Genomic DNA, 230686 nt, shown 5'->3' on the forward strand with positions numbered 1-230686 from the left:
CGCTAATTTTGAGCTTAATATCTGGAAGTGTTTGTGAAAAAATAAAACTTCCAAGAATTGTTGGAATGATTCTTACGGGAATTCTTTTAGGACCTTTTGTATTAAATTTATTTGATGAAAAACTTTTAAGCATTTCTGGAGAGTTAAGAAAGATTGCTCTAATAGTTATTCTTTTAAAAGCTGGACTTGCCCTTGACTTGAGGGATTTGATTAAAGTAGGAAGACCTGCCATATTACTTTCCTTTTTGCCTGCAACTTTTGAGATAGTAGGTTATAGTATTTTTGCCAAATTAATCTTTGATATACCTCTAATTGAAGCTTGTCTTATGGGTACGGTGCTTTCTGCAGTGTCTCCTGCGGTTGTTGTTCCGAGGATGGTAAATCTAATTGAGAAGAGAATTGGTACAGATAAGGCAATTCCTCAAATGATTCTTGCTGGAGCATCCATGGACGATATATTTGTAATAGTTTTATTTTCTACATTCTTAGGCCTTGCACAAAATAAATCTTTTAATTATTTGGAACTTTTAAAAATTCCTGTTTCAATAATCATGGGAATAATCATAGGAGTTATTTTTGGAATTATACTTTACAATATTTTTGAATACAAATTTAAAAATTCAAATCATATTAGAAACACAACTAAAGTAATAATAATTCTTGCAACTTCTTTCTTCTTGGTTTCAATGGAAGATATCCTTAAAGATTATGTTGCTATTTCAGGGCTTTTGGCAGTCTTAAGTATGGCAATTACAATAAGAGTAAAGAGTCCTGACATTGTCGTGGGTAGGCTTTCTGAAAAGTTTGGGAAGATTTGGATTTGCGCAGAGCTTATACTGTTTGTGCTTGTTGGGGCCGCAGTTGATATAAGATTTACTTTTAACTCTGGCATTGGGGTCATAATTGTTATTGTCATTGCTTTATTATTTAGAACTATTGGCGTACTACTTTCAACTGTAAAGACTGGTCTTACTTCAAGGGAGAGAATTTTTTGTGTATACTCCTATTTACCTAAAGCCACCGTTCAAGCGGCTATTGGGACAGTGCCACTTTCTATGGGAATTGCATCAGGGGATATAATTCTTTCTGTTGCTGTTGTTGCAATACTTCTAACTGCACCTATTGGAGCTTTTTTAATTGATAATACTTCAGATAAAATTCTTGAACAAAATTAATTTCAATATTCAATAATTTAATGTATAATAAAATCAGTCTTGGGCATAAGCTCAAAAAATGAGGAGGTATTTAATGGGAGTAAACTTAAGAGGAAGAAGCTTTTTAAAATTATTAGATTACACAACAGAAGAAATTGAATATCTAATGAAGTTATCAGAAAACTTCAAAGATTTAAAACGTGCAGGAACACCACACAAGTACTTAGAAGGAAAGAACATAGTTCTTCTATTTGAAAAGACATCAACAAGAACAAGATGTTCCTTTGAAGTAGCAGGATATGACCTTGGAATGGGAGTAACCTACCTTGACCCAGGCAGCACACAAATGGGTCACAAAGAAAGAATCAAAGATGCAGCAAGAGTACATGGAAGAATGTATGACGGAATCGAATACGGAGGAATCACACAAGAATTAGTAAAAGACCATGCAAAATATACAGGAGTGCCAGTATGGAACTATTTAACAGACAAATTCCATCCAACACAAATGATAGCAGACTTCCTAACAGTAAAAGAGAACTTCGGATACCTAAAAGGACTTAAATTCGTATACCTTGGAGATGCAAGAAACAACGTAGCAAACTCACTAATGATAGTATCAGCAAAATTAGGAGTAAACTTCGTAGGATGCTGTCCAGAAGAATTAAAACCAGAAGAAAGTCTAATAGAAGAAGCAAAGAAGATAGCAAAAGAAAACGGATGTACAATAGAATTTGAAACAGACGTAAAGAAAGCAACAAAAGATGCACACGTTCTATACACAGACATCTGGGTATCAATGGGAGAACCAGCAGAAATTTGGGAACAAAGAATAAACCAACTAAAAGCATACCAAGTAAACAAAGAAGTTATGGAAAACGCAAACGAAGAAGCAATCTTCTTACACTGCTTACCATCATTCCATAACCTTGAAACAACAACAGCAGTAAAAGTAAATGAAGAGTTTAACATTCCAGAAATGGAAGTAACTGATGAAGTATTTGAATCAACAAAATCTAAAGTAATGGATCAAGCTGAAAATAGAATGCATACAATAAAAGCAGTAATGTATGCAACATTGAAATAAAAATTGTGCCCGGTGAAAACCGGGTTTTATTTTTACATATTTGTAAGCTATCTTTTATCAAAGCCTCGTATTTGTGATATAATTTTATCTATGATACAAGAGAGGATAGAATGAAATACTGTTTTTTACTTAACTTCACACCTCATCCAAGAATTATAAAAAGAATTGATCTCGTCAGGGATTACTATGATACTTTTGCCATATACTGGGACAAGGGTGAAGACAACTTTGACTTTAAAAATGACATAAAAAAAATAAAAATTTCTGTGAAGGCAAATAGAAATAATCCTATTAAGAGAATTATTCCTACTTTTAAATTTTCAAGACTTGCATATGAAAGGCTAAAGGAAGAAGCTCCTGACTTTATTCATCTCCAGAGCTTCGACATGTTAAGGATTGCATATAAGTATAAGATAAAAGTAAATCCTAATTGTATAATAGTCTATGAAGTTCCAGACATTCACAAGTACTTAACCGATGACAAGAAGGGTTTTTTAGAGAGCATTATATCATCTTATATAAAAAGTAGTGAAAAGAAGATGCTTAAAGATGTAGATATTTTAATTATTACATCAATGAAGTTTTGGGAGCATTTTGAGGGCAAATTCAAAAAAGACGATATGATATTTATGCCAAATATTCCAAACCCAGAACTCTTCAAGGATTACGAGGCTCTTAGGAAAGAAAATTCTAATAGGAAGTTTACCATAGGCTATATTGGAGGGTTAAGATACCTTGAAGAGTTAAAATGTTTAGTATCTGCTATTGAAGACCTGGACGTAAGACTTTTAATGGCGGGCTTTGAAGATGGAGATTATTTTAAAAAGCTTGCAGAAGAAAAGGAATTTATAGAGTATCATGGCAAGTTTTATTACGACGACGATATTGCAAAACTTTACTCCAATTGTGACATAATTTTTTCTGTTTACAATTCGGATATGAAAAATGTAAGGATTGCACTTCCAAACAAACTCTACGAATCCATTATTGCAAGACTTCCAATAATAGTTTCTACCAACACCTACTTACAGGAGCTGGTGGAACAGTGGAAGGTTGGATTTGCAGTAAATCATCGTTCATCAGAAGAGATGAGGGAAGTTGTTATAAGGCTAATGGAAGACAAGGAGCTTTATAAAGAAATTCAAAAAAATGAAGAAATAGCATGGAAAGAACTAAACCCTGCTAAGAATAATGAAAGATTATTAAATCTCATAAGAGAGAAGGAGAATATATGATAAATGTAATTGGACTGGGATATATAGGACTTCCCACCGCTTTAATGTTGGCAAAGGCGGGCAATAAGGTATATGGAACGGATATAAAAGAATCTACTGTAAAAAAACTTCAAGAGCAAGAACTTACCTTTGAAGAAAAGGGAATGGACGAGCTATTTAAAGAAGCACTAAGTAAGGACATACACTTTGGTGTTACACCAATAGAAACAGATATGTACATTATCACAGCTCCAACACCTTATGATAAATACACAAAAAAATTAGACTGTTCATTTGTAGTAAAGGCGGTAGAGTCTGTTTTAGACTATGCGAAGGAAAATTCCATTATAGTGGTTGAATCCACAGTGTCACCGGGAGCTATAGATAACCACATTAGACCAGTTGTAGAAAACTATAGCAAAGAAAACAACAAGACGATACATCTATGCCATGCTCCTGAAAGAATAATTCCAGGGAATATGGTATATGAACTTATAAATAACTCCAGAACCATTGGAGCAGACAACGAAGAAGTGGCAAAAAAAGTTAGTGATGTGTACAAGACATTTTGCAATGGAGAGATAAACTTTACAAATATTCCAACGGCAGAGATGACAAAGGTAATTGAAAACACCTTTAGAGACGTGAACATCGCCTTTGCTAACGAACTTGCGAAAATATGTAAACAAGGCGGACTTGATGTAAATGAAGTAATAAGAATTGCTAACAAGCATCCAAGGGTAAATATCTTAAAACCAGGTCCTGGAATTGGTGGACACTGTATTCCTGTGGATCCATGGTTCTTAGTAGGAGACTATCCACTTACAACAGAACTAATTTATAAGGCAAGACAGATTAACGACTCGATGCCAAATTTTGTATTAAATGAAATTTACGAAATAATGGAAAAAGAGGGAATAAAAGATCCGTCAAAGGTTGGACTATATGGACTTACTTATAAAGAAAATATTGATGATATAAGGGAGTCACCGACATTACAGATATTGGAATTACAAAAAAGACATCTTGGAAATCCACTAAAGACCTACGATCCATGGGTAAAGGAAAAAATTACAGAAAACCAAGTCTTTGACATACGTGAGTTTTTAGACTCAGTAGACATGGTGGTAGTTTTAGTTTCTCATGACGAAATTGTAAAACACCAAGAGCTTTTAGAAAACAAAGTAGTGTATGACACGAGAAATGTTATAAAAGGGGATAAAGTTTATAGACTGTGATTATATGAAAAAGATAATGGTAGTATTTGGGACAAGACCAGAGGCCATAAAGATGTGCCCATTGGTCCTTGAACTAAAAAAGAGGAAAAATTTTGAAACTGTAGTTGCACTTACGGGACAGCATAACGAAATGTTAAGCCAGGTTATGGAAGTTTTTAATATAAAAGAAGACTACAACCTAAAGGTCATGAAAAAAAACCAAAGCCTTACAGACATTACAGTAAATATAATGAAGGGCATGGAAGATATATTAAAAAAAGAAAAACCAGACCTGGTACTGGTTCACGGGGACACTTCCACAAGCTTTGTGGTTGCACTAACTTCATTTTATAACCACATCCAAGTTGGACATGTGGAAGCAGGCCTTAGAACATATAATAAATACAGCCCATACCCAGAAGAGTTCAATAGACAGTCTATTTCCTCACTGGCAGATTTACACTTTGCTCCAACACAAAAGGCAAAAGAAAATCTTATTAATGAACAAAAGGACCCAAAAAGCATATTTGTAACGGGAAACACAGTTATTGACGCCCTAAAAACTACCATAAAAGATGACTATGATAACAGTGAACTGGACTTTGCCAAAAATAAAAAGTTAATACTTCTAACCATGCATAGAAGAGAGAACTTGGGAGAAAAGATGCGCTCCACCTTTAAAGCTATAAAGAGAGTTGTAGATGAAGAAAAGGACATTGCAGTACTATATCCTATTCATCTAAACCCAAAAGTAAGACAGATTGCAAGAGAAGTATTTTCAGACAATGAAAATATAAAACTTATTGAACCGGTGGACGTGTTTGACTTTCATAATATAATGAAAAGTTCATACTTGATTTTGACCGACAGCGGCGGCATTCAAGAAGAGGCACCGGCAATTGGAAAGCCAGTCTTAGTTTTAAGAGACACCACTGAGAGACCCGAGGGAATCAAGGCGGGGACTTTAAAATTAATTGGAACTGATGAAGATAGAGTTTACAAAGAGCTAAAGCATATCCTTTCAGATAAAGATGAGTATGAAAAGATGTCAAAGGCACAGAATCCATATGGAGATGGGAGAGCAAGCATTTATATAACAGACATAATAGAAGATTATTTTAAATAGAAGTATCCTTTTTATAAAGGTTAGATAGGAAGATTTAATGATAAAAGAAAAGAAAATTTACTATAGACACGCATTTCAAATGGCTTGGCCATCAGTATTGGAAAGTTTTTTCATAGCCATGGCAGGTCTAATAGACACATATATGGTTTCTTCCCTTGGAAGCTTTGCAGTTGCAGCGGTTGGACTAACAAACCAACCTAAGTTTATTGGATTTACATTGTTTTTTGCAATAAATGTTGCAGTATCTGCACTTGTTGCAAGAAGAAAGGGAGAGAGACAAATATAGGGCAAACGAAGCTCTAATCACAGCATTTTTTATAACCATGATATTTGTAGTGTTTATAACTATATTAATGGTAAAATTTGCGTCGCCATTACTAAAATTTTCAGGAAGTAACAAAGACACCCATGCGCCAGCGATGATATATTTTAGAATAATCATGGGAGGAATGGTGTTTTCAACCATAAGCATGGTTATTAATGCTGCACAAAGGGGAAGTGGGAACACTCAAATTGCATTTACCACAAACCTTGTATCAAGCGTTGTAAATATAATATTCAACTACCTTCTAATAGGTGGGAATTTGGGATTTCCAAAACTTGGAGTAGCTGGAGCTGCAATCGCAACGGTACTTGGAACTGTCGTTGCAACAATAATGAGTATAAGATCCCTATTTAAAAGGGATTCATTTGTACAGATTAGGTACATGATAAAAGAAAAAATAAAACCAGGAGTTGAGACTGCCATAAGTATTGCAAAGCTCGGAGTAAATTTGTTGGCAGAAAACCTTGCAGTTAGAGTGGGCTTTATGACAACGGCGATGATGGCGGCAAAACTTGGAACAGATGCCTTTGCATCCCACAACGTAGGTATGAGTTTACTAAGCCTGGGCTTTGCCTTTGCAGACGGTATGCAAGTTGCGGCAGTTGCGTTAGCAGGTTCTGCCCTTGGTGCAGGAAAGAAAGAAGAAGCAAAAACTTATGGAAAGACATGTCAGACAATAGGACTTGCAATTTCAGTAGTCCTTTCGATATTGTTATTCATATTTGGGGAATCCATATTTAGACTCTACTTCAAAGAGAAACATATTATAGAAATGGGAGTAATGATATCAAAATTCTTGATGATAATAATACTTCTTCAAATTTCCCAAATAATATATGGTGGATGTCTAAGGGCTGCAGGAGATGTAAAGTACACCCTATTCACATCCATAATCTCCGTAACAATAATAAGAACATTTGCAACCTATTTCTTAGTAGTTGTAATGGACCTTGGTCTAAAGGGCATATGGCTTGGAATACTTTCAGACCAGTTTACAAGATACGTGTTGATGTCTCTACGATTTAGAAGAGGCAAGTGGGTGGATATAAAAATATAGGAGGGTCTATGTATATAGATTTACACTGTGATACGGTATTAAAATATATTGAAAATTCAAAAATAGAAGAGATATATGAAGGTAAGAAATCACATCTTGGTTTAAAAGAACTTTATGACCTTGAAGTAAAGGCGCAGTTTATGGCAATTTTCCTTGCCAGCGAAGAAGAATTTGAAAAAGTAAATCTTGCGGGAATTTCCGACTGGGAATATGTTGAAAAATGTTTAGACTTCTATAAGCACATTGAAGAGACATACCCTGACAAATTCAAAGTCACAAGAGATTACAAAGAATATTTAGAAAATAGAAAAAATGGATTAGTAAGTCTATTTCCAACCATAGAAGACGGAAGGTTAATTTCAAAAGTAGAAGATGTAAAGACTTTAAGACAAAAGGGAATCACACTCATAACTCTACTTTGGAATAACGAAAACTCCTTAGGATATCCTCATAAATTGGAAGGTTATGACAATGACTATGGACTAAAAAAACTTGGTATTGAAGTTATAAAAGAGATGGAAGAACAAAAAATAATAATAGACGTGTCCCATCTAAACGAACATGGCATAGAAGATGTGTTAAAAAATACCACAAAACCATTTATGGCAAGTCACTCAAACGCAAGAAAAGTTACCGATGTAACAAGAAACCTATCCGACAGACAGCTAAAGAATCTTGGCGAAAGAGGATGCGTTGCGGGACTTAACCTTTGTCCACATTTTGCAACTTATGAAAAGACAGCAACCTTTAGGGACTATGAAACACACATTAGACATATGTTAGATGTGGGAGGAGAAGACCTGGTTGCAATCGGAAGTGACTTTGACGGCATAGGCGGAGAGTTTGAAATTAAAAATCCTCACAAGATGATAGAGTTTTTAAACAGACTAAACATGAATGGAATATCTTCTGAAGTAGTGGAAAAGATTGCCTATAAAAATGTAGAAAGATTTTTCAAAGAATATTACTGATGAAATTTTTTTATATAATCTGGGGTATTAACATGGGGCTTTGGTTTATATCCATAACCCTAAGTTACTACCTTGAAAAGACAAATACAAATGAAGATGAGTTTAAAATTTTGGACAAGATGTTCGGAGCTTACCTTAACAGGATTTCATTGGCACTACTTCCGATTATAGTTTTGTCCATTTTTTTATCCAGGGGAAAGAGTGATTTAGTTGTAGCAATAGTGGGAGCTTTTATTTTGCTTTTACAAATTGTATTGCCATCAATTCTTATACTTTTATTTTTAAAATCAGATAGGAAAGACGATAAAAAGTCTTGATTTAAAGGATGATAGATTTTGAAAAGAGTTTAAGATAAAAAAGGAGAAACTAATGATAGAACTACAGAATGTATCAAAGACCTATGATTATAAAAAATCCATAGGTTTTTTAAAAAAGGAACATGTTAAAGTTAAAGCGGTGGAAGACATAAGCTTTAAAGTAGATGAAGGAGAAAAGATTGGATTAATAGGACTTAACGGAGCTGGAAAGTCTACTACAATAAAGATGATGACAGGGATACTTGAAAGGGACTCAGGAAGTATATCTATAAATGGTCACGATCCATCAAAGAGAGAAAGAGATTTACTGAACAACATCGGTGTTTCCATGGGACAAAAGTCAACTCTATTCTTTGATATAAGTCCCTTGGACTCCTTTAGATATTATAAGGAAGTATATAGAGTTTCTGATAGTGACTTTGAAGACAGGATGGAGAGGTTTTCAAAAATTTTAAAACTTGAAGAAATACTACATACACCAGTTCGAAAGTTGTCCTTGGGACAAAAGAGAAGGTGCGAAATAGTCGCTTCTCTTATTCATATGCCAAAGGTATTGTTTTTAGACGAGCCAACCCTTGGACTTGATGTTGTAACCCAGGGAAATATTATGGATTTTTTAGATGAGATTAATAGAGAGTTTAAAATTACCATACTTTTGACAACCCATGAGATAAAAAACATAGAGAGATTTTGCAAGAGGATAATCATATTAGAAAAGGGGAAAATAATCTACGATGGAGATCCTGATAAATTTGCAGATAGAAATAATTTTAGAAAAGTTAGAATACCAGTGGATATGATGAATGAGTTTTCATTTGAGCCAGATAAGATTATCTTTGACAAGGCAGAGTATGTTATAAATCTAAACCAGCTTGAAAAAATGGATTTGAGCAGATTTAAATTTTCAGAGTACACCATAGAGGAGCTATCCCTGGAAGATGTTATATGTATGAAGTATGGTAACTGATATGAAACTGATATTAACATCAATAAAAATTCAAATTAAAAAGATAAGAGCATATCCAAACGAGGCAAAGATGCTATTTTTATATGCTTTGTTCAACGTCTATTCCATAATGTTTTTCTGGAGTATGATATTTTTAGTTACAGGAGAAAATATTAAAGATAGAAATCTCATATATTTGTTAGTAATGATGGGGACTTTGTCCCTTGGCATAGGAGAAATATTCTTTGGGCTTAGAGATTTTGAATATATGGTTCAGGAGGGAAGTCTCGACAAGTATCTATATAGACCAAGGAATATGCTGATGATGATACTCATGGAAAAAGTTCCATTTACAAACATGGTTCAGCAGATAATAATAGGTGGATTTGGAATTTACTATATAATAACAAGATTTGACATTGAAGTACAAACAGTAAATGTATTTAAAAGTATGGGATTACTTATATTTGGAAATATATATTATCACTTGATTTATGGGATGATTACAATGTTAAGCATTTGGATAGAAAAAATATCGACTTTAAGAGACTTAATATTTAATTTTTCAATTGCAAAAAACTATCCTTTAAAAATATTTCCTAAAACCTTACAAAACCTACTGACCTATGTAGTGCCAATAGCACTTACAACATATTTTCCAACAATAGTGCTTATGGGCGAAAAAGTTGAAGGATTTAGATATATTATAATTTCTTTCCTTATTTTATGCCTGCTATTTATAAAGGTCTACAGAAATTGTATAAAAAAATACAGTTCAAATGGAGGTTAAAATGCAAAGATATTTAAATAGATCCAAAATAGAAATATTAAAAGCAAGAGAATATGCTCTAACCTTTTTCACATCTATGCTCTACGCTCCAATAAGTATATTGATACCATTTTTTCTATGGAAGTATATATATAAATTTCAAAATGATTTGTCAGGAATGGAACTTAGGGAAATTCTATTTTATTTGATAACCATTGAAATTGTTCAGCTATCCTATTCAGATTTGATGGCGGAGGTTTATTATATTTTTCAAGATATAAACACAGGTGCTTTAGATATTGCAATTACAAAACCTATAAATTACTTATTAAGTAGATATTTTTCTGCTGTTGGAAGAGTTGCAATAACATTACCTATGGGACTTATAAGCTTTATAGCTGTAGGGATATTTTTTAAAGCTTTAAATATAAATAATATAATATTTTTTACGTTATCACTGTTTTTAGGATTTACAATATTTTTTACAGTGCTTGGAATCTTAGGAATCTCTACCTTTTGGCTCAAGTCAGTACTCACATTAAGAGATATATTTTGGTTTATACTTGCAATATTTTCGGGACAGATATTTCCTTTAAAGATAATTGGAGATGGATTTTTCAAACATAATCCACTTGCTGGAATCTACTATATACCAAGTATAATAGTTCAAGAAAAAGACAAGATTTCACTTCTATTAGAACAGTTAATGTACTTAGGAATTTTTGTCGCTATACTTATAATAATGTGGAAAATTGGAATAAAAAAATATGAAAGCCAAGGCGGCTAAAATAAAAAATAGAAATGTCACACACATTTTCGTTCACTTTTAAAAAAATTAGTAAAAACCATGTAAAAACCATTGAAAAACTTGACAATAACAGGCTTCGATGTTAAAATGAACTGGTGCAAAAGTGAGATGTTAGACATTTCTATTTTTTTGCAAAATAATTACACGGAGGTGAAAAATTTGCCAACAATCAATCAATTAGTTAGAAAAGGTAGACAAAGTAAGACTTACAAGTCAAAATCACCGGCTTTATCTGTTAATTTCAACACTTTGAAGAAAAGAAATACAACAGTTAACTCTCCACAAAAAAGAGGAGTATGTACTGCCGTTAGAACTGTAACACCTAAGAAACCTAACTCAGCCCTACGTAAGGTTGCAAGAGTTCGTTTAACAAATGGTATGGAAGTTGCTTCTTACATTCCAGGTATCGGACACAACCTACAAGAACACAGTGTTGTTCTTATTAGAGGAGGAAGAGTAAAGGACTTACCAGGGGTTCGTTATCACATCGTTCGTGGTGCCCTTGACACTGCTGGAGTTTCAGGAAGAATGCAAGGACGTTCTAAATACGGAGCTAAAAAGCCTAAATAAGAGATGAAAAAAAGATGCTTCAATGTTAAAATTTTAAGATAAATTCAGTTTATACTTTAATATACATTTGAGCACAGCGACAATGACAAATATGTCGAGTACCAATGAAATACTATATAGTAAGGAGGGAAGCGAAGTGCCAAGAAAAGGACATGTACCAAAGAGAGATGTAATGCCTGATCCAGTCTACAATGACAAAGTGGTTACAAAGCTAATCAACAACATTATGTTAGACGGAAAGAAAGGTGTAGCACAAGCTATTGTTTATGGTGCTTTTGAAAAAGTAGCAGAAACTACAGGAGAAGACGCTTTAGAAGTATTCTACAAAGCACTTAACAATATAATGCCTGTTCTTGAAGTTAAATCAAGAAGAATAGGTGGTGCGAACTACCAAGTTCCTTTGGAAGTTAGACCAGAAAGAAGACAAACACTTGGTCTTAGATGGTTAACAACCTACTCAAGAAAAAGAGGAGAAAGAACTATGGTGGAAAGACTTGCAAAAGAAATCTTAGACGCGGCCAATAACACTGGTGGTAGTGTTAAGAAGAGAGAAGACGTTCACAAGATGGCTGAAGCAAATAAAGCATTTGCACATTATAGATTCTAATTACTGGGAAGGAGTAATAAGTTTTTATGGGAAGAGATTATTCTTTAAAAGATACCAGAAATATCGGTATAATGGCTCATATTGACGCAGGAAAAACTACAGTTACTGAACGTATTCTATACTATACTGGAAAAATCCATAAAATCGGAGATACCCATGACGGAGCTGCTCAAATGGACTGGATGGTTCAAGAGCAAGAAAAGGGTATTACAATTACTTCAGCTGCTACAACATGTATCTGGAAAAATAATAGAATAAATATTATTGATACCCCAGGACACGTTGACTTTACAGTTGAAGTTGAAAGATCACTTAGAGTATTGGACTCAGCAATAGCTTTATTTGATGCCAAGAGCGGTGTAGAACCACAATCAGAAACCGTATGGAGACAAGCGGACAAATATGGCGTTCCAAGAATTTGCTTCATCAACAAAATGGATGCAACAGGAGCCGACTATTTCGAATCAATAAAGACAATAAAAGATAAATTAGGAGCTAACCCTGTTCCTTTGGAAATCCCTATAGGAAATGAACAAAGCTTCATAGGTTGTGTAGACCTTATAAGAATGAAGGCTATTATTTATAAAAACGACCTTGGAACTGAAATTGAAGAAACAGATATTCCAGAAGACCTTAAAGAGTTAGCAGAAGAATATAGAGCAAATCTGCTTGAAAACATAGCAGATCATGATGAAGATCTAATGATGAAATACCTTGAAGGTGAAGAAATTACAGAAGAAGAGATTAAAAGAGCAATTAAAATTGCAACAGTTAATCTTTCAATGAATCCTGTTTTCTGTGGTTCAGCATATAAGAACAAGGGTGTTCAACCACTACTTGATGCAATTGTAGACTATATGCCATCACCATTAGACGTACCTGCAATCAAAGGTATTGACCCTGATACAGAAGAAGAAGTTCAAAGACATTCTTCAGACGAAGAACCATTCTCAGCACTTGCATTTAAAGTAGTTACAGACCCATACGTTGGAAAGCTAACTTACTTCAGAGTTTACTCAGGAGTATTAGAAGCTGGTTCATATGTATACAACTCATCAAAGGGCAAGAGAGAGAGAATGGGACGTATCCTTATGATGCACGCAAACAAGAGACAAGAAGTTGATGCAGTTTACGCAGGAGATATCGCTGCAGCTGTAGGACTTAAAGATACAGGCACAGGTGACACACTATGTGACGCTGACAATGAAATCATACTTGAAAAGATGGAGTTCCCAGAACCTGTAATCTCAGTTGCAATCGAACCAAAGACAAAAGCATCACAAGAAAAGATGAGTGTTGCACTTTCAAAATTAGCAGAAGAAGACCCAACATTCACAACACACACAAACGAAGAAACAGGTCAAACAATAATCTCAGGTATGGGAGAACTACACCTTGAAATTATCGTAGATAGACTTTTAAGAGAATTCAAAGTGGAAGCTAACATCGGTAATCCACAAGTAGCATATAGAGAATCTATCACTAAAGAAGCAGAAGCTGAAGGTAAATACATTAAGCAATCAGGTGGTAGAGGACAATACGGACATGCTAAGATTAAGATTGAACCACAAGAACCAGGTGCAGGCTTTGAATTTGTTAACGCAATCGTTGGAGGGGTTATCCCTAAAGAATATATCGGTTCCGTTCAACAAGGTATCGAAGAAGCAGCACAATCAGGTATACTTGGTGGATACCCAGTACTTGATATCAAAGTTACACTTTACGATGGTTCATACCATGACGTTGACTCTTCAGAAATGGCATTTAAGATAGCAGGATCAATGGCTCTAAGAGCAGCCCTTGCAAAAGCAGGTCCATCACTACTTGAACCAATGGAAAAAGTAGAAATTACAACTCCAGACGAATACCTTGGAGATGTAATGGGAGATATCAACTCAAGAAGAGGTAAGATTCAAGGAATGAACCCTAAGAATGGAGTTCATATACTTGATGCATATGTTCCACTATCAGAAATGTTTGGATATGCAACAGACCTACGTTCAAATACACAAGGTCGTGCAACATACTCAATGATGTTTGATCATTACGAAAAAGTGCCAAATACAATCGCAGAAAAAGTACTTGGCGATAAAAATAAAGAATAACTTCAATTTAGGAGGATAAAAATGGGAAAAGAAAAATTTGAAAGAACCAAACCACATGTTAATATAGGAACTATAGGTCACGTTGACCATGGTAAAACAACATTAACAGCAGCAATAACATACGTATTAAACAAGAGATTCGGTTCAGGAGAATTCGTTGACTATGCACACATAGACAAGGCTCCAGAAGAAAGAGAAAGAGGAATCACAATCTCAACATCACACGTAGAATACGAAACAGACAAGAGACACTACGCACACGTTGACTGTCCAGGTCACGCTGACTATGTAAAGAACATGATTACAGGAGCAGCACAAATGGACGGAGCAATCCTTGTAGTATCAGCAGCAGACGGTCCAATGCCACAAACAAGAGAACATATCTTACTTGGAAGACAAGTAGGAATACCAAAGATAATAGTATTCCTAAACAAAGAAGACCAAGTAGATGACCCAGAACTAATCGAATTAGTAGAAATGGAAGTAAGAGATCTACTAAACGAATACGACTACGACGGAGACAACACACCAATCGTAGTAGGATCAGCACTAAAAGCCTTAGAAGAACCAGACGGAGAATGGGGAGATAAGATCGTTGAACTAATGAATGAAGTAGACGAATACATTCCAGAACCAGAAAGAGATACAGACCAACCATTCCTAATGCCAGTAGAAGACATCTTCTCAATTGCATGAAAAAGAGCAGTAGCAACAAGGAGAAGAGAAAGAAGAGCATTAAGAGGTGGAGACAACGTAGAAATCGTATGACTAACAGAAGAGAAGAGAACAGTAGTTGTAACAGGAGTAGAAATGTTCAAAAAGCTTCTTGAACAAGCAGAAGCAGGAGATAACATCGGAGCACTACTAAGAGGAGTGCAAAGAAACGAAATCGAAAGAGGACAAGTATTAGCAGCTCCAGGAACAATACATCCACACACAAAGTTCGAAGCAGAAGTGTACGTATTAACAAAAGATGAAGGAGGAAGACACACACCATTCTTCTCAGGATACAGACCACAATTCTTCTTTAGAACAACAGACGTAACAGGAAACATCGAACTTGAAGAAGGCGTAGAAATGGTAATGCCAGGAGATAACGCAAAATTCAAAATCGAATTAATCACACCAATCGCCATAGAAGAAGGACTACGTTTTGCAATCAGAGAAGGTGGTAGAACAGTAGGAGCAGGCGTTGTTTCAAGGATAATAGAATAATATAATTAAATTAGAGGGAGTCCCTAAGGGGATTCCTTTTTTATTTGGAATAGTCAAGAACTCAGTCCATTACATCTTGTACGAAGGAAAGACTGTCCGCCATGTCATTCTGAGCGAAAAAATTTTTGAAAAAAATTTTGAAGTCGAAGAATCTCGTGAACTTTCTGATAGAAAGTTCACGCTAAATTATCATAATATTTTCTTCTTCCACGTCACTCAAATCTCTCATTTATCACCTCTTACATGTTAGGTCAAGAAGTCTTTGACTTCAATTTTCACTTCATAAAAATTTACGCTTAGTATGACAATACTTGGAAATAAAATAAAGCAAAACAAAAAAATTTCAAAATACAATACAAAACCAATAGAAAATCCAACAAGATTTTCTTCCACTTTCCCAAAGGGGTCTTGGGGATATCCCCAAGTCGTTGGGAGGTAAAGGGGGTTTTCAAGGGGGAAAGGAACGTACGAAACGGTTCCTTTTTCCCCCTTGGTAGAATAAAACAATTAAATATAATAGAAATAAAAAGGTAGTAAGAATTAACCCTACATAAAAAATCAATAAACTTTTACAGTTGCTTTTCTAAGAAAAGTAACTGAGATGTTATCACACTTCGTATTTCTAAGCAGGTTTTCAGGACGACAGTCTTGAATCGTTTTTTTGATTGGAATAGCCAGACACCCAACCTAAGAAATTTTATATGTTTCGATGAAGTTAAACTTGATAGGAAACATTAGCTTTTTAAAAAGTTGAATTCATGACAAATATTTAAACAAACAAATATCACTTAAGTATAAAAATATAGCACAACAAATGAAAACGATTTGAAAAAATAAAAAATGTGATACAATAATATAAACCAAATACTTTTAATACAACCAAAGGAGGATAATATGAAGAAATCAAAAATATTATTTCATTTAATATCAATACTATTATCTGTATTGCTACTACTTAACTACTATAAGGTATTTAACAAAGTAATCCCAGTAAGAGGAGGAATGGAAGAAATAGTAATTGCGCTATTTACAATATACGCTATGGAAAAAATTCTTAACTTTATTAAATATTTAATAGAAGGAAGAGAAGATGGAGTAGAAAGTTTTTTAGATTCCTTAAAAGGTGAGGAAGTGTAAATAGAAAAGATCTAATAAGAAGCTTTTGAAAAGTATAAAGAAAAATAATATTACTAAGACAATGGAAGGGAGGGCAATATGTCAAAAAATGGAAAAGTTATTTTGGGAATTTTGGTAGCATTAATATTAGGGGTAGTTATATATCGTTTTAATAATCAGGATCAATACAAAAATCTTGTAGGTGAGACATACTCTTATACATTCAAAGAAGATGATAAAGAGTACCAAGATGGATATAGGTACAATATAATATTTTTTGATAAGGACAGTGTTACCATTTATGAAGCTGAAGAAATAGGAGAACTTCCAGATAATGTTGATATTGATCAAAAGGGAGATAGACAGGTAAATAGAAAATTTCTAAACCCAGTTTATAATGAAAAAGAAAAAACCGTAACAGCAGACGATTTAGAGGAAACTATAAAAATTGTAGATGCAGATAACATAGAGTACAATGGAAAAGTTTATATAAAAGAAGTAAAGTAAGAGGAGCAGGACTCCTCTTTTCTTTGTAGAGTGCTTAAACACTGAATAAATTAATATGTCTTTATTTAATTAAACTTTAAATGTATAATAAATTTTAAAATTGAGTGTTTAAGGTTTTAATTTGATTTTACGTGGTATATATAATTAAGGAGGGTTATATGGAAGACTTAACAAAAGTATTATTAGATTATTTTGAAGGAAATAATGTCAGTCCAAATGAAGTTTCATCAGTGCTTGAAAATTTAAAGATAGATGTACTTGACAAGATGTTTGGAGACGAAGGAGAATGGGTTTTAAAAAAACTTGGCAATGTAGAAGCCTTTGATAAGGAAAAGATTTTTAATTCAATTGCATCTACATCAGACGAAGCTGGTGCAGGAATGACCAGAGGAGATATTTCACTTGTTGTAGAAGATGTGCTTAAAAAGATGAAGTCAATAAGAAGAAATGTATATCCAACAAAAGAGATAAGAGGATATGTAAAAGAAGCTTTAGAAGCTAACGGATATTATAAAGTACTTAACCAATATAATAAAAAGTAAGAAAGTCTTCAAAATGAAGGCTTTTTATTATTTGAGAAAGTTATTGAGGTCGCCTTCTTATGGAATAGAAAGTTTCGAGGTCGCCTTCTGACACTTTCTTTCAGAAAGTGAAACGAGATCGACATTTGACCTACAACGAAGACTTCGTCTTCTGTTAGGTCAAGAATTCTTCGACTTCAATTTTTACTACGTAAAATTTTCGCTCAGAATGACAATACTGGGAAATAAAAAATTTGTAAAACAAAAAACTCCAAAACACAATAATAAAACCAATAGAAAATCCAACAAGATTTTCTTCCACTTATTAAGCAGGTTTTCAGGACGACAGTCCTGAATCGTTTGGAAGGTAAGGAAGAGAGGATTTCAAGGAGAGAACGATAGAAACCATACGAAAAGGTTTCTTAGTTCTCTCCTTGGTTAAACAAAAGGCTATATTAGAAATAAAAAGGTCGTAGGGTAACGCCCTACATAACGATTCAATAGACTTTTACAGTGAAAAGCAACTGAGATCCTTCAGCTACAAATTTGCTACGCAAATTTTCCGTTCAGGATGACATTCATGGAAGTGTTTCGCTATATTACAATGAAACCGTGTCGTCGCTGTCATCCTGAGGGAGCGTAAGCGACTCGAAGGATCTCACAAAAATGAAAAATTATCTTAGAAATAATAAAGTAGTCATAATAGATTGTACAAAATGAAGTACAAAAAAAGAAAATCCAACAAGATTTTTTACATCTTAATAAGCAGGTTTTCAGGACGGCAGTCCTGAATCGTTTGGAAGGTAAGAAAAAGAGGATTTCAAGGAGAGAACTGAGACCACATACGAAAAGGTTTCTTAGTTCTCTCCTTGGTTAAACTAAAGACTATATTAGAAATAAAAAGATAGTAGGGCTTAACCCTACATAAAAACTTTCAACTGTCTACTTTATTCCTATATCTTTTTCTACATTATAATATATGTCCCATGAATGTTCTTCGTCAGATATTACAATGCCGTTAAAAATATATTTTCCATTATCATCATGCAAATTCCAGTGCTTAAAATGAATATTTTTTTGCTGATTAAATTTTTTGTTAAAATCTTCAAAGGCTCTGTCAAATATTTTATCCATATTTTTTAAAATTTCTTCTGGTATGGGTTCACCTTTAGCTGAAACTCTTAAAGATTTAGATTTATCAAATTTATCATTTATATAATGACTTTCTACACCATTTTGAGAATTATGATTTAGTTTGAAATCATGTTTGTCACTTTCTTCGTCATAGGAGTAAATAATTGAATCAAGTGGAAGGGAATAGTCTTGTGTGAAGTCTTTTACAACTGACTTTGTAAAGTCTTTCATATTATTCATCGTATTTTTTTCTTCACTTTCCACAGCTTTACTTATAACTTCAGTAGAGCTATTGTTTATATTTACGCCACTACATCCTGTGAGAAGAGCTAAAATCATCATAGAAACGAAAAATTTTTTCATACCACACCTCGATGTAAAAATAGTATTAGGTGAATTCACCTAATACTATTATTTTACTAATTAAAATTCATCAGCTACATTGTATTTGTATTCGGCTGATTTATTACCAGATACTACTTCAGAGTTAAATTGAAGAACTCCGTCGTCAAATTCAAGTTCCCATTCCTTTGCAAGCATATTTTGAGTTTCGTTATTTTTTGCAAAGTCTTCTAAAGATCTGTTTATCATCTCGTCAATCTTAGCTAAATACTTTTCATCAATTGCATTGATAGCATCATTTTCATTTTCAGATTTTACTTGAGTTTCTCCAGATTTTGCGTCAAGCTCTAAAGAATGTTCCATACCTTCTTCCATACCAGTAACGTCATATTGATATCTGTCATTGTGGTCATATGAAACACTTACAATCTTTGCATTAGGAAACTCTTGTTTGAATTTTTCTAAAGCGTCATTAACACCATATTGCTCTTCGTGTTGACCTGCCGCATCATTAGGTTCGTTAGTAGTTTCGGTCTCTCCTTGAACAGTTTCATTTTCTGAAGCCTCAGTTTCAGCTTGAGATTCAGTAACTGTAGGAGCCTTTGTAGTATCTATATCATCTGTAGTAGTTGAAGCTTTATCACAACCTGCTAAGAATACAGTTGTTGCTAAAAATCCTGCTATTAATATTTTCTTATTCAAAAAAACATCCCCTTTATAATAAATTAGACTTTAAGAATTCAATAATATCGCTTGACTCATACATAGGCTTGCCATCTACAAATAGACATGGAACTTGGTTCATTCCACCTTCATCAACAAGTCTTTTCTTAGCATCTTTGTCCTTAACGATATCTAAAAATTCGATTTTATCCTTTAATTCATGTTTATCAATAAATCTGATTACCTTTTGGCAAAATGGACAGCTGTCCTTATAAAATAATTCTAATTTCATTTAAATCCTCCTTAATTAGTTTCCTTAATTGTATACCCTTATGAAATATAATCAAACAGATTTAGCCGATTGTAGACATTTTGTAATAATTTGATTGTACAATTATCAAAGCTTCAATTAAAATAGAATAGAGAACAAAAAGGAGTTTAAGATGAGTATAAAAGAAGTTTTAAAACGTATATCCTATATAGAAGTAGAAGGGGACCAAAATAAAATATTTAATAGCATTACACTTGATTCAAGACAAGCTAAAGAAAATAGCATATTTGTAGCCATAGAAGGATTTAAAACAGATGGACACAAATTTATTGAAAAAGCTATAGAAAATGGATGTAAAATTATCGTTCATACAAAGGACATAAAAAAACAAAATGATATCACATATATAAAAGTAGAAGATGGGAGACTTGCCCTATCAGAAATAGCCAAAGCTTATTATGAAAACCCATCAAAGGAAATTACAGTAGTTGGGATAACCGGAACAAATGGAAAGACTACAACCACATTTATACTGGAACAAATACTAAAAGAAGGAAATATAAAAACAGCAACAATAGGTACAGTAGGACTAAAAAAAGGAGAAGAAATAGAAAATCTTGGCAAGACTACACCAGAGGCAAATAAATTACAAGAGATATTTAAAGAACTTAAAGAAGAAGACTACAAAGCCGTAGTAATGGAAGTGTCTTCCCACGCCTTAGAGTTAAAGAGAGTAGAAGGAGTAGACTTTGACTATGCAGTCTTTACAAATCTGACCTATGAACACTTGGAACTGCACGGGACAATGGAAAACTACTACCATGCAAAGAAAAAACTCTTTGACATGACAAAAAAAGAAAATATTATAAACATAGACGATTCATACGGACAAAGACTATACAAAGAGCTAAAAGAAGAAGGAAAAAAAGTTTTATCCTACTCAATGGAAAAACCAGCAGACATAACAGCCCACATAGAACACATGGACTTAGAAAAAACTACCTTTATATATAGAGAAAAGAACATAGAAGAAAAATTAGAAATACCAATTGCAGGAAAATATAATATTTACAACACAATGGCAGCAGTAGCGGTAGCTATAAGAATAGGAATAACAATAGAAGATATAAAAAAAGGACTTGAAAAATTTAAAAAACCAGAAGGAAGATACCAAGTAGTAGAAAATGACCAAGGACTTAATTTAGTTATAGACTTTGCACACACAAGCGACGGGATGGAAAGTATTATAAAATCAGCAAAAGAAAACTTTCATAAAAAAACAATAGTAGTCTTTGGAGTAACTGGAGCAAGAACTAAAGAAATGCAAGAAGAAATAGGAAGAGTCGTAGGAAAAACTGCAGACTGCTCCATAATTACAAGAGACGATGAAGTGGATATGGAAGTTGAAGAAATCTCCAAAAATATAATAAGAGGAATGGAAAAGTCAAATGGAGAATATGAATATATAAAAGATAGAGAAAAAGCTATCGAAAGAGCAGTAGAAATGGCAACAAGTGACGACGTAGTTCTATTCTTAGGGAAGGGAAACGAGAAGTTCTTTAAAAAATTAGGTGGAGAAAAAATACCATATGACGAAATGAAAGCAGTAGAAAAGGCTTTAAAAAAGAGAGGGAGAAAATAATTTTTCCCTACTTTAGTTCTACACTTTCCTGTCGAAAAGCGAGATTCTTCGACTTCAATTTTTTTGTAACAAAAAAATTTCCGCTCAGAATGACAAAGCGAGGAAATAACATTTCTATTAATTGTGCCGTAAGGCACAAAAAGAAAATCCAACAAGATTTTCTTCCCCTTACTACGCAGGTTTTCAGGACGGCAGTCCTGAATCGTTTGGAAGGTAAGGAAGAGGGGATTTCAAGGGGAGAACGTTAGAAACCATACGAAAAGGTTTCTTAGTTCTCCCCTTGGTTAAAAGAAAAAACTTATTAGTAATAAATAGGTAGTGGGGTGAAACCATACAAAATAAACTAAGATACTTTGACGGAAACTTTCTTTATAAAGGAAGTTCCCGAGATTCTTCGACTCCAATTTTTTTGTAACAAAAAAATTTCCGCTCAGAATGATAAAGCGAGGAAATAACATTTCTATTAATTGTGCCGTAAGGCACAAAAAGAAAATCCAACAAGATTTTCTTCCCCTTATATAGCAGGTTTTCAGGACGGCAGTCCTGAATCGTTGGAGGTGCAGGGTGTGGGTTCCAAAGGGCGAGGAATAGGAACATACGAAACGTTCCTAAGGCCATCGCCCTTTGGTATAGAATGAATGACTATAATAAAAACAAAAAAGGTCGTCGGCAACGCCCTACAAAAACAAAACTAAATCAAACACTTTGATACACTTTCTGTCAGAAAGCGAAACACATATGCTATATCATTACATATGAATTGACAAAGCAATGCCCTGTTGGTATTATTTAATTAAAAATAAGGAGGAAAACATGGCAAATATTCAACTCAGATTAGACGATGAACTAAAAAATAAAGCAGACGAATTATTTAAAGATTTAGGATTAGATACAACAACAGCAATTCGTATGTTTTTAACACAGGCTGTTTCAAGTAATGGAATACCATTTGAAATAAAAAGAAAAAAAGATTATGAAAAATTCACAGAAGATGAGATATTAACACTATTAGAGAAATCTCGCAAATCAGCAGAAAGAGGAGAATATAAAGACGCTGTAGAAGTAGTGTCTGAGATTAAAGAAAAATATGGAATATAAAGTATTAATTACAAAAGAAGCTGAGACTGATTTAGACAATATCGTTAATTATATTCTCTTTGAAAAGAGCAACAAAGAAGCTGCTGAAAGTATTATTAATGATTTCTCTGAAGTACTATCAAAATTAAGTCATTCTGCAGGAAGTTTCAAACTATGTAGTAATTTAAAACTTAAAGAATTAGGTTATAGAAGATTTAATTTTTTTAGACATGATTACTTTATTTTGTATAGAATAGATGAAAACAATGTTTTTATTGATAAAATTTTTCACTTCAAACAAGATTATGAAAATAAAATCAGATAAATATTTTTAGTGATTTAACGGCCTATACGCCAAAAAATCTAAAAAAGAGGTCGCCTTCTGACACTTTCTTTCAGAAAATGAAACGAGATTCTTCGACTTCAATTTTGCTTTGCAAAATTTTCGCTCATAATGACAAAGCGAGGAAATAACATTTCTAAAAAGAGCAAAAAACTCCAAAATACAATACAAAACCAATAGAAAATCCAACAAGATTTTCTTCCCCTTACTAAGCAGGTTTTCAGGACGGCAGTCCTGAATCGTTTGGAAGGTAAGAAAAAGGGGATTTCAAGGGGAAAGCGATAGAAACCATACGAAAAGGTTTCTTAGCTTTCCCCTTGGTTAAACAAAAGACTATAATAAAAACAAAAAAGGTCGTAGGGCAACGCCCTACAAAAACAAACAAATTAATAAACTTTTACAGTTGCTTTTCTTAGAAAAGCAACCGAGTCGATGTTTTGGAATTTCCACAATAAAGTTCTGTCAACAGCCCATAGCAATGTGACAATGATATAATAATGATTATAAAGAGGATTTCATCATGGAGGGGCTGAAATGTCAAAAATAAAAAAAGAGAATATTTCTGCAAAAGGTTTATCAATTCAAGTTTATACTGAAGATTTTAAAAATGATTACATTAGCTTGACAGATATAGCTAAATATAAAAATACTGATGATCCAAGATTTGTTATTCAAAACTGGATGAGGAATAGAAATACCCTTGAATTTATAGGATTATGGGAAATCCTTAATAATCCAAATTTTAACCGTGTGCAATTCGACACGTTTAGAAATGAAGCAGGATTAAATAGATTTACAATGACACCAAGTAAATGGATAGAATCTACAGAGGCTATTGGCATAGTTTCAAAATCTGGTAGATATGGCGGAACTTATGCTCATTATGATATTGCTATGGAATTTGCTTCATGGATATCTCCAGAATTTAAACTATACATTATTCAAGATTACAAAAGGTTAAAAGAAGATGAAAACTCAAAGCTATCACTAAGTTGGAATCTTCACAGAGAAATATCAAAAATCAATTACAAAATCCATACCGATGCTATAAAAGAATATTTGCTTGATGACTTAACAAATGAGCAATTATCATTTAAGTATGCCAGTGAAGCTGATATGCTAAACGTAGCACTATTTAATAAAAGAGCAAAAGAATGGAGAGAAGAAAACCCAAATGTAAAAGGAAATATGAGAGACTATGCAAGCTTAAACGAACTATTAGTCCTTGCAAATATGGAAAGTTATAATTCGGTTCTAATATCTAAAGGGATTGAACAAAAAGAAAGAATGATAGAACTTAGAAAATTTGCCAGAAAACAAATTGTCGCATTAGAAAAATTAAATAGCGAAGCAATAAAAAAAATTAAGTAATTAAAAAATAAGAGACGAAACAAAATATAAAGGAGTCAAAAATATAATTTAATAGAATAAAAAAGATTAAAACCTCTTATTATAAATAAAAAAAGAAGTCGCTTTTTAATAACTTTCTCTAAAAAAATTTGTACGATAGAAATAAAAATTTTGCATAAGGAAAACATACAAAACGTTCCTAAGGCGCTCGCCCTTTGATTATAGAAAGAATGACTATATTAGAAATAAAAAGATAGTAGGAATTAATCCTACATAACAAATCAATAAACTTTCCGAGGTCGCATTCTGATGGAATAAAAAAGCGAGGTTCTTCGACTTCAATTTTTACTTCGTAAAATTTACGCTCAGAATGACACGATGAATGAAAAATTCACCCTGCTGTCATGTTGAGCGAGCGTAGCGAGTCGAAACATCTCACGAAAAAGAATACACATCTTGGGAATAATAAGATTTGAAAAAGAGAATGTTCAAAATAAAATTACAAAACATAGAAAATCCAACAGATTTTCTTCCCCTTACTAAGCAGGTTTTCAGGACGGCAGTCCTGAATCGTTTGGAAGGTAAGAAAAAGGGGATTTCAAGGGGAAAGCGATAGAAACCATACGAAAAGGTTTCTTAGCTTTTCCCTTGGTTAAAAGAAATAATAAAATAGAAATATTAAGGTAGCAGGGATTAACCCTACAAAATAAACAAAATTAAATTTTAAAGATTGAATTTTTTGAAAAAAATTCAAAAAAAAGCCCGATTTTTTCAAATCGGACTACATCATAGGTCTTGGTTCATATTTGGGAGGATGAACAAAAAAATGACCTATTGTCTACAATTATAGTAACATAATAAAAACTGGAAGTAGTTACAAAATGGTTACAAATCTAATAAAAAATCAAAATGTAATAATTTTGTAATATTTTAGTCTGTTGAAATGTTAAAATATAGTGTATAATATTATACAGCAAGACACCTTGTTAAAGTGTTTATTTTTTTCAAATTGAGGTATAATATAGAAAAGGATATCCTTATTGTGGTATTATATTTTTAACTGACTATTAACAGTTCATAATTTCGAATAGGAGTTTTGGTTTTTCCTATTTGAAATTACAAAAATATCTGTTATAATATCTATAAGATTATGGTATAAGTATTAACTTATAGCATAATAAAAAATGGTAATAACAACGAAAGTTGCTATTATAAAAGCCTACGCTTTTGGGCAAACAACTTCTTAAAATCAAAGGAAGAGGACTTGGCTTATAACTACGTAGTACATTGAAGGTGTACTTTCAAAGCCCCCTTCAATGGGTGCAAAGCAAAGTTTAATTTCTAAGGTTCATAGAAGTTGAACAAAATTTTTAGAGGAGGATGATTTTTAATCATGAAAAAAAGCAATAAGATTATGTCATTATTACTTGCTTTTGCTATGGTTTTCTCAGTAGTTGTTCCTGCTTTTGCAGAAACAGGATCTACAGGTAAACCTGAAGCTGATAACAAAATTGAAATTAATGTTTCAGCAAGCAAGGACGGTAAATATGACGGTGTAAATCAACAAATAGGATTATATGTTGACAAAACTGGCAAAAATGGAAAAGATTTCCAATTTGTAGAATGGGGAGCAACTGAAAATGGTAGATATACTTTTAAACTTAACAAGCCATTAGAATCAAATGCTACTTATACTATAGTTGTTGGTGCATTAACTCCAGATGTAGGTGCTGACAAAGCATACAATGCTAAGTTAGTTATGCCTGGAACTCAATGGAAATATTCTTTCAATACAGATGCAAATGGTAACCCAGTAGAATTAAAAGAAGATTATCATTTTGATCTATATGTTGAACCAAGACAAACAGATGCTTTCTTTACAGTAACTACTTTAACTAAAGAAGCAAAGACTGCTCCTGAAAGAGCATTCAGCATTGTTCCACTAAAAGTTAATGGAGAAAAATATGTAACTGATAAAGACGGCGGATTCCTTGTTGATAACGACAGAGATGCTCTTTTCACAGGAACAACTGACGTTTATGGTGAATATGGTTTAACTAAAGAACAAGTTGAAGAAATTGCAACAGCAGCTGGCTATAAAGTTGGACAAGACAAATATGCAACTACAGTAGTTGGTTTTGTTGTTAATGGAGAACTTGTAGCAGTAGCTGACTTCCATGCAAATTCAGCAGATAGAGCTGCATACCTAAGACCAGTTCCAGCTGGAATTACTAAATTAGTTGTAACTGTAGAAGGTGACAACAGAAAGGTTGACATTAATGGTAACCAAGCTCTAACTCCAATCAAGGGAGCAACTGTTGAACTTCAAGGTAACACTACTGAATGGCACAAAGAAGAAGCATTTGGTAAAGTATTAGACACTAAGACTACTGATGCTGAAGGTAAAGCAGTATTTGAAAATCCTTCAATATCAAGCTTAATTAGAATATTAGATGCTACTGATACAGCAAAAGAAGGATACTTTACAAATATTAGACTTTACAACAGAGTAGCTGTTGTTAAAGCTGATGGATATAGAGTTCCTGTAACTGTATCTCTTGAAAATATTGACATGGTAGATGGAGTAATGAATGTTAAATTCACTTTAATTCCTGAAGGTGGAATCCACACTAACAGAGTTAGAGGAGCTAACAGATATGCTACATCTGTAGAAGTTGCTAAGAAAGCATTCCCTAATTACGAAGGTGATGTAATATTAGCTTCTGGAGATATCTATGCTGACGCATTAGTTGCTAACGGACTTGTTGGATTAAAGCATCAACCATTAGTATTAAATGGTGTTAATAAGCTTGATGCAACAGTTGCACAATATCTAAAAGATGTTGAAGCTAAAAAAGTTACTATCATTGGTGGTAATAGTGCAATCTCAGCTTCAGTTCAAAACGAACTTGAAAAAATGGGTCTTAAGACTGAAAGAATTTACGGAGCTAACAGATATGAAACTTCTGTAAATGTATTACAACACTTTGTAAAAGGTGGAGAATTAACAGAAGGATCAGTTAGCAATGTATTTGTTGCTTCAGGAGAAAACTTTGCAGACGCATTAGTTGCATCAGTTCCAGCAGCAATGTATGCAAGACCAATTCTTTTAACAGCACAAAATAACCTTCCAAAGGTAGTTAAAGATGCTATTGAAAACAAAGACTACGCTATCAAAGAAGTAACTGTAGTTGGTGGTACTGGAGCAGTTTCTGAAAAAGCATATGCACAAATTAATGTTTCAAATGTTCAAAGATTAAAAGGTTCAAACAGACAATTAACTGCAATGGCAGTTGCAAACGAATACTTTATGAACGCTGGACAAGCAATCGTAGTAGACGGAACTAACTTTGCAGATGCTTTAGCAGCTGGTCAATTAGGATGGAAGATTAAAGCTCCTATTCTATTATCAGAATCTAAGACAGTTCTTGGTAAAGACTTAGCAGCTTACCTAAGAAACAACAAGATGACTGAAATTACTATCGTTGGTGGTACTTCATCAGTTTCTGAAGGAATTGCTAAAGAAATAGACCAAATTATTGCTGGAAAGTAATTGATTTTTAAAATTAAGTCCACTGGGGGAAACCTCAGTGGATTTTCTTTTTATCTTATGCAATTTGACTTTTTTTTATATTTAGTCTATAATTTAAATCTGTACTTGGAGAATTGTCCGAGCGGCTGAAGGAGCACGATTGGAAATCGTGTAGGCGTGATGAGCGTCTCGAGGGTTCAAATCCCTCATTCTCCGCCATGCACTAGATGGGGAACTAGCGATGCCCTGTACCTGCAATCGCTACAGCAGGGTCGAATTCCCGGCCCCGGCTTTTTACAATTTAAGTCAGCCTTATGCAAGTGGTGTTGACAAGTGGGTCTTGCGCAATAGAAACCTATGAACCTGGTCAGATCGGGAACGAAGCAGCCATAAGTAGTCATTTTTATGTGCCGTAAGGTAGCCTATTTCGAGCTAACTACATTAGTAACGTTAGAGTGTAATCAGTCAAAGCCGGGATGTGCAATACATATAAAGAAAAAATGGAAAGAACCTAATGGGTTCTTTTTTTATCTCCACTTTTTTGTTATGTAGGGTTAAGTCTACGGGGCATGGGTTTCTTGTATTGTCATACTGAGCGAGCGACAGCGAGTCGAAGTATCTCGTGAACTTTCTTGTGGAAAGTTCACGCTCAAGTCTATTGAATTGTTATGTAGGTCTACGACCTACCACTTTTTTATTTCTATTATATTTAATTGTTTTATTCTATAAAGTGGGAAAAGGAACCGTTTCGTACGGTTCCTATCCCCCTTTAAAACCCCCTTTACCTCCCAACGACTTGGGGATATCCCCAAGACCCCTTTGGGAAAGTGGAAGAAAATCTTGTTGATTTTCTTTTTATGTATAGATTTATTTTGTACATTTCTATTTGACTGACATTTCTTTTCTATTTAATATTTATGTCCTTGTGAGATGTTTCGACTCGCTACGCTCGCTCAACATGACAATGGCGAAATGCTTTCATTGTAATAGAGAGGAACACCTCCATGATTGTCATCCTGAACGAAAAATTTGCGTAGCAAATTTGTAGCTGAAGGATCTCGTTTTTTAACTATGACACACAAATTTTTAACTTATAACTTTATCTTCTTAAACCTATTATTGTTCATTCTAAACACTTGCGAAGGTTGTAGAAAACCTTGCTGGATTTTCTTTGGTTTTTGTATTGTATTTTGTGCAATCTCTTATGACTACTTTATTATTTCTAAGATAATTTTTCATTTTTGTGAGATCCTTCGAGTCGCTTACGCTCCCTCAGGATGACAGAGGAGAATTTGTATAGAGATGTTTAGCCTGGCTACGCTCGCTCAACATGACATACACAAATAAAAAAGGAGGCTTTCGCCTCCCTGTGAATTTTAGCCTAAAACAGCTTGTACTGCTGCCATTGTTATATAGTTGTAAGGTTGATTGAAGTGTGGCATAAAGAATAGGTCTGTCAATGCCAATTCGTCGATTGTAACATCTTTTTGAATTGCAAGGCTGAACATATGAATACCCATTGATACGTCGTATGTTGATCCAAGTTGTGCTCCGATTATTCTTCTGTCATCTTTTCTATATACAATTCTAACTTTTACTTTTGCATTTGGTACATCTTCCATAAATGCTGGTTTTTGTAAATCTTCAAAGTCTGTATATTCTACTTCTATTCCATATTTATTCGCAAGGTCTACTGACATACCTGTCATGACAATTTTGTTTCCATAGATTTGCATTCCTGATGAACCTTGTACTCCAGGGCTTGCAAGGTCAACTCCACAAGCGTTTAGTGCGGCAACAATTCCTGAACGAACTGCGTTTGTTGCAAGTGCTACATATTCTTGTCTATCTGAAGGTTTATAGTATATAGTTGCACAGTCTCCTATGGCATATATATCTTCGTTTGAAGTTCTAAAGTGTTTGTCTACAAGATATGCACCACTTTGTTCATGTCTCTTAAGTTCTTCACAAAGATACACGTTTGGTACGAATCCAATGGAGTTAATAACAAGGTCAGCTTCGTATTCGCCTTTGTCTGTAACTACACTTTTAACTTTTCCGTCTTCTCCTTTAAATTCTACAACGTCTTCTTTATAAACAAGTTTTATTCCTTCTTTTTCCATTGCGTCTTCAAGTGGTTTTGAAAAATCGTGGTCAAAGTAATTTTGTAGAATTTTTTCGTCTCTGGTTATTAAAGTTGTATTTTTACCTATTCTCTTGAAAGCTTCTGCAAGTTCAACTCCGATGTAGCCTGATCCAACGACTACTACATTTTTAATATCTTCTCTTTGACCGATTGCTTTAACTTTTTTTGCGTCTTGGAATAGTTTTGCTACTTCAATATTTTCTAAGTCTTCTCCAGGAAGATTGTTTGATCTTGGTCTTGAACCAGTTGCAAGTATTAACTTGTCATAGGAGTCTTCAATTTCACTTCCGTCTTTAAGTCTAACTTTAACTGTTTTTTTGTCTTCGTCAACGGAAAGTACTTCAGATTCCATATGTACTTTGGCACCTTTTTCTTCAAATACATTTTTGTTGCAATAGAAAAGTCCATCTGATTTTGAAATTTGTTCGCCAATCCATAGTGCCATACCACAACCTAAAAATGAAATGTTGTTGTTTCTGTCATAGATGGTTAAATCGTTATCCTTAAAGTGGTCAAGGATTGTGTTTGATGCAGCAGTACCTGCATGGTTTGCTCCAATTACAATAATTTTCACTGTTATTCCTCCTAATTTTTATATCATACTAATCCTGTATGGATAACTTGATTATACCATATAGGCTTATTTATTACAATCCTATTTTATAGCTTTAAAAAATGTTTTCATTGTTGTTGTGCAGGAAATGTAAGGGTGTCTAAACATCTAACGAGTGTTGATAGATTGAAAAATTATAATAGAAATAATAAAGTAATATAGTAATGTCTATAAAGCACAAAGTTTTTTATAAAATTTTTCTCTTCTGTGTGCTATAATTGTAATAGGGAGGGACTAAAATGAAAAAAATAAATTTAAAATACATATTACTTGGTACTATTTTACTTGCAACTGCTGTTCCATCTAAGTCTTTTGCAAGTAGGGGTATTGAAATTGAAAGATATTCTGGTAAGAGTAGGTATGAGACAGCTGTTACTTCTTCTAAAAATACTTTTAATACTTCTAAGTATGCTATTATAGCTTCAGGAGAAAATTATCCTGATGCACTTGTTGGTGGTACTCTTGCAACTCAGCTAAATGCTCCAGTACTTTTAACTTCTAAGGACTCTATTCCTTCAAATGTGCTTTCTGAACTGGAAAGGCTACAAACTGAAATAATTTTTTTGCTTGGTGGTGACTCTACGATTTCAAATGTAGTTTATAAACAGCTTTTAGACAAGGGTTATAAGGTTGAAAGACTTTCTGGTAGGGATAGACTTGACACTGCTATCAAAGTAAGAGAGATGCGTTTTAAATATGCTGAGTTTATAACTCCAGGGGAAAGGGTTGCTGTAGTTGATGGTGGAAATTTTGCCGATAGTTTGAGTGCAGCACCTTTTGTTGGTCAGATGAATACTACTACTTATCTTTATCCTTTTGTAAAGGGAAAGACCAATAAGATTCCATATTATATGGCTTTTGGTGGAACGGGTTCTGTTCCTTCTGGGTATGCTGAAAAGGTAAGATATTCTGGTAAGAGTCGTTTTGATACTTCTGTTGAGATTGCAAAAGCTTATCAAACTGTTTTAGACAAAAACATTGATACTGTTATTTTAGTTGATGGAAATAATTATCCAGATGCACTTTCTTCAGCGCCTCTTGCAAAGATGAATAATGGAGCTATACTTTTGACTTCAAAGGATGCACTGCCAAAGGTTGTTAAGGACTTTATAACAGAAAATTCTAATATTAATAAGGTTATAATTGTCGGTGGAGAAGGATCAGTTTCATCTTCAGTTGTACATGAATTGAAAAATATTGACTAAGTTAGAATAAGGGGGAAACCCCTTTTTTCTATGCCAAATACTTTAATTAATGGGTAATATAATAATGAGGTGATTTTATGAAGACTTTGATTCTTGCCGGAGCAGGACATGGTCATATACAAATTCTTTCGAAATTACAAAATATGGATTTGGATGGATTGAAGGTAATTGTAATTACGAATTATGATAGACAATTTTATTCTGGTATGTTACCAGGTTATATAAATGGAACTTTTTCTCTTGAACAGGTTTCTTTCAAGGTGGAAGATTATTGCAACAATCCAAATATCGAACTTATTTTTGATGAGATTGTAGAAATAGATAAGAATAAAAATATGGTTAAGACTAAAAACGGTGAGTATTATTTTGATTATCTCTGTATGAATCTTGGATCAAAGTCCATTGAAATTTTTGGAAGTGAAACTAAAAACCTTCACTATGTTAAACCTATTTATGGATTTGTGGAACTTAAGGACATAGGTGGGGGACAGGACAAGCTTTTAATTGTAGGGGGAGGAGCTGCAGGGGTTGAACTTGCTTTAGCATATGGACATAAATATCCTGGACTTAATATTACAATTGCTGACAAACATGACGACATTTTACTTAAGTTTAATGATAGAACCAAGAGGCTCGCAAAAAAAGTTTTGGAATATAAAAATATAAAAGTTATGTACAATATTGACATCAAAAAAATTGAAGGAAATACTGCTTATTATGATGGTGGACAAATAGATTTTGACCAGGTACTTGTAAGTACAGGGGTTACTGGAGTAGATGTTAAATATAGTGGATTTGAAGTTGATGAGAATAATTTTCTAAAAGTAAATAACAAACTATTTGCCTCAGACAATATTCTTGCAATCGGAGATATGGTTCATATAAAAGAGTTTCCACATATGCCAAAGGCAGGTGTGTTTGCAATTAGAATGACTCCAATACTTGTGAACAACGTGTTTCATGTAATATTTAGCGTTGGCGAGTTAGAACATTATGTGCCACAGGAAAAGTATCTTCAAATTATAAATACATCAGACGATAAGGCGATACTTTCATGGGGACCATTTGCAATGCATAATAAGCTGGCACTTAAAATAAAAAACAAGATTGATATGGACTATATGAAGGGAAATCTTGTGACAGATTCGTTTATGAAACAGTTTGAGAAGAAATAAAGAACCTAAGGGGGTTCTTTTTTTGAATTTTTTGTAAAAATTCAAGCTAAAAACTTTGTGTTTTGTAGGGTTATACCCTACAACCATTTTATTTCTAATACATTCATACTCTTTACCTTAGGGGCAGGATGAAGGGGATTGCGATTTTCCCTCATATCCTGCCCCTAAAACCCCAACCTTTTACACCCTTAAAACGCTTGGGGATACCCCAAACCCCAATGAAAGCTGTAGAAAATCTTGCCGGATTTTCTACTTGTGCCTTCGGCACTTTTGGTAAGAATGTCGTTAATGGTACTGTCATTCTGAGCGGAAATTTTTTGGCACAAAAAATTGTAGTCGAAGAATCTCTGACAAAGAAGTAGGATATTAGAAATAAGAAGTTAGAAAATTATAAACTGCAAAACAAAATTATAAAAATCGCAGGAAAGCCTTAGCTTTCCTACCACTTTACAAAAGGGGTCTTGGGGATATCCCCCAAGTGGTTGGGAGGTAAAGGGGGTTTCCAAGGGGGATAGGAACCGTACGAAACGGTGCCTTTTCCCCCTTGATAGAATTAAAAGATAAAATATATTAGAAATAAATAGGTAGTAGGGTAGAACCCTACAAAACAATTCAGGATACTTTAGCGTGAACTTTCTATTAGAAAGTTCACGAGATCCTTCAGCTACAAATTTGCTTCGCAAATTTTCCGTTCAGGATGACACACACGTGGGGCTATTACACTTAGTATAACGAGAAAATAAAGAGCCGATAGGCACAAACTGGAAAGCTTTAGCTTTCCTACCACTTTACAAAAGGGGTCTTGGGGATATCCCCAAGTCGTTGGGAGGTAAAGGGGGTTTAAAAGGGGGATAGGAACGTACGAAACGGTTCCTTATCCCCCTTTGATAGAATTAAAAGAAATAATATATTAAAAATAATGAAGTAGTAGGTCATAGACCTACAAAACGAATCAATAGGGTTTAGCGTGAACTTTCCACAAGAAAGTTCACGAGATACTTCGACTCGCTTCGCTCGCTCAGTATGACAATACTGGGAGATTCCAAGCCTCGTAGGTCATAGACCTACAAAACAAAACCAAAAACAAAAAAGTTTTTGCATAAAAGTTTTTTACAAAAAACTTCCCCTCCATATGATATAATTAAAAACACGGTGCTTTTATTATTTTTTATGATAACTGTACCATGTGGAATTATTTTTATTTAAAAAAATAAAAAAATAAAGGAGGTTCTATATGAACTATTGGGTTTTAATAGGCGTACTGATAATTGTCATTGGCTTTGCTCTAAAGCTTGATGTTGTTGCAGTAGTGCTTATATCCGGATTGGTAACTGGTCTTATTGCCGGCATGCCAATTGTTGAAGTATTAGATGTAATTGGAAAGGGATTTGTAAATAATAGATACATGTCACTTTTCTTCTTGAGTTTACCTCTAATTGCTATTATGGAAAGATATGGTCTTAAGGACAGGGCTGCGGAGGCTATTCAAAAGATGAAGTCTGCCAGTGCTGGTGGTGTTGTTGGCCTTTACATCTTAATTAGATGGGCAGCAGCTGCTCTTTCTCTTAGACTTGGTGGTCACGTTCAATTTGTTAGACCATTAATTTTACCGATGGCTGAAGGGGCTGCTAATAAGAAGGTTGAACTTTCCGAAAAAAGACTTGAGGAATTAAAGGGGCTTGCTGGGGCTGCTGAAAACTACGGAAACTTTTTTGGACAAAACATATTCCCTGTAGCTTCTGGTGTACTTTTAATTCAAGGTACTCTTAATCAAGCAGGTTTCGATGTTACTAATGGTGAAATAGCAAGAAGTTCTATTTTAGCTGGTATTTCCATGTTAATATTAGCGTTAGTACAATGCTATTTATATGAGAGAAGACTAAGAAAGGACATGAAACATGTTTAAATTTATAGCTGATAACAGCATTATAATTGATGAAATCATCTTTATTTTATGTGGATTGATTTGCATTATGACTGGTATTACTGGTCTTAGAAATAAAAAATCTCCTATGGGAACTTGTGCTTTTTGGACTTTACTTGGTATTTTATTCTGCACTGGAAAGTTTATAGTTGATAAGTTCCAGTATGGTGGAGCAATTGTTGGTGGTCTTTTACTTGTGCTTGGAGTTTTAACTTTGACTAAGCAAGTTCAAGTTGGTGAATTTAAAGACCAAAGTGAAGAACAAAAGGTAGAGTATGGTAAGAGAGTTGGAAATAAAATATTTATTCCTGCTCTTGCTATTGGTATTATAGCTATGATTATGGCTCAAGCTAAGAGTTTTAAGATTACTGTTGGTACAGGTGAAGAGGGTCCAATCTATTTTGGATTTTCAGCAGCACAAACTTTGGGTATATCATCTATAATAGCTATTATCATCGCCCTTGTTATTACAAAGGCTAAGTATCATGAAACTAAAGAAGATACTGCAAAGATGCTTATGACTATTGGTAGTTCATCACTATTACCACAACTTTTAGGAGCTCTTGGTACTGTTTTTGCAGCGGCGGGCGTTGGTGAAGTTATTGGTTCTGGTGTAACTGCTATTGTGCCACCTGGAGCGAAGGTTTTAGGTGTAGTTGCATATTGCTTGGGCATGGCGCTATTTACAATGATTATGGGTAATGCCTTTGCTGCATTTACTGTTATTACACTTGGAGTTGGTATTCCATTTGTAATTGCAAATGGTGCAAACCCAGCAGTAATTGGTGCTCTTGGTATGACTTGTGGATACTGTGGTACTCTTATGACACCTATGGCTGCAAACTTCAATATCGTTCCTGCGGCTATACTTGAAACAGATAATGAATACACAATTATGAAGACACAAGCACCGGTGGCCTTAACTTTAATAGTTGTTCACATTATATTGATGTTAGTATTTGGATTTTAATTTAGGAGGAGTGATTTAATGAAAATCTTAGTAACTGGATTTGACCCATTCGGTGGCGAATCTATAAACCCTGCAATTGAATCTGTAAAGAAATTACCGGATGAAATTAAGGGAGTGGAAATAATTAAGTTAGAAATTCCTACAGTAATTGGAAAATCTGTTGATAAGATTAAAGAAAAGATAGAAGAAGTTAAACCTGATGTGGTACTATCCATTGGACAAGCTGGAGGAAGACCTGACATTACAGTGGAAAGAGTTGGAATAAACTGCGACGACTGCAGAATCAAAGACAACGAAGGCAACCAACCTATTGATGAAAAGGTAGCAGAAGATGGCCCAGCGGCATACTTCTCAACACTACCAATAAAGGCAATGGTTGAACACATAAAAGAAGGTAAAATTCCAGCATCAGTTTCAAATACTGCAGGAACATTTATCTGTAATCACGTTCTATATGGTGTTGCTCATATTCAAGCAACAAAATATCCAAACATGAGAACTGGATTTATCCACATTCCATTCTTGCCAGAACAAGTTACAGATAAAAAGAATATGCCATCAATGGCACTTGATACAATTGTTAAGGCATTAGAACTTGCAATTGAAGCAATTGTGGAAAATGATACAGATATAAAAGTTACTGGTGGAAAAACACACTAAAGGATAGGGGAAAGCGAGAGCTTTCCTTTTTTTATTTTTTGTTTTGTAGGTATATGACCTACTACCATTTTATTACTAATAAAGTTATTCATTCTATACCAAAGGGCGAGGGCCTTAGGAACGTTTCGTATGTTCCTATCCCTCGCCCTTTGAAACCCACACCCTGCACCTCCAACGATTCAGGACTGCTGTCCTGAAAACCTGCTTAGAAAGAGGAAGAAAATCTTGTTGGATTTTCTTCTATTTTTTATTTTTATTTTGTATGGTTTTGTTTTACTTAGTTTTATTTCCTGGTATTGTCATACTGAGCGAGCGAATGCGAGTCGAAGTATCTCGAGATTTTCTTAGAAAATCTCGGTTAAAGTTTCCTGAGTTATTTTGTAGGGTGAAAGCCCTACAACTATCTTTTTTCTAATATATAATCACTTCTTACCTTAGGGGCAGGATTAAGGGGATTGAGATTTCCCCTCATATCCTGCCCCTAAAACCCCATCCTTTTACACCCTTAAAACGCTTGGGGACACCCCAAACCCCAGTGAAAAATGAAGAAAATCCAAAGGATTTTCTTCTCTTTTTTAGTTTTGTTTTGAATGTTTTCGTTATACGAAATGTGATAGACACACGTGTGTAATTCTGAGCGAAAAAATTTCGGAGAAATTTGTGAGTCGAAGAATCTCACTTTTCGAAGAAAAGTGTCAGAAGGCGACCTCAGTTACTTTTCATTGAAAAGCAACTGTAAAAGTCTCCTGAGTTGGTATGTAGGTCATAGACCTACAAAACAAAAAAACAAAATTTTCATAGAAAGTTTTTTAAAACTTTCCTTCCCACTTCCCACTGGCATTATCTATTAAGGGATCTTTAATTTTCGTCTAAAATATCCATAACTCCCAACGCCATAATTAATAACCCACTGTATTGGGTAAATGTAAATAGAAAGGAGTTATTATGACAAAAGTTTCAATTTTAAATTTAATACCAAAATTCAGAGACGAAAGTCAAATTGATGCCATAAATAGAGCAGTTTCTTTGGCACAATTTGCTGACGATCACGATTTTTATAGGTACTGGCTGGCAGAACACCACAACAGCCCAGCAGTTTTAGGTGCTGCCACAGACCTAATGATTGGCCACATTTTAAATAATACAAAGAGAATTACAGTTGGGGCTGGCGGAGTAATGCTTCCCAACCACACGCCATTTCAAGTTGTCGAAAGATATGCGACCCTTAATATTCTCTACCCTGGCAGGGTTGACATGGGCATTGGCCGTGCACCTGCACAGATATGAAAACGGCAAATTTAATTTATAGAAATATTTATAGAAAAGAAGATTTTAAAAAGGCTATCCAGGAAATGCAAATGTATATGTCTGATGATGCATGGAATTTAGATGTCGCACCTTTTCCAGGAGCTGGCTCAAAAATTCCTCTAACTATATTAGGCTCATCGGAAACCTCTGCCCACATAGCAGCAGAGCTCGGTCTACCATATTCTTTTGCTGGCCACTTTGCACCAAATACTATTGGTTATGCCCTTGGCATTTACAGAAAAGAATTCAAGCCTTCAAAATATCTGGATAAACCTTATGTAATGCTTGGCACTTCTGTTAACATTGCAAAGACCAAGAAAGAAGCAGAAGTTCTAAAGAAGCACGCTGAAAATATTTCTCTGCAATTTATAAGAAAAGAACGCAAGGAATTTATGAAACTAGATCCTGACAATGAGCCTGAACTCACGTCCATGGAAAAATTTATCCTTAGAACTTCCAAGGGCCTATCCATTGACGGCGACATTGACGAAGCCGCAAAAACTTGGAAACGCATCAAAGAAGAGTACAAGCCAGACGAAGTTATCGGAGCGTCCTATATACCAGATACCGATGTTCTCATAGATAATTACAAGTACTTTGAAGAAATAATTTTAAACGGATAAAATATTAAATAAATTATGCACGCAGATGCGTGCATTTTTTGTGCTTAGATTGTAAATTAGAGTTTTTTGTTTGTTATGACTTATTTGCAAGCATCCTGCCACTAATATTAGGAATAAAATAGTTGTATAAAAAAGATTGCTGTAAGTTTATAAAACTTTCATAACAATGCCGTAAGGCGATTAAAAGAAAATACATATAAGAAATAACAGAGTAGTAGGGTATAACCCTACAAAATAAAAAAATAATGTGCCGATAGGCACAACAAGGAAAGCCTTAGCTTTCCTACTACTTTACAAAAGGGGTCTTGGGGATATCCCCAAGTCGTTGGGAGGTAAAGGGGGTTTAAAAGGGGGATAGGAACGTACGAAACGGTGCCTTTTCCCCCTTGGTAGAATTAAAAGATAAAATATATTAGAAATAAAAATGGTAGTAGGTCATAGACCTACAAAGCAACTCAGGGTACTTTAGCGTGAACTTTCTATTAGAAAGTTCACGAGATCCTTCGACTCGCTTCGCTCGCTCAGGATGACAAAGCGGGGTGTGCTTGTTTCTAACAACAATGCCGAAAGGCAAAGATTTTTAATAGAAAGTTTTTTAAAACTTTCCTTCCCACTTCTTACTTATCATAAAAAAAGATGCCAACTGGCATCTTTTTTATGAGATCTTTTCTTTTAATTCTTTTAAAATATTTTCAAGTTTTGGTTTTATTTCATCAAGCACATCTGTTGTCATTGGGTTTTTAAGTTTTCCAATTTCGATTAGGTTGAAGAATGACTCTTCTCCACCTGCTTTACATAATGTTATATATTCGTCTAAAGTCTTTTTAGGATCTTCAAGGGATTTTATTAAATATTCGAAAGCGAGTACTTGTGCCAATGTGTAGTCAATATAATAGAATGGTGCAGAGAACACATGGCTTTGTGTAAACCAGTACCCACCCTTTTCAAGAAATTCGTTATCGTAGTCTAAGTCTGGTTGGTAAATCATTTCTATTTCGTGGAATTTCTTTCTTCTCTCTTCCGGTGTTGCTGTTGGGTTTTCGTATACCCAGTGTTGGAAGTGGTCTATTGTAACGCCATATGGTAAAAATGATATGGCCCCTTTTAGATGTGCAAATTTAAATTTGTCTTCGTTTTCAAAGAAGTCTTTCATCCATGGCCATGTTAAAAATTCCATTGACATTGAATGGATTTCGCATGACTCATATGTTGGCCAAATGTATTCTACAATCTCTTTGTCCTGTGACATATAGTTTTGGAATGCGTGACCTGCTTCGTGGGTTACAACTTCCACGTCGCCCTTTGTTCCGTTGAAGTTTGCAAATATAAATGGTGATTTGTATGCGTCAAAGGAAGTACAGTAGCCTCCACCCATTTTACCAGGTTGTGCGTTAAGGTCCATCAGGTCGTTTGAAATCATGAAGTTGAAAAACTCTCCTGTTTCTTTTGACAGCTCTTCATACATATGTTTTGCTTTTCCAACGATGTAGTCCTTGTCGCCCATTGGTCTTGGAGTTCCTTCTGTAAACTCAATTGGCTTGTCGTAGAATTTAAAGTCTTCTATTCCAAGCTCTTCTTTTTGTATTTTGTTAAGTTCTACAACTAATGGTGTAATGTTTTTAAGAATTTTTTCTCTATATCTCTTAACTTCTTCTCTTGTGTAGTCAGTTCTTGAGAGTTGTTTATATCTAAATTCGATATAGTCTTTGTATCCAAGAGCAACTGCCATCTCATGACGTACCTTTACCATCTCGTCATAGATGTTGTCGATTGTTTCCATATTTTCCTTAAAGAAGTTCCAACGTGCCTTGTAGGCAGCCTTTCTTCTTTCTCTATTGGTGTCTTGAAGAAGTGGACCCATTTGTGTAAGTGTGTAAGTTTTACCTTCAAATTCTATTTCAGAATTGGCAATTAGGTTGTCATACTTAGTAATAAGGCTATTTTCTTTTTGTAGATATGGAATAGCTTTTTCTTCTATTACAAGTGAACATTCTAAAAGATCAAGATAGTGTTTACCGATTTCTTTTTCTACCTCATCTTTATATTTTGATTCTAATATAACCTTTGCAATTTCAGAATAGTAGTTTGACATCACTGGGCTAATTTCATCCCAATAGTCGTTTTCTTCTTTATAGAACTCGTCTCTTGTGTCGATAGAGTGTCTTACGCTAACAAGGGTATATAAAGTTCCAATCTCTTTTTCAAATTTTAAGAACTCTTTAATTGTGTCTATAAGTTTTTTTCCATTTGATGCGTTTTTCATTTTTTCTTTAAAAGACTTGTACTTTTCTTTTATATCTTCAAGTTTGGGTCTTTCATATTTCATTTCGTTAAATTTCATCATATCCCTCCTGTTTCTATATTAAATTAGAGTGATGATAAATTCAAGGGAATTATGAAATTAAAAATTTAATTTTTGGTGGACAAGATAGTCTTAGTCTGTTATATTATATATAACCCTTAAAGATAACTTAAGAGTTATGGAAGTATAATTTACTAATGATAATAAAACAAAATGACTATGTGAAGCGTAATTATTCATTACATCTGCATTAAACCTGCGGATTTAATGAATTTTTCAATTAATGAGCTCGATATTTTTTATTTAGGAAAAGATAGATATAGAACTTCAATAATGTGATATTTGTTTTGCAACATAACTATCATGGTAAAAAAATATTTGCTACTAAGAGGAATTTTATGTTATTATAATAAAAATAATTAAAGTCTTGTGATGACTCAAGTCGAGTTGTTACAAGAAAAAATTTTTTAACCATTAATGCATAAAATTATAAAAACTTTAATCTTTATGAGATGAAATGGTGAAATTTAGTAAAAAGCTTTAGTATATAATTGAATTTACTTAAGATGAATAGAGCTTTTTATCAAATCAAGAATACATACATTAGTATGGGTAGAATGGAGAAAATATGGAGAAGAAAAAACTTTTGGAAATCAAAGATCTTCATACATCTTTCCGTATCGATGGTGAATACTATGATGCGGTTGATGGAGTAGATTTGGATCTTTATTCTGATGAAGTTCTCGCCATTGTTGGTGAATCTGGTTGTGGAAAGTCAACTATTGCTACTACTGTAATGGGTTTACACAACATGGTTTACACCAAAGTTAGTGGTGAAGTAATGTATAATGGAGAGAACCTTCTCACCTACGACGAAAAAAAATTCACTGAAATTCGTGGTGGGGAAATTGGAATGATATTTCAAGACCCTCTGGCTTCTCTAAATCCTCTACATAGGATTGGAGAACAAATTGAGGAAGCTCTTATATATCATACAAAGTTGAATAAAGAAGAGAGAAAGAAAAAGGCAATTGAACTTTTGGGACAAGTTGGAATAAATAATCCTGAAAGATGTTACAGACAGTTTCCTCATGAGTTATCAGGGGGTATGCGTCAACGTGTTATAATTGCGATAGCGCTTTCATGTAACCCTAATGTGCTTATTGCAGATGAGCCTACAACAGCTCTTGATGTTACAATACAGGCTCAAATCCTCGATCTTATTAATAAACTAAGAAAAGAAATCAATGCAGGAATTATTTTAATTACTCACGATTTAGGAGTTGTAGCTCAAACAGCTGATAGAGTTGCAGTTATGTATGCGGGACAATTTGTTGAGATTGCACCTGTGGAAGAGTTATTTAACAATCCTCTTCATCCTTATACAAGGTCTTTACTTAACTCCGTTCCTCAAGATGATGCAGTTGGAGAAGATCTTCATGTTATTCAAGGTATGGTTCCATCTCTTAAGAATATGCCAAAGACTGGTTGTAGATTCTCTTCAAGAATTCCATGGATTCCAGAAGAAGCTCACGAAAAAGATCCAGTACTACATGAAGTTTCAGAAGGACACTTTGTAAGATGTACTTGCTACAAGACCTTCTACTTCCCAGAAGAAAGGGTGAAAGAATGAGTTTCTTAGAAATAAAAGATCTTAAGATACATTATCCTATCAGAGGAGGCTTCTTCAATACAATTCAAGATTATGTTCGTGCTGTTGACGGCGTGAATATGAATATTGAACCAGGGAAGACCTATGGACTGATTGGAGAGTCTGGTTCAGGAAAATCCACTATCGGAAAGACAATTGTTGGACTTGAAAAGATAACAGAAGGAAGCATTCTCTACAATGGGGAAGATGTTTCAAATAAACATGTAAGAAAGAAGATTGAATTTAATAAAGATGTTCAAATGATTTTCCAAGACTCCGCATCTTCACTTGACCCAAAGAGAAGAGTTTTAGATATTATTGCAGAACCTATTGATAATTTTGAAAAGTCTTTAACTCCTGATGAGAGAAAGAAAAGAGTACTTGAATTACTTGATATTGTAGGTATGCCTCATGATGCACTTTACAAATATCCTCACGAGTTCTCTGGTGGACAAAGACAGAGAATTGGAGTTGCAAGAGCTGTAGCTTTAAAACCAAAACTAATCATAGCTGACGAACCAGTATCTGCACTGGACCTTTCAGTTCAAGCCCAAGTTTTAAACTACATGAAGGATATTCAAGAAGCTTTTGGACTTGCCTATCTATTTATATCCCACGACTTAGGGGTTGTAAAGCATATGTGTGACTACATCTACATTATGCACAGAGGTAGATTTGTTGAACAGGGAAATAGAGATGTAATTTATAGAGAACCTGCTCACATCTATACTAAAAGACTTATAGCTGCGATTCCACAAGTTAATCCGAACATAAGAAAAGAAGTTCAAGCTAATAGAGTTGCAGTTGAAAAATTATATCATGAAGAAAAAGGTGAGTATTATAGTCCAGAAGGTAGGGTATATGACCTTATCGAAATAGGCGATAATCACTATGCGGCAATAAAAGATAAGGAGGTATTGTACAATGTGGAAAACAGTATTGCGTAGAGTTTTAATTATGATACCTCAGCTATTTATACTTTCTATATTTGTGTTTGTACTTGCAAAGTTCATGCCTGGGGATCCATTCTCAGGAATGATAAGTCCTCAAACACCACCAGCAAGACTTGAGGAGTTAAGAGAAAAGGCAGGACTTAACGATCCACTACCAACACAATATGTAAGATGGTTAAAGAATGCAGCACATGGGGACTTCGGTAAGTCATATACAATGAAGATGCCTGTAAATAGAGTTATTGGAGAAAGAGCACAAAACACTTTCTGGTTAGCACTTTTATCAATGGTGCTGATGTATGCAATAGCACTTCCTCTTGGAATTATTGCAGGGCGGAGGAGCGGCACGAAGATAGACCAGGGGATTAACCTGTATAACTTCTTAACCCTATCCATACCAGGCTTTGTAATGTATCTTGTGTCACTTTTAATCTTTGGATATAGATTAAAGTGGTTCCCAACAGGTGGAACGGTTTCAATATCTGCAGGGACAGGTCTTTCATACATTGGATCAAGACTTTACCACATGTTATTACCTGCCCTATCATATGCATTAATTGCAACAACAGGTACAGTGCAATATTTAAGAAACGAAATTATAGATGCAAAGACTCAAGACTACGTAAGAACAGCGAGAGCAAAAGGGGTTCCTACTAAAAAGGTGTACAGTCACCATATATTTAGAAACTCACTACTTCCAATAGCAGCTTTCTTCGGCTTCCAAATCACAGGACTTCTTGGAGGTTCAGTAATGATTGAAACCGTATTTGCATATCCAGGAATGGGTTCTTTGTTTATCGAGAGTATATCCTCCAGAGACTATTCAGTTATAACTACACTTGTGTTGTTATATGGACTTTTAACACTTATGGGTTCGCTTCTATCTGACATCATAATGACCATAGTAGACCCTCGTATAAGAATAGATTAGGGGGTACAAGAATGGAAAAAACAATGAAGAAAAAACCAGAGGTTTCTGAAAAACCAATGGGTTTTAAAGTTATAGTAAACGAAGTTAAAAATGACAAACTTGCACTGGCATCATTCTTTTTGCTATGCATTTTAATAATAGGACTAATTGTATCAAAGATTGTTTTAGATTCTAAAGCTGTTATGGAAGTTGATATATTTAACTCCTATGCAAGACCTGGTGAAGAAGGCTATATACTTGGAGCCGACAAAGGTGGAAGGGATATACTTGGACAACTTTTACTTGGTGGATACACATCAGTCCAAATCGGATTTTTAGTTACTATAATCACAACAGTAATAGGTGTTACAGTTGGACTTATAATCGGTTACTACGGTGGAATGGTAGACAATATAATCATGAGAATTATAGACTTTTTACAAGTTCTTCCAGTAACCATGATAATAATCGTACTTGTAACAATTATTCCTAAGTATAACAAATGGAAATTTGTTCTTATAATGTCAGCCTTTTATTGGACTGGAGTGGCAAGGCTTGTAAGGTCAAAATCATTATCTGAAGGAAGAAAGGACTATATTTCTGCTTCAAAGACAATGGGAACACCACCACTAAAGATAATGTTTGCGGAAATACTTCCAAACATAGGTTCAATTATAATTGTAGACAGTACACTGGCACTTGCAGCAAACATAGGTATTGAAACAGGACTTACCTTCCTTGGATTTGGTTTACCACTAAAAGAACCATCCCTTGGAACACTAATTTCATATGCAAGAGACCCTGAAGTTATAGCAGATAAACTATATATATGGGTTCCGGCGGTGCTTTTAGTACTTGTATTTACCTTATCTATAAACTATGTTGGACAAGCTTTAAGAAGAGCAGCTGACGCAAAACAAAGAAGGGTTTAATTAGTTATTTTTCATGCTAAGCATGTAAAAAATAAAAAAAGGAGTGTAGAGATGAAAAAATTTACTAAAGTGTTAGCATTAACATTGGCAGTTGGAATGTCGCTAACAGCATGTAAACCTGGAGACAGTGGAAAAACAAATTCTACTGACGCAGGCAACACAAACTCAACTGAAGTTGTAAGCAAGGACAACGGCGAATCAAAAATCAATTGGGACGCTAAGAGTCTACCTGTAAAGAACGAAGGCGAAGCTATTGAAGATGGAATTCTTGAATATGGTATCGTATCAGATTCACCAATTAAAGGTGTGTTTGACGCATCATTATATCAAGATCAAAATGACAGTATTGTAATGCAAATGATGAATGGTGGAAACCTATATGATTCTGATGACAGTTTCCGTATTATTTCATCTGACAAAGTTGAAATAAACTATGACCAAGATGCAAAGACAGTTACTTTCAAATTAAATCCAGATTTAAAATGGAACGATGGTACACCAGTAACAGCTATGGACTTAGCTTATGCGTACTACATCGTTGGACATAAAGATTACACTGGAGTTCGTTATGACAAAACAGAAGACGAAAGAATTGTTGGTATGAAAGAATATCATGAAGGAACAACTGACAAGATTTCAGGTATAACTACACCAGATGATCATACAGTTGTTATTCAATACACTGAACTTACACCTGCAACTCAATGGGGTTCAGGACTTCGTGTTGACCTAACACCATATCACTATATCAAAGATATTCCTATAGGTGAACTTGAAGAATCAGATCAAATTCGTGTTAAACCTCTTTCTGCAGGACCTTACTACATTTCAAACTATGTACAAGGTCAAAAGATTGAACTTTCAGCTAACGAACACTACTACAAAGGAAAACCTAAAATCGCTAAGATAAACATGGAAGTTGTTCCAGTATCAAACGTAGTATCTGCAATGAAAGCTCATAAATATGACATGATTTCTTCAGTGCCATCTAAATCTGTAGACGAATTACAAAAAGTTCCAGGATACCAAATGGTTGGAACAGGAGATTTCTACTACAGCTATTTTGGATTCATGCTTGGACACTACGATCAAGAAAAAGGTGAAATAACTACAAACCCAGATGCTAAAATGGCAAATGTAAACCTAAGAAAAGCTTTAGGATATGCAATTGACCAAAATGCAATCGCTGAAAAGTTCTATAAAGGACACAACGAATTAGCTAAGTCAGTTACACTTCCTATCTTTACAGAATTCTACAATAACGACATTAAAGGATATGTATACGATCCAGACAAAGCTATGAAACTTCTTGACGAAGCAGGTTACAAAGACGTTGACAACGACGGATTTAGAGAAGATCCAAATGGTGAACCACTAACAATTAACTTAGCTATGATGTCAGGTGGAGATACACAAGAACCACTTTCACAATATTATCTACAATGTTGGGAAAAGATTGGTCTAAAAGCTGAACTTGCAACAGGTAACCTAATAGAATTCAACTCATTCTATGACAAACTTGAATCAGAAGATGAAGGAATAGACGTGTTCGCAGCAGCTTGGGGAGTAGGAACTAACCCAAGTCCAAAAGAAACTTATGGAAATAGTGCAGCATTTAACATGTCAAGATACACTTCAGACAAGTTACAAGAAGCTATTGATAGAATCACAAGTCCAGAAGCAGCAGATCCAGAATTCATGGCTAAAGCTTACAAGGACTTCCAACAAATAGTATTTGATGAAGTACCTGCAATTCCACTACAATGGAGAACAGGATGGCAAATGGTTAATAACCGTGTGCTAAACTATGACGCAGGTTATGGTAATGGTGAAAAAGTTACTAACTCAGGAGACTGGGCAGTATCAGCAGAAAAACCATTAGACAAATAAGAATTGAAAAAATAGGCTCCAAGCAGTGCTTGGGGTCTTTTTTTGCCTTTGAAAAGGCAGCAACCAATGGTAGTTGTAGGGTTACACCCTACAACCCATTTATTTATAGTATATTCATTCGTTTTATTCTACCAAGGGGGAAAAGGAACCGTTTCGTACGGTTCCTATCCCCCTTGAAAACCCCCTTTACCTCCCAACGACTTGGGGATATCCCCAAGACCCCTTTTGTAAAGTGGTAGGAAAGCTAAGGCTTTCCTGTTAGTGCCTTACGGCACTATTATAGAAGTAATTATACTTCGCTATGTCATTCTGAGCGAAAATTTTTTAGCACAAAAAATTGAAGTCGAAGAATCTCATTACTAAGTATATGTTAGAGGGACAGAATAAATTTAATAATGCAATAGTATCCAAAGTATGATATTAAAAACAGAAGAAAATCCAACAAGATTTTCTTCCTCTTTCTAAGCAGGTTTTCAGGACGGCAGTCCTGAATCGTTTGGAAGGTAAGGAAGAGGGGATTTCAAGGGGAGAACGTTAGAAACCATACGAAAAGGTTTCTTAGTTCTCCCCTTGGTTAAATGAGAAAGTGGGTTAGAAATAAAATGGTTGTAGGGCGAAACCCTACAAAATAAAATAATTAATAGACTTTTGCCGAGATTTTCTAAGAAAATCTCGAGATACTTCGACTCGCTCTCGCTCGCTCAGTATGACAGTACTGTGGAATCAAACCACGTAGGGAAAAGCCCTACAAAAAAACTTTAATCAAAAAACTTTTCATAGAAAGTTTTTTTATCTTTTCCTCTCCTTTTTTAATGATATAATATTTCTAATGGGAAAAGGAGGTATTATGAATCTATATTTAGGCAAGGGAGAAAACGACTTCAACATAAGAAGTGAAAAGTTAAATCAGCATGGGGTTATCTCTGGTGCAACGGGAAGTGGAAAGACTGTTACTGTAAAGGTTCTTTGTGAAGAGCTTTCTGCTCTTGGTGTGCCAACTTTTATCAGTGATGTTAAGGGAGATATTATAAATCTCTCAAAGGTTGGAAGTGAAAATGAAAATATAAAAGAGAGACTTCTGTCTTTGGGTATATCAGACTTTGAATTTAGAAACTATCCTATAAATGTTTGGGACATATATAAGGAAGAGGGGATTCCTCTTAGGGTCACTGTGTCTCAGTTTGGTCCTGTACTTCTTTCTGAAGTCCTTGAGCTAAATGAAACACAGGAAGGTGTTTTAAATGTTTTATTTAGGGTTGCTGATGAGGAAGGACTTTTACTTTTGGACTTCAAGGATTTAACTCAAATGCTGGACTATTTAAGAAGAAATTCTAAAGAGATTTCTGAAAAGTATGGAAACATTTCATCTTCATCAATCGCTGCAATTCAAAGAAAATTACTTGTACTTGAAGAAGAGGGAGCGAATGAATTTTTTGGCGAAACTTCTGTTGATATAAAGGACTTTTTAAAAAAGGACGAACTTGGAAATGGTTTTGTAAATATACTTAATAGTAAAAAGCTAATGAAAAAGCCGAGACTATACTGTGCATTTTTAATTTATCTTTTCTCTGAACTTTTTGAAATACTTCCTGAGGTAGGTAATCCAGAAAAGCCTATAATGGTATTTTTCTTTGACGAAGCTCATTTAATTTTTAATAATATTTCAAAGAATTTACTTGAAAAGATTGTGACTGTGGTTAGGCTTATTAGATCAAAGGGAGTTGGAGTCTTTTTTATAACTCAAAACCCTCTTGATATTCCAAATGAAATCTCAGCGCAACTTGGAACAAAGATTATTCATCAACTTAGAGCCTTTTCACCTAAAGAGGCAAAGGCTGTAAAGGTTATTTCTGAGTCTTTGAGGCAAAGACCCGGCGTAGATACTATGGATGAAATATTAAATCTTGGAGTTGGAGAAGCTGTTATACAAACCCTTGATGAGAAGAATATTCCAACGGAAGTGGAGAAGGTTATCATTAGACCACCTCATAGTTCTTTTGACGTACTTTCGTCTTCTGATTTAAATTATATTATTTCAAATTCTGAAATTTACGGAAAGTATGAAGAGACTATTGACAGAGTCTCCGCATACGAAATTTTATCGGAGAAGTTAGAGAAAGAGGAAGAAGAACAAAAACGAGCAGAATTTGAGGAAGAGAGAATAAAACAAGAGGAGCTTGATAGAAAAGAACTTGAAAAGATGGAAAGAGAAGCGGAAAAGATCCGTAAAAAGGAAGAACGTGAAAGAAAAGAAAAATATAAATATGTGGACAAGACGGTAAATTCCATCCTTGGTGCCTTTACAAGGCAAATTGGAAGAGAGATGGCAAGGGGAATCCTTGGTTCATTTAAAAGAAAGAATAGGTAGGATTAATACAATCAGTCAAATAGTGATATAATCCTATAGGGAGGGATAGAATGGAAAATCAAAGAGATGAAAAAGAGATATTATATGACTGGCAAGAGGCTAAGGAGATATTAGCTAATTTAATGCCTAAACTTATGGACAGTCAAGACGCTGTTGCAGAAAATATTATTGACAATCCTCTACCACTTGAAAAAGAAGAGGAGATTAAAAATATAAAATTTGGTGAAGAGCCAAGGGACGCACAAGAGGTAATCGACCAGATGCATGACTTGCTTTATAATTATGTGACAAAGCAAAATCATCCTCAGTTCTTTTCTTTTATTCCACTTGCGTTATCACCAGTATCTGTTGTAGGAGAGGTTATAAATTCAATTCATTCTCCATATGGAGGTTCTCACATACTTTCAGAGGGGGTTGCCATAGCTCAGAAGTGGCTTATCAACTGGATGGGAGAAAACATTGGCTATCCAACTAAAGAACTTGGTGGGCTATTTGTATCAGGTGGATCTATGGCAAATTTAACTGCCTCTGTAATTGCAAGAAATGAAAAGCTAAAAGATGAGGAGATTTTAAAGGGAACTGTATATATATCAGACCAAACTCACTCATCAGTTGCAAAGGGTTTTCATATAATGGGTGTGCCACTTAAAAATATTAGAAAGATAGAAACTGATGAACTTTTCAGAATGAAACCTGACATACTTAGAGAACAAATGAAAAAGGATAAGGAAGAAGGATATATTCCATTTTTAATTGTAGGAACTGCAGGAACAACAAATACAGGTTCAATAGATCCGTTAAATGAACTTGCAGATATTGCAGAAGAGTTTGATGCATGGCTTCACATTGACGGTGCATATGGTGCAACGGGAGTTCTTTCATCCTATAAATATCTATATGATGGAATCGAACGCAGTGACTCAGTGAGCTGGGATGGACATAAGTGGCTTTTCCAATCATACGGATGCGCTGCAATTATTTGTAAAGATAGACTTGCAATGACAAGAACTTTTAATGCAAACCCTGAATACTTAAAGGATGTTGCAGCAGATGACTCAAAAGTAAACTTCTGGGACATAGGAATAGAACTTACATCTCCTACAAGGGGTATGAGGCTTTGGTATACATTACAAAGAGTTGGATTAAAGGGAATGAGAAGTGCAATTGATACTGGATTTGAATCAGCAAAGTACTTTGAAGAGCTCTTTAAAGGTGAAGAATACTTTGAAATAGTTTCACCGGCAATGCTTTCATGTATCAACGTTAGATATTATAACGAAAAGTATTCAGAAGAAGAACTTAATGAGATAAATCATAAACTATCAGAGATGGCAACTAAAAGGAATAAGGCAATTTATTACACAACACAGCTTAGAGGAAAGACCGTTTTAAGATTTTGTGCAATTCACCCATGCCTTACAAAGGAAAATATAAAGGAAGTTGTGGAAAATATAAAGAAAGATATCAAAGAATTGGGCTTAGAATAGAGGCGGGTGCTATATGCACCTGTTTTTTAATGTAATAAATAACAAAACAATTATTCATACAATTTTGATATTAATTCAAAAAGTGTTATCCTATTATAGGAAGATATGTAAATCTATTAAAATTTAATGTGTGTAGATTTCATAAAAATATTAAGGAGGAAACAATTTGAAAAAAATTACTAAACGATTTTTATCGTTAATGCTTGTACTATCCATGATATTGTCTCCAATATCAGCATTTGCACAAGAACCTGCAGCAGCACAACCTTCTGCTAATGAAGTTTCAAGTGCGTCAGATTTTGAATTTGATAAGGAAAATGGAGAAATAACTGGATATAATGGAACGGAAAAAGATCTTGTGATCCCATCTAAAATTGATGGTAAACAAGTCTATGGACTAGGAAATGGTGCATTGAATAAGAAAGGATTAAACTCCGTTGTTTTACCTGAAGGTATGACATATCTAAAATGGGGAGCGCTTGGGAACAATAATCTTACATCTATTAAGATGCCTTCAACTATGAGGAGAATAGAAGCTTATGCCTTTACTCTTAATAAACAACTTAAAGAAGTGCATTTAAATGAAGGATTAAAATCAATTGAAACATTTGCGTTTGCAAATCTTCCAGAACTTGCAGGAGAGGTGGATATTCCTTCAACAGTTGAATGGATAGGACCAAAGGCATTTTTCAAGAGTAATCTAATTACTTTAAATATTAAAGGTAATGAAAACTCTGCGCCTATAGTTTTAAAAAATGCTATTAGTGATCACTTAAACTACATTTATCTTGAAAACGAAAGAAAAGATATAACAGTTGATTATACTGCATTTTGTAATAGGGAAGTTAAAGAAAAAATAACTGTAATTGCTCCTGTTAACGAAATTGAACTAACCGCTTCTAATTACACTGATGTTGATAATTGGATAAAGAATAATATTAATATTCAATTTGCAACATATTATGTTAAAGCAAGTGATAATTCAGGTCACTCTGATATAAAAGTACCTTTAGAAATTGCTTGGAATACTAAAGATGTATTTGTTAAAAATAGTGAATTTAATGTTACTGGGGTACTGGATAAGGAAAAAGCCAAAGAGCTTCCAACAAAAGATGGATATATGCTTGCAAATCCAGACAATTGCCAGGGACAAAATACTATTTCTTTAGAGTTTGTAGTTAAATCACCTACTGAAACAAACAAAGAATATGAATTTGACTCTGAAAAGGGAGTAATAACTAAATATCTTGGAAATAAAACAGAATTAGTTATTCCTGACGAGATAGATGGAGTAAAAGTAGTTGGAATTGGAGCAGGTGCTTTTGGAAATAAAAACTTAACAGCATTAACACTTCCAAAACATCTTGAATTTACAGAATATGGATCTTTCTCGAATAATAATTTTTCTAAATTAGTATTTCCAGATTCTATGAAGAGTATTGGCTCATATTCTTTTAATAATAACAAAAACCTTAGAGAAGTTATATTTAATGAAGGCCTTGAAGAAATAGGAAACCATGCTTTTATTAACGATAAGTTATTAAGTGGTAGCCTTGTAATTCCATCAACAGTTGAATGGGTTGGACCTTCAGCATTTAGATTTACCAACATAAATAAATTTATTATAAAAGGTGGAAAAGATTCTGCGAAGTTAACATTAAAAAACAATCTTGGTCAAGAAATAAGTGTTTTTGAACTGGAAGACATTCAAAAAGAACTTTTTGTTGACTTCACATCATTTTGTAATAATGTAAAAACAAATTTAATCACAACAACAAATCCAACAGAAGTAAATGTATCTTCACCAGAAGAGCTTGAAAAATGGATAGAAGATAATGTTAATATTCAGTTTATGTCATCTTATCAAAAAGCAGGAGAAAGCGGTACAGCACAACTTCAAAAGTTTAAAACTGGAAAATTTGATGAATATGTAAACATAGATACAATTTGGGAACCTATTGAAGATTTTGAAAATGCAAAAGCCATTGTAAAAGGGAAAATGCAAGAGATAACCGACGAAACATTCCCACAAAGACCTGGCTTTATAATGAATAAGGCTTCAAACTATGGCGGAACAAATACTCTTGAATTTGAATTCAATATTAATGAACCTGTTGAAGACGAGTCAAAATTCATTTCTTCAGACTTCACATATGATGGAGAAACCATAACAGGATTTTCCGAAACAGGGGAAAAGAAATTTGAAACATTAAAAGAAGTAAACCTACCAGAAAAATCAACAGATGGTAAAACTATTACAGCAATAGGAGATTCTGCATTTACATCAAAGGGAATTAAATCAGTAACAATTCCAGAAACAGTAAAATCTATAGGAAACCTTGCTTTCCAAATGAATGAATTAACAGAAATAAAATTACCATCAAAATTGGAAAAAGCAGGAAATGCAGCTTTTGCAAGTAACAAGATAGAAGAAGTAACAATACCTGGAACATTAAAAGAAATACCAAGTGGAATGTTCTCAACAAATATTTCAACAAAGATTGTTATTGAAGACGGCGTTGAAACAATAGGTCAATCTGCATTTACAGGATGCAAGATAGACAGATTAGAACTTCCGGCTACTGTAAAATCAGTAGGAAGAACGGCATTTAGTGGAGGCTCAACAGCACAAAGTGGAAAACTAAAAGAACTAATCTTACACGAAGGTTTAGAAAAGATAGATAGAGAAGCCTTCCAAAACAATAACCTAAAAGAAGTCAAAATGCCTTCTACATTAGAAGAAATAGATTATAGAGCGTTTAAAGGAAACGGTCAAGTTGTAGAGTTAAAGACAACAAATGAAACACACTTAGACTTTAATAATGATAAATCATTAAAGAATCAAAAGTTTATATTAGTTGAAGACGAAACTAAGTTTATTTCTTCAGACTTTACCTATGATGGAGCAACAATCACTGGTTTTTCTGAACAAGGACTAAAGAGACTTGAAATATCTAAAGATGTAAACTTACCAGAAAAGTCAACAGATGGTGAAACCATAACAATAATTGGTAAAGAAGCATTTAGAAATATGGGAATTGAATCAGTTATAATTCCTGAAACTGTAACTACAATTGAAGATTTTGCTTTCAACAATAATAAATTAAGCAAAATAGATTTAGGTAATAATCTAAAAAAACTTGGAACTTCTGTATTTGGAGTTAATGAGATAACAAAAGTTACAATTCCTGAAAGTATAGGAGAAGTACCTGGTGGACTATTTACAATGAATCCTATTACAGAATTAACTATAGAAGAGGGAATTACAAAAATTGGTCCAAGTGCTTTTGTTGGACATCAATTAACAGAACTTACAATTCCTTCATCTGTCGAATCTATAGGAAGAATGGCATTTAAATCAGGGAATAGATATGCTAAAACAGGAACACTTGAAACATTAAATTTAAATGAAGGTCTAAAAGAGATTGGTGCACAAGCTTTCATCAACAATATTTTGAAAGACGTGAAGATGCCATCATCTCTTGAAAAAATTGCAGACGATAGTTTCAAAGGCAATGTAGGTGTAGAAAATAAAGGTGTAGTTGTTTTATACACAGAAAATCAAAAGCATCTTGAATTAAACAATGAAAAGTCACTAAAAAATCAAAGATTTATATTTACAGGAACAGCTGTAATTGAAGAGTATACACAAGATGATTTCACATATGATGGAAATACTATTACAGGATTTAGCGATAGCGGTAAACTTAAATTTGAAGTAAATAAAAAAGTTGTTTTACCAGATACAAATCCAGACGGTACTACCATAACTGAAATTGGAAAGGGAGCTTTTGAAATAGATTTTGATACCTTAGAGATAATCAAAGGATGTCTTCCAGGAATTTCAGATTCACCATATGGAATTACAAATGTAAAATGGCCTAAGAACTTGGAAAAGATATCTTCAAATGCATTTAGATATAATGCTTTAAAAACAGTTGATTTCCCTAAAACATTAAAGACAGTTGAAGCTTTAGCCTTTAATGGAAACCAACTTGAAACTGTAAACTTACCAGATTCAGTAACTGAACTTGGAGTAGGAGCATTTTCATTAAATAAAATTAAAAACCTAAAATTATCTAAAGGACTTACAGAAATAAATGAAGGTGTATTCAGCTACAACGATATAGAAAAATTAGAACTACACGAGGGAATAACAAAAGTTGGTAAATCAGCATTTAGAGGAAACTTGCTAAAAGAATTAAAATTACCAGACTCTTTAATTACAATTAAAGACAAGGGATTCCAAGCAAACCTACTTGAAAAAATTGTTATTCCTAAAAATGTAAAGACCATAGGTAAAGATGCCTTTAAACAAAAAGAAAAACATAGATATATAACAGAAGTAATCTTACCAGAAGGATTAGAGTCTATAGGAGTAGAAGCTTTCAGTAATAACAACTTAGTTAAAGTTGATTTACCGAAATCACTTAAAAGCATTGCAGATAATGCATTTAAAAACAGTTTAGATTTAAATAACCCAGATGCTCAAGTAAGAGTCGTAAAATTATATACTAAAAATATAGATCATTTGAAATTTAATAATGAAAAGTCACTGTTAAATCAAGAAGTTATTTTTAATGGAACAGGAGAAATCACACCTGTCCCAGAAATAAAAGCTTCCGACATCGAAAAAGAAGTAGTTAAAAAGGGAGAAGAGATAGACCTAACAGACAACATTAAAAATCTACCAGAAGGTTCAAAAGTAAAAGACATAACAGAACCAAATATAGATACAAATGTAGCTGGAGAATATACAGGAAAAGTTGAAGTAACCTTCCCTAATGGAAGTAAGAGAATAGTAGAAGTTCCAGTAGTAGTTGAAAAAGTTGAAGAAACAGACCCAACAGAACCAACAACACCAACCGAACCAACTGAACCATCACCAACAGAACCAGAACAAAAAGATAACGAAATCAAAAACACCGATACCTTCAAAGAAGTATTTGAAAAAATAAACTCAACAAGGATATCAGGAAAGAATCGTCAAATAACAGCAGTAGAAGTAAGCAAGAGACTATACAAACAAGCAGACACTATAGTATTAACATCAAGTAGCGAAATGATAGACTCACTTACCTCATCACCATTTGGAATAGCAATAAACGCACCAACACTATTTGTAGAAAAAGACACAATACTTCAAGAAGTACTTGGAGAAATAAAGAGACTACAACCAAAGAAGATAATAATCGCAGGAGGAGACTCAGTAATTTCAGAAAAAGTACAAAAACAAATAGAACAAATGGGAGTAGAAGTAGAAAGAATCTAAGGAAAAGATAGATATGAAACATCAGCAAAAGAAGAAAGAAGAAGAAACTCTACTAACAAGACAGACATCATCCTTGCAAACGGCTACAACTTCATAGACGCATTAACAGCAGGAAGCTTAGCAGCAAAGATGAACATACCAATACTATTAACAGGAGACAGTTCATTAAATAGCATTACAGAAAAAGCCATCAAAGAATGGGGAATAAAAAATGTTATCGTAGTAGGAGGAAACCAACAAGTATCAGAAGGAGTAATCTCAAAACTACAAAAAGATGGACTATCAGTAGAAAGAATAGCAGGAAGAACAAGAGTAGAAACAGCACTAAAATTAGCAGAGAGAGTTAACACTAACCCAGAAAAAGTAATCTTTGCAAACGGAAGAACCTACGCAGATGCACTAATAGCATCATACCTATCAAAGAAAGAAAACGCACCAATAATCTTGATAGAAAAAGAAAACGTACCAGTATCCGTAAAAGAATACCTAAGAGAAAAGAAGATAAAAGATTCTATAATCTTAGGTGGGGACAGTAGTATTGCTAATGTAAAGTAAATTAGTGTAAGAAGGGCAATGTGAGAAATCGCATTGTCCTTTTTTTATTTTACAAAAAATTAAGATATAAATTATCTAATGGAAAAAGCTTTAAAAAACTGATATAATTAAACTTTGAAAGGAGAGGAACTATGAAAAGAGTTTCGGTTATAATGCCCACATGTAAAAGAGAAGTGCCTTACATAAAAAGGGCAGTTGAATCTTTGCAAAATCAAACATATGAAAACTTGGAGATTATTATCATAGATGACTCTCCTAAAGATTATGACAAAAGACATGATATTAAAGAGTACATAGAGTCACTAAAGGATGACAGAATCACATATATTCAAAATGAAGTAAACCTTGGTGGTGCTTTGGCAAGAAATGTCGGGATTTTCAAAGCTACTGGAGACTACATAACATTTTTAGATGACGATGATATGTATAAAAGCGAGAAGGTTTCGAAACAAGTTAAATTTATGGAAGAAAACGACTTTGATTTAATTTTTTCCAATATGGAGATTAAAAATTCCAAAGGTGCCGTTATAGATGTAAGGGACTATCACGACATATGGTCTTTTGAAAATAGCGAGCTATTAAAATATCATATCATGCGCCATGCAACGGGAACTCCTACATATATGTTTAAAGCAGAAAAGCTTAAAGAGATAGGTGGTTTTGACCAAGCCATAATGGGACAAGAGTTTTATCTGATGCTAAAAGCAATTGAAAATGGATTTAAGATTGGGTATTTAGATGAATATGATGTGGTTGTGTTTAGACATAAAGGTGAGGCCATTTCAACAGGTAAAAATAAGATTAAAGGAGAGAAGATACTACAAGAGAAAAAGAAAAAGTATTTTCATCTACTAACAAAAGAACAAATTCGTTTTATAAACATGAGGCATTTCGCTGTTTTAGCAGTGGCAAGTAAGAGAAATAAAAAGTATCTTTCATTTATTGGATACTCATTAATTTCCTTTACAAAAGCACCAATAGCCTGCATAGTAGAAGCATTTAAATTTATGAAGACGGTGATTATAAATAGAATAACCCTGAAGAAAGGAAAGAAGAAAGAAAGCTAAGGCTTTCTTTTTTTGAATTTTTTGAAAAATTCAAACTAAAAAATATTGTTTTGTCAGTTACACTGTTACAAGGCTTGATGCCTCATGGTACTGTCATCCTGAACGAAAAATTTGCGTAGCAAATTTGTAGCTGAAGGATCTCGTTTTTTCTCCTTCATCATGAATCAACTCGCTTTGTTTTTTGTATGAAAGTTCGCGCTAAAGTTTTATAGTTTATTATATAGATTTACACCATATTACTTATTCATTTCTAATTATTTCAAGGGGGAAAAGGCACCGTTTCGTACGGTTCCTATCCCCCTTGAACCCCCTTTACCTCCCAACGACTCGGGGAAACCCCGAGACCCCTTTGAAAAAGAGGTAGAAAATCTTGTTGGATTTTCTTCTTTTGGTATTGTTTTTTGGTAAAATTTTAAATTAATACCTTTTTATTTCTAAGAAAATTTTATGCTTTATAGAGATGTTTCGACTCGCTTTGCTCGCTCAACATGACAGTGGGGGGTGTTTCTCATTCGACATGTCATTCTGAGCGGAAAAGTTCCGAAGGAATTTTTGAGCCGAAGAAGTATGTTTTTGTCCTAATACGAACCCGTCTTTATTTCACTTAGAAATGTAAATCACCATGTTATGTCATCCTGAACGAAAAATTTGCGTAGCAAATTTGTAGCTGAAGGATCTCGTTTTTTCTCCTTCATCATGAATCAACTCGCTGTGTTTTTTTATATAAAAGTTCGCGCTAAAGTTTTATAGTTTATTTTGTAGGGTTTTACCCTACTATGTTGTAATTTCTAATTTATATTTTTATTTTATTCTTAGAGGCAGGATGAAGGGGATTTCGATTTCCCCTCATATCCTGCCCCTAAAACCCCATCCTTTTACACCCTTAAAACGATTGGGGATACCCCAAACCCTAATAGAAGCAGTAGAAAATCTGTTGGATTTTCTACTTTTTATAATTTTGTTTTGTGGAATTCTAAATTACTACATTTTTATTTCTAAGAAAATTTCATGCTTTACAGAGATGTTTCGACTCACTACGCTCGCTCAACATGACAGTGATGGGGTGTTTCTCATTCGACATGTAATTCTGAGCGGAAAAATTCTTGAAAAAAATTTTGGAGTCGAAGAATCTCTTTTACACTTTCATATTTTTCACTACTCCCGAAGTTCTAAAAAGAAAAAATAAAAATCAAAAATTATCTAAAAATAAATAAAATAAACAATAATCTTATGAAAAAATTGATATAAAATATTTACATCATTATAAAATTATTTAGAAATTTGGTTAAACTTTTAAATTGGGGTATAATAACTTTGTATAGAATATAATTTTAAAAGGAGGATGAAAATGAAGAAGAAAATATTGTCGTGGCTACTTGTCTTTGCCATGGTTATAGGCTTTGCTCCTATAAACTTACAAGCGAGTGAGTACACACAAGCAAATGCACTTACATCAGAAAGTGATTTTGACTTTGATGCAAGTAATGGAACCATTAAAAAGTATAATGGTACTGATACAGATGTAGTTATTCCAAGTACAATTAATGGAGTAGCAGTAAAAGAAATAGGAAAACAAGCTTTTGGAAGAAAGAAACTGATTTCAGTTACTATACCAGAAGGTGTAGAAGTAATTGGAGACGGTGCTTTTGGAGGTAATTCATTAACCGAACTAAAGCTTCCTGAAAGTTTGAAGAAAATAGGGAACCAAGCCTTTATGGCAAATCCTAATCTTAAAACTATTAATTTTCCTGACTCATTAAAAACTATTGGGCATAGTATTTTTATGGGAGATAAAGCTTTAGAAGGAGAACTTACTTTAGGGTCAAATCTTGAATTGCTTGATAGATTTACTTTTGGCAATGGGTCTCAATTAGGCTCACAAAGTGTAAAACTTAATATTGCACCAGGAAATACTAAGCTTACAATTCTTAGGGGAACTTTTGGTTCTGAACAAACTAAGGTAGACATTCCTCAAGGAAGACCTTTATTAATAAAGGCAAATGCTTTTAGAACAGAGGAACCAGTTACCCTTGATTTTGGAACTATAGACGTTAAAAAGGGAATCTCTAAAGAAGATCTTATAAAGACTCTAAAAGAAAAAGTTCTTTTAAATCTATATGTAACAGAAAATGACTATAAGAGCATGACTGAAGTAGGTAAAGGCTATGAACTTCCAATTGATTGGAAAGTAGATTCCATAGATACTAATTCAGTAGGGGAAGTCAGCATAGAAAGTCTATTCTCCTATGTAGAAGATGATTTAAGAACTGCATTAGAGTTAAGTCCTGAAGAAAAATTGGAAGCATTAGATAATAGACTTGCAGACATTAAAGTTGTAGGTAAATTAAACTTTAAGGACGAAACAGGAGAACCTGTTGTACCAGAAGATCCATCTACATCTGAATGGACACAAGAAGACTTCACTTATGGCCAATTCGACTATAAAAATAGAATGGAAGAAGAAACTATCAAGTTTGGTATTACAGGTTTTTCAGAAAAAGGAAAAGCAAAAATTGCTAAAAATCCAGATTTAGTTATACCAAAAGAAGTTACAATAGATGGCGAAGTAAAACAAATAGAAGGTATTGCTACACACGCTTTCAAAGATATAAAGATGAATAGCGTAACATTCTCTAAGGTAGATAAGGGAATAGGCTATGTAATCAAAGACTCTGCTTTTGAAAATTGTGGACTTAATAAGGTTACTCTTCAAGAAGGTTTAATATCTATTGAAACATTAGTATTTATGAACAACAACCTTACTGAAATTCATATTCCAAGTACTGTTTGGAAAATTGGTAGTAGAGCATTTTTAGGGAATAAAATAAGTACGCTTGATATCTCTGATGATGTAAATAGTATTCAAATAGATAACTATAGTTTTCAAAATAATAATCTTTCATTAGTAAAATTACCTTACTCAATCTTTAAATTTAGAGATTTTGTATTTAGAGATAATCCTGGATATGAAAACACTGGAGTTGTAAGACTTGAAACAAGAAATCCAGATCATCTATCTTCTACAACTTATATAATACCTGAAAATGAGTTTCATAAGGTAGTTTTAATAACTGATGTAGATAGAAGTAAGCTTTTTACCGAATTACAAAATGTAAAAGCTATTGATAGAGCTGATTATAAAGAAGAAGATTTAGCTGAATTTGATAAAGTATTAAATGAAGTAAAGAAAGTATTTAAAGATCAAGAATCAACTCAAGATCAAATTGACAAAGCTTTAGAAGATTTAATTGCTGCTGAAGCTAAGTTAAGAAATGCTTCACCAGATAGAACAAAACTTAAAGATTCTATAAAGAGAGCTGAAGAACTTATAGAAGGAATGTTTACCGAAGAATCTTACAAGACTATGAAGGATGCTTTGGAGGAAGCTAAAAAAGTTCTTGCAGATTTAGATAAAACTTCTGAAGAAATTAATAACGCACAAAAGAATTTAGACGAAGCTATTGATAACTTAGTTATTAATGGAAATGCTCTTTATACAAGTGAAGACTTCACATATGATGGAAAAACAATTACAGGATTCAGTGAAAGTGGTTGGAAAAAGTTTGAAATAAATAAAGATTTAGTTCTACCTGACACAAATCCTGAGGGAGAAGATATAGAAGTAATTGGAAAGGACGCATTTAGTTTAGCAACAGATCCTGGAGTAAAATTTGGTACAGATACCGTAAGTTCAAAAAATGGTATGTTATCAGTTAAATTACCAAAAAATCTTAAGAGAATTGAAGACAGTGCATTAAGACTTAATAACTTCAAGAATATAGAATTTCCAGAAACTCTTGAATATATTGGAATAGCTGCACTTAATGGAAATAGACTTGAAAAAGTAATTTTACCAGATTCTGTAAAAGAAGTAGAAGGCGGAGCATTCTCATTAAATCAAATTACTGAACTTAGACTTTCTCCAAATATGAAAAAAGTAGCTGATGGTACTTTTTCAAGAAATATCTTACTAAAAGAACTTGTAATTCCTGAAGGTATAGAAGTTATTGAAGGTTCAGCTTTCCAAGGGTGTCCATTAACAAGTCTTTCAATTTCATCAACAGTAAAAGAAATTAAGCAAAGAGCTTTTACAGGACAACAACTTGAAGAGCTAACCATACCAGGAAATGTTAAGAAAATAGGAAGACAAGCTTTTGCACACAATATTAAATGGAAGAGACTAAAAAAACTTACTCTTGAAGAAGGTATTGAAGAAATAGGCGACAGTGCATTTAGATTTTCACTCCTTTTAGAAACTAAGTTACCAAAGAGTTTGTTAAAACTTGCAGACACAGCCTTTAAAAATGCAGAAACAACAGACAAAAAGCCAGTAGTAGTTAAGCTATATACCGAAAATAAAGAACACTTGAAATTTAATAATGAAAAGTCACTGTTAAATCAAGAAGTTATATATAAAGAACCAGCAACAGAATATGTAGCAGAAGACTTCACCTACGAAGGAGCTACTATAACAGGATTCTCCGAAGCAGGCGAAAAGAAATTTAAGACACTAAAAAAAGTAAACTTACCAGAAAAATCACCAGCAGGTGAAACAATAACAGCAATAGGCAAATCAGCATTTAGAGGAAAAGGAATAGAAGCAGTAACAATTCCAAAAACAGTAACTCTAATAGATGACTTTGCATTCAATAGTAATAAACTAACAGAAGTAAAATTACCATCAAAATTAGAAAAAGCTGGAATGTCAGCATTTGGAAACAACAACATAAAAGAAGTAACAATACCAGGAACATTAAAAGAAATACCAAATGGAATGTTCTCAACAAATGGTACAAAGAAGATTGTTATTGAAGAAGGTGTTGAAAAAATAGGAACATCTGCATTTACAGGATGTAAAGTAGATAGCTTAGAAATACCAGCTACCGTAAAAGAAATAGGAAGAATGGCATTTAGTGGAGGATCAACACCACAAAGTGGACCACTAAAAAAACTAATCTTACACGAAGGATTAGAAACTATTGGAGATAGAGCTTTCCAAAAGAACAATTTACAAGAAGTAGAAATGCCAACTTCATTAAAAGAAATAGGAAACAACGCATTTTTTGGAAATGGACAAGTTGTACAGTTAAAGACAACAAACAAAGCACATTTAGATTTTAATAATGAAAAATCATTAAAGAATCAAGAGTTTGTCTTGGTTGAAGAACCACCAGTTAAACCAGAAGAAATTAGAGTAACATTTAAAATCAAAGACAAAGATAAAGATGTTGCAGAATTTGTAAAAGACGAACATGGTGGAATCTATATAACATTTGTATATCCAAAGGGAAAAGATGCTTCAGAAGTAGAAGCACAAGCACCAAAAGTAAAAGTTAAAGATGAATATAAAGATGGATATGAATTCAAAGGTTGGACACCAGCATTCGAAGGCAAATTAAACGAAGACACTGTATATACAGCAGTAATCAACAAAAAGGCAGAAAAACCAGACCCTGTTGAACCAACAACACCAACCGAACCAACTGAACCATCAGATTCAAGTAAAATTGAAACAGATAGAACAAAAGGTAAGGACAGAGTTGAAACAGCAATTGAAATTTCTAAGAAGTACTTTGGACAATCAAGCACAGTAATAGTAGTAGATAGAAAAGACTTCCCAGACGCTATGACAGCATCAGTGCTATCAAAGCTATTGAAGGCACCAATACTACTAACAGAAACAAACAAGCTTGACCCAAGAGTAGCTGCAGAAATCGAAAGACTTGGAGCAAGAGACGTAATAATCGTAGGAGGAAACTCATCAGTATCAGAAGCAGTTAAAAAAGAATTAGCTAAATTTGATAAAGACACAGTAGAAAGAATCTACGGAAAAGATAGATATGAAACATCAGCCCAAGTAGCAAGAAGAGTAGTAGGAATAACAGGAAAACTTGGACACGCAGTAGTAGCATCAGGAGAAATATTTGCAGACGCACTAACAGTAGCACCATACGCATCAAGAGAAGGCTATCCAATACTATTAGTAAAAGCAAATAACTTACCAAAAACAGTTAAAGATGCTATGACAGAATTAGCTATAAACAAAGTAACAATAGCAGGTGGATACACAACAGTAAACAAATCCTTAGAAACTTCACTACCAACAGTAGTAGAAAGACTAAGAGGAGAAACAAGATACGAAACAGCTATTGAAATAGCAAACAAGAAGTTTAGTTCAGCAAAAGAAATATTCCTTGCAAACGGAGAAGAGTGGATGGACGCACTTGTAATAGGACCAGTAGGTGGAATATTAGACATGCCAATCCTATTAACAGAAGCAAACAGCGCACCAAAATCACTAAGAGACTATATCGCAAAAGCAAACATCGAAAAGATAACAGCAATAGGCGGTAGAAGTATGGTAAGTGATAGAGTTTTAAGCGAACTAAGCAAATAGAAAAAACAAAAAGAACTTGGGAGAAATCCTGAGTTCTTTTTTTGTGGGAATGATGAATAACAAGGGCTACCGAGATTTTCATAGAAAATCTCGAGATGTTTCGACTCGCTTTCGCTCGCTCAACATGACAGTGGCGAGGTTTTTTCGTTGTAGTTTAGTCATTTTGTCCCTCGACATGTCATTCTGAGCGGAAATTTTTGCTTTGCAAAAATTGAAGTCGAAGAATCTCAGATGCTTTTTAAAGAAAAGCATCTGCAAAAGTTTCTTAAATGTTTACTAAAGTTTTATAAACTTTGGGAAATCTTGTCTTATAAAATTTTTCATTTCTAATTGTTCTCAAGGGGGAAAAGGCACCGTTTCGTACGGTTCCTATCCCCCTTGAACCCCCTTTACCTCCCAACGACTCGGGGAAACCCCGAGACCCCTTTGGGAAAGTGGAAGAAAATCTGTTGGATTTTCTTCTTTTATGTAATTGTATTTCGAGTAATTTTATTTTACGATTTTATTTTTTTCAAGATATGTACTTTTTTGTGAGAGATGTTTCGACTCGTTACGCTCGCTCAATATGACAGCAAGGTGGATTGTCATTCTGAGCGAAAATTTTTTTGGAACAAAAAAATTGTAGTCGAAGAATCTCATAACTTTCTAAATGAAAGTTCACGCTAAAGTTTTATAGTTTATTATATAGATTTACACCATATTACTTTGTCATTTCTAATTATTCTCAAGGGGGAAAAGGCACCGTTTCGTACGGTTCCTATCCCCCTTGAACCCCCTTTACCTCCCAACGACTCGGGGTAACCCCGAGACCCCTTTGGGAAAGTGGAAGAAAATCTTGTTGATTTTCTGCTTTTGGTAATTTTGTTTTGTAAAATTTTAAATAACTAAGTTTTTATTTCTAAGATGTTTTTATGCTTTACAGAGATGTTTCGACTCACTACGCTCGCTCAACATGACAGCATGGTGGATTGTCATTCTGAGCGAAAATTTTTTGGTACAAAAAATTGAAGTCGAAGAATCTCAAAAAGCGATAGCTTTTTGTTACATCTTTTCCAACTTCTAACTTTCCAACTCCCATTTTCCACTTCTCATATTTCACTTCTCACTTCTAAAATCTCATTTCATTAATCCAAAATCAACAACATTTCTACAATTCATTTTTGCCCATTTTTTCAAATAAAAATATGATACTATTATTATAACGATAGAAATATTTCAAGGAGGCATTATGAAAATAACAATTTCAGAACCTCTTGCTGTTAAAGAGGATATATTAAGAGGTATTTTTAAAAAGCTTACTGACCATGGCCATACACTAAAAATTTATGATCATATTGCAAAGGATGAAAAGGAACAGATTGAAAGGGTAAGGGACACTGATATCTTGGTTATTGCAAACAGCCCTCTTGGGGGAGATGTTATAAAAAGTGCGAAGCATTTAAAGATGATTGCAGTTGCGTTTACTGGCTTTGATCATGTGGATATGGAAGCTTGTAAGGAAAAAAACATTCTTGTTTCAAATGCTTCTGGTTATGCCAATACTGCTGTGGCGGAACTTGCTGTTGGTATGGCCCTTGAACTCTATAGAAATATTATTTCAATGAATGAAAAAACAAGGGAACTTAAGACCAAAGGGGGATATAGATTTAGAGAGCTTAAGGGAAAAGTTGTTGGTGTTATAGGCACTGGTGCAATTGGTTCTGAAACTGCAAAGCTATTTCATGCCTTTGGTTGTGATATTCTTGCATATTCAAATAGTGAAAATAAAAAAGTTTTGGATTTAAGTGGAAAGTATGTAAGCCTTGAAGAACTTTTAAGTAGTTCGGACATTGTAACAGTTCATCTACCTTATAATAAAAGCACGGAAAGACTTATTGGGGAAAAGGAATTTAAGCTAATGAAAAAAGACGCTATCTTTATTAACTGCGCAAGGGGTCAAGTTGTGGACAACGAAGCTCTAAAAAATGCACTTAATAATGGTGTAATTGCAGGGGCTGGAATAGATGTGTTTGATAAAGAGCCACCTCTTTTAGAAAATGATCCAGTAATAAATTCCAAAAATGTTTTAGTAACTCCACATATAGGTTACTTTACAGAAGAAGCCATGATTAGTAGGGCAGAGATTACAGTAGATAATATAGAAGGATTTTTGAATAATAAACCAGTGAATGTGGTTTCATAAGTATATGAGGAAAAGATTGATTAAAAAAGAAATGCCTATAATTTTTTTGTTTTGGATTCTTTATATTATCTTTTGCTTTTTCTATATTAAGACTGAAGGTTCATTTATATTTAAAAAGATTCACATTGGAGATGAAACTTTAACTTATAACAGAGTTGAAGGTAATTCTGTATTTTCTACAGGAAAAAAGTATGATATTGGAGAAAAAATTACAGGTAGATACTTGGATGTAACACTACAAGATGTTTCGGTCACATCAGATATTTCCAATCTTAAAGTTCATAGAGGAGAGATGGACTATGTTATAGACGGAAGACTTGAAGAAGGATATAAGGTGATTAAGTTACACTTTAAAGTTGATAGTAAGAGTGATATTACTGAAGAAATATACTTCAGAGATGAATTAAAACTCAGAGATGAATTAAAACAAAAATATAGTAGCTCCTACTTGGTTTTACAAAGTGAAATAAATAAAGAATTACCCAATCAACCAGCTTTAATAAAATTTCCGCCTAATGAAAGTAAAGACTACTATATGGCATATATATTTCCAGAATCAGAAATAAACAAGTTTTATGGTTCAAATGCGATTTTTAATTTATATTTGCCATTAGAGGAAAAATATAAATATGACCAAGGCGAGAAAATAGTTTTTAAATTGGAGTAAGATTATGTTAAATAAAAAGAAAACATTAACTCTTGTGACCATATTAATTTTAGTAATACTATCACTTGTATATATTTTAACTGGAGGAGGAACTTCTCTGAACAAGGTTGAAGTAGGTGGAAAGACTTTGAAAATCAAGCAAAAAGGAAGTCTATATGGATTTACAAGTGGAGAAAAATATGGGATTAAAAGCACAATAGTTGGAAGGTACTTAGATGTAACTTTAGACGGTGTTGAAGTTACGAAGGATTTGTCCCATATGAAAAGTCCTAATAAAGATGATGAAGAATTTTTAGAAAATGGGAAATTAAAAGATGGATATAATATTATCCGCATGGATTTTACTATTAAAAACAAAGGGGATCAAGAAGAAGAGTTAAATTTATTCAGCAATTTAACAGGAGAAGAATATTCCGAGTGGAAAAAGGTTGCAACTGAGTTAAATGAAGAAAATTTAATTCACAGTCCATATTTGTACAAGATTAAACCTGGGGAAGTTAAAAATATATCCATAGGTTTTGTATCTTCTGATGAAGATTTTGAAAAAGCAAAGAAGAGTGAATTAAGTTACCAGATTCAACTACCTCTAAGGGAAAAAGTTAAAGATGAGGAAGAAGATCAAGTAGAGTATTTTTATTTTAATATAGACAAATAATTGTTGGGAATAAGAGATGAAGCAATTACTAAAAAATAATTTAAAAAACAATTTAAAACAATTTATCCCTTTAGTAGTTCTTGCCATAGTAATAGTTTTGAAATTTTCTTCTATAAGTGGAGGAGAGTTAAGGGACTATTACTTTTATTTTTATGAGGGAATGGATTTGTTTGAACCAGGAGGTTCTCAAATTTTTGAGTTACCATATATATGGTTTTTATTACACTCATATATACTTTTTCTTGTAGGGCGAGACTGTAGTGACGAACTCAATGTGCTGGAGACAAAACTATTATTTGAAAAGGGAAAGTTTAAGTTTCAAATTATGAAATTTGTATCGTTATTACTTAAAGTGCTATTTTCTATGATTTTATTTTTAGGATGTATTTTTATTTTTAAAGAAACCATAGGAAGATTTATACAAAACTTTGAAGAGATAAATTATTTTAGTGAAGAATACTTTCCTGAGGAGTTATATAAGGATGTTGTTCTATATAAAACAATTATATGTTCAGTTTTTGGAACATTGATATTTGGAGCGTTATTACAGATTTTTTCATATTTCACAGATAGCAAGATAGCATTTTTAATAATAAATCTTATGATGATAACGGGTCTATTTACTGGAAAATCTTTTTTACTGATAAATGGCATGATGATAAAAAGGTATTTTTACTCTTTATCCACAGGGGTATATTTATTGTTATTTGTTGCTGTTTGTTTAATAGCCACTTTGACAATTAAATTTAAAGAAAAACATAGAGACTATTTGGGAGTGTTTAGATGATTAAAATAGTAAATGTAACAAAAAAGTTTGGAGAAAACAAAGTTCTTGATGATGTGAACTTAATATTTGAACCAGGCAAAATATATGGTATCCAAGGAAAAAACGGTTCAGGAAAAACTATGCTTATGAGAGCGATTTCAGGATTGCTATCACTAAATGAAGGCGAAGTTGAAGTCTTTGGAGAAGTTATTGGAGTGGACAGAGACTTTCCTAAGAGTGCAGGAATATTAATAGAACACCCAGGGCTTCTACCGGAAATTTCAGGTTTTGAAAATTTAAAGACAGTAATGAGTATAAATAAGATTGTAAGTGATGAGGAAATTAAAAAGGCTATGTCTGACTTTGATCTTGATCCAAACTCTAACTTAAAAGTAAAAAAATATTCCCTTGGCATGAAACAAAAAGTTGGAATTTTGATGGCTATTTTAGAAAGACCACAGGTTGTTATTTTAGATGAACCTACCAATGGGTTGGATGAAGCTTCTGTTAAAAAGTTTAAGGATATGATTTTAAATTTAAAAGATGATTCAAGAGTTATTATTGTGGCTTCCCATGACAGAGAAGGACTTGAAGAGATTAGCGATGAAATAATAAAGATGGAACTTGGGAGGGTTATAAGTTGAAAAAGAGGCACTTAAAAATAACTCTTCTGATTGTAATATCGCTTTTTCTTATATATGTAATTATTGGAGCCTATAGGATAAACAAAAAATATCCCGATTATATAAATGAAAACTACAAAATAGGAGATGTTTTCCCTTTTGGTTTAAACGAGGATATTATAATCAAGACCACAGACATGAGGTTTGAAGATTATCCTGAAGAGATGAAAGAAAATGAAGATTTTGAAAAAGTGTTATTGGTGGATTTTGAAATAGAAAACAAGAGTAGCAAGGAACTTGGATTTACGCCATTAGTGTTTTCTTTTAGAAATGATAGAGGTTATGTAAATGGTGTAAACTATGAACTTTTTTATTACTATAATTTAGAGGAAGAATATAGCAAATTCGAAAAGCAACAATTTAAGGGTAAAACAAAAACAAAAATAACTCTGGCATTCACTACGGACTACCATGAGAGCAGAGAGTTATCGAAAGAAGAGCTTGAAAAATATTATATTGTAGTAGCGAAATATCCTAAGTATCAAAGGATTTTTTTAAGGAGATAGTATGGAAATTTTTAAGATTGAATTAAAAAGAGCATTTAATAATAAAAAGTTTTGGATTGCCATAGGGATTGGTTTTTTGCTATCAATATATAACTTTTACTCTAATTTTGGGCTTAATGAGTTCTATGAGTTTGGTGTAGAGTATCAAAAATATACTTTGGAAGCACCAAACAACTTATTCGTTTCAAATATAATAAGCTCTCCATTGGAACTACCAATTACACTTTTTTTATATTCTGTAGTTATACTTGGGGCTTTACCATTTGCAGATTCATATGTGGAAGACAAGGTCACAGGTTATAGTAAAAATCTTTTAAGTCGTTCAAATAGAAGAGATTATTTTGTTTCAAAGTGGGTTAATGTATTTATAACTGGTTTTGTAGTTTCAATGACAATAATCATCTTTAACTTCATGCTAAATATTACAATAATGCCACTGCTACATCCATTTATTGAAGGTGCGGGAAATAGTTACAATCAAGAAACATCAGAGTTTTTAAAGTTTCTATTTGTTGAACATCCAGTGTTACATCACTTTTTATTTGCAATCTTATTAAGCTTATATGTGGGAACTTTTGCAAGCTTTGGATTACTTACATCTGCTTTTAGTGACAACAGATTTATTGCTATACTTACACCATTTTTGTTAACTCAAGCCATATCAGTTATTCAAAATTCATTAAGAATAGCAAATCTTTATACACCTAAGGATATAAACACTGGAAATGGTCAGATAAATTTAAAGTTTGCAATACTTGAAGTGGTAGTTCTTTCCATTATATCTTTTGTAGTTTTTACATTTGGCGAAAACAAAAGGAGGCTTAAACTTGGAGTTTAAATTTAAAATGAAATATTTCCTTTCAACTTGTGTATTGCTCTTTGTTGTAATGCTCATATTAAGCTATATAAATTACACAAAGATGATACTCCCTTATTTAAATCCAGGAACACCCTATTGTCTTATGGACCTTGTAAACTTTATTTATAATGAATCAACGTTTTTTGGGTTTTTTATGCTCTTTCCTATTTTTTTAGAGGAGATACTTGAAAGACGTGAACTATATAGTGAATCTATGATAGTAAGGTATAAAAGTTTTAAAGAGATTTTTGGAAGGGAAATAAAAAATATTTTTCTAAAGAACTGCGTATATATGCTAATTATAATTATTTCGATTTTTTCAGTTGTAAAGTTATTAGGAGAGTCGCCTAATATTATTAACTGGAATGCGGAAGAGTCTTTCTTTGTGAAAAGTGGAAACCCATCTACAAATAATTTGGGCTTAACGGTGACATTATTTTTCACCGCAATATTTTTAATCAACTTTTTAGTGAGTTTTATTACCAAGCTTGGCTATTTTTACAATAGAAACTTTTATCAAGGATTTGTTTATTGCTTTATAATGATGGTTCTTGATGTTTTAGGTTTGAACTTTTTGAAAAAATTGATTTTCCCAGTAGTTGGATTTAGTAAAGGTTTTGTAGTTTCAATAATAAGTCAATTTATTATATTACTCTTAATAATACTACTAACAAAATTATTTGAAAGAAAAGGTAAGGAAAGATATTTGGAGAATATAATAAAGGATAAAAACATGGATTAAAAAAGACACCTCTAAGGAGATGTCTTTATTTAAGTTTATTAAAGTCAATAACTTCATCAAAGCTATTTAAGTATTCATCTGTGTAGTGGTGGGTGATTACAATTTTTATTGGAACTTCGATGTCTGCGATAAGTTTTGTGATTCCCTCCACATTTACAGGGTCCAGATTTGCAGTGGGCTCATCCAGTATTAGACAGAATGGATTATCCAAAAGTGCCCTTGCTATTGCAATTCTTTGGTACTCTCCTGATGAAATGTATTTGCCTTCGTTTCCAAGGCTTTCTTTTTCTATAAATGAGTCATCAAATCCTACAAGTTTTGCAACTTCTCTTACTTCGCTCTCTGGGATATCTCGATACATTCTGATATTTTCTTTTATGTTATCGTTTAGGATAAAGCTATTTGTTCCAATATAACGAACGTATTCGTTTAAACTTGACGGCTTTATATCCCTCTTTTCGGTGCCGTTATAATAAATATCTCCAAAGTAGTTTTCGTAATAGCCAGCCAGTGATTTTGCAAGGACCGACTTTCCAGATCCAGAAGGGCCTATAATTGCATATGATTTATTTGGTTCGAATTTAAAATTTAAATCCTTCAAAACTTCCTTGTCATCAAAGCTTATACCATAATCTTCTAAAATAATTTCGCCCTTTGTCATTTGGGTTCCCTTTTCATCAATATCTACTAAAAATGGTTCAAGCTTATCCCTAATAACTTTATTTGACTTCATTAGGTTTCGATACTGTGCAATTTCATTTATGGGGCCAAAGACGAAGTTTAATATTTGAACAGCTGCAATAAGCATTCCTGTTGTGATTTCACCTTTCATAGTAAAGATTGCACCAATCATCATGCAGCCTATTTGGGAAAGAAATGAAATTCCTGAAATTCCATATAGGGTGCCGTAGTCGGCGAGTTTCTTTTTCATTCTTGCATTTTCCATCTTAGCGTCTTTAGATAAAATTTTATTGTAAAGTGCCTTTGTAATATTAAGCAGCTTGATTGACTCAAAGCCAGAAAGGATGTTGTCAAGCTCCTCAACATAGCTTTCGTATTCATTTGAAAAGTTTTCTGCTGCTCTGGTTTGTATTCCAACAAATAGCTTTGGAACAAGGGATACTATAAACATCATGGCTAAGAATAACAAAGACATTTTTATATTTATATAAAAGAGAGCTGCCAAACTTACAATTAGTCCACCAAGAGAAACTATTATCTCATAGGTGAGAGAAAGATAGTTTGTGTTAACCTGTTCCAGGTCTTGAGTCAAGGTGTTGTAATAGTATGAAACCTTTTTCTCTTGAAACCTGTAGATGGGACTTGTAAAGATGTTTTTAAAAAACTTTTCCTTTGTGTCAGTAAGTATCTTTTCACTAAACTTTCCACCAAGGTATGAATACAATATACCAAGAACAACGATTGAAATAAGAACTATAATTGTATATATACCGATAATTTTTAAATCTTTCGCAGTGCCCTTGGTAATAGTGTCAATAATTGATGCCAATATGTAAGCTACGCTTATGTTTGCTGCTTTAAGTAAAATTCCTACAAAAATTGTAAGTAGCCATAGGGATCTGTGTTTTTTAATTATGTTTTTCATTGCGCCTCCTTTAATTGATGTAAAAAACGATTACATATGTAATTGTAAACTAATAGTTACTAATAAGCAAATTTACTAGTTTTGGAATACTTTGCTATGTCATCTTTCCTTCGCCAAGTCATTCTGAGCGAAAAAATTCCGAAGGAATTTTGGAGTCGAAGAATCTCATAATTGTTAGAAGTGAGAGTAGAGGAAAGAAATGAGAAGTGAGAAGTGAGAAGTGGGATATTTGCGTGATGCGAGAAAAAAACGAGATCCTTCAGCTACAAATTTGCTATGCAAATTTTCCGTTCAGGATGACAGCACGGGGGTGTTTTGTTTCTATGTGTGGGCGGAATCGCTAAACTCCCTTAAGATAACAGAGTAGATGTGAAAAGTTACAATTTAAAACTAATTTACTTTGGGTATAAAAATAATAGTTGGAATATAAGTAAAATAAAGAAAACAAAGGAGGATATTATGGCATTTTCAATGAAGGATAAGAATGTAGTTATTACCGGTGGTAATAAGGGAATTGGTGCAGGTATTACAGAAGTTTTCTTGAAAGAGGGAGCAAATGTAGTCTTCACTGGAAGAAATGAAGAAGATGGAAAGAACTTTGAAGATGAATTAAAGAAAAAAGGCTATAACGGCAAGTTTTTTAAAGCGGATGTAACAAGTGAAGAAGATACTAAGAAATTATATGAATATGCTGAAAAGGAAATGGGAAGCATTGATATAATTCTTCTTAATGCAGGATATTTTCCAGAAATTCCTTTAGAAGAAATGAGTGTTTCAGACTGGGACAATGTAATTGGTATAAATCTAAAGGGAGTATTTTTAAATACCAAAGAGGGGATAAAATACCTTAAAGATGGTGGAAGAATTGTTGTAACATCATCTATAACTGGAAATAGAGTTGGAAACTCTTCATTGGTTCACTATGCTTCTGCAAAGGCCGGTGTAAATGGATTTATAAAATCAGTTGCCCTTGACCTTGCTAAGAAAAATATAACAATCAATGGAGTGGAACCTGGAAATATTATGACACCGGGAATGGAAAATGTACTTGGGGAAAGATATATTGAAAACCAAGAGAGGGTTATTCCAATGGGATACCTTGGAGAGCCTGATGACATTGCCTATGCAATAATGTTTTTAGCATCTGACGAAGCAAAGTATATTACCGGACAAACCATTGTTGTTGATGGTGGACAAATCCTTCCAGAGTCACCACTTGAAATGTAAATAAATATGCCAAATATTTCGGATCTTTTTAAAAATTTAACAAAAGAAGAAATTGATTCTTTTATAAAAGAGAATAAGGGTCTTAGAAGAAGTCTTAAAAGAGGGGAAGAAGTTTTTTCTCAAGGAGAGACTCCAAATTATTTATTTATACTGGAAGAGGGTTCTGTTGTTGTAGAAAACATATCTGAAAATGGCAACAGATCTATTGTAAATAGATTTTCAAAGCCGGGAACTGTTTTTGGGGAAGTTTACCTTTATCTTCCCGAAAGGTCCTATGACTACAGCTGTGTTTGTGATGTTGATTCAACAATTCTCGCAATTCCAAAAACTGCATTAGTTATGAGCGGTGACAATTTTAAGAACAGCAAAGTTGTTAACAATATGCTCTTGATTTTGTCAGAAAAAGCTTTCTATCTAAACCAAAAGCTACTTATACAATCGGGAAAGACTTTGAGGGAAAAGCTGTCTCGTTTCTTTTTAAGTAACTCAAAGGAGTCTTCTTTAGAACTTGAGTTTAATAGGGAAGAGCTTGCAGATTTTTTGGGTGTCACTAGACCATCTATTTCAAGAGAGATTATGAATATGAAAAGAGATGGTCTTATTGATGTGGTTGGAAATAAGGTAATCCTTAATAAAGAAAGGTTAGAAAATCTTTTTTAATGTAACAATTGTTACAGAACTTTCCTTCTTATAATTGATAAAATAAAATTAACAGGAGGCGAGAATATGAATAATATGTTTTGTTATCAATGTCAAGAAACTTTTTGTAATGAAGGATGTGTAAAATCTGGTGTATGTGGAAAGAAGCCAGAAGTAGCTAATAAGCAAGATTTACTTATATGGCTTACTAAGGGACTTTCTCAAGTAACAACAGCTCTTAGGGCTGAAGGTAAAAAGGTATCTCAAGAGATTAACTCCCTTGTTACTCACAATCTTTTTACAACTATTACAAATGCGAATTTTAATGAAGATGTAATCGATGAAAGAATTGAAAAGACTATTAAGACTACAAAGACTCTTAAGAGTGAGTTAAGTGAAGAAGTATTTAGTGAAGCTTCAAACTATGAAGATTTAAACAGGGATAATTGGGCTGAAGTTTCCAAAAAAGTTGGAGTTTTAAGCACAGAAGATGAAGATGAAAGATCACTTAGAGAGTTAGTAATCTATGGACTAAAAGGGCTTTCTGCATATACTGTACACGCAGAAGTTTTAGGAAAGACAAATGAAGAAATAGATTCATTTATTCAAAGGGCGCTAAGTGAAACCCTTGAAGAAAAAAGTATTGATGAGTTATTCAACCTTGTTGTTGAAACTGGAGAACATGGAGTTAAGGGTATGGCTCTATTAGACGAAGCCAACACTTCAAGTTATGGAAATCCAGAGATAAGCAAGGTAAATATCGGCGTTAGAAATAACCCTGCCATACTTATATCAGGACATGATTTAAAGGATATGGAAATGCTTTTGGAACAAACTGAAGGCACAGGTGTTGACGTATATACTCATAGTGAAATGTTACCAGCTAACTACTATCCTAAGTTTAAAAAATATGATCATTTTGTTGGAAACTATGGTTCATCATGGTGGAATCAAAGGGAAGAATTCAAATCCTTTAATGGACCGGTGCTATTTACAACAAATTGTATAGTGCCACCCCTTGATGAATATAAGGATAGAATATATACTACGGGAGCTGCCGGTTTTAAGGGCTGTAAACATATTGAAGGTAGTGTTGGAGAGAAGAAGGACTTTAGCGAAATTATAGAACATGCAAAGAGATGTGAACCTCCTAAGGAAATAGAAAAGGGAGAAATAGTTGGTGGATTTGCCCATAACCAAGTTATGGAGCTGGAAAATAAGGTTGTTGAAGCGGTTAAGAGTGGCGCCATCAAGAAGTTTGTCGTTATGGCAGGATGTGACGGTAGACAAAAGGGAAGAAACTACTATACAGAGTTTGCAAAGGCCCTACCAAAGGACACTGTAATACTTACTGCAGGATGTGCCAAGTATAGATACAATAAATTAAACCTTGGAGATATTGACGGCATACCAAGAGTTCTTGATGCGGGACAATGTAATGACTCATATTCTCTTGCGGTAATTGCACTAAGACTAAAAGAGGTATTTGGCCTGGATGATATAAATGACCTTCCAATTGTGTATAATATTGCATGGTATGAGCAAAAGGCAGTAATAGTTCTTTTAGCGCTATTATCACTGGGAGTAAAAAATATACATTTAGGACCTACACTACCAGCATTTTTATCAGAAAATGTAACTAAGGTGTTGGTTGATAAGTTTAATTTAGCACCGATAAGTAATGTTGAAGATGATTTAGATCTACTTGGGGTAAGATAATAAGAGGTAAGAGGTTAGAAGTTGAGAAGTTTATAAATTTTTCAAATAATGATATAATAATGGTGAATTATTAATAAAGGAGGCAAACATAATGAATAAATTAATAGATAAAGATATGTTAATTGGTCAACTTGTTGCTGAGTATCCTGAAGTTGCACCAGTTCTAATGGAAATTGGAATGCACTGTTTAGGATGTCCAGCATCTCAAGCTGAATCAATTGCTGAAGCAGCTATGGTTCATGGAGTTGATGCTGACGCTTTAGTTGAAGCATTAAACGAAGCAGCTCAAGCAAAGTAAATATATGAAAAGTATTGAAGTACTTGTTAAGGAGCATGAGGAAATTTCAAAGCTCCTTGACAGGCTTGAGGATGAATGTATAAAGATACTTGAAGGTTCTTTAATAGACTATGTGTTTTTTGAAACAGCCATAGAGTTTATAAGGGACTTTGCGGATAAGGTTCATCATAAAAAAGAAGAGGATATTCTCTTTAAGTATATGGTGGAGGAGCTTGGAGAAGCTTCACGAAAGCTTATTCAACATGGTATGCTTGTGGAACATCAACTGGGAAGACACTATATTACAGAACTCGAAAAGCATTTAAATGAATATAGAAATAGAGGCGATATTCATGACAGGTTACAAATTATTGCCTACACTATGGCATATGTTAATCTTTTAAGAATGCATATTGAAAAAGAAAATTCTGTAGTATATCCCTTTGGAGAAAAAAATTTACAAAATGGTACATTAGAACTTGTTGAGGTAGAGACTCAAAAAAGACTTGATGAAGAGAGTAAAACTTTTGAAAGAAAAGAAGAACTTTTAAAGATAATATTTAGATAATAGGGCTGAGGGTTACCTTGGCTCTTTTTAGTTTTTTATTAAATGAAAAAGATGCAATTGATTTACAATGGCATCTTTTTGTTGGAGGCAAATAAAAAAATTGTTTTCATATATATAATAGCACAATTTTATAATTTTGCAAACCTTTTCTTAAAAAAATAAAAAAACACTCACCAGCAATGATGAGTGTATGTTGTTACTTTTTATCTTCAATATATTTTAAGCATAGGTCTATACTTGCTTGGATACCTTCCATGTGGGTTCTTTCCATAGCGTGTGATGCGTCAACTCCTGGACCTATAAGTGCAACCCTTACATCTTCTCCCGATCTTAGTGCAGCTGATCCGTCTGAACCGTAGTATGGATAGATGTCGATTCTATATTCAATGTCATTATCTCTTGCAAGTTTTACAAGTCTGTTCTTAAGTTCTAAGTCATATGGACCGCTTGAGTCTTTTGGACATACTGTACATGCAAATTCTGATGATGTTTGTCCAATACCAGGTGCTGCCATGTCCACAACTATAAATTCGTCTGTTTCTTTTGGTAGTCCTGCACAAGCTCCGTGTCCTATCTCTTCATAGTTTGAAATAAAGAAATTCATTGTGTGTTTTGGTTTGATATTATTTTCAACAAGGTGCTTTGCAACTTTGTAAAGGATAAATACACATGCTTTGTCGTCTAAGTGTCTTGATTTAACAAAGCCTGACTCTGTGATTTCAGTTCTTGAGTCAAGGTAAATATAGTCTCCTACATTTATACCTAAGTTTTCGGTTTCTTCTCTGGAACTTGTAACTTCGTCAATTCTTATTTCCATAGTGTCTTTATTTCTCTCAGCTGTTGCTGAGTCTCTATAAACGTGGCAGGAAGCGTGTTCGTGTAGACAGGTTCCTGTATATTTTTTTCCTTCTATAGTTGAGATTGTAACATATTCGCCCTCTACTGCAGGGTAACCATAACCACCAATTAAAGTTGTCTTAAGTCTACCATTGTCCTTAATCTCTTTAACCATTAGTCCTAAGGTGTCTACATGGGCTGCGAAGGTTGATTGTTTTTCATCAGATTCTCCTCTTAATGTAACTATCATAGCACCTTTGTTTGAAAAGTTGATTTCAAGTCCCAAGTCTTCAAATCTCTTTCTTACGATTTCCATAACTTCTTTGGTGTCGCCACTTGGTGATGGAGTATTTAAGATTTCTTCTAAAAATTCAATGTCTTTAATTTTTTCCATATTTCCCTCCTGTTTTTTATCAAGTATATTATACCCTACAAAATATCTGAAAAAACATTTTGCTATTAAAATAAAAAACCGTTAGGTTAATAACGGTTAATTGATTATATTTTTTCTGAAAGTCTTCTATGTGAAACGAATTCTTCATTCATTTCCTTTTCTTTTTTATGTTGAACTTTATATTCTTGTTTAACTGATTTTTGAGTAAGTCCTACAAATCCTTGCATAAATAATAGTGAAATTATAGAATAGATTCCTGTCATAAGGTCAAATGTAAAAAATCCAGCTAATATAATTGTTCCATCTATTAGTAGAACAGAAATATTTAGTGGAATATTTGTGTAGTTTGTAAGTGACTGCTCAAGTATTGCAGTTCCTCCAGTTGAGCTTCCTGCTCTAAACACAAAACCAAGTCCAAGACCTGCCATTATACCACCAAGGATTGCAGCCATTAATTTTGATCCTGCAAATGCTGGCATTACTTTTGTTGCCTTAACCAAGGCAGGAAGTAAAAAGGAACAATAGATTGTATTTATTGTATACTTCTTTCCAAGCAATAAAAGACTTATTGCCATAAGTGGAAATGTAGTCCAAAATATTGTTGATTCAGCTGTAAATCCAAAAAAATGTTTTAATATAACGGCGATTCCAGTTACTCCACCAGATACTAAATTGAATGGCACGTAGAATAGGTTAACACTCATTGCGAAGAGTAAAGTTCCAAGTGACATCAATATAAAGTTTTTAATTAGATGTTTAAAGTCGTTTTTCTCTTTGAATTTCATCTTGCATACCTCTCATATGAAATGTTCTAAGCAACATTGTATCATATTTGACAAAAAATGTGAACAATTTAAAAACTTTGTTAATTTACCATACAATAGCACATTGGTATTTAATTGTAACATTTTGTTTACTTTCTTTTGTTATTGGAATTAAATTCATCTAAATTCCAAAGGCTTAGCTGAATAATATTGTCATCAACTAAATTTGAAGAAGTAAGACCTAAAAGTCGAATTGGCCTTTTTATATCAACAGTTCTTAAAAGGTAGTAGGCTTTTAAATATATCTCTTTAAATTCATTTGTAGGATTTTCTAAAGTCATTGATCTTGTTATGGTTTCAAAGTTATTGAATTTTATCTTTAGTGTAATGGTGTGACCTAAAATATTTCTTTTTTTTAAATCTTTAGAGAGCTCTTCTGCAAAATTTTTTAAAAGTTTTACAAGTTCTGACGCCTTGTCTACATCTTTTGAGAAAGTCCTTTCAATTCCAAGGGATTTTCTTATTCTTGTGGTTTCGACAACTCTATTATCTATGCCACGAATTCTATTGTAGATGACTTCACCTTGTTTGCCAAAGTTTTTCTTTAAAAAGGAAAAAGATAGTTCTAACAGTTCGCTAACTTTATAAACTCCAAATGCATTTAATTTTTCTTTTGTCTTTTGACCAATTCCTGCAATTCTTTCTATGGGAAGATCTTCCAATATTTTTGGAACCATATTTTTTCTTATTACAAAGACACCGTTTGGTTTGTTCCAGTCAGAAGCAAGTTTTGCCAGGGATTTATTATAGCTTATACCGATTGAAAGAGTGAGACCGGTTTTTTGATAAACATTTTTTTGAATATGTTTTGCAAGCTTTACAGGATCTGCGTCTATATGACTGATATCAATACAGGCTTCGTCAATGGACATTTGTTCAATCTTGGTAGAATAATCATTTATGATTTTAAAAACTTCATCACTTTTTTCTCTGTAGAGATTATGTCTTGTAGGGACGATAATAACATTGGGACAGAGCTGTTTAGCCATGAATATAGGCATAGCAGAATGAAGTCCATACTTTCTCGCTTCGTAGTTGGCAGTAGTTATTATTCCTCTATCGCTTCTTCCTCCAACCACCATGGGATGACCTTTTAGTTTTGGATTTTCCAGTTCTTCTACTGAAGCAAAGAAAGCATCTAAGTCCATATGTAAAAAATTCAAATCTTCTTTCATAAAATCACCAATACAATTATATCATTGAAAAAAATATTCATTAAATATTAAAATAAAGTCTATTTAAATCTTTAAAAATTTCTACAAATAAGTTATCATATAGCTAACAGATGTTAAGGAGGTTACATCACGAATCCAAATGGAGAAGAATTCTAATCAGTTGAATAAAAATGTTGCTAAGTTTTTTGGAAGTAAGAAAGAATTTCTAAGGACGATTACAGCGACTATTATAGGAGATTTTATTTGCGCCTTTGCAATGACATACTTTTTCCAACAAAAAGGTTTTTTAAGTGGAGGAGTAGGGGGTATAGGCCTTTTACTTAAGTTTTTATATGATATACCAACAGGTGTTACGGTGTTTGTGCTAAATGTGCCACTTGTAATATTGGGATACTTTTTAATTAACAAAAAGTTCACCACCTATGCCATGATATCAGCGTTTGTTTTATCTGGGGCACTTCTCTTCTTTGACAAGTTTAACAATCCATTCATACTTGAAGACAGTTTTTTAGTAGCTGTAATCGGTGGTGCAATAAACGGAATTGGAATGGGACTGCTATTTAAAAATGGAAGTTCTCAAGGTGGTCTTGATATTGTTGCAGCCATATTTAAACAAAGGTTTAATGTAAATATTGGGAATGCGCTTTTTGCCATGAACATGGTTATTGTATCTATGGGATGTATTGCTTTTTCATTGGACAGAGGACTTTACACAGTTATAGCTATGGCTGTAGGATATAATTTACTTGATAGAATTCAAATGGGACTTGGCGAAAGAAAACAAGTTATGATAATTTCATCTCAATACGATGAAATAAAAAGACAGATTATACAAAAAGTCAACAGAGGTGTTACATTCCTTGATGGCTCAGGTGGATATAAGAACACAAACTACAAGGTTATCTACACAGTTGTAGCAAGAAGGCAACTTGCTCAGGTAAAAGAGATAGTTGCTCATGCAGATGGAAATGCATTTATGGCTGTTACAGACGCCTATGAAGTAAGAGGTAAGGGATTTAGTACCTCTGAATTATAATAATAAAAATAAAAATGGTAGTATGAAAGAAAAAATTCTTAAATACTACCATTTTCTTAATATTTAATTTTTAATTTTTCCAAAACCTCCATGTCATTTCCGCCGTAAAATTCAGTTAAGTAACTGCTGTGATTGTTTTTGTTACCGCCAAGCCCAATTATTTTATGATTTTTATACTTGGAGTAGTCGAAGTATCCAGATAGGGTTTCTGCAATATAGAATTTATCTTTTGTTGTGTTTCTTAAATAAGCTATGGATTTAGAAACATCAACAGAATTAAGCTTCGAAACAATAACTATTTCTTTTGGATTTTTTGTATTGTTTAAAGAATTGAGATTATTCTGTTCTATTATTTCAGGATAGTTTCTAAAGCATATATTCATATCCAGTTCTCTTCCCGCCATGCCAATGCCTTCAAATTTTCCTTTATTGGTGTACTGCCACATACCAGTATTTGAATTTATATATCTGGAAGATTTGTTTCGGTTATGTGTCCAGTGGGCAACCCAAAAGTCAAAGTCATTTAAAGTTTTTCCTTTATATCTATGGTTTAATAAAAACTTGTCAGTAAACCAAGAACCCATTGAGTAAAGACCAACATAATAGCCTCTATTTTCAACTTTTAACAAAAATTCAATTGCAATTTCAGTTAAAGCAACTCTTGAAAGTTTTGACTGTGATGGATCTTCAAGGTCAAGATAAAGTGGATATTCAAAGGTTTTATCAGAAACAGCACTTAAAAATTTCTCTGCTTCTAAATTTGCAGTGTTTATGTCCCTTGCATATAGATACCAATAGGCTCCCCTTGGAAGCCCTGCTCTAACACAACCCTGATAATTTTTTTCAAAGGAAGGGTCTTTTATAGTTTTTCCACTTCCCGCTCTAAGGATTGCAAAATCAAGACCATTTAGTTTTGCTTTTTTAAAATCTGAAGGGTTGTTCCACATGGATAAGTCAACGCCTAATTTCATATAATCACCTCCAGTTATAGATGAGGGAAAGTATATTTATTTACCATAAAGATATTTTCAAACAACATATGAAAATATAATACCATAAATATAAAATGATATTACTGATTTTTGTATAGATTTTAATTTACAGATTTTGAAAAAATATTTCAATCATAAAGAATTTCATACTTATCTTTTATGGAATTTAAAAATTAAGATTTTTTTCAGTTTTGTTATGTAAAATTTTAATTGAAAGGTATATAGATATTAAATTGATTAAGTAATATTAAGGTGGGTATATATCATTTATAGTATAGTATGTAAAAGGAAAGAAACTATATCTGTTATTTCTATCTTAATTTAATGCTATACCTTAATTGAAATAATAAATATAAATTTGATAAAAGGAAAGGTGATTTTATGGAATGGAAAGATTACGGAACAGAAACCGCTCAATTGGTTAGAGAAGCTGCAAGAAAAATAGATGCTATTCTTCTTCCTATAGCTGCTGCAAATGGATTAACTAATATGAAATTAAAAGTACTTATAGAAGTTTCAAGACTTGAAAATGCGACAATAGGAGAACTTGGTAATTCCCTTGGAGTTGCAGGTGGAAATATTTCCAATATGTGTAAGGGACTTGAAAAAGAAGGTTTCTTACAAAGAACAAGATCTTTGGAAGATGAAAGAGTTGTTCATGTTGAAACAACTAAAAAAGGTAACGAAATAATAAATGAAATAGGACAAGAATTAAGAGATAAACTTCATGATAGATTAGGTTCTATGAGCGAAGCTAAGTATAAAGAACTTGTAGAAGTTTTAGCAGAACTTAATGATAGTTTAGATCTTCTTACAAGAGGATAGAGGAAGGTGAGTGGATGAAAAAGGGAAATTCAAAATTCCCTAATGATTTTAGACCCAATTCCATAACTATGATTCTACTTGGACTTATCTTGTGGAGCCTTATATTTTCTGCAATACTCCCTATGTTTTCAAAGGGCGCAGTCAGTGAGGTAACCTATGATAAGTTTTGGACCATGCTTGAAAAAGGACAAGTAAGCTATGTAGAGCTAAGTGATCCTTTGCAGTTCACAGCGAAAGACAAGGATGGGACTGAAAGAAGATATAGAACTCCATATACAAATTTTGGATATGACAAAGATCTTATTCCTAAGATGAAAGAAGTCGGAGGAGTTTCATGGAAATCAGAAAGTTCTAATGTATTTACCAAGATTATTTTACCTTATATATTACAGATTTTGGTTTTCTTAGGGCTTATTATGCTCTTCTCAAGGTTTTTAACCAAGAAGATGGGCGGAAACTCCATGAGTTTTGGAAAAAGTAATGCAAAAGTCTATGTTCAGTCTAAACCTGGAAAGAGGTTTGCAGATGTTGCTGGACAGGATGAAGCTAAAGATGATCTTTTAGAAATAGTAGACTTTTTACATGATCCTAAAAAATATACTGAAATCGGAGCTGTACTTCCAAAAGGAGTACTACTTGTAGGACCTCCAGGAACAGGTAAGACTTTGCTTGCTCAAGCTGTTGCGGGTGAAGCTAATGTACCATTTTTTTCAATGTCAGGTTCCGAGTTTGTAGAATTATTTGTTGGAATGGGTGCTTCAAAAGTTAGGGATCTTTTTAAACAAGCAAAAGAGAAAGCACCTTGTATTGTATTTATAGATGAAATTGATGCCATCGGTAAGAGAAGGGATACCCATGGACTTAGTGGCAATGATGAAAGGGAACAAACTTTAAATCAGCTTTTGAATGAAATGGATGGATTTGAAGGTAATACTGGAGTCGTAATACTTGCTGCAACTAATAGACCTGAGATACTTGACCCAGCTCTTACAAGACCAGGACGTTTTGATAGGAGAATTCCTGTTGAATTGCCAGACCTTGCAGGTCGTGAGGCCATATTAAAGGTTCACGCAAGAAAGATTAAGGCAGAAGAAGATGTAGATTATAGACAGATTGCACTTATGACTGCTGGTGCTTCAGGAGCACAACTTGCCAATATTATAAATGAAGCGGCTCTACTTGCGGTTAAACATGGTAAGCCAAGGGTTTCTCAAATAGAGCTTACAGAATCTGTTGAAGTTGTAATAGCGGGCCAACAAAAGAAGGGCATGGTTATATCGCCACGAGAAAAGGAACTTATTGCATACCACGAAGTTGGTCATGCACTTGTTGCTGCAACTCAGACCCATCAGGCACCAGTTACAAAAATAACCATTATTCCGAGAACTTCTGGCGCTTTAGGTTATACTATGCAAGTTGAGCAAGAAGAAAAATTCCTTATGTCTAAGGAAGATCTATTTAACGAAATAGTAACCTTAACAGGTGGTCGTTCTGCAGAAGAAGTAGTATTTAATACAAAGACTACAGGAGCTTCAAATGACATTGAAAGAGCTACAAAGCTCGCCCGTGCCATGATTACCCAATATGGTATGACTGAAGAGTTTGGTATGGTTGCCCTTGAAACAAGAACAAACCAATACTTGGATGGAAGTACTTCAAGTACAGCTTCACCTGAAAAGGCGGCTCAGGTTGACAATATGATTGAAAAACTAATAAAGGATGCCCAAGCTAAGGCAATTTCAATTCTTGAAGACAATATTGACAAACTTCATGAGATAGCTAAGTTTCTATTGAAAAAAGAAACCATAACTGGTGAGGAGTTTATGGAAATCTTAAATGAAAAAGAAGATGAAACAGAAAAATCTCAAGAGGAAAATGAATCTACACAGTTAGAAGACAAAGATTCTAACTCAAATATAGAAGAGTAATTAAAGAGGGATAGCCCCTCTTTTTTTACGTTCATTCACCTTTGATATTAATTATTAAAAATGATATGATTATTTGTGGTGATTTTATGGCTTATAGCGAAACTTATGAAATTGAAATAACAAAAGATATGTTAAATTATTATGACTTTCTCCACGGAGGAGAAGGTTTTAAAATTATGGATCAAACTGCAGGCTATGTATCTAAACATCATATTGATGGAGAAACTGTAACCGTAGCTTGTAAAGAAGTGGTCTTTAAAAATTCTGCTTACCTTGGCGAACATATCACTTCAACTGGAACGGTTTTAAAAATAGGAAACAGTTCCATAACTGTAGAAGTTAAAAATATAATAAAAGAGAGAAATGTTTTGTCAAGTACAGGTATTTTTACAATGGTAAGTGTTGACGATAATTTTAGACCGAAAAAGATAGACAAGGATAAATTAAAAATAGGAGGTTATATTGAAAAAGAAAAATAATAAATTTCATTCAAATAGAGAATTGATAAATATTTTTGCTCCATATTTCAAACCTTATAAGAGTGTACTATTTTTTGACTTATTTTGCGCATCAATGACAACGGTTAGTGAAATAGTACTTCCTCTTATACTTAGAAATATGACTAATATGGGGCTTGAAGACAGGGCTTCCCTAACCATGGGAATGTTACTAAAATTAGGATTTTTGTTTTTAGTTATTAAAACCATCGAAGTCTTTGCTGGCTACTATATGCAAAGAACTGGACATATTATGGGTGCAAGAATAGAAACTGATATGAGAAAAGATCTTTTTGATCATCTTCACAAGCTGTCTGATTCATATTTTAATGATGCAAAAATTGGACAGATAATGGCGAGAATTACAAATGACCTTTTCGATGTTACAGAGTTTGCACATCACTGCCCAGAGGAGTATTTTATAGCTACGATAAAGATTATAATTTCATTTATTATTTTAGTAAGGATAAATATTCCACTTACAATTGTAATCTTTATGATGATTCCAATAATGATATTTGCTACAACTACTTTTAGAAAGAGGATGAGAAGGGCATTTAAAGCTCAAAGAAATCATATTGGGGAGATAAATTCACAAGTTGAAGACAGTTTACTTGGTGTTAAAGTCGTAAAATCATTTACAAATGAAGAGGAAGAAACAAGAAAATTTGACAAGGGTAATAGAGAATTTTTACAAATCAAGAAGGAATCTTACAAGCAGATGGCAGGGTTTAATGCGGTTACAAGAGTCTTTGAAGGTTTAATGTATTTAACTGTGCTTATTCTTGGAGGCTATTTAATGATGAAGGGTTCAATTGATCCTGGAGATCTTGTAGCTTATGTTCTATTTGTAACAACTTTATTAACAACAGTAAGGAGAATTATAGAGTTTACTGAACAATTCCAAAGGGGAATGACGGGAATTGAAAGATTTTCAGAACTTATGCAAACTGATATTGAAATATTTGATGAGGAAGGTGCTGTTGAACTTACAGAAGTGAAGGGGGATATAGTTTTAGATGATGTTTCATTTAAATATCATGATAACGATGAATATATTTTAAAAGACTTGAATATGACCGTAGAACATCATTCAAACGTTGCTTTAGTAGGACCTTCGGGAGGAGGAAAGACTACTATATGTAATCTTATTCCAAGGTTCTATGATGTAACAGATGGAAAGATAACCCTCGATGGACAAAATATAAAGGATTTTACTTTAAAGAGTTTAAGACAACACATAGGAATGGTACAACAGGATGTATATTTGTTTTCAGGAACTGTGTTTGACAATATTGAATATGGATCTCCTGGATCCTCAAGAGAATCTGTTATGGAAGCTGCGAAACTTGCAGGAGCTTACGACTTTATAATGGAACTTCCAGAGGGATTTGATACCTATGTTGGAGAGAGGGGAGTTAAACTTTCTGGAGGGCAAAAGCAGAGAATTTCGATTGCGAGAGTATTTTTAAAAAATCCTCCAATCTTGATACTTGATGAGGCGACCTCTGCACTTGATAATAAGAGTGAAAAGATTATACAGGACTCTTTAGAAAAGTTGTCTAAGGGAAGAACTACTTTAACAATTGCCCATAGACTTACAACAGTTCAAAATGCAGATAAAATTATTGTGCTTACTGAAGAGGGAATAGTTGAACAGGGAAGTCACAAGGAGCTTATGGAAAAGAGAGGATACTATTACAATCTCTATACACAGGGTGGAAAATCCCTCGATACTATGGACTTAGATAATTTCAAATAGAAAAAATAAAGACTGACCTAAGGGTATATAAGGGTCAGTTTTTTTATTTGATTAAAAAATTTACAAAATGAATATTTAACGAATAAACGATTAAATCATGCATATAAAATAGACATTTAATAACGGCTGATATTGAATTTTTAATGATATCCTAAATTGGCGACGGTGAATAAAATACGAATTATTAGGGATTATTAAAAAACGTGTAACTAAAGCATAGGATAAATATTAATTAAAATAAGAAAAATTACTTTAAAAGACTTGCAATTTAATAAAAAATAGTTTAAAATTATTCGTAATTAATTATTGGAGGAGAGGGTTATGAAAAAAAGACAAGGTTTTAGTTCATCCATAGGGATGGTAATGGCGACCGCCGGCTCGGCGGTTGGAGTTGGAAATATTTGGAGATTTCCATATATACTTGGAGAATATGGAGGAGCGGCGTTTTTAATTGTATATCTTTTAATGGTAATGCTTATAGGAATTCCACTAATGGTCACTGAGATGGCAATAGGAAGAAGAGGTGGAGAGGACGCTTCAAAGAGTTTTAAAAAGATTGCTCCTAATACAAAATGGTATTTGTCAGGGCTTCTTGGAATAGCGGCTGCATTTATAATACTTGGTTACTATAATGTTGTTGCAGGTTGGACATTAAAATATATTGTAAATGCAGCAACAGATGTATTTAATAGTTCGATTACTCCAGACAAGACAACTGCATTATTTCAAAATTTTGTTTCAGCAGGTCTTGAACCTATAGTTTACACTTTTATATTTATGGGATTAACAATGTTTATAGTTTATAATGGAATTGAAAAGGGAATAGAAAAGGCATCAAAGATATTACTTCCAATACTTGCAATTATTTTAGTTGTACTTGCTATAAGATCTTTAATGCTTCCTGGAGCATCAGAGGGATTAAAATTTCTTTTTAAACCAAATTTCAGTTCGTTTTTTGAAAAGAAAGATTCTATTCTCGTTGCAATGGGACATGCTTTTTATTCTTTGAGCTTAGGCATGGGTATTATTATAACTTTTGGTTCCTATACACCTAAAGAAGAAAATCTTGGTAAGGTAGCTATAAAGATTTCGGTAATGGATACTATAATAGCAGTACTTGCAGGAGTTGTAATATTTCCAGCAGTATTTTCATTTGGACTTGAGCCATCTCAAGGGCCTGGACTTGTATTCATATCTCTTCCAAATGTATTTGGGGGAATGTATGGAGGAAGAATATTTGGAACACTTTTCTTTATATTGCTTTCCTTTGCAGCCCTTACATCAACAATTTCACTGCTTGAGGTTGTAGTATCTTATCTGATAGATAGTAAGGGTTTAAAGAGATCTTCAGCAACCCTTATATCAGGAGGATTAATATGTATAATCTGCGTATTTTCAAGTTTATCAATGGGAAGTCATTTGGAAAACTTTACAATATTTGGAAAAACTGTTTTTGATTTCCTTGACTATATAACAGCAAACATATTCCTTCTTGTAGCAGCCTTTATGGAAGTTTTATTCATAGGATGGTTTTATAAAAAGGGAGAATTTATGGAAGAGATTACTGAATTTGGTATAGACAAATCTAATCTAACAAATTTTGTTTACTTTTCAGTAAGGTATGTAATTCCAGTGATGATTGTTGTACTATTTATTGTAAATAACGGGCTTATTTAAGTAATAAAAAAACTCGAAGACTTGTGCTTCGAGTTTTTTATCGTCTTCTTTGATTTGACTTTGCATATTGCAAATAGGAAGAAGTAAAAATTATTACAATTCCAATTAACGAAAATATATTTATAATCTCTTTGAAAAATATAAAGCCAAGTAGGGAGGTAAACACAACTGTAAAGTAGTTAAAGATGCTAACTTCAGATGCCTGTCCGACTCTATAGGATAGAGTTATAAATATTTGTCCAAGACCTGCGAACACTCCTATTCCGATTAATAGTATGAACTCCTTAGTAGTTGGCATAACGAAAGAATTTGCCATTAGAGGAATTGATACTAAAAAAGAGAACAGGGAAAAATAAAATATAATTGTATTTGGCTTTTCAAGTTTGTTTAAGTGAGCAAGAACTGTATATGCTCCACCTGCAAATGCTGCAGAGAGAAGACCTATTACTGCAGGAGCAAAGTCCATATCAAAGGAAGGCCTTACGACAAAAAGTGTTCCAATAAAACAAAGAATTAAATTTAAGAGCATTCCCTTCGTCATCTTTTCTTTTAAAAATAATACGGCAAAAATAGTTACAAATATTGGTGATGATTTTTGTAGTATTGTCGCATCTGCAGAATCCAAATGATTTATTGCATAGAAATATGTTACCATTCCCAAATATCCTAAAGCGGAACGTGCTATCAATTTAAATTGATTTTCTTTTTTTCCAAGTAGCGGGTCACCGTTTTTTATACATAGGAATCCACATAAAAAAAGTGTCACTAAATTTCTGAAAAAAACTTGTTCAAATAGAGGAATGTTTCCACCTGTGAATTTTACAAAAATTTGCATCAGGGCAAACCATACACAGGATAATATCATGTATATTATTCCCTTTCTTCTATTTTCTATTTCCAAATTTATTACCTCCTGTCAATGAAATAAAATAGTGCTGCATAAATTAAAATTGAAAATATGATTACAGCTTTAAAATAAAGTTTCTTTGTTTTATGATGAAAGTGTTTCATTCCAAAGGCACTTCCTACAAAACCTCCTAATAGGGATAGCGAAAGTAGGTAGGCTTCGCTAAGTCTATATTTGTCTTTTACTGCACGCCTCTTGTCTATACCATATGATAGATAGGCTATTATATTGATTATAATTAAGTAAGCATAAATAAATTTGTTAGTCATAAATTTCTCCTTAGTACCATTAAGTGTTATTATAGCAGATAGGTAAGTATATGCAATGAGGTGAGTTATGGAGAGTAAAGTTTGTCCATGGGCTTTAAAGTCTAAAGAGCTTAGAAAATATCATGATGAAGAGTGGGGAAAGATTTCGAAAGATGACAACTATCTTTTTGAAATGCTCATATTGGAATCTGCTCAAGCTGGACTTAACTGGGATACAATTTTGAAAAAGAGGGATGGATACAGGAGATTATATAAAGGATTTAATCCTTTGAAAGTGGCGGAATTTGATGAAATAGAGTACAATAGATTGGTTAACGACAAAGCCATAATTAGGAATAAAAGAAAGATTTTATCCTCAATAGAAAATGCTAAAGCCTTTTTAAAAGTACAGGAAGAGTTTGGAAGCTTTTATAATTATATTTGGAAATTTACAGATGGAAAGCAGATTGTAAATGATTTCGAAAGGCAGGAGGATATGCCTTCTGAGAGTAAGCTTTCAAAGCAGATTTCAAAGGACATGAAGAGTAGAGGATTTTCATTTGTTGGCCCTACAATAATATATTCCTACTTACAGGCGATAGGTGTTATAAATGATCATATTAAAGGATGTGTTTCAAAATGAGTTTGGTTTTTGCTCATAGAGGAAGTCGTGGAAACGCTCCAGAGAATACCCTTGCTTCCTTTGCTGAAGCCGTAAGAGTTGGCAGTGACGGTATAGAACTTGATGTAAGGCAGACTTTGGATAAAGAAATTGTGGTTATTCACGATGCAACAATTGATAGAACTACTACAGGAGAAGGTTTTGTAGACAAACTTACCCTACAAGAGATTCAAAGCTTTGATGCGGGAGTATATTTTTCTGATAAATTTAAAGGAGAAGTCGTACCAACATTAAATCAGGTTATTATGCTTCTTAATAAATTAAATTTCGCAGGAGTTCTAAATATCGAGATTAAAACCGAAAAGTTTTTCCATAGAGGTCTTGAAGAAAGAGTTGCGAAGATAGTAAATGAAAGAGATTTGCCATTTAAAATAATCTATTCATCATTTAATAAAAAAAGTCTAAAATTGATTAAAAAGTACGACCAAAGCAATAGGAGATATCTTTTGTTAAAAGATATACCTAAAAACAAAAAGATGATTTTAAAAGCACAGAGAAATAGATTATATAGTGGCATTCATTCAAGTCTTGGAAAGAGTATAAGAGATTTAAAATTTTTACAGAATTTACAGAAGACAACAAGACTTTGGACGATTAACAAGGAAAAAGATATGATATATTGCTTTAAACAAAATCTTGATATTATTACTGACTATCCAGAAAGTGCTATAAAACTGAGAAGAGAATTGAATGAAAAAGGAGAATTAAATATTATATGATGGAATTAAATGATATGAAACTGTCACAAGAGATAATGAAGGCGGTTTCTGATATGGGTTTTGAGGAGTTTACCCCAATACAAAAAAATTCTATACCACTGCTATTAGAAGGTCGGGATGTTATAGGACAGGCACAAACAGGTACAGGAAAGACGGCGGCATTTGGGATACCAATTATTGAAAAGGTAAATTCTAAGTCAAGTAAAGTTCAAGCCCTTGTACTTTGTCCCACTCGTGAATTATGCATACAGGTTTCTGAGGAGATATCAAATCTTTCAAAATATATGAAAAATATAAGGGTTATGCCAATTTATGGTGGCCAACCAATAGAACGTCAACTTCGTGGTCTTAAACAGGGAGTTCAAATAGTTATAGGTACACCAGGTCGTGTTATGGATCATATGAGAAGAGGGTCACTAAAACTTGATAATTTAAATTTCTTTGTCCTTGATGAAGCAGACGAGATGTTTGATATGGGATTTAGACAAGATATAGAATTAATTCTACAAGATGTGCCAGAAGAGAGACAATCTCTGTTTTTCTCTGCTACAATGGCAAAGGAAATAATGGATTTTGCTAAAAAGTATCAATATAATCCTGAAGTTGTAAAGGTTGTAAATAAGGAACTCACCGTTCCTAAGGTAAAGCAGGTCTATGTGGAACTTAGAAATGATATTAAAACTGAGATTCTTTCAAGGATTTTAGATATTAAAAATCCAAGACTTACAGTTGTTTTTTGTAACACCAAGAAAAAAGTTGACGAACTTACTTCAGAACTTCAATCGAGAGGTTACTTTGCAGACGGCCTTCATGGTGATTTAAAACAAAATCAAAGAGACACTGTAATGGATAAATTTAGAAATAACACCATCGATATCTTGGTTGCAACAGACGTTGCTGCAAGGGGAATTGATGTAGATGATGTGGATATGGTAGTAAATTACGATATGCCACAGGACAATGAATACTATGTTCACAGAATTGGAAGAACTGCAAGAGCTGGACGTACAGGCACTGCAGTGTCCTTTGTAACTTCAAGAGAATATGGAAATTTAAAGCAAATTGAAAAGTATACAAAAACCAAGATAGAAAAGATATCCATACCAACCATTAAAGATATGGAAAAAAATAGAACTTCCATTCTTTTGAATAAAATCAGAACTATACTTGATGATAATAATTTTGAAAAAGAGATGAAATTTCTATCCTTACTTGAAGAGGAAGACTATTCTACTAAGCATATTGCAGCTGCAATTTTAAAGATGTTTTTGAATGAGCAAAAGTCATCGAAATATAAAGAGATAGATTCCGTTGATAACAATAAGAGAGCAAGATTTGGAAATAAGAGGGACAGAAATAAAAATACTGGAAGAGACAGAAACAATAGACAAAGGGACAAGAGAACTCAAAGAAGTGGTGGACCAAATAGCACGAGAGTTTTCATAAGCGCTGGAAAGAAAACAGGAGTTTCACAAAAACATATACTTGCAGCACTATGTAACGAAGGAAAAATTCGTGGAAAAGATGTTGGACAAATAGATATTTTTGATGACTTTTCCTTTGCAAATATAGATTCAAAAGTTGCGACAAAAGCAGTTAAAAATTTAAATAATAAGCATATAAAGGGTAAGAGAGTTTCAGTTGAAATAGCAAAAGAAAAATAGTGGTGAGACATGAAGATTAGAGTCGACAAACTTATAGCAAATATGGGTTTTGCTACAAGATCAGAAATAAAAAAAGCATCTAAAAAGGGAGCTGTTTTAGTAAATGACGAAGTTGAAAAAAATTCTGGAAGAATTGTAGACACTGATACAGACAGGGTTTCATACTTTGGAGAGCTGATAGAATATAGAGAATTTATCTACCTACTCATGAATAAACCAAAAGGTGTAATTTCTGCCACAGAAGATTTTTTTGATAAGACGGTTATAGACTTATTACTTGAGGAACACGCTATATTTAATCCCTTTCCAGTTGGAAGACTGGATAAAGATACAACTGGACTTTTGTTAATAACAAACGACGGAGAATTAAATCACAGGTTGACATCTCCTAAAAAAGAAGTGCCTAAGACTTACAAAGTAAGTTTAGCTCATGATATAGAAGAAGAAAATTATAATTTAACCTTTGAAAAGGGAATTAAATTGATGCCAGAAAATATTATAACTAAGCCAGCCACCATGGAAGTTATAGATAGTAGACATTGCTACCTTACTATAAAAGAAGGAAAGTACCATCAAGTAAAGAGGATGTTTGAAAAAGTAGGAAACAAAGTTATGGAACTCGAAAGGGTAAGTTTTGGAAATTTAAAACTTCCAGATGATTTGAGTCAGGGCGAATATATTGAAATAAGAAAAGAAGATATTGTAAATTGATAAAGAGAGCGAAGACGCTCTCTTTTTTTGCACGTTGTCAACACAATTTTGATTTAAAATACAAATCCATTTGCACATGCTTTTGGTATAATTAAGAAAAGGCGGTAAGTATGAAAATAAAATTAAATAACGAAAAATATAGACTTGAAATATACGAAACCCTTAGTATCTTTATGGCAACGGAAGATATAGAGATAACATTTGATGATACAGATAAAGGAATTGTTGTAGATACAAAAGGGGACATTTCAGTATCATATATAGAAGATGGGAAAATAAAATATAGTTTAGTCAAGAGCGATGAAGAGATAAACTTAGATAAGTATTTTACTTATAAAATGGCTGTAAAGTATACTATTATAGAATTTTTCAAAAAATTTTTTCATAAGGAGGCACCTTGGGGTGTTTTAACAGGCATAAGACCTGTTAAAGTTGTAAGAAATCTTATGGAAGAAAAAAGTGAAATAGAAACCATGGAATATTTAGAAAAAAGTTTACTAATTAATGAAGAGAACGCAAGGCTGTTGATGGATGTCTCTAAGATTCAAGAGGATATAATAAGCCATATAAAAAAAGATTCCTATAGTGTCTATGTGAATATTCCATTTTGTACAGGTAGATGTTCCTATTGTTCCTATTCTACGCTGATTCTTGAAAAGAACGGAGATAAGGTAAAGCCATATATAGAAGCTTTAATAAAGGAAATGAAAATTTTAAAAAAGTCTTTCGGTGATAATCCTTCTACTATATATATTGGAGGCGGAACTCCAACTTCATTAAAAGCTGAAGATTTAAGTAAACTTTTAACCGAAATGGGAAAAATTTTTGACCTTGAGTCCTTAGAGGAATTTACAGTTGAAGCGGGAAGAGAGGATTCCCTAACTAAAGAAAAATTAAAGATTTTAAAAGACAGTCATGTTAAAAGACTGTCCCTTAATCCTCAAAGCTTTAAAGAAGAAACTTTGGAAAAAATTGGAAGAAAGCAAGACAATAATAATTTAGTAAAGATGTATTATCTTGCAAGAGAAATGGATTTTTCGTGTATCAATATGGATTTAATCATTGGACTACCTGATGAAAACTTAAATGATTTCAATAATACTTTGGGTGTAATAAAAAAATTAAATCCAGACAATTTAACTGTTCATACCTTGGCGATTAAAAAGGGGTCAAAGATTATGCAGGAAAAATCTATGAAAAAAGATTACTCTGAAGCGGAGAAGATGATGTGCCGTGCTTTGGAATTTTCAAAAGGGGAAGGATATTTTCCGTATTATCTATATAGACAAAAGAGGATTTTAGGTAATCTTGAAAATATAGGTTTTGCAAAAACTAATAAAATATGTAAATACAACATCTATATGATGGAAGAAGTACAAAATGTACTTGGTGTTGGAATGGGCTCATCTTCTAAATTTTTAAAGGAGAATGGACTTATAGAGAATCATAGAAACTATTTGAATATGCGAGATTATTTAAATAAACTTGATGAAATTATAGTAGAAAAGGAGAAGTTAATTGAAAAAGGAAGCAGAAGTAAAAAAGATAATAAAATATCCGATTGAGCAAGTGTATGATATTTTTACGAATAGAGAGGACTACTCTTGGAGAAACGAAATTTCCGATTTCAAAAAGACTGGTGAAAATAGCTTTGAAGAGACTAATCACAATGATTTAACAACAAGTTATAAAGTAATTGAGAAGAGACCTTTAGAGTATTTTAAAATCGAAATGGACAATAAAATAATTGATGGATTTTTTGATATAAAGTTTAGAAAAATAGATGATAACTCTACAGAAGTTACACTTCATCAAGTTAACAACTATAAAAACTTTTTTTCATATATTGCTAATTCTATTTTCTTAAAACTTGATAAAGTGCTAAATCTCTACATTTATCAGGTAGAAAGAGAGTTAAAACAAAGAAATATTACAGAAATGTAATAAAAGTCTTAATAATTTTGTAATAAATTTGTAACCCTTTTGTAACCTTTAAAAAATCAACAAAAAGGTTACAAAAAGTGTTACGTTTTAGTAATAATTATGTGAAAATCATAGGGAAAACAGCTAAAAATGCTAATATTTCACCTTTCTTTGATGCTTTTTATTGACACTAAAATCTCCTTGGGCTAAAATATCCACGTAATGAAAAAAGGTTACAAAAAAGTTACAAGATATTTAAGGAGTGTTTTATTTGAAAATAAAAAATAAAATTGCTGGTGGGTTATTGGCTTTAGCAGTTACTATAAGCCCTATGACAACAACATTGGCAAATCAAAATTTAGATTTAATAAGTGTAAATTCAAAAGAACTGTCGGAAACTTCTGAAATGATTACTAACTCAATTCAAGGATTAGAAAATGTATATATTTTAAATTCTGAAAATTTAGTAGATGGTATTTCTGGAGGAGTTCTTGTAGGGGAAAATAATGGAACAATTGTACTTTTAGAAAATGGAAAACTTTCTGAAAAGTCAATGAACATAGTTAAGAGTGCTAAAAATGTTTATGCAATAGGTGGAGATAAGACTATTCCTGAAGAAGTTGTTAAAGGCTTGGAAAACTACAAAGGTAGAATTTCAGGATTTTCAAGATTTGATACCGCTGCGGAGCTTGCAAAGAAACTTGACAGCCACAGAAATATAATCATAGCTGATGGAGAAGCTTTAGCAGACTCTCTTTCTGCAACAGCATTTGCAGTTAAGAACGATATGAATATACTTCTTACAAATGGAGAAAATGTTCCAGAAGCTACAGAAAAGTACTTAAAGGAAAATAATGTTTCAGAAATTTATTTTGTCGGTGGAGAAACTTATCTTACAAGAAAAGCTAAAGAAAGAGTTTATGAAATAGCTGGCAAAGATAAAACAAGAATTGATGATAATACAATTTATGGAAAAGATAGATATGAAACATCACTTGCTCTAATGAAGAGATTTGGAGAATTTAACAGCGTGGTTATAGCAAATGGTAATAACTATGCCGATGCAATTCTTGCTACAGTAATTGGATCAAAACAACAATCTCCAATGTTGCTTGTTAACAACAGCGAAGTTCTTGATGGAGTTAAGAACCTTGGTGTTAATAAGATATATTCAGTTTCAACAAATAACATTTCAAATAATTATTTTAAGAACTTTGTGGAAAAAGTTCTTAACGAAACAGGAGTTGAAATGCCTATAAAAGACTTAGAAGGAAATGTTATTGATAAGATTGAAAAAGAAGTTGCAAGAACTGGTTGGGTTTCTCAAAACTTAAATGTAAGAACAAGCCCAAGCACAGATTCAAAAGTAGTTGGAACATTAGCTAAAGGAGAAAAAATCTCAGGCTATGTTCAAGGAGACTGGTTAAGAATTTCTTATAATAATGCAACTGCTTATGTTTCAAATAAATTCATCTCAGATAAAGAAGTTAAAAAAGATGAACCTAAAGAAGTTGAAGTTGCAGAGTTAAGTGACGGAGATAATAATTTTAGTTACAGCAAGGTAATGACAGTTAAGGCAACTGCATACTCAATGCACGAACCAGGACTTAATTGGCAAACAGCTTCAGGAATTGACCTTAGACAAAACCCAAGAGTTATTGCAGTAGATACAAGAGTTATTCCTCTTGGAACAAGAGTTTATGTAGAAGGATATGGATATGCAATTGCCGGAGATACTGGTGGAGCAATAAAAGGAAATAAAATTGACCTTCATATGAATTCCGTTGCAGAATGTTACCAATGGGGAGTAAGAACAGTAAAACTTTATATTTTAAACTAATAGAGTCGGAGACATAGTTCTCCGATTTTTTATTTTAAATTAATAGCAATATTAACACAAAAAGAACCCGAAGGTTCTTTTGTTAGATTTGGGTAAGATATTATTAATTTTTTTATTCAGCTAACGCTTTTCCAAGTTCTTTACATTTTTCAATTGATTTAGCATCTGGGTCATCATAAGCTGGAAGAGGTGGAAAAACTAATTTTGCACCCTTATCATTTACTCTATTTTCCCAGTTTACCATCCACTCGCCACTGTTCCACTCATAGGAACCAAATATGGCAATTTCTTTTCCTGATATTTTTTCTTCGCAAGATGAAAACATTGGCTCAAAGCTTTCTTCTTCAAGCACTTCATCTCCCATTGCTGGACAACCGAAGGCAATCCTATCGAATTCATCCATTTTTTGGGCGCTAAAGTCATCACAGAAAAATAAACTTACATCTGCTCCATTTTCTTTTGCTGATTCAACTATGGCATTTGCCATTTTTTCTGTATTGCCCGTTCCCGACCAATACACTACCGCTATTTTCTTCATAAGTACCTCCATTATATTTTTTTATAATGTCCATTGTCTTATAGCCCTTATTATACATAGCTATAAAACAAGTTTTGCAATTACAATAAGATTCAAAAATTTTTTTCGAAGACTTTGCATCGCCATACACTTTCCAAAGTCCCGTCACAATAAAATTATTTCCCTTATTGTTAATAAATCCTTCGACATCACATAGGGGGTAGTCTAAAAATATCCCAATTTCATGTGGAAATTCATCTTCAGTAGAAAGCCTTTCTTTAAGTACTTCAAGTAGACCGTCTTTATGAAAATCAGAATAGCCGAAGGTATGTAAAAATGCTCTAATTTTCGGACAATTCATCTTTTGTTCTAAAAGTTTTTCGTTGTAGACATAGATTAAAAAATTTTCTTTTCGCTTTCGCACTATCTCAATTTGAATATCTATCGAGCGCAGTTTTAAATTCAAATCTTTTATTTCACTGTTTACTACAAATTCTTTTTTTATACTAAACAGGTTTCCAAGTTTTATTCCTGCAAGGGTAGGAGCGCAACATTGAATTAAGAGTTTTTGAAAAATTTTTTTCACCACCTTATATAATAATAATCATTATCACTAAAATTATAATATCGATTTTTATTGTATATGTCAAGTGTTTAAACTAAATTTTATATGATAACAAAAAAGGGGATTAGCCCCTTATTGTTATATGTTTTTGCTTTCATAAATACTTATAAGTTCTTCTACGGATTTTTCTTCATCAGTATTTAAAATGGAAAAATTAGCATCTCTTTTTTTATATTTTTTATCATAGTAGTTTTCGCAAAGCTCTTTTGCAACAACCTCTAAATCTCCATTTAATATTTTTTGTTGAAATTTTTCAATATTATCTTTTGAAATATAACCGTCAAGAAGATTTAATGAATCTATGAGTTCATTTTGTAAAGTGGTGTTTCCATAATCTTTAACCAAGTTTGAAACCCTATGTTCAAATGGTGAGTCAACTCTTATGCAGTAGGATTTTTTCATATTTTGTATTAGTGATTTTGGAAGGTATAGGCTTCCCACTTTTGAGGATTCGCCTTCTATAAAAATAATTTTGTCTTTATATTTTAAAAATTCCTCAAGTAAAAGAGATTCAAACATCTTTTGTGAAGGCTGAGGTTGTAGTCCAACGTGACCAAGGTTAGATCCTCTATGTTTAGCAAGATCTTCTAAGTCTATAACTGGATAGCCTCTATTTTTTAGCATATGCAATATTTTTGTTTTTCCACATCCTGTATTTCCTGAAAGGACAATTAAAGTTACCTCTTCGCAAATTTTATTTAAATTATCTCTAACATATTTTCTGTATCCCTTGTATCCATTTTCGAGCCTATACACTTTGATGTCTATTGCATTTAAAAGCCCCACGAGGGATTTTGATCTGTAGCCACCCCTTTGACAATAGAGTACAAGATTTTTATATTGATGTTCATATTTTAGTATTTTTTCGACAAGATATGATAACCTCTTTGATACATATGAGACTGCTTGTGCCTTTGCAATTTCTTTTGAGTGATTGACATAGGTTTTTCCGACTACCTTTCTCTCTTCATCATTTAATAGATATAGATTTATAGAACCTGGTATATGTTCACAACTATATTCAATTGGAGAACGAAGGTCTATATAAACTTTGTTTTCAAGCTCTCTGCTGTCTTCATAACTAATATTCCAATTCGTAATACCACCTCCTCATGTGGTAAAATATAATTATAAAACTTTATAAGGAAAATGTACAGACAGGTGATAATATGAGTTATGTTGAAATGATAGATAATGTTAAGACCTACACAATAGGAACTAATAAAATACATGCGAATAATAAGATAACTTTCTCCATAGAAAAGGGAGAATTTGCAATTATTGTAGGGCCTTCTGGGGCAGGAAAGTCAACGGTACTTAATATCCTTGGAGGAATGGATACGAATGATTCTGGACAAATAATAATAGATGGAAAAGATATTTCAAAATATAATCAGACTGAACTTACTCAGTATAGGAGAGATGATGTGGGTTTTGTTTTTCAATTTTATAATCTTATTCCAAATTTGACAACGAAGGAAAATGTTGAACTGGCATCTCAAATTGTATCTGATGCAGAGGAAGCGGTTGAAGTTTTAAAACAGGTTGGACTGGAACATAGAATGGATAACTTCCCTGCACAACTTTCCGGTGGAGAGCAACAGAGGGTTGCAATAGCAAGGGCCCTTGCTAAAAAGCCAAAGCTTTTATTATGTGATGAACCTACAGGTGCCCTTGATTATAAAACTGGAAAATCAGTATTAAAACTCTTACAGAACACCTGTATTGAAACTGGAACAACAGTTATTTTAATTACCCATAATCAAGCTATAACTCCAATTGCAGACAGGGTTATAGAGATTAACGATGCAAAGGTTAGAGATATTATCATAAATGAAAATCCAAAATCCATAGACGAAATAGAGTGGTAGTATGAAAGCGATAAATAAAGATATATTAAAAGAGGTTAAGGAGTCTAAGGGACGTTTTTTATCGATTTTAATTATGGTTACAATTGGAGTTTTAGTATTTGTAGGACTAAAAGTTACAGGGCCCATAATGATAGGGCGAGGTGATAAATTTTTAGATGACTCTAATGCTGCTGATATAGTTGTAAAGTCAAGCCTTGAAATGGACAAAGAGGACTTGGATATCATCACAGGATATAAAAACACCAAAGACTATGAGAAGGTCTTTCAAAAGGACTTCTATAATGGCAAAAAAGTTATAAAGATTTCTTCTTTAAATGAAAAAATATCAAAGCCAATCTTAGTTGAAGGAAATCTTCCAACAAAAGATGATGAGATTTTATTAAATGTAAACTCAAAGGAAAAATATAAGATTGGAGATATTATAAATTTAAAAAAAGAAGATAGAAATCCCTATGGCTTTGAGGATGAGGAAGATAAAGAATATGCCTTAAAGAATTATAAATATAAAGTCTGTGGATTTGCCAAGAGTCCAAAGTATGTTGATACTGTAGACTTAGGATCAACAGACCTTGGTGTAGGAACCGTTGAAGAAGTTGGTTTTATTCTAAAAAGTAATTTCACAGGCGATAAATTTGCATCTGTAGATATAATTTTAAAAGATGTTCCTGAGAGAAGTTTTGAAAGTGAAAGTTATAGTAACCTTTTAAAAGAATCACGTTCTGACATTGAAAATCTTCTTATAGGAAGAAGAACAGAAATTTATGAAAATCAGAGATCTGAAATAACGGACAAGATTCAAGATGGAGAAAAAGAGATACAAGAAGCAAGGGACAAGATTAAAGAAGGCAGAGATAAATTAAATGATGCTTCAAATAAGGTTAGAGATGGCTATGAAACATATGAAAAGCAAAAGGATAAATACGAAAATGCCTTGGTTGAAAATAAAAAACAACTTGATGATGCAAAGGCAAAATTAAATAGTGAAAAGCCTAAGCTTACAAAGGGAAAAAAAGAGATTGAAGACGCTAAAAAGAAACTTGACAAAGCAAAGGAAGAAATAGATAAAGGAAAGGCAGAACTTGATAAGGCAAAGGCTGAATACGATTCAAATGTAAAAAAGGTTGAAAATGGCTTTAGTGAAATAGACAACAAAGAAAATGAAATAAAAAATGGTATTTCACAAATAGATAGTGCAATTTTACAAATTGAGGAAGGGAAAAATAAACTTCCACAGTTACAGTCACAGCTTGACCAAGCAAGACAGGCTAAGTCAGAACTTGAAGCGGGAATTAACAGTTTAAAAGCGGGGATAGCACAAGTATCTCAAGGTATAGCTGATATAGACACTCAGATAAAAGCACTTGAGGGAAATCTTGATCCACAAAACCCAGATGAAGCAGTTAAGGCGCAGATAGAAGCTCTTAAGCAACAAAAGGAGAAATTGATTTTTCAAAAAAATGACTTGGAGTCACAACTACCACCTCTTGAAGCAAAACTTACCCAAGTTAATCAAGGAATTTCACAACTTGAATCTGCCATTTCAATGATTAATGGGGGACAGGCAAAAATTGAGGAATTAAAGTCTAAAAAGTCACAGGCTTTAGCTGGGCTTGAACAATTAAAACAGGAGAGAACAAAACTTCAATCTGCAAAGGACTCCCTTTCTAAGGGAAAGAGGACTTTGGAAGAGAAAGAGGCGGAGTTTCAAAAGGGATTAAAGGAATACGAAGACAATTTAACTAAATGGGAAAAAGAAAAAAAGAAATTTGATGATGGAGAAGCCAAATTCAAATCATCAGAAAAAATTTTGAATGACAACCTGGCTCTTTATGAAAAAGGAAAAGCTGAAGGACAGGCACAACTTGACGAGGCTTTAAAAAAATTACAGTCTTCAGAAAAAGAGATTAGGGACAACGAAAAAGAGTTGGATGACAAGGAGAAAGAGGCAGAAGAAGAAATTGCAAAGGCACAGACTAAACTTGATGATGCAAGAAGATTTTTAAAAATACTTCTGGAACCACAGTTTAGTGTAGTGAGTAGAGATAGCGATGCTATTCTTTACAACTTCTTTGACGAAGCCAGCCGTCTTGAAATAATAAGTAATGTATTTCCGGTGTTCTTCTTCTTTATTGCAATTTTGGTTTCACTTACTACAATGACCAGGATGGTTGAAGAACAGAGAATTCAAATTGGGACTTTAAAGGCACTGGGATATAGCAATATAAGCATAATAAAAAAATATTTTATTTACGGTGGAATTGCATCTATTGTAGGGTCCATACTCGGCGTTATTTTAGGGCATAAGTTAATATCACCAATTATATTTTCTGCCTATGCGTCACACTATGTCTTTGAAAGTGGAAACATTCCATACAACTTAAAATATTCAATTCTTTCAATTGCAATAGGTGTACTATGTACCACATTTGCTGGAGTAATCGTAACAACAAACTCACTTAGAGAGAATGCTGCGTCACTTCTTAGACCAAAACCTCCAAAGTCAGGGGTGAGAATTCTTCTTGAAAGATTCGGATTCATTTGGAAGAGACTTTCATTCATGCAAAAGGTTACAATGAGAAATCTTTTCCGTTATAAGAGGAGAATGCTTATGACGGTAATAGGAATATCTGGTTGTACTGGGCTTATATTTATGGGATTTGGTATAAGAGATTCACTGTCTTCAGTTCTTGAAAAACAATATAGTGAAATATATAAGTATGATACAATTGCAGTTTACAACGAAGACTTGAGTCCAAATGCCTTTAAAGAATACAAAGAACTATTAAAAGACACTAAGAAGATAAAAAATTCAAAGTCAATATATATTGATAACCTTGCTTGTGAATCAAAAAAGGGACCAGATCAACAGATAACCCTAATAGTCCCAGAAAACACAACGGACTTAAAGGATTTTATAAAGCTTAGAAATAGAAAGACCAAAAACACTGTAAATTTAAAAAAAGATTCTGTTGTAATAAACGAAAAGCTTGCAAAGCTATACGATATAAACATTGGCGACCAAATAGATGTGAAGACTGAAAAGAATAAACATTACAAGCTAAAGATTGGAGGAATATCTGAGCTTTATGCAGGTCACAATATGTATATGCCAAGGGATTATTATGAAAAGATCTTTGGAGAAAATTATGAAACCAATGCGGATTTAATAATACTTCAAAAAGATAAGGACGGTAATACAAATGACCTATTAAGGCAAATCAGCGACAACAAATCCGTTGTATCAATAATAAATATTGAAAAGCACTCCGATATTTTTGATGCCCTGATAGGTTCTCTCGATATGGTAGTGTTCGTTATTATAACCTTCGCCTGCATACTTGCATTTGTAGTGTTATATAACTTAACCAATATAAATGTGTCAGAAAGACTGAGAGAACTTTCTACAATAAAAGTTTTAGGCTTCTATGACAAGGAGGTAACTGCATATATCTACAGAGAAACACTGCTTCTAACGATACTGGGGATTTTGCTTGGATATTTTATAGGCTACTTGATGCACCTAATCATAATAGAAAGGCTTATTCCAGACAGTGCAATGTTAGATCCACAGCTTAGAGTGTCAAACTTTTTACTTTCAGGGATAATAACATTGATATTTGCAGTAATAGTAATGTTTGTAATCCATAATAAACTTAAAAAGGTCGATATGGTAGAAGCTTTAAAGGCAATAGAATAGTTAGAAAAGTTTTTATAATACTTTTGGTTTAAAACTTATAGCTGTTCTATTAGGTTTAAATAAAGTTAAATTTATTTACATTGAAGGACGAGAGATAGGAAATTTTTGAATGTTACTATCTTTTGTCCTTTTAAAAATAAATTTTGAATCTATGAGAAGATATTTTTTAAATTCTTTTAAAAATTATTTTTTCTTGATTCTTCTTCATGGCTATGATATACTAAAGTAAATAAATATTGATGTTGAAAAGAAGTAGTAGGTAGGAATGCTTTTTAGAGAATGACTGGTTGGTGCAAAGTCATATGCTGAACTATTGAATCCGTCTTGGAGTCAAGCCAAATTAAGAGACTTTTGTAATTAGGGTGGCAACGCGGGTAATCTCGTCCCTTGGTGGAACGAGATTTTTTTATACGCAATATTAAAAAAATAGTTTATTTGAGGAGGAGTTATGTTAGATATTAAGAGGATTAGAAATAACAAAGATGAAGTTATTAAGGCTCTTTCTACAAGAAGAGGAGACTTTCCAATTGAAAAGGTAATACTTCTTGATGAAAAGAGAAGGGAAATCATAGCTGATGTTGAAAGCAAAAAGGCAGAACAAAATCGAATTTCTAAACAAGTTCCTATGATGAAAAAAGAAGGCAAAGATACTACTGAAATATTTGCTCAAATGAAGGAACTTTCTAATAAAATTAAGGAAATGGATGAAGATGTTAATGATCTTGATGAAAAAATAAAAGAACTTCTTCTTTCAATTCCAAACACACCACATGAATCAGTTCCTATTGGAAGCGATGATACTGAAAATGAAGAGATGAGAACTTGGGGTGAACCAACTAAATTTGATTTTGAACCTAAAGCTCACTGGGACATTGGAACAGATTTAGATATTTTAGATTTTGAAGCTGGATCAAAGATTTCAGGAAGCAGATTTTCTGTTTTTAAGGGAATGGGTGCAAAACTTGAAAGAGCATTGTTAAACTTTATGATAGATCTTCATGTTGATAAACAAGGTTATAAAGAAGTTTGGGTTCCTGCACTTATCAACAGAAAGTCAATGTTTGGAACTGGACAACTTCCTAAGTTTGAAGAGGACATGTTCTATGTACCACAAAAGGATATGTATTTAGCTCCAACTGCAGAAGTACCTGTAACAAATTTACTCGCTGATGAGATTGTTGATGGAGAAGAATTACCAATTTATTACACTGCATACACCCCATGCTTTAGAGCAGAAGCTGGATCTGCAGGAAGGGACACCAGAGGTCTTATTCGTAACCACCAATTTGACAAGGTTGAAATGGTTAAGTTTGTAAAGCCAGAAGACTCTTTTGATGAACTTGAAAAATTAACTGACAACGCAGAAGAAGTTTTAAGACTTTTAAAAATTCCATATAGAGTTGTAAAGTTATGTACAGGGGACTTAGGATTTAGTTCAACCATGACCTACGATGTGGAAGTGTGGATGCCAAGTTATGGAAGATTTGTAGAGATTTCTTCATGCTCAAACTTTTTAGATTTCCAAGCAAGACGTGCAAATATAAAATATAGAGATGAAAACAAAAAGGTTCAATACCTTCACACCCTTAATGGATCAGGCCTTGCAATTGGAAGAACTTTTGCAGCCATTTTAGAAAACTATCAAAATGAAGATGGTTCTGTAACAATTCCAGAAGTTTTAGTAGAGTATATGGGAAATTGTAAAAAAATAGAAAAATAATTAAAAAATAGTCCTTTGATAAGGGCTATTTTCTTTGCTTTTGCTCCCTTTATGATATAATATAATATATTGAAATTGGGAGGAAATATGAAAAAGAGGGTTTTATCATTAGTCTTAGCTTTTATGTTACTTGTCCCACAAGTTGCATTTGCAGAGTCTCCACTTCACTTTGGTCCAAGAACCAAGGGCTATATGATTTTAGATTATGATACAGATAGCTTTATAAGTGGAAACAATATGGACGAAGAAGTTTACATTGCAAGTATTACAAAGCTTATGACATATATTATAGTAAAAGAAAAGATTTCAACAGGAGAACTAAAAGTATCCGATGTTGTAAAAATCACAAAAGACATGGCTCAAGTACCAGGTTCTTCAATGCATTTACAGGAAGGTATGGAAGTAACTGTAAATGATTTACTTGAAGGACTTATTGTAGTTTCAGGAAATGACGCTGCATATACATTGGCAGTTAGAGTTTCAGGGGATGAAAAGAGTTTTACAAATCTTATGAATGAAAAGGCAAAGGAAATTGGACTTGAAAAAGCGAATTTTATAAACTCAACAGGACTTCCAGAAGGAGATAACGAAAATTCAATGACAGTAAGAGATGTTTATAAGATGTCAAAGTATGTTCTTGATACCTATCCTGAAATTATTGAACTTTCATCAATGACAAGATATGTAAATACAAAATACAAGATAGATAAACCAACAACAATTCCACTTGTTGGTATAGAACCGGGAGTTGACGGACTTAAAACTGGAACCACAGACCTTGCAAAATATTGTGTAATATCCACATTCAGACCACTAAAGAACGAAACATTAAAAAATGAAAGATTTTTAGCAGTTATAATGGGTGCGGGGAGCCCACAGGATAGACAGAAAATAGTTGGAGAGATCGTAGATTATATTTCCAGAAACTACGTTAATGGGCCGATTATAGATAATGAAAAAGTTTACCAAAAGATATATGTAAACTCAATTGATAAGGGATATATAGACATCTACCCAGAGACAGATCAAAAGGCCGTTTACGATAAAAATAACAACTTTATTGTTGGACAGAAGTATCAAATTACAGAAAGCGGACCTTTCAAAGCAGGAGACAAGGTTGGGGTATTGAATATTACTGGTAATAATGGTAAAGTATATGATGTTGACTTAGTTGTTAGACAAGATTACAACAAAGCGAGTTTTTCAGTTAGACTTAAAAGACTCGGTAGAGATATTCGTCTGAGAACAAAAAGTCTGCTAAATATATATTAGCCCCCATAATTAAGCAGGATATAATACTCCCCTCCTAAGGGAGATTCACTGGTTCGAGTCCGGTTGGGGGTGCCATATTCAAAAGCTCTTTATAGAGCTTTTTTTATGTGGATTTTATTTTAAGATGACATATACAAAAAATTCAATTCACATATAACGTCAGTTATCTAAGAAAAACAAAATTATATAAAAATCAGAAATTAAAAAAGAGAGGAAACATCCTCTCTTTGTCTTTTATTCTTCAGGTTCAAATTGATCTTTACTTGCACCACAGATAGGGCAAACCCAATCTTCTGGAAGATCTTCAAAAGCTGTACCTGGTTCTATTCCGTTATCTACATCTCCTTCTGCAGGATCATAAATATGACCACATGGTTGACATACATATCTTTTCATCTAAGACACCCCCTATTTTTTTATAGTCAATATATTTATACCCAAACTTATTCTTTTAAACAACCTTTGAATATTTTTTGTGAATTTAAAAGTATTAAAAATAGAATTGAAAATTTTTTCCATTGTGTTATTTTAAAAACTAATTGGGTAATTATTAAGTAGGTGGTAATATATGTACAGATTTGATGAAACTGCAAAGGGGACCATGGAGAATATCAATGATATGACCATGCGTTTTATGGGAGATATAAGCAATTATTTACAAGATGAAAAAACACTCTACGATTTGAGACTTATAGTTACAGAGCTTATGGTAAATGGAGTTAGACATGGCAATATGGAAGACTTCAATAAACTTATTCGTTTATATGCTGTGTTATCTGACAATAAGGTAACTATAAAGGTAAAGGATCAAGGCAAAGGCGTGAAAAGGCACAGCTATAGTTGTACAGACTTTACAAAGACGAATGGTAGGGGACTTTTTATAGTGGAACACATTGCAGATAGAATAATATATAATAAAAACGAAGTAGTTGTGGAGCTACAAGTATAGAATTAGCCCACAGCTATTTATTTTGTTCTTCTTTATGGTATAATTTCAAAGGATAAAGTAAGGAAGTGTTTTAATGGCAAATAAAAAAAATATAAGAAATGTTGCAATAATAGCCCATGTTGATCATGGTAAGACAACTTTAGTAGACGGACTATTGAAAACTGGCGGTGTTTTCAGAGAAAATCAAACTGTTCAAGAGAGAATTATGGACAGCAATGATATTGAAAAAGAAAGAGGAATAACTATCCTTTCAAAGAATACCGCTGTAGATTACAAAGATTATAAGATAAATATTATCGACACACCAGGTCATGCGGACTTCGGGGGCGAAGTTGAACGTGTGCTAAGTATGGCGGACGGAGTTGTACTTGTTGTAGATGCATTTGAAGGTCCAATGCCACAAACTAAATTTGTACTAAAAAAGGCATTCGAATTAAATTTACCTGCAATAGTATGTATCAATAAGATAGATAGACCTGAAGCAAGACCAGAAGAAGTTGTAGATGAAATATTGGATTTGTTTATTCAGCTTGATGCAGGAGAAGAATATTTAGATTCACCTATAGTATATGCATCTGCAAGACATGGTTTTGCCCGTGAAGAATATGATGGAAATGACGATGGTGATATGTCATATCTTTTGGATAAGATTATTGAGTACATTCCAGAACCTAAGGGAGATGTTTCTGAACCATTTAGACTTATGATTTCAACAACTGATTACAATGATTATGTTGGAAGAATTGGTATTGGTAAAATTGACTCTGGTACTATTAAAGTAAATGATAGAGTTCATATTTTAAATTATTACGACAAGTCTGTTGACAAGAAGGTAACCATTACAAAGATATATGAATTCCAGGGGTTAAACAGAGTCGAAGTAGAGTCTTCAACAGCAGGTAATATCATTGCAGTTACAGGAGTTGAAGGAATAAACATAGGAGACACAATCTGCGATCTTGAACATGGAGACCCAATAGCGTTTACAAAAATTTCAGAACCAACCCTTGCAATGAACTTTTTAGTAAATGACAGTCCATTTGCTGGGCGAGAAGGAAAATTTGTTACAAGTAGACAAATTAGAAATAGACTTTTTAAAGAACTTGAAACAGATGTTAGTTTGAGGGTTGAAGAAACTGACTCAACAGACGCTTTTAGAGTCAGCGGTAGAGGAGAACTTCATCTATCTGTGCTTATTGAAAACTTAAGAAGAGAAGGATTTGAATTTCAAGTTTCAAAACCACAAGTTCTTTACAGAGAAGAAGATGGAGTTACCTTAGAACCAATTGAAAGAGTTACGATAGATGTAGACGAAGAATACGTAGGTTCTATTATAGAAAAGCTTGGTATGAGAAAAGGAGAATTAATTGATATGAAGCCTTCAAAAGGTGGATACACAAGACTTGTTTTTGACATACCAACGAGAGGTCTAATAGGATATAGACAAGAATTTATTTCCACAACCAAAGGCACAGGAGTAATAAATTCGGAACTTAAAGAGTATGCAAAAAAGAAGGGTGAAATACCAGGAAGACCTACAGGTTCTCTTATAAGCTTTGAAACAGGAGTAACATCTGCCTATGGTTTAAATGCAGCTCAGGAAAGAGGAGTTCTTTTTGTAAAACCTGGAGAAGATGTATATGAGGGTATGGTTGTAGGAGAAAACCCGAAAGGACTTGATATAGAAGTTAATGTTTGTAAGAAGAAGGCACAAACTAACATTAGGTCATCTGCAGCAGATGAAGCTTTAAGACTTTCTCCTCCAAGAATATTAAGTCTTGAAGAATTATTAGAGTTTATTGAAGAAGATGAGCTTATAGAAGTAACACCTGTGAGTCTTAGAATCAGAAAGAAGATATTAAACTCAGAACTTAGATACAAATCTAAGAAAAATAAAAATTAATTCTTTATTTTGTAAAACTTGCTTTTTCAAGTATAATAAGTATGTAGATATTAAACCTATTTTTTTAACAAATTAAAGTGCGAGACTTTAATCTACAAACTGATTAAAGTCTATATTATCGGGTAAATAAATTAAGAATAGCTTTTAGTAAATTTTACTAAAGTTCTTAATACTAAAAAACAAATCATATAGGAGGTTATTTATTGATGAAAACAGATGTACAAATAGCTCAAGAAGCTAAGATGGAACCTATAGTTGAAATTGGAAAGCGTCTCGGTCTTGAAGAAAAAGATCTTTACCTTTATGGAAACTACAAAGCAAAATTAGACTTAGGACTTTTAGAAAAATATAAGGATAAAGAAGACGGAAAACTAATCCTTGTAACTGCTATAAACCCAACACCAGCAGGAGAAGGAAAGACAACAGTAAACGTAGGACTTTCAATGGGACTTAACAGAATTGGTAAGTCAGCCATCTCAGCACTAAGAGAACCTTCACTTGGACCAAGCTTTGGTATAAAAGGTGGAGCAGCAGGTGGTGGATATGCACAAGTAGTTCCAATGGAAGACATCAATATGCACTTTACAGGAGATTTCCATGCTATTACAACAGCAAATAATCTAATCTCTGCACTATTAGATAACCATATGCAACAAGGAAACGAACTTGGAATAGACCCAAGAAGAATCCTTTGGAAAAGAGTTCTTGATATGAACGATAGAGCACTAAGAAATATAGTTGTTGGACTTGGTGGTAGACCAAATGGAGTACCAAGAGAAGATGGTTTTGATATAACAGTAGCTTCAGAAATCATGGCTATACTATGCTTGAGTACAAGTCTTGAAGACTTAAAAGAAAGAGTTGGAAATATCTTAATAGCATACACTTATGATAAGAAACCAGTTTATGCTAAGGATATCAAGGCTCAAGGAGCTGTAGCATTAATAATGAAAGATGCTATAAACCCTAACCTTGTACAAACTCTTGAAAATACACCAGCAATTCTTCATGGTGGACCATTCGCAAACATTGCCCATGGATGTAACTCAGTAGTTGCAACAAAACTTGCTATGAAGTTAGCAGACTACACAGTAACAGAAGCAGGATTTGGTGGAGACTTAGGAGCAGAAAAATTCTTTGACATTAAATGTCGTCTTGGTGGAATCACTCCAGACTGTACAGTTATCGTAGCAACAGTAAGAGCATTAAAACATCACGGTGGATGTGAAAAAGATAAATTAGGTGAAGAAAACCTTGAAGCACTTGAAAAAGGATTTGCAAACTTGGAAAGACATATTCAAAATATGCACAAGTTTGGTATTCCATGTGTAGTAGCAATTAACCGTTTCCCAACAGATACAGAAAAAGAATTAGAATTACTTGATAAATTAACAGAAGAATCAGGTACAGAAGCAATTCTTGCAGAAGTTTGGGCAAAAGGTGGAGAAGGTGCAGAAGACCTTGCTAAGGCAGTAGTAAAGAAGATTGACGAAAACGAAAATAACTTCCACTTCTTATATGAAGAAGATATGACTATTGAACAAAAGATAGAAAAGATAACAACTGATATATACGGTGGAAATGGAGTTGAATTCACTTCAAAAGCTAAGAAAAAATTAAAAGAAATATCAGAACTTGGACTTGATCATTATCCAGTATGTATGGCTAAGACACAATATTCATTCTCAGATGATCCTAAACTTTTAGCAGCACCATCAGATTTCCACATAACAGTTAGAGATTTAAGAATTTCAAGAGGAGCAGGTTTTATAGTTGCTCTAACAGGAGATATAATGACAATGCCAGGACTACCTAAAGTTCCTGCAGCTAACAACATCGACGTATTAGAAACTGGCGAGATTGTTGGATTATTCTAAGGAGTGATATTTTGAGTAGCGAGTCTAGGCTTAAGAGCAAACAAATAGATGATTTCTTTGATGCGGTAATGATGCTTAAAAATAGAGAAGAATGTTATAAATTCTTTGAAGACGTATGTACAGTAAGAGAGCTTCATTCAATAACACAAAGACTTGAAGTTGCAAAACTTCTAAAAATCAGAAAAACCTATAATGAAATAGAAAAAGAAACGGGAGCTTCAACAGCTACTATCAGTAGAGTAAACAGAAGTCTAAACTATGGAGCGGAAGGCTATGAACTTGTTCTAGATGAGCTTATAAAAAGAGACTTAGAAGCAAAACGAAACAAATAAGAACAAAAGGATCTTGGAAACAAGGTCCTTTTTCAATTTGAATTTATCTCTTTTAGGCAAAAATGTACAGAGATATAAAGATGTAAATGAACTTATCGGTGCTTTTTTAAGGAAAGTGTGGACAAGGCTTATTTAGCTTTTAATCTTAAAAGGTGATAGAATTAGTAAAAGGAGATAATACTATGAAAAATAAAAAAAGTTTATCAGTTTTAATTATTTTATTGCTTCTAATATTCATGCCAAATACTGCTATGGCGGATATGGGACCAAAACCATCTGTTAATATTAAAGTAAATAATTTAAAAAAAGATCAAGAAGTATACATAACCCTACTTTCGAAGGAAGAATCAACAGGACCGTTTTCGAAAGATACTGAACTGCAAAATCATGAAGATTATTTAGAAGATGGATTTAATAAATTCAAATCCATAGAAGATAGGGATGGATATTATTTTTTAGGAAACTTAGATTTGCTTAAAGGTAATGGCACATATTCATGGTCCTATTATCCACCGGAAAATTTTAAAATCGCACTTTACTTTCCAGATGAAAATCTTGTACTAATATCAAAACCATATAGTCGCTATGCCTTTAATTCAAATTTTAAACTGAATTATAATGATTTGGATTTAAAAGATGAAGTATATTATTTTGACAATGAAATAGAAGTGACAAAGTACAGGGAAATAAATAAAGAGATAAAAAGTTTCTTACTAAGACTTGTCTTAACGATAATCATAGAATATTTAGTAGCTTTGGCAATGTTTAGACCAACAAAGTATCAGACAGAGCTAATAATAAAGACAAATGTACTTACTCAGATTTTACTAAACTTAGCTATAAGCTTGATATTGTATTTTTATGGCTTTCTTGCATTTTTTATAATATTCATACCATGTGAAATAGCGGTGTTTATAATTGAAGGAGTTATTTACAAGAGAAGACTTAATCAAAACTTACCAGAAAATAAAAAACCTGCCATGCCTATGTTATATTCCTTTATAGCAAACTTACTTTCAGCAGGAGCAGGATATTATTTAGTAAGATACTTTGAATTTTTTAACAATATGTTGTAAGGCAGGAGTATTTCGACTGCAAAATTCTTTTGATTTTTTTCGCTTAAGATGTCATGACGGGAGTGTAGCACTTCCACTAATAGTGCCGATAGGCACAGTAAGGAAAGCCTTAGCTTTCCTACTACTTTATAAAAGGGGTCTTGGGGATATCCCCAAGTCGTTGGGAGGTAAAGGGGGTTCCCAAGGGGGATAGGAACCGTACGAAACGGTTCCTTTTCACCCTTGGTTGATTTTTCATGGAAAGTTTTAAAACTTTCCACCCCTATTTAAACGCCGTTATTGTTGAACTTCTTATATAGTCTTTCAAATTAACTTCTGTAATTCCCCACTTTGCAGCGTATTCATCAGTAACATCTTTTGTATCAATATCTATGTTTACAAATCCTGCATTTTTGAGAATTTCTATTAACCTGTCCAAGGTTACTGAGCCTGCAACTCATGTTCCATACATCTTAGGATTGTCTAATACTGACTGAGGGAGTGGCTTTGCTTGAGTTATATCAGAAATTCCAATTCGTCCTCCCTTTTTAAGAACTCTATGGATTTCGTTATAGACCTGTTGCTTTTGAGTGGACAGATTTATAACACAATTTGAAATAACAATATCCAAACTATTGTCTGCTACAGGAAGGTATTCTATTTCTCCAAGGCGAAAGTTTACATTATTAAATTTTCTTTTCGTACCAATATATCTTGCCTTTTCAACCATATCAATACTTGAGTCAACGCCTATTACATAACCATTTTCACCAACAGCTTTTGCAGCGATGAAAACATCAAAGCCTTTACCACATCCAAGGTCAAGTACAGTTTCACCAAGGACTGGTTTTGCTTTTTCATGTGGATTACCACAGCCAAGACCCATATTCGCTTCTTCTGGTACTGAATCCAGCTGCTCTTTTGAATAACCAAGCGCCTTATTAAGTTCATTTGAATCTACATTTGTCTTTTTCTTTCCAGTTGCGATATCGGTATAAAAATCTCTAACGGATTTTCTTATTTCACTTTCATCCAAAGTTTTTTTATTCTTATCTTTGTTCATTATTTTCACCTCTAACATTCGCTTCTTCTTTTATTCGAGAATTTTAAATTATTCACATAAGATTTGAAATCTTCAAAAACATCTTTATTTATCCTATAGTAGGACCATTTGCCAACCTGTCTAACCTTAACCAAGCCACACTCAAGCATAATCTTCATATGATAGGACAGGGTTGATTGAGATATGTTTAAATATTCTAATAATTCACATGCACATAGCTCTCCATCTCCAAGGTAGTTTAAAATATTTAGTCTATTTGAATCAGAGAGACATTTAAAAATTAAAAGTAATTGCTTTTCTTTCATTATTACACCTCACATTGATAACTATCGATACATTTATTATAAATCTCAAATCGACAGTTGTCAATGTGATAGTGAAAATATATAATTAATTCAAATTTAGGAGGTAAAAATGAAAAGAATAATTACTTTAATAATTGGAATAGTGATTGTGCTTTCAGCAATTTTTTATTTTAAAAGAGATAACACATCTACTATAACTTTCTATAATAAAACCGAAGAGAGCATAGAAAATTTTGAAATAAAATATAGCAGTGAAGATAGCTGGGAAAAAGTTGGAGAGATTAAGCCAAGGGGGAAGTTAAAAATAAAATCAGATCCGCCAGAAAATTTTCAAGAAGGTACTGTGGATTTAAGATATTTTGATAAAAATGGCAATGAAAAAGTAGAAAATATAGTGGGATATACTGAAAAGTTGTCAAAGTTTCATGTCAAAGTTGAAATTTTATCAGTGAAAGATGGAGTTTTCAAAATTGAAATAAAATAAAAAATAGAAGGAAGAGGTTAGTAATTTAATTGAATAATTTCTAACCTCTTACTTTTTAGATTATTGGAAAAATAAATCTGCGATTTCTTCAGCGCTGATATTTCCGAAGTAGTCTTCTAAGTTGAAACCTTCTAAGATTTCTTTTACCTTTGATTTTTTGTAGTCTACTCCTTCGATCTTTTCTCTAATTTCTTCAACATCTTCCTTGCCGAAAAAGTCTCCATTTATATGAAGATTTTTAATTTTACCGTTGTCAAGGTCGTAGGCAAGTTCTACAAATCCTGCTGGGAATTTTTTGTATTGAGCTACTTCTCCAACTGGTTTTTTACCGTAATTCCAAGCAGGAATGGAAAATCTTGAATCATAGATTTCTTTTACTCCTTGAAGCTCTTCTTCTGAAAGAACATATTCTTCTGGTTCTTGATCGAATTGTTTGAAGATTTCCTTTAGCAATATTGCTTTGAAATCTTCTGTTGAAAGGCTTTTATCTTCAAGGTATGGAGCTATATTTGTAACTCTTGCCTTTACGGATTTAACTCCCTTTGATGCAAGTTTTTCTTTTCTTACGTTAAGTGCCTTTGCAAGTTCTTCTAATTGAACATTGAAAAGGATACAACCGTTTGAAAGAACTCTATGGTTATAAACTGACTGGCTTGATCCGATACATTTTTTTCCGTCAATTGTTATATCGTTTCTACCTGAAAGCTCCGCGTCTATACCAATTGCTTTTAATGCGTTTACAATAGGGATATAGTATTGTTTGAAGTCAATTCTTTCATGGCCTTTTGTCTTTGTTACGAAGGAAAAGTTTAAGTTTCCAAGGTCGTGGTAAACTGCACCCCCTCCAGTGATTCTTCTGCAGACCTTTAGATTATGTTCATTAACATAGTCTTCGTTTATTTCTGCATATGCGTTTTGGTTTCTACCTATGATTATTGATGGATCGTTAATCCAAAGATATACATACTCTTCTTTATCCAACGGCAAATTTTTAAAGATATATTCTTCAAAGCTCAAATTATAGTATGGGTCGTTGGAATGTGATTCTAAAAATTTCATTTATCTACCTCCTATTATCATTATAATATAATAAAGGAGTAAATACATCTATTATTGTTTTTTTCAAGCATATAGCTATGAAATTATTGACTTTCATTATATAATAAAGGGTAGTGAAATTATAAACAAATTTTGAAATAGCTTTTTGTCTTAGATTTAAATAAATTTAAAAGATTTCACAAAGGTGGGGTCTTTTTTATTTAAATGTGTAAATTTCAAAGTTTATTTGAATAATAGAGGATAAATGTGTTAAAATTAACCGTGGATAATGAGGTGTAATATGGAACTATTTAAAAACTTATTCTCAATGGGCTCTAAAAAAGAGGTTAAAAAAATTGAACCTATAATAGATAAGATTGAAGCCCTTGATGAAGAAATGCAAAAACTCAGTGATGAAGAGTTAAAAAACAAAACAGTTGAATTTAAAGATAGATTGGAAAAGGGTGCTACATTAGATGACCTTTTAGTTGAAGCTTTCGCAGTTGTAAGGGAAGCGTCCTTTAGAGTTTTAGGTATGAAACAATATAGGGTACAGCTAATTGGTGGTGTCATCCTTCACCAAGGTAGAATTGCGGAAATGAAGACAGGTGAAGGTAAAACACTTGTTGCAACATTACCAGCTTATTTAAATGCCCTTACCGGCGATGGCGTTCACATCGTAACTGTAAACGACTATCTTGCTAAGCGTGATATGGAGTGGATGGGAAAGGTTCATGAATTTTTGGGACTATCTGTTGGATGTATAATCCATGGGCTTGATAACGATGAAAGAAAGAAAAATTATAACTGTGATATCACTTATGGTACTAATAACCAATTTGGTTTTGACTACCTTAGAGACAACATGGTTATATACAAAGAAGATCAAGTTCAAAGAGATTTAAACTATGCAATAGTGGACGAGGTTGACTCTATTCTTATAGACGAAGCGAGAACTCCACTTATAATTTCTGGTATGGGTGATGAGTCTACTGATATGTATGTTAGAGCGGACAGATTTGTACGAACCCTTACTGGTAGAATAATTGATCCTAACGAAGAAAAACAAGATATTTTCGATAAAGAAATAAAGGAAGAAAAAGTCGACTTTGTAGTTGACGAAAAGAAGAAAACTGCATCCCTTACTGAAAAGGGGACTGCAAAGGCAGAAAAGTATTTTGGACTTGAAAACCTATCTGACGTTTCAAACATGGAGACAGCTCACCACATAAACCAAGCTTTAAAAGCACATCATACAATGAAAAACGACATTGACTATGTGCTTAAAGACGGCGAAGTTTTAATAGTTGATGAGTTCACAGGTCGTATTATGGAAGGTAGAAGATATTCTGATGGTCTTCACCAAGCCATTGAAGCAAAGGAAGGGGTTGCAGTTCAATCTGAATCCAAAACCCTTGCAACAATTACATTCCAAAACTATTTCAGAATGTATAACAAACTTTCAGGTATGACCGGTACTGCAAAGACTGAAGAAGATGAGTTTTCTGAAATTTACAATATGGACGTTGTGGAAATTCCTACAAACAAACCTGTAATAAGAGAAGATAACCACGACAGAGTATATATAAATACAGATGCAAAATATAGAGCCATAGTTGATGAGGTTAAGAGGGTTCATGAAACAGGACAACCTATACTTGTAGGTACTGCATCAATTGAAGTTTCTGAAATAATCTCAAAACTTCTTAAAAAAGAAGGCATCCCTCATGATGTTCTTAATGCTAAGCAACATGAGAGAGAGGCAGAAATTGTAGCACAAGCTGGTACTTTTGGTAAAGTTACCATTGCAACAAACATGGCAGGTCGTGGTACGGATATTATTCTTGGGGGTAACCCAGACTTTATGGCTAAGCACGATATGAAAAAGCAAGGCTATGCAGACTATGTGCTTGAAGCTTTAGATTCCTTTGTGGAAACAGATGACGAGGAAATAAAAGCGGCAAAAAATGTATATCACAATCTTTATGAAAAATATAAAAAACAAACCGATGAAAATGCAAAAAAGGTACTTGAAGTAGGAGGACTTTACATCTTAGGTACTGAAAGACATGAGTCAAGACGTGTAGACAATCAGCTTAGAGGTCGTTCTGGAAGACAAGGAGACCCTGGTAGTTCAAGATTCTTTGTGTCTCTTGAAGATAATCTAATGAGACTTTTCGGTGGGGAAACAATTCAAAAATTTGCTGAAAGAGGAGACTTCCCTGAAGACGAACCATTAGAGTTCAAACCAGTAACAAAGGCAATTGAAAGAGCGCAAAAGAAAGTTGAAGTTAATAACTTTGGTATTCGTAAACACGTTCTTCAATACGACGATGTTATGAATGTTCAAAGAAAAATAATCTATGGGGAAAGAGAGAGAGTTCTTCAAGGGGAAAACATGAAGGATTACATTCTTGAAATGTTGCATGAGATAATCTCCCTTGCTGTAGATAACTTCACTCAAGGTGGAGACAAACCTGAAGACTGGGATATGGAAGGACTTATTCTATATTTAAAATCAGCATTTATGCCTGATGGCTACCTTGACTTCTCTGACATGAGTGGTTGGAAGAGAACGGACCTTAAAAATTATCTCACTGAAAGAGCTGAAAAAGCCTATAACGATAAAGAAGCAGAAATTGGCTCAGAGAGATTTAGAGAGATAGAACGTGTTATCCTTTTGATGGTGGTTGATAGAAAGTGGATGGATCACATCGACGCAATGGATCAACTTCGTCAAGGTATCGGACTTAGGTCCTACGGTCAACAAGACCCAGTAAGAGCGTATAACGAAGAGGGCTTTGGTATGTTTGAAGAGATGAACCACTCAATCAAAGAGGACACATTAAAGGGACTATTCAATGTTAGACCTGTTGAAGAAATAGAGAGAAAACAAGTGGCTAAGGAAACAAAAACATCTGAAGACCAAGTAACAGTTGTTAAGGGTAAGAAGATTGGAAGAAACGATCCATGTCCATGTGGAAGCGGTAAGAAATACAAAAAGTGTTGTGGAAGGAATGAATAGATGGACACGTATATTGTAAATGAAGAGATAAAAGATTTGTCCAATGACTTAAAAGAAGTCGGAGACTCTCTTTGACTTGCCCACCCTTAGAAAGGAACTAAAAGATTTAGAAAGTAAAACCTTGGAGGAAGACTTTTGGGACGATAGTGAAAATGCCCAAGAGATTTTCTCTAAGATTAAAGATATAAAAGATAGCATTGGGGAATATGACAATATAAATAATGAGCTTGAAGACTTAAAGACACTAATTGAACTTGTTCGAGAAGAAGAGGCGCCAGAGTATGACAATGAAATTGAACAGAGAATACAAAGGCTTCGAAAGAAACTGAACAAGGTAAAGCTCAAGACCATGTTAAGTGGCGAGTATGACAAAAACAACGCCATATTTGCCATAAACTCTGGTGCTGGTGGAACAGAGGCACAGGATTGGACGGAGATGCTTCTTAGAATGTACACCAGATGGATTAGTGAAAAAGGATATAGCTACACAGTTCTCGACTACAATCGTGACACTGAAGGTGGAATAAAATCTGTAACCATCATGGTTAAGGGAACCTATGCCTATGGTTATTTAAAGTCTGAAAAGGGTGTTCATAGACTCGTTAGAATTTCTCCATTTGACTCAAACAAAAAAAGACATACTTCCTTTGCATCAGTGGACGTATATCCCGACATTGACAATCACAATGAAATTGAAATCGACATGAACGACCTTCGCATTGACACTTACAGATCAAGTGGTGCAGGTGGTCAACATGTTAACACCACCGACTCTGCCGTGAGAATAACCCATATACCAACTGGAGTTACGGTGCAATGTCAGTCGGAGAGAAGTCAAATCACAAATAGGGAAACTGCAATGAATATGCTAAAGGCAAGACTTATTGCAATAAAGGAAGAAGAAAACAGAGAAAAAATTGAAGATATTCAAGGAAAGTACAATAAAATAGCATGGGGTTCACAAATAAGGTCTTATGTATTCAATCCATATTGCCTTGTAAAAGATCATAGGACCAATTATGAAACCGGAAATATACAGGCAGTTATGGACGGGGAACTGGACGATTTTATTGACGAATATCTAAAGATGAAAGCAATAGATAAATAGAGCACGAGGGTGCTCTTTTTTATGAGGTGGATTTTGAATATAGATTTAAAAATAGCAAACGAATTAAATATTACCGAAAAGCAAGTAAAAGATACGGTAAAACTTATTGATGAAGGAAATACAATTCCATTTATATCCCGTTATAGAAAAGAAGTTACGGGAAATTTATCAGACGAACAGCTTCGTCAACTGGAAGAACTTTTGAAATACCAAAGGTCACTAAATGAGAGAAAAGAAGATGTAATAAGACTCATTGACGAACAGGGCAAGCTTACAGAAGAATTAAAAGAAAAGATTGAAGCTGCAGAATTACTTAAGGAAGTTGAAGATTTATATCTTCCATATAAACAAAAAAAGAGAACCAGAGCAACACAGGCACGTGAACGTGGACTTGAGCCACTATCAGACCTAATGATGGATGAAAACTCAACCGAGGAAGACTTCAAGACGCTTTCAAAAGAGCTTATAGATGAAGAAAAAGAAGTTCTAACAGAAGAAGATGCGATAAATGGAGCAATGGACATAATTGCAGAAACTGTTTCAGAGTCCATCGAGTTTAGAGAGATACTTAGACACTCTGCCAAAGAAAGTGGAGGAATAGAGTCTACACAAAATGGCGAAGACGAAAATAAAACATATGAAATGTACTATAACTTTTTAGAAAGACTTAAACATCTAAAACCCCACAGAATCCTTGCACTTTTTAGAGGAGAAAAAGAGGGAGTACTAAAGTTAAAGTTTGACCTAAACGATGAGTACAATATTAAAAAGATATTAGAGACCTATTCCTATCTTAGGGACAAAGATTACTATAAATACATTGAAGAAGCTGTGATTGACGGCTATAAAAGACTATTACTTCCATCAATCGAAACAGAAGTTAAGAACGAACTAAAAGAAAAGGCGGATAGGGAGTCCATAAAAGTATTCGGTAAGAACCTAAAGCCATACCTAATGCAACCACCAATTAAAGAATCTGTTGTAATAGGACTTGACCCAGGCTATAGAACTGGATGTAAAGTTGCAGTAATCTCAAGCCATGGTAAGGTGTTAGACTATACTACAATCTATCCTACAAAACCAAGAGAAGACATTGCAGGGTCAAAGAAAGTTTTAAAAGATTTAATTGAGAAACATGGAGTAAATCTAATTGCAATAGGAAATGGTACTGCGTCAAGGGAAACAGAAAACCTCGCATCAAGTTTAATTGAAGAGATGAATAGAAAAGATTTGTTTTATACAATCGTAAACGAAGCAGGAGCTTCCATATATTCAGCGTCAAAACTTGGACAAGAGGAGTTTCCAGACCTTGATGTAACCATAAGAGGGGCTATTTCAATTGCAAGAAGAATACAAGATCCACTGGCAGAACTGGTAAAGATAGATCCGGAACATCTTGGAGTTGGACAATACCAACACGATGTAAACCAAAAGGAATTAAAAGAAACCCTTTCAAATGTGGTAGAAGACTGTGTAAACTCCGTTGGAGTAAATGTGAACACCGCATCACCTTCACTTTTAAATTACGTTTCTGGAATTTCTAAATCAGTTGCAAAAAACATTGTGCAATATAAAGAAGAAAATGGTCCATTTAAAAATAGAAAGGAACTTAATAAAGTAAAGGGTCTTGGACCAAAAGCATTTACACAATGTGCCGGATTTTTAAGAATTCCAGAGTCAGAAAATATTTTGGACAATACGGCAGTACATCCAGAGAGCTACGAAATCGCAGAAAAACTTTTAGAAAGAGATCTTAACAAAGTGCAAGTGTCAAGAGTTTCAAAAGAACTTGGAATAGGAATTCCAACATTGGCAGATATTTTAAAAGAACTTAAAAAACCAGGGAGAGACCCGAGAGACGAAATGCCAAAACCAATCCTTCGCTCCGACGTACTTTCAATAGACGACTTAGAAGAGGGGATGATATTAAAAGGAACGGTGCGAAATGTAGTTGACTTTGGCTGCTTCGTCGATATTGGAATAAAAAATGATGGACTTGTTCATATTTCACAAATGTCCCATAGCTTTATAAAACATCCATCAGATGTGGTGGAAGTATCAGACATAGTGGAAGTGAAAATAATAAATATAGATAGAGATACAGGAAAAGTAGGACTAAGCATGAAATTATAAGGAGAACCGAGGGGTTCTCCTTTAACTTTTCCTGGGTGTATTTGTAGGGTTTCGACCTACGAAATGAAGCACCCTCGCTCTGTCATACTGAGCGAGTCGAAAAATCCCTTCTTTCTTCCCTCGAAACGTTAGATCCTTGCTCTGTCATCTTGAGCGAAAAAATTCCGAAGGAATTTTGTAGTCGAAAGATCTCGTGAACTTTCTATCAGAAAGTTCACGCTAAAGCTTATTGAATTATTTTGTAGGGTTATGCCCTACGACCTTTTTATTTCTAATAGAATTTCAATTTTATTCCACCAAGGGGGAAAAAGGAACCGTTTCGTACGGTTCCTATCCCCCTTTAAAACCCCCTTACCTCCCAACGACTCGGGGTAACCCCGAGACCCCTATGTGAGTATGGAAGAAAATCTTTTGGATTTTCTTTTGGTTTTATATTTGTATTTTGTAGTTTTCATCTTTCATAGGAATGATAGCCCCCGTACTGTCATTCTGAGCGGAAAAATTTTTGAAAAAATTTTGGAGTCGAAGAATTCTTGACCTAACAGAAGACGAAGTCTTCGTCGTAGGTCAAATGTCGATCTCGTTTCACTTTTCGAAGAAAAGTTTCGGAAGAGGACCTTGTTTATTTTTTTAAAAGTATTTAGGCGATCATAAAATTTATTTTGTTTTACGTTTCTAAAATTTAAATCTTTTTTATCTGATTTGATGATTCTACTTTTATTCTTATTGTTCTAACTTTATATATTTTCTTTTAAAATCGCAAAAAATTACAAAAAATTTGATAATTTTAAAAAAATAAAATAAAAAAATATTAAAATTTTCAAGAAAAATTTTACGCAAAGCCCTTATGAAATCGTTACAAATAGCTACATATCAACACTTAACACTTTAAAACTTTATTAATGTAAAATGCTTGCAATTTATATTAATAAAGTGTATAATTGTACAAAATAAAGGAGGTCATTATGGCAAAGTATATTTTAAAGAGAATTTTACAAGCTATTGCCGTTTTGTTTTTGGTGACTTGTATTACATTCTTCTTAATGAAGCTGGTACCCGGTTCACCATTTGCGAGTGAAAAAACTCAGTCGCCGGAAGTACTTGAAGCTTTAAACAGAAAATATGGATTGGATCAGCCTAAGCTTGTCCAATTGAAAAAGTTTATTACAAATGCATTAAAAGGAGAGTTTGGTGTATCTTTAAAAATGCAAAAGGACAGACCGGTAATGGATATATTAAAAGAAATGTTTCCAACAAGCGCAAAGCTTGGTCTTCTTTCTCTTTTATGGGCAACTATAGTTGGGGTAACCTTGGGAAGCCTTGCAGCTTATCATAGAGGAAGAAAATTGGATTCTATCTTAAGGGTACTAACAACTATTGGTATATCCGCTCCAGGTTTCGTAGTAGCAACTCTTTTACTTTTACTTTTTGGAGTTAAGTTAAAGGTGTTACCAACTATGGGATTAAATGGTTTCAAATCTTATTTGATGCCTTGTTTCTCACTTGGATTTTATCCAATGTGCTATATCGCAAGACTTTCAAGATCTTCAATGCTTGATGCAATGGGTCAAGATTATATAAGAACTGCAAGATCTAAAGGTGTTAGTGAAGGAAAGATACTTTTTAAACATGCGCTAAAGAATGGTTTTATTCCAGTTCTTACATACTTGGGACCGCTTACTGCAGGAATAATTACAGGTTCTATGGTAGTTGAGTCAGTTTTTTCAGTACAGGGACTTGGAAGGTATTTTATAAACTCGGTACTTAACAGGGATTATCCAATTATAATGGCAACCACTTTATTCTTTGCAGCCCTTGTAATTTTTATGAACATGGTGGTTGATATCCTATATAGATTTATAGATCCGAGAATTGATTTGTCGAAGGGAGATTGATATGGAAAATTTTCTAAATTTAAACTCTAAATTTAAGTTAGAGGAATATGAATTTAAAGAAGATGACTTTGAACTTGCATCTTCTGAAGCAAAAGAAAGCTTCATGACCAAGGCTCCCTCAACATCCTATTTTCAAGATGCATTAAGGCGACTTAAAGAAAACAAAATCGCCATGGTGTCCTTGGGATTTATAATAATTGTATTTATATTTGCTTTTATTGGACCCTACTTTGTAGAGGGAGATTACACTACTCAGTTTAGAGGAGATGAAAATTTATTCCCATGTGCAAAGTATCCTTTTGGTACTGATAAGTTAGGACGTAACATAATGGTTCGTACAATGTATGGTACAAGGGTTTCACTTATTGTAGGATTATTCGCCTCACTAATCGTGCTTATTATAGGAACAATTTATGGTTCCATATCTGGATACTTCGGAGGAAAAGTAGATGCAGTAATGATGAGAATACTTGATTTAATTTACTCAATCCCCGATGTATTAGTAGTAATTTTACTTTCCATAGGTATTTCACAACCGATGAAGTCCTATGTAAATAGTTCCACATCCGCCTTTGCAAAAAAGGTTGGGACTCTTGGACCAGCGCTTATCTCAATATTTATAGCCTTTGGATTGCTTTATTGGGTAGGTATGGCAAGGATTATAAGAGGCCAAGTGCTTATGCTTAAGAAACAAGAATTTGTTACTGCGGTGGAAGCCCTTGGTGGTTCAAGAAAGAGAATTATAAAAAGGCATTTATTCCCAAACTGTATTGGTCAAGTTATTGTAATGACTGCAATGCAAATACCATCTGCCATATTTTTGGAATCATTCCTTTCCTTCTTGGGAATTGGTGTTTCAGCACCAATGACATCCCTTGGAGCCATGGCAGCGGATGCCCTTGGAGGAATTTACTCCTATGCATATAGGTTAATAATACCTTCACTGATACTTAGTTTGATGATACTGGCATTAAATTTATTTGCTGATGGATTAAGAGATGCCTTAGATCCGAGACTTAAAAAGTAGGTGTGATATGGAAAATAAAGTAATTGGAAAAGAAATTTTAAAACTTGAAGATCTTGCTATTTCCTTCTACACACCTGTTGGTGAAGTTAAGGCTGTGGATGGAATAAGCTATACACTTCATGAAAACGAAATAATGGGAATTGTTGGGGAATCAGGCTCTGGAAAGTCCGTTGAATCCTATGGAATAATGGGATTATTACAATCCCCAGGTAAGGTAAAGTCAGGCAAGATAATGTATAAAGGACAAAATGTATTGGATTTTGATAAGAAGGAAATGAGAAATTTCAGAGGAGCTAAGTGCTCTATGATATTTCAAAATCCAATGACCTGTTTAAATCCTGTATATACGATAGGAAACCAGCTTATGGAGGCGGTGTTAGTTCACAAAAAGATAAGTAAGGAGGAAGCCTACAAGAAGGCGGTTAAAATGCTTGAACTTGTAGGTATCGCAAACCCTGAGAGGAGAATGAAACAATATCCTCATGAACTTTCTGGTGGTATGAGACAGAGAGTTATGATTGGAATGGGTCTTATATGTGAGCCAGATATTCTAATTGCAGACGAACCTACAACTGCACTTGATGTAACAATTCAAGCTCAAATACTTGAACTTATAAAAGAGATTCAAGAAAAAAACAATATGTCAGTAATCTTTATAACTCATAACTTGGCAGTTGTGGCTCAAATTTGTGACAGTGTATCTGTAATGTATGCAGGAAAAATTGTAGAACAGGGAAGTGTAGATGATATATTTTACAATCCAAAGCATCCTTACACAAAGGGACTTTTAAAATCTATGCCAAGGATTGATGATAATAAGGGAGAAAAACTTGAAAGTATTGAAGGAACTCCTGTTGATATGTTGAATCCACCAAGTGGATGTGGATTTTCAACAAGGTGTGAGCACTGTATGAACATATGTCTTAGAAAAGAACCACCGATGCTTGAAATGGGCGAAGGACATAGATCAAAGTGTTTCCTACATTTAAAGGAGGTAGCAAATGGAAGACAATAAATTACTTGTTTGCGATAATATTGTAAAACATTTCACCGTTAAGGAAACATTTAATAAAAATGCAACAGTTCATGCGGTGGAAGATGTCTCATTTTATATAAATAAAGGAGAGACACTTGGAATTGTTGGAGAGTCGGGATGTGGAAAAACCACTTTAGGAAGAACTGTGCTAAGACTTCACGAACCGACTGCTGGAAGGATAACTTATGATGGGGAAGTCATTTTTGACAGTGAAAAAAACATCAAGGTAGATATGTATCCTTATAGAAGGAAGATGCAAATTATCTTCCAAGACCCTTCAGCATCTCTTGATCCAAGGATGACAGTATCTGAAATTGTTGGGGAAGCTCTCGAAATACATGGGCTTTATAAGGAGAACAGAAGAGAGAGAATTTGTGAACTACTTAAGCGTGTTGGACTTAATCAGGAACATTCTAATAGATATCCCCATGAGTTTTCTGGAGGACAACAACAGCGTATTGGAATTGCAAGAGCTTTGGCAGTAGAACCTGATTTTATAGTCTGTGACGAACCAATTTCTGCACTTGATGTTTCAATTCAAGCGCAAATTGTAAATATGTTACAGGACATGCAGGAAGAACTTGGACTCACTTATATGTTTATTGCCCATGACCTTTCTGTAGTAAAACATATCAGCGATAGAATTGGTGTAATGTATTTAGGAAAGATGGTTGAGCTTGTGGACTCAAAGAGACTTTATGAAAATCCTCTTCATCCATATACAAAGTCACTACTATCTGCAATACCGCTACCAGATCCTAAAATTACGAGAAGTTTACAAAGAATAAAACTTAAAGGTGAAATTCCTTCCCCTATAAATCCACCAAAGGGCTGTAGATTCCATGAAAGATGTCCATATGCAAAGGATATATGTAAAGAAGTGGAACCGGAATTTAGAGAAGTTGAGGAAGGACACTTTGTAAGTTGTCATATCATATAATAAACAAAATAGGAGGAAAAAATGAAAAGAAAATTTAGATTTAAATTAATTGTACTTATGCTTAGTTTTGTAATGTTACTAAGTGCATGTGGAAACAATGGGCAGAACCAAGGAACTGGTGGACAAGCTGGAAGTGAAAACACAGCCTCAAATGAAGAAGCAGGAAGAGAAGATGGTGTATTTGACATAAACATTGCATCAGAACCTGAATCAATAGACCCTGCTCTAAACACTTCAGTAGATGGAGCAATAATGATATCCCAACTTTTTGAATCACTTATAAGATGGGATGACGACGGAAATGGAAATGCAGTATTAAAACCAGGTATTGCAGAATCATGGGATGTATCTGATGATGGACTTACTTGGACATTCCATTTAAGAGACGCTAAGTGGTCTGATGGAAAACCAGTAGTTGCAAATGACTTTGTATATGCATGGAACAGACTTGTAAATCCTGATACTGCTGCAGACTATGAATATATGTTAGACATGGTTAAGGGATATGATAGCGAAGACAAAAAACTTGACATCTCTGCACCTGATGACAAGACTTTCGTAGTTAATCTAAGTGTAAAATGTCCATACTTTGAAGAAATATGTGCTTTCCCTGCAGTAATGCCTGTAAGACAAGATGCAGTTGAAGGTTCAAAAACTTGGACAAACTCACCTGATACAATGATTGTAAATGGACCATTTGTACTTGAATCATGGCAACATAACCAAGTTATAGAAATGAAAAAAAATCCTGAATACTATGATGGTGAATCTGTAAAAGCTGAAAAATTAGCTTTCCATTTACAAGATGATCAAAACGCAATCTATGCATCATATAGATCAGGAGACTTAGACTTTATTAATTCTGTACCTCAAGAAGAAGTTCAAAAACTTTTAGATACTAAGGAACTTAAAGTACTTCCACAAGTAGGAACTTACTTTGTATGTTTCAACACTGAAAAAGAACCTTTTAACGATGCTAAAGTTAGAAAAGCATTCTCACTTGTAATAGATAGAGACTTTATTGTTAAACAAGTTACAGGTCAAGGTCAAGAACCTGCATCAGGCTATGTACCTTCAGGTGTATACGATGTTGATGGAGCAGAAGGCGATGACTTTAGAAAAACTGGAGGAGATTACTACTCAGTAAAAGTTGACGACTACGATAAAAATGTAGAAGAAGCTAAAAAGCTTATGGAAGAAGCAGGATATAAAGACGGTGAAGGATTCCCTCAAATAGAATACCTATACAATACAAATGATGGTCATAAAGCCATAGCAGAAGCACTACAAAATATGTGGCAAGAAAAACTTGGTGTACAAGTAACTCTACAAAACCAAGACTGGAACGTATTCTTAACAGAAAGAAAACAAGGTAACTTTAATATCGCAAGACATGGATGGATTGCAGACTACAACGATCCAATGTCCTTCATAGATATGTGGATAACTGGCGGAGGTAACAACGACGCACAATATAAGAATGATAAATTTGATGCACTTGTTAAAGAAGCAAAGGCTACTTCAGATCAAGCTGTAAGAATGGAAAACATGCACAAAGCTGAAGATATTTTAATAGGTGAAGATTCAGTTGTTGCACCACTTTACTTCTACAACAACTCCTATATGATGAAGCCAAATGTTAGTGGATTATACTATACTCCACTTGGATACTTCTTCTTCAAGGGAGTAAGTGGATTCTAAAACAAGTCAAATGACTCCTTTTTTGAAAGGGGCGGCTGTATAGCCGCTCTTTTTCTGTGCAAAACTTTTTTTAATTTATTAGAAGATTTTAAGCTATATGTTATAATTAGAGTAGATAACTATGGGAAAGGACGTGCTTTATGGTAGTTGATAATATAGAAAGATTAAGAAAAAAAATGAAAGAAAAAGGACTTGACATGTACATTGTTCCTACATCAGATCCTCATTGTTCTGAGTATGTTCCTGACATCTATAAGACAAGGGAATTTATATCAGGGTTTACAGGCTCTGCAGGTACAGTTATAGTTACACTTGATAAAGCTGGGCTTTGGACTGACGGAAGATATTTTATACAGGCTGCAAAACAACTTGAAGGTTGTGGCATTAAATTATATAAGATGGGGGAAGCGGGAGTTCCTACAATGAAAGAATTTGTAGAAGAAAATTTAGACAGTGAGTCCAAAATTGGATTCAATGGAGAAACTTTTCCTCTATGGCTTTTGGATTATATTATTAAAGATATTCCAAAGGAAAATATTTCATATGATTGCACTCTTGTTGAAGACATTTGGGAAGATAGACCTGAAAAATCTTCAGAAAAAGCTTTCTTATTACAAGAGGAGTACGTGGGAGTTTCTGCAAATGATAAGATAAAAGAAATTAGAGAGAAACTTCAAAAGAAAGGTGCAACATCAACTCTTATAACAACTCTTGATGATATAGCCTATGTATTAAATATCAGAGGAAGAGATGTTCTATACACCCCAGTAATACTTTCCTATTTATATATAAGTAGAGAAAAGACGGTTTTATTCATAGATAAAGAAAAGATTACTGATGATGTAAGAAATTATTTAGATAAAACTGGAGTTACGATAAAAAAATATGAAGAGGTTTTTGACTTTGTAAGGGGACTACCTAAGGAAGAAGTTCTTTACTTTAACAATAGAAATATAAATGTTAAACTTTACAGTTCGATTCCAGAATCTATAAAGACTATTGTAGGTAGGGATATTTCAACAGATATGAAGGCAGTAAAAAATGAAGTTGAAATTAAGAACCAAAGAAATGCCTACATTAAAGATGGTGCTGCACTGGTTAATTTCTTTAGCTGGCTTGAAGAATCTCTTGAAAAAGGAGAAAAAATTACAGAACTTGACTGTTCGGATAAACTTCTTTCCTTTAGAAAAGAACAAGATCTTTTTATTGAACCAAGCTTTGGAACGATATCAGCCTATGGAGAAAATGCTGCACTACCTCACTACTCTCCATCAGAGGATAATCCTGTATATTTAGAAAAGAAGGGACTTTATCTACTTGATAGTGGTGGACAATATAAAGACGGTACTACAGATATTACAAGAACCGTTGCCCTTGGGGAGCTTACTAAAGACGAGATATTCCACTACACAATGACACTTAAGTCACACATATCCCTTATAACTGCAATCTTCAAAGAAGGAACAAAGTCATCTGCACTTGATATATTTGCAAGGGGCCCACTATGGAAAGAGGGAATCGACTTTAACCATGGAACAGGCCATGGAGTTGGTTTCGTGTTAGGAGTTCATGAAGGACCTCAAAACATTTCAAGGGCAAATAATGATGTAAACATGGTTCCAGGAATGGTTACATCAGACGAACCAGGAGTTTATGTGGAAGGAAGCCATGGAATAAGAATTGAAAACATCATGGTATGTGTGGAAAAAAATGAAACAGCATTTGGAAAGTTCTTCGGATTTGAATCACTTTCAATTGTTCCAATAGATCTAAGACCAGTTGATAAATCACTTTTAACAGAAGATGAAATCAAATGGATAAACGAATACCATAGAGTTTGCTTTGAAAAATTAAGTCCAAAACTAAAAGGACAAGCTTTGGAATATTTAAAAAAGGCAACTGAGGAAATTTAATGTTTGACATAGAGAAGAATTTAAAAACCTTACCCACTTCACCGGGTGTTTACCTCATGATTGACGAGAATGATACAATTATATATGTGGGTAAGGCTAAAAATCTTCGAAATAGAGTCAGACAATATTTTACACCTTCTGGACAGACTGCTGAGAAAGTTCGGGAGATGGTTAAACATATAGATAGATTTGAATATATTATTGTCGACAATGAAGTTGAGTCTTTGATACTTGAGTCCAACTTTATTAAGGATAAAAAGCCAAAGTACAATATCCTTTTAAAATCTGGAGAAAAATATCCCTTTATTAAAATAACCAAGGAAAAATATCCACGCATTTTAAAGGACAGGGTTATAAGACCCGACGGAGCAGATTATTATGGTCCATTTCCAAATGCCTATGGAGTGACTGAAATCATTGAATTATTTCAGGATATGTATAAAATAAGAAGGTGTAACTTAAATTTTGACAAGGAACAATATTTAAAAAGACCTTGCTTATACTACTTTATACACAAGTGTTCAGGACCTTGCATAAAGGCAGTTACAGAAGAAGAATATCTTAAAGACATATCCAATGTTGAAGATTTTTTAAAGGGAAGACAGAAAAAACTCATTACATCTTTGAAGCACAAGATGGAAAAAGCTTCACAAAATTTAAACTTTGAACTTGCAGCAAGGTATAGAGATAACATCAGCTCTCTTGAAACGATTATAGAAAAACAAATTGTAAGAACTTCCAAAGATAGGGAGATGGATATCATCGCCATGGCAAGGGATAAAGATGTCATTTCAATGCAGGTATTTATCATGAGAAGTGGTAAAATAATAGACAGGGAACACTTCATTTTAGGAGATTCAATAAAGGGCGAGGACGAAGAAGTCTTTTCATCCTTTATACAACAGTTCTACTTTGATATGGCATTTGTACCAAGGGAAATTGTGTTACAGAAAGAACCAAGTGATTCAGACACCTTAGTGGAGTATTTAACCAGAATAAAAGGGAAAAAAGTAAAATTTACAGTACCTAAGAGGGGCGAAAAATTAAAACTGGTTGAACTGGTTGAAAAAAACGCCAAAGAATCCTTAGAAAAACACCTTGCATACCTTAGACGTAGAGAGAGAGAAAGACCAAGAGGTCTGGAAGAACTTGAAAAGCTACTTGGTATATCTCCGCTTTCAAGAATTGAATGTTATGACATTTCAAATATATCGGGAGTGCAGTCCGTTGGCTCTATGGTGGTTTATGAAAATGGACAAAAAAGCCCTGGAGAGTATAGAAAGTTTAAAATAAAATCTGTAGAAGGACCAAATGACTATGCAAGTCATCAAGAGGTTTTAACAAGAAGACTTGAAAGACTCAAACATGAAAACTCTTTAGGAAATAGAGAAGTTTCCTTTGGAAGAAGACCCTCTCTCATAATAATTGACGGTGGTAAGGGACATGTGAATGCAGCAAAGTTTGCAATGTCACTTGTAAACATGGAAGAAATTCCAATATGTGGATTATATAAAGATGAATTTCACAACACCAAGGGAATTATATACAATGGAGAAGAGATACCTCTAAAGGTATCAAGTGATATCTATCGTTTTTTATTCGACATTCAGGAAGAAACTCATAGATTTGCCATCAATTATCATAGGAAACTAAGAGATAAGAACATGGTAAAGTCTGAACTGGATGAAGTTAATGGTATAGGAGAAGTTAGAAAGAAAGCACTTTTAAAACATTTCAAATCCATAGAAAAAATAAAAAAAGCTTCTATTACAGAACTTTTGGAAGTGGATAAGATAGATAGAAAAAGTGCAGAAAATTTGTATAATTATTTTAATGGAGCAAAAGATGAAGGGAATTAAATTAAAAAAACTAATCGAAGAGTTGGAGCTTGAAGTTGTCATGGCAAGTTCTGACTTTGAAGAACTGACCATTACCAATTCACAGGTAAATAGGCCTGGGATTCAGCTTTCTGGATTCTTTGAAAACTTTCCAAATAAAAGACTTCAAATAATGGGTAAAACAGAGACTGTATTTTTAAATTCAATGGATAAAGATATAAGAAGACAGAGAATGGAAGGCATTATGTCAAGGGAGATTCCATGTCTTATATTTACCCAAGGTCAAGATATTGACGACTATATAGTAGAGCTTGCAAAAAAGCATGACAAGACATTAATTCGCTCTACCAGACCGACTACAAGGCTTATTTCAAGAATTGATGATAAACTTGCATATTTTCTTAGTGAACAGACTAATATGCACGCCGGTCTAATGGAAGTTTTTGGTATAGGAGTTTTAATAACTGGAAAATCTTCCGTAGGTAAGTCGGAAACTGCACTTGACCTTATTATTCGTGGTCACAGACTTGTAGCTGATGATGTGGTTGAAGTAAGGAGAATGGACAAGGTACTTATTGGCCAAGCTCCTAAAAACATACGTCACTTCCTTGAAATTCGTGGAATAGGAATTTTAGACATACAAAGGCTATATGGTATAGGCTCAGTAAAACCAGATGTAGAAATAGAGCTTGTAGCATGTTTGGAACCTTGGGACGATGACAAGGAATATGACAGGCTTGGACTTGATATTGAGTATATGGATATACTTGGTGTCAATGTTCAAAAGGTAACAATACCAGTTAAACCTGGTAGAGACATAGCCATGATTGTAGAAGTTGCTGTTAGAAATTACAGACAGAGAAATTATGGATACAACGCGGCTATTGAACTTAGTAAGAGACTGTTTTCAACAAATGAAGAAGAATAACAGTTATGTAAAAATTCAAAGGGGGAAATAAAATGAAGGAAAAGAAAATGCAACCTATGGACGGTAATATGGCTGCCGCTCATGTGGCATATGCATTTACAGATGTTGCAGCAATTTATCCTATAACTCCGTCATCAAATATGGCAGAGTATGTGGACAACTGGGCTGCCTTTGGAAGAAAGAACATATTTGGACAAACTGTTCACGTTTCAGAACTACAATCTGAAGCAGGTGCAGCAGGAGCATTACATGGTGCATTGGTAGCAGGATCATTAGGAACAACATTTACAGCATCACAAGGACTTTTACTTATGATTCCTAATATGTATAAGATCTCAGGGGAACTTCTACCAGGAGTATTCCACGTATCTGCCAGAGCATTAGCAAGTCATGCCCTAAGCATCTTTGGAGACCACCAAGACGTTATGGCAACAAGACAAACAGGTTTTGCAATGCTTGCATCAGGATCAGTCCAAGAAGTTATGGACCTTGCAGCAGTAGCACATCTTTCAGCTATAAAGGGAAGAGTTCCATTCCTACACTTCTTCGACGGATTTAGAACATCACATGAAATCCAAAAGATTGAAGTTATAGACTATGACGAACTTGCAGAACTTGTAGATTATGATGCAATAAAAGCATTTAGAGAAAGAGCTTTGAACCCTGAAAAACCTAAGACAATGGGTACAGCTCAAAACCCTGACATCTACTTCCAATCAATTGAAGCATCAAATACTTATTACGAAAACATTGTTGGAACAACTGAAGAATATATTAATCAAATTAACAAACTTACAGGAAGAAACTATGGTCTATTTGATTACTATGGTGACGAAGATGCTGAAGATATTATCATTGCAATGGGGTCAGTAACAGAAACCATAGAAGAAACTATAGATTTCTTAAGAAGTGAAGGAAGAAAAGTTGGTCTTGTAAAGGTACATCTATACAGACCATTCTCAAAGAAACATCTACTTGAAAAGATACCTGCAAGCGTTAAGAGAATTGCAGTTCTTGACAGAACAAAAGAAAAAGGATCTCTTGGAGAACCACTTTACTTAGATGTTAAATCAACTTTCTATGACGAAGAAAGACAACCTGAAATCTACTCAGGTATCTATGGACTTGGATCAAAAGATACAACTCCAGGACAAATCCTTGCAGTATATGACAACCTTGTTGCAGAAGAACCAAAGAAGAGATTTACAATTGGTATAACTGACGATGTAACATATAGATCACTTGAAGTAACAAGAAACTTAAATACAGTTCCAGAAGGAACAATTAACTGTAAGTTCTGGGGATATGGATCAGATGGTACAGTTGGAGCTAATAAATCTGCAATTAAGATTATCGCAGACGGAACAGATATGTATGCACAAGGATACTTTGAATATGACTCAAAGAAATCTGGTGGTATCACAATTTCTCACTTGAGATTTGGAGATAGTCCAATAAGATCAACATACTTTGTTGAACACGCTGACTTTGTATCATGTTCAAAACAAGCATACGTTAATCAATATGACCTATTAAAGGGAATCAAAAAAGGTGGTACATTCCTACTTAACTGTATCTGGTCAAAAGACGAACTTGAATCACATCTACCAAACTCATTAAAGAGAAAGATTGCAGAAAACGAAATTGAGTTCTACACAATAAATGCATCAAAAATTGCAGCAGACATCGGACTTGGCGGAAGAATAAACATGGTAATGCAATCAGCTTTCTTCAACCTTTCAAAAGTTCTTCCAATCGAAGAAGCAATGGAAAGATTAAAGGCACAAATAGTTAAATCTTACGGTAGAAAAGGTGAAGACGTTGTTAACATGAACTACAAAGCAGTTGACCAAGGAGTTAACGCATTAGTTAAGATAGACGTTCCAGAAAGTTGGAAAGACTTAAAGGACGAAGAAGAAAACGACGACAATCTACCAGAATTCATCAGAGAAATTGTTAAACCAATAAATGCTCACGAAGGAGATGACCTTCCAGTATCTAAATTTGTAGATAGAGCAAACGGTGAATTCCCACAAGGAACTTCACAATACGAAAAGAGATGTATAGCACTTAAAGTTCCAAAATGGCATATAGAAAACTGTATCCAATGTAACCAATGTTCATACGTTTGTCCTCATGCAGTTATAAGACCGTTCTTAGTAACAGAAGAAGAAAAGGCAAACGCACCAGAAAACTTTGAAACTAAAAAAGCAATTGGTAAAGGACTTGAAGACTACACATTCAGAATTCAAGTTTCCACAATGGACTGTACAGGATGCGGAAACTGCGTTGAAGTATGTCCATCAAAAGTAAAAGCCCTTTCAATGGAACCATTTGAAGAACAATACAAAGAACAAAAAGATAACTGGAAATATGCTCATGAAGTAGTTGGATATAAAGAAGGACTTGTACCAGAAACTAACGTTAAGGGAAGTCAGTTCAAACAACCATTACTTGAATTCTCAGGAGCATGTGCAGGTTGTGGAGAAACTCCTTATGCAAAATTAATAACTCAATTATTCGGAGATAGAATGCTTATAGCAAATGCAACAGGTTGTTCATCAATTTGGGGAGGCTCAGCACCAGCAACAGTATTCTGCAAGAATGCTCAATGCAAGGGACCAGCTTGGGCAAACTCACTATTTGAAGACAACGCCGAATACGGTTATGGTATGGAAATGGGAATTGAAAAGACAAGAGAAAAAATTCGTCTATTAATGGAAGAATTTATTGAACTTGGAATTAATTCACCAATAAACGACCACTTTAAAGCATGGATTGAAGGAAAGAATGACCCTGCTAAGTCAAAGGAAGCTACAGCAGAAATTCTTCAACTCTTAAATGAAAAAACAGGAAATGAAGCTGCAGATAAGATACTTGCAGAAATCGAAGAAAGAAAAGATTTCTTAATTAAGAAATCAGTATGGATATTCGGTGGAGACGGTTGGGCATATGATATTGGATATGGCGGACTTGACCATGTACTTGCATCAGGAAGAGATGTAAACGTACTTGTAATGGACACAGAAGTATATTCAAATACAGGTGGACAATCATCAAAGTCAACACCAACAGCAGCAGTAGCAAAATTTGCCGCATCAGGTAAGAAGATTAGAAAGAAAGATCTTGGACTAATGGCTACAACATATGGATATGTTTATGTAGCGCAAATAGCTATGGGAGCAAACCAAGCGCAAACATTAAAAGCTATAAGAGAAGCAGAAAGCTATAATGGTCCATCACTAATCATCGCTTATGCACCATGCATCAATCACGGTATCAAGGGTGGTATGGGACATTCACAAGCTCAAGAAAAGAGAGCAGTTGAAGCAGGCTACTGGCATCTATACAGATTTGATCCAAGACTTAAAGACGAAGGAAAGAATCCATTCACATTAGATTCAAAAGAACCTAAAGCTTCATTCCAAGACTTCATAGCATCAGAAGTAAGATACACTTCACTAAAGAGATCATTCCCAGAAGAAGCAGAAATTTTATTCAAAGAAGCAGAAGAAGATGCTAAAGAAAGATATGAAAGCTATGTGAGAATGGCAAGCTATGACTATAATAAAGAAGAAGCAAGAGAAAAAGAATTTAAGAGTGAAGATAAAAAAGAACAAAAAGTCGGAAAAGACGATAAGATAACAGAATAAGATTATTAGAGAAAAGGAGAGCTGAGAAGCTCTCTTTTTTGTGTAGGGTTATACCATAGGGCTCATTTTGTCTTTAATGTGTTGTAATGTTATATTTACCAAAGGGGGAAAAGGACCGTTTCGTACGGTTCCTATCCCCCTTGTACCCCCTTTACCTCCCAACGACTTGGGGATATCCCCAAGACCCCTTTTTATAAAGTGGAAGGAAAGCTTTTAGCTTTCCTTCCTGTGCCTATCGGCACAATATTTTATAAATAAATATAACCATTCCTAACAGCGCGAATAAAAATACTCAGTACTGTCATGTTGAGAAAGCAACAGCGATGCTATAATAAAAAATATTTTAGGATTAATGCTAAAAATTTTTATCAGACAAGCGTCGTTTACATAAAAAACAAATATGACAAAAATGTCTTACCATTGTAAAAAATGACTAAAATACTGATGAAAACTTGTTTTATTATCCAATATGAGTATACTAAAGATAAGAAGATTATTATACTGATTTGATAAATCTAAAAGTATAAACTTTTTTATTGCTCAATTTTTTATAATTAGATTAAAATCTATAATTAAAGATATTTCAGGAGGAGACATGGACAGGAAAATACTTAGGCGAATATCATCAGGCCTACTAAGCTTATTACTTGTAATGCAAGTATTAGTTCAACCAGTAATGGCAGTTCAAAACACCAATGACTTGCCAAAAGAAGTAAAGACGCAGGAAGTGAAAAAAGAAACCCATTCCAAAGAAGGGGTAATTGATCCTGCCATAAAAGAAGAACTAAGCCCATTAGAACAGGCATATATAGAACAGTTAGAAGATAACAGTTTTGCCTTTCTAAGAGGACCATACGTCATAAGTTCACAAGAAGACTTTGACTTAAGAGAATACACCTTTGTAGAAAAAGACGAAGAAGGAAAAGTTTTACTTGTTAGAGGAGACGAAGTAGAAGACTTCTCCAACATAGAAGAAATAACAGAACTTGTAGAAAGATATAGACAAGACTACAAAGATTTACAAAACAAAGAAACAAAAGAACTAAATCCAACAAAAAGTCAACAAAAAATAAACTACAAGGACTACAAAGAGCTTTCAATACCAATAGTAATAAACGACATAGAAAACAAATACGAAAGCACAAAGAATGAAAACATTACACTAAAAAGAGACAAAGAAGAACAACTAACAAAAGAAATCTTTGTAAACAGTCTAAAAGACCTTGAAGACATATTACTAACCTTCAAGGGAGAAAAAGACATAAAAGACCTTGACATAACAAAAGTGGAAAAAGTTTACACCGGAGAAGAAGACGAAGACACACTTACAGTAGAAGAAGTCTTAACAGAAGCTTTAGAAGAAGGACACCAAAACAAAAACAAAGTCACTTCACTAAACATAGCAGAACTATATCCCGGATACAAATACATCTTTACCATTTCATCAAAGAAGGTAAAAGAAGACAATACAGTTTTAACAGAAATAACTACATTAGAAAAAGATAAAGAAGAAGCAGAAACAGAAGAACTTGGCAAAGCTATAGTAGAAGAAGAAAAAGAAACAGAATCTACAGAAGCTACAGATAAAAAAGAAGAAAACAAAAAAGAAAATAGAAAAACCTCTCCAATTGAAACTGATAATATAAAAGAAGATAAAAAACAAGAAATAAATACATCTGAGGATAATAAAGAAAAGGTTCAAGAATTTGAAAAAGCTTTTGACGACACAAAAGAAGAAGTAGAAAAGAACTCTATTGGTGAAGAAGATAAAGAAGAAAATGGATTAGTTGAGGGAATAAAAAAACTTCTTGGACTAACAGATCTTCAAAAAGCGGATAGAGAACTTAAATCTGCTCTAAAAGATGAAAACAATGGTCTTGAAGAAATCCAAAATATTTTAACAAGCTTCGAAGAAAAGTACGAACTTTCCAAAGCAGATAAAATTAAGCTTATGGAAGATAATGAAGATGCATTCAAGGCATTAATAGAAAAAAAAGCTGATAGTAATTTCAATCCACAAATGCTACTTTCTCCACTAAGAGCAGGAAACGACTTAAATTTAGATGGTAAGAAGTTTACTATAATGACTCGTTTTGACACATCAACAGTAGTTGGTCCAATAAAAAAAGACCAATACTTTATGATTCACTTGGATAAGGAATTAAAAGTAAATAATCCATCAGGTTTAGAACCAATAAAGTATAAAGGCAATGTTATAGCCACACCTGAATATGATGCTACAGAAAATACTATTAAGTATACAATACAAAGAGATATTACTGAAGAGATTAGTATACCTCTTAATATTCCTGTAGACTATAATCCGGAAAATATTGTTTTAGGTAATGACGGTACATTTACAGTTACAAATAAAATTTCAGGTTTTGGAGTTAAAGCACCAAAGGATCTTGTTCCACAAAAGGTTGATAAAAATGGTAACTTAGCAGGTTCAATCATAGAACCAGATAGAGATGACGTTCAACAGATAGTAGACGGCTCTGGAGGAGCTTACAAATTTGACATGAATGTTTGGGGCGAGCCTGTTGTAGAAAATGGAAAACTCAAAGGATTTAACTGGTCAGTTACAATGGACAGTGATAAAGATTTAAAAGACTACTTTGGAATGAAACTAAACCTAACCACAGTAAAGGGTTCTGGTCTTGGTGAAATCCAAAATTTAAAATTAAATGGAGAATCCATAGATAATGAAGTAATTGACCAACTTGATGGCTCTACTGGAATAGTAGACTCTAAACACCATGCAATAAATAAAAATACTGCAAATGCTAACTATACTTTCTACACACCTGTAAAAAATATTCAAGGCTCTTACATGTTAGACGTTTCTACTCTACTAAGTAAGCAAAATAAAAAAGGAGCAGTTAGAACTGTAATAGACGAAGGATACTCTCAAGACAAAATTGAAGCAGCAACTCCTACTCGTGTTGGTATAAATAATAGAACGACAATCCAAGGAAAATTCACAACAAATACCACAGCCGAATGGACAATAACAGATGGAGTGAGTTCAAAAGATGTTGTTAAAGGACTTCCTTTACAAGATAGAGATTTGATAGGAAATCAAACTATAAATTCTGGTAAGAGAGTTGTATATGGCATAGATGACAAAACAGGTCAAATGGTAGTTAAAGAAGCTGAAAAAACAGGTTTAACATCTATTCCAACAAAAGAAACAGACCCTAACACATCTCAAGAAGTAGGTAACATCGGTGTTTATGAATTCCAAACAAATATTACAAATCCAGACCAAGCTGGTGAGGCCAGCATATCAGGAGTAGAAATATCTAAATATAAAGATATCCATATCAATCAAAACTGGAACTTACCTAATGGACAAAAAATGCCTGCACAAACTATTACTGTTACGGATAAAAACGGAAATAAAACAGAAACTAAAGTTAATGAAGGTCCAGTAGTTACTGATGATACAGGTAAGCAAAGACTTATCACAGTTCCAGATGTAAGATATTGGGATGTAGATGATAGTGGAAATGCGACCTTTAGAGATCACAAAATAAGTCAAACTTTCCCAGAAGGAAAAGTAACCATAGCTGGCAAAGAATATAAATATAGCGAAAATGCTAATTATTTTAGACCAGACACACGAATCCACTACATTCAAAACTCTTTAGAAGAGTCAACAGATAAAAAGCCAGCTACCTTCACAGTCGTGAAAGTAGATAGCAATAATCCTGAAAAGAGAATATCTGGAGCAAACTTTGACCTTTTAGGAGCAAATGTAAGTATAACAACTGACTCCAATGGGGAAGCGACCTTTAGAAATATTAAACCAGGAAAATATTATTTAAGAGAAACCAAAGCTCCAGAGGGCTATAAGTTAGATAATAATGAAAAAACTATAACCGTATCAGACCAAGGAGAGATAACTGTCACTGGAGAAAATGCAAAACTTTCAACTGGTTCAGGTAAAACAGAAATAGTTCAACACAGTGACTATCCTAATTGGCCAGATTACATGAACACAATGCACTATGGGAAACTGGATGAAAATGGAAACTTAGAATTTTATATTTTCCTTAAACCATATGCACCAAGAGAAAGTGGTAGAACTGATAGAGACACAAGACTTGATATTGTTCTTCCAGGAGTTGACTTAACTAATTCTGAAGTGAAAATTTATGACGTATATCCATATAATAGAGATTATATAAAAGGTCAAATGGAAGCTCAAACCATGGATAAAGTTGACCTTGGAAATGACATTACTGGGGTAGCTAATAATAACGGAGCTATTACAGGAACTGAAAATTTCAAGGACCCATATACTGGGAAAACAGGCTATAAAATTTATTTGCCAGAAAATAGATTTGGAACTGATTGGGGATTTTTAGTTAAAGTTAATGCAAATGTAGGAGCTTCTAAGGACTCAACTGTATTGTCATATGACTGGTTATCAGATACAGATACAGCAGCAAAATCTAAAATTCAAGAAATTGTAACTATCAGTACTAACTCAGAAGAAAATGGATCACCAACACTAACCATATCAAACGATCCATTTGAAAAGAGCCCTATAGAAGTTGCGAAATTTGCAAATACATTCTCTGAAGTAGAAGTAGATGGAAAGAAAGTCCAAAGACGAGATAGACTACAAGGAGCAGAATTTGTATTAAAAGACGTCAATGGAGATCCTATTGCAAATAAATTTACTGACGACAAGGGAAATGTAAGTTTTGGAGACTTCCCTCCAGGAACCTATTACTTGGAAGAAAAAACTGCACCAGTAGGTTACGAAAAATCTGATGTTTACTTCGAAGTAACGGTAAATGAAAAAGGTGAAGTGACCTATAAGGCAAAATTTAAAACATCATCTGGTACACCAGTTCCAGGACAAGACTACTTTATAGAACAGGGAGAAGAATCAAGCTCTGGTTCAAAAGTTGAAGTCAAAGAAGTTCACCAACATATGGATGTAAAGGACTCAGGGAGAGGAAAGTATCCAGGAATGTGGGAAGCCTATGAGCTTGAATCATTAAAATACAAATTGGATGCAAGACTAAATATTGAAGGACCAGGAGCAAGATTTGAAATCCAATTTGATAAAAATCTTGACTTCACTCAATACTTTACAGAATTCCCTGACTTAGTTGAAGATGGAAAAGTTATAGCTAAACCATATTTTGATCACAATACTAAACTTTTAACCTATGTATTTACAGAAAATGCAACCAAAGGCGAAACTACTATCAGTCTTGACCTAATTGGTATGATTCCAAGTAAATACTATGCGCCAACCCATGGCACATATAAAATAACTAACGTTGTTGCTCCAGGTCAAACTATTACAGACCCTAACAGTAACCAAACTGAAACAATTGATGTGCTGTCTTACTATGGAGAATATGATGCAAAAAGAGATTTTGCTCATAAACCAACAGGAGCAGTGCCTAGTCAGTTATATTATTTCAGAGAAGTATATCAAAAGGATAATGGAGATTGGTATGTAACAGCCCTTGCATATTACAACCCATTAGGTAATTATACAGGTGCGTCAAAACAGCTAACTTTTAACTGGATGTCAACAAATTACCAAAGCGATAAAATTCAACATAATTGGAATGCCAATGGTAACACACCAGCTTTCGAGTTAGAGAATGTTAAGGTGTATCGTACAGACAAAGACTTGGGAACGGTAAAATATAGAAAAGGAAATAATGCAACAGTAGATACTGTAGAGACAGTAAGTAATGTTATGCCTCTTTCAATGGGTATAAGACCAGACCAATATCCAAACACATATAGGAAGGTCTTTGAAACAACAATTAATTCAGATTATGGCAAAGAAGCGTCTTCTAACAACATTTATTTAACTTATGATCCATCTGAGTTAACAAGGGATGCGGTATTACAAGAAAAATCCCCATTAAAGATAACAATGCCAAGGATATCACCTGGACGTGAAGGATATGTAATAGAGCAAACATTTAAGATTCCAGATATCAAGAAATTTAATGAAAACTGGAGAGCTTTCTATATGGGTCAAGATACAAGCCTTAGATCAACCTTTGTAACAGGACCTAACAAAAATTATTCAAATGTTGACCAAACAGGCGGGGAGATACCAAAATTCTACAAAGAAGTAGTTGGTATTATAAACAAAAAGTTCACGCCAGGACAGTTTAAAATTACAAAGTCTGATGATAACACAGGTGCTATTTTACAAGGAGCAGTTTTTGCACTAACTAATTCCAACGGAAAGACCATCTACAAGACTTCAGATTCTAAAGGACTTGTAGAATTTACAAATCTTTCACCAGGTAGATATACATTAAAAGAAACTAAAGCTCCAGAAGGATATATTGGAACAAATGAAAAGTGGGAAGTTATTGTATATAACAATGGCTATGTAAGAATTGAAGAAACATCTATACTTGGCTCAGGAAATATCTATACAGGTAATAATGACCTTATAATAAATATTCCAGTGGCAAATAGGAAAGTTGGAGAAAAATTCCAAGTATTTAAAAAAGATGAAAGTGGAAATCCACTTCAAGGAGCAACTTTTACGATCACAAAACAAGGAGAAACTACTCCTGTTGGAACAGCCACATCAAAGACCAATGGTATAGTAGAATTTAATGAAGCCCTAACAGAAGGAACCTATATAATAGAAGAAACTAATGCACCAGATGGCTATAAGAAACTCGACAAAAAATGGGTTCTTATAATAGATAAAGATGGAAATAAAAAAGTTTATAACTATTCATTGAGTACAGGCGATGAAGAAAAATCTCTTTTAGGAGAGCCTGGAACATATAGAGTTAATGTCAAAGAAAGAACTCAGACTGGATGGGACTCTTTTGACAATAGAATAACTGGATGGGCAGCTAATAGTACCAATGCCGAACACTTAGGTACAAGAATTATCGCTATAAATAAAGATAAAAAATACGTTATTCAAAGGTATGTACTAAACCCAGAAGCTAAAAATATTGATGCTACTACAACAGCTACAATTCATAGAGAAAAACCAAATTATCCAAATATGGATTGGTACAAGGGCGATGAAGAATACAAAGTATTTACTCTTGAAGCTAAAGAAGGTGGCAACACCGACGGTAAAGTAACAGGTCTAATTTCCGATTTAAGACTTGCAGATTACAATGTAACTGATATTACAAACACTGTAACAAAATCTAAAGATACATCTCATGTTGGAGAAACAAGATTAAAATTAAATTTACCAGCTACCAACACGCCAATAGTAGTAGATGTCAAAGTACCTTACAAATCAGAATATGAAGGCGTAGGTACAGGCATGGACTGGAGAGAAGGTGGCATAACCTATTGGAAGAGTGACTACTACGAAAGAGTATCTGACATATTATTAGGTGACTTATATGCAGCAGAAGAAGGTACGATTACAGGTTCGTATATTGGTAAAGACTCTCTTGATGTAACAAACGAAGCCAAAACCTATGGTTTTAAACTTAAAAAAGTTAAAGACGGAGAAACTACTACAGTTATTCCAGGTGCAGTTTTCAAACTAACAGGACCAGATGAAAGTCAAGATGAAAGAACTATGACTACTGGAAAAGATGGAATGATTTCTTTCGATGGACTTAAACCTGGAACATATAAATTAGAAGAAATTGAACCAGCACCAGGCTACGAAAAAACAGATACAACTTGGGTGGTAAGAATTACAAGTGATGGAAGAGCTTATATTAAGAGTAGTGATGGCGAAAAAGTATCTATTGTTGAAGCTAAGGCAACACAAAATAGTACATTTGCCAACACATTAAGAGGAGAACTATTAAAAACACTTAATATGCCAAGTGAAAATAGTGGTCTTGAAATAGGTGACCAATTAGTTGATACAGATAATCCATTACGAGCTGCCGATGTATGGGAAGTTATTGACCCTGCTATAACATCAGGCTTAACAGATAAATCAAATAATGATGTACAAACAAAAATAACTGAAATAAACAAGGGAACACATCAATTCAAGCAAGTATTCTTGATAAATGTTAATTCCTTTTCCCTAAACTCTACTGGTTTTGATATTCATAGAGAGCCTGAAGATAGATCTATGGATCCAAGTGATATTATTAGTTATAAAATTCAAGCTGTAGGGAAGGGATCAACTTTAAATAATATCATAGGCATTCCTAAAGATATTAAAATAAAAAATAATAATTTTGCAAGTCAACCAAAAGATGGAAAACCAAATGCATCCAGAGCTTTATTTGCAAGTAGAATCAATACTCCAATTTTGGTAGAAATTGTAACTAACTATGATCCTACAAAAGCCTTCGGATTAGGAATGAATTTTTATGATGAAGGAATGGGAATGTATGCTGGACCTGGAGTATGGGGAGCTCAATCTTATAGTAGTGATACATTGATTAATAAAAAGCAAACTTATTCATTAGAAATTGAACCATCACTAAATGGAAATGTAACAGCTAACAAAGCATCAGATATAAGTGAAGGTGAACAAGTTGTATTAACTGTTAATCCAAAGCAAGGCTATAAACTTCAAGAATTGAAAGTTGATGGTAAAGATGTAACTACAAGTGTCAATGAAAACAAATATATATTCAATATGCTTGAACATAATGTTAAAGTTTCAGCTTTATTTACAGAAGAAAGTTATGCTATAAGCTACCAAACTCCACAACACGGGGTTGTGCAAGTACCAGATACTGCAAAATATGGGGATACAGTAACAATAACAGCAATTCCAGAGACTGGATATATGGTAGATACCATTAAGGTAAACAGTGGTTCAGGAGCAGTACCTGTTACAGGAAATACTTTTGTAATGCCAGCAGACAATGTTGTAGTTGATGTTACATTCAAAGTTAAACCAGCAGAAAAATACAATATTACAGTTAACCAAACAACAAATGGTTCTGTAAAGCCTGATAAAAATAGTGCAGAAGAAAATGAAGTAGTTACTTTAACTGTTACACCTGACGATGGTTATGAAGTTGATAGTGTGACAATGAATGAACAAGCTCTAATAGTTGATGCCGATGGTAAGTACAAGTTCACAATGCCAAAAGGTGACGCAACAGTTTCTGCAACTTTTAAAAAGATTGAGGACCAACCAGGACAAGACGAAATTGAAATTCCTGATGGTAGTGCTGCACAAATCACCAACAAGCAAACAGGTCTTGATTTAAAAGTATTTAAAGTAAACTACTTGAACAGAAGACTACCAGATGCAGAGTTTGCTATTGAAAAATACAAGGACGAAACTTATAAAGAATTAGATGATACCTTTACAAAAGCAACTGGAATATCTAATGAAGATGGTGTTGTAGAATTTAGAGATAAAGATGGTAATATTGTAAGTCTACCTGTTGGACACTATTTACTAACAGAAACAAAATCACCATCTGGATACAAAGCAGCTCAGGCTCCTTGGAAGGTAGAAGTATATCAAGAAGATGGTCAACTTAAAGCAAAATATACAGGACCAGAAGATACTCCAGCAGGACTTCTAAATTCCAACAAGGCAAATGACAAAAATGATATTACAACTACAGCAAATGGAATTAAGTATAAGGCAAGATTAACCTATATTAATACTGAATCAAAGACATATATCCAAAGAATCTATATTGATACAAGAGGGTACACTGGTACTGCTGAAAAGATTAATGTTCAAATCACTCCTAAACATAAGAGAGATGAAACAGATGCACCAGGAAGATTGCCAGTGACAAATGTTGAAGGTGTTAAGACTGCCTATAGGTCAACCTACAAAATATCAGGAGCAGAAGAAAATCCTGATGTAGATGAAATTTTAAGATATTACGACCTATCAAAACCAAAAGTATCAATGATAAATACAGCAAGGTGGAGACCATTTGACTGGGGATTTGACGAAGACTTACTAAACCTTGACAAGGGAGTCTATTATATAGATGTGGAAGGTTTCTATGATGATGCTATAATCACAGGTTATGATAGTAAGCAAGGCAAAAATACTATTCCAGCTGAAGACTTAGGTAAACTTGATCTAAATATAGACTTCTATGATGGAGAGAGAAAATTCCAACAAGTCAAAGGTAAAAATGGCGATGAAATAATTTATAATGAGGAAAATGGTGGTTCGTATCTTGATGGTAACATCGAACTTGGATATGTTGAAAAGAATGCCAAAGGAGAAAATGTTCCAACTGCTGAAGGAAAAGTAACTCCACCAGGAGCTAAGTATCCACTATGGATTGGAAAAGAAGGTGGACGAATATATCCTCCTCTTGACGGAGATGCAACTAAGACCAGAGTTCAAACAAGTATCGATATAAGTTCACTATATTCATCAGACACTACAAACGCAATACCACAAGATGGTATGACTATACAAAATGATGAAGAAACTTATAACATAACTTTCTCAAAACATGGACGTGATAATGCAACTGATGATATAAATAGTGAAGCAGTTACAAATAACAGACTTGAAGGTGGTATATTTAAACTTCAAGAAGATACGGGAATAACTTATGAAGATATTCCAGGTTCATTTGTAGCCTCAGCCTTTAACGGATACTTTGGATTTAGAGGACTAAAACCAGGTCGTTATAGATTAATTGAAGTTAAATCACCAGAAGGATATGTACCAATAACAGATCCACTACTTTACTTCACAGTAGAAACTATAACTACAAACTCAGGTAAGATAGTTCACCCAGTAACTGGTAACGTAGTAGATATAAAAACTATAAAAGTCAAATTCCCTGGAAATGACACTGTGTATAATCTATCTGACTTATCAATGGTAGATCCAGAGGATAACACCAAAACCGTGTTAATAAAAAATATTGATTCGAAGAAGATTAATATAGAAAAAGCTCAGATTGTTGATCCGACAGATGATACAAAACGAGTTCCACTAAATAAGTTAACCGTTCCAGGTGCAAAAGAAGACTATGCTATTAACCAGATAAAAATTGTACCAGATTCAAGTGGATATATATCCCTTGAGTATGACAAGGCAAATGGTGTTTACCAATATGTTCCAGAAAAATCAACTAACGAAGAAGACGGTAGACTAATAGACTACGTAACAAGTGCTACTGCTAAGAACATGGGTAAGATTATCAACGAAAAACCAGGTGAAGGTAGTATAACCATAAAGAAGGTAGACCAAGATGGTAATTTATTAAAGGCTTCAGGACTTTTGCCAGGAGCAGTGTTTAAATTAACAAATCTTTCTAATGGACAAGTAAAACCTGGTACTGTTGGAACTGACGGAACATTGACATTTGATAAGCTTCAAATAGGTAACTACAGACTTGAAGAAACTAAATCTCCAAATGGTTATGAAAACACTAACCAAGTTTGGAACTTCACAGTAGGTGGTAAGGATCTTGACCCATACAGTGAACCAGTTGAAAGAACAGGAGTAGACTTAACAAATAAGATTAGTCTAAAAACAGAAAAAGTATCAGTGCTAAATCCTGATGAAAAAACCAGCACAGATATAACAGAAAATGATGAAATTCATCCTCACTTTGGTGAGAGTATTGAATTTGAAAACAAATTCAAATTAGCTCCTGATACTAAAATCAATCCTGGAGATTATTTCACTCTAAAGATGAGTGACAATATAGATCTTAATGGAATCTTCGAAAAAGAAATTGAAAATCTGGATATTTTAGCACCAGGTGTAGGTACAATAGCAAAGGCTGATTATAATAGGAAAGAAAGAACTATAACCTATACTTTCACAAACTATGCAAAGACCTATACCTTAGTGGATTTTTCAAACAAACTCACTGCCTTTATAGATCTATACAAGGTTAAAAAGTCAGATGGACTTACTAAGCAAAAAGTTGGATTTAGATTAGGTGAAGATAAAAGTCAATACAAAGATGTTAAGGTTGTTTATGATTTGCTATATGCAAAGCAAGACGATGGTTTTGGAAATAATATCAATCTTGAATCAAAAATTGTTAAGTACGATCCAAATACCGGTGAGTTTTTACAATACTATTATGTAAATAGATTAAAAGAGAACTCCACTGGTCCTATAGAATTATTATACGAAGCAGACAGAGATATAGATAATTTAAATATTAGTGTCAGTCGTTTAGTTGATAATTCTAATGTAGAAAAAGATATGCCAGAATCTTTTGGAGTAGATGAAAACAGTTCAAATCTTTCAGAGTTTAAATTACTAAGATCTTTCCAAACATTCAAGAAGGGCGAAAAAGCTGGACCATATTTTGGATCGGGAATGACAGAAAAAGATTCATATATTGTTAAAGTAACAGGAAGAGCAACTGGTACAGATAAAACTGAATACAACTCTAATGCTACTATGTACAAATATAATGAAGGATATACACCAAGCTATGCCTTTAGAAGAAATTCAGTTCGTTACTTTAGAAATGAAGCAACAGCAAAAGCAGAACTTGAAATTAGAGTAGTCAACCCTGAAAACAAAATTACTTTTAATAAGGTTGATCAAAATGGTAAAGCCCTTGCGGGAGCTAAGTTTAAACTTGAATACAGAGCTAAAGACACTGATACTTGGACTAAGTTAGGCCAAGATATAACGACAGGTGCAGATGGAGTATTTAGTTTTACTAAGCTAAGACCTGGAAAGTACCAACTAATAGAGATAGAAGCACCATCTGGTTACAAGATAGCTCCAAACCCTATAATAGAATTTGCAGTTGATAAGAATGGAAAAATAACCAGAAATGTTACATCTTCTGACGGAAAAACTACAACAAAAGAAGATATTGGAGGAGCTACAATTTCAATAGTCAACAGAAAAGAAGAAGAAATTGAGTTTAAGAAAGTTGATGCAACTGACAAAACTGTTCTTGAAGGAGCAGAATTCGAAGTTTGGTATAAGGTTGAGAAGAATGGTGAATACACTAATGATAAACTAAAATTGTACCAAGATGATTCAGGTAATAAATTAGTTATAAAAGCGGGCACAGAAGCTCCAAAAGGATATACTGAAGTTAAAACTTTTACTACAGATAAAGATGGTATAGTTAAATTTAAATTCTATGAACCAGGTTACTATGCACTTAAAGAAGTGAAGGCACCAGAAGGATATATTAATCCAAGAAAGATTGTAAAAGAGTTTGCAGTATTAGATGGTGTAGTTCAAACTTATAAGTATAAGACTGAGCTGGACGTTTCAAAGACAAAAAGTTGGGATTATTCTAATGACACTTTGAATGATGTTTATGGAACTGACATAACAATGAGATTTAATAATGCTCATGAAAAAATCACTTATGAACAAGATAAATCAAAAATCACATTATCAGGCTTGCCTTTAGATAATGACTTTAAAGCAAAAAATAATTTATCAAGTGATGGAATAACTATAAGTGCTAAATTGGTAAATAAGAATAATCAAAGCTCTCGTACTAAGATTTACACTCTTGATGCAGGTAAAGACTATACAAATAATAAAGGAACAATAACCATTGACCTTTATGAATTAGTAAAAGAATTGGAAAGAAAAACTGGTGATTCAATAACATCAGAAAATACAATTGAACTATCAATGTATTCAACATTGGCTTTAGACACAACATTAGATATTAAATCTAATATTGTAATAAGTGACGAGATAAAAGAGGACAGAACTTTCCAAATAGGAACAGAGGGAGACAAAAAAGTCGACCACTCTTATTCATTTACTACTTTGGGAGAAACAACTAATCCAATAGAAATAAAAAACAAGAAAGGATTATACCCAGGAACTGGTAGTATAGGTGCACTTATATTCGCCATAATAGGAGCGGGATTAATGACTGTAGCCTATGTGGGATATAAAAGAAAGAAAGTTACTGTTACAGACTAAAATCAAAATGACGGCTTACTCTTAGGAGTGCCGTTTTTTTGATGAAATTAAATGTGGAGAAAATGAGTTGTCTTCCGACGGCAAGTGAAACGAGATTCTTCGACTTCAAATTTTGCTTTGCAAAAATTTTAGCTCAGAATGACAAATCGAAGAGATAACATAACTAAGGAGAGCAAAAAACTCTAAAATACAATAAAAAAGCAGAAAATCCAAAAAGATTTTCTTCCACTTTTCCAAAGGGGTCTTGGGGATATCCCCAAGTCGTTGGGAGGTAAAGGGGGTTCAAGGGGGATAGGACGATAGAAAGCAGTTCCTTTTTCACCTTGGGTAAAATAAAAATAAACACTATATTGGAAATAATAATGTTATTGAGTAAAATACCAAAGATTAAAATATTAAGAAACTTTAGCATGAATTTTCATGTAGGGAGAACCCCTACAAAAAATAAAAACAAAATTTTCATAGAAAGTTTTATAAAAACTTTCCCTCTACATCTCTTCCTTCGTTGATTTTTATCCATTTTAACCTTATAATTTAATAAGAATAAGTATTAAGGAGATATTATGTGCGGTTACGTTGGAATATATAAACCAAATTCATTTACTAAAGAAGATGATGAATTTCTAAAGGTCATGTCGGAAGAGATTCAGCACAGGGGTCCAGACTCTGATGGATATTTTTCTGATGATAGTATCGGTTTTGGTTTTAGAAGGCTTGCCTTTTTAGATTTAACTCCAAATGGAAGGCAACCTCTATTTACTGATGACAAGAAGAAGGTAATTTGTTTTAATGGAGAAATTTATAATCATGATGAAATAAGACAAGAGCTTATTAAGGAAGGTTATACTTTTCACACTAAGACCGATACGGAAGTTCTATTAAAGGGCTACGACAGATATAAGGAAGGTGTCTTAGATAAGTTAAGGGGCATGTTTGCCTTTTCTGTGTGGGACTTGGAGGAGAAGGAACTTTTCATTGCAAGGGACTTCTTTGGAATCAAGCCAATGTACTACACACAAAACACTAAGGACGGTTCGTTTTTATTTGGTTCTGAGATAAAGGCCTTTTTAAAAAATCCAAACTTTAACAAGGAATTTAATGAAAAGGCTCTAAAACCTTTCTTGACCAATGAGTATTCTGCCTATGAAGAGACTTTCTTTAAGGGCGTATACAAACTTGAAGCTGGACACTATCTAAAGATTAAAGATGGCAACATGGAAAAGGTTCAGTATTTTAAACCTTATATGAAGCCAACTAACAAGTCTTTAGATGAGTATGTGGAAGATGTTGAAAATGTTGTTAAAGAAACTGTTGACCTATATAAGAGAAGCCATTCTCCTCTTGGATGTTTCCTATCCGGTGGGGTGGACTCTTCATATATCTTTTCACTTGCTCAAACTGACGAGACTTTCAGCGTAGGTTTTAAGGATTATGACAAGGACTATAATGAAACTGATTTGGCAAGGGAACTTTCTGAAATAAAGGGAAAGCAAAACTACAAGGTTCTAATTGATGCGGATGACTGTTTTGACGCTCTTCCACAAATTCAATACTATATGGATGAGCCTCACGCAAATCTTTCTGCTGTTCCAATGTACTTTTTGTCAAAACTTGCAAGGGAACATGTGAAGGGAGTGCTTTCTGGAGAAGGTGCTGATGAACTTTTCGGCGGCTACTTCAGCTATGGCGAAACTGCAAATATGCATAAGTATAGAAAATTACCATTTGGATTAAGACATTTCTTAAGAAAAAGAGCTCTTAATATGAAAAATGGTAGAGCTAGAAAGTTCTTGATTAAAGGTGGATCTGAGTTACATGAAGAGTTTATAGGTCAAGCAAAGGTATTTGAACCGGAACATGCAGATGCAATTTTAAAACCTGAGTACAGAGATGCTCAAAATCCATTTGATGTGGCAAAGAGATTTTATAAAAGCGTTCAAGGTAAGACTAAATTACAAAAGATGCAACTTCTTGATATGAAGTATTGGCTTCCAGGAAATATTCTTCTAAAGGGAGACAAGATGAGCTCATGTTCAAGTCTTGAAGTTAGAACTCCCTTCTTAGATCCAAAGGTCTATGAAGTGGCGGCGTCAATTCCTGACAACTACAAGATAGACGGAGACGACTTTAAGATTGCCCTTCGAAAAGCGGCGGAAAAAGTTATGCCACCGGACTGGTCCAATAGAAAGAAAGTTGGTTTCCCTGTACCAATTAGATATTGGTTAAGGGAGGACAAGTATTACAACATGGTTAAGGAAGAGATTACTTCTGATGTGGCAAAGAAATTTTTTGACACCGACGCCCTTGTGAAGTTACTTGATGACCACTACCATGAAAGGGCAATGAACCAAAGATATATTTGGACTGTTTATGCATTCTTGATTTGGTATAGAGAATATTTTATTAATAGATAGAGTAAGGGGTGTGCCTGAATTTAATCATTCTGACACACCCCATATATTTTAATTTTTTATTTCTGTTATTTTTGTTTTTTTACTTTTCAAATAGATTTCATATATTATTCTAATTAGCACATAGGCTCCTAAATATTTTCCGATTAAAAAAAGATGATCTCTTAAAATGAAATTTTCTGGATTAAAGTCTCTTAGTAAAAAATAAGTAAATATTCTTGGTCCAAGTATTGCCGCTGAGCTTATTAAATATTCTGGGAGACTTATTTTTGCAAGTATTCCATATACAAAAACTAAAGAAATAACAAATGGAGTAATAAATGCTAATTGTATAAGCCATTTTCCAATAGATTTTATCCAAGTTTTATTAGATATGAAAAAACTTGAAAGTTCTTTATCTGAATTTTTAATAATAACTGTTTCAGGTAATTCACCAGAAATTCTTATAGAAGCCCATCCATAGTATTCGCCTACAGTTATTGCAAATATCAGAAAAATAATAAGGACTATACCTAAGTACCATACAATTCTTTTAGTTTTCATAATATGCCTCCTATAATGCTATTAATAATTATTTAATAGTCAAAAATTATTATTATTCATTGGAATTACGCTTCTAAAGCTTTTATTGTATCTTAGATATACCCTAATTAAATAAAAATCAAACAATATAAAAAAATATTTTGTTATAATATAAATAACATTTAATGGAGGGCAATATGGAATATAAATTTATTGAAATCAAAAACAAAGATGATTTAAAAATTCGTGGCGTATTAAATTATAACGGAGAACTTGACAACAAAAAGATTATTTTAATTCTACATGGCTTTACGGGAAATAAACTTGGAAATTCCTTTTTCTATGCTCGCATGAGCAGAGAGTTTGTAAAGAGGGGCTACAAGGTGTTTAGATTTGACTTTACTGGATCTGGAGAATCGGAAGGGGACTTTAGCGACATGACTCTTAGCTCAGAAATAGCGGATCTTGACTGCATTATGAACTATATTAATGGTCTTGACATAGCAAAGGACAATGAAATTTATATTATGGGCCATAGCATGGGTGGACTTATTGCAACTCTTACTGCGTCAAAATATAATCCAGACAAGATGGTGTTACTGGCGCCGGCAAATAATATGCTGGACCTAATTGAAGATAAGATTAGTGAGTTTGATAGAAAAGAAAATAGAAAAGTGGACAGCTATAAACATCTTGGTATGCTTGTAAAGAGAGAGTTCATGGAGGACTTAAAGAAGTATCATCCAATTGAAAAGGCGAAGGAATATAAAAATCCGGTGCTTATTATGTTGGGGGACAAAGATCCAATTATAACGAGAGAGATTTGTGAGGACACCAAGACTTCCTTTGGAGAAGAAGCCATATTAAAAATAATTGAAGGCGCTGACCACAGCTTTGTGGACTACGATATTAGAACTGAAATGATAAAAGATATAATAGAATTTCTCGAATAAAATAATAATCTTTCTAAAAGAATACACTTCCATTTATTAGAGATTGATTTAATTGACAATTAAATGATTAGGTTATATAATAAAACTAATAAATGAAAAACAAGATTTTTGTTGAGTAATTACGATGGATATGTAGAATAGAAATATTTAATTGTATTAAGGAGATGTGAGAAATATGAAAAACTATAAATTCTTATTAATAGTCGCACTTATTAGTGTAATGTTATTTAATAGCAATGTAAAAGCAGAATATAAAAACGGTGATTCTTCAAATTATATTGATTTTAAAGACGCTAATATAAACAAATTAATAGAGAACGGAGAAATTGAAACTGCTGTAAAGTATATTTTAGTAAATAATACTAATGCAGACTTGAAAACTACTAACTCAAATGAAGATTTTTCTAATGATAGTGAGCTGTATTCTCAAATATTTGAATCATTGTATAATGTAAACAAAATAATTAGAAAAATAGATGTGGACAAATCAGTAAATAGAGTTTTTGAATATGATTTAAATAATAAGCCAATTGAGAGAGATGAATTAAATAAAATTGTAGTATTATTATTGGAAAATATTGAAAATTTTTCTGAAGAAGAGTTGAAAAACATTCAAACTTATGTTTCTTTTTATTATGAAATTATAGATGAAGAGTTGTCCAGACAAATTTTACATTCAAAATCCAAAACACCATATTTTACGAGTGCAAAAGTTAATTATAATGGTACTGTAGCGGCAAATTGGGCTAGTGCTAATGCTTTTACAGAAAAATATGCATCTTTTCCTTATTTTAAAAACGTATTAGGACATGGAGGAGATTGCACAAATTTTGCTTCTATTACTATAAGACAAGGTGGAGTAGGAATGAGAGAAAGTTGGTACTGTCAAAAATTAAAAACAGGAATGGATACCATATATCCAGGTATAGATTTTTCAAAATATTGGTCAATAGGGGATCCATGGATGAAAGTCATTAACTTCACAGGATTTTGGAGATCTAAAAAGGGTGTAGATAGTTATACAGCTTCAGTTCAAGATTATCTACAAGATACTTATGGAGCGTTAAAGAAAGGTATGTTTTGGAAAGGAGATGTTGTTATTCTTTCTAACTACGATGTTAATTCACATCAGTATATTCCTAAACATGCTATAATAATAACCAGCAATGATGGAAAAGAATTTACCTATTCTGCTCATACGTACAGTAGAAGAAATGAGAAACTTTCAAATGCTTTTAAATCATATGATAGATTTGTCTTAATAAGACCAAGGAGCATTTAATTATGAGTAAATTTATAAAAAATATTTTTTTGATTTTTGGAATTGTTCTTCTTCTAAGTTCATGTTCAAATAATAGTTTTAAAGATGTTAATAAAGAAGGAAAGGCTTCAGTTCGACAAGTAATTATAAGTGATTATGAAACTTTAGATGAAAAAGATATGAACGTATTAATCAAGGATAGAGAGTATAAAAAAGCTGCTTTAGTTTCACTATATTTAAATAAAGAGGATTTTAATGATAATTCCGAAAAGAGTTTGTATGATTTGGGAATAGAATATATTACGTTGACTAATAATTTTTATACCATTGGAGAAACTCAGCGTATTTTAGAATTGAATTCAGGAGATGAATTTAAAATTTTTGAATTTAAGGATGGTATTAATACTATTTCTGACGAAGAATTAAATAGAAGTAATGAAAAATTACGTGAAATTTATAATGAAATCTCTGATTATGACAAATTTATTTTAAATAAATATGGACAGATTTCAAATATTGTTTTTGAATAGGTGGTATAATGAAAAATATTATAAAAAAAATTTCAATTTGTTTGATGATTTTAATATTATCCTTTGTAGCATTCAAAGGGATCGCTAAAGAAAATAATTCAGAAAATATGGATCCAATTATAAGAGAATTGATAGAAAAAGATTATGATAGTTTGGAAATTAAAGATAAAAAGCAATTGTTTAAAAATGAAGAATTAGATTCTTTAAATAAGGTAATTGTTTATGAGAAGTCAAAGAGAGGGGAACTTCATATAAATTCAAACCAAGGTGAAATATTAATTGATGAATACACGAAAGTCATAGAAAAAGAAATGAAAAATATTCTAAATTTAACCTTTATTAAAAACTATTTAGAAAACAAAAATATTAGTATTGATTTTTCTGATATTTTTGAAGAAAATAATAGAGATATAATTGAAAATATTACTAAAATTTTAATTGATGATTATAAAAATATGGATGAATTCGAAAAAAATGAAGTAAAAATTTTCTTAGAAAATTATTCGGAAAATGCTTTTGGCTTAATAAATGGTCTGTATAGTGAGTTACCAAAATAGACTTATAAAGTATTTTAAATGTTGGTAGACCATAACATACGAGATTTGAGTTAGCGAATTTAAAACAAGCACTTAGTTTGGACCAAGTGCTTGTTTTTTATCTATTTTCCTTTATTGTACCTTGTTTATATGCATCCAGTAGATTTGTTAGGTCATTTATCTTTTCTTCCATAATTGGCCCCTTGTCCGTATCCTTTACCAAAAGTCTTTGAGGAAATCTCTCGGTGATGTATAACTTTGGTGTGTAGGCGCCGTGAACCGACTGCATAACTTCATAGTTGCTATGTTCTGCAAGGGCAAGGTAATGTGAGTTATAGATTAGGGTGTAGCCTGCAATGCCCGTAGTAGGTTGGTAGGCCTTTGAGATACCACCGTCTATTACATACATCTTTCCATTTGCAGAGATTGGTTTTTGTCCGTCCTTGTACTTAACAGGTATATGTCCATTTATAATGTGACCACATTCTGGATTTAAATCAAATTCGTGTAATATTCTATCAACATGGTCTTCTTCTTTGCTTAGTCGGAAGTATGGGTCTGATATCTCCTTACTAATAGGAAGCTTTCTACCAATAAAGAAGTTTTCAAATGTAGACATCTTATGCTTTCCAAATAGTGGAGAAATTGGTCCACACCACATATACCAATACAAATCCAATACCTTTTCTCTCTCTTTGGAGTAGTAGGAACGTGGTATATATGAAGCTTCCCTTGCTTTTTTATCGAAGAAGTCCATTAAACTCTTTCCTGAGAAGTATTCATTGTCATATTTTAAAACTCTAAAGGATCCATCTTCATTCATTGGAACGCATCCATGATAAAGAAGGTTTTTATTTGTCACCTTATATACAGAGCCCTTGTCTAATAAAAATTTCAAATGCTCCTGCATCTTAAAACTATGTCTAAAGGATGTGTTTAAAGCTTCAATAACTTCCATTTCCCCTTCAGTTAATTCGTAAGGGTTCTTAGGGTCAACTGTTGGAAAGTTTTTATCCGTCATTGGATATTCCTTGCCGTCTTCAGCCTTGTAAATTCCCTTTTCAAAGTCTACAAAGTTAAAAGTTTTTCTTCCTTCCATACCAAACTCAGGGTTTCTGTCAATGGCTTGTCCTTCCAGCTTAAACTGAATTATGGAAATTGCCTTGTGCATCTTTGCAGTGGCATATTTATTAACGGAATAGAACTTGTTTTCATCTACAATCTTTGGCATAAACACTTCACAAGGATCTTCTCTATAAGTTTCCATTGCAAAAGAGTATAGAGGTCTTAGGTTTATACCATATCCATCTTCAAGGGAGTCAAAGTTATTATAGCCCAGGGCAATTCTAACTACACAGGCAACCAGTGGCCTTGACCCAAGAGCAGCTCCCATCCAGATAATATCGTGGTTACCCCATTGGATATCCACATTTTTATGTTCCATCAACACATCCATAATAATATCGGGACGTGGTCCCCTGTCGTAGATGTCTCCGACAATGTGTAGAGTATCTACAGAAGTGTCTTGAATGATGTGACAAAGGGTTATGATAATCTCCCTTGACGCATTTATTTCTATTATAGTGTCCACGATGGTATCAAAATACTCTTGCTTGTTCAGTTCCACATAGTCAATGTGGAGCATCTCGTCAATTAAATCCTTATAAACTGCAGGCATCTTACCACGAACCTTGGTCCTTGAGTACTTTGAAGTAACCATCTTTAAAAGGTCTAAAAGCCTTACAATGGTGGCCCTAATCCAATCGTTTGTAAACTTTCCCGACTTTATCTTTAAAGTTATAAAGTTTTCCGGCTCATAAATAAGGTTTGCCAGTTCGTTCATCTCTTCTTCAGCCATTTGGTACTTAAACCTTTGAGAAATCTTTTGTCTTAAGTTTCCAGAAGAAGACTTTAATATTCTTGTAAAAGAAGTGTACTCACCATGCAAATCGGAAAAGAAGTACTCGGTCTCTTTTGGAAGTACAGAAAGAGCCTTTAGCCTTACAATTTCACTTATGGTGTCTTCCACTGTAGGATATTCCTTTGAAAGTTGATTTAAATATTTTTCGTAGTCCATATACTCCTCCTGCTTATATAATATATAATAATGAGAATAAAATAAAGTGCATTAATGAAGATTGGAAGAAAAATAGTGAAATTTTGCCAAGAAATATGATAAATGTTAAAATATAAGGAAGTTATATAGATGTTTTAAATATTAAAAAAATATTTTTGATTAGTTTGAAGAGGAGAAAAAGTTGTTTAAAAAATATTTCAAGATTTTGGGCTACATAGGTCCTTACAAAAAAAGACGAACATTTATTATTATCCTAAGCTCCATTGCTATGATTGCTGGATGCTTTCTTCCCTTTTTGATAGGTAAACTTGTGAATATGATAAATTCTGGTGTCAAACTGGATGAAATAATCGGTTTTGGTATTAAAGCTGGAATCGTTTCGATAGTAGCTGCCATATTGGAATCCCTTCAGTATTATAATTGGCATATGTATGCTGTGGAGTACATAAATTACTTTAGAAGTTTGACTTTAAAAGCAGCTTTAGGAAAAGACATATCATACTATAGAGGAAAGCAAGAGGATTTTTCCACAAGAATTCTAATGGACGCTTCGATGATAGCAAATGATATAAGTGTTGGTTTTCCTGTTTTAATATTAAATGTTTTAAACCTCTTAGTTGTGTTTGGGTTCATGTTCTATATGAATGCAAAGCTGACTTTGATTCCACTTTTTGTGGTTCCAATATTTATTGTACTGTTTCATTTTATAGACAAGGGTATTAGAGAGAAGTCAAAGACCGAAAGAAGACAGTTTTCTGAACTCTCCGATATGATTAAAGAGTATCTTGACGGAATTTTTGATATTAAAATAAATAAAAAAGAGGAGTACTTCAGAAATAAATTCTCAGAGGATATTTCAAAATACACTTCAACGGAAAAGAAAATAAAATTATACACAGCTCTGTCCTATGGAGTGAATATGATTGTGAAAAACCTCTTACCAATATTGGTGTTACTCTATGGTGTTATTCTTGTAAGCAGGGGTGAGCTTGAAATAGGTTATCTATTTGCCTTTTATACCTACTTGGGATTTTTGTATGAACCAATGTCTAATCTTGTAGACTGGTATACTTTAATAAATGTTTCTTTGGGCATGAGTGACAGAATTTTAGATTTTTTAGAAACTGAAGAAAATAGTTTTGAAGGGGAAAAGATAGACAAGATAGAAAGTATTAACATAAGAGATTTGAATTTTTCCTATAATGATGAAAAAACAATTTTAAATGACATAAATATAGATTTAAATAAAGGAGATGTGCTTGCTGTAGTTGGCCCTTCTGGATCGGGCAAGTCAACCTTTGTGGAAATACTTTTAAAGATTTGGGAAAATTATCATGGAAATATAAAAGTGAATGGCGTTGAACTAAAAGATATAGACAAGTCTGCATTTTACGATCAAGTAGCTGTGCTTGAGCAAGAACCTTTTATCTTTTCTGGGACAATTGAAAATAATATTGCATTTGACTCTATTAATCCAAACTTAGAAAATATAATTCCAAGATCCAATTTAATAAATATAATTGAAAGCAAGGGAGGTCTTGGAGCTAAGATACTGGGAAGGGGAAAGAATCTCTCTGGTGGTGAAAAACAGAGAATAGCCTTGGCGAGGGTTTTATTTAAAGATGCAAACTTGATTTTCCTTGATGAATTTACTTCTTCATTAGACCTTGAAAGTGAGAGGGAAATTGTAGAAAATATAGAAAAGTTAAAGGCAAAAGACAAAATAATTATTCTAATAACCCACAGGGAATATCCATTGAAATTAGCAAATAAAATCTTGAAACTGGAAGATGGTATGGGTAAGGTAGAAGAAATTGTATAAATAAAAAGGTAGTGACATTTAAATCACTACCTTATTTTATTCTATCCTAAAATCGTCGCCACATTTTCAAGCATTTCTATAATCGGCAGATCGTATGGACATCTCTTTTCACAGATTCCACATTTTATACAGTCACTGGCTTTCTTTTCAAAACCGTTGTAGCGAGACTTTGCCCAGTCCTTTAGGTCGTACCTTGTGTAGTAGCCTTCCATTAAAAAGTTTGTCGGGATGTCGATTCCAACGGAACATGGGGCGCAGTAGCCACATCTTCTACAGAAGTTTTTTCCAAGACCATTTGTAAATGAATCCAGTTTTGCAATCTCTTCTTCTGTTAGTGGTTCTAAATTATTTCCCACGGAACAGTTTTCTTCTATTTGTTCTATGGTGTCCATTCCAGGGATGGCGCAAGTTACATTTTCGTTGTTCAAAACGAATTTCAAACACTCTTTGCCCATTGGGATGGCACCTCCTGCAAGGGGTTTCATTATTAGTACGCCAATATTTTTTTCCTTTGCCCTTTTAAATAACTCCTCTCCCTGTGTTTCCACAAAGTTATATGGGAATTGGATGGTTGCAAATTCGTCGGTTTCTAAAAGTTCTCTAAGGATGTCCACATTATGACTTGTGATTCCAATTTCTTTTACGATGCCCTTTTCCTTCATTTCCTTTATCGCTTCCAAGGCTCCACCTTTGCCAAGTAATATATCCATGTCCTTTTTCTTGCTCACATTGTGAAACTGAAATAGATCTATGTAATCAACTTTTAAATTGTTCATGCTGGTGGCAAGTTCTCCTAAAACCCCTTCTGAAGTTCTTGCCATGGACTTGGTTGCAAGATAAAACTTATCCCTTCCCACAACTTCCAGTGCTTCTCCAATACGGGTTTCACTGTCGTTGTAGCCCCTGGCTGTGTCAATAAAGTTTATTCCCATGTCTAAACATTTTTCTAAAAGTATAGTTGATTCTTCCTTTGAAACATTTTGTATTGGTATGCCTCCAAGGCCAACGATTGAAACTTCAAATCCAGTTCTTCCTAAAACTCTTTTTTCCATAATTCCCCCTCTTTTCTTAAAAAATTATTAAGTTTTCTACTTATTAATATATCATAAGTAGGGGAAAAATACTTTATTTAGCCTTTGGGAAGGCTTTCAAAATTAATTAAAATAAATTTGTCTAAGTCCTATATATTGGGTATACTTTAATTATGACTTTTAGAACTATACAATATGTAGTAGGAGGGAAATTGTGAAAATAAAAAAGAGAAGCGGAGCAATTGTTGACTTTGACGTTGAAAAGATAGTTGTTGCCATGAACAAAGCATTTATATCCGTGTCAAAGCCAGTTGAAAGAGAAGAGCTTGAAAAGATGGCAAACCAGGTTTGCGACAAGATTAATTCAAACTTTTCAAAAAATCATGTGGTAACTGTGGAAGAAATTCAAGATCTTGTAGAGATTGTCTTGATTGAAAATAAATATATAGAGGTTGTAAAGTCCTACATTCTTTATAGAGCAAGCCACCATAGATTGAGAAAGACTTTGGAAGACTTTGCAGAGTACTTTGACGAAGATGTATTAGATATTATGAAAGGCGTACAACAGGACTTTAAGGAAGATGTGTACGACCTACAGTTTTTATTTAACAAGTTCTCTTCCTTCTTAACAAGGGATATGTCAAAGCAACAACTGCTTGATGTACTTGTAAAGGCTTCTTCAGAACTAACTTCAAAGGAAGCGCCAAAGTGGGAATATATTTCTGCAAGATTTTTAGCCCACAGCATCGAATTAAATATAAAAGTTGAAGAAGAGAAGAGGGGAATTAATTCCTTCTATGAAAAGATAGACTACCTTACAAAGGAAGGTCTATATGGAAAATATATTTTAGAAAATTATACTAAGGAAGACATTGACGAACTTGAAAGCTATATGGACTTTTCAAGAAATTATAGATTTAACTTCTCTGGCCTTGACCTTTTGAAGTCAAGATATTTAATTAAGACTGGCGATGGGGTAATCCTTGAAAAGATTCAGGAGATGTTTATGGGAATTTCCATGCACCTTGCAATGCTTGAAAAGGAAAAAATATTTTATGCAAAGAAGTTTTATGATATTTTATCAAAACTTCAAGTTACTATGGCAACGCCGACAATGTCAAATGCGAGGAAGCCATTCCATCAACTTTCATCCTGCTTTATAGACACTGTGGACGACTCTCTTGATGGAATATACCGTTCAATTACAAACTTCTCACAGGTTTCAAAACATGGTGGAGGAATGGGACTTTACTTTGGTAAGGTTAGAGCTGTTGGCTCCGACATTAGAGGCTTTAAAGGAGTTGCCGGCGGTGTAATCAGATGGATTAAGCTTGCAAATGATACGGCTGTTGCAGTGGATCAGCTTGGTGTAAGACAGGGTGCATGTGCAGTTTACCTTGACGTATGGCACAGGGACATGCCAGAGTTCTTACAATTAAAGACAAATAATGGTGACGACAGAATGAAGGCCCACGATATCTTCCCTGCAGTTTGCTATCCGAATTACTTCTGGGAACTTGCCCGTGACGACATAAACGCAAATTGGTATATGTTCTGTCCTCACGAAGTTAAGACCATAATGGGATATAGCCTTGAAGACTATTACGGCGACGAGTGGGTGAGAAAGTATCACGAATGTATAAAGGAACCTCGTCTTGAAAAGCGTGTAATGACTGTAAAGGACATGGTAAGGCTAATACTAAAATCAGTTATTGAAACTGGAACGCCTTTTGTGTTTAACAGAGACGCGGTTAATAAATACAATCCAAATCCTCACAAGGGCATGATATATTCATCAAATCTTTGTACGGAAATTTGCCAAAACACATCTGAAATAAAATCCGTTTCAACGGAAGTAATTGAAGTTGACGGAGAAGAGATTGTGGTTGAAAGAACAAAACCAGGAGACTTTGTAGTATGTAACTTAGCTTCCCTTGTGCTTGGAAATATTGACCTTAAAAACGAACTTGAAGATGTTGTAAGCACAGTGGTTAGAGCTTTAGACAATGTAATAGATTTAAATTACTATCCAGTTGAATATGCAAGAATTACAAATAAAAAATACCGTTCACTGGGACTTGGTACCTCAGGATATCACCACGCCATGGTTAAAGATGGTATAATGTTCTCAAGTGAAGAGCATATTAAATGGGCAGACAAGTTATATGAAGATATAAACTACTACGCAGTAAAGGCCTCTGCAGAAATTGCATCTGAAAAGGGAGCGTACCCTTACTTTGAAGGTTCCGACTGGGATAGTGGAGACTATTTCGAAAAGAGAAACTACAAATCTGAAAGATGGAATGAATTAAGGGACTATATCGGCGAAAATGGAATGAGAAATGGATATTTGATGGCTGTTGCACCAACGGGATCAACATCAATAATCTCTGGCACAACTGCAGCTGTGGACCCAGTTATGATGAGATACTTCCTTGAAGAAAAGAAGGGACAAATCCTTCCAAGGGTGGCACCGGACTTAAGTCCACAAAACTTCTGGCTATATGAAAATGCCCACGAAGTTGACGGACAGTGGGTAATACGTTCTGCAGGAGCAAGACAAAGACATATAGACCAGGCTCAGTCGGTAAATATTTATATAACTTCCGAGTACACAATGTCCATGCTCTTAAGGCTTTATATACAAGCTTGTGAAGAAGAAGTAAAGACAATTTACTATGTAAGAAACAAATCACTTGAAGTTGAAGAATGTGATTCATGTGCATCTTAAGGAGGATTAGATGGATAAATTAACAAGAAAGGCACTATTTAACGAAAAGGGCGACATAGAACTTTCAAAGAGAAGAATGATTAACGGTAACACCACCAACCTAAACGACTTTAATAATATCAAGTACCCATGGGTTAGTGATTGGTACCGCCTGGCAATGAACAACTTCTGGATTCCAGAAGAGATAAACCTAAACCAAGACGTGAAGGACTATAGAAAGCTTGACGAAAACGAAAAGAGAGCCTATGACAAGATACTTTCATTCCTTGTGTTCCTGGACTCAATCCAAACTGCAAACCTACCAAATGTTTCAGAGTTTATAACTGCAAACGAAGTGAATCTATGCTTGAACATTCAAACATACCAAGAGACTGTACACTCACAATCCTACTCATATATTTTGGATACGGTTTGTTCACCGGAAGAAAGGGACGAAATACTTTATCAATGGAAGGACGACCCACATCTTCTTGCGAGAAACAAATTTATAGGAGACGAGTACAACGACTTCTACGAAAATAGAACTAAATTCAACTTAGTTAAGACTTGCTTTGCAAACTTTATACTTGAAGGGATCTATTTCTATTCAGGATTTATGTTCTTCTACTCCCTTGGTAGAATAGGGAAGATGCCAGGAACAGTTCAAGAGATAAGATATATTAATAGAGATGAAAACTCACATCTATGGCTGTTTAGAAATATAATTCAAGAGCTAAGAAAAGAAGAGCCTGAAATATTTACAGAAGAAAACAATGCCTTCTTTAAAGAGATGATTAAGAAGGGCGTTGAAGAAGAAATAGCTTGGGCAGAGTATGCAATTGGAGACTCAATCCAAGGACTAACTATGGAAATGGTGTCAGGATATTTGAAATATCTTGGAAACTTGAGAAGTAAAGCTGTTGGACTTGGAAAGATTTATGATGGACATGACAAAGAACCAGAGTCAATGACATGGGTAAGCGAATATTCAGATCCAAACTTCGTAAAGACCGACTTCTTTGAAGGAAAAGTTTCAGCATATTCAAAGTCATCAGTAATAGAAGACGATTTATAGAATAAAGGAAAAAGGAAAGTCTGTTGTGGAAAACCACAACAGACTTTTTATATTGTACTTATTAAGTTTTTAAGTTATATTAAACCTATGCTTATAAATAAAGTGATTTGTAGAAGCAAAATATAAAAAATTAAGGAGATATTATGTTAGAAGTTCGAGACCTATATAAATCATTTGGAGAGAATGATATTTTAAAAGGTGTTAATCTTCAAATGGAAAAGGGGAAAATACATATTCTTTTAGGTAATAACGGTTCAGGGAAGTCAACTATTATAAATTGCATGCTTAAACTTTTAAAGTATGATAGGGGTTCTATTACTTTAGACGGGGAAGAAATAGAAGAGCTAAGCAATTTTATTTATTTTAAAAAAGTATCTGCACTGTTAGAATCCAGTGTCAATGTATATGACAATCTATCTGGGGAAGAAAATATTAGATACTTTGCAGGATTAAACAGAATAAATATTAAGAAATTTGATAAGCATTTAGATTACATCAAAGAATTTAAATTAGAAAATCACTTAGATAAAAAAGTGGGAGATTATTCACGAGGTATGAAGCAAAAACTTTCTTTGATAATTGCATTAATTTCTGATCCTGACTATTTGTTATTGGACGAACCTACTTTGGGCTTAGATTTTGAAAGCACGAATAATATAATTAAAATTTTGAAAAAATTAGCTATTGAACAAAACAAATCCATTCTCATAACTTCTCATCAAATAGACGTAATAGAAAAACTTGAGGGAGAGTTGCTTTTTCTTAATGATGGTAAGGTTGAACATTTTAATATAATGGATTATAGCAATTCTATTTCTGACAGCTACAATGTTAAGTTTATTCAAGATGGAAAGACAATTACAAAAAGAGAAGATTCACAGATAGAAAGTTTTATAAAAAACTATGAAGAAAAAAATATTATCGAAATTAAAAAAAATGAAATTAGTTTGGATGAGATTGTAAAGGTGAAATTAGATGAGAATAATAAAATGTGAATTAGATCGTGCAATATGTGAAATAAAATCCTATTATCCCGACTATATAGTTAGTTTCGTCTTGGATATTTTTATCTTATTTATTATAATGAAAAATGGAGAAAATAAAAATATTTCTTTTTGGGCATATGTATCTTGGACTTTAGCAAGTAGAGTTTTAACAGAAGCCTCTTTAAATATTTCAACAGAGAAACAATTAGGCACTTTACAAAACATAATGATTAAGCAGTATTCTATATTAGAAATCATTATGTCAAAGTCTATAATTTGGTTTATCATAGACTTAGTAAAAACTTTAATGGTGGCACTTTTAATAAATTTCTTTGTATTTAATTTAAACTTGGACATTAGATTAATAATTGTTTTGCTTTTAGAATTTCTTGGAATTTTAGGGCTTTCTCTAATTATGTCCTCACTTACATTGGTCTATACTAAAGTAGCTTCCTTTGAAACCATACTGAGTATAATTTTATTATACTTATCAGGAAGTATCTTTGATGTCCCAAAGGGCTTTACTTATACAAATCCTATTTCATATGGCACTTATTTAATAACGGAAATATATAGTGGAACTGCTAATATTACTGATTTTATGATTGCATTTGCGATAAGTTTGATCTGGTTTGTTATTGGATGCTTTGGATTTAGATTGATTTTTTCAAAGAGTAAAGAGTTTAAATGGAATTATTGATTAGTCTGTTGTGGAAAACCACAACGGGCTTTTTATATTGTACTTATCAAGTTTTTAAGTTATATTAATTATAGGAATTAAAACATGGGCAGGTGATTTGATGAAGGACACAGGTGAAGAAAAAAATTTAAGCATAATGAATCTAAATATTTCAAATGATTTCAATGACATATCTTCACATGACTACTGGAAGAAGTACAGGGAGTTTTATGAAGAGATTTCATCTGTTTTAAAGGACAATATTAACAAGACTTTAAAGAAATTTGTGGTTACAAATTATTCTGCCATACCCTTGGATGTTTTAAGTTTTATTGTTGAAAACTTTCCCATTTTTGAAGAGGGAAATATAAAAAATGAAATAAAAAAACTTCCAAACTTTGAAGTCTACGATATAGCAGACTTGTCTAATAAAGAAAAACTTGATTTTTATAAGACGAGGATGGAGATATACTTTTTACTTAAGAAGGGTTCCCTTAACTTTAATGAATATGACATTAGATTTTCCCACGGGGCAAAGTTAAACCACAAAGACAGGGATCTGCTTGGACTAAAGGCCTCCTTCTTGACTTTAAAGGACATTGAAAGGGAAGAGGACTTTTCACATTTAAAGACCTTTTTAGAAAGGTGGGAGTTTCCAAATTCAAAATTTTATGAAAATTATTTAAAACTCTTGGAGGAAAAGAGTACGGAAATTGATTTTGAAGATGTAAGCGTGGACCATTTACCAAAATATTTAGAAAATTTTTTGGAAGGCTATTTGTATTACAATGCAAAGGAATATGACACAGCCTATGAGATATGGCTTGAAGGAAGGGATAAAGACCCTCTTACAAAGACGAAGAAGAGATATATTTCAAGGATTTATGAATACTTGTCAAATAACCTGGTGGACTTTTTAAGAGAAGAAGGAATTTTAAATGACTATGTGCATATTCCCGTTAAGTTTTCAGACATTAAAAGGCGCAGCGACTACTCCAGGGAGATGTCAAATTGGAAGGAAGCTCTAAACTTCAATGTGCTTTTAGAAGAGCCAAGCCTAAAGGACGATGTATTAAATTATCTTAGAGAAAAATATAAGGTACTTCCAAAGGAAGTTGTGGAGTATATTATAAGAAAAGTTCCAATTGCTTCATACGAAAATGTTTCAAAGGAAGAGTATGATGACATTGTTAACCTTCCAAATTTAAATTTCAAAAACCCAAACATTAAAGAAGAAGTTGAAGATGAATTTTATAAAAAGAGATACGACTACTTTGAAAAGCTTTCAAAGGGAAATTTTTTATCGGACTATGACAGTCTAAAGGAATATGGCTTTGATTATTCAACTGAAGTTATTAGAGTTTCTGAGCTAATAGCAAGGGAAGTTTGGAATGAAAGGGACTTTAACTTCAAAGACGCCAAGGAAAAAATAGAGGATATGAGCTCCTTTGAAGATAGTAGCACCATAGAGTTTTATAAAATATATATTAGGGCCTATGAAGAAAATTCTATTTCAAAAGAGGATATGGATAAGATTTTAAATATAAATCGTGAAGAGCTTGTGGTGCCGCAGTTTTTATACGACTTTATTATGGCAAGTCTTTATAAGATTTATGGAGATAGAGAAGCTACTAAGAAGTATGTGGAGAAACTTCCTGAAATGTTAAAGGGAAAGTTTAAAATATCCATGCCAATTAAAAAGGGATTTTTTAAAAATATTTTCAAAAAATAAGGGAGCAATCCCTTTTTTATTTGCAAAAACTATTTGCCCTCATATGATATAATTGTATTTATGTGGAGGGAATATGAGAAAGGCGATTTATAGAGAGTATAGACCAAAGACCTTTGACGAAGTTCTGGGACAGGAACAGGTTACGGAGGTTTTGAAAAATCAAGTTAAAAACAATTTAATATCCCATGCATATATCTTCTCCGGCACAAGGGGAACGGGAAAGACAAGCTGTGCAAAAATCTTGGCAAGGGCGGTAAACTGTCTAAACCCAAAAGATGGATCACCATGCAATGAATGTGAAAACTGCAAGATGATTTTAAGTGAAGAGAGTTTTGACATAGTTGAGATGGACGCGGCGTCAAATAGACGTATTGAAGACATAAGAAACCTTAGAGACAAGGTAATCTTTCCGCCGGCAAATCTTAAGTACAAGGTATATATTATAGACGAGGCCCACATGATTACAAACGAAGGCTTTAACGCCTTACTAAAGATTATGGAAGAGCCACCAAAACATCTTGTGTTTATTCTCGCTACTACAGAGATTGAAAAAATTCCTCAAACCATTCTATCCCGTTGTCAACGATTTGAGTTCAACAGGATGGACTCAAAGTATATCATTGAAAATATAAAGAAGATTACAAGTGACCTTGGTGTTAAAATAGACGATGAGTCACTGATGGAGCTGGCAAATGAAGCTGACGGCGCCATGAGAGACGCCCTTTCAAACTTGGACCAGGTTTTATCCCTTGGAAAAAAAGAGATTACCATAGACGACCTTGTAGTGGACCTTGGCATAGCAGACAGAAGAAAGATTTTTTTTCTGGTAGAAAAGATTATTGAAAATGACTACAAAAAGAGTCTAAAACTTTATAGGGAAATAACTAATGACAAAGTAGTTGCAGGGGTTTTTAAAGATATACAAAACCAATTTAGAAACCTACTTTATATTAAAGAAGGCTTAGATGACTTTGTGGAAGAAACAGAAGAATCGAAAAAACTTTTAAAGACACAAAGTGAACTGATATCTACAAATAGGATTGTAGAATCTTTAAATATACTTTTAGAATATGAAGTGAAATTAAAAAACACTCAAAACCCAAATATACTTGGAGAAATTCTTATAGGAAGGCTCATTGACTACTACGAACCAAAGGAAGACTCATCAAAGATAAAGTTTTTAATGGAAAGAGTAGAAAGCCTTGAGAAAAAGATAGAACAACTTAAGGATGTACCGGTATATGTTAGCAAAAGCTCTACGGTAGAACCTATTGAAGATATAAAATTACCGGTTAAAAAAGAAGCTTTAGAAACTGAAGCAGAAGCAGAACCAGAACCACAGGAAACTTTTGAAGAAGCTACTAAAGAATTAGAAAACATAGATAGTTCTAAAGATTTGGAAGAACCAAAACAAGAACTTGAAAAAAAATATAGAGAAATTGAAAACTGGGATGAACTACTGGAAAATATCCCTGGCAAAATGCTTGCAGGCTTTGTGGACTCAGCAAACCATAAATTTATTGACGGCAAGAGAGTCTCCATATTGTTTAGAAACAAAGACACCAGAATGGGCATGATAATAAATAATAGGGAGAAGGTTGAAAATGCAATAAAAAATACATTGGGCAAGGACTATGAACTATTTATTGGCCTTGAAGAGGACTACGAAGACCTGGCAAAGAAAAGAAGAGAAGAAAATATAGAGACCCTTAAAAATGTTTTTGGAAAAGAAAATATAGATTTTATATAGGAGGATTATTATGGCAAAAAGAGGTGGATTCCCAAGAGGTGGAATGCCAAACATGAACAATATGATGAAGCAAATGCAAAAGATGCAAAAGGATATGGAAGAGGCTCAAGAAAAGGTTGAACAAACTGAGTTTACTGCATCTGCAGGTGGTGGAAGCGTAGAAGTTACGATGAATGGAAAGAGAGAAGTTGTATCTGTAAACATAGATAAAGAAGTTGTAGACCCTGATGATGTGGAAATGTTACAAGATTTATTAATGGTTGCAGTTAATGACGCGTTAAATCAAGTTAACAATGCAACAGAAGAGTCCATGGGTAAATTTACCGGAGGTTTAAATATTCCGGGATTATTTTAGGTGATTAAATGGCACTATATCCAAAAGATATGGAAGAGTTGATACTAAAACTGTCATCCCTTCCAACAATAGGTAGAAAATCAGCAAGAAGACTTGCCTTTAAAATTGTTGAAATGGACCAAGATGAAGTCTTTGACCTTGCAAAAACATTAGTAAATGTAAAAGAGAATATAAAGCCCTGTAGGGTTTGTGGAAATATTACAGATGGAGAAATTTGTGACATTTGTAGCGACGACAGCAGAGATAAAACGACGATAATAGTTGTGGAAGATAGCTCCAATATAATCTCCCTTGAAAAAGCCAGGGAGTATAGAGGACTGTACCATGTAATAGGAGGACTGTTGTCGCCGAGAAATGAAATTGGTCCGGAAAATTTAAACATAGATTCCCTGATTGAAAGAGTAAAGACGGGAGAAATAAAAGAAGTTATACTTTCCCTGTCCTCAACAACAGATGGCGAATTTACATCAGGACTTATTTCAGAAATACTAAAACCATATGGCGTAAAAGTTACAAAGATTGCCCAGGGTATACCAATAGGAGTGAGCCTGGATTACTTTGATGAAATGTCCATATATAGAGCGATTGAAGATAGAAGAGAGATATAATCCCTCTTCTTTTTATTTTCTCCCTTGTTGTTTTCAAAGTTTAATAAACTTTGAGAAATAATATTCTACAATATTATTATTCCCAATCTCAGGGTAAGGATGAAGGGGATTGCGATTTCCCCTCATATCCTTACCCTGAAACCCGAACCTTTTACACCCTTAAAACGCTTGGGGATACCCCAAACCCCAGTAAAAGAGGTAGAAAATCTTTTGGATTTTCTACTTTTTTATTGTGTTTTGTTGGGTATTGCTATATAAGTGCATAGCTTTCATGACATTTTAAGTTATAATTTGAGATCCTTTGAGTCGCTCACGCTCCCTCAGGATGACAGGAAAGGTGATATTGTCATCCTGAACGAAAAATTTGCGTAGCAAATTTGGAGTTGAAGGATCTCGTTTTTTCCTTCGTCATGAATCAACTCGCTGTGTTTTTTGTATGAAAGTTCATGATAAAGTTTTTTAATTTATTATGTAGGGTTTCACCCTACTACCTGGTTATTTCTATTTTATATTTTTATTTTATTCTTAGGGGCAGGATGAAGGGGATTTCGATTTCCCCTCATATCCTGCCCCTAAAACCCCATCCTTTTACACCCTTAAAACGATTGGGGATACCCCAAGCCCTAATAGGAGCAGAAGAAAATCCTGTTGGAGTTTCTTCTTTTTTATATTAATGTAATGATTTTTCCTCTATAGTGTAATTCTGAGCGAAAAAAATTCAAAGAAATTTTGAAGTCGAAGAATTCTTGACCTAACAGAAGACGAAGTCTTCGTTGTAGGTCAAATGTCGATCTCGTTTCACTTTCTGAAAGAAAGTGTCAGAAGGCGACCTATCTTTCCATTATGAAAGTGATAGAAGGATACCTCGTTTTTCTATTTTGTTATAAGGAAACATCTCTCTATTTCTTAAACGGTTTGTTTCTTTTTTTCAGGGTATAATAATATTAACCATACAAAGGAGGGTTATTATGAAAAATAAGGAAAAGGTTTTAATGTTGCTTTTGATATTATCCTTAGGCTTTAATGGATTTTTCGCATATAAGTTTATAAATTTGGAAAAGACTGTTGCGAAGATGTCTATTGAACAGCTTGTCGCAAATGTAGATAAGGCACAGCCTCAGGACCACAGTGGCACAGATGATGCAATGGAAGCTCTCAAAGAAAATAAGAGTGCAAGTATAACTGAAAACAAGACTAATAAGGATGTAACTGACCAGTATAGGGATGAATTATTATCTCTTTATGAAAAGAAGGATTATGATGGTATAACTGAGTTTATGATTGAAAAAGATATCTCTATAGGATATGATCCTTCTTCTGAAGAAAATTTAGATCCAGGGAATCCTAATTCATGATTAAGAATAAAAAGAATTTTATTTTGTGCCTTTCTCTAATTTTAAATTTAATTTTAGGAGGAAGTCTTGTTTACAAAAACATGGAAGTGGAGAATGTAAAAAGAGAATTAGCTCTATATACTTTTCTTTCTAAGGAAGAAGATGACAACAAAATACTTAAAATCGCTTTAGACAAACTATCTAAAGAAGATAGTGTAAAAATCTTAGATAGAGATAGTGAAGATGTGACTTCTGTATATAAAGAGACTTTTCTTGAACTTAAAAAGGAAGGTAACTTTAAAACTATTCAAGATATTATTCTCAGTGAAAATCTGTCTATTAGTGCTGACTAAAGTAAAAACTCTCTTTAAATTAAAATAAAGGGAGTTTTATTTATTATGTTTTAAAATATTTTTTATGGGTAAACTTAGTTAGTAAGGAGGGATAATATGTTAAAAGAATTTAAGGAATTTGCCATGAGAGGCAATGTTATGGATATGGCTATTGGGGTAATTATAGCTGGTGCTTTTGGTAAAATTGTTGAATCTATTGTAACTATATTGATGAATATAGTATCTGCAGCAACAGCAGGTGTTAAGTTCGATGAATTAGTTGCAACTATAGCTGGAGTAGAAATACCATATGGAGCAGTTATACAAGCAATTATAAACTTTATAATTATTGCATTTATTCTTTTCTTAATTGTGAGAGCCATGAATAAATTTAAGAAAAAAGAACCTGAAGCTGCTCCAACAACTAAGACTTGTCCACACTGTGAGACAGAAATACCAATTGGTGCAACAAGATGTCCTCATTGTACTTCTAAACTTGAAGGATATCAAAATGTATTAGAATAGTAAATAATAAAAAGCCTCGGATACACTCCTTGGCTTTTCTTAATTTTACACTATTTTATTTTATCTTCATGATAGTCTTTTTGTTTTGATACAAATGATGAAATCTTTCTATCTTCCTTTTTTTCTTCAAGTTTTTCTTTTTCATTTTCGCCATATCCATATACTTTACAAAGTATTGTTGCTATAAATTCACCAGAAATTAATATGCTAAGGACAATATAGTTTATCCAAATTAAAAATATCATTATTCCAACAAGTGGGCCATAGATAGACTGCATATTTGAAAATTTTGAAACGTAAATTCCATAACCAATGCTTACAAGGGAGCAAAGTGCCGTTGCCAATAGTCCGCCTAAAAAAGCTGGTTTAAATGGAATTAATTTTTTTATTGATTCTGATGCGCCAATTACATATACCACTGTAAACACCAAAATCATTACTCCAAGAGGAATAATAATTCTAAGTAAGTTTATAAAGTGACCATTTATTATATTCTTAGGGATATTTAATACATCCAGTATTTTTTTAAGAAGTTCCGGTCCCGATGTCATGGCAAAGATTAGCGCTACTATAACAAGTGTTAAAAGAAGTGTAAAAAATACAGATAGAGCTTGATCTTTTATAAATGACTTGTCGTAGATATCTTTGTTAAAGGACTTATCAAATGCCTTTCTCATTGCCTTTATACCTCTTGAAGCCGTGTAGAAGGCTGCCAAAACACCCACAGACAATATACCAGTTGACCTTTGAGTTATTATAAAGTCCAGTATTGAGTTCAGAAAAGGTTGAACTTGAGGTGGAAGTTTGGTTACTAAGTCATTGATATATGCCAAATTTTCTGACATAAATGAAATTATAATATTTATTATGATAACAAAAGAAGGGATTACGGCAAGTAACAGATTATAACTTACTTGATAAGACATAACCATGATGTCATTAACTTTTATTCTTGTTAACAACTCCGTAAAAAAATCTTTTGTAAAAATCAATTTAAAATTTTTCTTTTTCTCCATTGAATCACCTATATTATTAAGATTAAAAGTTCTTATATATCATAACATAGCTTAAGAAAAAATTCAGAAGAATTTACTTTTCTTACTGTACATTGCTACCTAAGTTATGATGTTTTTATACAAGTTGTATAATATTTCCATAAATTTGTGCTTTAAAAAAGTTTTCCATAGACTTATAAACATAAAAAGAGTGAAATCCAACAGTTTTCCACAAAGATATCCACATTATCCACAATCAAACAATCCAAAGAAAATTTTCAAGTTTATTGAATAAATATAGGGTTATATTTTTTTCTGTTGGGTATAAATAAAATATAAGAAATAGTTCTTATACTATTAGAGGAGGTATTTGTATGAAATTTACTCATTTAGGAAAAAATTATAAAGTTGGCGACAACTTAAAAGAGATGTCTGAAAAGAAATTGAGCAAACTTGAAAAGTATTTCGCAGAAGACATTGAAGCTAAAATTACTTACAGTCAAGAGGGAAACTCAGAGAAAGCAGAGGTGACCATACTCATACCTGGTACAGTTTTAAGAGCGGAACAAGTTTCCGATGACATTAGAAATTCTTTAGATAGAGTTGTAGACTCCCTTGAATCACAAATTAGAAAATATAAAACTAAATTACAAAAGAGATATAATAGCGGAAAGACAATTAGATTTGAAAATATAGAATCACATGAAGAAAAGGCTCAAGAAGCAAAAAAAATTGTAAAAGTTAAGAAATTTGGATTAAAACCAATGGATGCAGAAGAGGCAATTCTTCAAATGGAACTTATAAGCCACGACTTCTTTGTATTTTTAGATTCAGAAACTGACCTTGTAAAAGTTGTATACAAGAGAAAAGATGGCAATTACGGATTGTTAGAACCAGACTTTTAAATAAAAGGTTGACAATAAATTAATTACAAGTTAAGGTAATAAGGTAAGAAAGAGATATATTAATATATCTCTTTCTTACTATTAAATCATGAAAGGAAGAAAAAATGAAAAAGCAATCGCAAATAGTGCTTATGGCAAGTTTACTTTCACTTCTTAACCTTTCCATAGGCGATACAGACCTGAGAGTTTCCATGGGTATTATAGTTTTTGTAGTTGGTATTTTACTATTTGAAGACATCAATCCAATTTCACTTTCTTGTGCAACAGGACTTGGTGTATTTATTATGAGACTTATAGAGGCATCATTTGTTACAGGTCTTGATGGAAAAATGATTTTGTCATACTCACTTGAAATATTCTTTTATATTGCATATGGATTATTATTTTTCATTCTTGTTAGAAAAGAAGATCCAAAGCAACACAATCCAATTATTCTATTACTTATGATTTGTGACTTTGGTGCAAATGCAACAGAATCATTAATCAGATATTCAGTATCAAACTTTGGGCTTGTTACAGAAAACTTTTCCACAATATTCTTAGCTGCTTTCGTAAGATCTGCAATAATTTGGATAATTTGGAGGATTTCAGAAAGATATATTAAACCTAAGGAGGAGATTAAGAACTAAATGGAGTTAATAGAAAAAATAATTAAGTATTTAAACATAGCCCTTTGGGACTATATACTTTTATTCGGACTTGTAGGACTTGGTATTTATATGACAATACTACTTAAATTTCCACAGTTCAAAAGAGTATTTCCAGCTCTAAAGAGAATGATTAAAGATATAATAAATAAAGTAGAAGTACCAGAAGGTAGAATGACACCATTCCAATCACTTGCTACAGCAATTGCTGCACAAGTAGGAACAGGAAATATAATTGGTGTTGCAACAGCAGTTGCATCAGGAGGTCCAGGAGCTGCATTTTGGATGATGATTTCAGCATTCTTCGGAATGTCTACAATATTTGCCGAAGCAGTCCTTGCACAAAAATATAGAGAATTAAATAATGGAGAACTTGTAGGGGGCCCTGCATACTACATTAAAAATGGATTAAAAAATAAAACACTTTCATATATATTTGCATTCTTCTGCGTAGTGGCACTGGGAGTTGTAGGTATAATGGTACAATCAAACTCAGTTGCCGTATCCGTAAGTACATCATTTAACCTACCAAAAGTTTGGGTTTCAGTAGGACTACTTGCAGTAGTTGCCGCAGTTCTTACAGGAGGAATGGAAAGAATTGCAGGATTTACAGAAAAAATAGTACCAGTAATGGCATTTGCATATGTATTTGGTGCAATTTTAATAATAATCTTTTACAGAAGTAACATAATACCAGCAATAAAAATGGTTTTCGAAGGAGCATTTAACCCTAAAGCAATAAACGGTGGTATCCTTGGAATCGGTATACAAGAAGCAATTCGATTTGGAGTTGCAAGAGGACTATTTTCAAACGAAGCAGGAATGGGTTCAACACCACATTCACATGCAGTTGCAGGAGCAGACCACCCAGCAGAACAAGGTTTCATAGCCATGATAGGAGTGTTCATTTCAACTTTCCTAATCTGTATGTGTACAGTTTTAGTTTCACTTACATCAGGAAGCTATGACCCAACAATACCAGCAGCAACAATGGAAAAGACAGCGACACTTATGACACAAACAGGGTTTGCAAACGGATTTGGTTCATTCGGAGAAATCTTCCTGTCAGTATCATTGTCCTTCTTCTCACTTACAACAATAGTTGGATGGTACTTCTTTGCAGAATCAAACGTAAAACTATTAGTAAATAAAAACAAAAAGATAGTTGGAATGTTTAAATTCGTTGTACTTGCATTTTTACTTTACGGAACGACTTTACAAGAAGGATTCGTATGGGACCTTGCAGACACAGCAATGGGACTAATGGCACTTCCAAATGTTATAGCAATATTCTTTTTAGCAAAAGAAGCCAGAGAGATTTTGCGAGATTATGATAGACAAATTAAATCAGGAAAGCCACTACACTATAATTACGAATTTGAAAAAGAATAAAAATAGACACCCATTGGGAACCCCCTTGGGTGTTTTTTATGTGACAAGATGGAGATAGAATTGCCATATTACAACGAAAACATTTTGTTGCTGACATCCTTAGGTGGCGTGAGCGACTCGAAGGATCTCGCTAAAACGAAGAAAAAAATAGAAATATACATGCAGTAAAGTAAAACCTAACAAAACACAATAAAAAAAGTAGAAAATCCAAAAGATTTTCTACTACTTTCCCAAAGGGGTCTTGGGGTTTACCCCAAGTCGTTGGGAGGTAAAGGGGGATAGGAACCGTACGAAACGGTTCCTTTTCCCCCTTGATAATGATTAGAAATAACCAGGTAGTAGGGTGAAACACTACATAACATATTAAGATACTTTTGCATTTGCCTTTCACTGAAAAGCAAATGAGATACTTCGACTCGCCTTGCTCGCTCAGTATGACAGTACGGGGGGATAACATTCCTAAGAATAAGATGTGGGTAATACATTAGGTGCCGTAAGGCACACTAAGAAAATCAAAAGATTTTCTACTTCTTTTACTGGGTTTGGGGTATCCCCAATCGTTTTAAGGATGTAAAAGGATGGGGTTTTAGGGGCAGGATATGAGGGGAAATCGAAATCCCCTTCATCCTGCCCCTAAGAATAAAATAAAAATATAAAATAGAAAAAACCAGGTAGTAGAGTAAAACCTACAAAATAAACTATAAAACTTTATCATGAACTTTCATACAAAAAGTACAGCAATTTGATTTGTGACGAAGGAAAAAACGAGATCCTTCGACTACAAATTCTGCCTTGCAAAAATTTTCGCTCAGAATGACATCCATGTAGTGTAGAACCTCCAACAGTGGTGCCGTTAGGCACAAAAAGAAAATCCAAAAGATTTTCTTCCTCTTTCACACAGGGGTCTCGGGGAAACCCCGAGTCGTTGGGAGGTAAAGGGGGTAAAAGGGGGATAGGAACCGTACGAAAAGGTTCCTTTTCCCCCTTGATTATTATTAGAAAAAACAAGGTAGTAGGGTGTGACCCTATAAAACAAACAATGAAACTTTTGAATATATTTTTTATTGAAAGTTTTTTAAAACTTTCATCCTTTTGTTCTCTGGACACCAATCATTAAGTACATTAAAATAATAAATAGAAAGGAAATTCAAATGATAAAAAATTTTTATGACAAATATATGTATACACCAATGCCCGAAATGCATAACGAAATGATTCCAGTTACAGATGGATGTTCATATGGACAATGTATTTATTGTGACCTTAATATGGGGAAAAAATTTAGAGTATTTGATTTAGAAGATATAAAAAAATATATACAAAAAAGAGCGAGATTTTACGAAGGGAAGAGATTTACTCCAAAAAAATTTACACTTCTTGAAGGAAACCCACTTTGTTTAAAAACCGATTTTCTCGCAGAAGTTCTAATAGAGATAAAAAAGAATTTTCCAGAGATGAAATATGTATCCTGCTTTGCCCGCTCGGAAGATATACTGAGGAAAAGCAAAGAAGATCTTAAAAATTTAAAAAGTTTAGGACTTGACAGACTTTGCATAGGAATAGAATCAGGAGATGACGAAGTTTTAAAATTTCATCACAAAGGCGTTACCTCAGAAGAACAGCTTAAAGCACTAAAACTATTAGAAGAAGTAGGAATATCCTATTCATGCTATATAATGCTTGGACTTGGAGGAAAAAGCCATTCGAAAGAACATATCTTAAATACTGCAAAGTTTTTGAATAAGACAAATCCATTTGAGATAGTTGTAGTAAACTTAGTGATTTTTTCAGGAGCAGAATTAGTTAAATATGTAAAAAGTGGAGAATTTAAAAGAATTTCACTAAAAGAACAAATAGAAGAAGAAATATTACTTTTAGAAAATTTAAAAATTCACACAGTCTATAATGGAACACATAAAACTAAGATATTGCCATTAACCACAAAGATACCAGAAAGAAAAAAAGACCTTATAAAAATGTTAAAAGAAGAAGATGAAAAGACAAATAGAGAATTACTACAAGAAGAACGTAAAAAATGGGGAGTGTGGGATAAAGAATAAAAAATAGGTCGCCTTCTGACACTTTCCTGTCGGAAAGTGAAACGAGATCGACATTTGACCTACAACGAAGACTTCGTCTTCTGTTAGGTCAAGAATTCTTCGACTACAATTTTTACTGCGTAAAAATTTCCACTCACAATGACATTCATGTATTGTAGAACCTCCAATAGTGGTGCCGTTAGGCACAAAAAGAAAATCCAAAAGATTTTCTTCCTCTTTCCCAGAGGGGTCTCGGGGAAACCCCGAGTCGTTGGGAGGTAAAGGGGGTAAAAGGGGGATAGGAACCGTACGAAAAGGTTCCTTTTCCCCCTTATTTATCCTTTTAATAAAAGTTTTTACGAAAAACTTTCCCCCTTCAATTCATAGTACTTACCATGTTTTTTCATCAACTCGTCGTGTGTTCCCGCTTCTACAATTCGTCCCTTTTCCAGCACGATAATCTGGTCACAGTTCTTTATTGTCGACAGTCTATGGGCGATTATAAATGACGTTCTTCCCTTCATCAAGTTTTCTAATCCCATCTGGATATATTTCTCCGTCTCTGAGTCAATTGATGCAGTTGCTTCGTCTAACACCAATATCTTTGGGTCCATCAACACAGATCTTGCAAAGGTCACAATCTGTTTTTCCCCAAGGGATAGTCCTACGCCTTCGCCATTCAGGTTGCTGTCCAGTCCGTCATGTAGCTTTGAATACATATAGCTTCCCCCTGAGGTCTTCAGTGCATTTATAATTTCCTCATCACTGTGGTCATATCCAAGTGCGATATTGTCCCGTAGAGTTCCTTTAAATATAAATGGATCTTGTAGCACCAGTGACATATGTTTTCTAAGTTCCCTTGAACTATAATTATTTATATCTCGTCCATCAATCAAAATCTCTCCACTGTCCACATTATAAAATCTAAAAATCAAGTTTATAATTGAACTCTTTCCAGATCCAGTGTCCCCAACAATGGCAGTTTTAGTTCCCCTTGGTGCGTGGAAACTGATATTATGAAGTACAGGATTTCCATCAACATAGGAAAAACTTACATCTCTAAATTCCACATCTCCACACACATTTTCTAAACTCTCCTCGCCTTCATATTCATATTCTTCGTCCAACACCTCTGTAATATGATGCGCCGAACCCAGTGCCTTTTCAAGAATGTTCATACGTCTTAAAGTATTTGTGATATTTTCATAAATCTTATTATTATATTGGATTAAAAGTAACATAAACCCAACCGTCATAACAGGGCTTTTTTCCAAAATCCCCTTTCCAACCACATATACAATAACAACAGTGGAAAGCATCCTTAAAAAGTCCGACAGATTCCATGAAAACAAAGAGTCAAACACTTCAATTTTAAGTCCAGTTTTGTATAGTTTATCATTGCTATCTTTAAACTCATCATAGGCTTCCTCAGTTACACCAAAGGCTCTAAGAATTGAAACTCCATTCAAATTTTCATTTAAATCCGCGGTAATCTTCGACCTGTCCTTTCGATATGCAATGTGAAGTCTTGCAGAATATTTATTATAGACTATAATGAGCACAATCATAATTGGAACTGGCACACAGAGAATAAGCCCCGCATAAAAGTCCTTTCTCATAACGTATATAATAGAACCGATTATAAAGCAGATTGAAGAAAAAGCAGTAGCAAATCCATAGAAAAATATTTCCTTAACCTGGTCAATGTCACTTACCACCCTTGAAGATATAGTTCCAACAGGAGTTTTATCATAAAAGGAAAGGGGCAGTTTCAAAGTGTGAAAGTAAAGTCTTTCCCTAAGACTGTGGGCAGCCTTGTTGGAAGTTCTCTTTAACTGCAACACCTTTACATAGTTAAAAACATTTGTAAATAGAATTGACCCCATATATAAAGAGGAAGTAATTATAAAAGATTTCTTGTTTACAATGCCAACCTTAGAAGAAATTTCCACATCAATTAGCTTCTTTAGTATAATAGGGGATAGTAGCCCTAAAAAAGTTGCAATTAATGACAGTACAATTCCAAAAAATAAATCGACCTTTACATTTTTTAGAGTTGACAACATTAGTCGTCCAGTCCCCTTACGGAACATTTTTTCATTAGTACTCTCCATACAACACCCCCTGACTTAGAGCTTGCTCATAAAACCACTTTCTATTTTTCACAAGGCTATTAAAATCGCCCCGTTCGACAATTTTGCCATTGTCCACCACCAATATCTCATCAAAATCTTTAATTGCACTGATTTTGTGGCTGGACATTACAACAATCTTGTCACCAAGAACACTATTCAGATTGTTTAAAATATTTCTTTCAGTACTGTTGTCCACCGCAGAAAGCACATCATCAAGAACCAACAAATCCACATCAGTTAACAAAGCCCTCGAAAGAGATACCCTCTGTTTTTGACCACCAGATAGACTAACACCAAGCTCACCACTTAAAGTTTCAAGACCCTCAGGAAGATCCTTCAAATCCTTTTCAAAGTCCGAAAGCCTTATGGCATTGATCACAGCCTCTTCATTTACATCACGAAAGAATTTAATATTCTCCCCAATGGACTTACTAAACAAAAAGTGTTCCTGAGGCACATAACCAATTTTTTTCCGAAGAACATCAAAGTTTACTTCCTTTACATCAACGCCATTGATTTTGATTTCACCAGAAAAATCAGGATATTCCCGAATGACCATACGTAAAATAGAAGTCTTACCACTCCCAGTCTTACCAACAATTCCATATCTCTTTCCCTTTTCAAGATGAAGATTGATATTAGAAAGACCAAAACTATCATTCATAGGGTAGCTAAAGGAAACATTACTAAAGTCCATAGAATCAATAGATGTAATCACATCAAAGTCACTTTTTTTCTTACCTTCACCGTAGTCAATTAAATTTTCAACCCTCTTCAAACTATTCTTTCCCGCCTTGGAAATTACGATACAGTCGCTTATAGCAAAGGCAGGCCAAGAAAGGTACATTAGATACATGGAAAAAGTTACAAGCTCTCCATAGCTAATCTTTCCTTCCTTAATAAGCCTTGCACCAAGTACAAAAGAAACAACTGCCCCAACTCCAGAAATAATTTCCACAATGGGCATATATAAAGTGTTTAGTTTTTGCAACCTAAGCTCTTCGTCTAAATTTTTATCAACCTTCTTCATAAAGCCCCTGCCCATAATAGAAGAAAGATTAAAAGTTTTAATCACCTTTATACCAGTGTAGGTTTCAAGAGCAGAGTCATGCAAAGAGTCCATTGACTTCTTTAGAGAAAGATACCTTCTATCATAGTTCTTGCTCACCAAAGTTACCAAGTAAACCATAATAGGCAAAGTAATAATAGGAACGATAGTTAAAGGTACAGAAATATTAAACATATAATAGAAGATAAGACAGGGAAATAAAATTCCATCCATCAAAGTCATCATTCCATACCCAACCACATCAGCAATATTCGCAGAGTCAGAAGTAGCCTTGTTTATAATGTCAGAAATTGGATTTTTCTTAAAAAACACAGGGCTTTGACTAAGTGCCTTAAAAAAGATTTTTAGTCTTATCTCATTGTCAACATAGTAGTAATTTCTAAAGAAAATATAATTCCACAGTCCATTAGCTATGTAGTTAAAAGCTCCCACACATAAAATAATAATAGAATACTTTTTTACAATCGGTAGAGTCAACGTCCCAGACTCCACAAAGCCAGTCAAAGTACCAACAATTTTAGGAAGTAATAGAGTTGTAAACAAAGTCAAAATACCAACAACAAAACCAAAAACCATTTGATACTTAAACTTTTTTACCAAACTATAATACTTTTTTAAATTAGACATATTTCACCTCCAATAAGACCATGATAAAACAAGATTTTCCATAAGTAAAGAGTAGAAAAAAATGTATCGTATCCCATAACACTTAAAGAATAGTTTAATATCTGAATAGAAGCTTAAAACTAAATCCTTTAAATTTAAAATTAAAAAGAGAGCATAAATATCAAAAAAAAAAAAAATAAAATTTCAAAAATGATTTAAATAAAAATTTTAAACCAACAAAATGGTGTATAATAGAATCAGAGGAGAGAAGAAAAAAATATTGTAAAGGCAAAACGAAAATAAAAAAATTAAAATGCCTCAAATAGCAAAATAATTAAAATAACGGCAAAAGGAAAGTCAAGTTTACACTTTTAGGTAATTGTGACAAAAACGTAACATTAATACAAAAAAATATAAAAAATACTTATAAAAACTTGATTTTTTATCTCATAAGATTATACTTAAATGTAAGAGAGGTATGGGTACATATTTATAAATCTAAAGACACAAATTTTTTTTACTTAGTTTGAGCTAAGTTGAATAAATATCTTGAAATTTTTATATTCTTATATTCATACCCCAGGTCTTAATTATAATATTAAATAAAAAATTTGAATTGTAAGCAGATGGAAAAATTAAAGAGGAAACATTTGCAATTATTGAAATCGTAATCTTTATTCCAATTTAGGATTTCCATCAACTCTAAGTTCTATTTGAGAACTGATAACTTAGTGTTTCACTAAGAAAAAGATTAAAATCTATAATTAAAGTTATTTCAGGAGGAGACATGGACAGGAAAATACTTAGGCGAATATCATCAGGCCTACTAAGCTTATTACTTGTAATGCAAGTATTAGTTCAACCAGTAATGGCAGTTCAAAACACAAACGACTTGCCAAGCGAAGTAAAGACGCAGGAAGTGAAAGAAGAAACCCATTCCAAAGAAGGGGTAATTGACCCTGCCATAAAAGAAGAACTAAGCCCATTAGAACAGGCATATATAGAACAGTTAGAAGATAACAGTTTTGCCTTTCTAAGAGGACCATACGTCATAAGTTCACAAGAAGACTTTGACTTAAGAGAATACACCTTTGTAGAAAAAGACGAAGAAGGAAAAGTTTTACTTGTTAGAGGAGACGAAGTAGAAGACTTCTCCAACATAGAAGAAATAACAGAACTTGTAGAAAGATACAGACAAGACTACAAAGATTTACAAAACAAAGAAACAAAAGAACTAAATCCAACAAAAAGTCAACTAAAAATAAACTACAAGGACTACAAAGAGCTTTCAATACCAATAGTAATAAACGACATAGAAAACAAATACGAAAGCACAAAGAATGAAAACATTACACTAAAAAGAGACAAAGAAGAACAACTAACAAAAGAAATCTTTGTAAACAGTCTAAAAGACCTTGAAGACATATTACTAACCTTCAAGGGAGAAAAAGACATAAAAGACCTTGACATAACAAAAGTGGAAAAAGTTTACACCGGAGAAGACGAAGATGGGGTCACAGTAGAAGAAGTCTTAACAGAAGTTCTAAAAGAAGGACACCAAGACAAAAACAAAGTCATTTCACTAAACATAGCAGAACTATATCCTGGATACAAATACATTTTCACACTTTCATCAAAGAAGGTAAAAGAAGATAATACAGTTTTAACAGAAATAACTACATTAGAAAAAGACAAAGAAGAAGCAGAAACAGAAGAACTTGGAAAAGCTATAGTAGAAGAAGAAAAAGAAACAGAATCTACAGAAGCTACAGATAAAAAAGAAAACAATAAAGCAACAGAAGAAACTTCTGCTACAAATCCTACTGAAACTAATAATATAAAAGAAGATAAAAAACAAGAATCCATATTAAAGGTAGAAGAAGACGAAGATAAAAAAGACGAAACACAATTAGAGATAGCAGATGTTTCAGACTTGTTACTTCAAAGACTTGGCAGAGGCCCTGAAAGCTTTGCAGACAAGAAGTTTAGACTAACTACAACTATGCAAATAAAAGCTTCACCAGCTCTTCCAATGCCAAAAGATTGGTACTTTGATGTTGACCTTGGACCATATTTAAGAGAAGATTATGAAAATCTATTAAAACCACTTACAGTTGGAAATGGAAATGGAAAGGTAATAGCAACACCAAGTTACAATTCACAAACACATACTATTAGATACACAATCACAGAAAAACTTACTTCAGATGTAGATCTAAAAATAGACCAACTACTTGCCTTTGATATAAATGGAATTGGCGACACAGATCCTATAAAAATAAATATATCAGTAAAACCAAAGGGAATGGCTGCTCAACAAATGGGAGAAATTTCTGTTTCAAGTGACGACCAAAGAACAGAAATTCCATCGATACCAGGCTTTAATCCAAATATAGAAAGCCCAGAAAATATTACCTCTAAGGTAAAGTATCCAGTAATCCTTGAGTACCATTCACACCAAACCCTAAGAGATGCAAATGGAAATGTAGCAGTTCTTGGACAAGGTGTAAACCCACAAGGCTTACAAGTGTGGTGGGATATTGAAGTAGAAACAGATAAACTCTTCCCAGCTGGCGAAGAATTAAATTTTTCAAAATTATATTTCACATTGTTTGCTCCAGATAAACAAGGTTTAGACAGTGGTACTTATAAAATCGCGAATAGCAAGGAAGACCTTGACGGTGCAGGTTATACAGGCATGGGTAAGGTAAATAATCTATATCAAGCTATCAAGGCGATAGATAAAAAAGACTTACCACATGATAAAATCTATATCAGAGTAAAAATGCCACTAAAGTCCGGGGAATACCACAGCAACTACTCATTAGGTCTTAGAGTAAACCCTGACAACAACTATATCCAAACTATCTATAATAGATTTATGGATCAATACAATGCCATCCCTTCCATATTTAAATTTATTAAGGGAGCAGAACAGGCGAACGAACTTGCAAATACTCCATTCAATCTTGTGGAAGATATGTTCGTTGCGGAATTTGTTCACTTAGGTAACCCAACAGTTGACGAAAACTTCTACTACGATAGAACAAGAACAATAGTTGCAGAACAAGAAGCTGAATATGCAAGAAGACGTTGGATCGCAATGGACCTTCTAAGGGTTGGCGAAACAGAAGACTATGGTTTAGCATATGCAAATTTAACACCAAATCCATTAAACTACAAGAAATATTATTATATTCCAAAGAAAGATGGTGGATATAGAAGAACTACAAATTCAAATGACGCAACCCTACCAAACGGTTCTTACAAACCAGGGGTAATAGTTTATTACGATTACGACGTTCAAGTAGGTACTAAGGATACAAACTTCAAGTATGATGTTAATCTAAAACAAAAACCTATTGATAACTCAGATGTAATCAATAATTATGAAGAGATAGCAACAGAAGGTGGACAACAAAATCTTTATTCAAGAAAATTTGATCCAGAAGACCTTGGTTACCTTGCCTACCTTGAGTTACCATATTCAATAATGCGTATCAATAAGACTTTCGAAATGGTTCAATGTCTTAATGCACAAAGACCAGACCCAACAGTGAATACTCGTGGTAAGATAAATCTTGATAGGATAGAAAATCCTACAGGATATTTGTTAAATTTAAATATCCAGAAAGATGGTAGTGATAACAAAAAATATATTAAAAGTAGTTTATTACCTGGAGGAAAATACAACAGAAACGGACTATCTCAAGATGATGCAGCAGAAGACCTATTCAAGAGAATTTATTTCTTTGCTGAAGAGATAAAGAGAGAGTATCCTCAAAGCCATAATAATACAGAAATGCACAGGATGATTGAAAATCAAATGTTGCAAAGGGTTATCCACTACTTTACAGATGGTAAAGACCTATCCACAGACTATTCACTTGTTGGTACACCTACTGTCGATGATACAAGATTCCATAATGACATTACTCTTACAGACCCTAATCTAAAAGATGAATCACAATACTTTAAGGGCGAAAATGGAGCGAATACTGATGGCAAGGGTCATAGAAAACTTTCTGAAAATGAAAGACTTCTAATAGAAAGTTCTGGACTAAAAGGCACTCAAGTAAAATATGCACAAGAACTTTTAAAGAGAGTTGAAAATTCTTATAACGACAATGACTGGGAAGAAAATAAAAAAGCGAATTCAGTTACACTTGTATACTTTACACAAGATAGCAAGAGATGGCAAAATCTTATTTCTGGACGTGTTGTAGATCCGATCACAGCTTACAAAGTTGACAGTGATGGAAACAAACTTGACGGAGCAGAATTTACTTTTGTTAATATCCACACAGGTGAAATTGTAAATGCTACTTCAACAAAGGATGGAATGAAAGTCTATCTTGCTGAAGGAACCTACAGAGTTAAAGAAACAAAAGCACCAGAAGGCTATGAAATAATCGATCCTTTCACAATTAAAGTTACAAATGGCGAAGTTGACCCTGATGAAGGTAACTATCCTTCAGCATCCAATATAAGAATAAAGGTTAATGATGGATATAAAACTGAAGGCAAGTTAACCAGTGTACCTAAAGATATTGACGGAAATCCACTTGTTAGACAAGGCGAAGATAAACTTGAAATTGAAGTCGTAAATATATCCAACAAGTTTGGGAAACTTAAATTCACAAAGAGAGACGCAAGCAAAAAACTTGACGGTTCAGAATTTACCCTTACAAAAATAAAATCTCAAACAGATAAAACTGCAGATCTTTTAAATGGACAACCTGTTTACAAAAAAACTTCAAAAGGTGACTTTGGCGAATTCGAATTCTCAAAGATGCCAGTAGGTTTCTACCTATTAGAAGAAACTGTAGTACCTAAGGGATACGTAAAGGCAAAGGATCAAATCATCGAAGTAAGTCTTGACCAAAGTGGTAAAGCTGTCACAAGATTTTTAGATGAAAATATCGAAGCTTCAAAAGTTATCATAAACGAAGCCAAGAAAACAGAATTAAAACTTAGAAAAATTGACAGTGAACTTGATGACAAAGGTAAACAAGTCCTACTACAAAATGCTAAGTTTAGACTTTACTCAGAAAGAACCATAGATAATATTCTTTACTTTGAAGAACGTTCATCAGGGATAGATGGAATAGTAAACTTCGAAGGATTAAAAGAAGGGGAATACATCCTTGAAGAGTTAACTGCACCAAGTGGATACCTATTACCAAAGTATCTTCCAGAACCAGATAAGTTCTTTGGATGGAAGTTATATGTAAAACTTGATAACAGTGGCAACTTGGTATATAACATCTACAAATTAAAAACAAGAGACGACGCCAAGAAGACAGAAGCACAGTTACAAGGTTCAAAGATAAACTTAAATGACGTCTTACAAGACGGCGCAGTAAATGTAAAAAATAAGATTAGAACAGTTGACTGGGAATTTAAAAAGTATATCGAAAACAAAAACTTTGACCCAAGTAAAGAAATTGATGAAAAAACTAATCCAAAGTATATTCCATTAACTGACCCAACAAGGTTAAATGGCATTTCATTTAATCTTTACGAAGCAGACTACTATGGAAAAATTATAGATCCTAATAAACCTATTAAAACGGGTATTAAAGCTGACGCAAATGGAGTATTCCATCTAACAGGACTAAAGTTTAATGGATACTACAAACTAAGAGAAGCAACTGCTCCTGGTGGCTATATAAAAGCTGCAGATATTACATTAAAGGTAGAAGCAGAAACCATTGCCAACGAAGGTACAATGAAGGTAATCGTAAGAGACCCTTCAACTGACGTTATAATTGGTGAACACGCTATCTTAAAGGGTGTAATAAACTTTGAAGAAGGATCAAAGCTTGGTAAACTTGCAATTAAGAAGACTGGTAAATCCTTGTGGGGACCAGACAATGGAAAAGAAGTTGGACTAAGACGTGCTTTCTTTAGACTATACACAGCTGACGAAAACTACGATATACTTCTTAACCCAGGTGGATACCCAGCAAAATATATCCAAAGGGTAACTGATGGTGTACCTCTTACAGACAACAAAGGCAACCCTACAGATTCATCTACGTTCCCTGAAACCCAAGGTCTCGCAATATTTGAAAGTATAGAACCAGGTAAATATGTCCTTGAAGAGTATAGAGGACCAGCAGGTTACGAAAAAGATACAAGACCAATCTATGTATTAGTAGATAAAAATGGAAATGTATTTAAGTCAAGGGATAAGAATGATCCAATACTACATCCTACACCTGCAAATAGAGTAAGAGCGGCTCAAACCTTTGGCGATGTAACAACACCACTTAGAGCAAACGAAACAAATAACAACGCTGCTTTAACAAAGGAATATGACGGAACCTATGCAAAAATAAAAATTGAAGCAGATGCCATAGATACTAAAAACGGAACACGTCATATGAAGGTGACAGTTACAGCAAAGAACGAGAAATTAGACTTTACTTTAGGTTACAACAAATATATTACTGCAAGTAATGGTAGACCAAGCGATTATAACGGATATAACAATTTAGTAACAGAAAAGAAATATCAAAGACTTGGTCTTATGCCTAACAGGAGTTTTAGTATAGGATTTGATGCAAAATTAAACGACGGTTCTGAAGACATATATAAGAATATACTAAATCAACTTAGTGTAAAAACTTCAAGTGGAAGAACTGAAAACTTTACTACTGCCTATGAAGACTTTAAAATAATCAAAAAGTCTAACAACTTCACAACCAAAGTAGAATTTGAATATCACTACTATGATTACGAAGGCAAGGGGGAAATTCCGGTAGCAGAACATGGTACAGGTACAATTTGGTTAGAAACTTTAGAAAATGGTCAGTGGGTAAAGGTTCCAGGAACTGATAAACAAGCCTACAAAGATTCACATCTTTGGGGACCGACAGGTATCCAAGAATATAAGGGTCTTGATAGGAATAAGACCTATAGGATTGCCTACCAGTTGAGTACAACCTATGATTTGAAATATCTATGGAACTGGCCAAGTAACATATCCTACTACAATATTGACCAATCCCAAGCTGACGAAAACGGAAACGTACTTGTTAAGATTACAAACGGAAACTTAATAAAAATCTTTAACAAAGACGAAAATGGATTTAGAATTCCTCTAAGAATCGAAAAAGCTAACGAAGACAAATCACCACTATCAGGTGCAAAATTTAGAGCTAAGAAAATTGTCGATGGAGAAAAAATAGAAGGAAAAGATGAATATCCTAAATATTATGACGAACCATTTGACGCACTTACAGAAGCCACAGGTCTTGCCGGAGAAAACTACTTCAGAGAGTTAACTCCAGGTATCTATGAAATGTGGGAAGAACAAGCTCCAAATGAATACACCAAGTTAAAGAACAAGTGGTACTTCAAGGTAGAAGTCGATCCTGAAAAAAAACCTAATGAAGCTAACTACATGAGAATGGTCTTTGACTTTAGTTACAAGTTCCCTATAGACTTGTCAGACAAGAAATATTCTCATTTGACAGAAGCAGAAAAGAATAGGTTTAGAGGAAAGACAATCTTCGGTCTTAACTCAAATGAAAAAACAGAATTTGAAGATGATAGATTAACAACTGACGCTTACAAAGAGTTTATAAGAAACGTACAGATCTTACCAGATAATCAAATTTCAAAACCAGCAAGACCTGACGCCCCTTACAAGGGAATAGACGTAGTTGGGGTAACCAACCACAAGACATTAGGTCAACTTGAGTTTAAGAAGGTAGCTTTCAATAATAACCCAGTTGAAGGAGCTACATTCCAACTTACAAAGGTAAGAGTAGAAAGTAACGGTAAGTTAATCATCAAATCTACCGACAAGAAACCAGACCCAGTAATAGATGACGATGGTAACATAGTTTATCAAAAACAAATCACATCAAAGGGTATCTTGGGAATTAAATTTGATGGAATAACAGAAGGAACCTACATCTTAGAAGAAACAAAAGCGCCAGAAGGCTATAAGAAACCAGATTCATTCATCGTTATAAAATACAAAGAAGACGCTGATGGTAGACTTGTACAAACAGTTGATAAAGTTCAATCTGACCCAGACTTCTTAAAGCTTCTAACCTTTAAGAACGGTTTAGAGATAGAGTCAATTAAAAACGAAGACAATTTAACAAGGTTAACCTTCCAAAAAGTTGACTCCAAAGGATTAGTAGTAGGAACATCAGTCTTTAACCTACAAGCCGTTGACGAAGATGGCAATACAAAAATGGTTAATGGTCAACCTGAATATGACATAACTTTAGAAAGATATGGCGATGAGACAAAATATGAATTTACTGGACTAAGAGAAGGTAGATATAAGCTTACTGAAACAAACTACACAATTTATTCTAAGCTACAGCCTTGGTATTTCAACGTAGTAAAAGATGATAATGGAAAGTTAGTCCTTCAGTTTGAAAACGAAAATGATAAGACAGTTATCAAAAATAAGGACGGCACTTACAATATTGTAAACTACGCCAAGACAAACTTCCGTTTCACAAAGGTTGGACAAGGTTTAGATAGCCCTCCAATACCACTTTCAAATATCTCCTTTACTTTGAAGAAGGTAAGAACAGACGAAACTGAAAATGGTATAAAGATAACCTACGATGAAAATGGTAATGTAACTTCAATGACAGATAAGGACGGCAAGGAACTTATTGAACGTAACCCTGAAGGCGAAATCCAAAATCCAGAAATCTTAGGCTATGGTTCCTACAATAGGGATAGGACAAGAAGTGATGGAGGAATAAACTTCGCTAACCTAAGTCCTGGTGTTTACGAACTTGAAGAAATTACTAAACACGAAAGTTTCAATACAAAAACCCAAAGAAAGTGGATTATAGTAGTAAAACAAGGTTCAAAAGAACTTGAAGTATCATATGATAAGAAATATGAAGAAGAGTACTATCAAAAATATGATAAGAAATACTACGATGAAACATACCTTCCAAGAAACTTTGCAGATTCAAACCTATTAACAGGCAGTGAAGATGAAGGTTTCAAGGTAGTAAATATCAGAGCTAAGGTTGATCTTAGATGGAGAAAGGTTGACTCAGAAACAGGTGGCGTAATCTATGATGAAGCGCCAGATCGATATGGTCAGCCACAAACTAAAAATGCTGAATTCAGGATGTATACAAACCATATAGGTATAGTTGCAGAAGACTCAGAAGAGTTCGAAAAAGCTTGGCAAGTAGGAAGTTATCAAGGAAATCCTGATGATGAGGACGCACCAATAGATATATATACCGTAGAAGGAACCTTTGGGGTATATGGTCTTGAACCAGGAGTCTATGCATTAACTGAAAAAACTTTCCCAACTGGATATAAATATAATGATAGAAGACATGTTATAGTTTTAGTAACTGAAAAAGGAAAACTAAAACCTACTGACCCTAACTATGTGGAAAACTCTAACGAATTAGTTTATAAACTATTTGAAGCAGTTAGTAGTTATGACAGCGCAGGAGAACAACATAAAACATTAGTTAGCGATCCGAACGAATTCAAATTAATAAAAGTTAATAAAAATGGCGAAATAGTGTATAACAGAGATGGATTCTTCGACATTAAAAACGAACCTAAAGATGAAGAAGGTCGATTTGAAATCGAAAAGAAAGATAACAAAAATAGACCACTTGCTGGAGCAGTCTTCGAACTTGTGGACTGGCAAAATTATGTTGTAAGGAGAGCTAAGGCAGATGAAAATGGTAGGGTCATCTTCGCTGGAATAACGCCGGAAAGATACATTCTAAGAGAAGTAGAACCACCAATAGGCTATAAGAAATCTGACAAAGTTTGGAAAGTATGGGTATATGGTAACGGTCATACCTTTATACGTGAAGGTACATCTGAGGAAAATCCACCACAAGATGTAGCTGATGACGATTACAAGATGCCAACCTTGACAGTTATAAACAAACCAGTAAAATCAACAGGTGAGTTTACAGTTTCCAAAGTGGACAACCAAGATAAACCACTACAAGGTGCAACCTTCAAACTTGTAAGAACAAAAGATGCTGACGGAAAAGTTTTAACACCACCAGTCGAAGTGGAAGAAAAAGATTCCGATGACCAAGGTAAAATATTATTTGAAAACCTTGAGCCAGGAACATATGAACTTACTGAAACAAAAGCACCAGATGACTACAAGAAGGTTTCAGACAAGTGGGAAATCACAGTTGACAAAGAAGGGAACACAACAGTTGTAAAAGCTACAGAAAACGCAGCTTTGAGAACAATAAAGAAGTTCTTAAATAAGATTAACCCAGTTGATCTATTAAGAGCAGAAGATGCGGAAGTACCAATTAAAGATATTAAAGTACCAAACGAAAATATAGTCTATGGAAACTTCCAAATCAAAAAGACTGACACAGATAAGAAGACAATTCTACCAGGTGCTGAGTTTACACTTGTTAGAGTAAAAGACGAAAATGAACACGCTGTAACAGGGGAAGAACCAGTTGTAGAAGTTAGTGACGAAAATGGTATAGCTAAATTTAATAAGTTACTACCAGGAGAATACAAACTAACAGAAACAAAAGCACCAATCGGCTATGAAGATCTTAAACAAGAATATATTGTAAAAGTTATAGACGAAGGTGGAAATGTAACAGTAAAAATTCAAGAACCTACAACAAAAGAATATAAAATTACTTCTGAAGTAAATAACCCAACAGCAAAGAGAATGTTCAAAGTTGCATGGGATGGAGTTACCTACTATGACGAAGCTGAAATTTCATATGAAATTGAAAAGACATTAACAAAAGGGGAATATAAATTAAAAGTTAATTATGTTCCTAAGTCTGAATATGGAAATCTAACAAGAACATTGAGGTTGATCTTTGATACAAATAACTTTGATGTTACAAACGGAGATTACAGCTACAACTACGCAGACATTCAATTAAATACAGATATAGATACTGACAGTTTAGTATATGAATTTACAGTTAAGGCAAAAGACCCTGACAAGGAAGGTACATTTAGACCACTAAGTACATTCTACTGGGGTGGTTTGGAAGAAAACAGTGCAAAATATTTCCCAACAATTACTCAAAGTAGAGAAGAAACAGATGTGGCTGGAAAAGAAATTACTTTAACTGGAGACACCCTTGAATACGCTCTTGTAAACGAAAAGAAAAAGTTTGATATTGAGTTTTCAAAGCTTGGAAGAGTAGTTGAAGGAGGAACTTCTACCGATACTCCACTTGCAAATGCAGTATTTAGTCTTGAAAAGAAAGTTGCTGATGACAAATTCGAAAAAATTGATAGAAACTTTATTTCAGATAGCGAAGGTAAATTAGTCCTTAACGACTTGGAAGCAGGAGAGTACAAACTTTACGAAACCAATGCACCAACAGGATACAGACCTATAAAGGGCGAAGCAAAGGAATTTAAAATTGACGACAATGGAAACACCTTTGTTAAAAACAAAAATGGTCAATATGTACCACTCGATGATAACAACAAAGTTATCCTAAATGAAAAATATGGTACAGAGTCCTATGAATTTACAAAGAGAGACGGTGTAACAAAAGCCCCTCTTAAAGGTGTAGAATTTGAACTTCTAAATAGTGACGGTGAAGTTATTGCAACAACAACTTCAGATGCAAATGGTAAAGTAAAATTTGACGACCTACAACCAGGTAAGTACTGGATTAGAGAAAAATCTCAAAATGAAGGTTATATCAAAGCTAAAAACCCTATTAAAGTAATAATAGGTGAAAAGTGGAAAGCTCCAGTTGGAATAGAAGGAAAAAATGTTTCAAGTTACTTTAGCTTGAATCCACTTAAACCATCTACTTTGACATCAACTACAAATAGTGAAACTGTAGTTTATCCAAACGTTCAAGAAGGTCTATTTGCAAAACTTAACTTCTCAATCAACAAGAAAGTTAAGGCTGGTGACTTCTTCGTAATGGACTTTGGTAAAAATGTGGATCTTGACGGACTTTCAACTATTGACGATAGCGAGTTTGACATCTACGGTCCAATGGGTAGAATTGCCATTGCAAAGGTAAGAAAAGACAACAGACATGTTATTGACTACACCTTTACAGAAGCAGTAGACTACTACAACGACTTAAGAGAATTAACTATTAACTCACAAATGTTTGTAAATAGAAAGTTAGTTCCATATAACACAGATAATCTTGAAGTTAAAATTCGAATCCAAGATCCTAACGGGGAAAGTGGTAACGGTGCAGAATTTACTGACAATATCAACGTAAATTACGACAATGCTACTAATGACGGATATATAAGCGCAAAGGAAAATGTCAAGACATATCAATTAAAACTTGGCACATCCAGCGAAAATCCACGTAATTTTAAAAACGTAATCTATGTAAACCCAGTAAGGGCAAAGGATAAGGACAAGGATTTATACTTTAGTGCAAATCTTCCATATACTATTGATAACTTGAAAATATATAAGAAGACTAAAGTAGATAATAAAGACTTGCCATGGTCATTTGATATTGACCACAAAAAGGATAATGAGTATGGTTTGGAAGATATTACAAATTCTGTTAAATGGGAATGGACAAGTGCAAAACAAATCCATATAGACTTTGGTCATGGAGAAACAAATTACAACACCGATGAATATGTAATTGAAATTGACGGAGTTGTAAATGACACTCGAGAATTTAAGACTAAAACAGAATACAATAGAAATAGTCCTTACTTCGAACACGTAATGCACAACACAACTCCAGAATACAAAGTAAGAGATTATTGGAACACTTGGACAAAGGAATATAACCCAGAAGCAGAAGCTGAACTTGCCCATGATTTATATAACTACAAGAACAGTATAGAGTTCACCAAGGTAGAAGTGGGAACAGAAAAACCACTTAGTGGAGTTAAGTTCGAACTTCGTAAACTTGGCGAAGGCGATAAATATGTTAGAGTAGATGGACAAGATAAAACTTCTAACACAGAAGGTAAAATTGTTTGGGAAGGACTTCCTGAAGGCAAGTACCAAGTTTGGGAAACAGAAGCTAAAAAAGGCTACAAGTTACCAAACAAGGAAGTTGCAAGCTTTGAAGTTAATTCCGACGGTAGTATCACAAACACCAGTGGTAACACAACTATTGTAAACGAAAAAGAAGGTATGAAATTCTACCTTGATAAGATTTACAAAGATACTGAAAATAAATCCAATAGCATTAAGAAGGGAACCCTTGAAATTGAATTACAAGCATTAGATGATGGTGCAAAATTCCCTGACAATGTAAAAGTGGAAGAACAAATACCACAAGGTAGAGGTTATAGAATAAAAGAAATATCTGAAGACAGAAAGACTATAACCCTTGAAATAGATTTATCTAAGGCCTATGAAGATGTAACTATTAAAGATGGCACTAAGAAACAAGCTATCAGAATTGAAGTTCCAGCAGATTGGCCACAAGGTAGATTTAGTTTAAAAGAAACAAAAGCTCCAGCAGGATACAAAATAACAGATAAAGTATTTGATTTGTTTATATACTCCGATAGTAGTATAATAAGAACAACAGATAAAGTCCTATATCAAAAGGGACAAACAAACGATGCTATAAGTATCCTTGAAATTGAAAACCAACCAGGACTTTTCCCAAGAACCGGTGGTATAGGAGCGGTAGTATTCGCTATAACAGGCTTAGCCTTGATGACTGTAGCCTTTATAGGATATAGAAGAAAGAAGGTGATAGAATAAAAGACTATCACCTCAGGGTCGAAGGACCAAAGGGAAGATAAGTAACAGTTTACGGACTGTTATGGGGACAATTGCAGAATAATTAATTTCTATGTTGACTGCGAAAGTGGTCAAAGGTTGGAGTAGGGAAGAGGAAAATCCTCTTCCACACCCACAACCAAAAGTAATTTTATTACTTATCAAATTAAACAAGGAGAGAAAAAAATGCAAAAGACGAAAAAATTATTATCAATGCTATTAGCATTAGTAATGGTGCTTGGCGTAGCATCACCAGTGTTTGCTGCAGCGGCTGAAAATGAAGAAACTACTGAATCAGTAACACTACACAAATTATTAATGACAAAAGAAGAATTAGGCGCTTGGGATTCAGATGCAATCGAAAAGAAAGGCTACAATGGATCTCAAAACTTTGATGCATTTAAGAAATTATTAGATGCTAACCACTCTGCACAACAAATTGCAGGTGCATACTTTGCTGTTAAATACAACAGTGGAGCAAACAAAGGTAAGTATGTAACAATTAAAACAGATACAAAAGAAGCTGAAAAACCTGAATATGGTGCAGTAGATTCTTTAGATGCACAATTACCAGAAGGACATGAACTTCTTGCAGGTTTAACTAAGGCAGATGGTATTAAATTTACTACTAAAGGATTAAAGGGAGACTTCCTAATCGAAGAAATCCACGACAAGTCAACATATTTCAACAAAGAATCTGGTAACATTCTTACAGACATGAAGGCTGTTCCAGTAGAAATTACACTTCCATTAGTAAATGATGATGGTGTAGTTCCAGACGCTCACGTATATCCAAAGAACACTGAAGAAAAACCAGAAATCGACAAGAACTTCTTAAAAAACAATGAATTAACTGCAGCAGAACAAGAAGCAGCTGATTTACTAAAAGTTGGTGCTGCTTACGAAAACTACCAAAAGAAAAAAGCAACAGCTAAAGCAGAAATAGGAAAGAAGATTCCTTACGAAGTTAGTACAAAAATACCAGCAAAATCTAAATTAAAAACAGCTTACTGGTCAGATGAAATGACAGAAGGTCTACAATATAATAACGATTTAAAAGTTACAATTGGTGGAGCAGAAGCAGCAGCTGAAGATTACACTGTAACTACAGATAAAAATACAAATGGATTTAGAATAGAACTTACTCAAGCTGGATTAGATAAGGTTAATGGTAAAGATGAAGCTGTAGAAGTAAAATTAACTTACTCTGCAACTGTAAAATCTATAACAGTAGTTGACATTCCTGAAGCCAACGACATCACTTTCCACTATGGAAATAACAAACCAGGCGAAGGAAACACTCCTATCCCTACAAAACCAAATGACAATGGAGAATTAACTGTTAAGAAGACTTGGGCTGATGGAACTCCAGCAGCAGGAGAATGGGCATCATTTAAATTAGTTAACGCTCAAACTGGTGAAGAAATCGGTACAGTTAAATTTGAAACAAAAGATAACGGTGGACAATTAGAAACTACTACAACTTATACACCAAATCCAAACTATGTAAAAATTGGTAACGAAAAAGAAATAAACGGTCCAACTGATAAGACAGTAGAAGGAAATGATTGGTCATTTACTTGGACAGGTTTAGACAAAGAACTTCAATACAAAGTTGAAGAAGATAATAACATGAACCAAACTGCTCACTTTGATAAAGGTGAAAACGGTGAAATATTAATAACAAACAATAAGGATAACAATCCAAAACCACTTAACCCAACAGAACCAAAGGTTGTACTTGGTGGTAAGAAGTTTGTTAAGACTGATGAAAATGGAAAGAGACTTGCAGGAGCAGAATTCTTTGTTAAAAAGACTGTAGAAGAAGAAGGAAAAGCAGTAGATAAATATCTTGTAGCAACTCAAAAAGATGAACAAGCAGTAAAAGATGCTAAAGCAGCTTTAGACAAAGCAGTTGAAGAATATAATGCTTTAACAGCTGAGCAACAAGAAGGTGAAGAAGGAAAAACTAAGAAAGCAGCTATCGATACAGCTCAAGAAGCTTACAACAAAGCTTTCATAGAAAATGCAACAGCTTATACTTGGGTAAATGCACCAGCAGAAGGCGAAGCAGATAATAGAGTTGTATTAACTTCAGATGGACAAGGTAGATTAGAAATTACTGGATTAGAATATGGTAATTACCAACTTGAAGAAAAAACAGCTCCAAAGGGATACGCAAAATTAAATGGAGACGTTAAATTTGAAGTTATAAAAGGTTCATACACAACTGAAAATGTAAACATTAAATATAATGAAGCAGATGAAGCTGAATCAGCACTACAAATTGTCAACAAGAAAGTATCTATCCCACAAACAGGTGGTATCGGTACAATAATCTTCGCAGCAGTTGGTATTGCACTAATGGTTAGCGCAGTAGTTGCTATGAAGAAAAGAGAAGCAGAAGAAATTTAATAGAGCATAATAATGCTTAGGAAAAAGAGAGGCCTGTCCTCTCTTTTTTTGTGTGGGAAAAACCACCCTCTTGTCATGAGGGAGCGTCAGCGATTAGAAGGATCTTGTTTTACTTTCGCCCTGTCACGTAGAGGAAGCGTGAGCGTTTCGAAAGATCTCCTAGCGAAGCGATGCTATTCCTACGTCTTAAACGAGCCCTATATTTAGTATGGAAAGCTTTTATCTTACATACTTTTTTTATTTCAACTATATTATTAGCTCTGTGAGATTCTTCGACTCCAATTTTACTGCGCAAAATTTCCACTCAGAATGACATGTCGAGGTACAGAATGGCTATATTGCAATGATAACACTTCAAGTCTGTCATGTTGAGCGAACGAAGTGAATCGAAACATCTCATGAACTTTCTTAAGAAAGTTCATGCTAAAACCTGGTAATATATGTTATTGATTTACCTACAAAGCAACTCTACATATTAATACGGATAGTTTCTTGAGAAACTCTCGAGGTCGCTTTCTAACATTTTTCTTCAAAAAGTGAAACGAGACTAACATTAGACGGAAGTGAAGTTAGAAATAGGAAAAATGTATGACAGAGGAGGATGAATGATACATTATTAGTGAAAATCTAATAAAAATTATTAAGAACGTATTAAATGATACGAAAAACTTGACAGAAGCAATGGAAAGATGTATCATTACATCATGGGGAGGTGAAGGAATGGTTTAAATAGAAAAAATTATTCAAGAGTATAAAGATGATTAGATAAAAATCAAAGTTTTTATTATGGTAAGTTAAATGAACTTTTAAAGTAAGATACCAAAGAGGTAAAACATGAAGAAAAAATATAATAATTTAAACTCAAAAAAGTTATATGAAAAATTTGTAGAAAGATATGACGAAAAATACAGAGACGCTGAAGAAAAAGATTTACCAAGTTTCTTGAAATGGTTTAAATCTTATTCAAAATCAGGATTATTTATCGTTACTGCTGCAATGATATTAGCAGCTACATTATGCATTTTTTTAGATGAGAATTTATATGAATATATTGTAATGGCTATTATTTCATCTATTTTCTTTTTAATTTGTGCTATTCCAGATTATTTTTTAGATTTTACAGATATGGAAAAACAATTGGCAAATAATGCTATAGATGAAATTTTGCAGGAAGAGAATATAAATTTAACTGAAACAAATTTAGACAAAATTTTACAAATTAGTGAAAATGCTGGGAGTAGAGAGTCAAGAACTCTAAAAGAAATAAAAAATACAAAATTATATTCAAACATAAAAGAACTATCAGGAGTTTTTATAGGGCTTATAATAGGATACGCTTCATCATTAATGAATAAATCAGACGCAGAAGAAGTCTATAAAAGTTTCAAAGATTTCTTCGATTTGTACTTAATATGTATAATATTTTTAGTTATTTGTACATTAACTCTTTATGCTATAAATAAAATTACAAGTAAAAAAAAGAATTTATATCTTGAAGTATTAGAAGATAAAAAATTGACTCAGGAACTAAAAAAAGAAGAATAACTTAAATTTATAAAGGACGATTGTGTAAGTGAAAGGCAATCGTCTTTTTGTGTGGAAAAAAGAAGTGAGAAGATAAAAGAGAAGTGAGAGGTTGGAGACTCGTATGTCGTAGGAAAAAAACGAGATGTTTCGACTCGCCTTGCTCGCTCAACATGACAATACGGGGTGCTGAGTTCCTAGGGTTGTATGGGGTTAGTTTCATGTCGTGGTAGTTGTCACCTTAGGTGACACTTTCCTAAAGAAAAGTGAGGTCGTCTTATGACACTTTCTTTCAGAAAGTGAAACAAGAACAACATTTGACCTACGACGAAGATTTCGTCTTCTGTTAGGTCAAGAATACTTCTACTCGCCTTGCTTACTCAGTATGACAATACTTGGGTATTTACTCCGTACTTAGTAGAGAATTGATTTGTGTATAGGAAAGAAAAGCGATACATTATTAATAAGAACCTAATAAAAGCTTAGAAGTAACGTACTAATTGATACAAATTAATTGACAAAAGTAGCGAAAAGACATATCATTACATCATAAAGGGGTAAAGCAATGAGTTCACATTACAATCAAAATTATTCATGGGAAGAAATAAATGGTATTTTAGAAAAAATAAAAACCTGTGTTAATAATGATAAATTTATTATCGCAAGGAATCAAAATAGACAAGAGAATAATGATTTTCTTGATAATTACAATATTCGTTATGGCAGGCAAAAAAGTATTTTATTGAATCTTCGTGTGGATGATTTTTGTCACAGTCTTAATAATATAAATCCAGGATATGAGCATGAGGTATTATATGTTTTTGTTCCAAGTGTTGAATTATTTAATGATGATGATATTGCAGAAAATGTTGATATTTACATAAAGGTTAATATTATTGAAAGTTTAGGAGGAAATAGGGTTATTGTAATTTCATTTCATGAACTTAATAGACCGATAGATTATTTATTTAAGTAATGGAAAGAAATGGAGTGTGTTATGAATAAGAAAAAGGTATTTTGTGAAGAATGTAGAAAAGATGTTGATTTTTATGTTATGGAAAAAAGGATGGAAGGAAATATTAAGGGGGAAAGTTATAGTTATTTAGGTAAGGTTGCGTATTGTTCTGAATGTGATTCTGAGGTTTATGTAGGTTATATTAATGATTTTAATTTAAGGGCTTTGTATGATGTATATAGAGAAAAGAATAATATTATCTCTTTGGATAAGGTGCTCCAAATAGGGCCTAAATATGGGATTGGTAAGCGTCCGTTATCTTTGTTGTTAGGCTGGGGAGAGCTGACATTTTCCCGATACTGTGATGGAGATGTCCCTAATAGGCAATATTCAGAAATACTTGAGAAGATTTATGATGATCCTATGTTTTATAATGATATTCTTGAGAAAAATAAGGATAATTTGACTACAAAATCTGCGTATATTAAGAGTAAGGCTGCTGTTGAAAAGCTTATAAGTGAAAGAGTAAATAAAAGTTCGAAGATTAATATTGTTATTGAGTATTTGTTAAATCGTTGTGAAGATATTACTCCTTTGGCGTTACAAAAGTCGTTGTATTATGTTCAGGGATTTTATTATGCTTTTTATAATGAGTTTTTATTTACTGAAGACTGTCAGGCTTGGGTACATGGACCTGTTTATCCAAAAATTTATTTTAAGTATAGAGATTATAGATTTGATGCTATTGAGAGTAATGGAGAAATTGACAAATCATTGTTTTCATCTTCGGAGATTTCGATTTTAGAAAGTGTGATTAATAATATTTGTTGCTATAGCGGTAAGGTATTGGAAAAGTTTACTCATTCGGAGTCTCCATGGATATTGGCTAGGGGAAATCTTAATGGAATGGAACTATCAGATGAGATAATTAAAAAGGAAGATATAGGAAAGTATTTTAAAAGTGTTAAGGAAAAGTACGATATGATAAATGCTAATGATATTGAATTATATTCTAAAGCAATGTTTATGTCGATTTAAGCGAGGGAGCAATCCTTCGCTTTTGTAATTTTAGGAAAAAGTTTGAAGTGAGAGGTTGGAAGTTTGATTCTTGCGTGTTGTAGTAAAAAAGACGAGGTCGCCTTCTGACACTTTCCTATCGAAAAGTGAAACGATATCGACATTTGACTGAAGAGAAGTGAGAAGTAAGAAGTTGGACAAGGATAATATAAATAAATGATAAAATGGAATTAAGTCAATGTTTAATGTACAATTATTATAAATAAAGCTTTAGAGGTGTTAAATGAGCAATAAAATAGATAAGAATCATGGTGAAGTTTTTAATAATATTAAGAGATTGATGGATAATGCAAGAAATAAAGTAGCTAATGAAATCAATAGCATTTTACTTCAAACTTATTGGGAGATTGGAAGAATTATTGTAGAGGATGAACAGGGACATTTGGAAAGAGCGGAGTATGGCAAGGAACTTATAAATGACTTATCAAGACAGCTTACAAAAGAGTATGGGAAAGGCTTTTCTAAGTCAAACTTATTTAATATGAGGAATTTATACTTATCATACCCAATATTCCAGACGCTGTCTGGAAAATTGACCTGGTCTCATTATTGTGAGCTTTTATCTATTAGTGATGAAAGAAAGAGAAGTTTCTATGAACAGGAATCTATTAATGCAAATTGGTCGGTAAGGGAACTTAAAAGGCAGATTAAGACATCTCTTTTTGAAAGGCTATTATTATCTTCCGGAGAGGGAAATAAGGAAAAAATATTGGATTTAGCGTTAAAGGGTAATGAGATCAATAGTGCATCGGATATTGTGAGAGACCCTTATGTATTTGAGTTTTTAGGAATACCTGAAGAAAAGCCAATAATGGAAAGTGATTTAGAAAAAGCCTTAATAAATCATATTGAAAAGTTTTTACTTGAACTTGGTAAGGGTTTTATGTATGTTGGTAGTCAACAAAGGATAACCCTTGGAAATACGCATTACTATGTGGATATGGTATTTTATAATAAAATTCTTAGGTCATATGTATTAATTGAACTAAAGACAAGTAAGTTAATGCCTGAAGCTGTTGGCCAATTAAATATGTATCTAAATTATTATAAGTTAGAAGTTAATGATGATTATGATAATGAACCAATAGGCATAATTCTATGTACTGATAAAGATGGAGTACAAGCAGAATATGCTCTTGGAAATTTATCGAATAAGATATTTGCATCAAAGTATACTTTGTATATTCCTAACAGAGAGGAACTTGAATTACAAGTAGAAAAAGTGATTCAGGCATATAGAGAAAAATAAAATTATAAGTAAGAATTTAAACCAGAGTTTAGATCTACAGAGTCCTCTTTTATTACTATTTTAAAGAATTTAAATTATTACAGTCAAAATGTCGGTCAAAATGATACCCAAAATGTCACCCAAAAAGATATAAATGTCACTCAAAATGTCACCCAAGTATTAAATCCTGATGAAAGACGTAAGCAAATTATTAGAATAATGGAAAATAATCCTGAAATAACAGCTTCTGATTTATCCAATAAGTTTGATTTAACAGAAAGAACAATCAAACGAGACTTGAAAAAACTTTCTGATGATAAATTAATTGAGTATGTTGGTAGTGCAAAGAATGGATATTGGAAGGTTATAAAAAAGTAGTTAGGGATTTGTATAATAAAAAAGACGATTGTGTAAGTGAAAGCAATCGTCTTTTTGTATGGGAAAAAGTAGTGAGAAGATTGAAGAGAGGTGAGGAATTAGAAGTTTGAGAATAGGAATGTATTTTATTCCAGTGTTTGGACGTAATTCATTCCAGTAAATGGCTATATATTATTCCAGTGTTTGGCGATATTATTAAAAATAAAGTATATTTCTCCCGAATATAATATTATATTCGGGAGAAAATTAAGCGAAGGAGGGCTCTTTCGTTTTTTATTTCCAATATTCCAGACAGTGTCTGGCAAATTGATAGGTTTTTGTATGGGGACGACGGAGATTTGCACTCCTATGGTGGAATGGGAGTTTCCTCTTGTCGACGGAAAAAGACGAGGTCGCCTTCTGACACTTTCTTTCAGAAAGTGAAACGAGATCGACATTTGACCTACAACGAAGACTTCGTCTTCTGTTAGGTCAAGAATTCTTCGACTTCGAATTTTACTTCTTAAAAATTTCCGCTCAGAATGACAGTACTATGGGGTAGAATGGCTATATTAAAACGAAAACACCCCGTCACTGTCATGTTGAGCGAACGCAAGTGAGTCGAAACATCTCACTTTATTTCCTCCCTGTCATCCTGAGGGAGCGAAGCGATTCGAAGGATCTCCCGAGCTAAGCGAGGGTTACTCCCCTATAAAATATCATCATACAAGTCTTTCCAATTAGGATTTATACTATCAATCAATTTATTTTTCTTTGCTCTATTCCAGCCTTTTAGTTGTTTTTCCCTTGCTATTGCAGAATTAACGTCTGTTGTTTCTTCATAATAAACAAGTTTATTTACATTATAATGTTTAGTAAAACCATCGACTAATTTATTTTTGTGTTCCCACACTCTCTTGATTAGGTTGCTTGTTACTCCAATGTAAATGGTCTTGTTTGTTTTATTTGCCATTATGTAAATGTAGTAGTTTTTCATATGCTGCTCCTGGTGGATGGTTTTGTGGTTTTATTATACCATGGGTAATATGTTATGGGGGTAGCAGATGCTTTTCTTAGAAAAGCATCTGAGATTCTTCGACTTCAATTTTTTGTGCCAAAAAATTTACGCTCAGAATGACAGTACATGTAAGTGACATTCCAAAAAAAGTGCCGTAAGGCACAGTAAGAAAATCCAAAAGATTTTCAACAACTTATACTGGGGTTTGGGGTATCCCCAATCGTTTTAAGGGTGTAAAAGGATGGGGTTTTAGGGGCAGGATATGAGGGGAAATCGAAATCCCCTTCATCCTGCCCCTAAGAATAGGAATGCTATTGTTAGTAGAAAAAAGATTGTGAAAGTTTGTAAAACTTAGAAAAACATATTATGAGAGTTTTGCATTTGCTTTTCACTGTAATAAAAAAAGGCAGTGTTACCTGCCTTCTGATTACACATTAAATCTAAAGTGCTTAACGTAAACTTGTATATATCAATACTTGTATAGCTTACTGTGTGAAAAATGTGCGTTTCAATCGAAGATATTAATTTCTTCGGCGTGCTTTCTTTGAAATTCTGATAGTGCTGAAGAGTAAATTTGTAGTGTAGTTTCTATGTTTTTGTGTCCTAAACTTGCTTGTAGAAATTTAATATTAGCTCCTTTTTCTACCATCCTTGTTGCATAAGTGTGTCTTAATGCGTGGAGTGGATATTCTGAAATTCCACAATCTTTATAAGTCTTTTGTAATCTTCTTCTTAGGTTTGCTGTCCCATTAAAATTATAGTTAGTGTTTGGGAAGACTAAATTCAAGTGGTTTAATTCAGGTTCTAACAATTCTTTTTGAAATTCTATGCACTCTACAGCTTGTTGATTGAGGTATATGGTCCTTATTCCTGCATCTGTTTTAGGGTATGGTTTGAATTGTGCGTTGCCTTTAATTTCTATCATGATTGTTTCTATTTGAATTTCCTTGTCTAAAAGGTCCACTTTGTCCCAAGTAAGTCCCAGGGCTTCTGAAATTCTTAATCCTGTTGCAAGTAGGAAGATGAAAATATTATTCCACTTTAAGTCCTTTTTCCAGTACTCCACCATAATTTTTTGTTCTTCTACAGTGAGTGGCTTTACTTCTCTTGGTGGTCTTACTTTTGGAAGCTTTACTCCTTTTGCAGGGTTTACTGTGATGTACTTTAATTCTACTGCCTTGTCAAGCGCTTGCTTGAAACGATTAGCAATTGCTCTTGCTGTGGACTGAGACATTTTGTTTCTATCTCCAAAGAGGCGATTGTATCCAAGTTGTATATCTAACTTATCTAACTCGTTTAATTTTAAATTTCCAAATGTAGGTGTAAGATGGAGATCTATAAGCCTTTTATTTAGCAGGTAGGATTGTTCTTCTACATTGGGCTTTGAAAAGGTCTCAAGCCATATATTTAGCCATTCTTCTACAGTGTAGTTAGTTTCTATAAGGTTAGCTTGATTATCTTCAAAGTCGGCGATTAAGTGCCTTAATTTCTTTCTCACTTCGGTTTTATTTTTCCCGGACACTGACTTTCTAATCAATTTACCATCATAGCCTACACCAAGGGTTGTTTGTCCTCTCCATTTATTTAAGGTTTTATCAAAGTAAATACTGCCTTCGCCTGTAGCTATACGTGTCATAATATGCTCCTTTCCAGGAGTATATGCTATAATATAAGTGGTTGGTGTATAGCGATATACTCCATTAGTCCCTTACTAATTGTCGTTAGTGGGGGACTTTTTTCTTGTTTATTGTTGTGTTCGTTGATATAATAAATTCCGAATTGTGAGGACTGGTATTATGAAAGATTTTGTAAAAGATTATACTGATTGGCTCAATGATAATATGACCCAATATAAAATTTCTGAAAATCTGTTTGAAATCACTACTCCATTTTTAGATAGGCACAATGATTATACTCAAATCTACATTAATTACATTTCTGATAATGAGATAGAAGTTAATGATTATGGCTATGCTATAGATGAAATTTTGCAGGAAGAGAATATAAATTTAACTGAAACAAATGTAGACAACTCTTAAATCAAGTTGTTAATAGGCTTGGTGTCGGCATTCGTGACGACATAATTTATTCAAAGGTCAGTAGTGTTGATAAATTAGCAGAAACCAAACACAAAGTATTACAAGCTATGATTTATATCAATGATATGTTTGTATTAAATAGATCTAATGTTCAAAATCTTTTCTACCAAGATGTAAAAGAGTATTTTGATAAACATGATATCTATTATACTGAAAATATTTCTATGATTGGAAAATCAAAACTAAACCATAATTTTGATTATGTACTTCAAAGGAATAAAACTAATCCTGAAAGGGTGATTAAGTTAATGAATCATCCAGACAGAAAAGAAAATTATTCTTCAATTATGTTTTCTTGGACAGATACTCTACCAGTCAGAAGAGAAGATACTAAATTGATTGTATTATTAAACGATAATAACAAAGTATCTAATGATGTATTAGAGGGATTTAGAAACTATTCTAATGAAGGAGTTCTGCCTATTTTGTGGAATGATATTGGTAACAATATAGGAAAATTAGCTTAAACACAATCTATTATGTTAGTGATGACATTTGGGATATTCTTTATATTACAAAATTCGGAAAATGCTTCGAAGTACATATAAAGTTTATCCCTACTTTTTTCACATACAGAAAATTTATTTAAATCAAAATTAGGGTTAATTTTGTTTAAAATAGGATTATCTAAGGTAAAGGCATATGAGTCACCATAATCATCTGTATATACATGTATATGGTGTTCTTCTATCTTTTCTCCATCTGGATTTCTATGTGGTTTACTATCAAGATCAAGTCTTAATAAAACAATACTAACATTGTGACGTTCTTGATAAGTGCATCTGGTTAACCTTACTCCTTTTCGATTTATATCAAATATATATTCATTATTGTCTTCATCTTTTAGTTTTAAAACAGAAAAACTATCATTAAGTGGGAATTCAATATTTTTATCTAAAAATTCTTTTTCTTTTTGAATAATCTCTAAATACTCGCTGTTTATGTTAGCTTTTGTCATATTAATTAAATTACTCCTATTAGTTCGTTTTTATATCTTTATCTACTATTTATTTCTTTCTGAATATACTCCAACCATTTCTCCCAGGATTAACACTCTTTTATCATCTTCTGGTTTTATAATGATGGGGGAGTAGCTTCTATTACAGGGTTGTAGTACTACCATGTCTTCACTTTTATTAATTCTTTTGAGTGTTGCTTCGTCATCTATTAAAACGGCTGCAATTGTTCCGTTATCTACGTCATTTGTTCTCTTGAAGAAGACTAAATCTCTTTCAAAAATATTTGCTTCTATCATACTGTCGCCTTTTGCTTTTAGGCAGAAGTCGGCTCCTGGGAGGTTTTTGTCTAATATAAAGTAGCCTTCGTAGTTTTGTTCTGCAAAGAGTGGTTCTCCACATGCGATTGTTCCAAGGATTGGAATTTTCTTTAGTTTTATGGGCATTATTACTCCTGGTATTTTTGATATGTCTATGTCTTCAGCTTCTTCATTCCAGCCCATTAAGTAGTTTATTGAAACTCCTAATTGTTTTGATAAATTTATTAAAACAGATCTTGCAGGATCATTTTTGCCATTCTCATATCCTGATATCATACTTTTACTTGTGTTTATTGCTTCGGCTAACTCTTGTTGAGTCATGCCTTTATCTGTCCTTGCCTTTTTTAATCTCTTTCCAAAATCTGTTAAAAGATCTTCCTTATTCATTATTTCACCTCCAAATTAATTTTATTATATATGATATTGTTCGATATTTCAATACAAAAAACTAAAAAATAAAAAATAATTCGAAATATCGGTTGACAATTAAAAAATTAGAGCTTATAATAAAATTAGTTCGAAATATAGAACAAGAAAAGGGGGCGATAAACTTGGTAGTAGAGAATGCGAAGCTAAAAGGAATAATGGCTGAAAAAGGATACTCTGTAAGGAAATTATCTGATGAAACAGGCATTCCTTTAAGCACTTTGTCAAATAAGATTAATGGTATCACAGAGTTTAAAACCAGTGATATATTAATAATTTCAAAAGTTCTTGAAATCTTAAATATTCAAGAAATATTTTTAGTTAGTTGTCCATTATTTCGATATATAGAACAAAACAAGGTAAATGAACGAATGGAGAGGGGGATTATGGAAGAAAAAGATTCCGATGACCAAGGTAAAATATTATTTAAAAGATGATATTGAGGAAATTATCATTGAAACTGATGAGAATAACCCTATAACCATTGCTATTATAAGTGATGTTCTTAAGCCTGGTAATGGTTATAGGGTTAGAGTCAAGTTTAAATCATGTTAATGTTCATTATCTTTTGGTGGATGTGGATCATTGCCAAAGCTGTCTTTTGAACGAATTTGACCGTGGCGGTTATGTGTGATTAATTCGGATTTTTGATGCTTAGCTATTTGTCTGGCGAAATTTTCAGCTTCTTTTTGTGTATTGAAAATTTTAGTAGCTCTATTATTTCCAGCACCTTTTACTTGCCATTTACCACCTTTAGGAGTAACGTGTTGATTTTTTCCAGCCATAAATTCACCTCCTTATGGTAATTATAGCACATATAGTGCTTATTGTTGATTAATGAAGGAGGGATGTACTATATGTTGTATGAGATGATTAGATTAAGAAAAGAAAAAAAGCTCAGCCAGTTAGAGTTGGGTAATCTTATCGGTATGAAACAAAGGGTTATTAGTAAGTATGAGAGAGAAGAGTCAGAGCTTCCAGTTAGTGTGGCAAAAAGGATAGCAGAGGTGTTTGATGTTGATTGGTGGAGGTTGTATGAATAAAAAAAGACATTAAAAGGTAAATAAACGAATGTGGAGGGGGAGTTGATGGAGAAATTAATATCGATAGTAACTTTAATAATGAATATGGCAACAATGATTGTTCTTTGGTCAATATTAAAAAAGGACGATTCAGGAAATCGTCCAATAGATGTTTACTTAAGAATGTTATTTAAGGGTTAATTATATCACGAGAATTTAAGAAGTAAAAAATAAGGGAGAAACATAATGGAAAAGTTAATTTTAATTGTTAATTCATTAGTGTTATTTTGTCAGTTGATAATTTTAATTAATCTTATCAAAGAAGATAGGGAATGATTTTTTTCTTCTAAATAGTGACGGTGAAGTTATTGCAACAACAATGAAAAGATATTTAGATAGTGATGTGATTTTAGATTTGGTAGATGAAAATTTTAAATCCAAGAGTGATTTTTGTAGGAAGGCTAAGCTTTCAAGGTCTCATTTTGATGGAATGGTTAATGGAACTATTTCTGTGGGGCTTTCAAGTCAAAGTAAGTTAATGAGGGTTTTAAAGGATCATATTGATTCTATTGAGGATATTTTAATACCCTTGCCTATTAATGTGGGTGGGAAGTTGATTTCTGAAATATGTGTGACTGATAAAAATGGTGGATTGGTTGCTTCTATAACGTCAAGGGATGAGATAACCGATAAAAGGTATGTAGTAGAGTACCTGCCTTATAATCGTTAGTCTAAGTTGTTATTTGCTGATTTATCTGGATTTGAACAAGGTGTATCAATACCGTTGATTTTTCTTACATGATACCCTTTATAGTTTCCAGCTTTAATGGCTTTTACAAATGTTTGACGATTCATATATCTTCCGGTTGAAGTGTTTTTGAATCCTAAGTTTCTACCGGATTTTGATTGTCTTGTCACTTTAACATTTTTCAAGTAATCACATCCTTTTATTGAAGGTATAAAAAAATTTAGTTGGAGGTACTCTAATAGTTTAATTATATTACTATTTACCTATAGTATCAACTACATGTAGTACAAAATAAATGAACAATAGCTATATATAGGGTTTATGGGGAAATGTAAGAAAATATGAGGAAGTTTAAGAAAATAAAACGTAAGAAGGGAGAAACATAATGGAAAAATTAATTTTAAAGAAATCTAAAAAATGGGGACCTGCTAAGTCTTGTATTTGGGTACCTGAAGATTTGGCGGATTCTATTAAGGAAATTGCAGAGGAAACTAATATGTCTTTTAAGACTTTGACTGCTGAACTTGTTTCTTTTGCTATAGATCATATTGATATTGTTGAGTAGGAGGTGTATAAGAAGCAGTCAGAAGTGACACGGATATTTTAACTGTAAAGGATTTAAAGAATGATTATCCAAGCTTGGGCAGGGATGAAATCTATAAAATTTTAAGAAGAAAAGGCTGCCCTTTGATATCGGGAAGGGTGGCAGGTGAGAAGTACAAGATTTCAAGAAAGAATTTTGAAGTCTTTGCAAATATTAAGTAGGAGGCTATATATGGTAGAAACTCAAGAGAAGTTAGAAGAAGATTTGTTTATCTGTCTACAGGATATTCAAATTTTGAGGGAAAAATTAAAAATGTACGAAAGGGATTTAAAGGAATTGGAACGACTTTCAAAGATTAAAAAAGAGTTGATAGGAAAGTTGGCAGAGTATGATTAAATTTAAAAACTTAAAAAAGGCTTGTGATGAGCTTGATTTCTACTTATTAGAAGCAGATTACAATCACTTAATCGTGACGGCAGGAAGATTTGGAGACTATATATGTATACACAAAGAAGAAGCTTGGAACATTAGTTTTGAAGTAAGGTTTAGGTGGTTAGAATCAGATAAAAAAGCAAGGCTAATTAAAGCAATTACAAGAGATTATGAGGAGTATTTGAATGGAAATTAAAAAGAAAAAGAGAGAATTTAAAGACACGAAGCTTGCGCACAACATAAGACAAGCTATTTATAGCTACAGAAGATGGAAGAGATATAACAGAGTTGAAATCAAATTCTGGAAGAAACTTACCTTTTGGATAATAGTTTGTTCGTTGAGTATATGTGCAGGTGCAACTGTAGTTTATATGTTTGTGCAAACTTTAATTAGATGGGTCGTTTTGGGTGAATATTAAGGAGGAAAATATGAAATTATATGAGTTAACTGAAAGTTATGTGAAATTGATGGATTTAGAGGGTGACTTTGAAAGTGCCTTAGAAGTGATTGATGATGAAATTGAAGTAAAGGCTGATAATATCGCTAAGGTCATCAAGGAGTTAGAGGGTGACTCTCTAAAATTCAAGGAAGAGATTGATAGGCTTAGTAGTATACGCAAATCTACTGAAAATAGAATTTCAGACCTAAAATCTTACCTTGAATTTAATATGGTGAGAGTGAATAAGAAAAAGTTTAAAACTGACTTATTCTCTTTCAATATACAAAAAAACAGGGCTTCTGTAAAGGTACTTGATGAAAATAAAGTTCCTGAAAAGTATCTTGTACACAAAACTTCTGTGGATAAAACTAAAATCTATCAAGATTTAAAGGATGGAGTCGAAGTTGAGGGTGTGATTTTACAGGAAAGTGAAAGTTTGAGGATTAGATAATGAAGATTGTTAAGGCTAGTGATTTAAAGGAAAGTAAGGCAACTTACTTAATTTATGGAAATCCTGGGACTGGAAAGACTACGGCTATAAAATATCTACCTGGAAAAAAGCTTGTTGTTGATATTGATAAGTCTTCTGTAGTCCTTATGGGAGAAGATGATATAGATATCTTGGAGATTGATTCATACAAGATATGGGAGAGTTGGATTGAAGCTGTGAAGTATATCAAGGAGAATTACAAGGATTATGACTTTATCGTCATTGATAATGTGACTGAATTATTTAGATCCATACTGGCACAGCAAGGCAGAGAGGGAAAAAATAATCGTGTGCCAAGTATGGCTGATTATCAAAGAAGTGACTTTGTTATAATGGATAGTTTCAGGGCTATAAAAAGTGTTGATTGTAATGTTGTGTTTACTGCTTGGGAAACTTCGGACAAGTGGGAGACTGAAGCAGGTCAAATATTTAATCGTGCCATACCTGATATTAGAAAAACCATACTAAATAATTTTTTAGGTCTTTGTGATGTTGTGGGAAGACTAATTATCAGTGAAAAGGATGAAGAAATTAAGAGAGGTTTTGTACTACAACCAAGTATGGATGTGTACGCAAAAAATCGCTTGGATGATAGAAAAGGGTGTTTACAAAGTGAGCTTGTACGAGTATCAACAGGAAATAGTACAGAAGACTAAAACGGCTATTTTAAATGGTTATAAGCATCCCTGCATAGTTTCTCCATGTGGAAGTGGTAAAAGTTATATTATATCTCACATGGTAAAGGGAGCGACGGACAAGGGAAATCGAGTTTTATTTCTTGTCCATAGAAAAGAACTTAAAGAGCAGATTGAAGAGGACTTTGAAAATTTTGGAGTTAATCTTGATTTACTGGATGTCTACATGGTTCAGACTGCTACTAATCGCCTTGATAAGATTAAGTGTCCAAAGATGATTGTTACTGATGAAAATCATCATAGCATGGCAAAGACTTATAGGGATATATATGAAGCCTTTCCAGATGCAACAAGGATTGGCTTTACTGCTACTCCTATAAGGCTTGATGGAAAAGGTCTTGGAGATATTAACGATATTTTAATTGAAGGACCATCCGTGAAGTGGTTGATTGAAAATAACTTCTTAGCTCCTTATAAATACTATGCGCCAAGGGCCTTGGATACTCACGACTTAAAAAAGAGAGCTGGAGAGTATACAAAGGATAGTATTGATAAAGCTATGAGCAAGGGGGCAATATTTGGTGACGTGATTAATCACTATAAGAAGTTAGCTCTTGGACAACAAGCTATATGCTATTGCCACAGTGTGAGCTACAGCATGAGGATTGCCAAGTATTTTACTGGAGCAGGTATAAGTGCCAAGCATATATCAGCTGATACTCCTAAGGATAAAAGGGAAGATATTATCGAAGATTTTAGGAGTGGAAAGATAAAAATCTTATGTAATGTTGACTTGATAGGAGAAGGTTTCAACGTGCCTGATTGCTCATGTGTGATTTTACTAAGACCAACTGCCTCTCTAAGTCTCTATATACAGCAGGCTATGAGGTGCATGAGATATAAAAAGGACAAGGTTGCAACAATTATTGACCATGTAGGCAATGTGGAAAGACACAACCTACCTGATACTCCTCATGAGTGGAGCTTGGAGGGAGAGAAGGTAGCAAAGAAGGACAGAGAAAAAAACGAAGTAAGTATCAAAATTTGTCCTGAATGTTTCAGTGCCAATCCCTCAAAGTGCAGTCTTTGTCTACAGTGTGGAGCTGAACTTAAAACTGAAGAAAAAGAGTTAGAAGAAATTAAGGATGTTGAGTTGGAAGAGGTCAAGAATGAATTTGTTGTTGACTATAGAGAGCCTAAAGACTGTAAGTCTATGAGAGAATTGTATGATTTAGCTAAAAACAGAGGTTATAAGCCTGGATGGGCTTACTACCAAGGAAAATTATTAGGATATGTATAGGAGGAAAGAGAATGTTTAAGATTGATTATGATTTAGCGCAAAATTATGTTGAGGGTGGAGTTTATGAAATGTACTTCGAGGACTATGAGCAAAGAGTTGCGAATAGTGGAACAAGGTTCTTTGTGTTACATGGAGTTATAAGAAAAGACGTAAGCCAAAGTAATCAAGGGAGAAAAGTATTCTACAACCTATGGTGTTCAAAGGATACTGGAGAACTAAATATGGGATTTGTGGCACAGATTGCAAGGGCTGTTAAACTTGCAAATGGAACTGAATTTAAGTCAGAAGACGACGTTTTAAAAGCTTTGATGTATAAGCCTTTTAAAGCAAAGATAACCTTAGAAACTAACGAATTTAACGGGAAGCAATATACAAATAACGTATATAAGGGATTTAAAGAGAGTGACTTCCCACAAATAGCGCCTGGAACTATGGTAGAGGGTGCAACAATGATAAATAACAATACAAGTAATGAGGACGTGCCATTTTAATGTATGAGAAGATACCAAAAGAATTAAAGGAGAATAATTGCTGGTGTTGTTATCGGATAATTGATGGGAGAAAAATCCCCGTCAATGCCCGTAGTGGCAACAATGCTAAAAGCAATGATGAGTCGACTTGGTCAAGTTTTGAAGCTGCCAAAACTGGTGCCAAGGTTCATAATTGTGATGGTATCGGATATTTTTTTAAACCACCATATTTTGGTGTGGATATTGATAATGTAAATAAAGAAATTGAAGGCTATAAAGAGGGAGAAAGCAACATCATCACCGAGTTTGTGGAAAGCTTAAAGAGTTACACGGAAATTTCTCAGTCGGGCAATGGAATTCACATCATCTGCAAGGGTGAACTTCCTGAGGGTGCAAGAAGAAAAGGTAATGTTGAAATGTATCAAAACGGACGATATTTTATAATGACTGGCAATGCTTTGACTGATAGTAGGGAAGTTTTTGAGAGGACGGAAGAGATTAAATATCTACACTCTAAACACTTGCAGGATATAATTCAAGAGCCTAAAAGGGATGTAGCAAGTATTAATGATGATGAACTTTTTAATAAAATCATAAACTCTAAACAAGGAGAAGCTTTTCAAAGGCTTTATGCTGGGAAGTGGGAGGGCTTTTATACTTCTCAAAGTGAAGCGGACTTGGCTTTTGCCAATATGCTTGCATTTTGGACTGGTGGGGACATAAACAGAATGGATATGATCTTCAGAAAATCCGCCCTCTTCCGTCCTAAATGGGATAGAAAAACAGCTGGAAGCACTTATGGAAATAATCTACTGGCTAAGGCTATAAGGGACTGCAAGACTTTTTATGTACCTGGTGATGAGTACAAGATTTTTTTAAAGGACACTAAAAAAATTGAAGCTTTTGATGATACTGGAAATGGAATTAGGTTTTTTAATCTTAACAAAGACATAGCACGATTTTCTTATATAGCTAAAAATTGGTACCTTTACAATGGCAAAAAATGGCAACTTGACGACAGTGGAAGTGTTAAGAGACTTGCTGACAACACTATTAAAGAAATGAAAAATGAATTTCCTCTCTTAGAGAGTGAAGATATGGAAAAAGCCTTTCAAAAACATTTGAAGTCAACCAGACAAAGCAGGGGCAAAAATAATATGTTAAAGGAAGCTGAACATTTGTTGCCTGTAAGACCTGGAGATTTTGATAAGAATATAAGGCTTTTTAATGTGAATAATGGATACTTGGATTTAAAGACTGGGCAACTTTATCCACATGATAGGGAGAAGTTATTCAGTAAGCAAAGTTATGTGGAATTTACTAATAAGATAGATTGTCCATTATGGGAGAATTTCTTATATGAAATTTTTGCAGGGGATAAGGAAGTAATAAATTATATTCAAAAGGCTGTTGGATATAGTTTAACTGGATCCACAAGAGAGCAGTGCATGTTCATACTCCATGGCTATGGAAGAAATGGTAAGTCGGTGTTTTTAGACTTAATCAATGAAATTATGGGGGACTATGCGACAAACATTCAACCTCAAACAATTATGGTTAAGGCAGGTTTCCAAGGTGCTGCAAACAGTGACGTGGCAAGACTTAAAGGTGCAAGGTTCGTAACTACAACTGAGCCTAACGAAGGTATGAGGTTTGATGAAGGTTTAATCAAACAATTAACTGGTGGAGACAAGGTAACTGCAAGGTTCTTGTATGAAAATGAATTTGATTTCAATCCTGAATTTAAAATATGGATTGCTACTAATCACAAGCCTATTATCAGAGGGAGAGACGACGGTATATGGCGACGTATGATTATGATACCTTTTACTGTGCAAATTCCTGATGAGAAAGTAGATAAGGACCTAAAATACAAATTAAAAAAAGAACTTAGAGGAATACTCAACTGGGCTGTTGAAGGTTGTCTCAAGTGGCAGAGAGAGGGACTTAATATGCCAGAGTCAATAAAGGCTGCCACTGAAGAGTATAAGTCTGAAATGGACGTTATCACGGCCTTTATTGATGAGTGTTGTGTCATAGGTCCAGGAGAGAGTGTAAAAGCTAAAGATTTATACAAAGCTTATAAGAGGTGGGCTATTGAAAATGAGCAATTTTTAATGAGTAATACGAAATTTGGTAGGGAAATTGGGATGAAGTACAAAAAAGAAAGAGGCAGGCAAGGAAATATTTACAATGGTTTGAAATTAAATTTTGACAATGAACCATACAATATATATAAATCATATTAATTATTGTGTAGGGTTTGTGTATAGTTTGTGTATAGTTTGAAAAAATGAAACCATTGATATTACTGGTCTGTGTATAGTTGTGTATAGTTTGTATACTTCTTTGTAAGTTTTAGGATAAAAAAATAAATATATATAAGTATATAGAAAACGGTCAAAACCCTACACAACTATACACACTTATTTTAGAGGTGACTATGAAAGAAATTGATGTACAAAATTCTATAAGAATTGGAGTAGCAGATATAGCTTTAATTTTTAGGGCAAATGTTGGAGGTTTTAAGACTGAAGATGGAAGATTTATTACAACTGGACTACCTGCTGGATTTCCTGATTTGTTTGGAGTAAGGAAAAACGACGGAAAGGCTGTTTTTATAGAAGTTAAAAATGAGAAGGGAAAACCATCTGAAAAACAATTAAAAATGGGAGAAGTTTTAAAAAAGACAGGTGCTAATTGGGGTATTGCAAGGTCAGTGGAAGATGCAAGGAGGATAATTAATGAGAATTGACGAATTGAGAGATGAAATTGATAAACTGGGACAAAAGTATAATGAAGAATTTTTAGTTGAGGAGCTTGAAAATTCTGATGGTGACTCATATATCAAAGTGTATATAAATTATTCGTGGGAGCTTTACGATGTTGCAAGAATTGAGTTAGACAAAAGATATGCTTTTAGCATGATTGAGGAAGGCTTTGATGGTCTTCCTGAAGAACTACAAAAAGAACTTTTTGAAATTTTAGTAGAGTTTGTAAGAACACCTGTAGGTGAAAGGGAAGAAGAGGAAAAGAAATATCAGTATAGGCTAAAAGAAAAGTATTTGTGGCTAAAAAATACTTCCGACAAAGAAAATTATTATTTAAATATTCATCTTTTTAAAGAAAGTGGTAGAGGAAGTGTATTGTTAAGCAGTCAAGGAGGTACAGATTTGTATAAAACTGAATTTACTGATGAGGAAATAAAAGAAGTTGTAGAAAAATTTGATGTTGATTTAAACATGTTTGACAAGATTGAGGTGGAAGATGATTAAAGAAGAATTTGGAGATGTTGTTTTAAAAAAGGTAGATGAAAAAAGTAAAGAGATAGAAATGAATTTTGCCCGTTATAAAGAAACAGAAAATCCTGATTTTTTAAGAATATGCACTGAAGCAAAAGGCTTTAATGATGGGATTGAATGGATTTTGAAAAAAGTACAGGAGATTGATTATGTATGATAGAAGAGTGTATCGGTAGAGAAATTGTTGAAGAAGCGGATTATATAAAGGATCTTGCTAATCATCTTGAAAGATACAGTAAAAGTTATTATGAATTAGGTCGGATTGCTCTTGAGGTTGAGAGAATTGGATATGAGGTGATGGTTTCAAATGGAGAGGGATATAAAAATTGAGTTAAGGAATATTTCCAAGTTGGAGTATCAAATTTTTGAAGAGTTTGAAGAACTTGAATACTTGAATTCTTTGAAGACTTCGATTAAAAGTTTTGATTATTCTTCTGAAAAAGTAAAATCATCTCCTAAAAATAAAGACTTCGCTGATATCATTAGTAAAATTTCTGATTTGGAAAAAAGGGTGTGTATGCACTTAAATGAGCTGATAATAAAAAGACAGAGGGCTTGTAAGTTGTTTGAAGTTTTACCGACTGAACTTTGTGATGTAATGAAGCTAAAGTACTTATATAATTATAGTTTTGAGGAGATTTCTCAAAGGCTTAGTTATAGTCTTAGGCATGTGTATAGACTTCATGGACAGGCTTTACAAATACTTAGAAAAGAACCAGGGTGTTAATCTGGTTCTTTTGAGTTTTTATTTTCTTTTTGGAAGATTTCTAAAAGCTCTTCCATGTCTTCTTTTGTTGCCCAATGTCTTACGAATGTTCTTGCTGAAGAACGATAGGATCCATATTTGGCATCTTTAGGATTTCTCTTTCTCCAATTATTTGTTGCTCTTTTTTGAGACTCACTTGTTTTTTGCTCCATGTTATTTATCCTTTCTGTTTTTTAGTTGTACAAATAGGTTTAATGTTGCACTCATCATAAAGATAATTGACAAAATTAGTTTAATCATGTTCTTAAGTGGTATAATATATATGACCCCTTAAAGGGGAGGGGCTTATTTGCCCCTTTTGTTCTTGATAGCTACTATTAGTGAGATTGTGCTTGCGATGCTACCCACTATTGTAGCTATCATTGTTATTATATCAACCACTTTTTTCACCACCTTTCTTTTTAAGATTTGAGATGATTTCCTCATCTCTTAATTATATTATATACCATGGTATATAATTTGTCAACACTTTTCCAAGTTTTTTAAGTTTTTTTAAAAGATGTCATGAAATGTCACTAAATGTCATGAAATGTCATTGAATGTCAGTATTAAACTATGATACTATTAAGATGTGAAAAAATATTCGATTCAATATATCACTGGCACTCTATTATAGGGTGCCTTTTTTCATGTGTTTAATTACACCTCCTTTCTTACGGCGAATATGCGACGGCACGGGATTGGCCTAACCGGCAGTATTGGAAATTAGAGGACTTGGCCATACATAACAGGAAGGTTCATTGTTTTATCAATGACCAGGGATCATATACTCGTACAAAAGGCAGGGGTGGGAGCAATGAGTATTAAAATTTACATAAATTTATAGAAGAGCAGATATATCGGCTTTTTTTATCGGAAAGTAAAAAATACTTGAAATACGGTATCATATATGGTATCATATAATCAAGAAAGGAGATGAGAACAATTGCAAATTGATAAGATAATAAAGAAAATGAGATTGCAACCGAATGGCTTAAGACCTCAAGAACTTGATAAGGTACTTAAATATTATGGCTATTATGTAAGTGGTCAGAGGGGTTCACATAAGCAGTATAGGCATAAAATAAAAAGACCTATCACTGTAGTTCAAGAGAATCCAGCTGATAGGTACATTGTAAATCAAATTTTAGATATTATTGATAGTGAGGGATAAGCCTTACTATCAATAAGATTATATATTATCTTATTGTAAATGTTAACATCTTCTAATAGAATCATGAAAAATAGGAGGTAAAATATGGCACTAAAGGAGGAAAGAGTTTTGGATTTAGGTTATACTGAAATTATCAAAAAAATACAAGATGAAGACGGAGATTTGTATATTGGTAGTTTTTTAGAGATACCTGAAGCTGAAACTTATGCAAGGACTAAAGAAGAGCTTGATAAAAGAATGCAAGAAGTGTTGGAAATGAGCATTGAAGTTAGAAAAGAAAATAATGAAATGATTCCTGATCCTATTGGTGATGATAATTTTTCTGGGAAATTTACTTTGAGACTTCCAAAATCACTCCATAAGCTTTTATCAATTCAAGCGGAAAAAGAGGGAATTAGTTTAAACCAATATGCTTTATATAAATTAAGCAGATAATAAAATCTTTTAAATTAGGATTATCCAATTGAGGGTAGTCCTTTTTTATGCAAGAAAGGAGCTGATGGTATGGCTTTGACGGCTAAACAAAAGCGATTTGCTGATGAGTTTATCATCAGCGGAAATATATATCAGTCTGCGATTAATGCGGGTTATTCTGAAAATTATGCAAAGGCTCAATCTTGTAAGTTGTTGGAAAATGTTGGAATAAAAACATATATAGAGGACAAGGTAAAAGAGATTGAGGATGAAAAGATAGCAAAGCAGGAAGAGGTATTAAGGTATTTAACTTCTGTTTTAAGAGGAGAAGAAACTGAGGAAGTTTTGATTGGCACTGGGAAGGGTCGACAAAGTGTTACAAGTGTGGAAGTTTCTGCGAAGGACAGAATAAAAGCTGCTGAACTTATTGGTAAGCGTTATTGTTTGTGGACGGACAAGCAGGAGATGGACGTTGATATGAGTTTAAAGGTTGAGGTTGATTATGGCGACGATTAAGGTTGATTTTAATAAATCCTTTAAACCTGTCCACGAGTCTACTTGTCGTTATATTGCCATGAAGGGTAGTGCAGGTAGTGGTAAGTCTGTAGACACGGCTATGGGTTATATTTTACGTCTTATGAAGGACAAGGGAAGAAACTTACTTGTGATGCGTAAGTCGGAAGTGACAAATAGGGACAGTACTTTCTCTGAGCTTTTAAGTGCAATTTCAAAGATGGGAGTTGACCAATATTGGAAAAGTACTTTATCGCCTTTAAAGATTACTTGTATCAATGGCAATTCTATAATTTTTAGGGGATGTAATGATGAGAAACAACGAGAGAAGTTAAAGTCAATCACTTTTGAAAAGGGAAAACTTACTGATGTGTGGCTTGAAGAGGCTACGGAGTTTACTCAGTCGGATTTTGAGATTATAGATGACCGTCTTAGAGGAGAATTACCTGAAAATCAGTTTTATCAAATCAAGCTTACTTTTAATCCTGTGAGTAAAAATCATTGGATAAAGGAGGCTTTTTTTGATAGGGTTGATAAAAATGTTCTGGCACACTCTTCAAGCTATTTAGATAATCGCTTTATAGATAAGGCTTATCACGAGCGTATGGAGCGTAGAAAAGTTTTAGATCCTGACGGTTACAGAATTTATGGATTAGGCGATTGGGGAGAAGTTGGCGGACTAATACTTACAAATTATGAAATAAAAGACTTTGAATATACTTTTGATTACTTTGATGATGTTGCTATGGGTCAAGACTTTGGATATAATCATGCGAATTGTATTTTGTTACTAGGATACAAGGACGGAGATATTTATATTTTAAAAGAGCTTTACGTTTATGAAAAAGATACATCTGAGATTATAGATATGGCAAAGAAGTTTTCAAAGGATGTGACCATGTGGTGTGACTCTGCGGAGCCTGACAGAATTAAGATGTGGCGAAGGGCAGGGTACCAAGCGAAGGCTGTGAGTAAGGAAACTACAAGAGGACAGAAGTATCAGTCGGTACAGATTGATTGGTTAAAGCAAAGAAAAATATTTATTCATCCTTCATGCGTAAATACTTTGAAGGAGATATCGCAGTGGAAGTGGAAGAAAAACGAAGTCACGGGAGACTATTTAGATGAACCTGTGGCTTTTTTTGATGACGCAATGGCAGCCCTCAGATATGGTGTTGAGGGCTGGAGAAAAAACAAGAGGGTTAAACTTAATATTTTGAAAGGGGGGATTTAGGTTTGGGAAAGGAATTTATATTTCCTGGTGAAACTCTTGAAAAAGAGGATTTGATTAATTTTATCGATAAGCATAAAGTGCTTAGGGAAAGATATGATGTTCTTGACTCTTATTACAAGGGTCAACATAAAATTTTATCACAGGAAGAAAAGCCTGATTACAAGCCTGATAATCGAATTGTGGTAAACTACCCTAAGTATATTGTTGATACTTTGAATGGATTTTTTATGGGAGTTCCAGTAAAGGTTTCTCATGATAATGAAGCTGTTGATGATTATTTAAAGGGGTTATCAAGGATTAACAATTTGGAGGACAACAATTCTGATTTGAGTAAAAAGTGTTCTATATACGGTCATGCTTTTGAGCTTTTATTTTTAGATGAAGATGGCGAAGTTGGAATTACTCAGATAAGTCCTAAGGAGTGTTTTATTATTTATGATGACTCTATAAGGCGAAAGGCTATTTATGGAGTGAGGTATAGGGAAGATGAAAATGGCAATATCGAGGGTACAATATCGGACTTTGAAATAATTAGATATTTTAATATTGAAAAGGGATCTTTAACTTACACTGATGAAATTAGGCATTATTTTGGCGAAGTTCCAATTGTTGAGTATGTGGAAAATGAAGAGCGTATGGGGGCTTTTGAACCTGTGGAGACTTTAGTAAATGCTTATAACAAGGCGATTTCTGAAAAGGCGAATGATGTTGATTATTTTGCGGATGCATATTTAAAGATACTTGGTGCAAGACTTGAAGAGGAAGATTTACAAGTTATAAGGGATAACAGAATTATTAATCTTTCTGCTGAGGACACTGACAAACTTATTGTGGAATTTATGGAGAAGCCTAATGCTGACAAAACACAGGAAAATTTAATTGATAGGCTTGAAAAGCAAATATTTGCGATTTCTATGGTGGCAAATATCAATGATGAAAATTTTGGAACAACTTCTGGAATTGCTTTAAAATATAAACTTTTATCTATGACAAATCTTGTAAATACTAAAGAGCGAAAGTTTATGAAGGCTTTTAATCATAGGTATAGACTTATAGCAAATTTACCAAATTCAAAGATTAGTTATGATGACCTTGTAGGTATTACTTATAAGTTTACAAAAAATATTCCTCAAAATACTTTAGAAGAGGCTGAGATTGCAAAGGGTCTTAGGGGAATTGTATCTAATGAAACTCTACTTGAGAACTTGTCTATGATTTCAGATTCAAAGGCTGAAGCTTTAAGGTTAAGGGAAGAAGAAGGTTATAATCCTGGGTTAGATTATGAGTATGAAGAAGAATAATCTTGAATATTTAATTAAGAGAGAAAAAGAGTATCAAGAGTATTTGAAAAAGACAGACCAGGCTTATGATGAAAAGTTGATTAGACTTTATAACCAGGCTATGGATAGGATTGCAAGGGAAATTGAAAGGCAGTATGCAAACTATGCAAAAGGCGAAGGTATAACCATTGATGAAGCAATGGATAAGGTTTCAAGGTTTGAAGCTGAAGAGTTTGAAGAAAAGGCAAAGAAGTATGTAAAAGAGTTAGACTTTTCAGAACGTGCAAATTATGAACTGAAACTCTATAACCTTAAAATCCGAACAAGTCGCTTGGAGCTTATGAAAAGGGAGATGTTACTTGAGACTATAGCTCTTGCGGATAAAGAGTCTAAGATGTTAGAAAAAAGGCTTGGAGAAATTGTAAGAGAAGAAATTAATCGACAGTCTGCAATATTAGGGCTTTCAAAAGAGGTTAGACTAAGGCTTATAAAGATTGCTGCGGTAATAGTTGCAAGTAATTTCCACGGTGCAAATTTCTCTGATAGGATTTGGGCAAATAGGGAAGAGCTTCAAAAACAACTGGAGATTGGGCTTACAAGGACAATCTTACAAGGTGAAAACCATATGTTGTGGACAAAGAAACTTGAAAATCTTATGACTGATAACGGAAAGCAAAATGCACTTTATAATGCGAAGAGAATTGCATCTACTGAAGTGTCAAGGGCTTTTTCTGAAGCATCACTTGCAGCTTATAAGGAAAGTGGTTTTAAAAAGTATATCTGGATTGCTGAACAAGATAGTAGGACTTGTAGCATATGTAATGCTCTTGACGGCGAAGTCTTTGATGTTGATAGGTCTATAATAGGATCTGATACTCCACCGGTACATCCATTTTGTAGATGTACGACGGCAGCTTATGAGGAAAGGAATATGGATGAAGACAAGGAATTGGGGTATAATATAGATATACCAGAAGAATTAAAAGATTTTAATCTGGATATGGATATTGGAAAACAAAAGAATCATATATATGGAACAAATGAATTCAAGCAAAGGATAAAAAACGGTATAGAACCATCGCATTTCAAAAACTCTATTGATGAAGTAGAAAACTCTTTACGTCCATTAATTGGGTCTGGAACTATAAAAGGAACAAAAGAAGGAACTTTGAAAGAGATAATAGAGGTAAATGATTTACGTTCTTTTGTTTTAAATAATAATGAAAATAAACTTTACAAAACAAATGCTATAACACTAAGGTATAACAAAACAAAAGGGTGGCATGCGTACCCAGATTATCCAAGTAAGTTAAGGGGAAATAAAAATGAAAACAATAAGAATAAGTGATTTAGAAGCTGATTTATTTATTGGAGACTATGTAGACAGAAAAGTTAAAATATTTATGAAAGAAAAATCTATAATTGAAGGTATTATAGAATATTATACACATGACGAAGAGCCTTTTATAAACTACCTGGCTATTAAAGATAGATTTGAGTTGATTGAGTTCAACGAAATTGAAAAAATAGAATTATTAGACTAAAGCACACTAACTATTTTGAGATTAGAGGTGCTTTTTTATTGCTTAATCGTGAGCTAATCGTGCGAAAATATAATACTAATGTTGATATCTACACGAATTAATCGTGTAAAGATATAAGGAATTTCGCGTCTTTAGGAAGAAGACAAGACCTGGATAAGTCTATAAACTGTCTATTTTTTGTCCAAGCATTTATGACATTAAACTATATGGAAAGTTAAGCATTGAAACTAAAAACTATGGAGGAAGATATGGAAGACGATTTAAAGGAAACTGTTGAAGAAAAGGAAAAGACTAAGTCTGAAGAGCAAGACGAGAAAAAGGAAGCACAAAAAAAAGCTGAGGAAGAAAAGCCTATAAAGGAGTTGAAATACTCTGATGAGGATGTGGATGAGATTTTAAATAAGAAATTTGCTAAGTGGCAAAAACAAAAGGAAGATGAAATCTCAGAAGCGAAAAAGCTCGCTGATATGAGTGCTGAAGAAAAACTCGAACATGAAAAAAAGAAGCTTGAAGACGAGCTTAACACTTTAAAAGCTGAAAAATTACATGGTCAGATGAAGGATAGTGCAAGAAATATTCTTTTAAAGGAAGGATTATCTTTAGATGATGGATTACTTAATTCTTTGGTTACTGAGGAAGCTGAAACCACAAAGCAAAACGTGGACAACTTTGTAAAACTTTTTAAATTTGAAGTTGAAAAGGCGGTAAATGAAAAGCTTAAAGGAAGGACTCCTAAGTCTATGGAAAGTTCTGATAAATCTGGTGATGTATGGTCTCAAATTAGTAAACGATACAAAAAATAAGGAGTATTAAAATGGCAACAAAGATTTATACAAAAGAATTTGCAAAAGTTTTAAATGATATTTATGAAGCGCAACAACATTTTATGGCGCCTTTTGGTGGCAATCTACAAGTTGTAGATGGTATTAAAGCGTCTGATACTTTTATGTCTGTAAAAATATCAGATGTGGAAGTGACAATTCAAGATTATGATACTGGTGAAAATATCGCATTTGGTACTGGTACTGGCAAATCAACAAGATTTGGAGAAAGAAAAGAAATCAAATCTATTGACAAAAATATTGAGTTTGAAGCACCACTTGCAATCCATGAAGGTGTGGACTCTGTAACTGTAAATGACGATGTAAACCAAGTAATCTCTGAGAGAACTGCAGCTCATGCTGAAGCTTGGGTTGAACATGTTAATGGCTTACTTTCAAAGGCACTTTCTGCTAATGCTGGAAAGACTTTAAAAGCAGTTGAACTTTCAAAGGACGGAGTTGTTGCAGCTTTTGATGAAGCATCTAAGGAATTTACTAATAACAAGGTATCAAGAAGCTTAGCAAGATATGCTTATGTGACACCTGATGTTTACAATATTTTAGTGAACAACGACTTAATCACAACTGCTAAAAATTCAAATGTAAATATTGACACTAACGAACTAAAAATGTTCAAAGGTTTTGTAATCGAAGAAGTTGCGGATGAATATTTCCAAACTGGTGAAAATATTTACTTTGCAGCTCAAAATGTTGGTGTTGCTGGTATTGGTCTTGAAATCTACAGAATTTTAGATTCTGAAGACTTTGCAGGTGTGGCAATCCAAGCTGCAGCAAAATATGGAAAGTACATTCCTGAAAAGAATAAGAAGGCAATTTTAAAAGCTAAACTAAAAGCACCAGTAGGAGCATAGTATGGATATATTGGGTAGGGCCGAAGCCTTAATATTTATAAACAAGGGCCAATCTGAAGAGGAGAAGGCCCTGCTTAGTGCAATCGGTGACTTAATCACCGATAAGGTCATGAGAAGGATTACAAAATATATTCCCGATACAAAAGAGATTCCAAAAGTGCTGGAATATGCAATTGTTGAAGCAATAATCAGTCGATACAATCGCATTGGTACTGAGGGAATGTCAACTGAAATGGTTGAGGGTCACTCAATGACCTTTGAAAAAAATGACAAGGCTATGGAAGACTTAATGGCTGAAGTTGATGACTGGATAGATGATAATTTAGAAGACTCTACGATAAAAAAGGTCGTGAGGTTTCTATGAGATATGATGATAAGGTCGTCTTTATAAGTGAGGTTGAAGGAAGTTACGACTCAAAGACTGGAAATTATACGGACGGTGGGGAAGTAGTTTCTAAAGAATACTTTGCTAAAATCACGGATGCATCAAGGGAGTATCTTAATCTTATGTATGGTGGATTAAGAAAGGGTGTGTATGTAGTTAGAATTAAAAACTTGGTGAAATTCAAAGACGACTTCTTAAAAGTAATTGGTGGAAGATTTAAGTCTGACAACAAGTATAAAATCATAGACCATAGGATACTTAGAGGAGAAACTATATTTTATGTAGAGGAGCTTACAGGTGAAAGTTGAGTTTAAGGGCCTTGAAAAGATCATTAAAGATATGGCGACTGTAACTGAAGTCGCTATAAAAAGTGAGATGGCAAAGGCTGTAAGGGTAAGCACTTCAGAATGTCAACAACACGCTAAAAGCATAGTTCCAGTTGATACTGGAGACTTGAAGAAGTCCATAGGGATAAATATTTATCATGATGGACTTATTGGAGAGGTAGAGCCGACTATGGACTACAGAGTATATGTAGAGTATGGTACAAGGTTTATGGCGGCACAACCTTATATGAGACCATCATTTTACAAACAAGAACCAATATTCAAGAAAGATATGGAAAAAATCGTAAAAAAATATACTAAGGGGTGATTAAGTGTCACCACAACAAGAAATATTTACAAAACTTAGGGAGTTAGGGTTTAAGATAACAAAGAACACTTTTGATTATTTACCGGGAGATGTAAAATATCCTTTTATTTTTATAGGGGAACAATATTCAACGGACCAGGCGAATAAACAGCGGTGTTTGGCTATGTAGACAGTACAATTCACTTCTACAGCAATAATCCAAGGGCAAGGGGAAGTTTAACAAGCCTTATGGATGATTACATCTCAATGCTTAGAAAGACAGTAGAAGCTGAAAATTACTACTTGACAATCTTAAGTCTTAACTACAGAGTGATCACTGAAAATATAGAGAACTCAAAGGAACAGCTTCTACATGGAATTGTAGAAGTAAGACAACACTTTGCACATAAAGGAGAATAGAATATGGCAGAATTAAAACCTATAAAAGGGATTGATCAAATCCTTTTATTTAGAAAACTTGGCGACAAGACAGCAGCTACAAAGCTTGCATTTCAAACTGAACACTCTATAGAATCATCTATAGATGGTGGAGACTCAACAGCGACAAAGGACGGTCCAATTACATCACCTGGAACTGTTGCAGAAGAAATTCCTTTCACTTCTATAGCTGCAAGGGGAGACGGAACAAGGGAATTACTTGAAAAGGCACACAGAGACCAAGAGCTGATTGAAGTGTGGTCAATTGATA

184 protein-coding genes, 2 tRNA genes, 1 other RNA gene and 3 pseudogenes (2 of these 190 only partly in view) are annotated in these 230686 nt (G+C 33.5%); 157 read left to right on the forward strand and 33 right to left on the reverse strand.

What is annotated here, in order from left to right; translation table 11 throughout:
- The 18 genes and pseudogenes from BN2746_RS04260 to BN2746_RS04345 form a co-directional block, all read left to right on the forward strand.
- Window positions 1-1175: the 3' portion of a cation:proton antiporter domain-containing protein gene (locus BN2746_RS04260; protein WP_055078603.1), read on the forward strand. Its footprint begins 22 nt before the window's first position; the window shows 1175 of its 1197 coding nt (coding positions 23-1197); its start codon lies beyond the left edge, outside the window; it ends in the stop codon at window positions 1173-1175.
- Between the two features lie 73 nt (window positions 1176-1248).
- Window positions 1249-2241 (forward strand): ornithine carbamoyltransferase, encoded by a 993-nt coding sequence (gene argF, locus BN2746_RS04265; RefSeq protein WP_055078604.1) that lies wholly within the window; start codon window positions 1249-1251, stop codon window positions 2239-2241.
- Between the two features lie 110 nt (window positions 2242-2351).
- Window positions 2352-3476, forward strand: coding sequence for a glycosyltransferase (locus BN2746_RS04270; RefSeq protein WP_055078605.1), 1125 nt, complete (start codon window positions 2352-2354; stop codon window positions 3474-3476).
- Window positions 3473-4693 (forward strand): nucleotide sugar dehydrogenase, encoded by a 1221-nt coding sequence (locus BN2746_RS04275; protein WP_055078606.1) that lies wholly within the window; start codon window positions 3473-3475, stop codon window positions 4691-4693. The genes BN2746_RS04270 and BN2746_RS04275 overlap by 4 nt, the downstream gene beginning before the upstream one ends.
- Window positions 4694-4697: 4 nt before the next feature.
- Window positions 4698-5798, forward strand: coding sequence for a non-hydrolyzing UDP-N-acetylglucosamine 2-epimerase (gene wecB, locus BN2746_RS04280; RefSeq protein ID WP_055078607.1), 1101 nt, complete (start codon window positions 4698-4700; stop codon window positions 5796-5798).
- A gap of 37 nt (window positions 5799-5835) precedes the next feature.
- Window positions 5836-7180 (forward strand): annotated as a pseudogene (locus BN2746_RS04285) (MATE family efflux transporter).
- 8 nt (window positions 7181-7188) lie between these two features.
- On the forward strand, window positions 7189-8151 hold the full coding sequence (locus tag BN2746_RS04290) for a dipeptidase (RefSeq protein ID WP_055078608.1): 963 nt from the start codon (window positions 7189-7191) through the stop codon (window positions 8149-8151).
- Window positions 8152-8183: 32 nt separating this feature from the next.
- Window positions 8184-8468 (forward strand): hypothetical protein, encoded by a 285-nt coding sequence (locus BN2746_RS04295; protein WP_055078609.1) that lies wholly within the window; start codon window positions 8184-8186, stop codon window positions 8466-8468.
- Window positions 8469-8520: 52 nt separating this feature from the next.
- Window positions 8521-9435: an ABC transporter ATP-binding protein gene (locus tag BN2746_RS04300; protein WP_055078610.1), complete on the forward strand. Its 915-nt coding sequence runs from the start codon at window positions 8521-8523 to the stop codon at window positions 9433-9435.
- 1 nt (window position 9436) lies between these two features.
- On the forward strand, window positions 9437-10204 hold the full coding sequence (locus tag BN2746_RS04305; protein WP_077064952.1) for an ABC-2 family transporter protein: 768 nt from the start codon (window positions 9437-9439) through the stop codon (window positions 10202-10204).
- Between the two features lies 1 nt (window position 10205).
- Window positions 10206-10970 (forward strand): ABC-2 family transporter protein, encoded by a 765-nt coding sequence (locus BN2746_RS04310; RefSeq protein WP_082420201.1) that lies wholly within the window; start codon window positions 10206-10208, stop codon window positions 10968-10970.
- Between the two features lie 180 nt (window positions 10971-11150).
- The gene (rpsL, locus tag BN2746_RS04315; RefSeq protein ID WP_055078613.1) at window positions 11151-11561 is read left to right on the forward strand and encodes a 30S ribosomal protein S12; all 411 of its coding nucleotides are present in this window, start codon (window positions 11151-11153) and stop codon (window positions 11559-11561) included.
- A 136-nt stretch (window positions 11562-11697) separates the two neighbouring features.
- Window positions 11698-12168: a 30S ribosomal protein S7 gene (gene rpsG / locus BN2746_RS04320; protein WP_055078614.1), complete on the forward strand. Its 471-nt coding sequence runs from the start codon at window positions 11698-11700 to the stop codon at window positions 12166-12168.
- A gap of 26 nt (window positions 12169-12194) precedes the next feature.
- A complete protein-coding gene (gene fusA, locus BN2746_RS04325; RefSeq protein WP_055078615.1) occupies window positions 12195-14273 on the forward strand; it encodes an elongation factor G in 2079 nt (692 codons plus the stop codon).
- 21 nt (window positions 14274-14294) lie between these two features.
- Window positions 14295-15488 (forward strand): annotated as a pseudogene (gene tuf / locus BN2746_RS04330) (elongation factor Tu).
- Window positions 15489-16382: 894 nt separating this feature from the next.
- Window positions 16383-16625: a hypothetical protein gene (locus BN2746_RS04335; RefSeq protein WP_055078616.1), complete on the forward strand. Its 243-nt coding sequence runs from the start codon at window positions 16383-16385 to the stop codon at window positions 16623-16625.
- 78 nt (window positions 16626-16703) lie between these two features.
- Complete coding sequence (locus BN2746_RS04340; RefSeq protein ID WP_055078617.1) at window positions 16704-17111, forward strand: hypothetical protein; 408 nt, start codon at window positions 16704-16706, stop codon at window positions 17109-17111.
- A 158-nt stretch (window positions 17112-17269) separates the two neighbouring features.
- The gene (locus tag BN2746_RS04345; protein WP_055078618.1) at window positions 17270-17653 is read left to right on the forward strand and encodes an ATP cone domain-containing protein; all 384 of its coding nucleotides are present in this window, start codon (window positions 17270-17272) and stop codon (window positions 17651-17653) included.
- Between the two features lie 921 nt (window positions 17654-18574).
- Here BN2746_RS04345 and BN2746_RS04350 read toward each other — a convergent pair.
- The 3 genes from BN2746_RS04350 to BN2746_RS04360 are packed head-to-tail and all read right to left on the reverse strand — an operon-like array spanning window position 18575 to window position 20063.
- The gene (locus BN2746_RS04350; protein WP_055078619.1) at window positions 18575-19129 is read right to left on the reverse strand and encodes a hypothetical protein; all 555 of its coding nucleotides are present in this window, start codon (window positions 19127-19129) and stop codon (window positions 18575-18577) included.
- Window positions 19130-19189: 60 nt separating this feature from the next.
- Window positions 19190-19810, reverse strand: coding sequence for a PepSY domain-containing protein (locus tag BN2746_RS04355; RefSeq protein WP_055078620.1), 621 nt, complete (start codon window positions 19808-19810; stop codon window positions 19190-19192).
- A gap of 13 nt (window positions 19811-19823) precedes the next feature.
- On the reverse strand, window positions 19824-20063 hold the full coding sequence (locus BN2746_RS04360) for a glutaredoxin family protein (RefSeq protein ID WP_055078621.1): 240 nt from the start codon (window positions 20061-20063) through the stop codon (window positions 19824-19826).
- A 151-nt stretch (window positions 20064-20214) separates the two neighbouring features.
- On the opposite strand from BN2746_RS04360, the gene BN2746_RS04365 reads away from it, so the two are divergent.
- From BN2746_RS04365 to ffs, 7 genes are all read left to right on the forward strand, one after another.
- Complete coding sequence (locus BN2746_RS04365) at window positions 20215-21684, forward strand: UDP-N-acetylmuramoyl-L-alanyl-D-glutamate--2,6-diaminopimelate ligase (protein WP_055078622.1); 1470 nt, start codon at window positions 20215-20217, stop codon at window positions 21682-21684.
- 813 nt (window positions 21685-22497) lie between these two features.
- Window positions 22498-22782, forward strand: a complete 285-nt coding sequence (locus BN2746_RS04370; RefSeq protein WP_055078623.1) for a type II toxin-antitoxin system RelB/DinJ family antitoxin — start codon at window positions 22498-22500, stop codon at window positions 22780-22782.
- Window positions 22772-23086: a type II toxin-antitoxin system RelE/ParE family toxin gene (locus BN2746_RS04375; protein ID WP_055078624.1), complete on the forward strand. Its 315-nt coding sequence runs from the start codon at window positions 22772-22774 to the stop codon at window positions 23084-23086. Before BN2746_RS04370 ends, BN2746_RS04375 begins: the two co-directional genes overlap by 11 nt.
- 552 nt (window positions 23087-23638) lie before the next feature.
- A complete protein-coding gene (locus BN2746_RS04380; protein WP_055078625.1) occupies window positions 23639-24475 on the forward strand; it encodes a KilA-N domain-containing protein in 837 nt (278 codons plus the stop codon).
- Window positions 24476-25847: 1372 nt separating this feature from the next.
- Window positions 25848-28007 (forward strand): cell wall-binding repeat-containing protein, encoded by a 2160-nt coding sequence (locus BN2746_RS04385; RefSeq protein ID WP_055078626.1) that lies wholly within the window; start codon window positions 25848-25850, stop codon window positions 28005-28007.
- Between the two features lie 107 nt (window positions 28008-28114).
- A tRNA-Ser gene (locus tag BN2746_RS04390) sits at window positions 28115-28205 on the forward strand.
- Window positions 28205-28470, forward strand: an RNA gene (ffs, locus tag BN2746_RS08795) — signal recognition particle sRNA large type. Before BN2746_RS04390 ends, ffs begins: the two co-directional genes overlap by 1 nt.
- 892 nt (window positions 28471-29362) lie before the next feature.
- Here ffs and nox read toward each other — a convergent pair.
- Window positions 29363-30706, reverse strand: a complete 1344-nt coding sequence (gene nox, locus BN2746_RS04395; protein ID WP_055078627.1) for a H2O-forming NADH oxidase — start codon at window positions 30704-30706, stop codon at window positions 29363-29365.
- A gap of 278 nt (window positions 30707-30984) precedes the next feature.
- Here nox and BN2746_RS04400 point away from each other — a divergent pair, with 278 nt between their 5' ends.
- The 8 genes from BN2746_RS04400 (at window position 30985) to BN2746_RS04430 (ending at window position 38610) form a co-directional block, all read left to right on the forward strand.
- Window positions 30985-31950 (forward strand): cell wall-binding repeat-containing protein, encoded by a 966-nt coding sequence (locus BN2746_RS04400; protein WP_055078628.1) that lies wholly within the window; start codon window positions 30985-30987, stop codon window positions 31948-31950.
- A 77-nt stretch (window positions 31951-32027) separates the two neighbouring features.
- Window positions 32028-33125, forward strand: coding sequence for an NAD(P)/FAD-dependent oxidoreductase (locus BN2746_RS04405; RefSeq protein WP_055078629.1), 1098 nt, complete (start codon window positions 32028-32030; stop codon window positions 33123-33125).
- 218 nt (window positions 33126-33343) lie between these two features.
- Window positions 33344-33487 carry a hypothetical protein gene (locus BN2746_RS09000; protein WP_156331313.1) on the forward strand — a complete coding sequence of 48 codons (144 nt, stop codon included), beginning with the start codon at window positions 33344-33346 and terminating at the stop codon, window positions 33485-33487.
- 872 nt (window positions 33488-34359) lie between these two features.
- Window positions 34360-35031: a DUF969 domain-containing protein gene (locus tag BN2746_RS04415; RefSeq protein ID WP_055078631.1), complete on the forward strand. Its 672-nt coding sequence runs from the start codon at window positions 34360-34362 to the stop codon at window positions 35029-35031.
- A complete protein-coding gene (locus BN2746_RS04420; protein WP_055078632.1) occupies window positions 35024-36019 on the forward strand; it encodes a DUF979 domain-containing protein in 996 nt (331 codons plus the stop codon). Before BN2746_RS04415 ends, BN2746_RS04420 begins: the two co-directional genes overlap by 8 nt.
- Before the next feature lie 18 nt (window positions 36020-36037).
- Window positions 36038-36679 (forward strand): pyroglutamyl-peptidase I, encoded by a 642-nt coding sequence (pcp, locus tag BN2746_RS04425; RefSeq protein ID WP_055078633.1) that lies wholly within the window; start codon window positions 36038-36040, stop codon window positions 36677-36679.
- A gap of 945 nt (window positions 36680-37624) precedes the next feature.
- Complete coding sequence (locus BN2746_RS09170) at window positions 37625-37966, forward strand: LLM class flavin-dependent oxidoreductase (protein WP_231718320.1); 342 nt, start codon at window positions 37625-37627, stop codon at window positions 37964-37966.
- Window positions 37963-38610 (forward strand): LLM class oxidoreductase, encoded by a 648-nt coding sequence (locus BN2746_RS04430; RefSeq protein WP_231718321.1) that lies wholly within the window; start codon window positions 37963-37965, stop codon window positions 38608-38610. Before BN2746_RS09170 ends, BN2746_RS04430 begins: the two co-directional genes overlap by 4 nt.
- A gap of 655 nt (window positions 38611-39265) precedes the next feature.
- Here BN2746_RS04430 and BN2746_RS04435 read toward each other — a convergent pair.
- Window positions 39266-40951: a M3 family oligoendopeptidase gene (locus BN2746_RS04435; protein ID WP_055078634.1), complete on the reverse strand. Its 1686-nt coding sequence runs from the start codon at window positions 40949-40951 to the stop codon at window positions 39266-39268.
- A 589-nt stretch (window positions 40952-41540) separates the two neighbouring features.
- Between BN2746_RS04435 and BN2746_RS04440 the strand changes: the two genes are divergently transcribed.
- The 20 genes and pseudogenes from BN2746_RS04440 (at window position 41541) to BN2746_RS04535 (ending at window position 71454) form a co-directional block, all read left to right on the forward strand.
- Window positions 41541-42545 (forward strand): ABC transporter ATP-binding protein, encoded by a 1005-nt coding sequence (locus BN2746_RS04440; RefSeq protein WP_055078635.1) that lies wholly within the window; start codon window positions 41541-41543, stop codon window positions 42543-42545.
- Window positions 42542-43510: an ATP-binding cassette domain-containing protein gene (locus BN2746_RS04445; RefSeq protein WP_055078636.1), complete on the forward strand. Its 969-nt coding sequence runs from the start codon at window positions 42542-42544 to the stop codon at window positions 43508-43510. Before BN2746_RS04440 ends, BN2746_RS04445 begins: the two co-directional genes overlap by 4 nt.
- Window positions 43488-44447: an oligopeptide ABC transporter permease gene (opp4B, locus tag BN2746_RS04450; protein WP_055078637.1), complete on the forward strand. Its 960-nt coding sequence runs from the start codon at window positions 43488-43490 to the stop codon at window positions 44445-44447. The genes BN2746_RS04445 and opp4B overlap by 23 nt, the downstream gene beginning before the upstream one ends.
- 11 nt (window positions 44448-44458) lie before the next feature.
- Entirely contained in the window at window positions 44459-45358 is a 900-nt protein-coding gene (locus BN2746_RS04455; protein ID WP_055078638.1) for an ABC transporter permease, read from the forward strand.
- 51 nt (window positions 45359-45409) lie between these two features.
- Window positions 45410-47248, forward strand: a complete 1839-nt coding sequence (locus BN2746_RS04460; protein ID WP_055078639.1) for an oligopeptide ABC transporter substrate-binding protein — start codon at window positions 45410-45412, stop codon at window positions 47246-47248.
- An 844-nt stretch (window positions 47249-48092) separates the two neighbouring features.
- Complete coding sequence (locus BN2746_RS04465) at window positions 48093-49616, forward strand: helicase HerA-like domain-containing protein (RefSeq protein ID WP_404803084.1); 1524 nt, start codon at window positions 48093-48095, stop codon at window positions 49614-49616.
- Between the two features lie 50 nt (window positions 49617-49666).
- Window positions 49667-51103 (forward strand): pyridoxal phosphate-dependent decarboxylase family protein, encoded by a 1437-nt coding sequence (locus BN2746_RS04470; RefSeq protein ID WP_055078641.1) that lies wholly within the window; start codon window positions 49667-49669, stop codon window positions 51101-51103.
- Between the two features lie 166 nt (window positions 51104-51269).
- A complete protein-coding gene (locus BN2746_RS04475; RefSeq protein ID WP_055078642.1) occupies window positions 51270-56375 on the forward strand; it encodes a leucine-rich repeat protein in 5106 nt (1701 codons plus the stop codon).
- A gap of 12 nt (window positions 56376-56387) precedes the next feature.
- Window positions 56388-56618: pseudogene (locus BN2746_RS09235) on the forward strand (cell wall-binding repeat-containing protein); the annotation flags it as partial.
- 51 nt (window positions 56619-56669) lie between these two features.
- Entirely contained in the window at window positions 56670-56930 is a 261-nt protein-coding gene (locus BN2746_RS09180) for a cell wall-binding repeat-containing protein (RefSeq protein WP_231718341.1), read from the forward strand.
- Between the two features lie 131 nt (window positions 56931-57061).
- Window positions 57062-57997 carry a glycosyltransferase family 2 protein gene (locus BN2746_RS04485; protein WP_055078644.1) on the forward strand — a complete coding sequence of 312 codons (936 nt, stop codon included), beginning with the start codon at window positions 57062-57064 and terminating at the stop codon, window positions 57995-57997.
- A gap of 1348 nt (window positions 57998-59345) precedes the next feature.
- Window positions 59346-64394 (forward strand): leucine-rich repeat protein, encoded by a 5049-nt coding sequence (locus tag BN2746_RS08925; RefSeq protein ID WP_055078646.1) that lies wholly within the window; start codon window positions 59346-59348, stop codon window positions 64392-64394.
- A 1228-nt stretch (window positions 64395-65622) separates the two neighbouring features.
- A complete protein-coding gene (locus tag BN2746_RS04500; RefSeq protein WP_055078647.1) occupies window positions 65623-66576 on the forward strand; it encodes an NAD(P)-dependent oxidoreductase in 954 nt (317 codons plus the stop codon).
- 16 nt (window positions 66577-66592) lie between these two features.
- Window positions 66593-67243 (forward strand): hypothetical protein, encoded by a 651-nt coding sequence (locus BN2746_RS04505; RefSeq protein WP_055078648.1) that lies wholly within the window; start codon window positions 66593-66595, stop codon window positions 67241-67243.
- 4 nt (window positions 67244-67247) lie between these two features.
- A complete protein-coding gene (locus BN2746_RS04510; RefSeq protein ID WP_055078649.1) occupies window positions 67248-67898 on the forward strand; it encodes a hypothetical protein in 651 nt (216 codons plus the stop codon).
- Between the two features lie 16 nt (window positions 67899-67914).
- Entirely contained in the window at window positions 67915-68685 is a 771-nt protein-coding gene (locus BN2746_RS04515) for a hypothetical protein (protein WP_055078650.1), read from the forward strand.
- Entirely contained in the window at window positions 68682-69308 is a 627-nt protein-coding gene (locus BN2746_RS04520) for an ABC transporter ATP-binding protein (RefSeq protein ID WP_055078651.1), read from the forward strand. The genes BN2746_RS04515 and BN2746_RS04520 overlap by 4 nt, the downstream gene beginning before the upstream one ends.
- Window positions 69305-69853, forward strand: a complete 549-nt coding sequence (locus BN2746_RS04525; RefSeq protein ID WP_055078652.1) for a hypothetical protein — start codon at window positions 69305-69307, stop codon at window positions 69851-69853. The genes BN2746_RS04520 and BN2746_RS04525 overlap by 4 nt, the downstream gene beginning before the upstream one ends.
- A gap of 1 nt (window position 69854) precedes the next feature.
- Window positions 69855-70691, forward strand: coding sequence for an ABC-2 transporter permease (locus BN2746_RS04530; protein ID WP_055078653.1), 837 nt, complete (start codon window positions 69855-69857; stop codon window positions 70689-70691).
- A complete protein-coding gene (locus BN2746_RS04535) occupies window positions 70681-71454 on the forward strand; it encodes a hypothetical protein (protein ID WP_055078654.1) in 774 nt (257 codons plus the stop codon). The genes BN2746_RS04530 and BN2746_RS04535 overlap by 11 nt, the downstream gene beginning before the upstream one ends.
- Window positions 71455-71479: 25 nt before the next feature.
- Here the strand turns inward: BN2746_RS04535 and BN2746_RS04540 are convergent, their stop codons facing one another.
- Window positions 71480-73060: an ABC transporter transmembrane domain-containing protein gene (locus tag BN2746_RS04540; RefSeq protein ID WP_055078655.1), complete on the reverse strand. Its 1581-nt coding sequence runs from the start codon at window positions 73058-73060 to the stop codon at window positions 71480-71482.
- A 459-nt stretch (window positions 73061-73519) separates the two neighbouring features.
- Here BN2746_RS04540 and BN2746_RS04545 point away from each other — a divergent pair, with 459 nt between their 5' ends.
- From BN2746_RS04545 to BN2746_RS04565, 5 genes are all read left to right on the forward strand, one after another.
- The gene (locus BN2746_RS04545) at window positions 73520-74287 is read left to right on the forward strand and encodes an SDR family NAD(P)-dependent oxidoreductase (RefSeq protein ID WP_055078656.1); all 768 of its coding nucleotides are present in this window, start codon (window positions 73520-73522) and stop codon (window positions 74285-74287) included.
- A gap of 6 nt (window positions 74288-74293) precedes the next feature.
- Window positions 74294-74947 carry a Crp/Fnr family transcriptional regulator gene (locus tag BN2746_RS04550; protein ID WP_055078657.1) on the forward strand — a complete coding sequence of 218 codons (654 nt, stop codon included), beginning with the start codon at window positions 74294-74296 and terminating at the stop codon, window positions 74945-74947.
- A gap of 75 nt (window positions 74948-75022) precedes the next feature.
- A complete protein-coding gene (gene hcp, locus BN2746_RS04555) occupies window positions 75023-76645 on the forward strand; it encodes a hydroxylamine reductase (RefSeq protein ID WP_082420244.1) in 1623 nt (540 codons plus the stop codon).
- 91 nt (window positions 76646-76736) lie between these two features.
- Window positions 76737-76943, forward strand: a complete 207-nt coding sequence (locus tag BN2746_RS04560) for a DUF1858 domain-containing protein (protein ID WP_055078659.1) — start codon at window positions 76737-76739, stop codon at window positions 76941-76943.
- A 4-nt stretch (window positions 76944-76947) separates the two neighbouring features.
- Entirely contained in the window at window positions 76948-77490 is a 543-nt protein-coding gene (locus BN2746_RS04565) for a hemerythrin domain-containing protein (protein WP_055078660.1), read from the forward strand.
- 196 nt (window positions 77491-77686) lie between these two features.
- Here the strand turns inward: BN2746_RS04565 and BN2746_RS04570 are convergent, their stop codons facing one another.
- From BN2746_RS04570 to BN2746_RS04580, 3 genes are all read right to left on the reverse strand, one after another.
- Entirely contained in the window at window positions 77687-78721 is a 1035-nt protein-coding gene (locus BN2746_RS04570) for a M42 family metallopeptidase (RefSeq protein ID WP_231718322.1), read from the reverse strand.
- Window positions 78722-78825: 104 nt separating this feature from the next.
- The gene (locus BN2746_RS04575) at window positions 78826-79506 is read right to left on the reverse strand and encodes a YitT family protein (RefSeq protein WP_055078661.1); all 681 of its coding nucleotides are present in this window, start codon (window positions 79504-79506) and stop codon (window positions 78826-78828) included.
- Window positions 79507-79634: 128 nt separating this feature from the next.
- The gene (locus BN2746_RS04580; RefSeq protein WP_055078662.1) at window positions 79635-80720 is read right to left on the reverse strand and encodes a DNA polymerase IV; all 1086 of its coding nucleotides are present in this window, start codon (window positions 80718-80720) and stop codon (window positions 79635-79637) included.
- 160 nt (window positions 80721-80880) lie between these two features.
- On the opposite strand from BN2746_RS04580, the gene BN2746_RS04585 reads away from it, so the two are divergent.
- Complete coding sequence (locus BN2746_RS04585; protein WP_187364070.1) at window positions 80881-81756, forward strand: YitT family protein; 876 nt, start codon at window positions 80881-80883, stop codon at window positions 81754-81756.
- Between the two features lie 56 nt (window positions 81757-81812).
- On the opposite strand, the gene BN2746_RS04590 is transcribed toward BN2746_RS04585, so the two are convergent.
- Window positions 81813-82727 carry a GH25 family lysozyme gene (locus BN2746_RS04590; protein ID WP_055078664.1) on the reverse strand — a complete coding sequence of 305 codons (915 nt, stop codon included), beginning with the start codon at window positions 82725-82727 and terminating at the stop codon, window positions 81813-81815.
- Window positions 82728-83129: 402 nt separating this feature from the next.
- On the opposite strand from BN2746_RS04590, the gene BN2746_RS04595 reads away from it, so the two are divergent.
- From BN2746_RS04595 to BN2746_RS04615, 5 genes are all read left to right on the forward strand, one after another.
- Window positions 83130-83573: a MarR family winged helix-turn-helix transcriptional regulator gene (locus BN2746_RS04595; protein ID WP_055078665.1), complete on the forward strand. Its 444-nt coding sequence runs from the start codon at window positions 83130-83132 to the stop codon at window positions 83571-83573.
- Window positions 83574-83587: 14 nt separating this feature from the next.
- Window positions 83588-85501: an ATP-dependent zinc metalloprotease FtsH gene (ftsH, locus tag BN2746_RS04600; protein WP_055078666.1), complete on the forward strand. Its 1914-nt coding sequence runs from the start codon at window positions 83588-83590 to the stop codon at window positions 85499-85501.
- A gap of 86 nt (window positions 85502-85587) precedes the next feature.
- Window positions 85588-85980, forward strand: coding sequence for an acyl-CoA thioesterase (locus BN2746_RS04605; RefSeq protein WP_055078667.1), 393 nt, complete (start codon window positions 85588-85590; stop codon window positions 85978-85980).
- Window positions 85964-87760 carry an ABC transporter ATP-binding protein gene (locus BN2746_RS04610; RefSeq protein WP_055078668.1) on the forward strand — a complete coding sequence of 599 codons (1797 nt, stop codon included), beginning with the start codon at window positions 85964-85966 and terminating at the stop codon, window positions 87758-87760. Before BN2746_RS04605 ends, BN2746_RS04610 begins: the two co-directional genes overlap by 17 nt.
- A gap of 321 nt (window positions 87761-88081) precedes the next feature.
- On the forward strand, window positions 88082-89437 hold the full coding sequence (locus BN2746_RS04615) for a sodium-dependent transporter (protein WP_055078669.1): 1356 nt from the start codon (window positions 88082-88084) through the stop codon (window positions 89435-89437).
- A 37-nt stretch (window positions 89438-89474) separates the two neighbouring features.
- On the opposite strand, the gene BN2746_RS04620 is transcribed toward BN2746_RS04615, so the two are convergent.
- Both BN2746_RS04620 and BN2746_RS04625 read right to left on the reverse strand, forming a co-directional pair.
- A complete protein-coding gene (locus tag BN2746_RS04620) occupies window positions 89475-90338 on the reverse strand; it encodes a DMT family transporter (RefSeq protein ID WP_055078670.1) in 864 nt (287 codons plus the stop codon).
- A 5-nt stretch (window positions 90339-90343) separates the two neighbouring features.
- Window positions 90344-90613 (reverse strand): DUF1294 domain-containing protein, encoded by a 270-nt coding sequence (locus BN2746_RS04625; protein WP_055078671.1) that lies wholly within the window; start codon window positions 90611-90613, stop codon window positions 90344-90346.
- A gap of 67 nt (window positions 90614-90680) precedes the next feature.
- On the opposite strand from BN2746_RS04625, the gene BN2746_RS04630 reads away from it, so the two are divergent.
- The 7 genes from BN2746_RS04630 (at window position 90681) to BN2746_RS08930 (ending at window position 98131) form a co-directional block, all read left to right on the forward strand.
- Complete coding sequence (locus BN2746_RS04630) at window positions 90681-91235, forward strand: DNA-3-methyladenine glycosylase I (protein ID WP_055078672.1); 555 nt, start codon at window positions 90681-90683, stop codon at window positions 91233-91235.
- Entirely contained in the window at window positions 91232-91993 is a 762-nt protein-coding gene (locus tag BN2746_RS04635; RefSeq protein WP_055078673.1) for a glycerophosphodiester phosphodiesterase family protein, read from the forward strand. The genes BN2746_RS04630 and BN2746_RS04635 overlap by 4 nt, the downstream gene beginning before the upstream one ends.
- Window positions 91993-93657 carry a DEAD/DEAH box helicase gene (locus tag BN2746_RS04640; RefSeq protein ID WP_055079410.1) on the forward strand — a complete coding sequence of 555 codons (1665 nt, stop codon included), beginning with the start codon at window positions 91993-91995 and terminating at the stop codon, window positions 93655-93657. The genes BN2746_RS04635 and BN2746_RS04640 overlap by 1 nt, the downstream gene beginning before the upstream one ends.
- A gap of 9 nt (window positions 93658-93666) precedes the next feature.
- Window positions 93667-94368 carry a pseudouridine synthase gene (locus tag BN2746_RS04645; protein ID WP_231718323.1) on the forward strand — a complete coding sequence of 234 codons (702 nt, stop codon included), beginning with the start codon at window positions 93667-93669 and terminating at the stop codon, window positions 94366-94368.
- Window positions 94369-94478: 110 nt separating this feature from the next.
- Window positions 94479-95933 carry a coproporphyrinogen dehydrogenase HemZ gene (hemZ, locus tag BN2746_RS04650; RefSeq protein WP_055078674.1) on the forward strand — a complete coding sequence of 485 codons (1455 nt, stop codon included), beginning with the start codon at window positions 94479-94481 and terminating at the stop codon, window positions 95931-95933.
- Window positions 95887-96312: a hypothetical protein gene (locus tag BN2746_RS04655; RefSeq protein ID WP_055078675.1), complete on the forward strand. Its 426-nt coding sequence runs from the start codon at window positions 95887-95889 to the stop codon at window positions 96310-96312. The genes hemZ and BN2746_RS04655 overlap by 47 nt, the downstream gene beginning before the upstream one ends.
- Window positions 96313-96562: 250 nt before the next feature.
- Window positions 96563-98131 (forward strand): cell wall-binding repeat-containing protein, encoded by a 1569-nt coding sequence (locus BN2746_RS08930; protein WP_082420206.1) that lies wholly within the window; start codon window positions 96563-96565, stop codon window positions 98129-98131.
- A 112-nt stretch (window positions 98132-98243) separates the two neighbouring features.
- Here BN2746_RS08930 and BN2746_RS04665 read toward each other — a convergent pair whose 3' ends face one another.
- The 3 genes from BN2746_RS04665 to mnmH form a co-directional block, all read right to left on the reverse strand.
- Entirely contained in the window at window positions 98244-98669 is a 426-nt protein-coding gene (locus tag BN2746_RS04665) for a flavodoxin (RefSeq protein ID WP_055078676.1), read from the reverse strand.
- Window positions 98599-99234 (reverse strand): DUF3793 family protein, encoded by a 636-nt coding sequence (locus BN2746_RS04670; protein WP_055078677.1) that lies wholly within the window; start codon window positions 99232-99234, stop codon window positions 98599-98601. Before BN2746_RS04670 ends, BN2746_RS04665 begins: the two co-directional genes overlap by 71 nt.
- A 117-nt stretch (window positions 99235-99351) precedes the next feature.
- On the reverse strand, window positions 99352-100374 hold the full coding sequence (gene mnmH / locus BN2746_RS04675) for a tRNA 2-selenouridine(34) synthase MnmH (protein ID WP_077064929.1): 1023 nt from the start codon (window positions 100372-100374) through the stop codon (window positions 99352-99354).
- A 68-nt stretch (window positions 100375-100442) separates the two neighbouring features.
- Here mnmH and BN2746_RS04680 point away from each other — a divergent pair, with 68 nt between their 5' ends.
- The 5 genes from BN2746_RS04680 (at window position 100443) to BN2746_RS04700 (ending at window position 107908) form a co-directional block, all read left to right on the forward strand.
- The gene (locus BN2746_RS04680) at window positions 100443-101144 is read left to right on the forward strand and encodes an ABC transporter ATP-binding protein (RefSeq protein WP_055078679.1); all 702 of its coding nucleotides are present in this window, start codon (window positions 100443-100445) and stop codon (window positions 101142-101144) included.
- Window position 101145: 1 nt separating this feature from the next.
- Entirely contained in the window at window positions 101146-104841 is a 3696-nt protein-coding gene (locus BN2746_RS04685; RefSeq protein WP_055078680.1) for an FtsX-like permease family protein, read from the forward strand.
- Window positions 104842-105289: 448 nt separating this feature from the next.
- Entirely contained in the window at window positions 105290-106561 is a 1272-nt protein-coding gene (gene serS, locus BN2746_RS04690; RefSeq protein WP_055078681.1) for a serine--tRNA ligase, read from the forward strand.
- 87 nt (window positions 106562-106648) lie between these two features.
- Window positions 106649-107833 (forward strand): D-alanyl-D-alanine carboxypeptidase family protein, encoded by a 1185-nt coding sequence (locus BN2746_RS04695; RefSeq protein WP_055078682.1) that lies wholly within the window; start codon window positions 106649-106651, stop codon window positions 107831-107833.
- Window positions 107833-107908: transfer RNA gene (locus tag BN2746_RS04700), tRNA-Arg, on the forward strand. The genes BN2746_RS04695 and BN2746_RS04700 overlap by 1 nt, the downstream gene beginning before the upstream one ends.
- A 159-nt stretch (window positions 107909-108067) precedes the next feature.
- Here BN2746_RS04700 and rd read toward each other — a convergent pair.
- Window positions 108068-108229 (reverse strand): rubredoxin, encoded by a 162-nt coding sequence (rd, locus tag BN2746_RS08850; RefSeq protein WP_077064930.1) that lies wholly within the window; start codon window positions 108227-108229, stop codon window positions 108068-108070.
- A gap of 172 nt (window positions 108230-108401) precedes the next feature.
- Between rd and BN2746_RS04705 the strand changes: the two genes are divergently transcribed.
- The 5 genes from BN2746_RS04705 to BN2746_RS04725 all read left to right on the forward strand — a co-directional run bounded on the left by BN2746_RS04705 (window position 108402) and on the right by BN2746_RS04725 (window position 113970).
- A complete protein-coding gene (locus tag BN2746_RS04705) occupies window positions 108402-108782 on the forward strand; it encodes an ATP-binding protein (RefSeq protein WP_055078683.1) in 381 nt (126 codons plus the stop codon).
- A 73-nt stretch (window positions 108783-108855) separates the two neighbouring features.
- Window positions 108856-110685 carry a translational GTPase TypA gene (typA, locus tag BN2746_RS04710; protein WP_055078684.1) on the forward strand — a complete coding sequence of 610 codons (1830 nt, stop codon included), beginning with the start codon at window positions 108856-108858 and terminating at the stop codon, window positions 110683-110685.
- 206 nt (window positions 110686-110891) lie between these two features.
- Entirely contained in the window at window positions 110892-112562 is a 1671-nt protein-coding gene (locus tag BN2746_RS04715; RefSeq protein ID WP_055078685.1) for a formate--tetrahydrofolate ligase, read from the forward strand.
- A gap of 11 nt (window positions 112563-112573) precedes the next feature.
- Window positions 112574-112894: a YerC/YecD family TrpR-related protein gene (locus BN2746_RS04720; protein WP_077064931.1), complete on the forward strand. Its 321-nt coding sequence runs from the start codon at window positions 112574-112576 to the stop codon at window positions 112892-112894.
- A 182-nt stretch (window positions 112895-113076) separates the two neighbouring features.
- Window positions 113077-113970 (forward strand): hypothetical protein, encoded by an 894-nt coding sequence (locus BN2746_RS04725; protein ID WP_055078686.1) that lies wholly within the window; start codon window positions 113077-113079, stop codon window positions 113968-113970.
- 262 nt (window positions 113971-114232) lie between these two features.
- On the opposite strand, the gene BN2746_RS09005 is transcribed toward BN2746_RS04725, so the two are convergent.
- Genes BN2746_RS09005 through BN2746_RS04740 form a run of 3 tightly spaced genes read right to left on the reverse strand, consistent with a single transcriptional unit; the run spans window position 114233 to window position 115317 of the window.
- Window positions 114233-114388, reverse strand: a complete 156-nt coding sequence (locus BN2746_RS09005) for a methyltransferase (protein WP_148445367.1) — start codon at window positions 114386-114388, stop codon at window positions 114233-114235.
- 18 nt (window positions 114389-114406) lie between these two features.
- Window positions 114407-115012, reverse strand: coding sequence for a methyltransferase domain-containing protein (locus BN2746_RS04735; RefSeq protein WP_055078688.1), 606 nt, complete (start codon window positions 115010-115012; stop codon window positions 114407-114409).
- 11 nt (window positions 115013-115023) lie between these two features.
- Window positions 115024-115317 carry an ArsR/SmtB family transcription factor gene (locus BN2746_RS04740; RefSeq protein WP_055078689.1) on the reverse strand — a complete coding sequence of 98 codons (294 nt, stop codon included), beginning with the start codon at window positions 115315-115317 and terminating at the stop codon, window positions 115024-115026.
- Window positions 115318-115426: 109 nt separating this feature from the next.
- On the opposite strand from BN2746_RS04740, the gene BN2746_RS04745 reads away from it, so the two are divergent.
- Window positions 115427-115801 (forward strand): hypothetical protein, encoded by a 375-nt coding sequence (locus tag BN2746_RS04745; RefSeq protein ID WP_055078690.1) that lies wholly within the window; start codon window positions 115427-115429, stop codon window positions 115799-115801.
- A gap of 60 nt (window positions 115802-115861) precedes the next feature.
- On the opposite strand, the gene BN2746_RS04750 is transcribed toward BN2746_RS04745, so the two are convergent.
- Window positions 115862-116860 (reverse strand): lipoate--protein ligase, encoded by a 999-nt coding sequence (locus BN2746_RS04750; RefSeq protein ID WP_055078691.1) that lies wholly within the window; start codon window positions 116858-116860, stop codon window positions 115862-115864.
- Window positions 116861-117140: 280 nt separating this feature from the next.
- Here BN2746_RS04750 and secA point away from each other — a divergent pair, with 280 nt between their 5' ends.
- The 14 genes from secA to asnB all read left to right on the forward strand — a co-directional run bounded on the left by secA (window position 117141) and on the right by asnB (window position 154287).
- Window positions 117141-119864, forward strand: a complete 2724-nt coding sequence (gene secA / locus BN2746_RS04755) for a preprotein translocase subunit SecA (RefSeq protein ID WP_055078692.1) — start codon at window positions 117141-117143, stop codon at window positions 119862-119864.
- A protein-coding gene (prfB, locus tag BN2746_RS04760) for a peptide chain release factor 2 (protein WP_148445370.1) occupies window positions 119865-120972 on the forward strand; the annotation gives its coding sequence in 2 pieces (ribosomal slippage) (window positions 119865-119936 and window positions 119938-120972; 1107 coding nt in all).
- A 33-nt stretch (window positions 120973-121005) separates the two neighbouring features.
- Entirely contained in the window at window positions 121006-123105 is a 2100-nt protein-coding gene (locus BN2746_RS04765; protein ID WP_055078693.1) for a Tex family protein, read from the forward strand.
- 965 nt (window positions 123106-124070) lie between these two features.
- Entirely contained in the window at window positions 124071-125000 is a 930-nt protein-coding gene (locus tag BN2746_RS04770; RefSeq protein ID WP_055078694.1) for an ABC transporter permease, read from the forward strand.
- 1 nt (window position 125001) lies between these two features.
- Window positions 125002-126027: an ABC transporter permease gene (locus BN2746_RS04775; protein ID WP_055078695.1), complete on the forward strand. Its 1026-nt coding sequence runs from the start codon at window positions 125002-125004 to the stop codon at window positions 126025-126027.
- Between the two features lie 7 nt (window positions 126028-126034).
- The gene (locus BN2746_RS04780) at window positions 126035-127042 is read left to right on the forward strand and encodes an ABC transporter ATP-binding protein (RefSeq protein WP_055078696.1); all 1008 of its coding nucleotides are present in this window, start codon (window positions 126035-126037) and stop codon (window positions 127040-127042) included.
- Window positions 127029-128003, forward strand: coding sequence for an ABC transporter ATP-binding protein (locus tag BN2746_RS04785; RefSeq protein WP_055078697.1), 975 nt, complete (start codon window positions 127029-127031; stop codon window positions 128001-128003). Before BN2746_RS04780 ends, BN2746_RS04785 begins: the two co-directional genes overlap by 14 nt.
- 21 nt (window positions 128004-128024) lie before the next feature.
- Entirely contained in the window at window positions 128025-129704 is a 1680-nt protein-coding gene (locus BN2746_RS04790; RefSeq protein WP_055078698.1) for a peptide ABC transporter substrate-binding protein, read from the forward strand.
- Window positions 129705-129844: 140 nt separating this feature from the next.
- Window positions 129845-131617, forward strand: coding sequence for an aminopeptidase P family protein (locus tag BN2746_RS04795; protein ID WP_055078699.1), 1773 nt, complete (start codon window positions 129845-129847; stop codon window positions 131615-131617).
- On the forward strand, window positions 131617-133476 hold the full coding sequence (uvrC, locus tag BN2746_RS04800; RefSeq protein WP_055078700.1) for an excinuclease ABC subunit UvrC: 1860 nt from the start codon (window positions 131617-131619) through the stop codon (window positions 133474-133476). The genes BN2746_RS04795 and uvrC overlap by 1 nt, the downstream gene beginning before the upstream one ends.
- Window positions 133463-134383, forward strand: a complete 921-nt coding sequence (hprK, locus tag BN2746_RS04805) for an HPr(Ser) kinase/phosphatase (protein WP_055078701.1) — start codon at window positions 133463-133465, stop codon at window positions 134381-134383. The genes uvrC and hprK overlap by 14 nt, the downstream gene beginning before the upstream one ends.
- Window positions 134384-134415: 32 nt before the next feature.
- On the forward strand, window positions 134416-138036 hold the full coding sequence (gene nifJ, locus BN2746_RS04810; RefSeq protein ID WP_082420208.1) for a pyruvate:ferredoxin (flavodoxin) oxidoreductase: 3621 nt from the start codon (window positions 134416-134418) through the stop codon (window positions 138034-138036).
- A 595-nt stretch (window positions 138037-138631) separates the two neighbouring features.
- Window positions 138632-151873 carry a SpaA isopeptide-forming pilin-related protein gene (locus BN2746_RS09240; RefSeq protein WP_055078702.1) on the forward strand — a complete coding sequence of 4414 codons (13242 nt, stop codon included), beginning with the start codon at window positions 138632-138634 and terminating at the stop codon, window positions 151871-151873.
- Between the two features lie 563 nt (window positions 151874-152436).
- Window positions 152437-154287, forward strand: a complete 1851-nt coding sequence (gene asnB / locus BN2746_RS04820; RefSeq protein WP_055078703.1) for an asparagine synthase (glutamine-hydrolyzing) — start codon at window positions 152437-152439, stop codon at window positions 154285-154287.
- 48 nt (window positions 154288-154335) lie between these two features.
- Here asnB and BN2746_RS04825 read toward each other — a convergent pair whose 3' ends face one another.
- Complete coding sequence (locus tag BN2746_RS04825; protein ID WP_055078704.1) at window positions 154336-154827, reverse strand: hypothetical protein; 492 nt, start codon at window positions 154825-154827, stop codon at window positions 154336-154338.
- Between the two features lie 176 nt (window positions 154828-155003).
- Between BN2746_RS04825 and BN2746_RS04830 the strand changes: the two genes are divergently transcribed.
- From BN2746_RS04830 to BN2746_RS04845, 4 genes are all read left to right on the forward strand, one after another.
- A complete protein-coding gene (locus BN2746_RS04830) occupies window positions 155004-155759 on the forward strand; it encodes an alpha/beta hydrolase (protein WP_055078705.1) in 756 nt (251 codons plus the stop codon).
- A gap of 175 nt (window positions 155760-155934) precedes the next feature.
- Entirely contained in the window at window positions 155935-157041 is a 1107-nt protein-coding gene (locus BN2746_RS04835) for an amidase domain-containing protein (RefSeq protein ID WP_055078706.1), read from the forward strand.
- Window positions 157042-157043: 2 nt separating this feature from the next.
- Entirely contained in the window at window positions 157044-157550 is a 507-nt protein-coding gene (locus BN2746_RS04840; RefSeq protein WP_055078707.1) for a hypothetical protein, read from the forward strand.
- 8 nt (window positions 157551-157558) lie between these two features.
- Window positions 157559-158107 carry a hypothetical protein gene (locus BN2746_RS04845; RefSeq protein ID WP_055078708.1) on the forward strand — a complete coding sequence of 183 codons (549 nt, stop codon included), beginning with the start codon at window positions 157559-157561 and terminating at the stop codon, window positions 158105-158107.
- Between the two features lie 97 nt (window positions 158108-158204).
- On the opposite strand, the gene BN2746_RS04850 is transcribed toward BN2746_RS04845, so the two are convergent.
- Window positions 158205-160163, reverse strand: coding sequence for a fructose-bisphosphatase class III (locus BN2746_RS04850; protein WP_055078709.1), 1959 nt, complete (start codon window positions 160161-160163; stop codon window positions 158205-158207).
- A 181-nt stretch (window positions 160164-160344) separates the two neighbouring features.
- Between BN2746_RS04850 and BN2746_RS04855 the strand changes: the two genes are divergently transcribed.
- Window positions 160345-161985, forward strand: coding sequence for an ABC transporter ATP-binding protein (locus tag BN2746_RS04855; protein ID WP_055078710.1), 1641 nt, complete (start codon window positions 160345-160347; stop codon window positions 161983-161985).
- Window positions 161986-162026: 41 nt separating this feature from the next.
- Here the strand turns inward: BN2746_RS04855 and BN2746_RS04860 are convergent, their stop codons facing one another.
- Window positions 162027-163037 (reverse strand): aldo/keto reductase, encoded by a 1011-nt coding sequence (locus BN2746_RS04860; protein WP_055078711.1) that lies wholly within the window; start codon window positions 163035-163037, stop codon window positions 162027-162029.
- A gap of 193 nt (window positions 163038-163230) precedes the next feature.
- On the opposite strand from BN2746_RS04860, the gene BN2746_RS04865 reads away from it, so the two are divergent.
- The 11 genes from BN2746_RS04865 to mscL all read left to right on the forward strand — a co-directional run bounded on the left by BN2746_RS04865 (window position 163231) and on the right by mscL (window position 175102).
- A complete protein-coding gene (locus tag BN2746_RS04865) occupies window positions 163231-165747 on the forward strand; it encodes a ribonucleoside-diphosphate reductase subunit alpha (RefSeq protein WP_055078712.1) in 2517 nt (838 codons plus the stop codon).
- 10 nt (window positions 165748-165757) lie between these two features.
- Window positions 165758-166801, forward strand: a complete 1044-nt coding sequence (locus BN2746_RS04870; protein ID WP_055078713.1) for a ribonucleotide-diphosphate reductase subunit beta — start codon at window positions 165758-165760, stop codon at window positions 166799-166801.
- 143 nt (window positions 166802-166944) lie between these two features.
- Complete coding sequence (locus BN2746_RS04875; protein WP_055078714.1) at window positions 166945-167796, forward strand: ABC transporter ATP-binding protein; 852 nt, start codon at window positions 166945-166947, stop codon at window positions 167794-167796.
- The gene (locus BN2746_RS04880) at window positions 167777-168487 is read left to right on the forward strand and encodes a hypothetical protein (RefSeq protein WP_055078715.1); all 711 of its coding nucleotides are present in this window, start codon (window positions 167777-167779) and stop codon (window positions 168485-168487) included. The genes BN2746_RS04875 and BN2746_RS04880 overlap by 20 nt, the downstream gene beginning before the upstream one ends.
- 100 nt (window positions 168488-168587) lie before the next feature.
- Window positions 168588-170198 (forward strand): hypothetical protein, encoded by a 1611-nt coding sequence (locus BN2746_RS04885; protein WP_055078716.1) that lies wholly within the window; start codon window positions 168588-168590, stop codon window positions 170196-170198.
- Window positions 170199-170271: 73 nt separating this feature from the next.
- Window positions 170272-171948 carry a DNA polymerase III subunit gamma/tau gene (gene dnaX, locus BN2746_RS04890; RefSeq protein ID WP_055078717.1) on the forward strand — a complete coding sequence of 559 codons (1677 nt, stop codon included), beginning with the start codon at window positions 170272-170274 and terminating at the stop codon, window positions 171946-171948.
- 10 nt (window positions 171949-171958) lie between these two features.
- Window positions 171959-172303, forward strand: a complete 345-nt coding sequence (locus tag BN2746_RS04895; RefSeq protein WP_055078718.1) for a YbaB/EbfC family nucleoid-associated protein — start codon at window positions 171959-171961, stop codon at window positions 172301-172303.
- Between the two features lie 8 nt (window positions 172304-172311).
- Window positions 172312-172911, forward strand: a complete 600-nt coding sequence (recR, locus tag BN2746_RS04900; RefSeq protein ID WP_055078719.1) for a recombination mediator RecR — start codon at window positions 172312-172314, stop codon at window positions 172909-172911.
- Between the two features lie 968 nt (window positions 172912-173879).
- The gene (locus BN2746_RS04905; protein ID WP_055078720.1) at window positions 173880-174266 is read left to right on the forward strand and encodes a hypothetical protein; all 387 of its coding nucleotides are present in this window, start codon (window positions 173880-173882) and stop codon (window positions 174264-174266) included.
- Window positions 174263-174598 carry a hypothetical protein gene (locus tag BN2746_RS04910; protein ID WP_055078721.1) on the forward strand — a complete coding sequence of 112 codons (336 nt, stop codon included), beginning with the start codon at window positions 174263-174265 and terminating at the stop codon, window positions 174596-174598. The genes BN2746_RS04905 and BN2746_RS04910 overlap by 4 nt, the downstream gene beginning before the upstream one ends.
- Before the next feature lie 96 nt (window positions 174599-174694).
- Window positions 174695-175102, forward strand: a complete 408-nt coding sequence (gene mscL / locus BN2746_RS04915) for a large conductance mechanosensitive channel protein MscL (protein WP_055078722.1) — start codon at window positions 174695-174697, stop codon at window positions 175100-175102.
- A 50-nt stretch (window positions 175103-175152) separates the two neighbouring features.
- Here mscL and BN2746_RS04920 read toward each other — a convergent pair whose 3' ends face one another.
- A complete protein-coding gene (locus BN2746_RS04920) occupies window positions 175153-176118 on the reverse strand; it encodes a YihY/virulence factor BrkB family protein (protein ID WP_055078723.1) in 966 nt (321 codons plus the stop codon).
- Window positions 176119-176471: 353 nt separating this feature from the next.
- Between BN2746_RS04920 and hpf the strand changes: the two genes are divergently transcribed.
- The 4 genes from hpf to BN2746_RS04940 all read left to right on the forward strand — a co-directional run bounded on the left by hpf (window position 176472) and on the right by BN2746_RS04940 (window position 181101).
- Window positions 176472-177002 (forward strand): ribosome hibernation-promoting factor, HPF/YfiA family, encoded by a 531-nt coding sequence (gene hpf / locus BN2746_RS04925; protein ID WP_055078724.1) that lies wholly within the window; start codon window positions 176472-176474, stop codon window positions 177000-177002.
- A gap of 104 nt (window positions 177003-177106) precedes the next feature.
- A complete protein-coding gene (locus BN2746_RS04930) occupies window positions 177107-177631 on the forward strand; it encodes a hypothetical protein (RefSeq protein WP_055078725.1) in 525 nt (174 codons plus the stop codon).
- Window positions 177632-179041 carry an alanine/glycine:cation symporter family protein gene (locus BN2746_RS04935; protein WP_055078726.1) on the forward strand — a complete coding sequence of 470 codons (1410 nt, stop codon included), beginning with the start codon at window positions 177632-177634 and terminating at the stop codon, window positions 179039-179041.
- A 1151-nt stretch (window positions 179042-180192) separates the two neighbouring features.
- Entirely contained in the window at window positions 180193-181101 is a 909-nt protein-coding gene (locus BN2746_RS04940) for a radical SAM protein (protein ID WP_055078727.1), read from the forward strand.
- Between the two features lie 335 nt (window positions 181102-181436).
- Here BN2746_RS04940 and BN2746_RS04945 read toward each other — a convergent pair whose 3' ends face one another.
- Both BN2746_RS04945 and BN2746_RS04950 read right to left on the reverse strand, forming a co-directional pair.
- Window positions 181437-183194, reverse strand: a complete 1758-nt coding sequence (locus BN2746_RS04945) for an ABC transporter ATP-binding protein (protein WP_055078728.1) — start codon at window positions 183192-183194, stop codon at window positions 181437-181439.
- Window positions 183181-184911, reverse strand: a complete 1731-nt coding sequence (locus BN2746_RS04950; RefSeq protein WP_055078729.1) for an ABC transporter ATP-binding protein — start codon at window positions 184909-184911, stop codon at window positions 183181-183183. The genes BN2746_RS04945 and BN2746_RS04950 overlap by 14 nt, the downstream gene beginning before the upstream one ends.
- Window positions 184912-185677: 766 nt before the next feature.
- Here BN2746_RS04950 and BN2746_RS04955 point away from each other — a divergent pair.
- The 7 genes from BN2746_RS04955 to BN2746_RS09200 all read left to right on the forward strand — a co-directional run bounded on the left by BN2746_RS04955 (window position 185678) and on the right by BN2746_RS09200 (window position 206181).
- Window positions 185678-198586 (forward strand): SpaA isopeptide-forming pilin-related protein, encoded by a 12909-nt coding sequence (locus BN2746_RS04955; RefSeq protein WP_055078730.1) that lies wholly within the window; start codon window positions 185678-185680, stop codon window positions 198584-198586.
- 204 nt (window positions 198587-198790) lie between these two features.
- Complete coding sequence (locus BN2746_RS04960) at window positions 198791-201019, forward strand: pilin N-terminal domain-containing protein (RefSeq protein WP_055078731.1); 2229 nt, start codon at window positions 198791-198793, stop codon at window positions 201017-201019.
- A gap of 834 nt (window positions 201020-201853) precedes the next feature.
- Window positions 201854-202564: a hypothetical protein gene (locus BN2746_RS04965; RefSeq protein WP_055078732.1), complete on the forward strand. Its 711-nt coding sequence runs from the start codon at window positions 201854-201856 to the stop codon at window positions 202562-202564.
- Window positions 202565-203108: 544 nt separating this feature from the next.
- Window positions 203109-203519 carry a hypothetical protein gene (locus BN2746_RS04970; protein ID WP_055078733.1) on the forward strand — a complete coding sequence of 137 codons (411 nt, stop codon included), beginning with the start codon at window positions 203109-203111 and terminating at the stop codon, window positions 203517-203519.
- Between the two features lie 21 nt (window positions 203520-203540).
- Window positions 203541-204536 (forward strand): type II toxin-antitoxin system antitoxin SocA domain-containing protein, encoded by a 996-nt coding sequence (locus BN2746_RS04975; RefSeq protein ID WP_055078734.1) that lies wholly within the window; start codon window positions 203541-203543, stop codon window positions 204534-204536.
- A gap of 262 nt (window positions 204537-204798) precedes the next feature.
- Entirely contained in the window at window positions 204799-205824 is a 1026-nt protein-coding gene (locus BN2746_RS04980; RefSeq protein ID WP_055078735.1) for a PDDEXK nuclease domain-containing protein, read from the forward strand.
- 129 nt (window positions 205825-205953) lie between these two features.
- Complete coding sequence (locus BN2746_RS09200) at window positions 205954-206181, forward strand: HTH domain-containing protein (protein ID WP_268909565.1); 228 nt, start codon at window positions 205954-205956, stop codon at window positions 206179-206181.
- A 688-nt stretch (window positions 206182-206869) separates the two neighbouring features.
- On the opposite strand, the gene BN2746_RS04990 is transcribed toward BN2746_RS09200, so the two are convergent.
- A complete protein-coding gene (locus BN2746_RS04990) occupies window positions 206870-207157 on the reverse strand; it encodes a GIY-YIG nuclease family protein (protein ID WP_055078737.1) in 288 nt (95 codons plus the stop codon).
- Between the two features lie 529 nt (window positions 207158-207686).
- Window positions 207687-208814, reverse strand: coding sequence for a tyrosine-type recombinase/integrase (locus BN2746_RS04995; RefSeq protein ID WP_055078738.1), 1128 nt, complete (start codon window positions 208812-208814; stop codon window positions 207687-207689).
- 160 nt (window positions 208815-208974) lie between these two features.
- Here BN2746_RS04995 and BN2746_RS05000 point away from each other — a divergent pair, with 160 nt between their 5' ends.
- On the forward strand, window positions 208975-209217 hold the full coding sequence (locus tag BN2746_RS05000; RefSeq protein ID WP_055078739.1) for a DUF1828 domain-containing protein: 243 nt from the start codon (window positions 208975-208977) through the stop codon (window positions 209215-209217).
- Between the two features lie 107 nt (window positions 209218-209324).
- On the forward strand, window positions 209325-209744 hold the full coding sequence (locus BN2746_RS05005; RefSeq protein WP_055078740.1) for a DUF1829 domain-containing protein: 420 nt from the start codon (window positions 209325-209327) through the stop codon (window positions 209742-209744).
- Here the strand turns inward: BN2746_RS05005 and BN2746_RS05010 are convergent.
- Together BN2746_RS05010 and BN2746_RS05015 are read right to left on the reverse strand one after the other, a co-directional pair.
- The gene (locus BN2746_RS05010) at window positions 209741-210235 is read right to left on the reverse strand and encodes a DUF6978 family protein (protein ID WP_055078741.1); all 495 of its coding nucleotides are present in this window, start codon (window positions 210233-210235) and stop codon (window positions 209741-209743) included. The genes BN2746_RS05005 and BN2746_RS05010 overlap by 4 nt on opposite strands.
- Before the next feature lie 45 nt (window positions 210236-210280).
- Window positions 210281-210940, reverse strand: a complete 660-nt coding sequence (locus tag BN2746_RS05015; RefSeq protein ID WP_055078742.1) for a LexA family protein — start codon at window positions 210938-210940, stop codon at window positions 210281-210283.
- Window positions 210941-211032: 92 nt separating this feature from the next.
- On the opposite strand from BN2746_RS05015, the gene BN2746_RS05020 reads away from it, so the two are divergent.
- A complete protein-coding gene (locus BN2746_RS05020; RefSeq protein WP_187364071.1) occupies window positions 211033-211416 on the forward strand; it encodes a helix-turn-helix domain-containing protein in 384 nt (127 codons plus the stop codon).
- A 114-nt stretch (window positions 211417-211530) separates the two neighbouring features.
- Here BN2746_RS05020 and BN2746_RS05025 read toward each other — a convergent pair whose 3' ends face one another.
- Window positions 211531-211764, reverse strand: coding sequence for a DUF2188 domain-containing protein (locus BN2746_RS05025; RefSeq protein WP_055078744.1), 234 nt, complete (start codon window positions 211762-211764; stop codon window positions 211531-211533).
- 63 nt (window positions 211765-211827) lie between these two features.
- Here BN2746_RS05025 and BN2746_RS05030 point away from each other — a divergent pair, with 63 nt between their 5' ends.
- From BN2746_RS05030 to BN2746_RS05035, 3 genes are all read left to right on the forward strand, one after another.
- Entirely contained in the window at window positions 211828-212022 is a 195-nt protein-coding gene (locus BN2746_RS05030; protein WP_231718325.1) for a helix-turn-helix domain-containing protein, read from the forward strand.
- Between the two features lie 45 nt (window positions 212023-212067).
- Window positions 212068-212202, forward strand: a complete 135-nt coding sequence (locus tag BN2746_RS09245) for a hypothetical protein (RefSeq protein WP_268909192.1) — start codon at window positions 212068-212070, stop codon at window positions 212200-212202.
- A 178-nt stretch (window positions 212203-212380) separates the two neighbouring features.
- Entirely contained in the window at window positions 212381-212731 is a 351-nt protein-coding gene (locus tag BN2746_RS05035) for a hypothetical protein (RefSeq protein WP_055078746.1), read from the forward strand.
- Here the strand turns inward: BN2746_RS05035 and BN2746_RS05040 are convergent.
- Window positions 212728-212934 (reverse strand): hypothetical protein, encoded by a 207-nt coding sequence (locus tag BN2746_RS05040; RefSeq protein ID WP_055078747.1) that lies wholly within the window; start codon window positions 212932-212934, stop codon window positions 212728-212730. The genes BN2746_RS05035 and BN2746_RS05040 overlap by 4 nt on opposite strands.
- Window positions 212935-213134: 200 nt before the next feature.
- Here BN2746_RS05040 and BN2746_RS05045 point away from each other — a divergent pair, with 200 nt between their 5' ends.
- From BN2746_RS05045 to BN2746_RS05100, 14 genes are all read left to right on the forward strand, one after another.
- Entirely contained in the window at window positions 213135-213314 is a 180-nt protein-coding gene (locus tag BN2746_RS05045) for a hypothetical protein (RefSeq protein WP_055078748.1), read from the forward strand.
- A gap of 210 nt (window positions 213315-213524) precedes the next feature.
- Window positions 213525-213689, forward strand: coding sequence for a hypothetical protein (locus tag BN2746_RS09010; protein ID WP_156331314.1), 165 nt, complete (start codon window positions 213525-213527; stop codon window positions 213687-213689).
- Complete coding sequence (locus BN2746_RS05050) at window positions 213682-213921, forward strand: hypothetical protein (protein WP_055078749.1); 240 nt, start codon at window positions 213682-213684, stop codon at window positions 213919-213921. The genes BN2746_RS09010 and BN2746_RS05050 overlap by 8 nt, the downstream gene beginning before the upstream one ends.
- On the forward strand, window positions 213911-214144 hold the full coding sequence (locus BN2746_RS05055; RefSeq protein WP_055078750.1) for a hypothetical protein: 234 nt from the start codon (window positions 213911-213913) through the stop codon (window positions 214142-214144). Before BN2746_RS05050 ends, BN2746_RS05055 begins: the two co-directional genes overlap by 11 nt.
- A gap of 10 nt (window positions 214145-214154) precedes the next feature.
- Window positions 214155-214616: a siphovirus Gp157 family protein gene (locus tag BN2746_RS05060; RefSeq protein ID WP_055078751.1), complete on the forward strand. Its 462-nt coding sequence runs from the start codon at window positions 214155-214157 to the stop codon at window positions 214614-214616.
- Entirely contained in the window at window positions 214616-215311 is a 696-nt protein-coding gene (locus tag BN2746_RS05065; RefSeq protein WP_055078752.1) for an AAA family ATPase, read from the forward strand. Before BN2746_RS05060 ends, BN2746_RS05065 begins: the two co-directional genes overlap by 1 nt.
- Window positions 215268-216590 (forward strand): DEAD/DEAH box helicase, encoded by a 1323-nt coding sequence (locus BN2746_RS05070; RefSeq protein WP_197273088.1) that lies wholly within the window; start codon window positions 215268-215270, stop codon window positions 216588-216590. Before BN2746_RS05065 ends, BN2746_RS05070 begins: the two co-directional genes overlap by 44 nt.
- An 11-nt stretch (window positions 216591-216601) precedes the next feature.
- The gene (locus BN2746_RS05075) at window positions 216602-217081 is read left to right on the forward strand and encodes a DUF669 domain-containing protein (protein WP_055078754.1); all 480 of its coding nucleotides are present in this window, start codon (window positions 216602-216604) and stop codon (window positions 217079-217081) included.
- Window positions 217081-219309, forward strand: a complete 2229-nt coding sequence (locus BN2746_RS05080) for a phage/plasmid primase, P4 family (protein ID WP_055078755.1) — start codon at window positions 217081-217083, stop codon at window positions 219307-219309. Before BN2746_RS05075 ends, BN2746_RS05080 begins: the two co-directional genes overlap by 1 nt.
- A gap of 194 nt (window positions 219310-219503) precedes the next feature.
- Window positions 219504-219815, forward strand: coding sequence for a VRR-NUC domain-containing protein (locus BN2746_RS05085; RefSeq protein WP_055078756.1), 312 nt, complete (start codon window positions 219504-219506; stop codon window positions 219813-219815).
- Window positions 219805-220335 carry a hypothetical protein gene (locus BN2746_RS05090; RefSeq protein ID WP_055078757.1) on the forward strand — a complete coding sequence of 177 codons (531 nt, stop codon included), beginning with the start codon at window positions 219805-219807 and terminating at the stop codon, window positions 220333-220335. The genes BN2746_RS05085 and BN2746_RS05090 overlap by 11 nt, the downstream gene beginning before the upstream one ends.
- Window positions 220328-220519, forward strand: a complete 192-nt coding sequence (locus tag BN2746_RS05095; RefSeq protein ID WP_055078758.1) for a hypothetical protein — start codon at window positions 220328-220330, stop codon at window positions 220517-220519. Before BN2746_RS05090 ends, BN2746_RS05095 begins: the two co-directional genes overlap by 8 nt.
- Window positions 220516-220692, forward strand: coding sequence for a hypothetical protein (locus BN2746_RS09015; protein WP_156331315.1), 177 nt, complete (start codon window positions 220516-220518; stop codon window positions 220690-220692). Before BN2746_RS05095 ends, BN2746_RS09015 begins: the two co-directional genes overlap by 4 nt.
- The gene (locus BN2746_RS05100) at window positions 220670-221089 is read left to right on the forward strand and encodes a sigma factor-like helix-turn-helix DNA-binding protein (protein WP_055078759.1); all 420 of its coding nucleotides are present in this window, start codon (window positions 220670-220672) and stop codon (window positions 221087-221089) included. Before BN2746_RS09015 ends, BN2746_RS05100 begins: the two co-directional genes overlap by 23 nt.
- On the opposite strand, the gene BN2746_RS05105 is transcribed toward BN2746_RS05100, so the two are convergent.
- Window positions 221086-221280: a hypothetical protein gene (locus BN2746_RS05105; RefSeq protein ID WP_055078760.1), complete on the reverse strand. Its 195-nt coding sequence runs from the start codon at window positions 221278-221280 to the stop codon at window positions 221086-221088. The two genes, BN2746_RS05100 and BN2746_RS05105, sit on opposite strands and share 4 nt — an antisense overlap.
- An 800-nt stretch (window positions 221281-222080) precedes the next feature.
- Between BN2746_RS05105 and BN2746_RS05110 the strand changes: the two genes are divergently transcribed.
- From BN2746_RS05110 to BN2746_RS05175, 14 genes are all read left to right on the forward strand, one after another.
- Entirely contained in the window at window positions 222081-222281 is a 201-nt protein-coding gene (locus BN2746_RS05110) for a type II toxin-antitoxin system HicA family toxin (protein WP_055079414.1), read from the forward strand.
- A gap of 84 nt (window positions 222282-222365) precedes the next feature.
- A complete protein-coding gene (locus tag BN2746_RS05115; protein WP_055078761.1) occupies window positions 222366-222716 on the forward strand; it encodes a type II toxin-antitoxin system HicB family antitoxin in 351 nt (116 codons plus the stop codon).
- Window positions 222717-222785: 69 nt separating this feature from the next.
- Entirely contained in the window at window positions 222786-223211 is a 426-nt protein-coding gene (locus BN2746_RS05120; RefSeq protein WP_055078762.1) for a terminase small subunit, read from the forward strand.
- Window positions 223198-224442 carry a PBSX family phage terminase large subunit gene (locus BN2746_RS05125; RefSeq protein ID WP_055078763.1) on the forward strand — a complete coding sequence of 415 codons (1245 nt, stop codon included), beginning with the start codon at window positions 223198-223200 and terminating at the stop codon, window positions 224440-224442. Before BN2746_RS05120 ends, BN2746_RS05125 begins: the two co-directional genes overlap by 14 nt.
- Before the next feature lie 2 nt (window positions 224443-224444).
- Window positions 224445-225743, forward strand: a complete 1299-nt coding sequence (locus tag BN2746_RS05130) for a phage portal protein (RefSeq protein ID WP_055078764.1) — start codon at window positions 224445-224447, stop codon at window positions 225741-225743.
- Window positions 225730-227070, forward strand: a complete 1341-nt coding sequence (locus BN2746_RS05135; RefSeq protein WP_055078765.1) for a minor capsid protein — start codon at window positions 225730-225732, stop codon at window positions 227068-227070. Before BN2746_RS05130 ends, BN2746_RS05135 begins: the two co-directional genes overlap by 14 nt.
- On the forward strand, window positions 227048-227266 hold the full coding sequence (locus BN2746_RS05140; protein WP_055078766.1) for a hypothetical protein: 219 nt from the start codon (window positions 227048-227050) through the stop codon (window positions 227264-227266). The genes BN2746_RS05135 and BN2746_RS05140 overlap by 23 nt, the downstream gene beginning before the upstream one ends.
- Before the next feature lie 248 nt (window positions 227267-227514).
- The gene (locus tag BN2746_RS05145; protein WP_055078767.1) at window positions 227515-228069 is read left to right on the forward strand and encodes a DUF4355 domain-containing protein; all 555 of its coding nucleotides are present in this window, start codon (window positions 227515-227517) and stop codon (window positions 228067-228069) included.
- An 11-nt stretch (window positions 228070-228080) separates the two neighbouring features.
- Window positions 228081-228959, forward strand: coding sequence for a hypothetical protein (locus BN2746_RS05150; RefSeq protein ID WP_055078768.1), 879 nt, complete (start codon window positions 228081-228083; stop codon window positions 228957-228959).
- Window position 228960: 1 nt separating this feature from the next.
- Complete coding sequence (locus tag BN2746_RS05155) at window positions 228961-229323, forward strand: phage head-tail connector protein (protein ID WP_055078769.1); 363 nt, start codon at window positions 228961-228963, stop codon at window positions 229321-229323.
- The gene (locus BN2746_RS05160; protein ID WP_055078770.1) at window positions 229320-229652 is read left to right on the forward strand and encodes a hypothetical protein; all 333 of its coding nucleotides are present in this window, start codon (window positions 229320-229322) and stop codon (window positions 229650-229652) included. Before BN2746_RS05155 ends, BN2746_RS05160 begins: the two co-directional genes overlap by 4 nt.
- Complete coding sequence (locus BN2746_RS05165; protein WP_055078771.1) at window positions 229642-229998, forward strand: HK97-gp10 family putative phage morphogenesis protein; 357 nt, start codon at window positions 229642-229644, stop codon at window positions 229996-229998. Before BN2746_RS05160 ends, BN2746_RS05165 begins: the two co-directional genes overlap by 11 nt.
- A gap of 153 nt (window positions 229999-230151) precedes the next feature.
- The gene (locus tag BN2746_RS05170; RefSeq protein WP_055078772.1) at window positions 230152-230397 is read left to right on the forward strand and encodes a hypothetical protein; all 246 of its coding nucleotides are present in this window, start codon (window positions 230152-230154) and stop codon (window positions 230395-230397) included.
- Between the two features lie 3 nt (window positions 230398-230400).
- Window positions 230401-230686, forward strand: partial view of a phage major tail protein, TP901-1 family gene (locus tag BN2746_RS05175; protein ID WP_055078773.1) — the 5' portion only. 215 nt of this gene lie beyond the right edge of the window; the window shows 286 of its 501 coding nt (coding positions 1-286); its start codon is at window positions 230401-230403; its stop codon lies off the right edge, out of view.

Origin of the sequence: Lagierella massiliensis (assembly GCF_001407835.1) — a bacterium.
In the GTDB taxonomy this organism is placed as follows: domain Bacteria; phylum Bacillota; class Clostridia; order Tissierellales; family Peptoniphilaceae; genus Mediannikoviicoccus; species Mediannikoviicoccus massiliensis.

Bases quoted from the DNA above. Each gene is read 5' to 3' on its own strand.
- argF (WP_055078604.1), top strand. From the start codon at position 1,249: ATGGGAGTAAACTTAAGAGGAAGAAGCTTTTTAAAATTATTAGATTAC.
- BN2746_RS04270 (WP_055078605.1), top strand. From the start codon at position 2,352: ATGAAATACTGTTTTTTACTTAACTTCACACCTCATCCAAGAATTATA.
- BN2746_RS04275 (WP_055078606.1), top strand. From the start codon at position 3,473: ATGATAAATGTAATTGGACTGGGATATATAGGACTTCCCACCGCTTTA.
- wecB (WP_055078607.1), top strand. From the start codon at position 4,698: ATGAAAAAGATAATGGTAGTATTTGGGACAAGACCAGAGGCCATAAAG.
- BN2746_RS04290 (WP_055078608.1), top strand. From the start codon at position 7,189: ATGTATATAGATTTACACTGTGATACGGTATTAAAATATATTGAAAAT.
- BN2746_RS04295 (WP_055078609.1), top strand. From the start codon at position 8,184: ATGGGGCTTTGGTTTATATCCATAACCCTAAGTTACTACCTTGAAAAG.
- BN2746_RS04300 (WP_055078610.1), top strand. From the start codon at position 8,521: ATGATAGAACTACAGAATGTATCAAAGACCTATGATTATAAAAAATCC.
- BN2746_RS04305 (WP_077064952.1), top strand. From the start codon at position 9,437: ATGAAACTGATATTAACATCAATAAAAATTCAAATTAAAAAGATAAGA.
- BN2746_RS04310 (WP_082420201.1), top strand. From the start codon at position 10,206: ATGCAAAGATATTTAAATAGATCCAAAATAGAAATATTAAAAGCAAGA.
- fusA (WP_055078615.1), top strand. From the start codon at position 12,195: ATGGGAAGAGATTATTCTTTAAAAGATACCAGAAATATCGGTATAATG.
- BN2746_RS04335 (WP_055078616.1), top strand. From the start codon at position 16,383: ATGAAGAAATCAAAAATATTATTTCATTTAATATCAATACTATTATCT.
- BN2746_RS04340 (WP_055078617.1), top strand. From the start codon at position 16,704: ATGTCAAAAAATGGAAAAGTTATTTTGGGAATTTTGGTAGCATTAATA.
- BN2746_RS04345 (WP_055078618.1), top strand. From the start codon at position 17,270: ATGGAAGACTTAACAAAAGTATTATTAGATTATTTTGAAGGAAATAAT.
- BN2746_RS04350 (WP_055078619.1), bottom strand. From the start codon at position 19,129: ATGAAAAAATTTTTCGTTTCTATGATGATTTTAGCTCTTCTCACAGGA.
- BN2746_RS04360 (WP_055078621.1), bottom strand. From the start codon at position 20,063: ATGAAATTAGAATTATTTTATAAGGACAGCTGTCCATTTTGCCAAAAG.
- BN2746_RS04365 (WP_055078622.1), top strand. From the start codon at position 20,215: ATGAGTATAAAAGAAGTTTTAAAACGTATATCCTATATAGAAGTAGAA.
- BN2746_RS04370 (WP_055078623.1), top strand. From the start codon at position 22,498: ATGGCAAATATTCAACTCAGATTAGACGATGAACTAAAAAATAAAGCA.
- BN2746_RS04375 (WP_055078624.1), top strand. From the start codon at position 22,772: ATGGAATATAAAGTATTAATTACAAAAGAAGCTGAGACTGATTTAGAC.
- BN2746_RS04380 (WP_055078625.1), top strand. From the start codon at position 23,639: ATGTCAAAAATAAAAAAAGAGAATATTTCTGCAAAAGGTTTATCAATT.
- BN2746_RS04385 (WP_055078626.1), top strand. From the start codon at position 25,848: ATGAAAAAAAGCAATAAGATTATGTCATTATTACTTGCTTTTGCTATG.
- BN2746_RS04400 (WP_055078628.1), top strand. From the start codon at position 30,985: ATGAAAAAAATAAATTTAAAATACATATTACTTGGTACTATTTTACTT.
- BN2746_RS04405 (WP_055078629.1), top strand. From the start codon at position 32,028: ATGAAGACTTTGATTCTTGCCGGAGCAGGACATGGTCATATACAAATT.
- BN2746_RS09000 (WP_156331313.1), top strand. From the start codon at position 33,344: ATGAAAGCTGTAGAAAATCTTGCCGGATTTTCTACTTGTGCCTTCGGC.
- BN2746_RS04415 (WP_055078631.1), top strand. From the start codon at position 34,360: ATGAACTATTGGGTTTTAATAGGCGTACTGATAATTGTCATTGGCTTT.
- BN2746_RS04420 (WP_055078632.1), top strand. From the start codon at position 35,024: ATGTTTAAATTTATAGCTGATAACAGCATTATAATTGATGAAATCATC.
- pcp (WP_055078633.1), top strand. From the start codon at position 36,038: ATGAAAATCTTAGTAACTGGATTTGACCCATTCGGTGGCGAATCTATA.
- BN2746_RS09170 (WP_231718320.1), top strand. From the start codon at position 37,625: ATGACAAAAGTTTCAATTTTAAATTTAATACCAAAATTCAGAGACGAA.
- BN2746_RS04430 (WP_231718321.1), top strand. From the start codon at position 37,963: ATGAAAACGGCAAATTTAATTTATAGAAATATTTATAGAAAAGAAGAT.
- BN2746_RS04435 (WP_055078634.1), bottom strand. From the start codon at position 40,951: ATGAAATTTAACGAAATGAAATATGAAAGACCCAAACTTGAAGATATA.
- BN2746_RS04440 (WP_055078635.1), top strand. From the start codon at position 41,541: ATGGAGAAGAAAAAACTTTTGGAAATCAAAGATCTTCATACATCTTTC.
- BN2746_RS04445 (WP_055078636.1), top strand. From the start codon at position 42,542: ATGAGTTTCTTAGAAATAAAAGATCTTAAGATACATTATCCTATCAGA.
- opp4B (WP_055078637.1), top strand. From the start codon at position 43,488: ATGTGGAAAACAGTATTGCGTAGAGTTTTAATTATGATACCTCAGCTA.
- BN2746_RS04455 (WP_055078638.1), top strand. From the start codon at position 44,459: ATGGAAAAAACAATGAAGAAAAAACCAGAGGTTTCTGAAAAACCAATG.
- BN2746_RS04460 (WP_055078639.1), top strand. From the start codon at position 45,410: ATGAAAAAATTTACTAAAGTGTTAGCATTAACATTGGCAGTTGGAATG.
- BN2746_RS04470 (WP_055078641.1), top strand. From the start codon at position 49,667: ATGGAAAATCAAAGAGATGAAAAAGAGATATTATATGACTGGCAAGAG.
- BN2746_RS04485 (WP_055078644.1), top strand. From the start codon at position 57,062: ATGAAAAGAGTTTCGGTTATAATGCCCACATGTAAAAGAGAAGTGCCT.
- BN2746_RS08925 (WP_055078646.1), top strand. From the start codon at position 59,346: ATGAAGAAGAAAATATTGTCGTGGCTACTTGTCTTTGCCATGGTTATA.
- BN2746_RS04500 (WP_055078647.1), top strand. From the start codon at position 65,623: ATGAAAATAACAATTTCAGAACCTCTTGCTGTTAAAGAGGATATATTA.
- BN2746_RS04510 (WP_055078649.1), top strand. From the start codon at position 67,248: ATGTTAAATAAAAAGAAAACATTAACTCTTGTGACCATATTAATTTTA.
- BN2746_RS04515 (WP_055078650.1), top strand. From the start codon at position 67,915: ATGAAGCAATTACTAAAAAATAATTTAAAAAACAATTTAAAACAATTT.
- BN2746_RS04520 (WP_055078651.1), top strand. From the start codon at position 68,682: ATGATTAAAATAGTAAATGTAACAAAAAAGTTTGGAGAAAACAAAGTT.
- BN2746_RS04530 (WP_055078653.1), top strand. From the start codon at position 69,855: ATGGAAATTTTTAAGATTGAATTAAAAAGAGCATTTAATAATAAAAAG.
- BN2746_RS04540 (WP_055078655.1), bottom strand. From the start codon at position 73,060: ATGAAAAACATAATTAAAAAACACAGATCCCTATGGCTACTTACAATT.
- BN2746_RS04545 (WP_055078656.1), top strand. From the start codon at position 73,520: ATGGCATTTTCAATGAAGGATAAGAATGTAGTTATTACCGGTGGTAAT.
- BN2746_RS04550 (WP_055078657.1), top strand. From the start codon at position 74,294: ATGCCAAATATTTCGGATCTTTTTAAAAATTTAACAAAAGAAGAAATT.
- hcp (WP_082420244.1), top strand. From the start codon at position 75,023: ATGTTTTGTTATCAATGTCAAGAAACTTTTTGTAATGAAGGATGTGTA.
- BN2746_RS04560 (WP_055078659.1), top strand. From the start codon at position 76,737: ATGAATAAATTAATAGATAAAGATATGTTAATTGGTCAACTTGTTGCT.
- BN2746_RS04565 (WP_055078660.1), top strand. From the start codon at position 76,948: ATGAAAAGTATTGAAGTACTTGTTAAGGAGCATGAGGAAATTTCAAAG.
- BN2746_RS04570 (WP_231718322.1), bottom strand. From the start codon at position 78,721: ATGGAAAAAATTAAAGACATTGAATTTTTAGAAGAAATCTTAAATACT.
- BN2746_RS04575 (WP_055078661.1), bottom strand. From the start codon at position 79,506: ATGAAATTCAAAGAGAAAAACGACTTTAAACATCTAATTAAAAACTTT.
- BN2746_RS04580 (WP_055078662.1), bottom strand. From the start codon at position 80,720: ATGAAAGAAGATTTGAATTTTTTACATATGGACTTAGATGCTTTCTTT.
- BN2746_RS04590 (WP_055078664.1), bottom strand. From the start codon at position 82,727: ATGAAATTAGGCGTTGACTTATCCATGTGGAACAACCCTTCAGATTTT.
- BN2746_RS04595 (WP_055078665.1), top strand. From the start codon at position 83,130: ATGGAATGGAAAGATTACGGAACAGAAACCGCTCAATTGGTTAGAGAA.
- ftsH (WP_055078666.1), top strand. From the start codon at position 83,588: ATGAAAAAGGGAAATTCAAAATTCCCTAATGATTTTAGACCCAATTCC.
- BN2746_RS04605 (WP_055078667.1), top strand. From the start codon at position 85,588: ATGGCTTATAGCGAAACTTATGAAATTGAAATAACAAAAGATATGTTA.
- BN2746_RS04615 (WP_055078669.1), top strand. From the start codon at position 88,082: ATGAAAAAAAGACAAGGTTTTAGTTCATCCATAGGGATGGTAATGGCG.
- BN2746_RS04625 (WP_055078671.1), bottom strand. From the start codon at position 90,613: ATGACTAACAAATTTATTTATGCTTACTTAATTATAATCAATATAATA.
- BN2746_RS04630 (WP_055078672.1), top strand. From the start codon at position 90,681: ATGGAGAGTAAAGTTTGTCCATGGGCTTTAAAGTCTAAAGAGCTTAGA.
- BN2746_RS04635 (WP_055078673.1), top strand. From the start codon at position 91,232: ATGAGTTTGGTTTTTGCTCATAGAGGAAGTCGTGGAAACGCTCCAGAG.
- BN2746_RS04640 (WP_055079410.1), top strand. From the start codon at position 91,993: ATGGAATTAAATGATATGAAACTGTCACAAGAGATAATGAAGGCGGTT.
- BN2746_RS04645 (WP_231718323.1), top strand. From the start codon at position 93,667: ATGAAGATTAGAGTCGACAAACTTATAGCAAATATGGGTTTTGCTACA.
- hemZ (WP_055078674.1), top strand. From the start codon at position 94,479: ATGAAAATAAAATTAAATAACGAAAAATATAGACTTGAAATATACGAA.
- BN2746_RS04665 (WP_055078676.1), bottom strand. From the start codon at position 98,669: ATGAAGAAAATAGCGGTAGTGTATTGGTCGGGAACGGGCAATACAGAA.
- BN2746_RS04680 (WP_055078679.1), top strand. From the start codon at position 100,443: ATGAGTTATGTTGAAATGATAGATAATGTTAAGACCTACACAATAGGA.
- BN2746_RS04685 (WP_055078680.1), top strand. From the start codon at position 101,146: ATGAAAGCGATAAATAAAGATATATTAAAAGAGGTTAAGGAGTCTAAG.
- serS (WP_055078681.1), top strand. From the start codon at position 105,290: ATGTTAGATATTAAGAGGATTAGAAATAACAAAGATGAAGTTATTAAG.
- BN2746_RS04695 (WP_055078682.1), top strand. From the start codon at position 106,649: ATGAAAAAGAGGGTTTTATCATTAGTCTTAGCTTTTATGTTACTTGTC.
- rd (WP_077064930.1), bottom strand. From the start codon at position 108,229: ATGAAAAGATATGTATGTCAACCATGTGGTCATATTTATGATCCTGCA.
- BN2746_RS04705 (WP_055078683.1), top strand. From the start codon at position 108,402: ATGTACAGATTTGATGAAACTGCAAAGGGGACCATGGAGAATATCAAT.
- typA (WP_055078684.1), top strand. From the start codon at position 108,856: ATGGCAAATAAAAAAAATATAAGAAATGTTGCAATAATAGCCCATGTT.
- BN2746_RS04715 (WP_055078685.1), top strand. From the start codon at position 110,892: ATGAAAACAGATGTACAAATAGCTCAAGAAGCTAAGATGGAACCTATA.
- BN2746_RS04725 (WP_055078686.1), top strand. From the start codon at position 113,077: ATGAAAAATAAAAAAAGTTTATCAGTTTTAATTATTTTATTGCTTCTA.
- BN2746_RS04735 (WP_055078688.1), bottom strand. From the start codon at position 115,012: ATGAACAAAGATAAGAATAAAAAAACTTTGGATGAAAGTGAAATAAGA.
- BN2746_RS04740 (WP_055078689.1), bottom strand. From the start codon at position 115,317: ATGAAAGAAAAGCAATTACTTTTAATTTTTAAATGTCTCTCTGATTCA.
- BN2746_RS04745 (WP_055078690.1), top strand. From the start codon at position 115,427: ATGAAAAGAATAATTACTTTAATAATTGGAATAGTGATTGTGCTTTCA.
- BN2746_RS04750 (WP_055078691.1), bottom strand. From the start codon at position 116,860: ATGAAATTTTTAGAATCACATTCCAACGACCCATACTATAATTTGAGC.
- secA (WP_055078692.1), top strand. From the start codon at position 117,141: ATGGAACTATTTAAAAACTTATTCTCAATGGGCTCTAAAAAAGAGGTT.
- BN2746_RS04770 (WP_055078694.1), top strand. From the start codon at position 124,071: ATGGCAAAGTATATTTTAAAGAGAATTTTACAAGCTATTGCCGTTTTG.
- BN2746_RS04775 (WP_055078695.1), top strand. From the start codon at position 125,002: ATGGAAAATTTTCTAAATTTAAACTCTAAATTTAAGTTAGAGGAATAT.
- BN2746_RS04780 (WP_055078696.1), top strand. From the start codon at position 126,035: ATGGAAAATAAAGTAATTGGAAAAGAAATTTTAAAACTTGAAGATCTT.
- BN2746_RS04785 (WP_055078697.1), top strand. From the start codon at position 127,029: ATGGAAGACAATAAATTACTTGTTTGCGATAATATTGTAAAACATTTC.
- BN2746_RS04790 (WP_055078698.1), top strand. From the start codon at position 128,025: ATGAAAAGAAAATTTAGATTTAAATTAATTGTACTTATGCTTAGTTTT.
- BN2746_RS04795 (WP_055078699.1), top strand. From the start codon at position 129,845: ATGGTAGTTGATAATATAGAAAGATTAAGAAAAAAAATGAAAGAAAAA.
- uvrC (WP_055078700.1), top strand. From the start codon at position 131,617: ATGTTTGACATAGAGAAGAATTTAAAAACCTTACCCACTTCACCGGGT.
- hprK (WP_055078701.1), top strand. From the start codon at position 133,463: ATGAAGGGAATTAAATTAAAAAAACTAATCGAAGAGTTGGAGCTTGAA.
- nifJ (WP_082420208.1), top strand. From the start codon at position 134,416: ATGAAGGAAAAGAAAATGCAACCTATGGACGGTAATATGGCTGCCGCT.
- BN2746_RS09240 (WP_055078702.1), top strand. From the start codon at position 138,632: ATGGACAGGAAAATACTTAGGCGAATATCATCAGGCCTACTAAGCTTA.
- asnB (WP_055078703.1), top strand. From the start codon at position 152,437: ATGTGCGGTTACGTTGGAATATATAAACCAAATTCATTTACTAAAGAA.
- BN2746_RS04825 (WP_055078704.1), bottom strand. From the start codon at position 154,827: ATGAAAACTAAAAGAATTGTATGGTACTTAGGTATAGTCCTTATTATT.
- BN2746_RS04830 (WP_055078705.1), top strand. From the start codon at position 155,004: ATGGAATATAAATTTATTGAAATCAAAAACAAAGATGATTTAAAAATT.
- BN2746_RS04835 (WP_055078706.1), top strand. From the start codon at position 155,935: ATGAAAAACTATAAATTCTTATTAATAGTCGCACTTATTAGTGTAATG.
- BN2746_RS04840 (WP_055078707.1), top strand. From the start codon at position 157,044: ATGAGTAAATTTATAAAAAATATTTTTTTGATTTTTGGAATTGTTCTT.
- BN2746_RS04845 (WP_055078708.1), top strand. From the start codon at position 157,559: ATGAAAAATATTATAAAAAAAATTTCAATTTGTTTGATGATTTTAATA.
- BN2746_RS04850 (WP_055078709.1), bottom strand. From the start codon at position 160,163: ATGGACTACGAAAAATATTTAAATCAACTTTCAAAGGAATATCCTACA.
- BN2746_RS04860 (WP_055078711.1), bottom strand. From the start codon at position 163,037: ATGGAAAAAAGAGTTTTAGGAAGAACTGGATTTGAAGTTTCAATCGTT.
- BN2746_RS04870 (WP_055078713.1), top strand. From the start codon at position 165,758: ATGGATAAATTAACAAGAAAGGCACTATTTAACGAAAAGGGCGACATA.
- BN2746_RS04875 (WP_055078714.1), top strand. From the start codon at position 166,945: ATGTTAGAAGTTCGAGACCTATATAAATCATTTGGAGAGAATGATATT.
- BN2746_RS04880 (WP_055078715.1), top strand. From the start codon at position 167,777: ATGAGAATAATAAAATGTGAATTAGATCGTGCAATATGTGAAATAAAA.
- BN2746_RS04885 (WP_055078716.1), top strand. From the start codon at position 168,588: ATGAAGGACACAGGTGAAGAAAAAAATTTAAGCATAATGAATCTAAAT.
- dnaX (WP_055078717.1), top strand. From the start codon at position 170,272: ATGAGAAAGGCGATTTATAGAGAGTATAGACCAAAGACCTTTGACGAA.
- BN2746_RS04895 (WP_055078718.1), top strand. From the start codon at position 171,959: ATGGCAAAAAGAGGTGGATTCCCAAGAGGTGGAATGCCAAACATGAAC.
- recR (WP_055078719.1), top strand. From the start codon at position 172,312: ATGGCACTATATCCAAAAGATATGGAAGAGTTGATACTAAAACTGTCA.
- BN2746_RS04905 (WP_055078720.1), top strand. From the start codon at position 173,880: ATGAAAAATAAGGAAAAGGTTTTAATGTTGCTTTTGATATTATCCTTA.
- BN2746_RS04910 (WP_055078721.1), top strand. From the start codon at position 174,263: ATGATTAAGAATAAAAAGAATTTTATTTTGTGCCTTTCTCTAATTTTA.
- mscL (WP_055078722.1), top strand. From the start codon at position 174,695: ATGTTAAAAGAATTTAAGGAATTTGCCATGAGAGGCAATGTTATGGAT.
- BN2746_RS04920 (WP_055078723.1), bottom strand. From the start codon at position 176,118: ATGGAGAAAAAGAAAAATTTTAAATTGATTTTTACAAAAGATTTTTTT.
- hpf (WP_055078724.1), top strand. From the start codon at position 176,472: ATGAAATTTACTCATTTAGGAAAAAATTATAAAGTTGGCGACAACTTA.
- BN2746_RS04930 (WP_055078725.1), top strand. From the start codon at position 177,107: ATGAAAAAGCAATCGCAAATAGTGCTTATGGCAAGTTTACTTTCACTT.
- BN2746_RS04935 (WP_055078726.1), top strand. From the start codon at position 177,632: ATGGAGTTAATAGAAAAAATAATTAAGTATTTAAACATAGCCCTTTGG.
- BN2746_RS04940 (WP_055078727.1), top strand. From the start codon at position 180,193: ATGATAAAAAATTTTTATGACAAATATATGTATACACCAATGCCCGAA.
- BN2746_RS04945 (WP_055078728.1), bottom strand. From the start codon at position 183,194: ATGGAGAGTACTAATGAAAAAATGTTCCGTAAGGGGACTGGACGACTA.
- BN2746_RS04950 (WP_055078729.1), bottom strand. From the start codon at position 184,911: ATGTCTAATTTAAAAAAGTATTATAGTTTGGTAAAAAAGTTTAAGTAT.
- BN2746_RS04955 (WP_055078730.1), top strand. From the start codon at position 185,678: ATGGACAGGAAAATACTTAGGCGAATATCATCAGGCCTACTAAGCTTA.
- BN2746_RS04960 (WP_055078731.1), top strand. From the start codon at position 198,791: ATGCAAAAGACGAAAAAATTATTATCAATGCTATTAGCATTAGTAATG.
- BN2746_RS04965 (WP_055078732.1), top strand. From the start codon at position 201,854: ATGAAGAAAAAATATAATAATTTAAACTCAAAAAAGTTATATGAAAAA.
- BN2746_RS04970 (WP_055078733.1), top strand. From the start codon at position 203,109: ATGAGTTCACATTACAATCAAAATTATTCATGGGAAGAAATAAATGGT.
- BN2746_RS04975 (WP_055078734.1), top strand. From the start codon at position 203,541: ATGAATAAGAAAAAGGTATTTTGTGAAGAATGTAGAAAAGATGTTGAT.
- BN2746_RS04980 (WP_055078735.1), top strand. From the start codon at position 204,799: ATGAGCAATAAAATAGATAAGAATCATGGTGAAGTTTTTAATAATATT.
- BN2746_RS04990 (WP_055078737.1), bottom strand. From the start codon at position 207,157: ATGAAAAACTACTACATTTACATAATGGCAAATAAAACAAACAAGACC.
- BN2746_RS04995 (WP_055078738.1), bottom strand. From the start codon at position 208,814: ATGACACGTATAGCTACAGGCGAAGGCAGTATTTACTTTGATAAAACC.
- BN2746_RS05000 (WP_055078739.1), top strand. From the start codon at position 208,975: ATGAAAGATTTTGTAAAAGATTATACTGATTGGCTCAATGATAATATG.
- BN2746_RS05005 (WP_055078740.1), top strand. From the start codon at position 209,325: ATGATTTATATCAATGATATGTTTGTATTAAATAGATCTAATGTTCAA.
- BN2746_RS05010 (WP_055078741.1), bottom strand. From the start codon at position 210,235: ATGACAAAAGCTAACATAAACAGCGAGTATTTAGAGATTATTCAAAAA.
- BN2746_RS05015 (WP_055078742.1), bottom strand. From the start codon at position 210,940: ATGAATAAGGAAGATCTTTTAACAGATTTTGGAAAGAGATTAAAAAAG.
- BN2746_RS05025 (WP_055078744.1), bottom strand. From the start codon at position 211,764: ATGGCTGGAAAAAATCAACACGTTACTCCTAAAGGTGGTAAATGGCAA.
- BN2746_RS05030 (WP_231718325.1), top strand. From the start codon at position 211,828: ATGTACTATATGTTGTATGAGATGATTAGATTAAGAAAAGAAAAAAAG.
- BN2746_RS09245 (WP_268909192.1), top strand. From the start codon at position 212,068: ATGGAGAAATTAATATCGATAGTAACTTTAATAATGAATATGGCAACA.
- BN2746_RS05035 (WP_055078746.1), top strand. From the start codon at position 212,381: ATGAAAAGATATTTAGATAGTGATGTGATTTTAGATTTGGTAGATGAA.
- BN2746_RS05045 (WP_055078748.1), top strand. From the start codon at position 213,135: ATGGAAAAATTAATTTTAAAGAAATCTAAAAAATGGGGACCTGCTAAG.
- BN2746_RS09010 (WP_156331314.1), top strand. From the start codon at position 213,525: ATGGTAGAAACTCAAGAGAAGTTAGAAGAAGATTTGTTTATCTGTCTA.
- BN2746_RS05050 (WP_055078749.1), top strand. From the start codon at position 213,682: ATGATTAAATTTAAAAACTTAAAAAAGGCTTGTGATGAGCTTGATTTC.
- BN2746_RS05055 (WP_055078750.1), top strand. From the start codon at position 213,911: ATGGAAATTAAAAAGAAAAAGAGAGAATTTAAAGACACGAAGCTTGCG.
- BN2746_RS05060 (WP_055078751.1), top strand. From the start codon at position 214,155: ATGAAATTATATGAGTTAACTGAAAGTTATGTGAAATTGATGGATTTA.
- BN2746_RS05065 (WP_055078752.1), top strand. From the start codon at position 214,616: ATGAAGATTGTTAAGGCTAGTGATTTAAAGGAAAGTAAGGCAACTTAC.
- BN2746_RS05075 (WP_055078754.1), top strand. From the start codon at position 216,602: ATGTTTAAGATTGATTATGATTTAGCGCAAAATTATGTTGAGGGTGGA.
- BN2746_RS05080 (WP_055078755.1), top strand. From the start codon at position 217,081: ATGTATGAGAAGATACCAAAAGAATTAAAGGAGAATAATTGCTGGTGT.
- BN2746_RS05085 (WP_055078756.1), top strand. From the start codon at position 219,504: ATGAAAGAAATTGATGTACAAAATTCTATAAGAATTGGAGTAGCAGAT.
- BN2746_RS05090 (WP_055078757.1), top strand. From the start codon at position 219,805: ATGAGAATTGACGAATTGAGAGATGAAATTGATAAACTGGGACAAAAG.
- BN2746_RS05095 (WP_055078758.1), top strand. From the start codon at position 220,328: ATGATTAAAGAAGAATTTGGAGATGTTGTTTTAAAAAAGGTAGATGAA.
- BN2746_RS09015 (WP_156331315.1), top strand. From the start codon at position 220,516: ATGATAGAAGAGTGTATCGGTAGAGAAATTGTTGAAGAAGCGGATTAT.
- BN2746_RS05100 (WP_055078759.1), top strand. From the start codon at position 220,670: ATGGAGAGGGATATAAAAATTGAGTTAAGGAATATTTCCAAGTTGGAG.
- BN2746_RS05105 (WP_055078760.1), bottom strand. From the start codon at position 221,280: ATGGAGCAAAAAACAAGTGAGTCTCAAAAAAGAGCAACAAATAATTGG.
- BN2746_RS05110 (WP_055079414.1), top strand. From the start codon at position 222,081: ATGAGATTGCAACCGAATGGCTTAAGACCTCAAGAACTTGATAAGGTA.
- BN2746_RS05115 (WP_055078761.1), top strand. From the start codon at position 222,366: ATGGCACTAAAGGAGGAAAGAGTTTTGGATTTAGGTTATACTGAAATT.
- BN2746_RS05120 (WP_055078762.1), top strand. From the start codon at position 222,786: ATGGCTTTGACGGCTAAACAAAAGCGATTTGCTGATGAGTTTATCATC.
- BN2746_RS05125 (WP_055078763.1), top strand. From the start codon at position 223,198: ATGGCGACGATTAAGGTTGATTTTAATAAATCCTTTAAACCTGTCCAC.
- BN2746_RS05135 (WP_055078765.1), top strand. From the start codon at position 225,730: ATGAAGAAGAATAATCTTGAATATTTAATTAAGAGAGAAAAAGAGTAT.
- BN2746_RS05140 (WP_055078766.1), top strand. From the start codon at position 227,048: ATGAAAACAATAAGAATAAGTGATTTAGAAGCTGATTTATTTATTGGA.
- BN2746_RS05145 (WP_055078767.1), top strand. From the start codon at position 227,515: ATGGAAGACGATTTAAAGGAAACTGTTGAAGAAAAGGAAAAGACTAAG.
- BN2746_RS05150 (WP_055078768.1), top strand. From the start codon at position 228,081: ATGGCAACAAAGATTTATACAAAAGAATTTGCAAAAGTTTTAAATGAT.
- BN2746_RS05155 (WP_055078769.1), top strand. From the start codon at position 228,961: ATGGATATATTGGGTAGGGCCGAAGCCTTAATATTTATAAACAAGGGC.
- BN2746_RS05160 (WP_055078770.1), top strand. From the start codon at position 229,320: ATGAGATATGATGATAAGGTCGTCTTTATAAGTGAGGTTGAAGGAAGT.